Source organism: Nostoc sp. (assembly GCF_036919815.1).
GTDB lineage: Bacteria > Cyanobacteriota > Cyanobacteriia > Cyanobacteriales > Nostocaceae > Nostoc.
The window spans coordinates 1-165,992 of record NZ_JBALCE010000118.1; the positions used below are offsets into that span (position 1 = coordinate 1).

Consider the following 165,992-nt stretch of genomic DNA (forward strand, 5'->3'; position numbering starts at 1 on the left):
TACCAAAAACGATTTGCTTATCTGGAGAAGAGATGGCAAATTTGTGATCATTATCTGTATTATATCCATTAATTTCGTAATAGATAGAAGGGTTAACTTTGTCGTAGAAGCTGTATTGTAATCCAATAGGTGTTTGATTTATTAAGGATAAAGTTGGAAACAGGAGGGGATAGTTTGGATATTCAGTATCATCCTTTTCGGTGTAAAGATTAGAATCATTTTAACTGAACGTTTCAATCCCTAATAGGGATTTTGGTAAATTGCAATTTGATGGTCCAGGTATTCCAACTGCGTGGAGTGGGTTTCAATCCCTAATAGGGATTTTGGTAAATTGCAATCAATTACAAGCCCAGCAAGGGATGCAGGAGGTTCGTTTCAATCCCTAATAGGGATTTTGGTAAATTGCAATTACTGGCTAATGCTGGTAAGTCTATTTCATGCCATGTTTCAATCCCTAATAGGGATTTTGGTAAATTGCAATAATGGGGAATTTTACGCTCTACCATTAAATCTCGGTTTCAATCCCTAATAGGGATTTTGGTAAATTGCAATGCTACTCATACCACGTCACCTGCTCCAGAAATAAATCGTTTCAATCCCTAATAGGGATTTTGGTAAATTGCAATTAAAGTTGCTATATAGTCTATTGTAAAGCATATGTTTCAATCCCTAATAGGGATTTTGGTAAATTGCAATCTGCTGATGCAGATACTAAGCTTGCGCCCGATTTGTTTCAATCCCTAATAGGGATTTTGGTAAATTGCAATCTTTGCATTTAAGCACTATTTGCCGGGAGTCCCTCAAGTTTCAATCCCTAATAGGGATTTTGGTAAATTGCAATTAATAGCGCTCTAGATGCGAGCAAGCAAGCGCTGGTTTCAATCCCTAATAGGGATTTTGGTAAATTGCAATTTTAGCTTCGGCTTCGGCTCGTTTGAATCCCTCTGGTTTCAATCCCTAATAGGGATTTTGGTAAATTGCAATAAGTTTTTCAGCCAGTTCTCTTATTGCATCTGAAGGTTTCAATCCCTAATAGGGATTTTGGTAAATTGCAATCTAGAATAGGAGTTAGTAGAATCTCTCTAGATGATGTTTCAATCCCTAATAGGGATTTTGGTAAATTGCAATTGCAACGTTCCAAATCCACCCCCAGAAGATGGCGGGGTTTCAATCCCTAATAGGGATTTTGGTAAATTGCAATTCCTGCGGGTGATTTCGGAAGAAGAATATTTAGCATCGGTTTCAATCCCTAATAGGGATTTTGGTAAATTGCAATGCTTTATGTCCAAGTTTTCAAAAGGGGGGCGCGGTAGTTTCAATCCCTAATAGGGATTTTGGTAAATTGCAATTTTTTGAAAGCAGTGGCGGCACCGGCGCAATTTTGTTTCAATCCCTAATAGGGATTTTGGTAAATTGCAATGTGAATTTTCTCAGGGGGTCGATACATCCAAAAATCGTTTCAATCCCTAATAGGGATTTTGGTAAATTGCAATCCGGTTCTAATCCACAATTGTAAGCGCGTGATATGTTTCAATCCCTAATAGGGATTTTGGTAAATTGCAATAGCATTGCTCATGTGCGTCAGGGCCGATCGCCTAACGCGTGATATGTTTCAATCCCTAATAGGGATTTTGGTAAATTGCAATGGGCAGGATTGGTGGGAAGTGGTTTGTTTGCCGTTTCAATCCCTAATAGGGATTTTGGTAAATTGCAATTTCTTCAGGATTTTCTATTGGGTTATCTGCTGGCGTTTCAATCCCTAATAGGGATTTTGGTAAATTGCAATATGAGTTTTGCATTTCCTGTCTGAATTTTCCCAGTTATGTTTCAATCCCTAATAGGGATTTTGGTAAATTGCAATGAGTTCAGCTTTCGCTAATTGTGCTTCTTTATCTGTTTCAATCCCTAATAGGGATTTTGGTAAATTGCAATGGCTGGTGTCTGAAAGCCCTGTTGTATTTGGTTTTCAAGGTGCAGTTGCGCTAACGACTGAATGATAACACAAAGAATAGTCATAGTACAAGATGCAAATCGCTGAAACATAGTTCCCATAAGGTGCGCGGATGGTTTAAAAGTAAAATTGCCCTCAAAGTCTTATATAGATGGAGATGCAACCATTTTTTGCCCCTTCTCATTTTGTACACCTAGCCATCCGCGCATTTGGCAAGAAAATTAGTCTGATTGTAGAGAACTATCTCTATTAAAATAGGCGATCGCCTAATACTTGCACACCTTATACTAAATCAGGGAATACCTCTTGCACAGCAGGATGCACTAAGCGATGATCCTGCACATTCACACCCTTAGCTAATGCTGAGTTAACTTCCAGTGCCTTAATTCCCAAATTCGCCAACTGGACAACATAAGGTAATGTACTATTATTGAGTGCCTGAGTTGCTGTCCAAGGTACTGCTCCTGGCATATTGGGAACACCATAATGCACCACACCCTCTTCAACATATACCGGATTTGTGTGGGATGTAGGATGTAAGGTTTCTATGCAACCGCCTTGGTCAACAGCAACATCAACTATTACAGAACCAGGACGCATTTGTTTGACCAATTCGCGCGATACTAGTATTGGTGCCCTACGTCCCAGTACTAACACTGCACCAATGAGCAAATCCGCTTCAATGACTGCGGCTTCAATATGGGCAGAGTTGCTATAAAGCAATTCGACTCTAGAGCCAAAGAGGGTTTCTAAGTAAGATAAGCGCTCGACACTTACATCTAAAATCTGCACGATCGCACCCACGCCCACAGCAATTTTAGCTGCTTCTGTGCCAACAACGCCGCCACCTAAAATTACTACTTTTCCTGGTTTGACTCCAGGTACACCACCCAAAAGAACACCTCTACCACCTTGCTGACGTTCTAGGAATCTTGCCCCAAATTGTACTGCTAGCCGACCTGCAATCACACTCATCGGGGTGAGCAAGGGTAGTTTGTTAGCACCAAGTTGTTCTACGGTTTCGTAAGCGATCGCACAAGTGCCACAATCAATTAAATGCTCTGTCAATTTGCGATCGGCTGCTAAATGTAAATAAGTAAATAATATCTGCCCTTTCTGCAAAAATTTATACTCAGATGTCAGAGGCTCTTTGACTTTAACAACCAATTCCCGATTCCAAGCCGTTTCTGATGTGAGGACAATTTCGGCTCCAGCATTTCTGTAGTCGTCATCTGAGAATCCAGCACCATTACCTGCTTGCGTCTGGACAAAGATGCTATGACCATTTTCTCGCAGCACCCGCACACTAGAAGGACTTAACCCTACCCGAAACTCTTGATCCTTATTTTCCTTGGGAACGCCGATTTCCATATACCGCCTCTGATAATTTTTTTTGTTTAACTCTACTAGCCTGCCAAGCTCAAGCTTGCTACTTCCCTCTTGCTACTTCCGTATTAGAGATAGCTAATCTCTGTTCTAAGTTTCTTAATTTAATCTGAGTAGCCCCAAACTCTTACCCTTGACTATTGCCCCAGTATTTATACAATATATAAAGAATAGTAACAATTTATTAAAAGAGCGATTGTATAGCTTCCTACTAAGAAGCTTTTGCTGAATTTCTCAAGTCATCTTGGCATTCAAGCACTGCAATCAGCTCATAAGCTACCAAGTGTAGTTAAAGGTTAAAAAGAAAAGAACGAGTCAATTCCTTTAACCTTTACCGCTTATCTCGATTTTCCCAGGCTTCTGCCAGAAGTCTGATATCAATTCCCGTTTGCCAAAAAAAGGTTTCTTAAAAATGACACAAACACAACCAACGATTACACCTAAACTAGAAGAGCCTAAGTTTGGCTTTAACGAATATGCTGAACGCTTGAATGGTCGAGCCGCAATGATTGGGTTCGCTTTGACGGTGGTGATTGAATATGTCAGCAATCAAGGGGTGCTATCATGGCTAGGTCTGAAGTAGTGCCACCAACAAGCACAAGGTAGAAGTTGTAAGCTAGTAGTTAAAAGAGTTTCAACCAGCTGGAACAACCAGTTGGTTTTGACTTTAACAATTAATAGCGAAGTACTTACCCCTAGATACTTTAATTAGACTTATTTGTAAATTATTGCCCTAGAATGTAAGCAAGAGAGGAATCGAAATACCTATTAGTGATTGAAATATTATAGACTTGCAACTACTATATGCAAGGCGATTAAAGACTACATCTTCCTCCCCTACTAAAGAAAATCATAATTAGTGTCTGCCTTCGATAACAAAGGCAAATTATGGGTGAGGTATTCTTGATAAATATACCCGAAAGGTGAACTGGAACCAACCAAGCTGTGATGAATGCTCTATTACCTCGTTTTTTGAAGTCAACCTACCGAAAAGAGCCACTAATTACTGTATTGATAACAATGGGCGTTATGGATGCCCTGATTGGCGGATTCAATGATAGTTGGTCGTTGTTCGCTTTTGGTTTGGGAACGACAGGGATAGCGCTAGCCTTTAAGTTGTGGCGTTTCCAACAGCGTCGTCCTCTACCAGAGGAGCCTGTAGTGCAACATTATTTGCCCTCTCGTTCTTCTAGTCCGCCTTTACCAATGTTAAGTGTTTCTAAGAAAAAACCACGTCTTTAAAAAGCGCAGAGTTATTACTTAAGTAGAACAGCGTTAATAATTAAAGGTTTGTAGTAAGCGGCTCTAGCCCCACTTTGAGAGCTAAAGCCCTCTCTACGAGCCAAATTATTTTTTTAACATTATTTAACATACTTTTATTTATTCTTGCCTACTTACTTAAATAACTCTGCAAAATGGATTGTGATAACCGGATATATAAAAGTGAGGAAAAAGAGTGAGTAGTGAGGGAAGAGGTGGGGGTAATTTTCTGAGGCGGTATATTATCCTGGGATTTATCGCAGCTGTTGCCCTTCCAGTGACTAGCTGGGAAGGGTTTTACATTCATCAGGCTCATGCTGCCATTGAAATAACGCCAAACTCCCAAACTAGCAACAGCTTTGCTAATAATGCCCAACTACTTTACACACTCAAAGGACATAACGGAACCGTTAAATCCCTCGCTTTTAGTCCAGATAGCAAAATTCTTGTGAGTGGAGGTGCAGAAAACGAGGGTGTAATTCGCCTGTGGAATCCAGTAAACGGCAAAAATTTGGGGAATATTACCAAAGCACACAATGCAGCCGTAGAATCTTTATTAATTTCTCCAGATGGGCAAACCCTCGCTAGCTGTAGTGATGACAATACGATTAACCTCTGGAGCCTGAAAAATTTAAAATTTAGCCGCTCTTTTGTCGGACATACCAGTAATGTATTATCTTTAGCAGTATCTCCTGATAGTAAAATTCTCATCAGTGGAGGTTTGGATGGGATTCGTCTGTGGGATTTGCTACAGCAACGCCCACTTGGTACTCTAGTAAGTTTTGATAATTTGATTTATACCCTAGCGATTAGTCCTGATGGACAGACTTTGGCTAGTGGCGACAACAAGGGTGTAATCAAGCTGTGGAATTTGAGTACTGGTAAATTAATCAGTGAATTTGTAGCTCATTCTAATGCTGTTAGCGCTGTCATCTTTACACCAGATGGACAAACATTAGTTACTGCTAGCCGCGATCGCACCATAAAACTGTGGAATATTAATACTGGAGAATTAGTCCGCACGCTCATCGGACATAATAACTGGGTGAATGCGATCGCGATTAATCCCGATGGACAAACTCTTGCTAGTGCCGGTAGAGATGGGATTAAGTTGTGGAATTTAACTACAGGTGAGTTAATAAATACACTGAGTGGACATACAGACTGGGTAAGCGCGATCGCTTTTAGTCCAAATGGTAAAATTCTTGCCAGTGGTGGATTTGATCAAAAAATCAAGATTTGGGGGATTCCACTCAAACGTAAGTAATAGTGAATACCAGAACCCCGACTTCTTCAAGAAGTCGGGGTTCTAAATTGTCTTAGATTTTGACCGAAAAGGGGACTTCAGTTTTTGCCATATTTGCTAAAATTTGGTCTTGCCTTTTCAGAATTGTTATATTGACTGAAGCTCTACGCTTACCGGAAAACTTGCAGGACTTACGCAAAAAGGCAGTGAAAGCCTTGATTTACCGTAGGGGCAATTCATGTAGCTTTAGCTTCCCGCAGGGTATTGCCCCTACATTTCGTACCTGATGCGTAAGTCCTAACTTGTACAAAATCAACCAAAGCTCAGATACCCCAAATGTTGAATAATTGTGAATACTTGATGAAAATACAGCCGAGCTAATATCTTATCCAGCAAATTACTGTAACTATAAACATAGCTAATTTAAAATCATCTATGCAGTTACTTGCCCTCTAGAATCGGAACAATTTCTGAACTTGGACAATCTTAGAAATGGTCATCGTCAGTAAATGCACTCAGTTGATACTCCTCGCTCTAAAGAGACGTTCGCCTTAGCGTCTCGAAGAGAGGATTCTTGAATCAATGAGATCACTTAACTTGGAGTCCTTGCGTCATCCAAGCCAGAGGTGAGACTCTCCTCAAGCGTTACTTTGGGTATGCCCTACCCTAGTTGCATTGCTGAGGCAGTGCGTTGGGCGGCTATGCCGACTTCTACTCCTTCGGAGAACCCGCAGGGTAGCAACTGCCGTGGAAGTCCTGTTTAACTTGAAACGATTTGTTTCAAAATTCTGAGTCGTCCAGCTCCTATAAATCTTTTACCTACTGCTAGGAGGAAACTAGAACAATGCAGTAGAACCGCATAGATTTAATTGTCTTCGCGTTAGCGTCTCCCCTTGGGAGAAGGTTCAGTATTGCCTCTCGGCGACAAGGTGTAATAAGCGGGTTGATTACCTTATCCACTATAATTAGAATACCACACCTTGAGGTAGTTATCAATGTCTAAGCCTGAAGTATTTATCACCTTCCGCGTGACTCAACAGGAAAAAGATTTGCTGAAACTCTACTGCGAACAAGAGGCAAGGAACCAAACAGAAGTACTCAGAGAGTTGATCCGGTCTTTGAATCGGAGAATCAAAAAGCCGTCTGATCTATGATGGGGCTTTAAACCCATTTTTTCGGTAAAAATCACTATCTCGCCTGAAGCAAAGGTTTACAGCCCTTGAGCGCTATTTGCAAGCTATGACAACTTGTTACTTAAATAATGTTTAATTTTCCCGAACTGCTTTTGATCCCCATTTAGATAGAATGAATGACTAGGCAGAACCCTAAAACTCAAAACCGCTTTTGACTGCGACGCCCATGAATCAATTGAACAATGGTTTTACGCTATTTCTAAGTCTGCTAGTCGAGGCGATGCCTTTTTTGCTTCTTGGGGTTTTACTCTCCAGTTTGCTGCTGTTTTTTGTTGATGAGCGCAAATTAGTCGAAAAAATGCCCAAAAATCCGTTGCTGGGTGCTTTAGTTGGCAGCATGATCGGCTTTTTATTTCCGGTGTGTGAGTGCGGGAATGTACCGGTAGCGCGGCGGTTCCTGATTCAGGGAGTACCCACACCAGTCGCAATTGGTTTTTTGCTAGGAGCGCCAACAATTAACCCAGTTGTAATTTGGTCAACTTGGACAGCATTTCGAGATCAGCCAGAAATAGTGGTCTTACGAGTCGTATTTTCCCTAGCAATTGCCACAATTATCGGATATGTTTTCAGTTTTCAAAAGGACTTAAATCCGATAGTCCAACCTGCGATCGCTCGTTATATGAAGTTTAATCCACCTGCACAGCCTGAAAGCAAACGCCGTGGGAAACCTTACCAAGTCGAACAGGAAGCAATGGTACCGAATATCTTGCAATCTGGGACTTATATCTTAGGAGGAAAAGCAGGTATACCTCTGCGGATAGATGCTAATTTCATACCGCCTACCTCAAACTCTACTTCCAATAAACCGCTTGCAGATAAACTGCGCCTAGTTGTGGATAATAGCATCCAAGAATTCCGAGAGCTGGGCGGAATCATGGTTTTAGGAAGTGCGATCGCTGCTGCTATTCAAATCCTCGCTCCCCGTGAATTAATTCTCAGTTTGGGTGCTGGGCCGATTACCTCAATTGTGGTCATGCTGATATTAGCAGTAGTCGTGTCAATTTGTTCTACAGTTGATTCTTTCTTTGCCCTATCTTTTGCCTCAACCTTTAGCAGTGGTTCATTGTTAGCATTTCTAGTCTTTGGGCCAATGATTGACATCAAAGGTATTGGTTTGATGTTATCCATTTTTAAACCCAAAACTGTTTTTTACTTATTTGCTTTAGCAGCGCAATTAACATTTGTGTTCACCCTTTTTCTGAACTTGCACGTCCTTTAAAAAATTATTTGTCATTTGTCCTTTGTTAATGACCAATACTTCTCTACGAGAGGCTGCGCCAACGGCAACGCTCAGTACAAGTGACTAATGACCAATGAATAACAAAAATCCCAAATCTAAAATCCGAAATCTGTTACTCCCTTGGCTGGATGCTATAGCAATTACAGCTTGGGGCGTTTTGATGTTGAGATATTGGCTAACTAACAAGCTGAACCTGTTGATTCACCCAAATTACATTTGGTTTGTAGTCCTGACTGGTATCAGCTTGATCATTATTGGTTTCTTCAAGATGCAGGAACTTTGGCAAAGGCGTCGCCGTGATCTGATGTCAAACTCCCCGCATATTAGTTTATTTCCCCCTGGTTGGGGCAGTGCTTTGTTGTTGAGTACAGCGATTCTAGGTTTTATCATTACACCGCAAGTTTTTGCTAGTGACAAAGCACTCCAAAGGGGTGTGACGGCTGATTTATTGGGAAGCACACGCGTCAAACCCCAAGCTTTTCGGGCTACTGTTCGTCCAGAGGAGCGATCGCTTGTAGACTGGGTACGCACTGTCAATGTCTATCCTGAGCCAGATACATATACAGGTCAAAAAGTCAAGGTGCAGGGCTTTGTCATCCACCCGGCGGATCTAGGAAAAGAATATTTGTTTTTAGCACGATTTGTCTTAACTTGCTGTGCCGCAGATGCTTACCCTGTGGGCTTGCCCGTCAAACTACAAGATAATCAAGAGCGTTACTCTGCTGATAGTTGGCTGGAAGTCGAAGGACAAATGGTAACAGAAAATTTGGCAGGTAAACGCCAACTTACTATTGCCGCTACCTCTTTCAAAAAGATTCCTCAACCAGAGAATCCTTATAGTTATTAGTCATTTGCCCAATGCCCAATACTTCTCTACGAGAGGCTACGCCAACGACAACGCTCAGTACAAGTGCCCAATACTTCTCTACGAGAGGCTGCGCCAACGACAACGCTCAGTACAAGTGCCCAATGCTTAACGACAAATGATTAAATCTAAAGCATTTATCCAACCACTGGATCGGATAGCGATCGCACTAATGCTACTGTTGAGTGTGCTGATTGGGTTAATCTTATTGCAAGGTGATGTGGTAACTGCTCGTGTCCGGGAATTTACCTGGCAAAATCAACAAATTGGGGCAGAAGATAACTCCTTTACCCTCACCTTCAGTCGCCCAATGGAAATAAAAAGTGTAGAGGATAACTTAAAAATTGAGCCACCCCTAGCAGGTAAATTTAGTTGGGCAGGGCGGCGGATGGTTTATACACTGCTAACACCAGCACCCTATGGCACGAATTATAAAGTGCAGTTACAGGGAGCCAAAGATAAGTTTGCCCAGCAAGAAGGCAAAAATCGGCTGATACAGCCCTTTGTTGGTAGCTTCCGCACACGCGATCGCGTCATCCTTTACATCGGAACCAATCAAGAAGAACAGGGACGGTTAGTTCTTTACAACTTGACTCAAGAGCAAAAAAGGATACTTACCCCTAAAGACTTGATAGTAATTGACTTTGAGTCATTTCCAGATGGGGAGAAAATTTTATTTTCTGCTCGCGCCGCAAATAACCAAGACTTACTTTCAGCCCAACTCTACACAGTGACAACAGGCGTTTCTGGTAAATCTGGACAAGAAGCAGAAGCAGGAGGCAAAGTTGACCTGACTTTAGATAGTAAAGATTATCAAAACCTAAAATTTGACTTATCACCTGATGGGCAAACTATTGTCATCCAGAGGGGAAATAAAACTAATCCTGGCGACTTTGGATTATGGTTTATGCCAGCAACCAGTGACAGTTCAGGAAACAAAACCGCCCCGAAACGCCTAAAAAGCCAACCGGGGGGAGACTTTATGATTACGCCAGATAGTAAAGCCGTAGCAGTTGCCCAAGGACAGGGAGCAGCGATTTTACCACTGCAAGATGATGCCAGTAAACCCCTAGATTTTCTACCGCAGTTTGGTTTGGTACAGGCTTTCTCCAAAGATGGCTCTCAAGCAGCGATGGTAAAGTTTAATACAGATTACACGCGAGATTTATTTTTGGTGACAAACCAAGGTGTGCAGAAACAGCTATTAAAAACTACAGGCTCAATTCTCAGCTGCCAATTTGACATCGCCTCACCCACCCTCTACTGCTTGCTGACACAGCTAGTATCCAAGGAACAATACATAGAACAACCTTATGTGGTGGCAATTGATCTGAAAACCGGGCAACAGAAACCACTGCTAGTACTGCCTCCCGCTCAACGGAATGTGCAAATGACTTTATCTGCCGATGGTTTGGGCTTATTATTTGACCAAGTAGTACCGCAGACAAACCCGACAGCATCATTACCGGCAAACACTTTAAAAACTGATGATGGAGATGCGATCGCTACCAGTAGCCTATGGTTAATGCCTCTGTTACCCATCGCTGATGCTGCGACTGTTGAAATTAGACCAGAAAAACTCCCCTTAGCCGGATTTCATCCCCGGTGGCTACCTTGAAATAGAGGCAAGGGAGCAAGGGAGTTAACAATTCAAAATTCAAAATTCAAACATTTTAGACATTTCAGACGGGAATTTAACCCCGACTGAAAATGATGCTACATCTACATATAGATGTAGGGGTATTGAACCCTTGATTTTACGATAAAACAGAATGGTTAAGAATTTTTAGTAGGGGAATACTACTCCCTGATCTCCCTTATCTTGTGCGACGAGGATTTCGCAACTTTGGAAATAGCATCAAGCGCAAAATCGAGATCAGCCCGCGAAACATCTAAATGAGTGACTGCCCGAATAGAATGACCAACGGCTCCCATTTTCACACCATGCTGCTGTAACAGAGTCAGAAACATAGCGTTGTCGAGTCCTAGTCTTGAAACATCAAAGAAAACAATGTTTGTCTCAGGTTTTGGATCTCGAAGTGTAATTCCTTCGATTTCACTTAGCCGTTGAGCCAAATAAGTTGCGTTGTCGTGATCTTCTTGTAGACGTTCAACATGATGGTCAAGCGCATAGAGACAACCTGCTGCAACAATGCCAGCTTGACGCATTGCGCCACCAAAAATGTGTTTATATCGACGTGCTTCAGCGATGAACTCCCGTGTACCCGCAAGAACAGCACCGATTGGTGCGCCCAGTCCCTTAGTAAAGTCAATCCAGACGGAATCAACACAGCCAGCAAAATCCTTGGCTGTAGTTTGAGATGCAACAACTGCATTTAAAAGCCGTGCCCCGTCCATGTGGGTAGCTAAACCTTTTTGCTGGGAGAACTCGCAAACCTCACGTAGTTCATTGAGCCGCCAAACCGAACCCCCTCCAAAATTGTGGGTTTGCTCTACACACAATAAGCGGGGAATTGCAGAGTAAAGGTAAGGAGCAGTTGCGACTCTTTCAAGTGATTGAGCCAGAGCATTAACTGTAAAAATTCCTCGAGCGCTGGCAATCGGTTCCATCAGCACACCAGAAGTCATCGCTGCACCCCCCGATTCAGCTCGAATAATATGTGCCATTTGTTCTACTAGCACCACATCAGCAGGGCGAGTATGGGTCTTGATTGCCACAAAGTTGCAAATGGTTCCACAGGCAAAGAAAAGAGCGGCTTCTTTGCCTAGTAAATCTGCAACCCGTTCTAGCAATTGATTAACGGTCGGATCTTCTCCTTTTTGCTCATCTCCAACTTCAGCCGTGGCGATCGCTTGTCGCATGGCCAGTGTCGGCTTTGTTTCAGTATCGCTTGTTAGCAGAATCATCAGCATTCCTAGAGCAGGTATATATTGGTTTAATGCTCATTTAGTCAAGTTTGCTTCATCATAAAAGTTATTTTCCACTTATGTGAATGATAACCGCTATAGCGGTTATCAGTTGAGTAAGGTACAAGAACCCTACCCCCACCTCATCGCTTGCGGGGAGGGGGCTATGATGTACTTCATTTGATTAGGAAAAGCTATATCAATGAATACAAGATTGCCTTTACAATACTCGAATGAAAAGGCAAACCTGATCAGCGTGCTTATTTGGTTCTAATCGCATCCAGAACTTTGGCTGACTTTTCTCCAACAAAAGTATTATTCAGCATCGTATGAGAATCATCAGTTGGGCCTACATCAGAATCTGGATGATAGATAATAATTCTTAAGGAATCATCAATCGCACTGAAGCTATGTAACTTGTTTTCTGGAAGACAGAAGACCGTTCCCGGCTCCATTTTGAAGGTTCCTTCGTTCACCTGACAAGTTCCACTACCCGCAGCGACAAGCCCAATCCGCAATGAGGGATGGGTATGGGGGGTTTGCGATACACCTGGAGGAACGTAGAGGAAATTCAAGCAGGGTTCTCCACGTCTTAAAGGATTAATCAGAACTGTAGAAGAGCAACCATCAATATAATTCAATCGCCCTAATGGTTCAATAGGCCCCCCAATTGTGAAAAGTCCAGTGTAGTTGAGTCGTGTTGCGACTAACACTTGGGCTATACCATCTAAAGAAAAGTTCCCTGGAACTGCGGCAAAGCAGTTTTTTCGCAATAAGAACTCTCCGTTATTGCTGTTGAGGGTAACTTCGCCCTCTGACACAAATAGAAAGTGTGTGTCTTTTTCACTCTGATTAACTTTGATAGAATTGATAACCCAACAAGCATTCGATGGATGACCCGCCATCGTGTAGTCAAGTTTTGTCGCCTCTAGGAATCGCTGACAGTAAAACTTCTGGTAGTCTTCTATAGGAATGCTAAATAGTTCGGACTCAAGACAAATATTTTGGGCTTGTTTTTGTAATAGCGTTTCGGTTAAGTGTTGCATAATTTATATGTGTTATTTGTGCCTTTTTACGTAGTGGAAAACTCGGTTATTCCAATTATTATTTAATAGATAAATTAAAAATCATATCCGTTTAATTACTTAAATATTTGGTGTTTTTAGTTCATTAATGTACAATGTAACTTATAATACAAGTAGTAAAGTATACTTTAAACAATTTTCTTGTAGCCATTAAACAAGCTTGACATATTGAAGGTAAATGGTTAGGAAAAGCCTCTTGCTAAATAAGCTTGAAATTGCTTGCTAGGACTGTATTTACTCAGAAAAACCCCCTATGAAGTTGAGATTATTCTTTAAAAAATTTTTATTATATTACTTAAGTAAATTACTACCTCTTCAACAGAATTTTATGAGTATTTGTATTTAACTATTATAGGTTCCTGATATTTTAGTTCTAGCAGAAGCTCTTAGCTGTTTGCTGACATGAATTAGCGATCGCCCAAAATAACAGAATAATACTTGAGTACTTTACATATTGACCATCATGTAAATTATAAGCTTGTTAAGCTAAAAGTCTTACTCTGCCTTGTTCACAGGCTTTACCTCCCGTTAAACCAGGAGGCTCTAACTCCTACAAGAGATTACAAAGCTCTGCCTTTTAAGTAGAGGTAAGTTACAGTTGATTGTCTCTGCCAATACGTAAGTACTATAAAAATAGTATTGATATAGTAGATACTTGTACTGACATCTATTCTAAGTAATAAACAACTCAGCATAAAAACGTATTGAGGGATACATTTTTTATTTAGATATTAAGGGGGATGCGATTATAGACAATAATTTATGTGGTGAGGTAGTTTTTCCATGTAGAAAAACTTCATCAGCCAGTTTAGTTTGTAAGCATCGGTTTTCTCTTCTCTGCCGCCTATCCCCAAAAGCAGCTTAGAATTCCCCTTCCGTCTCTTCTTGACGGGTAAGAGCATCGTAGTGTTATAACGGCATCAGTCTAGATACAAAATGGGGAACACCAATTGATAATTAATTGCTGGTGCTTGGAGAGAGTTAAACTTAGCTTCTAGAGCAAACCCTGATTAGACACAGTTAATAAGCAATGCTAATGCCAGCACTGCTAAATATTTTTAAGCAGGTGGGTCAAGAGTGATGAATGAAGCTGACACCTCAAACAAGGGGGCTGTGATCGAATCCCTAAATTCTGCTAATTCGCCACAATCAGAGCAGGCGAGTTGTCCCTTTTACGCAGTTGTGCCTAATGACAATATGACAGTTAGAAAACTGCCACTCCTCATGCCAGCTGAAGATAGACAATTTTCACAAGATACCATCCAGCAGGACTGGGTTGCAGAGCCGGAAAGCGGCAAACAAGCACTTATTGACTCGGAATTTCAGAACCTGCTGGCATTGAATGAAGAATTGCGTGCGGCTAACAATAACTTGTATGGACAAGTCGAGCAGCTAAAAGATAACTTAGCTGAGTCTGAAAAGGTTTTGCAGTGGCAGAAAACGCGTTCGAGCGTTAGTGAGTCGATGCTCAACCAACATACTCAGGAACTGGCTGCGGCTCAAGAGCAGATAAAATCCCTATTTCAACAATTAGAAACTGCTGTACAAACTGTTCAACGCCAGGAACTTTTTATTAATAGTTATAAAGCACAGCTACAAATTAGCCAACAACGCCTCGCCCAGTTAGAGCGAGAATGTACGTTGCTACACACTAACAGCAACGAACAGTCTCAGCAGCTATTGCAATCAGAAAATGCTTGTCGGGAATTACGTACTAGACTGATGCGACAACAACGCCAGACGCTGCAATTTAAAGCAGCTTTGGAAAAATGTCTAGATCCACCTCGGACTACCTATGACTCCCTAGAGGATACTGCAAAACATCCCAAAGATATAACCAGTGGACAAGGAAGATTCTCTAAAAAAGCTCGGTCTTTGTTTCCTAACGCCCAGCCAATTCAACCTTGGTCAACAGAATCAGAATCGTTGACTGATGATTTAGATAATTCTTGGGGCGAACCATCAGTACCACTCCCATTTCAAAGAAATGAAGCCACTCCGACAGCATCATCTTCTTGGAACTGGTCAGTTAATAAAGACACGCTAACGCCAGTACAACCGGAACCCTCTGCAAAAATTGATGATTCCCCAAATACACCAGAAGCTGTTTCACCTTTGGGTTCATCAAATTTAGATCAGCAATTAGATAGTCTAATCCAAATGTTTTTCACCTCCCAGACTGCATCTGCATCACCACCGCCGGCTGCGAAAACGGATGTCGATAGTAATCCGCCTATCTGGGAGACTTTAGCAACAATCTTAGAAGACGATGAGGAGCTAGAAAATCCACAGGAGGAGCAATTGGAAGCAGAAATTAATCGCCTTGCAACTACCTCCACTTCTGGAACGATAGATTCTGGGCTTTCACCAGCCAATAATTTACCAGTTTCCTCTACTTCACCTCACACCGAGACGCCTGTTGAAGAAACTGAAGACTATTGGTCAGATTCACAATTGACGCAGTTGGAATTGTCGGCGACTGATTTTTCCCCAGAGTCATCAGGTGATAACACTGATGATGCCAATTCACCTTCACCAGTGGTTTATCCCCAGCGTCCACCCAAGGGGCGTAAGTCATTGGCATCTGTGGAACTGCCGAATTTTCGCCCCAAGAGTTAAGAGAGACGCGATTAATCGCGTCTGTACAGGAGTTTGGAGTCAAGTGTCAACTGATTAATACCCAATGCCTAATTCAAAATCCTTGCTTCTGACTTCGGAATTATGGCTTCTGGGTTGGTTTTTGCTACCTGAGCGCGCGATCGCGGTTTCCCTGTGGCGATCGCATAATTAATCGCTAACAACCACAGCCATAATCCCGGATTCCGGGGTTCCAGCCAAAAACCTACCCGATTTAAGAAGCGTCCAAACCAAGGACTCAGCAAAGCGCTAACCAGGGCATGACGACCGAAGTTGAAATAACTACCAAGCCATCTGAGTAAATCCCTTGGCCCAGCAAGTTGCCAAATCCATAAAAGCAAGGCGGGATTTTTGCTAGCTGCTTTCAGTGCTAGGCGGTTAAAGGTTAACCAATCACACCGATCTTTGATGAAGTTATCTGCCACTTCTACGGGTTCGTCTGCTAACAGCCCAAAAAAGGTGTTGAGCATCGAGTTAATTCGTTGGGGTGGTAAGAATTTCCCTGTGGGTACCATCATCCCTTTGGAAAATAGCCAAGTTACTGAAACGTTGCTTTGGTAGGCGCGAATTTGGTTCAAATGTCGGAAACTCAACAAATCATGTTTGAGAGCAGTATCCAACAGCATTGTCAAGCGCTCTAAGTTGCGAACTAAAGAACCAAAACCGGTGAAGACGAGGGGAGACTGGAGTGATGCAGCATCACCGATCGCAATCAATCGATCAAAGGCAACTGTGCGATCGCTACTTCCCACACTAAAATGCCCCGGTATATACCCAAATGTCGGCTTCTTCCACACCAATTTGTCCATATCGCATCGGCGATACTCTGGCAAAATCGTGAAAAAGTCCTCGTACATCTCTAGCAAGGAACCGGGATTTTCAGCATTAACTTCATGGTAATGAAATAAATAAATCGTCAGTTCATCATTTGCTCCCGGAAACAATTCCCAAATCAACTGCCTTCCCCGTGAAATATCCCCATGACTGTAAAGAACGTCTCCATATTGGGAATCCCATACCCCCGGCTCAAATCCGCTCTCAATTGCCGCTCCCACTGTCGGACATACACTATCAAAAGCCCGACCACCATTTAATTGCCAAGCGATGGGCGATGCAGTTCCCATTGCATCTATTAGTAGTCGTCCACTTACTTGCTTCTCGCTTTGACTGGGTAAGTGCTTGACTTTCAAAAGTACTTGTGATATATCAATATCTGCACGGATAAACTCTGTTTCATCCCAGATTTCACCGCCTGCCGCTTGCAGTTTTTGTCCACACATTTGGAGCCATTTTTCGGAATCTAAACCCAAATTTAGGACTGTGGGTGTGTGGAGGACGGGCGATCGCAGTTTGGCTGGATTATTAGCATCAAAAAACTTATTGAATCCGTCTTTGTATTCCCTGGCAATGATAGTTTCTAACTCAGTGGGGGTAACTAAACCCAGGTTAACCAAGCTTTGAATCTCATCGCGGGAAATATTCCATTCTCGGTTCATCCGCCCAAAGGGCATTCGTTCCACTAGCAGAACTTTATATCCGAGTTTTGCCATCAGTGCCGCATGAATCGCGCCTAGTGCGCCACCGATATAGATGATGTCGTACTGAGTATGGGGCATAGGGCATGGGGCATTGGTTGTTTCCCCCCTGCTCCCCTGCGAAAACAGAATTTGACGCGGCTGCTGCGGATTCCGTACCCCTTCGCGCCATCGTTGTTCCCACCAATAGGCACGCGTTAGGTCATATTCACCGTTGGGCATTTTCTGAAAATATTTGACGGTGAGGGGGTAAACAGAGCCTAGCGCTGCAAAAATCGATTGTTGGGATAAATCAATCGCTGGCGGTTCTGGGTAATCATGCGGAAAACGGCTTCTGATTTCTTTGGTCAGGCGTTGCAGAATTTGTCCCTCACTGGGAAAGGGTTGTTCTGCCCAACGAAACACTTTTAGATAGGTAGTTCGTTGCACCGACCAGACAAATACTGAAAGTTCCGCAGGCAAGTTTTCGGCAATAGTCCCAGTAGCAGTTGTAGTTGCAGTGGGTATTTTGAGGCGAAAGCCTTCGGAGGTAAGCACTTTTTCTCCATTTCCGGGTTCAAAATCTGTTTGTAACCAGCTACGCACAGTTGCTATATCCGAAGTTGGAACTTCTAAATAAAGGATTTCTCTCATCTTTTCCTGACATCTCCCATCAATCTACTCACTAAGACAGATTTTATGAAGGCACAAAGTAAGGTAAACTCCGCCCTATTAGTTTCGTAAAGATTCAGTGAAGAAATTTTAAGAGTTTGTGAAAGTTATTGTTCATTTTGTATTTCTGTAAACCTACGCCATGAATTATCCCATTCCAGAGAGTCCCCAGGAAATTGTTGCCCTGCGACAAAAGCCGATTGATGAAGAACTAGTTGCCAGTGCGATCGCTGGAGTTATTAAAATTGTCCGCGCTCAGGGTCAATCTTTGGAAGAATTAACCGCTCAGTTGCTAGCAGATGATCCACTGCTGGATCAGCAACAACGTCGCTGGTTGAGCCAATTAGTTGCCCAATCCTGGGAAAAGTTCTCCTAAAACCTTGTATAGGATGAAGTTATTGTCGCAGCATTAGATTTTGAGGTCTGCACCTAAATATTGGATTGGCGATGCCCTTCTCTACGAGAGGCTACGCCAACGGCAAGCTCAGGGTAAGACCTGCGGCGGGCTGCGCCTACGCATTTTAGGTATAAAATTAACAATAATTGTCAGTATGGGGTTGGCTATTGGGTTGCTATTTTTGCATTCACGGCATAAAAGCCACTAAATTAACCATATCAGTACTAGGCACTAGTCAGGAAAAAAGCAAAAGGTAAAAGTAATGACTTTTACCAATTTTGAAGATTTAACTAAAGAGCAACTACCAAGCAGGGCGAATGGAAGCCTAAGCTAAATCCCCGTCACAAAACGTAATTGCGTTAGCGTCACGCTTTCTCGTGTCCGCGAACGTGAGAAATCGAATGGCAACCCAATCTTCAGCCAACCGCGACTCAGGATACTGCCTGAGAGAAGCACGGCATGACCTCTCAAGTTATGGTCAACCAAAAAATTCACGGCCGAGATTCAAACTTGGCTTTTGCGGCTTGAAGTTTTGCTCGAACGGCTTCTTGACCAGGTTTTGGTGGTTGGGTTGCAAGTCGGGCAATGAGATCACGATTTTTTTCTTCGTAGTATTGCCGAAGCTTTTCAGCTTCCTTGAGAACCATTTGATACTCGGCTTCAACGGTGGCGCGATTTGCCTCAATGTAAGCTAAAGCAGCCATAATTTGTTCCTGTGTAAGTTCAAACAATCCCTGGATAAACTTAGGCGGATATTGAGACATCACATAGTCCATCACGTCATAGAGGGTGATGGGCGTACCTCCGATCGTTAATCCTCGCTCTGTACGGATGATGGTTGCTTGCCCATTGGATGCTGGAGTCATACCTTCAGCCTGCTGAAACTTGTCTCCATCGTACCTCATAGAAAAAAATCGCCATAATATCTATCTATATTTGGTTATTGTTACACAGAATTTTTCCGTATATTTAGGCTAAATAAAGCAAATATACGGGATTTTAAGGCGATCGCCTCCCATCTCAACGAAAAGCGTAAAATTCCATGACAGTACATAGTGATTTTTGTCAAGCAGAAGCTTTCAAAGCCGCTTCTGTTTGGGATTGCAACAACAAACCGTATTCCAAGCCCTCGACCACAGCTTGATAGGAAGCCACCAAAATATTGGTAGAAACTCCTACCGTCGTCCAGCGTTGACGACCATTACCTGATTCAACCAACACACGGGTTTTCGCCGCAGTACCCGTATGTCCGTTGAGAATCCGCACTTTGTAATCTGTCAAATCAAAGGTTGCTATTTGGGGATAAAAGTTCACCAAAGCCTTGCGTAAAGCTGCATCCAAAGCTGCCACGGGTCCGTTACCTTCCGCCGCCTCCAAAATATTTTTCCCCTCAACAGCAACTTTGACTGTAGCTAGGGCGTTGCTAATTTCTTTCCCCTCAATCAAGTCACAGTGGACTTGAAAACCTTTGACTTCAAAAAACTGCTGGCGATCTCCCAAAGCTTCGTGCATCAACAATACAAAACTTGCCTCTGCTGCTTCAAATTGAAATCCTTCACTCTCTAAATCTTTGAGGCGCTGGAGAATTTCCCTCGCTTCTGCCTTTTGTTGATCGAGTTCAATGCCAAAACTGCGGGCTTTGGCTAAAACATTGCTGAGTCCAGACTGTTCCGAAATCACGATGCGGCGAGAATTCCCGACTTGTTCCGGCTGAATGTGTTCGTAAGTTAGGGGATTACGTTCCACAGCTGATACATGAATACCGCCCTTGTGGGCAAAAGCCGAACGTCCCACAAAAGCGGCGTGTTCATCCGGCGCAAGATTGACTACCTCACTCACAAAACGACTAGCTTCTGTAAGTTGTGTGAGCTGGTCTTCTGTGATACAACTGTAACCCGCCTTCAGTTGTAAATTGGGAATTAACGAACAGAGGTTAGCATTTCCGCAACGTTCACCGTAACCGTTAATTGTCCCCTGTACCATTTTTGCCCCTGCCATCACGGCGGCTATTGCGTTAGCAACCGCCATTTCCGAATCGTTATGAGTATGAATTCCGATTTGGGGCATTGGGGATTGGGCATTGGGCATTGGCGATCGGGTAGATTCTTTGCCCATGCCCCATGCCCCATGCCCCATGCCCCATTCCCCAGTCACCCTTACCACATCTTGCACAATTTGGCTAATTTCGTGAGGTAAAGTCCCACCATTGGTATCACAGAGAACTAGCCATTCGGCACCAGATGCGATCGCCGCCTCTAATGTCTGTAAAGCATAATCTCGATTGTGCTTATAGCCATCAAACCAATGTTCGGCATCGTAGATAATCCGACGACCTTGAGAACGGAGATACTCAATTGTGTCGCAAATCATCGCCAAATTTTCTTCTAATGTCGTTTTGAGTCCGGTTGTAACGTGTAAATCCCAAGACTTGCCAAAAATCGTTACCCAGCGAGTTCCCGCAGCCAAAATATCCTGTAGCATCGGTTCAGTTGCGGCAGTGGTATTGGGGCGTCGAGTCGAACAGAAAGCCACAATTTCAGCTTGTTTGAGCGGATTTTCTTGGAGTTGCCAGAAAAATTGTACATCCTTGGGATTGGCACCAGGCCAACCGCCTTCAATGAAGGGAATTCCCAGTTGATCGAGTCTCCTGGCAATGCGTAACTTATCTTCTATAGATACTGATAGCCCCTCGCGCTGAGTGCCATCCCGTAGTGTAGTGTCATAGAGCCAAAGTTGAGATGAGGAATTTGTGGTCATAAAACTGGGACCGAATATACAACTTTCGAGGCAATGTGTCAATATACAATAAAATGCCAGTTTGGCAATTTAAAAATGCCTAAGATACTAGCTCAAGGTAAAACAATTGAGTGCGGACAGGGAAGCAATCTCGGAAAACTTTTGCTGCAAAATGGTATTCACCTCTACAATGACGGTGCTAAGGTAATAATCTTTCGCGGCATTGGCAGTTGCGCTACCTGTACGGTTAAGGTAGAGAAACTAGGACAGTAGATATTAAACACGGATGGCTAAACCGTGTCTGGGCGCGGAGGGTTCTGGAGCCGACTCCACCCGATGAAACGTCAAATAAAGGAAGGATGTCTAAGGATGTCAAGAGTTTATCTAGCAGGGCAAAGTATTAGCAGCGAATTGGCGTGATCGAGCACGGCGTTCGCTTCCTCCCCATTCTCCTACAATAGACCTACGTTTAGCCTGTCAAACTCCGGTTTTAGGCGATGTGGAAGTGACAAAGTTGGATGGATTTTGGGGATAAGGTTCTCGAATAGTGTGGACACCAAAAGGTTAAAAAGGAGTAAGACAAGATGGGTAGATGGACACCCTTAATTTTAATGGCTGGAGGTTTAGCCATTCTGCTTGGTACATTACTAGGCATCAACTTTCCAATGGGCGTACAAAGTGCTAACAATCCCGGTGACAAAAAATCAGAAGTACTGCCAGCTAATATCAATGTTAATAGCAGTGCTGGCAGCAAAAATGATGAAACTGCAACTGAAGGAAATGAAACAAGCCAAACAAACCAAACCAGACGCAGTATTGTAGCCCCAAGACTTGACAAGAAGAGTAGCGTTGCCCAGAATCCTACGGATGACTCAACATCACCTGCTGACAGTACAACAGACGGCAATACAGATACTTCAGGAACAAACACGCCATCCAATGATCCAAATCAAGGCAACGAACCAATTCGCGCCTTGTGGTAACGATCGCTCCGTCCTTAGTTACGAGTTATAAGTTATAAGTTATGAATTATGAGTTATTAGTTATGTACTAATAACTAATGACCAATGACTAATACTTCGGCTTCTCTACAAGACGCTAGGCGAACGCTCAGTACAAGTGACTAATGACTAACGAGACTGTAATTATTGGTGGCGGTGTTATTGGTTTAGCGATCGCCATTGAACTAAAACTGCGCGGGACAGACGTCACCGTGCTTTGTCGTCACTTCCAGGGTGCCGCTACCCACGCCGCCGCCGGGATGTTGGCACCAGATGCGGAAAAGATCCCGAATGGGGCAATGCGTTCATTGTGTTGGCGATCGCGGGCTTTATATCCCGACTGGACGCGCAAATTAGAAGACCTGACTGGCTTAAATACTGGCTACCGAGCTTGCGGTATCCTCGCACCCGTTTTTGAAGAAGCAACCGGAGCAGAGGAGCAAAGGAGCAGAGGGGAAAGTCTTTCCCCCTCATCTCCGGCTTACTGGTTCAATAAAGAGGCAATTCATCAAAATCAACCAGGATTGGGAGCAGAAGTAGTTGGTGGTTGGTGGTATCCTGAAGACGCACGAGTTGATAATAAGGCTCTAGCTCACGTATTGTGGGCGGCGGCTGAGTCTGTTGGTGTTGAACTCAAAGACGGCATTACAGTAGAAGCATTTTTACAGCAGCAAGGACAAGTGGTTGGCGTGCAAACCAATGCTGGAATAATTCGCGCCGCGCACTATGTTTTAGCTTCAGGTGCTTGGTCAAATGAATTATTGCCACTACCTGTGCTACCCAGAAAAGGACAAATGCTGAGTGTGCGGATACCGGAATTTGTGCCAGAATTGCCTTTAAAGCGGGTTTTATTCGGACAAGATATTTACATCGTACCAAGACGCGATCGCCTGATTATTGGGGCAACAAGCGAAGACGTTGGCTTCATCCCCGACAACACCCCAGAAGGTATTCAAACATTACTACAAGCTGCCATCCGCCTATATCCTCAATTAAAGCATTATCCCATCCAGGAATTTTGGTGGGGATTTCGCCCAGCCACTCCCGATGAATTACCCATCCTTGGCACTAGCCACTGTCAAAATTTAACCCTTGCTACTGGTCATTACCGCAACGGAATTCTACTTGCACCCGTAACAGCCACATTGATTGCCGATTTCATCTTAGAACAAAAGTCTGACCCCCTACTTGCTGATTTTCACTATTCGCGTTTCCAGTCCCAGCCATCTACCTCCACCGCAATGCTGACTCACTCTGCCAATTTCTCCAACGGGCATCAGCCTGCTATATCCCCACTGCCATTCGACTACGTTCACGGTAAGCCTACTCCCCACTCCCCACTGATTATCGCTGGCAAAACCTTCCAATCCCGCTTGATGACAGGAACCGGGAAGTATCGCAGCATTGAGGAAATGCAACAAAGTATTGCCGCCAGTGATTGCCAGATTGTCACCGTAGCAGTACGACGGGTACAAACCAAAGCTCCCGGACATGAAGGTTTAGCTGAAGCCTTGGATTGGACGAAAATTTGGATGTTACCCAATACCGCAGGTTGTCAAACTGCTGAAGAGGCAATTCGGGTGGCGCGTTTGGGGCGAGAAATGGCGAAATTGTTAGGGCAGGAAGATAATAATTTTGTCAAGTTAGAAGTCATACCTGACCTTAAGTATTTACTCCCAGACCCGATTGGGACGCTGCAAGCAGCAGAACAACTAGTTAAAGAGGGTTTTGCAGTGTTGCCCTATATCAACGCTGACCCCATGTTAGCCAAGCGCTTAGAAGATGTCGGTTGTGCGACAGTAATGCCTTTGGCATCGCCAATTGGATCAGGACAAGGGCTGAAAACAACTGCTAACATCCAAATTATTATCGAAAATGCAGGTGTGCCGGTGGTAGTAGATGCCGGTATTGGTTCACCCTCAGAAGCTGCCCAGGCAATGGAATTGGGAGCAGATGCCTTGTTAATTAATAGTGCGATCGCTCTTTCTCCAAACCCAGCAGCAATGGCTCGTGCCATGAATTTGGCAACAGTCGCCGGTCGTCTAGCATACCTTGCTGGCAGGATGCCCATCAAAGATTACGCCAGTCCTAGTTCTCCTCTGACTGGGACGATTACTAGTTAGGAAATGGGGCAATGCCCAATGCCCAATTCTCAATGCCCAATGCCCAATGCCCAATAATGTAAAGATTTGTCTAGCAGTTTCAGAGCGGATTTAGTACTTATGTAACATAAAATGAACGACAAAGATAAAGGAATTAATTCATGCCCTATACCAATGAAGAAGGCGGCCTTTTGAATAATTTTGCCCGGGAACCAAAGATTTATCAAGCAGAACCTCCCACGGAAGGGCAAAAACGAACTTATGTTTTTTTAGGAATCGCCGGTACAGCTTTGGTTGGGGGCTTGATTATAGTCGCCTTCTTTGTTTCTAAAATTAGTTGAGCATAAAATATCTTAATAAAATTTCATCTTTTATAGTTTAGTTTTTCAGGTTCCGATTTTAAGAGGGGCCTGCTTTTTTATTTTTTGCTAAAATTGAGTTAGCGATTAAAGTATAATTATATACTTTTTTATTTTTGACCTGAAGGCTCAATTTATCCTGAGCCGTATAATATCCACTTAAAAATCATTTTCATTATGAGTTTAACCCACTTGGATGCGCCCAGAAAGGTGATACATACTGTGTTTTGGCTCTTAAGCCACCATGAGCGTGAATGAGACTGCACACAACGATAATTTTACTTGGAATCGGCAAGTATACCACCGTCTAAAACTTGCCCTAAGTCTTGGCTTACGACGACAACTTTTTTTAGCGGTATGTGATGATTTACACTTAAGAAACCAAGTAGCGGCGCGTTTGCATTCTACATTGGCTTATCCTGTTGGACAAGTGCTATATCAGTCATCAAATTCCCAGGAAAATAGCACTCCAGCTTATCCGCGATTAGTGACGTTGCGTTTGCATTTAAACGATCCCAATCCCATCGTTCAGATAAATCAATGGTTGGCTAATTATCCACCGCCAATTGTTGGGGCATCAAAAGATACCCTAGGAAGACCTTTTCCCATCCCAGCATTTCAGATTGTCGGCGTTGAGCAGCTAACCAAGCAACCAGTTGCGACACAACGGCTATTTTTGCACTATCTCCGCTTAAGCGAACAATATTTCTCTCCACAAGAATCCAGCCGATTTTTAGAATCTAACTTGCTGTTGTGGATACCGCGTCCTTGGTTATCTGCTATCAAGCAATCAGCACCACAGTTTTGGCGTTGTCGGACTGGCGTATTTGTATTTGCTGGAGAACCCACACCAGCGACTCAGAATTCTGGCTATCGAGAACGTTTTTCACGTTCTGGAAGCTTGGATTTAGAGAATGTTGAGCAGTCGATTCTAGATGAATCAGTTAATCAAGCAGAACTCAGAACCGCAGCCAGCGAGTTAAATTTTCAGAATAATTCCGATTTTCCGGCAGAAACACAAGTACACAAAACCCAAGAAGCTTCGCCGTCAACAGGGGATTTATTGAAGACTGTACCACAACAGCAGGAATCTACTAATAGGTCTGGTAGTGGGAATAATAATCAATCGCTGGCTTCTTTATCTCATATTAGTAGCGAGTTAACGGAGCTAGTAATCGCAACAATTAACACAAATATTGCTCAAAATACTGAGAATTACTTACAATCGCAGCAGACTTTGCTGGAGATTGAAGAATTACATTCACAGCAAGTTCCAGGGGAGGTACTGGCAGAAGCTTATCATCGCTTGGGCAACTTATACCGCCTTCGCATTGAGCAAGGAGAGTCAACCCTAGAAAACCTGATGGTGGCAATTATTGCCTATCAGGAGGCAATTAGCTATGACGAAACCTCACCACAACTCCCAGATATCTTGAATGATTTGGGTACACTCTACTGGATGTTATACCGCACACCACCCAATTCTGAGGAGGGACTAACTTATATAGAGCAGGCAATAGAATTTTATCAGTTGGCGTTAAAGATGATTTCGCCTCAGACACATTCGGAAACTTACGCTCGTGTGCAAAATAATTTGGGGACGGCTTATGGTGATTTAGCTCGTTTTTCTCACCCATCTGAAAATTGGCAGCAAGCAATTTTAGCTTACAGTGAGGCACTTAGCTACCGTACAGCCGATATGGACTCATTAAAGTATGCGGCTTGCCAGAATAATTTGGGTACTGCTTACTGGCATCTAGGGCAATATAATCAACCGATTGTGCATTTCAAGAAAGCGATCGCAGCTTACAATGAAGCACTTGTACACTACAACCCCGAAGAGGAACCGCTCAAATATGGCATGATTCAAAATAACATTGGCACTGCCTATTGGAATCTGGCACAATACGAACAACCTGCTCAAAATCTCCAGCTAGCTATAGATGTCTACAGCGAAGCTCTTAAATATCGCACTCCAGCTAATGTTCCCAGTGCCTGCGCCGCTACACAAAATAATCTGGGTACTGCTTACTGGCATCTAGCAAACCTATCTCAGACAACTAAAGAGGCACGCGAAAAGTATCTGCAACTATGTATCAGCGCTTACGAAGAAGGTATAGCTTTGGCTCACTCACTTAGCGGGACTTCTTTAAGTTTTGATTTGTTTGCCTCTTATAATAACCTGGGACTGGCACATTATCAGCTAGTAATAGATAAGCCTTTTAATGGCGACAGAGCAACACGTTCTCAACACTTAGAAGTTGCATTAGATAACCATTTGCAAGCCTTAAAGGGATTAAGCAAACAACCAGAAGCTTATCAAACAACCTTCAATTATGTGGTTAAAACTATTCGGGCTTTTCATAATGAATTAGGGATACAAGGACAAAATCTGGCTTTATCTAAAGTCCCTAGTCAGTTGTTGCCAGAGATTTTGTCAAAGTTATAAAGCATAATTTAAAAATACTTGCTCTGTAACTTACAGGGAAAACTTCTCTATTCTTACCGCTTCTTGACAACTTGATATCAACTTGATAATTAATCCGGTAAGCAAGTAATGTAGTGATGTCTACGACGGGCTATGCCTACGCAAATAATGTTTTACAAATAAATATTTTAATCATTCATAAACTTAACTTAATAAATACAAATATTTCATTAAGATATTTTTATATATATAAATTTTTTATAAAAAGTACAATAATATATTGGTGTATTTTCCGTAAATTTACTAACGTAAACTGGATAAATAATTAAGAGAAGTCCCAGGATGAGAATTGAAACCTAAGTTATGAAACTAAGTTTGGTTTTTGCTACTGCTATATCTAGTTTTTTTGTGAGTGCGATCGCAGGATTTGGTTTCTCTGGTCAAGCATATGCTCTAACTTTTTCTGGTATCTCTAGTGCTACATGGGGAGAACCTACTCCAGGAAGTATAGATATCAATCCTATATATACAGGTGTCGGAAGCAACACATTTAATTGGGGTGATCCTAATGTGTGTCCACCCAGTCAAAATCCCCCTAGTGGTTGTACAATAACAGATTCAAATAAACTAACCTTTAATGGAAGTTCATTTTCAACTGATATCAACTCTGTATTCAAAATAGCTGATTTAACTTACTTTAATGGAACGGTATTTGAAGGTACAAACGTTGAATTTGTACCTTTAAATCTCAATATATCCTTCAGCCCTCCCAGTGGAATGAGCGAAGTTTTTGACTTCAAATTGCATCTAGTAAATACACGTAATGAAGCAACAGATGCTGAAAAGAGTACAGACTTTGTATTTATAGACACAAATTTGAGTAATCGCAGTTTCACCTTTGAAGGGAATAAATACACGCTGGAGCTAACTGGCTTCAATCCAGACGTTAGCCAGATAAGTATTAAGGCTCTTGAAGGAGCTACAACTACAACAGCTATTTATGCCAAAATCAAAGCCGTACCTGAACCTGCAACAGTCGCGGGTATATTCCTGGTAGGGATATACTTGATATCTCGGAAAAAATTCGGCCACGTTGATGAAACACAAAGACAGCGTTGATTGCTGCGATCGCATCAAAAATTTGTAGGACTAACCCTTTCAAGGTGACTCGTAAAATCTCTTGAAAATTAAAACCCGCGCTGGCGGGTTTCGTTTTTATGGTTGTGCGACTTCTAATCGTCAAGATATAATTCGAGTTTGGCTAGTTGCGTAGCCATAGCCCGTCTTAGACATCGCGATCGCTTAACCTAGACCGAGGTATCAAAAATTTAATATATGTACCTATAGCAAATTTTGTTAAATCTAGAAATTGAGGGCGACTTTTCTCGTCGATAACTGCAAGTGTGAGAGAACCAATCACCGTAATCAGCATTACAGTAGCTAACACTTCATCTCTAAAAAGAAATTTCTTGGATAACATTTACCGACTCCCAAATCATTTGAATCACTACATCCCTAGCTTTACAGGCGGGTGATTGTTGTAGGCTTAAATACAGGCTTGTGATATGAGTGACTTGTGTATGCGATGAGGATGAATTACGAGATTGGTAGTTAGAATCAGCAAAAGTGTAGTGGTTAGGTTATGTCCGGGCGATCGCTTTGCTGTTCTCCAGAAGGTATCCAAAAAGCAAAAAAAGCTTTGCTCGGCAGTTCCTTAACTCAAAAAGCATTAGCGGATGAGTTAGAAGTAACTCGCCAGCCGATCGGAAAATTCTTTACAGGTAAACCTGTTGACCGCAATCTCTTTGTCCAAATTTGCGACAGACTAAACCTAGAGTGGGAAGAAATAGTTGCTGAACCGGCTAGTGAAGCAGAGGTAAATCAAGACAACAGCATTGATATTGGTGCGATCGTGCAAGAGGTGCGCGAAAAGCTAAAACCTAGCATTCAAGAACTTTGCGGCACAATGCGGGTGCTAGATATGACTCAGCCCATTGAGTTGAATGACATTTACACCAGCGTCAATATATTAGAGAAAATCACTGGACAGCAACGGTTAGGAATTGATGAATTATTGCAAGAATGTACAAATGAGGATTTTGACCGCTTTACACTGACGAGGATCACTGCAAAACGAGTACCAGGACTGGAAGCGGTTGAGAAATATTCCAAGCTGATGATTTTGGGTAAACCAGGGGCAGGTAAAACCACATTTCTGAAGTATTTAGCGATTCAGTGTATTGGAGGTGAATTTCAGGCTGAACGTGTTCCGATTTTTGTCACCCTCAAAAATTTTGCGGAAGCTGCAAACAAACCTGGCTTATTGCAACACATCACTGAAGAAGCGATAAATCCTATCTCTTCTATCCGAGATGTACTAACCTATGGCAAGGTATTAGTTTTACTCGATGGGTTGGATGAAGTTAGAGAAGAGGATAGTAACCGTGTATTAAAAGAAATTCGTGAATTTTCCGATCGTTTCCCAAAAAATCAGTTTGTTATGACCTGCCGGATTGCAGCAAAGGAGTATACTTTTGAGAAGTTTACAGAGGTGGAAGTTGCTGATTTTAACGATGGCCAAATTTTCAACTTTACCAATAAGTGGTTTAAGGATAAAGCTGTAAAACCAGAGACTTTTATCAAATGTCTCAAAGAAAATAACCGCATCAAAGAACTTGCAACAAGTCCGCTGCTGCTGACGTTACTTTGTTTAGCATTTGAAGAGTCAGGAGATTTTCCTGCAAATCGTTCTGAGTTATATAAAGAAGGACTAGATGCGTTATTGAAAAAATGGGATGCCAAGCGGGGAATTCAACGCGATCAGATTTATAAAAAGCTATCAGTTCAACGCAAAGAAGATTTACTCAGCAAAATGGCGTTGACTACCTTTGAGGGAAGTGAATATTTCTTCAAGCAAAAAGTAGCAGAACAATACATTACAGAATACATCCGCAATTTACCCGATGCTAATACTGACGAAGAAGCATTGCAAGTTGACAGTGAGCAAGTTTTGCGTTCAATTGAACATCATCATGGACTAGTTGTAGCAAGGGCAAAAGGGATTTACTCATTTTCTCACCTCACATTTCATGAGTATTTTACAGCTAGAGAATTTGTGGTTGTCAGACAGTCATCAGAGGAAGCACTGCAAAATCTTGTTAGCCATATTACTGAGAAGCGCTGGCGGGAAGTCTTTTTGCTGGCGGTTGCGATGTCTCCAAGTTCAGATCGGTTATTGCTGTTGCTCAAAGACAAAATTGATTTTATAGTGGCTGACGATCAGAGGTTGCAGGAGTTTCTTCTGTGGGTAAGAAAAAAATCTCTTTCCGTTAAGTTTTCTTACAAACCAGCAGCAGTTAGGGGCTTTTACCTCTCCCTCTCCCTCAACCTCTCCCTCGATCTCTCCCTCGATCTCTCCCTCTCCCTCTCTCTCGACCTCTCCTTCTACCGATGCCTCTCCCTCAACCTCGACCTCGAGCTCTCCCGATCCCTCTCCCGATCCCTCTCCCGATCCCTCTCCCGATTCCTCGACCTCTCCCTCGAACTCTCCCGATCCCTCTTCCTCTCCCTCGACCCAGAACTCAAGAATTTGCTGCAAAAACTTCAAGAGCAACTACCAAGCAGACAAGACAGGCAAGAATCTCAGAAATGGTGGTTAGCTAATGGGAAGGCTTGGTGTGAAGAATTAAGACTAGTAATGATTAAACATCGCAATATTGGTCATGATTGGCAGTTCAGTAACGAGCAAAAGGAATTGCTTCAGCAATATTATGATGCCAATAAATTACTGGTAGATTGCCTAAATAGGGATTGTTATGTCAGCCTTGAAGTACGACAGCAAATAGAAGATACTTTACTATTACCGATCGCAGAGATTAAACAGCGTCAGCAGCAATCTTAAATACACATATAGCAGATAGTTGATCTTTCAGTCCCACAGGTAAATCATTCGTTAAGAAAGCGAAAATATTTCCCAAGTCCTAGCAAATAAATCTAGAATAGAAGCAAGAGTTTGCAGTCAGCCCATTCGCCTCTATTCAGTGGTGTAGATATGTGAACGTAAACAATGAAACAACTCTGGAAACTATTAGACTTATTTTGCGTCACGTCAGGATCTCACCCTCTATTTGCTGACGCACATTAGCAGAATACAAATTCTGAGGAGCGATATCTCCGATAGGCGTAGCTGCAACAAATACTCCACGTCCTATAAGCACTTTCATCTTCGGAATACGTCTATAGACAGGTTCAAAAACAATCAGAAACAAACTCAGTGAATCCCCGTCATTACATACATCACATACACAAAGGATAACCCTCTTATGAGTCGCCTACATCAATGGAAATTTGGAACTGCTGCACTTATGGCAATGACCGTTACTACAAGCGTCATTAGCCCCCTATTCAGCTTGACTCCTGCGAATGCTCAATATAGGATTGGGCAAGACAGAATTGGGCAATACGGAAACGTGACTATTCCTTCTGGGGTTGATTTTCCTGTCACCTACGAAAAAGAGACAATTACTATTGCTCCTGGGGAAACTAAATCTCTAACCTTGAGAATAGCCAATAACATTATGGACAGAAATAGAAATGTTTTAATTCCTGCTGGTACTAAAGTAATTGGACAGCTAGAATCTGTTGACTTAGATAATAGTTATTCAAGAGAGACAGATGATAACAAAGGAAAAGGCGTGCGGTTTGTAGCTCAAGAATTAGAATTTTCCAATGGTCAGCGTCAGTCAATTAATGCAACTTCTCGGACATACACCAGAACTGAAAGAGTTTCCCAAGGGCCTAGCACAGGTCAGGTTTTAACTGATGCAGCTATTGGTGGGGGTGCTGGTCTTTTAGGTTCATTAATTACTGGTAATCGCCGAATTGACGATTTAAAACCTGTTGTCGGTGCGGCTGCGGGTGCGGGTGCGAGTGTGCTGTTGCGGAAAAAACAAGCAAATGTCTTTGTCCTCAGACCTGCACAAGATTTGAAGCTGACACTGAATTCTAACTTGAATTTAGTACCACCATCCCGCTACTAGATTTTACTCCATTTAAGTTGTGACTTTAATCACCCATGATCGGCGATCGCACTTTAACTATAGTGTGCGATCGCCTTCATTTTTAACCCGAAAAAATTCTATTTTCCAGGAACTATTCTATCTCTGTATCGTCTGAATCGGTATCTATATTCATTGGAATATTTATTTAATTGCATTATGGGGAGCTAGGAAAGTCGGCTCTATTAGACATCTCCAAAAAAGAATGTAGAGACGTAGCACTGCTACGTCTCTACAAGGGTTCTGGGTAACGCATATTTAATTTCTGGAGATGTCTATTGTATTCTGTATCCAAAAGAATATTCAAAATTCCTGAATATTCTGATATTTTTATTGAAGAGTGCCGATAAAGGAGTATTTTATTGTGGTAATTCAAGGTTTCAGTTTAAGCGCATATCTGGCAATTCCCGTGGTGTTAAGTCTTTTGGCTGGGGCAGAAAGGATAAAAGTATCTTTAGTTAAAAACGTCCGTCAGGTATCCACTAACAAGGAAATGACCCTATCCAGCCGCGAGCTAATCAGCACTGCCGCGACTCCGAAAACATACTATATTAGTGGTACTGGAAACGACCAAAATAGTGGACTTTCTTCTTCAGCCGCCTTTAGGACAATTCAAAAGGCAGCAAATTTGACTAACCCTGGCGATACAGTATTGATTATGAACGGAGTATATACAAATTTACCCCAAGCTGGGAGTGCACTAAATATTAAACGTTCTGGAACTGCAAAAGCATGGATTACGTATAAAGCATATCCTGGGCATTTCCCAAAAATTCAGCACAATACATGGAACGGTATCGTGGTTTCAAGTGGAGCTTCATATATTGAGATAAATGGGCTGGAGGTCATTGGGAACAATGCTAATGTAACCCTTGATTATGCGATGAGTCAGAAGACTAACAAAACAAATCGGCTGACAAACGGAAACTGCATAAACATTGACGGACGAACCAATGGTCATGTTCATCACATCCGTATTCTGAACAACAAAGTGCATGACTGTGGAGGAGGAGGTATTGGATCAATGGAGGCTGATTATGTGACAATAGATAATAACGTCGTGTTCAATAATGCCTGGTACAGCATTTATGGTTGCAGTGGTATTGGAATGTTGAACAATTGGAATTCTGACAACAACCAGGGATATAAGATGTTTGTTACCAACAACAAGAGCTACAACAATCGGATGTACATCCCTTGGATTGCAGTCGGAAAGATCACAGACGGTAACGGCATTATTATCGATAGTACAAGCAATTTTAATAAGCCCCAATTGGGTGAATATAAAGGACGTACTTTAGTTAAAAATAATCTGACATTTAATAATGGTGGATCAGGGATTCATTCATTTTTTAGCGATCATGTTGATATTGTAAATAACACTGCTGTTTTAAATAATCAGAGTCCCGAAATTAAAGGTGGGCAAATATATGCTCATACATCATCTGATGTCAGAATTCTAAATAACATTCTTTATGCTTTTCCTGGCAAGGATATCAATATTAACAAAAAAAATAAAAATGTTATTTATGATTATAATATCTACATGAATAGTTCTAAGATAAGTGTTAAGGGTCCTCACGATATTGTTGCAGACTCAGAGTTTTTAAGTAAGCATCCCACTCTAAAAAAAATATCTGAGGATTGGAAATCGCGGCTAGAGAAACAAGATCCACCAACGCGGACTTATGTAGAGTCTAAGTCAGGAGGTTTTGTTTGTGGACCAGTGAGTTATCGTTTGCAAGAGAAACTCATCAAAGTAGGATGCTCGCTGCAATCTTTGGCTCAAGTTGCTTTTTCTGATGTTTCATCTAACTATTGGGCGGCACAATTTATTCAACAATTGTCACAGCAAGGTGTAATTGTTGGATTTCCTGATGGTAGCTTCCGCCCTGAAGAACCTGTGACACGCGCTCAATTTGCCGCTATGGTCAACAAAGCTTTCCCAAAAGCACAGCAACGGCAGGCAATCAATTTTACTGATGTGCCCAGCAAGTATTGGGCATCCAGTGCGATTGAGCAAGCTTATACCATTGGTTTCTTATCAGGTTATCCTAGAAATCGCTTTGAGCCTAACCAAGTTATTCCCCGCGAACAGGTTTTGGTTTCCCTCGCTAACGGTCTGAAATATACTCCTGGCGGGAATACCGAAAGCACTCTCCAATATTTCAACGATGCCTCTAACATCGCTAGCTATGCCCGTAGCCCGATCGCCGCAGCAACTCAGAAGCAAATTGTGGTCAACTATCCGAATGTGAAGTTGCTAAATCCAACCGCAACTGCTACACGGGCGCAGGTAGCAGCTTTTATCTACCAGGCGTTGGTTAGTTCTAATCAAGCCTCAGCAATTAACTCGCCCTATGTCGTGTCAAATGTCAGCAATTAACTGCCCTATGTCGCGGCTGTCTGCTCTACGCACAGGTCAGATTTTCACAACACTGAGTGCTGAGTCCTGTTAGCGGATAGCTATGGTTTAGCCCGTGCTGAGTTGAGTCAAGTAAAAAAAATACTCAGCACTTATGTACTTGGTACAAGCCCCGCCCCTTGTGGGCGGAATCTTCTTGACTCAAGAGGTAGGTTGATACCCCACAAGAAAGCGGGTGGTCTTTTAACTCAGCACTCTAAGCCGAGGAACTCAGCACTCTTCATTGATGCAGTTATTGGTGGGGTGCTGGTCTTTTAGGTTGACTAATATTGGCAACAACAGAGTTGACGATTTAAAAGCTGTTATCGGTGCGGGTACTTAATCATTCCCCATAGGCGATCGCCACTTTAACTATAGTGCGCGATCGCTTTCATTTTTAACCCTAAAAAATTCTATTTAATAGCAACTATTCTATCTCTGTATCCTCTGACTCAGTATCCATATTTATGAGAATACTTAAAAGGTAATAGGGTGATTAGACTACTTCTATTTCCTAAGTAGGGCGGCGTAAATAATTAAAGGTTTGTAGACAAGACTTTAGCCATCATTTTAGGGCTTCAGCCCTTACTACAAAATAATCTCAAGATTTGTTAGATTACTTAACCTAGTTTTATTTATTCTCGCCTACTTGTCTACTTCCTTTGATAGACATTTTGGGATTATGACTATATGCCTAAGGTAATGCTTTTTACAAAGACTAGAAAAAATTGGGAACCTCACACTTCAGTAAATGTCTAATTAGTTAACAGTAAAAATACTAATTGTAGTGGAGTAACAAATAATGTTTACTTTAAATCGTTGGCAATCTCGAACAGCTGCACTCATGGCTTTGAGCGTCACAGTCGGTACAGTAGCCCCTTTCATTACAGCTTCGCCATCTTTAGCTCAAACGACTTTTTCTGATGTTTCATCTAACTATTGGGCAGCACAATTTATTCAACAATTGTCACAGCGAGGTGTAATTGCCGGGTTTCCTGATGGTAGCTTCCGCCCTGAAGAACCGGTGACACGCGCTCAATTTGCCGCTATGGTCAACAAAGCTTTCCAAAAAGCACAGCAACGGCAGGCAATCAATTTTACTGATGTACCCAGCAACTATTGGGCATCCAGTGCCATTGAGCAAGCTTATACCATTGGTTTCTTATCAGGTTATCCTGGAAATCGCTTTGAGCCTAACCAAGCTATTCCCCGCGAGCAGGTTTTAGTTTCCCTCGCTAACGGTTTGGCATATACTCCTAGCGGTAATACCGAAAGTACTCTGCAATATTTCAACGATGCCTCTAATATCGCCAGCTATGCCCGTAGCCCGATCGCCGCAGCAACCCAAAAGCAAATTGTGGTCAACTATCCGAATGTGAAGTTCCTGAATCCAACCGCAACTGCTACACGCGCGCAGGTAGCAGCTTTTATCTATCAGGCGTTGGTTAGTTCTAACCAAGTTTCAGCAATTAACTCACCCTATGTCGTGGCGGCTGTCGGGTCTACTACCCCAACACCTGGATCAGTCACAATTCCCCAAGGGACTGCTATTGCAGTGAAGTATGACAAAGCAGAAAAAATTCTGGTTACAAAGGATGAAACAGCGCCTTTGACATTGACAGTATCCCAAAACGTAGTTACGCAACAAGGAACTATAGTGATTCCTGCTGGTAGTCAGGTTATTGGTCAACTCAAACCTGCGACAGGCGGTTCTCAATTCGTTGCCGAGAAACTAGTTTTGGCCAATGGTCAGGAGTATCAACTGAACGCTACTTCAGAAGTGATTACCAAAACTGAAACCGTCAAGAAGGGTATTAGTACTAGTGCAATTATCAAGGATACTGTATTGGGCGCAGGTGCAGCGACTGCGATATCTACTGTCACTGGCGATCGCGCCATTGCCACAGAAGAAATCTTGGGTGGCGCTGGTATTGGTGCGTTGGTTGGTCTGCTCTTAGGTAAGAATAGTGTTGACTTAATCGCCATTGACCCAAATACCGATTTACAAATGACAATCAATCAGAACTTGTTGGTTTCACTTAGATAGTTATTGGGCATTGGGCATTAGTATTTACAAATGACGAATGACTAATGACTAATGACTAATGACTAATTCTGAACTTCCGGCAACCAAATAATAAACGTAGTCCCCGGCGCATTGGGTGAAGTTAGCTGAGAGTTGATTGCAGGGCTGAAAACCTCGATTTCGCCCTGCATTTGCTCTATTAATTGTTTAGCGATCGCTAACCCCAAACCTGTACCAGGGATTTCTGTTTGCGCTTGTACACCCCGATAATGTCGTTCTCCAAGATGTTCGAAATCTTGGGGTGGAATCCCAGGCCCGTTGTCACTGATGACAATTCCCTGAAAATTAGCTTTTTCTTGCCCCGCCTGAATTAAAATTTTACCACCAGTGGGAGTGTATTTCAATGCATTATCGATGATGTTAGTTAAAACCTCTCGTAATGCTTTGACGTTGGCACGTACTAGGGGGGAATTCTGTTGAATTTCAGTTACTAGTTTTAGCTTTCGCTCTTGGGCGATCGCTTTGGCTGATATTAATAATGGTTCTAATATATTTGCTAGCGAGCAGTCAACTGCTTTATCTCCCGTTCCCGGCAATAATAACGGCGGTTTAGCGGATTTTTGGATAGTTGCTTCTACAAACACTTCATTTTCGCCCAGATGTAGTGGTGCTAAATCTGCCTCTGTCAAGTCGATTACTTGATCAAATTGTTGCAGCAGTTCTTGGAGGCGATCGCTTTCCCGCACAATACTATTTGCCACATTCCGGTTAGCGTCTGCTGGTTGCAGTCGTTTCAATAGCAGTTTGCCAAAAGTCCGCAATGCCGTTAATGGGTTACGAAACTGATGCAACAGGTTATCTAGCAAATCGCGCTGTTTTTCTTGGAGAATTTGTTGCTCACGCAATTGCTGCTCAAACCATGCTCGTCGCTGATCTAAAATACAAGCGATCGCTAATGTTTGGGCTATCCGTTGAATCTGACTTTCCTCCTGTTCATTCCATGCGCGATCTTCCCTACCTGTCACCAGTAACCCCATCATCACACCCTCATAGACCAGAGGTAAAACAATTTGATTACCACTAAATAAGTATTCCTCTTTTAGATGCGGCCCAGACGCATCTGGGATCTCCGACTCCCGTGACGAAGTTGGAGATTCTGACCCTGGTGTTAATAACCTTCTCTGAGGATGGGGTAATACAAACACATTTCCAACTTGAAGTTGCTTGTGTACCGTCGCTTCCGCAGTTTCCTCCCCCGGCGATAATAATGCTGTTTCCGGGTAAATCACCACTGGAATCAGTTTGGCCTCACCTGAAGGAGTCTCTACCAATTCTTGTGTTAGGTACACAATACTTAAAGTTGCTCCCAGCCCTTGGGTTAGCAGCGCTATTTGCTCTCGACACAGAGCAAGAAAATCGGAACTGGCAGACATTAACATTTTTTAGCTCTTGCTCAAGATTACAGATTTTGAGGCATGATTAAGAAAGGATACTTAGTTTTTACCTCACTCATTTAATAAAGCTTAACTAAAATCTTCTTCGTGATGGTTTCTACCAGGGGATTATATCCTTATGTGATTTTATTTTCTCTATCTTCAAAAATATTAATTTTCTTATATTAAAAGGTGAAAAACTATTGATATTTTGAACTAGAACCTATATAATGACGACAAATTTTGTAGCTATTACTACAATCTCTAGCTTGAAAGAGGAGGACAATATATTGGCAAGAAGACGCAAAAGGAAGAGTCGTCGTCGTCAGGAAGGACGGCGGATTCTGGAACATGTGCCTCAATATAGCATCGAAAGTGGCGAAGAAAAACCTGTGACAGCAGCGAGAAGATTCATTCAAGCTGAAGGTATCTTGCCACCTGCGTTGCTACTTGTAAAACGAAATGAACACACCACAGATCGTTATTTCTGGGCAGAAAAGGGACTGTTTGGTGCTCAATACGTAGAGGAAAACCATTTCTTGTTTCCTAGCTTGAGGGTGTTAGAACCTTCGCCAGGTCAAGAACCTGTTACTTTAGCTAGTCGATGAACCATAGATGGTCATCTTTGGCATTGAATGTGGCTTCTGACTATCATTAACTGGCAAAATTGCTAAGTTTATGCAAAATTTAATTTTTTTTTAGTTTCTAGCTGATTTGCCAGTCAAGCTAGTCCAGGTAGTTAGAAAGTAAACTTGTCTCAAACCACACTAGATAGCATGGGTTGATACTATTTTGATGATCCAAAAAGGAGTGAGTATAGAGCCAAGCGTGTTTAAAAGCGCTAGTGAAGTTGCGCTCTTATGCCGTGGATTGTTAAGCAAGCTCTGTCAACAAATTTAAGTTAATGAATTTAAATTTTTCCCCACAACTTATGTTGTGGGGAAAATTGACAAAGCAGCAGCCTTGATTTTCTCCTTCCTACTTTGCATTGCCTAAAGAGTAGGTCAGGTCAGAAGTCTGCATATCATAGTCAAGAGATGGTTACAAAAATCAACAATTATTCACCAGGCTTTAGCTGTAGAGTCCTCTGTAACTCACTGAGTTCATCTCGATGGGCAACTACAGTGATCTTACTTGAGGAGGTTTGTTCGCTCTGAGTTGTTTCTACTTTCAGCGACACCTTCTCAAGTCTTCCAGATTTTTGCCAATAAAATAGACCGCTTAAAGGCGACAGCAATACCATAGCCAGAACAAGGGTACTGAGGCTAGGAAAAAGCAGGGACACTATTAATGATAGACAAACAATACCAGTAGCTGCTAGTAGAGTTAGAAATATAGCTAAGAACCAGCTGGGGCGAACATTACCTTCAAAAGTCACCTGGTTTTGTTCTCGGTCTACCCCTGCCACTCGGTAAGACCGCGATCGAAAATACTCTTTTAATTGAGACATTAAAGCAGCTTCGTCTCGCTCAGATAGCAGTTGTGCTGTTTGTGTGCGGTCTTTAGTCGAGGCACGAATAAAGAAAAACAGCCCAACCGATAACAACAAGGTTAGCAGGAACGTAGATGGCAGAATAGCAGTATCCATAACTAATTGTTAGTGTTTGATTGGAGGAGACTTATTCATTATCAATTATTCGTTATACCAATTTGAACAATGATTGTGACAAATGCAGCGCCAGTGCGATGATTAGGGACTCTTCCACAATCCAAAATCTCAAATCTAAAATGGTAAGTAAGTTGGCGCGAAAAAACCCAAGTATGTTACGAAACGTAAATAGGCTTAAAGCCCTTACTAATGACCAATGACCAATGACAAATGACAGCCTTCACCAGTTAGCTTTAATTGTGCCGATCTACTTATTACTTTCTCCCATTAATGTAGTTTTGCCAAAGAAAAGCTAAATCCTGCGCTTGAACTTGCCATTCGGGAGAAACTTGGTACATTCGCCTGGGGCGTCCCCGTCCTTCGAGTTTCTTCCAATATCCACTGATTGCCCTTTCGTCTTCCAGAAATTTGATTGCACTATAAAGTACGGTATCCGAAAGCCTATAGGTGGGATATTCAGTTTCTAATTGCTCAATCAATTCGGTTCCGTAGGATTCATTTTGTAACAAAACAGACAGGATGTAACAAACTGCAACTTCCTGACAAAGGTAAGTTGGCGGAGGATTCTCAAAGAATTGATATATATCCTCAAGTTTCATGGTTAGTGAATGGCTAAAAAAATGCCTTAGGGTAAGCTATACAATCTTTGTAGTCAGTATACAGTGCTACTGCTAAGTCAGTAATATATATAAAGCTACTTAGACTAAATTTCCCAAGCGTAAACACCAAATAATTACCCACGCCTGTGAAGTTGTGGGACGAGTTTGCAAGTTGTAGGGGCACAAAATAGTGTACCTCTACTCAAGCTCGATAGGGTGTGGTGAGGAGCGAACAGACAGTGGCGAAGTCACTACCTTGGTGTTAAGTGATGTCGTTCTGGTTAGAACTGCTTAAGCAATAAAATGCCATCGAAGAAATTTTACAGGTAAAATCGAATTTTGTCTGTAAAACTTAATAAACACTTTGTTTTACAGTGATTTTCCGAATGCAGATTCTAAAAGTTTAAGCTAAGGGATATGTCTGGATTAAAGCTGCTACGCCTGTGGACACACCTAAGCAGTAATCATTTCTGATTTCCTCGACTTGAGAATCTCTTGTCCGATTTGGCAAGTGTGATAGTAAATTTATCAAAGAAGACCTGATTTTTCACGTTGTATGGAAAACCCACGAAAAACCTAACCCCCTTCCCGACGCGGGAAGGAAGGGGAAAATTCAAAGTTTCTCTTCTTCTAGGACAGGACTTACGCAAACAATAGCCGAAACCCTTATTTTGACGTAGGGGCAATTCATGAATTGCCCCTACAGCGTGTACTTCTGCGTAAGTCCTATAGGAGAAAGGTTTTCCAAATACCGTGAAAAGTCAGAAAGAAGACGCTGGGACTAGGGGAAACAACTCTCCGTGTCTCCGTGTCCTCGCGTCCCTTAATCAAGCGCCCAGCACATTGGTTCACAGTATGTCAAAAACTCCCGATGCCCCATCGTCTTCCTCAACTCTTAGGGCGATTGCCCAAACTTTTCGCCTTACAGGTTGGATTAGCTTCTGGATTCAGCTAGTACTAGGCGTTGTTTCTAGCATAATTGTGCTGCTGTTCGCCGTCTTTAATCAAAGAACTGGCAGTCCTAGTAATAATCCTGGGACTGGTTTTGGCGTATTTTTAGCAATTTGTGGACTGGTCATTTTGGGTGGGGGGATTTATTTAGCTTACCGTTACACTAGAATTGGCAAGCAACTGGAATCCTCGAATCCCAGCAACCGCCCTCGGAAAAGCGAGAGTGTGCAAGTATTACGCTTAGGGCTGTGGGTGAATTTAGGAGGAACGCTGGTGACTCTTTTGGGGGCGCAAGCGATCGTTGGGACACTGGTAGCAAGATCCATATCTCCCCAAGCTATAACTACCCAATTGTTTGACCCAACCCGGATTATTAGCGGTCTAGATATGCTTGTAGTACAGGCAAACACCAACACTGTTTCAGCCCACTTTGCCGGGCTTGTGGCGTCACTTTGGCTACTCAATCGCATTAACCGAGCTTAGTATAAGCGTAGAGTCGGGGAGAGTAAATAATTAAATTTATATTGCGTAAGGGACTGACAAATAAAAAAATACTCACAGGACTTATTGTGGGGTGGGCATCTTGTCCGCCCTAGAAAAAGGCGGGCAAGATGCCCACCCCACAAGTAGTAGTAATTTATTTGTTGGAAATCCCTAAGTAGTTTGATTTATTCTTGCCCACTTACTTACCAGTTCATGATTGGTTAAAACTGATTTTTGCAATAAACTTTGCTTTTCTGCTCATGCCAAGGCAAAATCAGTATATGCTGATGTGTTGGCAGGTAGATAATAGGCTAAAAACTGAGAAAAATCTGTGCTGGATATCAAGCAAATACGGGAAAATCCGCAATTAGTTCAAGAACGATTGAATAGTCGTAGTGGTAAATACGACATTGAACCGATATTACAGTTAGATCGGCAACAACGGGAACTTGAGGGGAGGCGTAGTCAACTCCAAGCTCGTAGCAACGAAATTGGTAAAATTGTCGGGCAAAAGATTAAATCTGGGATAAATCCTCAAGACTCGGAAATTCAAGCTTTGCGGGATGAAGGTAATTCTGTCAAAGCAACGTTGAGCCAATTGGAACCGCAGGAAAAAGACCTCAAAGTTGAAATTGCCCAACTTGTGTTGGCACTTCCCAACTTACCAAGCGACTCTACACCCCTTGGAAAGAATGAGGAAGATAATGTGGAAGTGCGGCGTTGGGGTGATGAGTACATTCCCCAAAATCAGAATATTCTCCCTCACTGGGAAATTGGCGAAAAGTTAGGTATTTTGAATGTTGAGCGAGCTGTAAAAGTTGCCCAAAGTCGCTTTGTGACATTGATAGGCGCTGGCGCGGCTTTGGAAAGGGCATTAATTCAATTTATGCTGACTCTCCATACTCAAGCTGGGTATGTGGAAGTTAGTCCGCCTCTGTTAGTTAATACCGAGTCTTTGACGGCGACCGGTCAGTTACCCAAGTTTGCTGAAGAAAGCTTTAAATGCGCTGATGATGACTTGTGGCTGATTCCTACGGCGGAAGTTCCAGTTACAAATCTCTACCGGGGTGAAATTCTCGCTGCTGAAGATTTGCCTATCTACCACTGTGCTTTTACTCCCTGTTTTCGCCGCGAAGCTGGGAGTTATGGGCGCGATATGCGGGGATTAATTCGCCTGCATCAGTTCAACAAGGTGGAAATGGTGAAGTTTGTCGAACCCAGTACGTCTTTTGATGAACTGGAAAAATTGGTGGGGAATGCAGAAGCAATTTTACAGGCGTTGCAGTTGCCTTACCGAGTCGTAAATTTAAGTAGTGGAGATTTGGGATTTGCCTCTACCAAAACTTATGATTTAGAGGTTTGGTTGCCCTCTTCTGGCAAATACCGCGAAATTTCTAGCTGTTCTAATACTATAGATTTCCAGGCGCGACGCGCTGATATTCGCTTCAAAGAGGCGGGGAAGAAAGGTACCCAGTTTGTACATACTCTGAATGGTTCGGGTTTGGCGGTGGGACGGACGATGGCAGCAATTTTGGAGAATTATCAACAACCTGATGGGACGGTGAGGATACCAGAAGCGCTGCAACCTTACTTGGGGCGTGAAGTTTTGTAATTTGTCATTTGTCACAATTTATGTCCCTGGCTTACCTCACCCTCAATCCCTCTCCTTATAAAGGAGAGGGAAGCTAGAGACAGGATGAAGTTTTGCATTTTATTTAATCCACGTTCGTTAATATTCTGACCTCTCTCCTAAAAGGAGAGAAAGAAGAGAGGCTTTGAATTTTCACCTTTTCCCTATAGTGAACGGGGCTGGGGAGTTAGGTTTGAGTAAAAGTTGCACATGGCGTTCTTTTACCAATGCCCAATGCCCAATGCCCAATGCCCAATTAGAATGGAGATAACTATAGCTTAATATTCTCACTAATTTACTCTATGTCAGTTTTAGCAGCGATCGCAGTCTTGGCTGTTTTGATTTTGGTACACGAGTTGGGACATTTTGTTGCAGCCCGTTCTCAAGGCATTCTCGTTAACCGTTTTTCTTTGGGTTTTGGCCCAGTTCTTTTTAAGTACCAAGGTTCACAAACCGAATATGCTGTCCGCGCTTTTCCCCTGGGCGGCTTCGTGGGCTTTCCCGATGATGACCCCGATAGCGATATTCCACCCAATGACCCAAATCTGCTGCGTAACCGTCCAATTTTAGACCGGGCGATCGTCATCAGTGCCGGAGTGATCGCAAATTTAATATTTGCCTATTTGGTGCTGGCTCTGCAATTGGGTATTGTCGGCATTCCCAAAGAATTAAACTATCAAGCTGGTGTCGCCGTACAGCCTGTTAATCAAGAATCTGTTGCCTATCAAGCAGGAATTCGGGAAGGAGATATTATTCTGGCTGTGAACGGTCAGGAACTTCCGGCTTCTGATAAGTCAACTCCTTTGCTGACAAAAGAGATTCAAACTCATCCCAATCAGCAAATCGAACTGAAAATTCAGCGTGAAAACCAACAAAAAACCCTGAAATTAACACCAAAACTGGGAGCCGATGGCAAAGGTGTAGTTGGTGTGGCACTCAGTCCAAATGCTACAGCAGTTTATCGCCGTCCTAATAGTCCTTTTGAAATTTTCGGCATTGCTGCTAATAGGTTTCAACAATTATTTGTTGGGACACTCGCTGGTTTTGGGCAGTTGATTACTAACTTTCAACAAACTGTTGGACAAGTTTCTGGGCCAGTTAATATTGTCAAAATCGGGGCAAAATTAGCTGCTGATAATATCGTAAACCTGTTGTCTTTTGCCGCAATTATCAGCATTAACTTGGCTATTATCAACATTTTGCCTTTACCAGCTTTGGATGGCGGACAACTCGCTTTTCTGCTGATTGAAGGTTTGCGCGGTAAGCCTGTGCCTGCCCGGATTCAAGAAGGTGTAATGCAAACCGGTTTGGTGTTACTCTTAGGGTTAGGAATTTTTCTGATAGTCAAAGAAACCACCCAATTAACTAGCCAATTGGAATGGGTGCAAAGATTGTTTCAGTGAAAATAGGGAGTGGGAGAGACGCGATTAATCGCGTCTGTACTAAGGAATGGGGAGTCGGGAAAAGAAACTTTCAGCTTTAAGTCAGCGATCGCTAGAAATTTTAGCTCGTCTGAAGCGTCTTTATCCAGATGCTACTTGCTCTTTGAATTACTCAACACCAGTACAATTGTTGGTGGCAACTATTCTCTCGGCTCAGTGTACTGATGAGCGGGTGAATAAGGTGACACCAGCTTTATTTGGTAGATTCCCTGATGCTGCTAGTTTAGCGATCGCTGACTTGGTAGAATTAGAAAACTTGGTGCGTTCAACTGGCTTTTATCGCAATAAAGCTAAGAACATTCAAGCCGCCTGTCGGATGATTGTCACTGAGTTTAACTCTGTTGTCCCCAATGAAATGGAACAGTTGTTAAAACTTCCAGGTGTGGCGCGGAAAACAGCAAATGTAGTCCTGGCTCATGCTTATGGCATTCATGTGGGAGTGACGGTAGATACTCACGTCAAGCGCCTGTGCCAACGTTTGGGTTTAACTGAAGCAAAAGACCCCGTTCGGATTGAGCAAGATTTAATGGGTTTATTGCCGCAGCCTGATTGGGAAAATTGGTCAATTCGACTGATTTATCACGGTCGTGCTATTTGTAAAGCCCGCTCTCCGGTGTGTATCGCTTGTGAGCTTGCCGATTTATGTCCGGCGGCGAATCAGCCAATGGTTGTAGGGTAAGCGACACGAGTAACCCTAGAATTGATGGGGAGGCTGTAGAATAGAGAATGCTGTCTTTAAATAAGTTAAAAAATATATGGCCAAAAAGGGCTTGATTGAGCGCGAGAAAAAGCGCACTAGGTTGATAGAAAAGTATGCTGACAAGCGGGAAGCTCTCTTAGAAGAGTTCAGAAGTGCAGCATCTCCTCTGGATAAGCTGGAAATCCACCGGAAGATTCAACAGTTACCCCGGAATAGTGCGCCCACCCGCCACCGCAACCGTTGCTGGTTGACTGGTCGTTCTAGAGGTGTTTACCGCGATTTTGGACTGTCTCGGAACGTGCTGCGAGAATGGGCGCATGAAGGTCTTTTGCCTGGAGTTGTTAAGTCTAGTTGGTAAAAAGTTAGGAGTTAGGAGTTAGGAGTTGAGACAAACCTAACTCATAACTCTTATTGACCACAACACTTATCAATTCCCAGGCTTTCTAAGAGTAGATCGCTGACGGCGTTGGCGATCGCAAACTCTCCATAGAAACTATTGGAAAAATCATACGACTGCATCTCTGTGACAATCGCAATTACCAGACAACCAAGGTCGTTTTCTCCTTCCATCCGTTGACGCACAAAAATCTGTGCGGCTCGTTGGGCAATATTTTGGTTGACTGCTTCGGGGATAAATTCGGTATCTAGCCAATGTTGTAAACGTTCTCGTAACCATTCACCTTCGAGTTGCGGATTTTCAGGCGGTGGTAGGGTAATGGGTGGAATTGGTTGAGTCATTTTTTTTTTAACGCAGAGGGACGCGAAGGGAAACGCAGAGGAACGCAGAGAATGATTGATAGCATCAAATTGCGTTTCTAAGAGTGTTTTTTTTATATTTATTTATGCAATATGATATCGACGCTATTGTTGATGGCTATGCACAAGGCTATTTTCTCATGGCTGATGAGCGCGATCGCCTGAGTTGGTACGGAAGTCGCGATCGGACTTTCATTCCTTTGGATGAGCGATTTCATTACCCCAAGTCTTTGCAGCGTGTTATCAATCAAGAACGGTTTACTGTGGAAATTAATCGGGACTTCCAAGCTGTGGTAGCTGGGTGTGCTGACAGAGAAACAACTTGGATTTCACCGGAATTGCAAAAGATTTACTGGCTACTTTACCAGAATGGTTATGCTTATAGTTTTGAAACTTGGCAGGGTGACGAATTAGCTGGGGGAATTTTAGGGATTGTCATTGGTGGCGCTTTCATTGGCGAGTCGATGTTTTACCGGATTCCTGAAGGCTCGAAGGTAGCGATGGTAAAGTTGGTGGAAAGATTACGCCAGAGAAAATTTGTGTTTTTCGATGCCCAAATGATGAATCCACATTTGGAGAGGTTTGGCGCTTATCGGGTTGAGGATGAAGAATATCAAATGCTACTTAAGCAAGCGTTGCAATGTCGCTGTAACTTAGTATAAAAACTTACCCATTTCTCAACATATCTTTTCTTTAGTGCGCTATGACAAAATCAATCCTTCAAGTGTGCTGGCAAAGCCTATGTATCGGTTTTTCTCTAAGCTACCGTAGTATCGGCAGCCCAATACTTCAGTGCGATCGCTAATATTGTAAGTTTGGTTGATGCTAGGAAACCCAACATTTTCTTCCACTCACAATCTTAACCACTTCCGCCATTCCAGGTAATAGGGTGGTCAATGTTCATTCTTTAGCTATAATTTGGTTCGATAGCACAACCACTTATGGGAAAATCACATCACACCAAAATATAGGCACTGTGATTTTTGGTTCACATAAAACGTGATTAATCTAGATACTAATACCGCTATTGCATTCATTGCCGAGGGTTCTCACGTTCGCCATGAACTACAAGCGTTTGTCAACAAGCAACAAATGGTAATAGCACAAACTGCATTTAATGAATTCGTCAATATTGTGCAGTACTCAGCAGGTAGCTCAGAACAGATAAGAGCAAATCGCTTTTTGCAAAGAGTTACGGTTGTTCCAGACAATCCTTCAGCAGCAGCCGAAAATTTAAGACCGACTCGGAGCCTGGATGCTAACGATATAATTATTCTAGGAACAGGCGACCAAATGGGTATTGTAACCATGACAGCAGATGCAAAAGCTATTCGCGCCGCCAGTGCCCAAGGAGTTGATTTTAATGTCTATCTTCATCTCCCCTTTTCATTAACAGGTAGCTGAATTATGCAGAAGACAATCCCAAGCCATTTAGCAAGCACTTATGAGTTGATCCAGTGTGCTTTTCCCCAAGGTATTGATGATCAGAGATATTTACCTTTGCTATCAATACTCTACACAAATATGTCTGATCGCAGTTTAGCTCAAGTGGTTGCTGAGTATACGGGAAAAGATTACCACGTTGTCTTAAATGACGTTTACCGAGTTGGGTCAATGACGACTTTTTCATCTGAGGTCATTGATTCCGTCAAGCAAAAGCTGATAAGTTGCAACTATGAAAACTGGTTAGCAGATGAGTAATGAAGCGATCGCTCCATTTTCTTGATGCTCACAATGTGGAGAAGCATCACATTAATTTGTCAGAAGTGATGTAAGGAACGCCTACTTTACATATACTGGGTTAAACACTATCTCCGAGTGAAATCGTATGTCAGACTTACTTGGAAGAATTACAGTTAATCCCAAACAGTGTGGTGATCGTCCCTGTATCCGGGGCATGAGAATTCGGGTATCAGATGTACTCGACTTGTTTGCGGCAGGACTGAGTGCCGAACAAATCCTAGAAGAAATGCCCGATCTGGAAGCGGATGATCTTAACGCAGCACTTATGTACGCTTCACGTAAGCTCAATCATCCCGTTTTGGTTGCATGACGATTTGGGTAGATGCATATCTGTCACCCGCAATTGCAACTTGGATCACCATTACATTCGGCATAACCGCATTAGCTTTGCGTGATGTTGGACTCAGAGATGCCGAAGATCCTGAGATTTTCGAGGCAGCGAGGGCTAGAGGAGTCATCTTCATCACCAAAGATAGTGACTTTGCTGACATTAGTTGATCGTCTTGGAACACCGCCACAAGTTATCTGGTTGACGTGTGGTAATACGTCAAATGCAAGATTGAAAGAGATTCTGAATTCAACGTTGCCAGAAGCATTAGAGCTTTTACGATCTGGTGAAGCTTTAGTCGAAATCACAGGAAATTAACAGTGCAGGCTAACAAAAGCGATCGCACTCTCAAATCCCTTACACTCTTTCTTCAGTAACTAATGTCAGACTAACCCATTCGCCTTTGTCGTTATAGCTGCGAATCATCCTCTGGCGTAGGTTTGGCTGGATTAACCAACCTGCTTCCAAAAATAATGGTTGACGTAATTGCACCTTTAGAGGAGAAGTTGCAGAAGCGCCATCAGGTAACAATAATACTTGTACTTGCTTTTGGGGATTTTGGTCAAAGAGAACGATGGAACCTTTGATGGTAGCAGTTGAGGTAATTGTGCGATCGCCAAAAGAGGTAGTTTGAATTAATCGCCCAGTATCATCAAGTTGTATTTTCAAAGTTGTAGAGTAAATATCAGGCGAACGCAAATCTCGATATATTGTCACTGCTTGTCCAAGCCATTCTCCCAACAAGTCATTTATCTGCAAAGTTGGACGTTCTGCTGGTGGGGTTCCAGCTAAATGTTCTCGAATTAAGATGAGTTCCTTTAGCTGACCGGTCTTATCAAAGAGTTGCACCAGACGCAAGCGGCAATTTTCATGAACCAAAGCGAGTTCTCCACCGAATTCCGAAAATGGCCCTAGCTGAATTAAACCTTCAGAAAACGAACCATTTTCAAAAAACAGCAGACCCCCTCCCACAGAACTAAATTCTCTGATCACATCTTGTCCCGAACGGCTCAGAGTTAAGCGCACTGTCTGGTTATTGTTCAAACCTTCTAGGGAAAGACAGCTAGGAGTATCGTTGAGAAGTGTACCTTGGGGAGAAAAATTGGTGAATGAACCTTCCCATACACCGAGATTTTGCAAAAAACATTCCCATTGCGATTTCATCGGGTTTTGTCCTTTGTCATTTGTCATTTTACTAACTCTATCAAGTTGATAAGCTGTTTCACATTTAACTTGCTCCCATTAGGGCGGTTTTCGGTTGAGTGAAATACAATAACCCCTCCCCGCTCTTCGAGAGGGGGCTATGATGTACCTCATCTGATTAATAAACGCTATAGGAATGAATAAAAATTGCAGTCTCATCCAGACTCACCCTAACAAGGCTATGGCTAGTTAAAGGACGAAGGACAAAGGACTAATGACTAACCTTTAGCAAAACGTCGAACAGCAAATAAGCTTCCCATTAATCCTACCGTGGCACCGAAACTTAAGAGAATCAGAGGCAATAATAAAATTTCTGTTGGAGTAAGTTGCACTCTGTTAGTGATGACTTGGATAAACTCAGGTTGATTGACTAGCAACTTACCGAGAAACTGTTGAATCACAGAAATGAAACTCCAAGCGATCGCACCACCAACTAAGCCAACGCTAATTCCTTGTAAAATAAATGGGAGGTAAATCCAAGCAGAAGTTGCTCCCACTAGTTGCATAATTTCAATTTCCTGGCGTCGTGCCATCACAATCAGCCGAATTGTGGTGTTAGTCACTGCGATCGCACTTAAAGTCAGAATAATCGTAATTATTAAAGTAATCCAGTTCAGACCTTGATGCAACTGGGCAATACGTTTGACTGCTTCATCGACATACTGCACCGTCTCAACTCCTGGTAACTTAGCTAACTGCGTTGCTAAATTTGGCACAACTTGAGAATTACGTGCTTTCACTTTCATCTCATCAACCAGAGGATTCTCACCTAACTCCTGGGTAGCACTTTCAATATCAGAAATTCTCATTTCCTTAACTAACTTAGTCCAAGCTTCCTCTTTGGTAATAGTTTCTATCGCCGCCACATCTGGCATTTTTGCGATCAGTGGCTGAATACTTTCGATCTGCGTATCCGGTTGGAGATAAACTGATACTTCTAGCTGACTACCAAACTGATAGAGGAGTTTTTCGACTTGCCAAGAGGTTTGCAGACTCAAGCCGAATAAAAACAGTAACACTGTCACAGTACTTACAGCTGCCCAATTCATCCAACCTCCCCGCAATAAACCGAGGAAAGTTTCTTTGAGCAGGTAGTCCAGTTTCGTGAGAGATTTAAACACACATCACCCCAGTCAAGAATTTATAATTTATAATTCATAACTCATAACTCAGCACTTAATTACAACTGACTAGTGACGAGCTTGATAGAATTAAAGTAGTAGGAATTTTCACCATCTAGCCATCGAGACTCATGCCCTCTGAAATTGCTGTAGAGAAAAAAAAGTTAAAAAATCCACCTTTGGAGCTTCATTATTTAGGCGATCGCGTGCTGCGTCAACCTGCAAAGCGGATTTCTAAAGTAGATGACGAACTCCGCCAAATGGTGCGCGAAATGCTGCAAACTATGTACAGCAAAGATGGCATTGGTTTGGCTGCACCCCAAGTAGGAATTCACAAACAACTAATTGTCATCGACTTGGAACCAGAGAACGCAGCTAATCCGCCCTTGGTGTTGATTAACCCCATCATTAAACAAGTCAGCCGCGACATCTCTGTTGCCGAAGAAGGGTGTTTGAGTATTCCCAATGTATTCCTAGACGTGAAGCGCCCCGAAGTCGTGGAAATTGCCTATAAAGACGAGTACGGTCGTCCCCGGACATTAAAGGCTAATGACCTTTTAGGACGCTGCATTCAGCACGAGATGGATCACCTCAACGGTGTAGTATTTGTAGACCGTGTAGAAAACTCCTTGACTTTAGTTCAGGAACTATCTAAGAATGGCTTCTCGTATCAAGCGGTGAAACCAATAGCATAGGGGGGTAGTAGTGTATTTAACTCCAAAAAGTGGTTTATTTCTGGGTGGTTGTTGTGTAAGTGCGATCGCAGCTGTCGGTTCGATTTTTGAACTCAGTTACGGACAACCAGATTTTGGCGTCCCAGCCACGGCGATTATCTTAGCATTAAGCATTCCACTCACCGGATTATTTTTCTTTGCCGCAGTGAAGGACGCAAGGGCTAACATGAAATAAGCATCAGGTACATAAAAAAGGTAAAGGGATGAAAGAAACGCAAAGTTTATCCTTTTACCTTTTATTTTTGCTCTGCATCTTGGACTGCACCTTAAGCTTTTAGCATCACTAACTGCGCTGTGGTTAACGCTGTTAAGGGCTATTTCATTCTCATCTAGCCCGCCTCAGAATGAATTCTGAGTCTAATAGCACTCATTCTTCTCAAGACGACTCAGAAAAGCTTATAGCCCTCATCTAAGTTGAGAAGTTGAGAAGCATAGTTTTTGCCCTCACCCTAAATCCCTCTCCCATATCTGGGAGAGGGACTTTGAAATTCTCGCTCCCCTTCTCCCAAATCTGGGAGAAGGGCTTGGGGGATGAGGGCAAATCCTTTTCATCACCGAAGAACTACAGTTTTCAAGATAGACACGGTTTAGTCCGTTTTAACGGACTTTAGTTATTAGCCCGGAACTTTAGTTCTGGGCGGTTTATATCTAGAATGAAATAGCCCTGCGCTTTCACCAATCTGCAACTTCATTCGTCAGGGCTGAATATTAAGCGATCGCTTCTAAAATAGAAGAATGCTGTCAACTCCTACTCAACTACTGCGACTATCTCAAGGACAACTTAACTTATTAGAAGTTTGTCCGCGTAAATTTCAACATACCTACCTCGAACAACTGAATTCGCCCTCAAATCCAGAACAAGAAGAACGGCAAACTTTGGGTAGTCGCTTTCACTTGCTAATGCAGCAGCAAGAAATGGGTTTGCCTATTGATAGTTTCCTGCAAGCAGATGCTAAACTGCAAAGCTGGATGCTAGGTTTTGCTGATGCAGCCCCAGAAATTTTAACGGCTGCATCTGATAATCAAACTTTCCGCGAAAGTGAACACTACCGAACTCTGCAAGTTCAGGACTATTTGCTGACGGTTGTCTATGATTTATTGATTGCAGATAACCAACAAGCGCAAATTCTCGACTGGAAAACTTATCCTAAACCACCCAATCAACGCAAGTTAGAATCCAACTGGCAAACACGGCTTTATCTCTATGTATTGGCAGAAACTAGCGACTATTTACCAGAAAATATTTCCATGACTTACTGGTTTGTCCAATCTGAGGGCAAACCCCAAAATATTAAATTTAATTACAATACTGCTCAACACAGACAAACAGCAAAGAAACTTAATCAACTGTTAAACCAGTTAACTAATTTGCTGGAAAATTATCAAAATAACCAGCAGTTTCCGCAAGTGGTGGAGGGTAGCAAAACCTGTGATTATTGTCAGTTTGCCAAACGATGCGATCGCTACGGTGGTAAACTACGCACACAAGCTACTGAAGAAGCAGTGAAAGACTCATTGCCAAATTTTGACAGCATTCAAGAAGTCTCACTCAACCCTATACATTAGAGGATGTTTGTAAAGTGCAATAGGGGTATAAATAAATTACAACTTTTAAATCTATGTCAAGTTATGTCAAACTTTGACGAAAATGAAACAATTTATGTACGCGAATTAGGAATTGATGACATTGCTCCCATTTATCACTTGGGAGAAGGGTTATTTACCAGTGATTTATATCCTTATTTATACCGCACTTGGGACGAATGGGAGGTGATTGGACTTTACAACACCGATCCTGAATATTGCCTCGTCGCCGAAACAGAGGGAGAATTAGCGGGATTCATTTTGGGAACGATCATCACCAAAGCATCCTGGACTTATGGATACATTTTATGGTTGGGAGTTAGTCCGAGGTTCCAGCGTCGAGGAGTTGCAGATAAGTTGGTTGATAAAGTTGTCGCCCGGATGATTGAAGATGGGGCGCGGTTCATGTTGGTAGACACTGATCCCACCAATACTTCAGCATTAAAGTTTTTTAGCCGCAAAGGTTTTGGTAATATCCGCCAGCATATTTTATTGTCGATGAATTTAAGCAAGCATGAGTATTATGGCAGATTAATTGATTACGAACATCAAAAAGCTGAAAGAGCAGGTTAAAAGCGATGTTTACGACGGGCTACGCCTACACGTCCAGCAATTCGCACGCGTAAACCCGATAGCGCTGCTAATGAAGTAGTTCTCAATCCTCTAGTGAATGAATCTCAAAGGACCGATGATCAATCTCCAATCTAACTTAACTTTATATGCCAGAACAACAGCGGTGGACTATAGCAGTAACCGAACAACCCCCGCAGTGGTTCATTCAAGCGGTGAAACAGCATACACCCGCATCAAGTGGAATATATGCGGCGCAATTGTTGTGGCAACGGGGAATTAAAGAACACCAACAATTAACAGCTTTTATCAACTATAAAGCTTATCAACCAGCAAGTCCCTTTGAGTTTGGGCAAGAAATGCATTTAGCGATCGCCCGGTTGCAACAAGCATATAACGCCAAACAAAAAATTGCCATCTGGGGAGACTTTGATGCTGATGGAATCACCGCCACATCTGTACTTTGGGATGGATTAGGGCAATTTTTCAAACAAAATACTCAGTTAATTTACTACATTCCCAATCGCCTGAAAGAATCCCACGGACTTAATAATCAAGGGATTGATAACTTAGCAAAACAAGGTTGTAAATTAATTGTTACTTGCGATACAGGTAGTACAAATATAGAGGAAATTATCTATGCTAAACAACTAGGCATAGATGTAATAGTTACAGACCATCACACCTTACCCACCGAACGCCCACCCGTCGCAGCGATTATTAATCCCCGCTATTTACCAAGGGAACATCAGCTGTTTCATCTTTCTGGGGTGGCGGTAGCTTATAAGTTGGTGGAAGCACTATATCAAACTCTGCCTAATGTGGCAAAACATCCATTAGAAGATTTATTAGATTTAGTCGCAGTAGGATTAATTGCCGACTTGGTGCAGTTAAGTGGAGATTGTCGCTATTTGGCGCAGTTGGGAATTCAACGACTGCAAGCAGATTTTCAACAGCCAGCAGCAGCGCGTCGGCGTCCGGGGGTAGGGCGATTATTAGAATTGTGTCAGAAAAATGGCGATCGCCCCACAGATATTTCCTTTGGTTTGGGGCCAAGAATTAACGCTGTCAGCCGCATCCAAGGTGATGCTAGTTTTTGCGTTGAATTATTGACTAGTCGGGATGCCAAACGTTGTAACGAACTAGCCGAAGTTACAGAACTCGCAAACACCCGCCGCAAATCTTTGCAAAAAGATGTGCAAGCGCAAGTAGCACAAAAACTTACTCAATTAGACTTATCAACCACTAGCGTTATAGTCCTAGAAGATGCCCAATGGCCTGCGGGTGTATTGGGCTTAGTCGCTGGACAGATAGCACAAGAAACAGGTCGCCCGACTATTTTGTTGAGTACAGAAGGAGCAGAGGAAGCAGGGGGAGCAGGGGAAGAAATTACTCCTTTATCTCTTAACTCACTCAGCACTCAGCACGGGCTAAACCATAGCTATCCCCTAACAGCACTCCCATTAGCCCGTGGTTCCGCCCGTTCGGTGAATTCCGTCGATTTATACCAGCTGGTGAAAGACCAAGCACATTTGTTACATCGCTTTGGGGGACATCCCTTTGCAGCAGGTTTGAGTTTGTTAGTGGAGAACATTCCTTTATTTACAGCTGCGATTAATCAACAGTTGCGACAATCTTTAGGTAGTACAACCCTAACGCCAACTGTGCAAGCAGACTTGACGCTAACAGTAGCAGACTTGGGGAAAGAGTTATTTTTGGAACTGAAACTGTTAGAACCTTGTGGAATGGGGAACCCTGTTCCGAAATTGCTAATTCAAAACTGCTGGTTTGAAAATTGTTGGCATCGTAATCAGCAGGATTGGCAAGGGAAAAAGGTACAGTATATTAAAACCGAGTTTGACATTCGGGATGATTCCAGCAGAAGTGTTTTTCCTGGTATATGGTGGGGACACTATAAAGATGAATTGCCCATAGGAAGGTGTGATTGCATAGTCGAACTAGACTACAACACCTTCAAAAAACGTTATGAAATCAGATTAATTGCGGTGCGTCCCAGTGTTAATTCAGCACTCACTACTCGGAATGGGCTAAACCCTAGCTATCCGCTAACACCACTCATCTTAGACTTACGAAATCAGGAACACTCAGGACTCAGGACTCAGGACTCAGCACTGATTATCGAAGATTGTCCCACGAATTGGGATGATTTACGCGCGTGGTTGCGGCGATGTCTAATGATCAGCCAATCTGGATCTGGGCTTGACAATCAGCAACAATTTGCGATCGCCTGGTCTAAACCCAACTACCAACCACCCAATCAAATTTGGCTGACTTTTGTCGGAATTGCCAAATATCTCAGTCGCACAAATCAACTAGTTACCCGCGTTCAACTTTTAGAGAAAATCGGCATCAGCGACCAAACCTTACTTGTCGGAATCAAAGCTTTAAAATATTTAGGGTTCACAGTCAAAGGAGAAGACGATTATTTGCAAATCACCTGGCATCCAAGCGATAGTGCAGAAAAGTTTGCCCAGGAAGCAGTTGCAGGATTTTTAGCTGCTGTGCGAGAAGAACAATTTCAGCGACAGTATTTTGCTCAAGTGCCTTTATCTACTATTGTGGCGATCGCTATGACTCTTTAGACTTATCCGAAAATGGTAAATGTATATGGTAAAAGGATTTCAGCGATTATAAGGGAATGTGCGATGCCTGCGGCGGGCTGCGCCTACGCTAACTAGGATTAAAGTGAGAGCGATCGCATTCAATAAATTATGTAGCGATCGCGCCACAGTAAGCCAAGTGATGACCCATAACTGTTACCCTAAGTTAGTGAAATCCCACAGACTAAGGGTGTTGGCTTGTACCCCAACTAGTGTTGCTAAGAGTTCACCATCCTGTTTACTGATTAGAGTATTGCTGGTATCAGTGCCAATACCTTGGTTGATGATGAGTTGTTCAAAGGTCAGACCATTCATTAACCCCAGATAATCGCTACCAACTGTAAAGTTGAAAATGGTGTCACTTCCAGACTCGCTCGCCAGCACAAACATATCACGACCGCTACCGCCGTACAATGTATCTTCACCCGTTCCACCATTCAGGATATTGTCACCGCCACCTGTAAGATAGTCGTTGCCACCCCTGTCGTAGATCGGCTCCTCACCGTTATTACCAAAGAGATAATTATCTCCGTTCTGCTGCGGGATATCAGCGTAGAGCCGGTCGTTGCCAGCACCACCCTCTAGTGAGTTGTTACCAGCACCGCCGTAGAGTTGATCGTCACCGTCATTACCAAAGAGATAATCATCTCCTTCCTCCCCTTGCAGAATGTCGGCATCGTATCCACCTTGAAGATTATCATTGCCACTGCCTCCAGCAAGAGTGTCGTTGCCTCCTTGACCAGAGAGTTGGTCGTCACCGTCGCCGCCTATGAGTTGGTCATCGCCCAATCCACCCTCTAGGTAGTCATTATCAGCGCTACCATCAAGAATGTCGTTGCCGTCGCCGCCGTAGAGTTGGTCGTTGCCGAATCCAGCTATGAGTTGGTCATTGCCTAACCCAGCTTCTAGGTAGTCATCGCCACTGCCTGCATCAAGAATGTCGTTACCTTCCTGACCAGAGAGTAGATCATTGCCATCGCCGCCGATGAGTTGGTCATCACCGACTCCACCATATAAGTTGTCATTATCAGCACCGCCATTGAGGGTGTCGCTACCGTCCTGACCGTAGAGGAAATCATTACCGCTACCGCCGATCATCTGGTCATTGCCGTTTCCACCTTCAAGGTAATCATTACCAACACTGCCATTAAGGGTGTCATCACCGTCTCGACCATATAGTTGGTCATTGCCGTCGCCACCATCTAATTGATCGGCACCAGAGCCACCATCTAAGTAGTCATTGCCAGTCTGTCCTAGCAGCTTATCAGCATCATTGCCCCCATACAGGAAGTCGTCGCCGATGCCGCCATCGAGGTAGTCACGCCCTTGCTGCCCGAAGAGTTGGTCATCACCTGTACCACCCTCAAGGCGGTCATCGTCATTGCCGCCATCAAGATAATCCTGACCTGCTTGACCATAAAGCCGATCGCTACCATCTCGACCATAGAGATAGTCATCGTCTGAGCCACCATCTAGGAAGTCAGCGCCAGCGCCACCATCTAGGATATCGTAGCCTTGCTGACCGTAGAGGCGATCGTTACCTTCGTTGCCGTTGAGTTGGTCATTGTCTAACCCGCCGTCAAGGTAGTCATCGCCAATATTACCGTTAAGTAAGTCGTCACCAGCTTGACCGTAAAGGCGATCGCTGCCTTCGTTGCCATTGAGTATGTCATCGCCCGATCCACCATCGAGGTAGTCATCACCAGCTTGCCCTAATAGGGTATCTATACCAGTACCTCCGTAGAGAGCGTCATTTCCCGCTCCACCATCGAGGTAGTCATTATCAGCTTGACCGTAAACTTGATCGTTACCGTCGTCGCCATAAAGTAGGTCATTATTATCACCTCCATCTATGAGGTCATTGCCTAACCCACCATGTAAGGTGTCTTCACCGACTTGACCGTAGAGGCGATCGTTACCGTCGTCACCATTGAGTTGGTCATTACCGTCACCCCCATCCAGCAGGTCATTACCCAACCCGCCATTTAGGGTATCTTTATCGGCCTGACCATAAAGTTGATCGTCCCCGTCTCCTGCATTGAGGTAGTCCTCGCCTATGCCACCATCAAGGAGGTCATCGCCTGTGCCACCTTGGAGATAGTCATTGCCTTCCTGACCATAAAGTTGGTCGTTGCCATCGCTGCCATAAAGTTGGTCATCGCCTGTGCCGCCTTCGAGATAGTCATTGCCAGTATTACCATTTAAGGTGTCTCTGCCGTCTTGACCGTAGAGTTTATCGTTGCCGTCTCCTCCATTCAGGTTGTCATTGCCAGCTTCACCTTTGAGGAGGTCTTCATCAGCTCGACCATATAGGTTGTCGTTACCGTCTCCACCGTAAAGGCGATCGCTTCCTGTGCCACCATCGAGCCAATCGTCGCCTGCTTCACCGTAGATTAGGTCATTGCCACCCAACCCACTGAGGGTATTGTTTCCAGCGTCGCCGATGAGTAAATCCTCAAATTCTGAACCTTCGAGGTTTTCAATGGCTTGGAGGCGATCGCCTATGGCATCTCCAGCCCAGCCAGTACCCGTTGTGAGACTGACAGATACTGCGATCGCTGAGGTGAAATAGGAAGCTGTGTCATTGCCTTCTCCACCATTGAGGCGATCGGCATCTGTACCCCCAACCAGGAAATCGTCACCATTCTCGCCAGAGAGAGTGTCTTTACCACCTTCGCCAAAAATGATGTCGTTACCATCTTTGGCGTTAACAACATCATCGCCATCTCCAGCCTGAATGATATTGGCTTTGGCATCGCCGATGATTTCATCATTGAAGGCAGAGCCGATCACATTTTCAACATTAAAGATTTGGTCAGTGCCGCCAAAGCCGTCTTTAGCGTAGTTTTGCTCTAAGTTAACTATGACTGAACTAGGATCACGGCGATAACTAACGGTATCAATGCGATCGCCTCCGTCAAGGGAATCATTGCCAGCATTGCCAACTAACAGGTCATTCCCGACTAAGCCTGAGATGCGGTTATTTAGGCTGTTGCCAATTAGAACATCATCAAATCCAGAACCGATGATATTTTCTAGATTTCGTAGGGTATCTATAGTTCCAAACCCATCTTTAGCTGTGCCTGCTGCGATCGTAAAGTTTGGTTCTGTGTCGGTAGGTATGAGGCTGGTTGTAACTATGGTTGTGTGGAAAGTTCCGCCGGGATTTAGGTAGTTCAGTGCTTCATCAATATTTACAACTACACCACTGGGGGAGTTGTCGTAGCTGACGGTATCGATTTCAGTATCACCGTCAATTAGATCATTGCCTGCTTCACCCAGTAGTAGGTCATTGCCAGCATCCCCAGACAGCTTATCATTGTCAGCACCGCCGTATAGAGTGTCAGCATCAGCCCCACCGTATAGACTATCAGCCTCAGCCCCGCCCGCTAGCTCGTCATTGCCAGCATTACCTTTGAGGAGGTCATAGCCGTCTTCACCGAAGAGGTTATCATTCCCCGCACCGCCATAAAGATGGTCATTGTCTATACCTCCGTAGAGGCGATCATTGTCAGCACCACCTGTTAGTTCGTCATCGCCAGCATCGCCATAGAGGAAGTCATTCCCGCTTTCACCATAGAGGCTATCATTGCCTAGACCGCCATTAAGAGTGTCATTATCTATACCTCCATAGAGGCGATCGCTGTCATCACCACCCGCTAGCTCATCATCGCCAGCATCGCCTTTGAGCAGGTCATTCCCGTCTTCACTAAAGAGTTTGTCATTCCCTGTGCCGCCTTCGAGAGTGTCAGTACCTGCACCACCGTAGAGAACGTCATTACCGCCTTCACCGTAGAGAAAATCTCTACCTCCTTTTCCAGCAACATAATCGTTTCCAGCCCCTGCCCGAATCTCATCGCCTGCGTCAGTACCTTCTAACACATCTGCGCCTATGCCGGTTTGAAGCGAAATGCTGCCGTCAGGTCGGTAAGTAATGCCGCTACTTGGTCTAGCAGGAAATGGAGGCTGTTTACCCATTAATTTATCAATATTGGGAACAGCTAGTGGAGGAACGTTTGCAAGGTTTGGAATTTGTCCTCCATCTAAGAAAAGTCCGCCACCTTTAACTAAATCATTTAAAGCACCTTTAACTACACCTGGACCATCTTTAATTACGCCTTTAACATCTTTAGCTAGGTCTTGAGCTGTCTTGATAACATGTCCTGTTCCTTTATCTATTAGATCACCTGCTTTATTAAAAGCTTTTCCTGTTGCATCAGTAACTGATTTCAGTTCTCCAGTTGCCTTATTCCAGGTTTTAGAAATTGAGGTTCCTATAACCTTTTGAACAACTTCATTACCAGTCCAACTCGTAATGATTCCTCCAGCTTCTTTAGCAATGGTGTTTCCTAGTTTTGTTACTTTCTGAGAAGAATCTTTGTAAATTCTATCTAAACCATTCCAGACTTTTTCTATTGTTTTTACACCATTTCCTGCAAATTCAGTAAGTTTTTTCCCTTGTTTGATTAGTTTTCTACCTCCTTCTTCAAATTCTTCAGCGCCGGTTTCACCTATTTTCCATATCTTCTCAGCAACTTTTTTGCCATTTTTGATTTCTGATTCAATCAAATCTCCAGCCGCATTAGCTGTTTTTCTGATCCCGTCACCAGCTGCATTTACTGCACCTACTACTAGCTCTGTAGGCTTATCTACCAATACATCTTTTACAAACCTTGCGACCGCTTTTCCGCCTTTTAAATCCTTGATTTGCTCGACATAGCCAAGAACCTTATTAACTTTGTCCTGTATTGCTACTGGAGGAAATCCTTCTAGTCCAAATTCTACCTTTGGAGATGAAACACCAGCAATAGAAGAACCCAAAATAACAATGTCAGCGCCAAGCCCTATATTAAGAGTTGGTTCTGGCTTTTTAAAAATATTACTGAATCCTAATTTTTCAATCTCACTCAATCGCACAATACCAGGAGATTTTGGCGATGGATCGTTGATAGTAAATCCAAGTGTTAGTCCAGTTTCTAAAGTTGTACGCAAGTTGGCAACGTTAGGAATACCAGCAAATGCACCAACTCCAACTGCTCCTTTCATTGATTGCTGCAACTTCAGTCAATTGATTGTTTGCCATCTTTGCTTTTATTCCTAATTATCTTATCTGGATGAGTTTTACATTTAAAGTGTGTCTACAAGAAAGGACTAATAATATATCGCCTGCTGCTTCCTCGTAACATTTCTCCAAGCTATACAACCACGATCGCACCCCTCCCAAACCCCAATAACTTAAGTGCGATCGCATCCCAATTCCCAACCATTAGCCAGAGAAAAACCAGCAAACGAATCAGCATCGTCGCTCACAACTGCTATGGCTCAACTAGATGAAAAATTTATCGCACTCAACACCTTCTGGTGTTTGGGTAAACACTTTACCTATATTTAATCATTGGGCAGATTCCTGTCCTCAAACTGAATAATATAAATACTCTACAGCCTTGTATAAAGTTTGACGGTCGGAAAAGGTCGGGAAAAAGTCGGGTCTTTATGATAGATTCACGTAAACTTTATAGAAAAAATGAAGCTTATGGTGCGAATATCGTAGTTAACTTGTTTTTTCTACGTGTAAAAATAAATGACGGTTGAAGAAGCGATCGCACTAGTGGAGCAATTATTAGAACAGGGACGCTTAACAAGAGCGCAAGAGATTGTCTTCCGTCAATCTTGGGCAGGACAGACATACTTGGATATGGCTGTAGACTCCGATTACGATCCCGGTCACATCAAAGACGTTGGCTCCCAACTATGGCGATCGCTCTCTAAAGCATTAGATGAAAAAGTTACCAAGTATAATCTGCACGGAGTACTGAAGCGAACCGCACAGCAGCAAAATGGCACAAACGCCTCCGCAATTTTCCATACGGACTGGGGAGAGGCAATCGACGTTTCCTACTTCTACGGACGCAACATTGATTTAGAAATCTTGAACCAATGGATTATGCGCGATGCCTGCGGCGGGCGAAGCCATCGCTGTCGTCTAATAACCTTACTGGGTATGGGTGGTATGGGTAAAACCGCACTCTCAGTAAAATTAGCAGAACAGTTGCAAACAAAATTTCAGTACGTGATCTGGCGATCGCTGCGGCACGCCCCTTTTTTCAAAGACAAGCTGACCGACTGCATCAAAGTCCTTTCTCGTCAACAAGTTCTCACATTATCAACTGACCCTCACGAGCAAATCACCTGTTTAATCGAGTACCTCCGTAAATCTCGGTGTTTGGTGATTCTGGATAATTTCGACACGCTATTGCAGCAAGGCAAGCGCACAGGCTGTTACCGCCAGGGCTACGAATCCTATGGTGAACTGTTGTGGCGATTGGGAGAAACTGGGCATCAAAGCTGTATCCTGCTCACCAGCCGGGAAAAACCTGCCGAAATCGCTGCCTTGGAAGGTGATGGTTTGCCAGTTCGTACCCTTACTCTATCAGGATTAGAAGTCACAGCAGGACAAACAATTCTGGTACTCAAAGGGCTATCAGGTAATGAGGAAGAAACCCGCCAACTGGTTGAGTGTTACCGTGGTAATCCCCTAGCGTTGAAAATTGCCGCAACCTCAATTCGGGATTTGTATCAGGGGAAGATTGCCCGTTTCATTGCTGAAGGTACAACGGTTTTCAATGGCATTGGAAACCTCTTGGAGCAACAATTTCAACGACTTTCCACCTCGGAGCAGCAAGTAATGTATTGGCTGGCGATTAAGCAAGAAACAGTTTCTCCAGCAGAATTACAAACATATCTCGCACCCGCACTGCCTAAACCTAAATTAATCGAGGTGCTAGAGTCTTTATGCTGTCGCAGCTTGATTGAAAGCAACAGTGCGGGATTCACTCAGCAACGCGTGGTGATGGAATATGTGACAGACTGTTTAATTGAGCAAATCTGCCAGGAAATCGTGACGGAATCGCCGCGATAGCCCCTGACCCACGCTTTGATACAAGCCCAGGCAAAAGACTCTCGCAAATGTTAAGAAAGATCCGGGTAATGGATAGCCGCAGGCGGGGAGGGGTTCCAGGTCTTATGCTTAATTGCCCGGACATGATATAATTCCTAACTCCTAAAAAAATCCCACCCAGGCAAAAGCTTGGATGGGTAATATGAGGTGGGACAAAACAATCTTCCCAAAAGATGTAAGGGAATTATTTGCTCTCTGTAAAGTCAGCGTCAATCACATCATCGGCGCTACCAGAGCTAGATGTAGAACCACCATCTTGAGGTTCAGTATCAGGTGCAGCACCACCACCGGCTTGTTGATAGATGTTGCTACCGACAGCGAATAGCGCTTGTTGCAATTCTGGGGTCAGCTTCTTGATTTGCTCATCGTCTTCTTTAGCAACTGCTTCCCGCACTTCCTTCACCAAACCTTCGACTTTGGTCTTGTCAGCAGCCGGAACTTTATCGCCCAATTCTTGTAGCTGCTTCTCAGCTTGGTATGCCAAAGAGTCGGCTTGGTTCTTGCGTTCAATCTTCTCACGCCGTTCTTTGTCAGATGAAGCGTTCTGTTCAGCTTCTCTTACCATCCGGTCAACGTCATTTTTATCCAGGGTGGAAGCACCGGTTATGCTGATAGACTGTTCTTTAGCAGTACCTTTATCCTTAGCGGTGACATTAAGGATACCATTGGCATCAATGTCGAACACCACTTCAATTTGAGGAACGCCGCGTGGTGCAGCAGGAATACCATCGAGACGGAAGGTTCCCAAACTCTTGTTATCGTTAGAGAATTCGCGTTCACCTTGGAGGACGTGAATTTCTACGTTGGTTTGACCATCCACAGCAGTGGAGAAAACTTCTGATTTTTTGGTGGGAATTGTCGTGTTGCGGGGGATAATTTTGGTCATCACGCCGCCCAATGTTTCTACACCCAAAGATAGCGGTGTCACGTCTAACAGCAAGATGCCAGTTACATCACCAGCCAATACCCCAGCTTGAATCGCTGCACCAACTGCTACGACTTCATCGGGGTTAACACTTTGGTTGGGGTCTTTACCCAATACCTGCTTCACAATCTGTTGGACTGCGGGAATACGGGTAGAACCACCAACTAACACCACTTCATCAATATCGCCTTTGTTTAACTTAGCATCCCGAAGGGCGTTTTCCACAGGAACACGACAACGGTCGATTAAGTCAGAGCAAAGTTCTTCAAACTGGGCGCGAGTCAGGGTTGTATCCAGGTGCTTGGGGCCATCCTGGGTAGCAGTGATAAATGGCAGGTTAATTTCTGCTTGAGTGACGCTAGAAAGCTCAATTTTGGCTTTTTCTGCGGCTTCAGTCAGACGTTGTAAGGCTTGTTTGTCTTTCCGCAGGTCAATACCTTCGGCTTTCTTGAACTTCTCAGCTAAGAAGTCAACTATTTTTTTATCGAAGTCGTCACCGCCGAGGTGGGTATCACCAGATGTGGCTAGTACTTCAAAAACTCCATCTCCTACTTCCAGTACGGATACGTCGAAGGTACCACCACCCAAGTCAAACACAAGAATGGTTTCGTTACTCTTCTTGTCAAACCCATAAGCCAGAGAAGCAGCAGTCGGCTCGTTGATAATCCGTAGAACTTCAATCCCGGCAATTTTACCAGCGTCTTTTGTCGCTTGCCGTTGGGAGTCGTTGAAATATGCCGGAACGGTGATTACAGCTTGGGTTACGGTTTCGCCCAAGTATTTGCTGGCATCTTCAACTAGTTTGCGAAGAACTTTTGCAGAAATTTCTTCAGGAGCAAATGCTTTACCAGCGATTGGGCAATCTAGTTTGACATTGCCGTTATTGCTGAGGACTTTGTAAGAAACTTCCGTAGCTTCATTACTCACTTCGTCGTAGCGGCGTCCGATGAAGCGTTTGACTGAGTAAAACGTATTTTCTGTGTTCATCACCGCTTGGCGTTTGGCGATTTGACCAACCAAGTTATCGCCATTTTTGGCAAATGCGACTACTGAGGGCGTTGTCCGAAAACCTTCAGCATTAGCAATTACTGTGGGTTTACCACCTTCCATCACTGCCACGCAGGAGTTCGTTGTTCCTAAGTCAATTCCAACTACTTTTGCCATTTTAGGTGCTGGCTCCGTATAACTACAAATGAATGAATGAATGAGAATATAAAGGACTAAATTTTGAACCAACAGGCTCAATAAATCAGCCAGTTCAGCATGAATACCTTTGGTTTGGCTTTCCTGGGGTTAAAACTCCAGATTATGCTGATATATATACTGAAGCTTAGTGCTAGCCAGTCCATGAAGGGTGGTTTCCCGAACCTTGCTTGGGACGGTTAAACTAACTAAATTGTGTTTTTAGTTGGTTCATGAATTAATTTGCCTTCACTCTGTCTAATGTATAAGAATTAATACTTTCAGCAATTAGGGTGAACCGTAACGTCAGAGTGGTGTTTGCCGTCTTTAGAGGCAACAAACTACAAAAGCACTGAGAATGCAACTGTTCTTTTCTCAACTTCTGCCAACAAGTCACTTGTGAGCGCTGCTGTCGGGGAATCTGGCGCAAGTTCAATAATTATTCCGATTGCAGATGAAGCAATCGGTGAATTTTAGGGAAGACTGAGCTTACGGCCTGATCTTCCCTATTTTCCTGTGCTAATTATGAGTGAGCAACCGAGTTCAATGCCTCCTCTGCCCCGAAGTCTCACCTCACAGGAAACCTGGGGGTTTGGATTTAGCGGTTTGCTTTTATGGTTAGGGACGGCTCCTGCTATGCATGCCGCACTAGGCCCGCAGGCGCTCTATGTGTGGTTGCCTGCAACCATCATAGGCATACTGCTCAACCTGCAAGTTAAGCGGTTAGGGACATATTTCCCAGAGGTCGCTGGAGACACCCCAAACTATATGACCCGCTTGCTCGTTGCCTTTGTGGGAGTGGTGATCGCCTGTTGGACTAGTCTGCCTCAAATTGCCGCCATTACTGAAGTCCGAGAACAGGTCGAACGCACACTGCTGGATTTGCAACAAGCCCAAACGCAACTCGTGCAGGCATAAAAAATGTCAGCATTGGGTAATTTAGTTGCTGGGGTTGCTCACGAGATGAATAATCCTTTGGGCTTTATTTATGCTACTCTCCAACAAGCTAAACCCACCATTGCTGATATTATTGAACACCTGAAACTCTATCAAGAAAGTTTAATCAAACCGGGTGATGACATCAAAGACCACGCTGAAGAAATTGACTTGGATTATAGCTTAGAAGACTTGCCCAAAATGATTGATGGAATGGTGATGGCCTGCGATCGCCTGAAAAATGTCAGCACCAGTCTCCGCACTTTCTCCCGTGAAGATAAAGATTATAAAGTGCCTTTTAATATCCACGAAGGCATTGATAGCACAATTTTAATTCTCAAACATCGCTTGAAAGCAAACGAAGAACGTCCTGCTATTGAAGTCGTCATCGAGTCCGCTAACTTACCGAAAGTTGAGTGTTTCCCTGGACAATTAAATCAGGTATTTATGAACATTATAGCCAATGCTATTGATGCTTTAGATGATTCTAATAATGGACGCAGTTTTAATGAAATTAAGGTAAATCCTGGCAAAATTATAGTTAAAACATCAGCAGAAGATAACTATGTCAAAATATCAATTGCTGATAACGGTAAGGGAATGAGTGAAGAAATTAGACAAAAAATATTTGACCATTTATTTACTACAAAAGAAGTCGGTAAAGGTACGGGTTTAGGACTGGCGTAGACGCAAAGCGGCTTGTCGTCAGACATCGCTCAGTCTATTGTAGTATAAAAACATCATGGTTCACTGGTTGTAAATTCTACTCTAGGTAAGGGAACTGAATTTGTCATTACCTTGCCAATTCTGACTCAGACTCAAAATTAATTTGTTCAAACTGTGATTTCAGTATACGAAATTTTTCGCCTTGGTTTTCGGCGTAATTTTGATTATACAAGCACAGACCAGACAATACAAAAACTTTTTAGGACTGGTGAACTTTGAGCAGATTTGATAAGGTTTATGGCTATCTAGTTAGTCTCTGTAGCTTACAGGCTGACAATTGGGAATTTTAGGATTAGGGCAAACTCCCTAAAACTAAATCAGCACAGTAGCCAGCACTTGAGGGTTCGAGCAAGGAATTAATATTAGTCAAAAATTAATTTCGGGTATTCTAGGAATGGTTACTCTGGCAGTAACTATTGGTGCGATTAGTGCTTATCAGCAATTGAAGATGGCTAAGTATCTTGCTCAACAAGAGGCTGAAGAAGTTGCTGGACTAGTGGGATATTTCGTAAGTCATGAGCTTCAATACCACCAAACGCGATCGCGAGATGAGATACTAGCCGATTTGCAAAATCATGTTCAAGCACTACACAAGCAACGTCAGCGTGATCTGGAGATTGTAGACCGCAATAAAATCATTCTCGCAGATGTACTTACTGAAGACATCGGTACCCGATTAGATCACGATCGCAATAATGAAGTTGGTAAAACTATTCACGATGGTATACCAAGGACATATATTGAGACTAGTCCTGAATACCCAGAGGGAATTCAATTGATTGCTGTTGCTTTTAAGACTAGCAAGGGTGAAACAATTGGTGCAGTAATTTTGGAATATACACCGCTTTATAAAGCAGCGCTAGCAACAGCCCATAAAAATATTGTTGTCACGTCGGTTATTAGTTTAGGATGTGGCATATTTGCATTAGCAGCAGGTTATCTGCTCTCCAGAAGCATCTCAAAACCGATTAAACAACTCCAGCAAGCTGTGGTAAATCTGGCTGAAGGTAAGCTGGATACCAGAGTTAGTATTCGCTCCCAGGATGAGATTGGCGAGTTAGCTACCTCGTTCAACAAAATGGCGGACGATCTGCAATATTCTAGAGATGAGTTGGTCAATGCCAACGAACAATTACGAGACGAGATTGTTGAGCGTCAGCAGGCAGAAGCAGAACTTCAGCAAGTTCTGAAAGACCTGCAAAAAACCCAAACCCAATTAATTCAATCGGAAAAAATGTCGAGTTTGGGTCAACTAGTGGCGGGAGTTGCCCATGAAATCAACAATCCGGTTAATTTCATCTACGGCAACCTCCACTACACTGATGATTATACTCAACAACTACTGCTGTTAATTAAGCTTTATGAAAAGTATTATCCCTACCCAGAGCCAGAAATCGAAAATGCTAAAAAAGAAGCGGATATTGAGTATATAATAGAAGATTTGCCTAAGATATTGTCCTCAATGAAGATGGGGGCTAAACGTATCCGTGAAATTGTTCTCAGTCTACGAATCTTCTCTCGTTTAGATGAAGCTGAGTTCAAAACGGCTGATATACATGAAGGAATCGACAGCAGCCTGTTAATTTTGCAATATCGGCTTAAGGCACAAAATAATCGCCCTGAAATTAAAGTGGTCAAAGAGTATGGTGAAATGCCTAAAATTCACTGTTTTGCAGGGCAACTGAATCAGGTATTTATGAACCTGTTGGCAAATGCAATCGATGCTTTAGAAGAGGGTTTCCAAAAAGAACTTTGTCCAAATCCTTTGATTCGCATTTCTTCTGAACAGGTAAATGAAAATGCCGTGATTCGGATTGCTGATAATGGAGCAGGAATTCCAGAAGAAATCCAATCGCGTCTTTTCGACCCTTTTTTCACTACGAAACCAGTTGGTAAGGGGACTGGTATGGGATTATCGATCAGCTACCAGATAATTACTGAAAAGCATGGCGGATCTTTGCAATGCATTTCATCACTGGGACAGGGTGCAGAGTTTGTAATTACAATCCCGATAGGAACAATGAAATCGCCACAATTATCAATCAGCGATCGCAATACCTAGCGGTAAAAGTCAGCACGAATGTTTTTCAAGCGATAACTGCGTAGGCGTAGCCCGTACTTCTCTACGAGACGCTGCGCGAACGGCAAGCTCAGTAACCATCGTAGACATCGCACTTAGAGGGGAAATTGCACCCCAATTGTTCGGTTCTACCACTGTCATCAGTACACAAATAGATATAACCTCTTAGGTAGTAGTGAAATGTCTACCCTAGACGCTGTTAGTCGCTCTTGAATTAAGGGGTGAAAACTTGTGTACAAATGGATATTGCCAAGCCTGAGCGAAATCTTGGCTGAAAATCAATCAAGTGTGACTGAATGTTCACCTGCTAAAGCAGAGCAGCAGTGGCGTGTCAGTCTCGCAGCGACAGAACATTTGCTATTAAATACTTTAGCAGATTCTTCAACAGACACAACCCAAGGATTAGTTTTAGCTGCACCAGCACCCTTATTTAGTCAGCCAAAACTGACTCAAAGCTTACAAACAGTAACTTTTACGGCAAAACCATTTAATCCCTTGGCGCTGATGCCATTTCAGATGCCAGATCAGATGCCTGCGGTGGTAACAGAGCCAGTTCTAGTGAACGCAGTCGAAGTAAGTCGAAGTGCGGGTTACGCCAACGCCTCTGTAAATGAAGAAATCGTTCCCCATGAATCGCTACTTTCCTTACTACCTGCCGATCCGTTGGGTGCAGAGCAGTTTTGCTTAGTTTTTACAGATAAATTTAGATTAGTAATGGTTTTAGCAACACATAAGAACGGTAAAAAAACCTTTTCATTTTCTTTTGAGCCAGAGGTAGTACAGCAGGCTTGGCGATCGCTAGGAACAAGGGTAATGCTCGCTAATCCAGAATTTTTTGCCCGCCTGGATGCATTAGTAGAACAGTATTCCCCGGTAGCACCAGATTACCGGATCATGATTGAGTTTAGCCAGTTGTTGCTTCAGGAATTAACCGAACCAGAAGGGACTGGGGACAAGGGGGACAAGGAAAATAACCCATGCCCAATGCCCAATGCTCAATCCTCAAATCCTGATGTAGAATTGCTCCAAGCCTTCGCTCACGAAGTCCGCACACCTTTAACAACTATTCGCACCATGACTCGTCTGCTGTTGAAGCGGCGAGACTTAGATGCTGGGGTGATCAATCGCTTAAAAATTATCGATCATGAGTGTACCGAGCAAATTGACCGCATGGAGTTGCTGTTTAAGGCAGCAGAACTGGAAACTACTGCTTCCACAAAATCTTCAAAAACTCAACTCACACCGATGTCTTTAGATCAAGTGTTGCAGCAGAGTATTCCCCGGTGGGAACAAGCAGCGCATCGGCGGAACTTAACTTTAAATGTTGTTTTACCCCAACAACTACCAACGGTGGTGAGTAATCCTACCATGCTGGATCAGGTACTCACTGGTTTGATAGAAAATTTCACTCGCAGCTTACCCCCTGGTAGCCATATTCAAGTACAAGTTATCCCGGCTGGAGATCAACTGAAGTTACAATTATCGCCCCAATTCGGGTGCAAAGATTCAAGTAAAGCCGCCACACCTACAAGGCCACCAATTCGTAAAGCCCTGGGTCAACTGCTGATGTTCCAACCAGAAACGGGTACGATTAGTTTGAATATCGCCGCAACCAAGCATTTGTTTCAGGCGATCGGTGGTAAATTGATTGTGCGCCAGCGTCCACATTATGGGGAAGTTTTGACGATTTTCCTGCCTTTAGAAGTTAGCAAGTAGAAGCCGAGAGTTAGGAGTTAAAAATTCATAATTCATAATTCATAATTCATTTTGTGTAGCGATGCCTACGGCTGGCTACGCCTACGCCTTTGGACTATCCCCAACAATTGCCAGTTGCACTGTAAATGTGGAACCTTCAGATAATTTACTTTTTACAGAAATAGATCCGCCAGAGCGCAACAGCAATTGCTGTACAATTGTTAACCCCAACCCAGCACCACCATAATCTTCAGTTGCGGCTGTACGCACACGATAAAACCGCTCAAAGATTTTGGGAATTTCGTTTTCGGCAATACCGATACCTGTGTCGCGGAATTCTAATTGGACATAATCGCCTTGAATCCGGGCACGCACCCATACTTGACCACCATTAGGGGTAAACTTAATGCTGTTATGCAGCATTTTGATCACAATTTGCCTCAGACCACCGCTCACGCACCAAACAGATGGGATTTCAAGCGGTACAGTGTAGGCTAAGATAATCCCTTTTTCTTGGGCTACAGTTTGATACGTACTGACTACTCCAGGCACAATATCTGAGAGACGCACTGACTCCAAAGTAGTTATCTCCAAATTCCGTTCTAGCTGCACCAGTTCCAACAAACCAGTAATCAAGGAATTTTGTTGATCGCACTGGGTATTTAACATCTGTAAATAACGTTGTCGCTGGGGGGGTTTAAGATTAGGGGAATTCAATATCGAAAGTGCTGTCTTCATGTGCGTCAGAGGTGTACGCAATTCCTGACATACATTTTTTAGGTATTCATCTTTGAGTTGCTCTTTGTTGTGCAGTTCTTGCTTTTTCTGCTGCAACCTGGTGGTGCTTAGTGTGATGATTTGACGATTAATTTCATCTTGTCGCAGGAGTTGTTTTGCCAACAGTTGATTCATCAGTGCAGCTTGGGGCACAGTTGGACAAATAAAACTAGCAAGTAAAATCGGCGATGATTCTGGCGCAATCCCTTTTCGGATACCATCTAATACTTGCTGAATTATTCTCCCCTCAACAGTAGTTATAATCAGCAACGGCTGGTTTTTGTTTTTATTAGTATTTACCTTCACAGATGTCTGATTTTGGCGTTTTTTAAGTGGTCGATGAGCCAAAATTAAACTGCAAAACTGGGGCGATAACACCATCAAAAAGTTTTCCCGTCGCATTTGGCTATCTGGTGGGAGGTGAACAGAGACATGATGAGAAGATGAGGGGGATGAGGAGGTATTTACTCTTCCCTCTCCCTCATCTCCCCCTTTTGGGCTCTCCTCAATCTGGAAAGTGTAAATGAGACTTGACGCACCTACTGAGGATTTATAACGCGCTAATTCTGATTGCCAAATTTTATCTGGTGGTAGCTTCACCCATAAAGTTGCTGCAATTTGCTGCTCAATTAGTAAGTCAATTTGCGCTCTCACCAGTGATAGTAGAGTAGCAGGACTGAGGGACAATGGTTTAGGAGGCACTTGCACTCCCATAACCAGTTGATAAACAGACAGTTCCTTAGCCAGAGATACATTCATGAGTCAAGCACAACAAGGATGAAGCAAGAAATAATTCTGTTTTCGATTCTCACCTTTATGTGTGCATTTTTTACAAATCCCCACGGAAAGAAACATGAACTATGAATTATGGGCGATTTTAATTTTGTGAAATACACATTTTAGGGTAGCACATCTGCGCTACCCTTAGAGTTAGGCTTGTGTATTCACTCTTTGGTGTAAAGCGTCGCGTGCGTGTTCTCGGTCGTCAAAATGTATTTTTTCAGTACCAAGAATTTGATAGTCTTCGTGACCTTTACCAGCAAGTAAGACTCCATCACCGGGTTGTGCTTGTAAAATAGCGGTACGAATTGCGATCGCGCGATCGCAAATTACAGTTGGCTGCACTGTGTCAGCAATTCCCGCTAAAATATCTTGCAAAATCCTTTCAGGGTCTTCAGTGCGGGGATTATCCGATGTCACCACCGCTATATCAGCTAATTCAGCAACAATTTTACCCATTTTTGGGCGCTTAGTGCGATCGCGATCGCCTCCACAACCAAACACACAAATTACCTTCCCCGGTATAAACGGACGTGCAGCTTTCAGCAAATTTTCTAAACTATCGGGTGTGTGGGCATAATCCACAATCACGCTAATATCTTGGTCAGGACTAATCTCTACCCGTTCCATCCGTCCGGGAACTCCAGGAAACTCCGGTATCACGGATGCGACTAACTGTAAATCTAGCCCTAAATGTAAAACTGCTCCTACGGCTGCGAGAAGATTTTCTAAATTATATTGTCCGACTAGAGGCGATCGAAAAGCCACGTCACTATGAGGTGTATGTAATGTCCCACTGACACCATTCGGCTGGTAATTTAAATCACTCATCCATAAATCAGCGCTGTTGTCATTGACACTGTAACTCCAAACCCGTTCGGAATCTAACGAGGTGATTAACCGCTTTCCATAGGAATCATCAGCATTAATTATTGCCCGTCCCTTGAGATAATCAGGGCTAAATAACAACGCTTTCGCAGTAAAGTAATCTTCCATATCGCGGTGATAGTCGAGATGGTCTTGGGTAAGATTACTGAACACCGCCACCTCAAATTGACAACCCAACACTCTACCTTGAGCCAAAGCGTGAGAACTTACTTCCATCACTCCAAACTCACTACCAGCATTTACAGCCTCAGCTAGCTGCTGTTGCAGTTCCACCGCAAAGGGCGTAGTGTGGGTAGCAGTTTGCTCAAAACCTGGCCAACGAGTGTAGAGAGTTCCCATCAAAGCTGTAGCTAGATTAGCTTTGATGAGCAGAAATTCAATTAGATGAGTAGTTGTAGTTTTGCCATTTGTACCAGTCACACCTACCAGCTTGAGTTTTCGTCCCGGATAACCGTAAAAAGCACTGGCTATCTGGGCACAAGCTTGAGTTATGTTACTGGCACTGATCACCACAGCCTGATTTGTGGGAGGATTTTTCTGTGCAGCTTCAGGAGAAACGATCGCAGCTACAGCCCCCGATGCGATCGCACTTTGCCAAAATTCCCCACCATCAACCCGCGTTCCGGGCATCCCAATAAACAAATCTCCCACAATACAAGCATGGGAATTCGTCTTTAAACCCCTAACTTCCACATCCTCAAAAATTGGATGGTTAGGCAATTGCTCAACACTATCTACCGCCGTTAGTAATTCCCGCAATTTCATCTTGTGAACCTCGTCACCTTCTTAATCTTGCGCTTATTCTGCATTATTTTTTTCTAATTAGCTAAATACTTACGCAACATTTGCTCCAACTGCTGCACACTAGCACGAGGAGAAGGACGCGGCAATAATTTCTCACTCCCTTCCTCTGTGTCCTCTGCGCCTCTGCGGTTCGATAAATAAATTACCGGCACCTCATACTCATACGCAGCAAACCAATCTTCACGAGTCGTAATATCCCTAATTTCCAACTCGAAACTAAGATTTTGGATTTGTTCTAGCTTTTCTTGCAAGCCTTCACATAAATGACAGCCTGGTTTACTGTATAAAATTAATTGCATTTGTTAATTAATTACCATGAACACTATTTTACATATCACTAAAAGCGAACAATGGGAACAAGCAAAAATCCTCGGAACTTATCCTTAAATATAATTACCGTTGCGAGAGGGTGATTGCGCTCTTTCTGCTCAAGCTTGTGCAATTACGGTATGGTTATCAAAATCGAATCCTTACGATTGGCGCTCAAGTAGCATAGCTGTCACCAGGGCAAATCGATTATTTATTTAGGTAGGAAATTTAGCGTGCAAAAATCTCCAGATGAAATCAGGTCTAACTTAGTAAGGTTAATTCAAGATTCTCAAGATACTTATCCAAATTTGGCATTAAGGCTAAGGGAAATGAGTAGATGGATTGCTGATAAAAAATCTGGACAACTGGTATCTAAAAAACACGTAATGCTTCTTTTGGAAGAGTTTATAAAAGATGCAACATTTTGGTTAGAACTACAATTAATACCTAAAGAGGACAAGGTGGCTGAACTGTCCTCACTGACACCAATAGAGATGTATTGGTACGAATATTTATTCCCCCTTTGGATTGATGAGAGAGATCCAAAAAAAGAAACCTGGAAAAAAGAATTAATGGCTGGTAAATTCCAAGGAAACGATACTTTTTTAGTTGATAAGATATGCCAAGTAATAGTATTTCTTGGAGGTGATACATTTCATTCTTATATTGCGGATCTATCAATGGCAACAGATTTATTCGCTTCTGGACTAAACAATTTACCTCTTTCTGTTCAAATAACTACTATTCAAGGTACACTTTCTCAACCAAAGCAGCAAAAATGGTTAGATACTTTACAATATTGGGGAATTGATCGGGGTTTGTTTGTAAGTTACAACCCAACAGTCCATGAAATTGAGTCAAGAATTGGACAAGAAGCATTCCACTGTAGTGACGAAATCCCGAAAAACTGTTATTCTAAAATTGATATAGACAGATAAGCAGTTAAAGCCATGATGTCCTATCAAGTTGAAATTCCCAAAGAACAGAAAGTTACTAGAGCAAGAGTTGCTCTAGAGAGCGCCAGAGAGTTAAGACGCTCTAAAAGGCTTATGGGAGTTGATGCCATATACCAATTTGTTAAGGACGTTGATGGAGAGTGGCTAGAAAATTGGACGGATATATCGGATGCTGAGATAAAGGCAGAAAGGGTCAAAATAAGTTCTGTCAAAATAGAACTCCTTGTTTTTGAGTTTATGCTGTATGTCGCAATGTTATACACTTTTTGTGTTTTGGTGCTAAACCAAATGGATTCGGTAAATTTTGCAAAAGCAAAGAACAGGGACTCAATTACATCGCTATGTTAGTCCAACAGACAATTTTTAAATCAAATAAATAATAAGAGACAAAAAGCTTTAAGGTATCTTAAAGCTTTTTGTTTTATACAGGTTTTTCTGAAATATTTAAGCTAAAAGGTGGAAGAAAATACAACAACATCTAGGTTCAGTAATTCAAGGACAGTTACTTTTACTATGAGTGAGTTATACCATTTCTTTGTGAGGCTGCGCCAAACCCTTTTAACTTCTTTCTTTACTTTGTGTTCTTCTCTACGAGACGCTACGCGAATGCGTCCTTCTCCCAAGGGGAGACGCTAACGCGAATGCGGTTCGTTTTTCTTTCTTGTACTTAAATATGGTTTAGCGCATCTTCATACAGAATTGGTATTACGGTTGCCATACAATAACTTCAGATAATATCCCTAAAGTTACTGATGACTAAGGGCTAACGCCTAAGAGATGATGAATTTCTTTGGTGTGATTATGAAAAGCTTGTTATTAGGTTTAGTTCTGGCGATGTCTGCGGCGTTACCTGCTGCGGCTGAAAATTGGGTTCATGTTGATGAGTCATCAGCAACTACTCTTTATGTTGATGGTGACTCCATTACACCGATTAATGGCGGTTACACCTACAGAGAAATGGTAGTTAGTAAGGAAGATAATAAGGTTTTAGTTGCTCAAAGTCAAATGCTTTGTAGAGAAAGGCAGATTAGACCAGTTGCTTATAATTTGTATAACAGAAATGGAAAGTTAATCAAATCTCGTGAAACTCTAAATGTACCATTTGAAAGCATAATGCTCGAAACAGTAAAGGCTACTTTATGGGAAAAGCTTTGTAATTAGAAAGAGGATAGCCATAAATATCACCTAAATAACAGTTCGGTTCCCTACCTCCAGGGGTACTATAAGATGAACGATCTCCGCATATACTATGATCTTCAGCAATATCATAAGGACATTCGCAACGATTAGAATACTCTCTTCCTCGTATAGCATTGTAAGGACTGTAATTTATTGGTACTTTAGTTTTGCCACAACTTCTTAATAAATTTTGACCAAACAACATAACAATAAAAACTAATACTGAAATTTTCCAATCAATGCCATCATTTTTCATAGCATTTAGGTGATTTAGTTATTGGTTACAAAGCATATCTCAAACCATATAATTCATACTTTTTACTGGTTTTTTAAATAGCAATAATTAAAAATTATACTATCAGTCACCTGCTTGTTCAAGTGCATCAGAGAATATACTGAATGCAGAGGGGACGGAGGAGGAGAGATGAGAACAGAAGAGTTTGATGTGGGTGAGTATGTTGATCAAATGGCGTTGTTGTTGGATTTGGAGTTAAGAGATGAGTATCGTGATGGTGTGGTGGCAAATTTTGAGAGAATTAGAGCGATCGCTAATCTTGTAAATTCTTTCCCGCTATCAGAGGATATTGAAGTTGCACCAGTTTTTGAACCATGAATGATGCTGTATCAATAGCTGCGGCTGTACGCGAAGGCAAAGTTAGCGCGGTGGAAGTTACTCAAGCCGCGATCGCCCGAATCGCCGCGCAAGATAATCAACTCAACTGTTTTACGGCTGTGACTGCTGAGACTGCTTTAATAGATGCAGCCCGCATTGACTCAGAAATTGCCCAAGGTAATCATCCGGGAAAGCTTGCGGGTGTGCCTTTTGCGGTGAAAAATCTCTTCGATATCGCTGGTTTAACGACTCTGGCGGGGTCGAAAATCAATGCAGAAAACCCACCAGCTAGCCAAGATGCAACAGCAGTAGCGAAGCTGAAACAAGCGGGTGCTGTGCTGGTTGGCGCTTTGAATATGGATGAGTACGCCTATGGGTTTGTGACGGAAAACTCCCATTACGGTGCTACTCACAACCCCCATGATTTACAGCGAGTTGCTGGTGGTTCATCTGGTGGTTCGGCGGCGGCTGTTGCTGCTGGGTTAGTACCCCTGACGCTTGGTTCAGATACTAATGGTTCAATTCGCGTTCCGGCGGCGTTGTGTGGCGTTTTTGGTTTCAAACCAACTTATGGAAGGTTATCTCGTGCTGGGGTAGCTTTATTTTCTAGCAGTTTTGACCACATTGGATCTTTTGCGCGTTCGGTGCAGGATATCGCCACGGTGTTTGATGTGCTTCAAGGAGAAGACGATCGCGATCCAATTTGTACAAAGCGTCCGCCTGAATTGGTTTTACCACAACTTCAGCAAGATATTTCTGATATCAGAATTGCGATCGCTGGTGATTACTTCACCAAAGGCGCAGAACTGGAAGCTTTAGCAGCACTGCAAAAAGTTGCTGATGCTTTGAATGTCACTGAATACGTAACCATACCAGAAGCACACCGCGCCCGTGCAGCAGCCTTTGTGATTACAGCTAGCGAGGGCGCAAATCTGCATTTGGAAAAATTGCGTAGATGTCCCCAAGATTTTGATTCAGCGACACGCGATCGCTTTTTAGCTGGGGCGTTAATTCCAAGTAGCTGGTATCTCCAAGCCCAACGCTTTAGAAAATGGTACCGCGATCGCATTCGGGAAATCTTTCAAAATGTGGATATAATTCTTGCCCCAACAACACCAATTTCTGCACCGCTAATTGGTCAACAAACGATGATTTTGGATGGCGAAGAAATTCTTGTCCGTCCTCATTTAGGGCTATTTACTCAACCATTATCTTTTATTGGTTTACCCGTTTTATCAGTACCAATTCAGCGCCCAAATGCCTTACCTTTAGGTGTGCAATTGATCGCAGCACCATATAATGAAGCGTTAATTTTACGGGTTGCGGCTGCGTTAGAGGCAAAAGGTATAGTTTCAGCACCAGTGATTTTCAACGCTATCAACTAAAACTAATCGTTTGAAAATCCCTATTTTACTTGAGAGCGATCGCACGAACATATTTTAGCAGTCCACTTCCCTCAACTTTTTAGAAGTAAACTTGAAGTTGTGGTTCATACAACTTAACCTGTGGTTACAAACGCTCATGTTGTTATAAGTAAACTTGAAGTTGTGGTTCATACAACTTAAGCTGTGGTTACAAACGCTCATGTTGTTATAAGTAAACTTGAAGCTGTGGTTCATACAACTTAACCTGTGCTTATGGATGCTTCAAATGTGGTTACAAACTCTGATGATATATAAGTAAACTTGAAGCTGTGGTTATGAATACTCAAGCATCTATAGAGAATCAGGATCTACGCCGAGCGATCGCAACCTCTCTGCTAATAATCGGGCGCGTTGTTGGGCAAGTTTCACCTGTTCTTCTGGTGTTAAAAGCCTTTCCCCTTGCTGGTTATACCAATATAACCACTCGCGCGGAATACCTAAATAAGTTCCCCGTTCTATACCAATTCCTAAACCAATCTCTGGTAGCCAAACGGGATTTTCATCTTGTAATTGATAGAGATTATTAACCAATTTGTAAACTTCTAATCTGGCTTTGCGGCGACGAGTCGGGTTGTAAACTACATAATATAAAATCCCTAACTTTGCATACTCTTGCTTCTTAGTCGAGTATTCACCGCGATATTTTCTAGATACCACTTCCAGCGCTAATATTGGGACTCTCCTCTCTTCCCAAAGCACATAACTGGGGCGGAGGTTTTCATCATAAAATCGCTCAACGCCCAGACTCAAAAACCCATCTGGTACTATCGGTGGTAAATCTGGGTGATAATAAATACCCATATCAACGCCAAAAAACCAATCCATCCGTTCTGCCCAAGCCATAGCCAATATAGCTTTGAGTAAACCGGGAATCAAATCTTGTAATTCATTATCCACAGGAGTATCGTCAGAGTCTGGCAGCTCCTCAGAAGAGGGCAAGCAAGCTAATGGATCGTACTCTAACATGATGGATTTACCGATTCTCTGAATAATTCGATCATAATGCGATGTCCAACTTTTTCTGACTTCTCCACTTTTAGACTACCGTGTACACCAAGGCCAAAGAAACCTCATCCTGGTTCTGCTACGCAAAACCTGTCTCTCTCCTTGGTAAGGAGAGGGATATTCGTTAGGACAGCGTGAGGTTTTTGTTTTGGGTAATTTTCAGTGCTTATTAAGACTCAATATTGAGATTCTATCCAAGGGTGAGAGACATTATACATCATAAATTTTTGTTGCAAATAGTACGGTCGATCGCTAGCGTAAAGTGGACAATTTGACAATCTTTAATACTCAAACTACTTGGCGTATAGTCATAATCTGTCCGCACGCAACAAGAACGCAAGACACCTAATATATGGTTCGAGAGCTAGAAAGAAAACGTCAGAGTGCAAAGTTTCCCGAAACTGCACCGGCTGCTAATCCCGTATTTTTTAGAACCTATAGCCGCCGGACAAAGGCGGGACTAAGGGAAACATGGGATGAGGTGTGCGATCGCACTCTACTCGGCTTAATCAAGCTGGGAAAGCTAACTCCAGAAGAAACTGACATACTCGATCAGATGCAGCGCAACTTGAAAGCTATGCCCAGTGGACGCTGGCTATGGGTTGGTGGTACAGACTGGATCACCAAGCCAAAGAACTTTTCCGGGGCTTATAATTGCACCTCTACCAATCTCGAAGACTGGAGTGCCTTCGGATTAATGATGGATTTGGCAATGATGGGCTGTGGCACTGGAGCCGTCCTAGAACCACAATTTATTAACAAGTTACCCCCCATCCGTAATCACCTGAATGTCAGTGTACAAGGTGAAATTGGCAGCACTGCTCAACAAAATCGGCGTGAATATACTGAAACTCATATAGAAGGCAACAGCGTCACTATTCACGTTGGAGATAGCCGTGAAGGTTGGGTTGAATCATATCAAACCCTGTTGGAACTCTCCACTAATGAACAATTTTCCGCAGAAGTTGAAGTATTAGTCGATATCAGTGATGTCCGCAAAGCCGGAGAAACTCTTAACGGCTTTGGAGGAGTTGCTAATCCTGTAAAATTGCCTGGACTTTATCAGCGTTGTGCATCTATTCTGAATAAAGCTGTAGGACGGCAATTAAATTCAATTGAATGCTGTTTGTTAATTGATCAAGCGGCTGTCACAATTGTTGCTGGTAATATTCGCCGCTGTTTACCTGAAGATGCTTTAGTTCATACTTTTAAAGGTCTTATTCCCATTTGCGATGTCCAAGTGGGTGACTTAGTACAAACTCCTTTAGGATTTCGGCGAGTTGTTGATAAATTTGACCAAGGATTTCAGGATGTCTATGAAATTGAAACTAATGCGACTTACCCTAGAGCAACTTTAAACCACAGACAAGCAGTTCTTGCAAATGCTCAGGGGGAAATTACCTGGAAGTCCATTGCAAGTCTAGTTGAGGGCGATCGCCTACTGCACAACACACAAGTTCTACCTGGTACAGTTACCCATCTACCTGCTGATTTTACTGAATCTCGACCCTCAAACAGTCGTACAGCTAAGTCGTTTGTAATTCCCGAATTGACAGCTGAGGTTGCTTGGCTAATTGGGTTAACCCACGGTGACGGCTATATTGCTCTCGGTCGCAATAAGTATGATAAGCCTTATGGCCGGGTTGAATGGGCAATGAACAGTTTAGATAGGGAACTCACAGCTAGAGTTAAAGCCAAAATAGATGCTACTTTAGCTTTATTTGGATTGACTGCTACTCATGGCATCATCAAGGGCGAAAACACTGCCAAATCAATCTGCTCATCTGTTCGACTAGCTGAGTACTTCTATCGCTATATCAAGCAGCCTAATATTTCCCTAGCAATTCCTAGTTTTATTTTGCAGGGTTCAGTAGATATCAGGGCGGCTTATCTAGCTGGATTAATGGATAGTGATGGTGCTGTGAATAACCGACCTCCTCACTTAGTTACCTCAGTCTATCGGTCATTTATTAGACAAGTTAGTGCAGTTTTATCCAGTTTGGGTATTGCTGGCAGAATTAGCATTACCCATCCACAACAGCAAAGATGGCAAGTTAAGTACAGCATCACAATACCAGCCCTCAAAGAGCGTTACAACGCACTTATTGCACCACACTCAGTTAAAGGGTGTGTGAAAAAAGGACTTAAAATGTATGGTTTCACCGTCCCTGGTGCAATCATGCGGGAAGCTTACACCTATAGCGAAATGCGAGATATGGGATTCCAAGGTTCTCGCACTGTTGATGCCAATTATGAACGCTATATCGTTGAAGCTGATATCTCGCTAGATATTCCAGTCAGTGTTAAAGGACTGGGGAGTTATGATCATGTCCACACCTACGATATTGAAGTCGAAGAAGCTCATTGTTTCTATTGTGATGGCTATCTGACACATAATAGTGCTGGCATGAGGCAAGGTTCTAGCGAAGATAGTTTGTTCGCCGATGCCAAAGATAACTTATGGCAGCAAGATGAAAATGGCAACTGGCGAATTGATCCAGAGCGCGATGCACTTAGGATGGCAAATCATACCAGAGTTTTTCACCGCAAGCCAACATTAGAAGAATGCATTGGTGCTGTCCGCAAACAATATTATAGTGGCGAGGGAGCGATTCAATGGGCTGGTGAAGCTGTAGCGCGATCGAACATTGATTTGCTACCAACACAAGCTTTGAAAGTTAATTTTTTGCAGGCTTATGAACAAGGAACAGCAAAACAGTGGTTACAGGAACGCTATCCAAATATTGCTGCTAATGAGCTAGAACATCGTTTGGCTCGCTACGCTTTAAATCCGTGTGGTAAGTGATTTTGCCTCACGTTAAAAACCTCGCAAAAACGGGGAAGGCTGAGATGCTAATCCCGTGGTAATCAAAGGAACTAAAAAGCCTTTGACACCGTACAGCGTAGAGAGTGAAACTAGATTACATCCAAAATTGTTGTCTAGAATATAATCTCTCCAAGAGTGCGGGGGCGGATGTGAAAAAACTTTTATTATCTGAAGTCACATCTGCAAAAGGTACGCGGAGCTACTGCAAATAATTAAGCAGTAGAACTAGGGGATAAAAAGCCTCTAGGGTAACAAATCTGGAAATCATCGGCAGTAATTTTCACTGCAATTTGTCAGAGGTTCACCTGAATCAAATCGACCCACATAACTACAAAGAACAGGAGGAAGCTTTCACTGCTGGGGCGCTATCTGTAGCAGCACTTTTAAATCACAAATTCCTGGAACCACGTTATCAATATAGCCGTGAATTAGACCCGATTGTGGGAGTTTCTTTTACAGGTTTATTTGATTTCTTTGTTCATGCTTTTGGTGTTGATTGGCTGCGCTGGTGGGAAGCGGGAAGACCTGCAACTCCACAAGGATTAGCTTTCAAGCGTGAGGAAGAAAAATATCTAAGTTCCTGGAAAGATATTGTACATCGGGTGGTTTGGGATTACTGCGATCGCCACAATCTCAAACGTCCAAATCGCTGTACCACAGTTCAACCCAGTGGCACCAAGGCTTTATTAACTAATGCTAGTTCAGGATGGCATCCCCCGAAAGCCCAAAGATTTATTCGCCGCATTACCTTCGGCAAAAATGACCCAGTAGCCTTAGCTTGTATTGACTATGGTTACAACGTCATTCCCTCTCAATCTGACAAAGATGAACAGGGTAATTTGCTCAACGATCCCTTTGATTCACGGGTGAATGAGTGGTTAGTAGAAATCCCTGTTTCTGTATCTTGGGCTGATTTATCAGGATGTGATGAAATCGATGTTTCTAAGTTTTCAGTTTTAGCCCAATTTGATTTTGTCCTCCAGGTTCAACGTTGGTATGTGACTCACAACACATCAGCTACTTTGGAACTTCGCTCTGATGAAATCGAACCTTTGGCAGAGCGTATCTACGAAACTATCCAGAATGATCAAGGATATATTTCAGCCGCTCTTTTAGCCCGTTTTGATGACTTGCAATCATTCCCCCGTTTACCATTTGAACCAATAGATAAATCAACCTACGATCGCTTGACTCAAGAAGTGAAAGCACGACGCAAAACAGATGATTTCTGTGCAGTCTTAAGCCGCTATGATTCCGGCGAAATGTCAGAGCCTGGCCCTAGTGGTTGTGACTCTGATAAGTGTATGTTTCCCGATCAGCAACCAAGCTCATAAGCTGAAATGACTATCAACTTCGGATAGTCACTATTAAAAAGCAGTGGTTTGATATTACATTTAACCACTGCTTTTTATAAAATAGGACTTACGCAAAATATCTCTCAAACTCTGATTTATCTGTGTCGCGCCAGTTGCTATAACGGGGGGAACCCCCGCAACGCACTGGCTTCTCTGCGTCTCTGGGGTAGCCTGCGGCAAGCCGAAGCGTCTACGTTATTCCGTAGACTTGTGCGTAAGTCCTATAAAAATCGAAACCTCACCCTGGTTCTGCTACGCAAAACCTCTCCCTCTCCTTACTAAGGAGAGGGATGTCCCTTAGAACAGGGTGAGGTTTTCTGAGGATTTCGGGTCAAGACAATTTCTTTACACTATGATCTGATCTTTGCCAAAAAGAGTCCGCCAATGAAAGCTTACGAAATTCAAAGCAACGCCGGGATTGATGCTTTGGCATTAGTCGATCGCCCCGAACCAAAACCAACTGCGGGACAAGTTCTGATTCAAGTCAAAGCAACATCCCTAAATTACCGTGATCTACTTGTTGCCCAAGGAGCTTACGGTGCAGGACAGAAATATCCCTTAATTCCCCTGTCTGACGGTGCGGGAGAAGTCGTGGCGGTGGGGGAAGGTGTAACACGGGTAAAAATAGGCGATCGCGTGGCTGCTACTTTCTTCCCAGACTGGATTTATGGCTCTTTAACCAAAGAAAAAATGAAATCCGATCTCGGAGGCGGTATCGATGGAATGCTGGCTGAGTACGTCGTATTACACCAAGATGCTTTAGTGATATTACCTGACTATCTATCATACATTGAAGGTGCAACTTTACCCTGTGCAGCAGTTACAGCTTGGCATGCACTAGTGACAAAAGGCAATATTCGCGCAGGTGATAGTATTTTATTACTCGGTACTGGGGGAGTTTCAATTTTTACCCTCCAGTTTGCCAAGATACATGGTGCTAAAGTGATTATTACTTCCAGCAGTGATCAGAAATTGGCACAAGCGAAACAGCTTGGTGGTGACGAGACAATCAATTACAAAACAACACCAGATTGGGAAAAGCAAGTTTATCAATTAACCAATCGCACAGGTGTAGATCATGTAATTGAGGTAGGCGGTGCAGGAACTTTGCCAAAATCACTACAAGCAGTCCGCATTGGAGGACGTATTAGTTTGATTGGCCTATTGTCAGGCAGAGGAAATGAGATTGACCCCATGCCAATACTTTTTAAGAGTTTAATAGTTCAGGGAATTTATGTTGGCAGTCGGGAAATGTTTGAGGCGATGAATCAGGCGATGCAACAGCATCAAATAAAACCGATTATTGATCGAGTTTTCCCCTTCACTGAAGCGCGGGAAGCTTATCATTACCTCAAAAGTGCGGCTCACTTCGGGAAAGTAGTTATTAATCTAATTCGTAATTCGTAATGATGCTCGTTCCTGCTAACTGTTGAGCGATCGCAACCGTTTCTTCTACCTAAGTTGGATCGAACGCCCTTTTTCCAAACCGTGGCACGTAGCGATCGCGCCAGTGGATTTGGTACAAATCAATATAATCTAGTATACCAAAAAGTCTTAAGATTATTCGAGAATTAAGTTTTAATAAATGTTAATATTGAGTATGCAGATTTGATTCCTTTTAAGTTTCTATGTGTGGAACCGCACAGACGCGAAAAAGTGTCTTCATTTAAGCTTTTTTAGATTTTCCCCGTCTTCCTTTAGAGAATACACCTTTTGCCATTCGGATTAGATCCTTAAATCCTTTCCTCGTGCCCTGAGTTTGCTTTTCTAAAGTCACCTACCTTAAAGAGAGTGACTTCTAATGTCATTAGATAAAAACTTGTTTCAGCAACCATCAAATAAGCTGCTCGCGGCTTTACCAGTCAAGGATTATGAGCGTCTTGTTCCGCATCTAAAGCTAGTTACGCTCTCAGTTCAGCAAATCCTTTACGAAGCAGCCGAACCGATCACACAGGTCTATTTTCCTGATAAGTCAATGGTTTCTATAGTCACCACAATGGAAGATGGCTCAACGGCAGAAGTTGGGATAGTAAGCAATGAAGGCATGGTGGGTATCCCGGTAATTTTAGGAGACAAGACCACAACCACAACAGCGTTTGTGCAGATTTCGGGCGCTGGAATGCAGATAGATGCAGATATAATTCAAGCCGAGTTCAATCGGGGCGGAGCTATTCAAACGCTGCTGCTGTGCTACGTACAAGCTGTATACACTGAACTGGCGCAAGGAGTTGCCTGCAACCGTCTTCATACATTAGAGGAACGGCTGGCTCGTTGGCTTCTCACAGTTTCTGACCGTTTAGAATCAGAGGATTTTCCACTCACGCAAGAATTTATCGCCCAGATGCTGGGTGTACGGCGCTCCGGTGTGACAGTAGCGGCTAGCACCCTGAGCCGAGCCGGAATGATCAGCTACAAACGTGGTCATATTAGCATCTTGAACCGAGAGGATTTGGAAGCAACTTCCTGCGAGTGTTATCGAGTTATACAAAACGAATTAGCTCGGTTACTGGGGAATCAGCCAAGGCGCGATCGCAGATGAATTATTTTAATATTTTATGTCCGAAACCGGACAGACGCTTGCTAGTTCGTTCCTATAATATTTGGTAAAGTAGGCATCAAATCCCATTTACAAATACGTGGCTTTTGATGTAATTGCTACTCCAAGTGTTTCAGCTAGATGGGGTGAGAATAATGTTAAATCAGTCGATATCTTTTAAAGGTCTGCGATTGCTCGTTGTGGATGACGACCCTGATACGAGAACATTACTTACCTTCCTGTTTGAATTAGACGGAGCAGAGATTCTCACAGCTGCTTCAGCAGGTGAGGCTCTAGAAATAATGTCATTTTTTAAACCAGATGTCCTAATTAGTGACATTCATTTACCAGATGAAGACGGCTACTCACTGCTATTGAAGGCCAGAAATTTGGAAGCAAAGCGAGGGAGAAAGATTCCAGCTATTGCTCTGACGGCATCTGCTTTCGACGAAGACCGTAAACGTGCATCATTAGCAGGTTATGATATATACCAATCCAAGCCGATAGACTTAGACGAGTTAGCTTCTGTGGTTGCTACTTTAGCTGGAGTCGAACAATACGTTTGACATATTTAGATGTAATAAGGTAGAAGGCAGTAAGCAAGAAAGCTTTAACTAAATTTTATTTATTTTCTCAGGAATCTTTTTAAGACCTACGCATTGACAGAAAATACTAAATGTGAGACCAGAAAACCGGATCTGTCGTAGGGGTTAAGCAATGCGCTTTACCCCTACAGCGCTGATCTATTTACCATCAAAGTAAGGGATTTCCAAGAAATAAATTATCCAGTCTTGTGGAGTGGGCAGCGTTCGACTGACTTGTACTGACTTGTACTGACTTGTGCCGAGCGAAGTCGTACTCCTGGCGGAGGACAAGCTACGCGGAGCGTCTCGTAGAGAGGTAGCGACGTCGTTGGCGCAGCCTCTCGTAGAGAAGTAGCGCTCACGCCGTACCCCTCCAGGGAAGCAAGCTACGCGTAGCGTCCCGCAGGGAAGTCTTGCCCGCCTTTGGATACGCTACCAGTAAAAATTTGTAAAAAAGTAGTGATATAAAATATACTAAGAATAAATACAGAGAATTACTTGGTTATTCTCTGCGAAGACTCATTTTTTTATATAAAGGAGGGCATTATGGAATATCTTGCTTATTCCCACATGTTTATTGCTCAAGAAGAGGCATCTGGAAATGCCAAATCTAATCCCCCTAAATCTCAATGGAATTGGAAAAAACTTTTTAAATCTTCCGAGATAATTATTGCTCAAGAAGAGGTATCTGGAAGCAGCAAATCTAAATTCAATTGGAAAAAACTACTTAAATCTTCAGCTTGGTTAGCTTTAGCTGGCGTTGGTGTATTAGTTGTTGCTGTCACCCAAATTCAAATGAGTTCGGCTGCATATGTAAAAACTAACGGCAGTTGTTTACGTATCCGTACAGGCCCAAGCGCCAACTACTCATCTGTGGACTGTGTACCAAATGGCGCAACACTTCCAGCGATTGAAAGGTATGAAAACGGTTTTGCAAGGCTTTCTACGGGAAGATACATTTTTGCCCGATGGATTGGTGATAAACCTAACAATCCTTCTGTGACTAGACCGGGTGGTGTTGGCGGTTCGGTGATTCTTACTCCTGGTTCTAAAGGCCTGCTTGTCAGAGACGTTCAAACAGCTTTAGGTAATCTCACAGTTGATGGAATTTACGGTCAAGAAACTGTTAGCCGAGTCCGAAGCTTTCAGGCAAGTAAAGGTCTACTTGTAGATGGTGTCGTAGGCCCCGAAACTCGATCAGCTTTGGGTATTTAGCCAGAAGCCATCCTTTGAAAATCTCCTTTTCAAGTTCTACCTTTTTTATTCTGGGATAAAGATATACATAGGTAGGGGCGTACATCTGTCATGGGTGTCAACTTCAGCTGTTTTCAGGTAAATAGACCGCAGCTGAGACGGGGAGTAGGGAGTGGGGAGTAGTGTGGTTTAAATAAATGAAAACAGATGTAAGCTCAAACACTCAATTTACCGTAGTTTTAGCTCCCCCAACCCCCGCAAATTGGGGGCAAAAGATTCTAGTTTCCCCTTTTTTAAGGGGAGTTAGGGGGGATCGAAAATCTAGACAGTATATCTTTGTTTAATCTAAGTTTCTAAGTAGATCTTTCTGATGAAAGACCCAAGTAATTTTGTACAATCTGCAAAATGCGCTCTGCTGCATGACCATCCCCAAAGGGATTAATTGCATTTGCCATTGCTTGATAAGCATCTGGATCACTGAGTAACTCCGCAGCTGCTGCAAAAATGTTCTGACTCGTAGTGCCTACAAGTTTAGCTGTACCGGCTGCAATCGCCTCTGGTCTTTCGGTGGTGTCTCTCAAAACCAACACTGGTTTTCCCAAACTGGGGGCTTCTTCCTGCAAGCCACCAGAGTCAGTCAGCAAAAGATGCGATCGCCCAATTGCTCCCACCAACTCACCATAATCTAGAGGTTCTGTCAAGAAAATTCGAGGATGATTCCCTAAAAGTTCCTGCAACGGAACTCGCACTGTTGGATTGCGATGCAATGGTAAAAGCATTGCTGTATCAGGAAACTTGTCTAAAATTTGTAAAAAGCCCTGAGCGATCGCATGTAGAGGTTCTCCCCAATTCTCCCGCCGATGAACTGTTGCCAACAAAACACGATATGATTCCCAGTCTAAGCCTGGTACATTGCAAACTGCTTGGGTTGCAGCTACATTCAACAGCGCATCAATTACCGTGTTACCCGTCATGTGAATTTCACCCAAAACACCAGAACGCTGCAAGTTTTCCACAGCCCAAGGAGTCGGCGCAAAGTGCAACTGAGTAATTTGAGAAATCAACCGCCGATTAGCTTCTTCTGGGTAAGGATTGAATATATCATCAGTTCTTAACCCTGCTTCTACATGACCGACAGGGATTTTTTGATAAAAAGCTGCCAAAGCTGCGGCAAAAGCCGTGGTAGTATCTCCCTGCACCACCACTAAATCTGGCTTTTTCTCCTGGAATAACGCTTCTAAGCCTTGTAAACTACGGCAGGTAATATCATTTAGAGATTGCCGAGCCTGCATAATTTCCAAGTTATAATCTGCCTTGATGTTGAACAGTTGCATAACTTGCTCAACCATCTCCCGATGCTGTCCAGTTAGAATTACTTGCAACTCAAAACCGGAATACTTCTGGAAAACCTGAATTACTGGAGCTAGTTTAATCGCTTCTGGACGAGTACCCAAGATAATGCAAACGCATTTTTGATTAGTCATTTATCATTAGTCATCTGTCATTTGCCAATGGTTATAGTCAATGGTTTATGGTCAATAGTCAATAGTTGGCGGTCAATCATCACACAAATCATAAATATAAATGGATAAATGGCACAAAATATCAAAAAAACCCAGCTTAACCGGGCAAATGCATTGTTTCTCGAATTCAACTGTAATGACCATATCTTGATCTGACAAGTTCAAATCACAAAGAGCATGAAAAAACCCGGCTTAACCGGGCAGACGCACTGTTTTTTGAATTCACCTGTAATGACTACTTAATCTCACAAGTTAAAGGGCAAGCAGCATAAACAGTAGTCTGCATTTGGTCTCCTTCTCCATGCAGCCAGCTTAACCATTTGATTTGATTAGGATGAACTCCTTTAAGAGTTAGGACACCCGCAGCCAATACAACTGCGATGACATTAAACATGATTAAAGCACCTGCTACAAGTAAAACAGCACTAACAGGCATCACAGATTGCAAGACAATCGACAACAGACATCCCACCGTAGCCATCAAAACAACTAATGGAAAACCGACAACCAACAAGCACACTCCCAATGTAAAAGTCCATATCAAAAAGCTTTTAATCACCAACAAGGAGTAGGTCTTTCCTAGATTAGAGCTTTGAGCAGAAACCATGACTTTTCCTCCCAAAAATATAGAGCAAATTTTAACTTCAGCCATATCTCGCATTTGGCGAGTTAACTGATTTTCTTTCTCAGTGAAATTCAGTATATAAAAACTAATCGGGAAAATGAGCATTTATTTACTAAACTTTACAGTTAATTTTTTATAATTATGATTCTAAAGTCAAGTCCATGTTTATTAAAAAAACTTATTTTATGCATCCCTCTTCAGGTATAGAACCTAAAAGGTATGAGCTTTTAACCTTGATCCCCAGGATATTGCTCTGATTGAACTTAACATTTCTTATAAAAACTAGTAGTTGTTCTCATAATTGATCGATGGGCTGAATAAATGATCTGCTAGTGTTTGTGCTGTTAATTGCTGGCAATTCGTGTCCATATCTGGGATAAATTTCTCATCTAAATCCTGAGAATATTCATGTTTAAGCAGAAGTATTATAATTTACTAAAAATCTATGTATATTTACTGCTGCGTTTTAAGTCCCTATGTGTGTTAAACCAGGATGGATAGCTTAAATAATTTCTCTCAATTTTCTGAGTAGTAGAATTTTAGTAAAAAAAAGATACAACCTAAGGTGGATAAAATGGATTGACCGTGGTTCACGAGTTTCAATCGCCTCCGATCCCGCCGGGGCTTGCACGCAAGCATCCGGCAAAAGTCATCGAAGCAAGTGAGTTGACTTCTCGCTAATTCAACTTTTTAACTGCCAAATATTAAGATATATGACAGAATCACAGTCTCCGTTAAATTCTAACTCTCCTGCCGGACGTAACCTGCCACCAATGCCGCCACCGCCACCCTCTAGCACGCAACGGCAGATGACACAAACAATGGATATGTCAATGGATAGGAGCGCCACCGCACCTGTTGTAGGTCATCGTCCGGTTAGTCCACCGCCAATACCTACTTCAGTTCGCCCTCAAAACAGCATTCCACAACTGACTTTAGCCCAGTTAATCAGGCTAGCTTACGATCAAGGATATTCTGACTTGCATCTGGGTGTAGGTGAAGTACCCCGCTTCCGCAGCCGAGGAGAAATTCAATCAACGGATTATCCAGAAACAGATAAAGAAACTTTCATGAATTGGTTGCGGGAGGTGATGACTGAGGGAGAAATTCAGCGCTTTGAAGAAACCTTAGAATTTGACGGAGCAACTCAGTATGACTTTGCTCGCGTGCGGATTAATGTTTTTGGCTCCCTCAAAGGGCCTGCAATGGTGTTGCGGTTGATTCCACTGAAAATCTTAACTATGGAACAGTTGAATTTACCCCCAATTTTTCGGGATATTTGTCATTACCACAAAGGTTTAATTTTGGTGACTGGTCCGACTGGTTCTGGTAAGTCCACCACAATGGCAGCGATGGTTGACTACATCAATAAGGAAATGGCCAAGCATATCATCACCATTGAAGACCCGATAGAATTTGTCCATCAAAGCCGCAAGTCTTTAATTAAACAACGGGAAGTGGGAATGCATACCCGGAAATTTGACAACGCTTTGAAAGCAGCTTTGCGGGAAGACCCAGATTTGATTCTGGTGGGGGAAATGCGGGATAAGGAAACAGTTAACACCGCCTTAAAAGCCGCTCAGACTGGTCACTTAGTTATGGGAACCCTGCACACCAATAGCGCTGTTAAAACCATTGAGCGGATTCTCAATCTCTTCTCTGGTGACGAACAGGATGCAATGCGGGTGGCAATTTCTGAGTCTTTAGTGGCAGTAATTGCTCAAGGTTTGTGTCGCACAACTGACGGTAAGCGGGCTGCTTTCCATGATGTGCTGATTAATACTGAGGCTATTAAAGAATGGATCAAAGACGGTAAGTATGATGAAATTGGCGAGTTGATGAAACAAGCTGGCTTTGACGGCATGATTACGATGAATCAGTCGTTGCTCAATCTCTATCAAGCTGGTCGCATTACTGAAGAAACTGCTTTAGAAATGTCACCAACTCCTAACGAAATGGCGCAGTTCCTCCGAGGTCGAGTTTAAGATTTGGGGCTGGGGAGTCGGGAGAGACGCGATTAATCGTGTCTGTACTAGGGAGTGGGGGTATGAGGAGAATATACCAATGCCCAATGCCCAATGCCCAATGCCCAATGCCCAATGCCCAATGCCCAATGCCCAATTAATGCAGCTCGCTGGTTCCAAGCTTGGCGCTTTCGCCAAGGAATAACCAATGCCCAATGCCCAATCCTAAATATCTTTGTGTTCCTGGTTGAGGTTATAGCTAAGGTAAAAGGTAAAAGAGAGAATTTTTTACTTTTAGCTTCCTAGCCTCTGTGAATAACTTGACGACAAACAAACTATCTACACCCCAGTTGTTTAAAGGCATTGCGCTATTTACACCTGGAGGAGATTTAATTTATTGCATCGACCCTAGCAAGCAAGGTCGATGGCACTTGCATTTGTGTTCGGCTTTGCAAGAAATCCTAGATTTGCCAGAGCCGCCGCACTTTTTAGTGCCTTGTTATACTGCGACTATTGACCACTGGTTAGATCCGCGCACTCAACAAGTGCGAACTTTTGCTGAAGCTTATCCGGCTGTCATTAGACATCAAGCTTTGCTTAATGCCATTTTTGGCACAGGGGAGTTAGTATGGCAAGCAGCTCCCTGGCAGGAGGGGTTGTGCGATCGCATGGTATTAACTACTTATCGTTCCTCATTCCCGCAGCTTTGGGAAGATCACGATTTAATTGTCCGTCTAGACCTTTCTGAACCTGTGCCAAAATACCACCAACCAGTTATAGTCCAAAAAAAGGAAGTGATCACACAAGGCTATGTTCTCCGCTTGTTTGTTGCCGGACATAGCAGTACTACTGAACGCATTCTCCAAAATTTACACGAATTATTAGAGCGATCGCTCGGACATCCTTATACTTTGAAGGTGATTGATGTTTTAACTCATCCAGAACAAGCAGAACTCAATCAGGTTTCGGCAACTCCTACCCTTGTCAAAGTTTGGCCTCACCCAATTCGGCGAATCGTTGGAGAGTTGGATCATGTAGAGAAGATTTTACAGATGTTAGCCGCTAAGGAAAATTTTAAGTAATCAGACTAGTTTTTTTGCCAAGTGCGCGAATGCGTAGGTGTTGGGGAAGGGTAACTACAAAAATGGCTAGATTGCACTATATGCAAGGAGTTGAGGGTTGTAGCATCTTTAAAGTATCCGCGCACCTTATCTAGACTGACTTTCAGCTATTTACATCTTGCACAATTGCCACTCTTGATGTTATGATTTTTGCATTCGCGCTATTGAACCTTGAAAACCAAATAACACACCGCTTTCAGATGCCTGCGATCGCAATCAACTAAAATCCCTATTAGGGATTGAAACATCAAGATTACCTTTAGAGTTAGTATCAAAAAATGATCGCAATCAACTAAAATCCCTATTAGGGATTGAAACTTAATATAACCATCTGCCGGAAAAGACTTAAGCTCACATCGCAATCAACTAAAATCCCTATTAGGGATTGAAACTAAAAAGAATGCGGGAACTAATTATTCCAGTGATAATCGCAATCAACTAAAATCCCTATTAGGGATTGAAACTAAGAACTACCAAAGACAAGCCAAAAAGGTTGCAATCGCAATCAACTAAAATCCCTATTAGGGATTGAAACTAGCTAGAACATGGCTAGCTAAATCAATACTTGAATCGCAATCAACTAAAATCCCTATTAGGGATTGAAACTATCCACCAGAAAATCCATCCTGACACGGCACCAAATCGCAATCAACTAAAATCCCTATTAGGGATTGAAACGGGGAAGTCAAAGAACAGATGCAATTGTTGATGAGAATTTGCAATTACAGCAGTTTTCATGTATTTGAACCACATGTATCGTAGGAGCACAGCATTGCTGTGCCCCTACCGCGTGGTCTATTTAGCTCAAAATAGCTGTAACTAAAATGTTGTCATAGTGAGCGAAGCGATCGCGGAGTGTCTCGTAGAGAAGCAATCCCAAAACCCTAGCGATCGCTTCACTTGATTCTGTTCCGTTCGCAATGACATATCACAAGTAATTTAGCGGACATTAGACAAAGGAAAAGAAAATGGATGTAGAGACGTAGCAGTGCTACGTCTCTACAAGGGTTCTGGATAACGCATATTTAATTTCTGGAGATGTCTATTATATAATTGTGGACTTTATGGCGATTTCGTTAAACTATAAAAACTGTCAGAACGTATCTTACTGCCATTTCGCCAAACTTCCACTTTTTCAGGGCTAACTAAATAATAAAAACTCCCATTATCTGCTCGATATCTGCCTTTACCAATATTCAAAGCTGCTATCTTTATAGGCTTGCTTGAGTCTCGCTTTAACTGCCCAATATAAAATAACTGACCATTTTCTTCACAGACTTTTACACGAATACTTGCAGTCTGACCCTCAATGATCGTAACTCCATTGCATTTAGGATCAGTGCTAACAGGTGCAAAATCTATTGAAATTGGCTGTGAAGGTGAAACTTGCTTTGCTACTGGGGGTGGCGAGACTGGGCGATTCGGGTTATTCACTTGCTGAACTCTAGAACCAGAACCAACACTTGCAGTTAAGGATGTCAACAGATGAAGGGGGTCAACTGCTATTAGACCATTTGGATGAACTTCAAAATGCAGATGAGGTGCTGTACTATTGCCTGTAGATCCCATCTCGGCAATAATTTGACCTTGAATGACCTGTTGACCCTTGCTCACCAACAAACGGCGATTGTGACCATAAACAGTAACGCTGCCGTCAAGATGTTTAATAGTTATGGCATTACCTAATCCCCAATCATCCCAACTTGCTTTTACAACTATACCGGATGCAGCAGCAACAATAGGAGTTCCAGATGCCCCGGCAATATCAATTCCTTCATGTTTATATTTGTGGAAGCCTTGAGAAATAAACCCTTGTGTCGGCCAGATTAAGTTAGAAGCAGGGATAGGAGTTTGCCCAATTGGGGAATCACTTGCTAACTGTGTTAGAGCGGATGTAGTTGTACTTAATACGCCAATTAAGGATATTAACCCAATTAGTCCATAAGTACGGTATTGAGAAACGGTAACTTTTTTCATAAGTTGTAAGCCGATTAAAACAATAATTCAGATGGTTTCTGATTATTTGTTGTTTCAAACTTACTCGGTATATATCAGGAAATTAAATTAAAAAGTATGTAATCGGACACGATATAATATCTGCCCCGTATGCCAGCCACCGACGCATCGAACGGCGGCATACGTTTATTATAATTTTTACCTTCTGGCTCAGACTTGAGTGTAATTACTGATTAATTTTGCTAAATCTGGCACTGCTTCTTCTACGTGTTTTTTGGCGGAACCGCGAAGTTTTTCATAGGTTCCGCGCACGATTTGGCGTTTTGCTTTCTTGACTCTGGCATCGGTGACACCGAGTAGCGCGTCTGCTGTATAAGAGCGATTTGTACTCAGGTGTTCAATTGGATTGCCTTTCTCTACGCCTTCATTCCAGACGGGATCAAGTGCGGTGAAGCACTGCGGCAGGATCTGCTCAACGACGTAGGAGATATACCCTGGCTTAACCCCCTTTAGGGCGGCGAAGGCAGTTTTCAAAGCGAGTCCGCTCATACCTGACTTGGATGCAAGCTGTCCTTCTATCATTTTGCAACAGTCATCTATGACCATCGCCTTTTTGGTCGGGTTCAAAAGTCCGTCGCTAAGTCCCATTTCACTTTTCCTTATCTAAGTACTTAATTTATATTCGACTATTTTTATTAGCAACCAGGAAATTACAGAAAAGTACTACTAGATTAAACTTGTTACCGTTTAGATCCCGGCTTCTTGAAGAAGTCGGGGTTCTGTCTTACCACGCAATTTGCCTTTTCTCTTGCACAACTCGCTGATAAACTTCCTCTGTTTGCTTGGCTAATTTCGGCCAGCTAAAGCGCCGCTCTAAATCCTCATAAGCATTATCCACCAGCCATTGCCGATAACCTGGATTTTTGAATACTTCCAAAATTCCCCAAGCTAAAGAATCGGGATTGTTCACCCAAGTAACTATGCCTGTTTTGGTATGTTGAACCACTTCTGGGAAACCACCAGTATCAGAAACTACTACAGGAACACGAGAAGCAAAGCTTTCTAAAGCCACAATCCCAAAGGGTTCGTACAAACTCGGAAAAACGGCACAGTCAGCGACAGTTTGGAATTTATCTAAGTATTCATCGGAGAGAAAACCTGTAAAATAGCAATGATGCCAAATTCCTAAATCCCAAGCTTGGCGCTTCAGATGGTCAGTATTACCACCACCAACGATCACAATTTTAACATTACCTCCCATTTGAGAAAGGATCTTCGGTGCGGCATGAAGTAATATAGATACACCTTTTTCATAGGTCATGCGACCGAGGTAATAAACGATTTTCTCATCGTCTGTGGCAAATTGGCGGCGAAAATCCAGAGCATGAAAATCTACGTGATGCTGTTTCTTTTCGGCTCGAATACCGTTATAAATGACATCAATTTTGTCCCAAGGACTGTGTAGCGCTCGTTCTACTTCTTGGCGCATATAGTCGCTACAAACAATAATCCGCCAAGCGTTGTAAGCCAGCAAGGTTTCTTTGCCATTAATATAGCCTTGGATGCTTGTATTAATACCGTTATAGCGTCCGTATTCTGTAGCGTGAATTGTGGCAATTAGTGGTATTTTAAAATTATGCTTGAGTGCGATCGCGGCATCTCCGACTAACCAATCATGAGCATGAATTAAATCAAAGGCACCTTCCTCCAAGATCAATTTACCACCGTGTTCTCCCATACTCAGGTTGAGATTGACTACCCAGTGGAAAAAGTCGTTACTATGGCCGACTGGCACCCGATGCACCTTTACTCCTTCAACTACTTCATACATCGACGCCTGACCAAACTCTGCCGTAATCAGGTGGACTTCATGCCCTAGCTTTACCAGTTCCGGGTACAACTCCGCTACATGCCGTGCAATTCCCCCAACAATCCTTGGCGGAAACTCCCAACTCAGTACCAGTATCTTCATCTACTACACTCCCCGACACGTTACAAATATTTAATAAACTACATTCATCTAAAAATATAATGATGCTGAATGCAGTGAGTATGTTTACTAAAATTTTAAATTTTTTAACAGTGATCAAGTATCAGTGTAAATACTTCATTATACTACTTTCCAAACAATCTGTTAATGGCTTGCTTACCGAAAAATTGGGTTTAAAGCCCCGTCGTTCTACGACGGCTTTTAATTCATTAGTGTACTAAGATGCTGCTATACTAATTGTAGTGGAAAGGTAATCAACCACTTAAAAAACCTAGCCGTCGAAAGACAAAGCACTGAACCTTGATAATTGAATCTATGCGGTTCTACTGCATTATTCTAGTTTCCTCCTAGCAGTAGGTAAAAGGTTTATAGGGGCTAGACGAATCAGCATTTTGAAACAATTTGTTTCAAAAGAAACAGGACTTGCACTAATGCAAATAGGGTAGGGCATACCCGAATTAACGCTTAGGGAGAATCCCACCTCTGGTTTAGACGACGCAAGGAATCACTGGTTTTGTGGTTTCGTTGAACTAAGAATCCCCGTCGATTTATCGCGGGGAGTGTCAATCTGCTTTCATCTTTAACCAGCCAAATATCTGTTCTACTGTCAACTCTAAATCAACACCATCTAAAACAGTCAAGCTATCTTCTCGATGACAAAATTCTGGTTGTTGATGTGGTTTAAATACGAGAACTGAGCGGTCATCAGGATCAATCAACCATCCCAACTGACAACCATATTTTAGGCAGTGTAAAATATTGCTTGTAATTCGATTGGAACTCTGACCGGGAGAAAGAATTTCAATTGTCCAGTTCGGAGCAATTAGCACATCATCTACAGGTTCTCCGTTATTGTCAAACTCAATTTGTTGCCAACGAATAACCGCCACATCTGGAACAATTGACCGACCACCAAAAGTACAACGCAACTCTGGAAAAGCATAAGCGATTTGCCTTTTCTCTGTGACTTCATTAATCCCATTAATTAACTTAGCCTGAAGTCGGGAGTGGCGGGTTTTCGGCATTGGTTTCTGGATAATCTCACCATCAATATAAATACTTGCAGGCTTTGTTTCTGGTAACTTGAGAAACTCCTCTAAGGTTAGGGATACAGATTTTGCTACATTCATGACTTCTGCCACTACGAAAGTCCTACATCCAGTTTATCAACGTTTGCCACTGGCTGGATACAACAAGGCGATCGCCTATATAGGAATCCGATTTATTAAGCCTTGCTCACCCACTCCAACGAGGGTTTGCGCTGCGACTTTACACAATCTTGTAAATAAAGGTTGATCAGGCTCTGATAGGAAATGCCAGTTTCTTCAGCAAGAACTTTGAAGTAATCCACGACATCCTCCTCAAGTCGAATCGTCACTTGCTTTTTAAGCTTCTTAATGTACGGATTCTTGACAGATTGAGAAAAATCATACTCTTCTTTCATGAGAAAAAACTCTGATATTGTTGACGCTCTCGCTTAGTAGCTTTACGAGCCGAGATGATGCGGATAACCTCATCACTTTCCTGATACAGATGACACACCAGCAACAAGCCTAGTCACTCATTCCCAAGATTATGTAACGATCCTCTTCTAAAGAATGCTCAGGATCATAGAGTAAGCGGGCATTCTCGTCATAGAAGACGGTTTCTGCTTCATTGAACGATACACCGTGCTTTTGCTCATTAGACTTAGCTTTTCGCTCATCCCACTCAAATCTCAACTGGCTTATACTTACAGTGTAATTACAATGTATATCATAAGCCAGTTGAGTGAACTAAAAAATGGAAATTTTCCAATGCTCACTCAAAGCTCAACTTTGTCGCGGACAATACAGCAATTTTGTCTGTGATTTGATCAGTGTTCTATTGGAAGAATTCCCAAACCTGAAGCCTAACGCTCCCAATTCATTAGGGAAAACTCGCGCGATCGCTAATGTTGAACAAGCTGATATCAAACTATGTCTGGCAAAAAAATAGTAGCTTCGGTTGAGTAATAACGAAACCCAACCTACACCTGATAAAGTCGCATTTAATAAGCAAAATGGCTTAGGACTGACTCAAAATGCCCTTTGACTGACTCATTTCGGTGTTTTCCGCAAGCAAAATGGCTTATGACTGACTCAAAATGCCTTATGACTAACTCGAAATGGCTTATGACTGACTCAAAATGCCTTATGACTAACTCGAAATGCCTTATGACTTAGTGCGATCGCACCCGGCTATGAGAATCTTCGTAAATTCAGTTAATCAAGCAACTTCCAACTCAGGTGCGTAGGCGCAGCCCGCACTTCTCTACGAGACGCTGCGCGAACGACAAAGCTACCTCGGCTGCGCTCGGCACAAGTCAGTGACCATCGTAGACATCGCCAAAAGCAAGCTTTTGGTAAAGAATTGTAATCTAAAATCCCAAATCTAAAACCCAAAATTCGTATGAGTCCCTGACTACGGTAGTCTAGATCAGAGTGAATTTATCGCCTCGTTTAGATATATTGTTTTATGACTACAGTAGTTTCTAGTCCCCCACGCACTATTCGGATTGGTTCACGCAAAAGCCAACTTGCTCTGGTTCAGACCTACTGGGTACAAGAGCAACTCCAAAAAAGCTTTCCTGATATCACTTTTGAAGTCCACACCATGTCTACCCAAGGCGATAAAATCTTGGATGTAGCATTAGCTAAGATTGGCGATAAAGGACTTTTTACTAAAGAACTTGAAGTCGGAATGCTCAATCAGGAGATTGACTTTGCGGTTCATTCTCTCAAGGATCTGCCGACTCACTTACCAGAAGGGTTAACACTGGCAGCAATTACTGAACGAGAAAACCCAGCAGATGCATTAGTAGTTCATGAAAAGCACAAAGATAAACAAATCGATACTTTACCCGCAGGCGCGGTAATCGGTACATCTTCGCTGCGGCGGTTAGCACAGTTACGCCACCACTTCCCCCACTTTGCATTTAAGGATGTCCGGGGAAACTTGATTACACGGTTGGCCAAACTGGATGCAGGCGAATACGACGCTTTGATTTTGGCAGCAGCAGGGTTAGAGAGATTGGGAATGAGCGATCGCATTCATCAAGTTATACCCAAAGAAATCTCCCTCCACGCCGTTGGACAAGGAGCTTTAGGGATAGAATGCCGTTCTGATGATAGTGAATTGCGATCTCTACTCAAAGCGATCGAACATCCCCAAACACGCGATCGCTGTCTCGCCGAACGATCTTTTCTACGCTCTCTAGAGGGCGGATGTCAAGTACCTATTGGTGTAAATACAGAAATATCTGGTGAGAATTTGACCTTAACAGGGATAGTCGCCAGTGTAGATGGTCAAAAGCTGGTACAAGATACCGTCACAGGGAAAGCCAACAACGCCGAAGCGCTAGGCATAGAACTAGCAGAATTGTTGCGGCAACAGGGAGCGCAAGAAATCTTATCAGAAATTTTTGCAGTGATTCAGCGCGGTTCCTAAGCAATTAGCAATTAGGTAAGCCGATGTGATTAGATAAGAATTGATCGCCGTTGCACAAAAAACGTGCCAGACGCGATAAATCGCGTTGGTCGGGATCAGAGAGTTAATTTGACAATATAGACTCAGGGAAGCAAAAATTACCATGCGGATTCTATTTGTTGCAGCAGAGGCAGCACCCATTGCGAAAGTAGGAGGAATGGGTGATGTTGTCGGGGCATTGCCCAAATTCCTGAGAGAAATGGGGCATGATGTGCGGATATTCTTGCCTTACTATGGCTTCCTCCCAGACAAAATGGAAATTCCTAAAGAACCCATCTGGCGGGGATCTGCCATGTTCCAGGAATTTGCTGTTTATGAAAGCGTTCTGCCTGGTACTGATGTTCCGTTGTACTTATTTGGACATCCCTCCTTTTTACCCCGCCACATTTATTCTGGAGATGGTGAAGACTGGCGGTTCACCTTGTTTGCTAATGGTGCAGCCGAATTTGCCTGGAATTATTGGAAACCGGAAATTATCCACTGTCACGATTGGCATACCGGGATGATTCCCGTGTGGATGCACCAAGATCCTGATATCAGCACAGTCTTTACCATTCATAATCTGGCTTATCAAGGGCCGTGGCGTTGGTATTTAGAGAAAATTACTTGGTGTCCCTGGTATATGCAAGGACACAATGTCATGGCGGCGGCGGTACAATTTGCCGATAAGGTAAATACAGTTTCGCCCACCTATGCCGAGCAAATCAAGACACCAACCTATGGTGAAACATTAGAAGGTTTGCTGTCTTTTATTAGCGGTAAATTATCTGGGATTATCAATGGTATTGATACTGAAGTTTATAATCCCGAAAATGACAAATACATTGTTCAAACTTTCACTGCTGATACTTTAGAGAAACGCAAAGCCAACAAAATTGCTTTGCAAGAAGAACTAGGATTAGAAGTCAACTCCAAAGCCTTTTTAATTGGGATTGTCACCCGATTAGTGGAACAAAAAGGCATTGATTTAATATTACAAATCCTCGATCGCTTCCTATCTTATACAGATGCACAGTTTGTCTTGTTAGGAACAGGCGATCGCTACTATGAAACTCAGATGTGGCAATTAGCATCCCGCTTTCCTGGACGCATGGCAACTTACTTACTGTATAACGATGCCCTGTCTCGCCGGATCTACGCTGGTACTGATGCCTTCTTAATGCCTAGTCGTTTTGAACCTTGCGGCATTAGCCAAATGATGGCTTTGCGCTACGGTTCTGTACCCATTGTCCGCCGCACAGGTGGATTAGTTGACACCGTAACCCATCATGACCCTGAAAATGCCGCAGGCACCGGTTATTGCTTTGACCGTTATGAAGCGCTAGACCTTTTCACCTGTATGATCCGCGCTTGGGAAGGCTTCCGTTTCAAACCGCAATGGCAAGAACTACAAAAACGCGGCATGAGTCAAGATTTTAGTTGGTATCAATCTGCCAAACAATACGTGAAGTTGTATAGGTCAGTTTACGGTTTGCCAGAAGAAGAAGAGGAAACACCACAACCAGAGTTAGTGTTAAACGAAGCAGTCACTAGTAGCAAGTCCTGAACCGCCTAAATAACTACATTTTTGTGACTCATGAGAGCATTGACAATTCAGATCATGTGGAACGAGCCACCGAAAGACCTAACCCCCTAGCCCCCTTCCCGTGTCGGGAAGGGGGAAAATTCAAAGTCTCTGACACCACATGCTTTAAGTCGGCAAAGCCGCCCAACGCAGTGGCTCCTCCTTGTAGGAGAGAGATTTAGAGAGAGGTTTTCCAGATACCGTGAAAAGTCAGATTTAAATTCAGGACTTACGCAAACAATAGTTGAAACCCTGATTTTTATGTAGGGGTAATACCCTGCGGTCAGCTAAAGCTACATGAATTGCCCCTACTTTGGAGCTTTTTTGCGTAAGTCCTGATTGCTTAAAATCAATGGCGGAGCCATTAGGAAGGCATTCCCAGGTGGAACCTGGGAACGAGTACAAGTTTTAAACTCTTAACTCCTGTAGAGACGCGATTAATCGCGTCTCTACTCCTAACTTTTATTTCCCAAAGCCTTTACCGCGACTGGTTGAAGGTAGACTAATACAGTTTTCGAGTTGAGCAATTAAAGCCTGACGATCCAAATTTTGACCAATTAGCACTAGTTGGTTTTTCAATTGACCTTGCCATTCATCATCATCCAAGGTAAAGCGTTTACCGCAAAGGTGGAAAATATGACGCTTCGGACTTTCATCAAACCACATAATCCCCTTCGCCCGGAAGATATTTGTGGGTAGCTGATTATCTAAGAAATACTGAAATTTCTTAATAGAAAAAGGCTTGTCACTTTGGAAAGATATGGAAGTGAAACCATCATTTTCTAAATGATCAGAATGATGGTCATGATGGTGATCATGATCGTGATGGTCATGACCGCATGTTGAGTGATCATGGTCATCATGATCGTGATGGTCGTGGTCATCTACCACTGTGTCAAAATATTTATCAGACTCAAACAGACCAACACTCAGAATTAAAGGAAGTGGCACTTGCGATCGCGTAGTGCGGATAATTCTTGCTCCTTCCTTAACTTCGTTAATTTTTCTTTCTAACTCCTTCAAAGTGGCTTCATCAACCAAATCAGTCTTATTCAGTAAAATTACATCACCATAAGCAATCTGGCTGTATGCTGCCTCCGAGTTAAATAAATCTAGGCTGTAATTCGCCGCGTCTACCACAGTAATAATCGAATCCAGACGAGTTAAATCCCGCAATTCTGTACCCAGAAATGTTAAAGCTACTGGGAGCGGATCTGCCAATCCAGTTGTTTCCACTACTAGATAATCTAGATTTTCTTGGCGTTCTAAAACCTTGTAAACTGCATCTACTAAATCACTATTAATAGTGCAGCAGATACAACCATTATTTAGCTCCACCATGTTCTCACCAGTGGAAACAATTAGCTCGTTGTCGATGCCAATTTCGCCAAATTCATTCACGAGAACGGCAGTTTTCAAACCCTGTTGGTTGTTGAGGATATGATTAAGTAAAGTCGTCTTGCCACTACCGAGAAAACCTGTAATAATCGTTACTGGCATTCCTTGTTTGGGCGTATCCATTGCTTGAGATTGGGGTGTAACTGCTGATTGCATAGCGCTGTTAGTCAAATAGTCAAAAAATAGTAATGTAGCGCAGATAGTCCAGAAAACACTAGCATAGGGATGCTGGACTGTCATCCCAGCTGCTTTACTTTATTATTACCTATCTCCTTATTTCAGCATTACTCTGTTATGACCTTAACCCTTTACAATACCCTCACCCGTCGTCAAGAACCGTTTGAAACAGTCGAAACAGGCAAGGTTAAGATGTATTACTGCGGCGTGACGGTATATGATTACTGCCATTTGGGTCATGCTAGAGCTTGCATCGTTTGGGACGTAGTGCGCCGATACCTCCAGTTTATCGGTTATGAAGTCCGATATATCCAAAATTTTACTGATATTGATGACAAGATTCTGAATCGAGCCTGTGTTGAACATTCATCAATGGAGGCTGTAGCCGATCGCTTTATCAAAGCATATTTTGAGGATATGGCGCGGCTGGGGATCAAAGAAGCCGATGAGTATCCCCGCGCTACCCACACGATGAATGGCATTCAACGGTTAATTCACGAATTGGAAAATAAGGGTTTTGCCTACCCTGCTGACGGCGATGTGTATTATGCAGTACGACAGTTTCCTGAGTATGGCAAGCTTTCGGGACGCAAGCTAGAAGATATGCAAGCCGGGAAAAGCGATGTCTACGACGGGCGTAGCTGCGACGTCAACGTCGAAGATCCAGAGTACCAGAAAAAGAAAGATCCCTCTGATTTTGCTTTGTGGAAGGCAGCAAAACCGGGAGAACCTGCTTGGGAATCACCTTGGGGCGCAGGTCGTCCGGGGTGGCATATAGAATGCTCGGCAATGGTGCGCGATCGCTTGGGTGATACCATAGATATTCATGCTGGCGGTGCTGACTTAATTTTTCCCCACCATGAAAACGAAATTGCCCAATCTGAGGCTGTTACCGGAAAACCCTTAGCGCGTTACTGGTTACATAACGGCATGGTGAAGGTAGATGGTGAAAAAATGTCCAAATCTTTGGGCAATTTTACCACTATTAGAGACTTACTGGATCGAGGAGTTGACTCGATGGCGGTGCGGTTGTTCGTGCTAACCGCTCAATATGGCACACCTATAGATTTTACCGATGAAGCGATCGCCGCAGCAACCAACGGTTGGCACACAATTAAAGAAGGGTTACTCTTCGGCTACCAATACGGGAAAAAACTAGGCTGGGAAGTGGGAGCTGGCTCACTACTCCCTGAAACTGTTGAACGTTTCCAAGAAACTGTGAATAACGACTTTAATTTTCCTGGTGGGTTAACAGTGCTGTTTGAATTAGCCAAAGAACTGCGCCGTCAGGGAAATATTCTTGTGCATGAAGGGAAAACCGAAACTTCCCCTGAGGAGTTACAGCGTCAATGGCAAACTCTTGTTACATTAGCTGAAGTCTTAGGTTTAGAAGCCGAGATAGAAACACAACCTGAACCGAGTAGTGGTTTAAGCGATGCGGAAATTGAGGCGCGAATTCAGCAAAGGAAAGAAGCACGGATTGCGAAAAATTTTGCTGAAAGCGATCGCATTCGTGACGAACTCCAAGCAGAAGGTATTACGCTAATTGATAGCCGTGATGGCACACGCTGGCATCGGAATTAGAGGGGAGTGGGGAGTAGGGAAAGATGAGGGAGCAGGGGGAAAATTCCTCTCCTCTGTACCCTTTCCAATGCCCAATGCCCAATGCCCAATGCCCAATGCCCAATGCCCAATGCCCAATGCCCAATGCCCAATTCCCAATTCCTTAAATTATGTGGTCTGAACTTAAAAAAGCGATCGCTAGTTTCGATATTCCTGCTGATTGGATTGGTATTAGAGCCGTAAAGGAAACTTCTACTACCCGTTTAGTCCGTGACGCCTTACCCCAACTAAATGGCAAATCTTTCACTGTCGGAGCAATGCTGGAAGTTTTGGTAAATGGCTGTCTAGGTTATGCAGCAACTAACTCTTTGGAACTGTCTTCCCTACAAGCTGCTGCTCAAACAGCATATAAACAGGCGCTAGCAGCCAGTGAATGGTGGATACATCCCTTCGGTGAAAGTGAGCGCCCTAAAGTCGTTGGTGAATATAAATCTCCATTTCTTCAGCCATTGGATGCTCTGAGTCCGGGAGAAATCAATGATTTACTGGTTCGTATTTGCCAAACGTTGAAAGTTGACGACAAGATTGTGCAAACCATAGCTAGTGCTAGCACAACCGAAAGAGAATCTTGGTTTGTCAGCAGCAACGGCTCAGAAGTCTATCAAAAAATACTATCGATAGGCACTAATTATGGAGCCACTGCCCAAGATGGGGTGATTGTACAGCAGCGTAGCAACAACGGTTCGCAAGCAAACTGTTACCAAGGCGGACTAGAGCTTTTAAAACAAGAAGACTTATGGCATCGGGTGCGGCAAATTGGCGAACAAGCAATAGAACTCTTGACAGCAGAAGAATGCCCAACCACCCGCACCAACTTAGTGTTAGCCCCAGACCAAATGATGCTGCAAATCCATGAAAGTGTCGGGCATCCCTTAGAAATTGACCGAATTTTGGGAGATGAGCGTAACTATGCTGGGGGCAGCTTTGTTAATAAAAGTGATTTTGGCAACCTAGTATATGGTTCGCCACTGATGAACATTACTTTTGATCCTACCGTGCCTGGGGAATATGCCAGCTATGGTTTTGATGATACGGGGGCTGTAGCAACGCGGGAGTATTTGGTTAAAGAAGGTGTACTTCAACGGGGTTTGGGGAGCCTGGAGAGTCAAGCCAGAGCAGGTGTACCAGGAGTTGCCTGTGCCCGTGCTTCCTCATGGAATCGACCAGCGATCGATCGCATGGCAAACTTGAATTTAGAGCCTCTCAACGCCACCTTTGAAGACATTATTGGCGGGATAGAACACGGCGTTTATATGGAATCTAACCGATCTTGGTCAATTGACGATCGCCGCTACAAATTTCAATTTGGTTGTGAGTACGCCAAATTAATTGAAAACGGCAAATTCACCAAAACCCTCCGTAATCCTAACTATCGCGCCACAACACCAGAGTTTTGGCACAGCTTAACCCAAGTAGGGAATGTTGACAACTGGGAAATGTATGGTACTCCTTATTGTGGTAAAGGAGAACCAAATCAGGCCATTTGGGTAGGACACGGTTCACCAGTTTGTGTATTTGCTAATGTCGAAGTTTTTGGTGGAGGAACTTGAAAAAGTGCAAATTCAGGAATTATCTGCGCTAGAAATCAGCTTTAATCGACTGATTGAAACTCTACTTATCAAAAAAGTAGAAAATGAACAATTCACTGTAAGACTAAGCAGTGAAAGAAGTCAATTTACTCGTTTCAATCATGCAAAAGTACGACAAACTGGTTGTGTTGCTGATGGTTGGATCGAACTAACTTTGATGGCAGATCAACGTAGCAGTATTCGGCAGTTTCCCTTTACTGGAAATTGGGAGATAGATTGGCAGTTAGCATATACTGCTTTACAAGAACTACGTGAGGAACTTCTTGTATTACCTATCGATCCATATCTAGTTTTGCCATCAGGAAATAATACCAGTCGAAAACTACATTCTGGGAATTTATTGACGGCGGAAGCAGTAGTACCCAATGTGCTAGAACTAGTTACTGAATTGGATTTTACTGGGATATACGCTGGAGGTCTTATAATTAAAGCTTATGGTGATTCCAACGGGCAGAAACACTGGTTTGCTACTAATTCTTTTACCTTAGATTATTCTCTATTTACCACCGATGGACAAGCAGTTAAGGGCACATTTGCAGGGAGTAATTGGGATAAATCTGCATATATAGCCAAAATTAGCGAAGCCAAAAAGCAACTAGAACTACTTTCTCGCCCAGCTAAAGAATTGCCACGAGGACAGTACAAAACTTATTTTGCACCTGCTGCTGTTGCAGATTTATTAATGATGCTATCTTGGGGTTCTGTGAGCGAAGCTGATATTCAGCAAGGGAATAGTTCTTTAGCTGCTCTATGGCGTCAAGAAAAACAACTTTCGACTGCATTTAGTTTGAAAGAAAACTTTCAACGGGGATTAGTACCGCGATTTAATGAATTGGGAGAAATAGCAGCATTGGAGTTACCAATAATAGAAAAAGGAGATTTGGTAAATACTCTGGTGAATTCTCGGACTGCGAAGGAATATGAAAAAATTTCTAATGGTGCTAATGCTTCAGAGACTTTACGAGCGCCCGAAGTAAGTACAGGAAATTTACTATTTGAGCAGATTCTTCCGAGTTTAGATACAGGATTATATGTATCAAATTTGCATTACTTGAATTGGAGCGATCGCCAAACTGGTAGAATCACAGGCATGACCCGTTATGCTTGTTTTTGGGTAGAAAATGGAGAAATTATTGCCCCCATTGAAAACTTACGTTTTGATGAAAGTCTCTATCGCTTCTGGGGAGAAAACTTAGTAGATTTAACCACTTTTCAAGAATTCATTCCCGAAGTCGGAACATACGAAAGTCGCCAACTTGGAGGTAGTTTAGTTCCTGGTATGCTAGTGGAAGATTTTACATATACTTTGTAGTCGTCTTGTGTAAAAACACAGTATTCTTGGTAGAGACGCAAAATTTCACGTCTCTACACCAAATTTTAAAATCATCTATTTCTGTAAACTGCATTAATTACAATATCTTTGATGCTCAGGTAAAGAATTAATAGTAATAATAAAAATTGCTCAAATTGAAGAATTGGATCTAATCGCCAGCCTTGGAAAGTTAAAATAAACCCGCACAATAACATTATAATTGGCGTAAATATCGCTTGGATCATATAAAGTGCTAAAGCCCAACTCGTAAGTCTTGCTCCACGTTTGACTAGCCAAAATACCATAAAAATCAAGTAAACCACTCCTAAAAGCAAATAAATAATTCCCAGTATACTAGCTGAATTTGGTATACTAGATGAATTTCCTCCAAAGTTAACTTGAGCTAAAGTAAGCATTTTTGAAAAATCCTGTTTAATTACAAGCAAAAATTTTAAATCTATTACCAGATAGGTTCCAAAAAATCTTACTTAATCAAAATTGTTGGGTTAAGCAATAGCGAAACCCAACTTAGAATTTTTCCCCATCTCTCCTTAGAACCTCTATTTTTTCTTGCTAGGAGGTGAATTGCGCTGAGTGAGGTTATCAATTTGCAATTGTTGCCGTCCGTTGGTGATAATTCGCAACATATCTTTGAGATCCTGCTCGATATTTCCCAAAACGCCATCAGCATATACATCAGCACCATCTTCAATTTCTTGAGCATGAGCGATCGCAGTTTGTCGCATCTGGTCTAACTCTTGCTGACAAGCATACCGCTTGCGGTCAATCTCAGTGAGGGTTTCTTGCATTATGGCCTCACACTCTTGTTGCACTTGTCGCCGCAATTGTTCAGCTTCTTGTTGTGCCTGTTGAATAATATCGCTTTCAGCTAAAATTTGCGCTCTTTTTGCTTGCGCGACCTCAACAACCTGCTGTCCATACTCTTCCGCTTCCAGCAGAATTTCATCCTTTTGTTCCAGAATCACTGCTGCTTCTTGAAAAAGTGATGGTAAAGCCAGCCGGATGTAATCAAGCTTATCCAGCAACTTTTCTTCATCTATGAGTGTGCGTCCCGTCAGCGGAATCCTGAGACTAGAGAGAACCATTTCTTCTAGGCCGTTGAGTTCCTGCTGAATATCTATGCTTCCCTCTCCACCGAGATACTCTTTAGGGGGGGGATTGCTTCCGTTGAGATTGGGTTCAACATTGGAGAGTTGTGATTGTAGCATTGGTATATATCCAGGGCAATGTGTGGGGGAACGAGATGATCGATAGAGCCACCAAACCTTGCAATCTCTTTTACCACACTACTACTTAAAAAACTATACTCATTTGAGGTTGCGAGAAAAACTGTTTCTATTTCGGTAGAAAGAGTTTTATTAGTGTGAGCCATTTGCAGTTCCACTTCAAAATCTGACACAGCTCGTAAACCCCGCAGCAAAACTTGTGCTTGTCGCATTTGGGCATAGTTGACGGTAAGACCATCAAAGCTGTCTACTTCTACATTCGGTAGATGTTGTGTAGAATGACGGATCTGATCTAAGCGTTGCTGCACACTAAAAAGTGGCATTTTGTTAGGGTTCCGCAGTACAGCGACAATCACCCGCTCAAACAGGCGACTACCGCGCCCGATGAGGTCGAGGTGTCCCAAGGTGATGGGGTCGAAGCTACCAGGATAAATAGCAATCACAATTTTAAATATATCAAAGTTGTTTAGGTGATTATATCGAAACCGTTTTGTGTAACTTACTCAAATCTACCATCTTGCGTTCTCGGTAAGGATGCTTTCTTCAATTGTTTTAGTGGTACAAGTTATGCTCAACTAGGCGTTAGGAATTAGACTCCTAAATATGGCTACTGGATTTTTACCGACATCTTCACAATTCCATTGTGCTAGATTCAAGCGTAACTCCCCAGTATTCGAGACCCAAGAAACTCCGTACTTAGCAAAGTGCGCGAGTAGTTAACGAACTTTTCTAGGTAATTTTTCATGGCACTGGATTTTTCCACCTTGCCCTTGGCATTTCAATTTACTTCTCCAGGACCCATTCTGGTGAAAATAGGGTTTATAACTATCCGTTGGTATGGCTTATTGATTGCCACAGCAGTCTTAATTGGCGTCATGCTTTCCCAGGAATTGGCAAAGCGCCGTAATGTTAATCCGGAGTTGCTAGGCGATTTATTCTTTTGGTTGTTGATTGGGGCAATTCCTGGCGCACGGCTATATTACGTTTTTTTTGAGTGGTCAAAATATGCCCCAACTCCAGAAAAAATCTTCGCTATCTGGGAAGGAGGTATTGCCATTCACGGAGCAATTCTTGGTGGCGTTTTGGCTGCGTTAATTTTTGCTAAAATCAAGCAGGTTTCTTTCTGGCAACTGGCAGATTTAGTAGCGCCTTCGCTGATTTTAGGGCAGGCGATCGGACGTTGGGGCAATTTCTTCAACTCCGAAGCTTTTGGCGCTCCTAGTGATTTACCTTGGAAGCTGTATATTCCACCAGACCATCGTCCTTTAGAATATGCTAGTTTCGATTACTTTCATCCCACCTTCCTCTACGAATCTCTGTGGGATTTAATGGTGTTTACGCTATTAATAACGTTGTTTTTCCGGTCTTTATCCGGTAAGCCACGCCTGAAGGTAGGCACGCTGTTTCTAGTTTACTGGCCAGCCTACAGCTTAGGACGCTTGTGGATTGAAGGCTTTCGCACTGATAGCTTGATGCTAGGGCCATTACGGATGGCACAAGTAGTCAGTAGTCTAGGAATTTTATTGGGATTAGTTGGATTAGCTTGGCTTTACTTACTCAAACGCCCTTTACCCGATGTAGTTCCTACTCCTAAGGGAAATGGGGAGATGAGGGGATGAGGGGAGTAGGGAGTGGGGGGACAAGGGGGACAAGGAGAATAAATAACCAATGCCTTATGCCCAATCACTAAAAAATAAAAAATGCCCCAGAGTATTCTCTAGGGCTTAACCAGGGTGCATCTACCATTACTCTCTACTAAGGAAAGAGGGTGAATCCGGAAAGATACTGAGAAAATGCCAAAAAAATTTTTGGGGGAATTGCCGTGTGTTCTTTTAAAGGTGAATATACAGAAAACCTGAAGGATAAAAAAACACTATATGCTGTAGAACCATCTGTGTATATTGTGGGAGCCGGCCCTGGAGATCCTGATTTGTTAACGGTGAAGGCGCAGAAACTACTGGCTGTTGCTGATGTGATTTTATTTGCTGATTCTTTAGTACCCGAACAGATTTTAGAACTTTGCCGAAAAGATGCGGAGATAATTAGAACTGCGAATCAGACTTTAGAAGAGATTTTGCCGATGATGATCGATAGGGTGCGATCGCAGCATAAATCTGTAGTCCGTCTCCATTCTGGCGATCCTAGTCTCTACAGCGCCATCCACGAGCAAATGCACCTCCTAAGAGAGGCAAATATCCCTTTTGAAGTTATACCTGGGATCAGCGCCTTTCAAGCGGCGGCTGCCAAACTCAAAATAGAACTAACTGTCCCCGGTTTAGTCCAAACTATCATTTTGACCCGCATCAGTGGACGTACAGAAGTCCCCGCCAATGAGGAATTAGCAAGTCTCGCAGCGCATCAGGCTAGCCTCTGCCTATATCTCAGTGCGCGTCACGTCGAAAATGCCCAAGCTAAACTACTCGAACATTACCCACTCGAAACCCCGATTGCAATTTGCTTTCGCATCGGCTGGCCTGATGAAAAAATTAAAGTTGTTCCTCTGAATGAAATGGCGGAATGTACTCATAAAGAAAAACTAATTCGCACTACACTTTATATAATCAGTCCGGCACTCTCGACAGCAACAGGGCGATCGCGTTTATATCATCCCGAACATAGTCATCTATTTCGCTCATCTCATCATTAAATGTTGGGGCATTGGGCAATGAGGCAGATGAGCGGAGTTCCGAGAGAGATGAATCAGTAGACCTCTTGCAAAAGTCCCTAACACCTGACCTCCAACCCCTCCCCTTGCTAAGGCTACGGTATACACCACAAGTCGAATTACCCCCCTTAATCCCCCCTTGGAAAGGGGGGAAATGAGATTTCTAGTTCCCTCCCCAATCCATCGGGGAGGGTTAGGGTGGGGTAAAACCTTAGTTAGTTTAGTTAGTTAGCTAATTCAAGCTTGTGTGTACACCTTAGCCTTAAGGGGAGGGGAGATAAAGCCTAGCTTTGGCGGGGTAGGGTTCTTATTTTTGATTTATGCAAGAGGTCTAGTCTCTAATTCTCCTTATCCCCTACTCCCCATCTGCCTAATCTTTGTACCCTGTACCTCTTCGTTTCGATAAAATTAACAGTGTAAATAAAGTCCAAAATTCTAATTTCGATGCTATGCCATTAATTAAAGTGCAAACTTCCGTATCTGCTCCTCAAAAGACCGAAGTTGAATCAATGCTTTTAAACCTATCAGCGAAGTTAGCGAAACATTTGGGAAAACCAGAATCATATATTATGACTGCTTTTGAAGCAGGAATTCCCATGACCTTTGCAGCGAATACAGACCCAGTTTGCTACATTGAAATTAAGAGTGTTGGCACGATGAAGCCAGACCAAACCGCAGCGATGAGTCAGGACTTTTGCCAGGAGATTAACGAAACTCTAGGCGTGCCTCAAAATCGCATTTACATAGAATTTGCAGACGCCAAGGGTGCAATGTGGGGCTGGAACGGCAAAACCTTTGGTTAATTACCCATCTTCTTTGGTCAAGACTAAGTTAATCTGGCAGGTGTAGGATAGAGATCATACATCAACTCTTGATTTTTTATGTCTGCTACGCCTCTTGTATCTCAAGTTGAGTTACACAACCCAGAAAAATTAGAATTAATTCCACCTCTACTAGGTGCGACTGTTACCGAGTTGACTACTTGGGTACAGCAGCAGAGACAACCTGCTTACAGAGGAAAGCAACTGCATGAATGGATCTATGACAAGGGGGTGCGATCGCTATCTGATATTTCTGTCTTCCCTAAGCATTGGCGTGCAGAACTAGCAGAAATTCCGATTGGGCGCTCAATTTTACATTACCGCTCTGTGGCACCCGATAGCACAGTAAAATATCTTTTACGATTAACAGACGGACAAATTATTGAAACTGTTGGTATCCCAACCTTCGCGGAAAGGGGAGAAGGCCCCAAATCGCGTTTGACGGTTTGCGTCTCGACTCAGGTGGGTTGCCCAATGGCGTGTGATTTCTGCGCTACTGGTAAAGGAGGCTACAAACGCAACCTAGCACGGCATGAAATTGTCGATCAGGTGTTGACTGTACAAGAAGATTTTCAGCAACGGGTTAGCAATGTCGTGTTTATGGGACTGGGTGAACCGTTGTTGAATACTGAGAATGTCCTAGCAGCCGTGAAATGCCTGAATCAAGATGTCGGTATTGGGCAGCGATCGCTTACAGTTTCTACAGTTGGGATTCGCGATCGCATCCGTGAATTCGCGCAAAACCATTTGCAAATCACTCTGGCTGTGAGTCTCCACGCCCCCAACCAAGCACTGCGAGAAAAACTCATCCCCAGCGCCCGCGCCTATCCTCTAGAAGATTTACTGGCTGAATGTCGAGAATATGTGGAAATCACTGGCCGCCGCCTTACTTTTGAATATGTTCTCCTCGCTGGTGTTAACGATTTACCAGAACATGCATTAGAACTTTCAAAATGCCTACGAGGATTCCAAAGTCATGTAAATTTGATTCCCTATAATCCCATTCAAGAGGTAGACTATAAACGCCCTAACCGCGATCGCATTCAAGCATTTGTCAACGTCCTCAAGCAGCAAAATACTGCTGTTAGTGTTCGTTATTCCCGTGGTTTAGAAGCCGATGCTGCTTGCGGACAACTAAGAGCAAGTAAGAATTAAACCTGCTCTACTTAGTAAAATGAATTACTTTTATCTCACAGATACTTAGCAATACTGCTCGGTTCAGAAATTTAAGGGTTCGCTGATGTAGTGAACTGAAACAGGATATTAATAGAGGGATAGCTATGCCAACTTCTTCATATTCAGTTCTCAAACCTTACATTGCTGCTGATTTGAAAGTGGATTTAGATCAAGAAGATATCCTAAATTTTCCTATTTCTACTTCCAGTCCAGCCATCAAAGCAAATAGTTATTACTTTGGGCATCCAGAATGGGCAAAAAACTATTTTGAAAACTGTCATCGTGATCAAATGTTCAAGTCCTGCTGGGAAGCGGCTACGGGCAGTTGGGATCATAAAATTGTTGTAGACATTGGTTGTGGCCCGGGCAACTTGTATGCAACCCTTGGCGGAAAACCACAATTGTTAATTGGTGTAGATATTAGCTATGGGGCTTTGTCTATGGCTCAACGTCTTGGCTATATACCAGTGAAGGCAGATGCCCACCAACTTCCTTTCATTTCTAATTTTGCTGATATGGTAGTACTTAATGCTACACTCCATCACTGTGACTACATGGATGTCGTGTTGGAGGAAGCAGCGCGTTTAGTGCGTCCAGGCGGCATCCTAATCACAGATCACGACCCTCAGTTGACTGCTTGGAACTTCCAAGGATTAGGTTTGTGGTTATGGAACTTTCGCTTATGGCTATATCGGCTAATCAAACGAGGAGGTCATACTTCAGCAGCAGAGCAAACTTGGGGATTAGCAACTGAGGTTCATCACCGACCTGGGGATGGAGTAACGCCAGACCTCTACTACAAAATTCTGGAGCCACTTGGCTTTAATGTCAAGGTTTATCCCCACAACCATACCTGTGGTGCAGAAGTATTGCAAGGTAATTACGGTGAATCTGACAAGAAGTATCGCTTCGCTCAATCCTGCTCTGGTATCAATCCTAATTCACCAGAAGCGGCCTTATCGCTTATGTGTATTGCCACACGCCAATGATCTAAATAATTGTATGTTGAATCGCTCATTACTGCTTAAATTATGGTTATTAGTGATTGTGCTTGCAAAAGCTTTGCCGATCAATTCTCCTGCTTATGCAGAAATAATTCAGACGAATCCTCGGCAACCTGAGTCTTTAGAAGAAAGAATGAGACAACAACAAGAGCAGCAAAATCAGCAAACACAAGAACAATTTCAGGAAACATGGCTTCGTTTACAGCTTCAGCAACCACAACTACAACAACAACAGCTACTACAACAGCAAGAATTTACACGACAACAGCAAGAACTGATACGCCAGCAACAACTGAGGCTACAACAGGAAGAAACGAGACTACAACAGCAACAATTTACACAACAGCAACAACTCAGACTACAACAGCAACAACTCAGACAAGATCAAGAACTTAGACAACAGCAACAATTTAGATTAGAAGAACAGAGGCGACAGCTACAATTCAGACAACAGAAGAACAACCTTTGAAGGGTTCCAAATTTCTGAGAAAAAACTTTATGATTAAAAATTGGAGAATCTTTTCTCTAATTTTTAATTTCTATTATCTAGCGGTGTGCGTAAATGCCAGGGGCATAAGCCTCAATGACTTTCCCAGTGCGAGTGCAACTAATCATCAAGTAGTCACAACTTGGGCATTGTGTGCGAGTTAATTGACTATCAAAAATATAATAACGCTCCGCATGACTACCACAATTTGGGCAGTAAATCTTTTGTACTGTCTGCATTTTAAAACTCCTGTTTGTAATTATTTTTTACTTAGTAAAGCTACAAGTTAAACCAGGAAAAATTCTGGTTCGACCCAACTTAACAAACTGCCGTAATATTTGGTTGATTATCTTAAACAAAATTTCAGATTGGAAAATTTTTCGATATCTCTATCTATTATTCTAGAATTAAGTGATTCTACCCTCCTACTTTAGATACAGAAATTATTTTTCAATTAGATGCTGCTTAGAGATTTACTGATCCCTATAATTAATCCCTTGAGAGAGCCTTATTTATAGTTATTTCAGACGACTATAAAAAAAGCCGTTCTTGTATTCAAAAATTAAAACCCGAAAATTACTGTATCTTTAGTAACAAAATTTTTATCTTAAGATTTAGTTAACAAAGTTTGGGGGGTTAATTCACATACATCTACAGGGAGGCAGCACGTTTTGATGCCTAATTAAAATTACTGTTACAAAACGTAATTGCAAATTCGTTTAATAGACTTCTTACATAAATCAAAAAAAGAACCCCACCCCGCCTTTGACTTACGTCAAATTCTCCCCGCAGGGGGGGAGGGGTGTTAGGAACTTTTGCAAGAGGTCTAATATTTGCTGGCAATATTGATAAATTTTAAAACCTCGTTTCTAGCCTCTGGCTGGAAATGCTCCTCATTGCGGCTCTGCCGCGAGTCAGGGAGGCGGAGCCTCAAAATAGGCATTCCCAGTCTCCGACTGGGAACGAGATGAAGAGTGCTGAGTAAAAAGTGCTGTTAGCGATAGCGGGGCGTTTAGCCCGTGCTGAGTAAAAAGACCACGCCACTTTCTTGTGGGGTATCAACCAACTCCATAAAAGAAAAGATTCCACGCCACAAGAGGTGGGGCAAAAACCCAAGTTCAAAAGTAGTGAGTACTTCTTAATTTACTCAGCACGGGCTAAACCATAGCTATCCGCTAACAGGACTCAGCACTCAGTACTGAGTCGGTAAATGTGGGTAACGACAAGTATTCAAGGTAAGAGTGGGAGTTGTCAGTTTAAGCAGGATGAAAATAATCGTAAATTTCTTGAGCCAAACGCGGCCCAATTCCTGCTACTTCAGCTAGTTGTGTGGGTGTTGCTTGCCGAATATAATCAACTGAGCGAAAATGCCCTAGTAGCTGCTTTTGTCGATGATGCCCTAAACCAGGAATTTCATCTAAACGCGATCGCTTCAATTTATCACTGCGCTGCTGACGATGGAAACTGACTGCAAACCGATGCGCTTCATCCCGCAGCCGCCGCAATAACTGTACTCCTGGTTGTTCTGCATCAGTTATCAAGGGTTGAGATTCTCCCGGTAAAAAAATCTCTTCTCGCTGCTTTGCTAAACTCACAACTCGCAAGTCTTCTAATAAATTCATCTCTTGCAAGATGGCGATAACTGATGATAATTGACCTTTACCACCATCAATCATGATTAAATCAGGCCAGTCGGGATTACCCAAACGTGCTAATTGCTGATCTTCGCCATACTTGCGAAACCGTCGCCCAATAACTTCAGCAAGACTGGCAAAATCATCTGAATGTCCTGCTGTCACTGTGGGATTTTTAATTTTGTAGTGACGATAATGCTGTTTGGCGGGTAATCCGTCGATAAACACAACTTGCGAAGCTACAGCATTTGATCCTTGAATATGGGAAATGTCATAACCTTCGATGCGGTGGGGTACATCTGGTAAATCGAGAATGGTGGCTAAATCTTGCATTGCTTGGTGATTGCGATCGCCAAATTTTTGCATTCTTTGCAATTCATACTGAGCATTTCGCTCTACCATCTCAATTAATTCTGCCTTAGTTTGCCGCAAAGGAGTTAAAATTGTAACTTTTTTACCTTTACGTTGAGTTAAGACATCCGCCAATATCTCACCATCTGGTAAATCATGCTGCACCAAAATTTCTATGGGTATTTCCACTGAGTCAGCAGTTTGATAATGTTCCTCTAAAACGCGTTGTAAAATAGCCCCCGGTTCCGCGTGAGCATCTGCCACAAACGCTAAACGTCCTACCAATTGGCCAGCGCGAATCTGGAATAGTTGAATGCAAGCGTGCTGTTCGTTGGCTGCCAGTGCGATGCCTGACGGCAAGGCTAACGCCACCGCATCCCGCGAAACTGTATCATCTGGTAAGGAAACTTTTTGGTCAGCTGTCAGCGACTTTAACCCAGAAATTTGATCACGAATTCGCGCTGCTAACTCAAAATTCAAGTCCTGAGCGGCTGCGTTCATCTGTTGGGTCAAAATATGCATCAGTTCCTGAGTTCGACCTTGGAAGACCATCGCCACCTTTTGCACAATTTTGCGATATTCTTCTGGTGAAGTCATCTGTTGACACACACCTGGACAACGCCCTAAATCATAATTTAAGCAAGGACGGTCTTTAAAAAGTGGTTGAGGTCGTTGTCGCTGTGGGAAGATGCGCTTGCAGATGCGGACAATTTCTCGTAATAAACCAGCATCAGTATAAGGCCCATAAAATTTATCCTTTTCCTTGCCAAATTGACGTTTACGGGTAATAAAAATTCGCGGATAATCTTCTGACCAAGTGATGCAGAGATAGGGATATTTTTTATCATCTTTGAGCAACACGTTAAAGTATGGCTGGTGCTGCTTGATCAGATTGGCTTCTAGCGCTAGCGCTTCGGCTTCAGTATCAGTGACGATGAATTCAATTTCTGTCACCAACTTGACCATCGTGGCGATGCGTTCACTCTTGTTGTAGCCATCCCGGAAATAGGAACGGACACGCGATCGCAACTTACGTGATTTACCTATATATATAATGCGATCGCTCTTGTCCCGCATGAAATAAACCCCCGGTTCGGGTGGAATTTCGGCTAGACGGTTTTCCAGTCGTTCTGGTTCTTTAACCAGTGGTAATATTTCAGTAGATATTGTCACAATCCAAATTAGGTAATCTTTCTCTATTTTAAGAAAAATTATTTTTTCGTGCCGATTTAACCGACTATTTGTCAAGTAAATATAAAGTTGAAAATATTCATCAAAAAAGGGAGCTGTTAGCTCCCTGATTTATTTGTAGTTTTGAACCCGCAATCTTAAATAGACGCTTTTTTAAATTTGCGTTGGCTAGCAAACACGCCAGCCACACCCAACAGACCAAGCATTACTGATGGTTCGGGGACTGCTGCGGGATCTACACCTTTGATAGGGACTTCATAATTACCACTATGGGATATGCCATCACTTTTTTCAACTAAACCAGACTGGGTAGCTTTAAAGCTATACAGGTAGTCAGTCTTGCCGTCATAAGTGTATTTGACTAGTTCACTTGCTTGTAATGGAGATGTAAATAGGTTAGACGGCAGTCCTATAAGGGGTGCCGCATTATAGTGACCGGCTAAACCAATACTGATTAAACCACTGGTGTCATCTTGATTGACATAGGAAATATTCGGGTCACTAAAGCGTTCAAATCCGCCACTTGTAAGAAACTTACTAAACAAAGTCTGTTGAGTATAGCCCAACCCAACGAGTAAATTACTAGTGATATTATTAGAACTTAAAACCTGGTTAAACCAGGTGTTAGCTAAGTTATTTAACCCATAAGTCGTAGTTGTTTTGCCGACTCCAAACCAGTCATCTGAAGTGAGGCTGCTTAGAGTCAGGGTTTTGCCACCGATTGTGCCTGTCAAAGCGGTGTTCTTGGTAAAATTAAAACCAGTTTGTTCACTACTAGCAGCTAGCTCCACATTTCCAGTAGGATTGGCGGCGTTTCCATCCAGGACTTTTTGTACATTTGCACTGGTATTTGCTACTAAAAAGGTATTTGTAGCATTGGAATCATAGACTAAATAATCACTGGCTGCTGTTCCACCAATAGTAGCGCCAGTGAGGGTTCCAGCCTGTGCTGGGACAGTTGCAAGAGCGTTCACACCAATAGCGATTGAGGCACCAATTACAAGTTTCTGAAAAGTCATTTTCATTTTTTCAAGTCTCTGTCAGTTTGGAAATTAAGTTTTAAACTACTGCCGTTTTTAGGCTTGGGCTGTCTTGACTACAGGCTTTTTGGCAATACGGCGGCTTTTAAGCGCGACCTGCATTATTAGCTGTCTTTGGTAGTTAAGCGTACAAACCCAGTTTAAGAAACGCGGAGACCTGATTGGGTAAAGTTACTGCTGAGTATCAATAAAAAGATGACGAAGATTCGATGTTTTATACGTTGAATTACATATTTTTTCAAATTTTTCTAGTTATAAAAATACATTCCCATATTTTAAGTTCAGTATAATACGGTGATTCGTAGGGGCGCACAGCTTTTATTGGTGTCAACTTAAACTGAAAGCCAGATACAATACTTAAAGAATTGTGTGAATGTTTTGCGACTCGAAATCGTATTGAAGTTAGTGTTCCGACCATGCACCGTGTGCTTCAGAAGTTGGATTTTACCACTAAAAAAAATACTGTATGCCAGTGAGCAACATAGTAAACGAATGAAGAGTGCTGAGTGTTGTCAATCAGATGCGTTTTGAATATAGTCCAATTTTAGAATTGTCATACTTCAAATGATCAGAGTTAATACTTACGTATTGAAAAATAAGTTTATATACAACAACGCTTCAGATGACTTTTAAATAAAACTGATAAGCTATGCACTACCCACTATTTAATAGTTAGATTCAGGTATTGACACAATGCTTTATCAATATCTTACTGAATTTTATATATTGTTTATTGTAAGCAACGTTACAGCGTTGGAATTTTCACGCATAAGCCAATAATGCTCCCTATTCAACTGATCTACACCAACGTGTCTAAGTTTCAGTTTAGTTTTTTAGTAGGCTCAATCTGCGCCCTTAGCGCTTGTATTAATCTACCAGCAGCAGCTTTACCAGGGCAAGACGCTCAGACAGTAATACTATGGTCACATGATCATCAGTTGATTGCTGGACTCATGCCTAGCATCAAATTACAAACGGCAGAACCCGATTTTCAGTCTACATCTAAGTGCCTTGGCAACGAGTTAAGTTTTTTCGTTTGGTCACCTAATGGCTTGGTGAGCCAAGAACTCGTCGATTATCGATCTAGTGATACGTCTTTCAATTTCGATCCGAAGAATTCAGCCGGAATTAATCTGATTCGACAAGTGTACGATTCTATGATCGCTTAAGATTTTGCTTCTTCCATCCTGATATATCAGAGAAACGATAATACTCTCAGACCCAGTTTTTACCGAGGCAAGCGTTACGGATATATCACGAAACACTTTCGTAATCTGCGTGAACACAGAACTCAGGATGTGTCACAGTTAACAGTAGTGCCTCTGGATCAACTAAAAAACGAAATTCAAATCGATAAAAAAACACCTAACTATTGATTCTAACTGAGCAGTACATTTGTGGTATACCCAACTGAAAAGCGCTGTAACTTGACACCAATGCACAACTGTGCGTCCCTACCGAGTGTTCTATCCATAGACTTTGCCACCAAAAATCCTTGGCGTTCAGCTGGAGAAGAAATTTAATCAAGGAACTGGGCCATTCTTTCCACGGCAGTTTCTAACAAAGGTGGCTCATGCACCAAGGCAAAACGGACATACCCCTCTCCAGATTTGCCAAAACCCGCACCTGGGGAAGCGGCTACACCAGTTTGTTTGACTAGCTGAATACAAAATTCTATGGAGTTTTGACTCCAAGCTGAGGGCAACTTTGCCCAGATGTACATTGTGGCTTGGGGAGTAGGAACGTTCCAGCCAATGCGGTGTAAAGCACTGATAAAAGCATCACGCCGCCCCTGGAAGGTAGCGACAGCAGATTTTACCCCAGATTGAGGGCCAGTCAGGGCAGCGATCGCACCATTCAAAATCCCCCGATATTGATTAAAATCAACTACGGCTTTGATCTGGCGTAAGGCGTTAATTAACTGGGCATTACCGATGGCGTAGCCAATGCGGAAGCCGCCCATATTGTAGGACTTGGAAAGGGTGAAAAATTCAATTGAGACGCTTTTCTCTGGATCAGCTTGCAGAATTGAAGGGACTAGGGATTTTGGATTGCCAGAATAATCTGCCCACTCTCCAGTTTCCCCGAATACCAAATCTACGTAGGGGAAATCGTGAACTAGGACGAGATTGTGTTGTTGACAGAAAGCGACAGCTTCTTGGAAGAATGATATTGGTGCGATCGCGGCTGTGGGATTATGAGGATAACTTAATACCATCATCCGCGACTGAGCCAAGACTGGGGCAGGAATATCAGCAAACACTGGTAAAAAAGCGTTTTCTGCCCGTAGTGGCATTGGGTAGATTTGACCACTGGCGAGGTAGACTCCCCCGGCGTGAGAGGGATAACCTGGATCGAGCAACAGGGCAAAATCTCCGGGATTGAGTATTGCTAAGGGTAAATGGGCGGTACCTTCTTGAGAACCAATCAGAGGTAGTACTTCAGTTTCGGGATCAACTTTGATGCCAAATTTTTGTTCATACCACTTGGCTGCGGCTTGGCGAAATCCTTGTGTGCCATTAAACAACAGATAACCGTGGGTAGTGCGATCGTGAAGTGAATGGGCGATCGCCTCAATGACATGTGCCTCGGCTGGTAAATCAGAAGACCCCAACGACAAATCAATTACCTCTCGTCCAGATGCCAAAGCGATTGCCTTGGCTCTGTCCATATCAGCAAATACATTAGATTGCAGGGGTTGTAAACGCTTTGCAAATTGCATATTAGTCATTTGTCCTTTGTCCCCGTCCCTTGCGCGTCTCTCTTTGCCTTTTGTCATTAGTCATTTGCTAATGACTAATGACTAATGACTAATTACTATTTAAGTGCGTATCTAGGAGAGCGAGTAATTTATCTTTGCCGATAACTCCCTCAGTGGATATCAAAACTTCCTGTCCTTGAAATAGTCTGAGGGCGGGTACACCTTCGACTTGGTACTGCTTAACAGTCAGGGGGTTGGGGTCAATTTCCATTTTCACGACTTTGAGGCGATCGCTATATTCGATGGCAGCTGAAGCGATCGCGGGCGACATCAATTGACAAGGCCCACACCAGTCAGCCCAAAAGTAAACTAATACAGGCTGCTCGGCTTTTAACACTTCGGTTTCAAACTCAGCATCAGTTATGGTGATTACAGCCTTACTCATTCCAGTCTCCATCAGGTGGCGATCAAACTTGGCACACACAATACTTTATCCCAAAGTCGTCAATAGTCCATAATCAATAATTCCTAGTTATTAGGACTGTTAACTATTGACTAATGACATAAAATCCCACAACCAACAGGCGTGGGACTGGCTCAAATAATTTTTCGGTCAATTTTACAATTGATCCAATTGCTTGCGTAAGGAATCCAACTCGGCATCAACTACCTCATTAGACTTAGGAGTAGGAGTAGTACTTTGTTGTTGCGGTGGCAGTTGGGGTTGATTTTGGGGAGTAGCGGGTGGTAACATTTGCGCTTTCAAAGCTGCCAATTCATCATCAACATCGCTACCACCTTCCAACTGGGCAAATTGGGTTTCTAAATCTGCACCTGCTAACTCTCCTAGCGCCTGGGCGCGGGATTCTTGGATTAAGACTTTTTCTTCCATCCGCTCGAAGGCAGACATTGCACTGCTGGTATTCATCCCACTTACCATGCCTTGGAGTTGCTCTTGGGCTTTGGCAGTGGTGATTCTGGCTCTGAGCATTTCTTTCTTGGTCTTAGCCTCAGAAATTTTGCTTTCCAGCTGCATTAAGTTGCGCTTCAGGGTTTCAACTTGAGTGCTTTGGGTATCTAAACTAGCTTTGAGGGCACCACTGGTATCCGTATAAGTCTTTTTGCGCTCTAAAGCTTGTCGTGCTAAATTTTCATCACCTTTTTGCAGCGCCAGTTGAGCATTGCGTTGCCACTTATTGATTTCATTTTCTGCATCTTTGTACTGTTTTTCACTGCGTTTTTGGGCGGCGATCGTCTGGGCTACTCCCTGACGCAGCTGTACCAAGTCTTCCTGCATTTCCAGGATGGCTTGTTCTAGCATTTTTTCCGGGTCTTCGGCTTTGTTAACCAGGTCGTTGAGGTTAGAACTAACTACTCGCTTAATGCGATCGAATAATCCCATAACTTTGTTTTTCCTTGTCTGGTTTACGCTTTTTGTTGGACAGTTAGCTTTTTTACTTTTTAATAGCTACCTATTTAAATGTAATCTTTCCGCTTTGAATCAGTACCTCCTAACAACTCTTAATTGTTAAGATATCTCCAAACTGCGGTAATTAGCCGAACTTCAAGAATCCTGAGTTTTGGGTTGCTGTTGGGGAGGCGGCGCTGGCTTCTGGTTCTCCTCAGTCAGGAGACTGTTGTGCTGTGTGTTTTCTGCCTGGTTTAAAACCTGCACCTTCATCGCTGCTAATTCCGCATCTACATCATTAGATTCCAAAGAAGTAAATTGTGTTTCCAAGTCGTTGCCACTGAGTTGAGCGATCGCTTCTGATTTAGCTTCTATCTGCAAAACTTTTTCTTCCATCCGCTCAAAAGCACTCAGACTGCTGGTAGCAGAAACTCCGCCGAGCATTTCTTGGAGGCGATAAGACGCTTCGGCAGAACGGGCGCGAGCAATATACATATCTTTTTTAGTTTTTGCCTCGCCAATTTTTAACTCTAGCGATCGCATATCCTTTTTTAGCCTACCTACTATCTCGTTTTGCTGCTCTATCTGGGAAAAGAGGGCTGTAGTGGTTTCTTTATAAGCTTGGCGCTTAGTCAAAGCTTCGCGTGCTAGAGGTTCGCTGCCTTGTTGCAGGGCTAATTGGGCGCGGCGATACCATTCTTCTGTTTGAGACTGAGCTGCCCCCGCCTGTCGTTCGGTGCGTTTTTGGGTAGCGATCGCTTGGGCGACACCCTGCCGCAACCGCACCAGATTTTCCTGCATTTCCAGGACAGTTTGCTCCAGAATCTTTTCTGGATCTTCTGCACCACCGATCAAACTATTGAGATTAGCGCGAATCACCCGCAGGATACGCTTGATAAATTCCATGTCCGCTCTCCATTCACGAAACTCAGTAATGAGTGCTGAGTGCTGAGTCCTGAGTGCTGAGTATAAGATTTTTTGTTGTCGGGTAGTTATGCAGTGGTGAATGCTCAGTTAGAGTCCTGAGTATAAGATTTTTTGTCGTCGGGTCGTAAACAAGCAAGATTTTGCCTCTATTACTTCAGCACTCTTCACTTTTCACTTATTGACTCAGCACTCAGCACTCAGCACTGTTATCTTATGGTATCGTAGATTTTTGCAACTCATGGCTGCTGAACCCGTGCGTTAATTCCCTTTCCCTGTAACAGTTGCATCTGTTGTTTTACTTGCGCTTTAGTTTTAAAAGCACCCAGATAAATCAATTCTTTGTTGGCTGATAAATAAGCATCAGGAACTACTCGCCGTGCTGAAGCTAAAGCCGCGCCATTATTATCTATCACTACATGATAAAACCCATCTGTTGCTGGTTTGATTTCTGCATTCAGCTTTGGCGAGGTTGTTGCCGTTGAAGTGGGAGGCAAATTCAGGGGAGGCAAAGGCTGTACCGTCGGTACTGGTGCTAAAGCGATCGGATTTGTCGGTTTTAGGGCTGTGTTGGGGCTAGGCAATGCCGCTTGAGGATTTGCGGGGTTTTGGGGAACGACTGGATTAGGCACTACTGCGAGGGTTGATTGGACTTTGGGTTGTAAGCCAACTACATCATTGGGATCTCTTACCTCAGGAAACTCTTGGGCAGCTAGATTAGGATACTTGGGTATAGAACTGCTTGGTGGCTGGATTTGAGGTTGGACATTACTCTCAACTTCCTGAGTATTTTCTGGTGCGGCAGACGAGTTACCGTTAAACAACTTGCCTAAATTCCATTGTGGCAAGCTTTTGGGATTGAACACTATATAACCCAAGGTAAGACTCGCCACCAATAGCAGCAACATCGAGCCGATACCCAAAGGTGATAGCAGACTATCGTTATAATTGCTTGGCTTCTTGGTTTCTGGTGGTTCTTCTTTCAGACTTCGCAACAGTGCCTCACTAGATTCTAAATAGTCATCTGGCTGCTTAGGAGTGTCATCTAGCTGCAAGAGATTTTCGCTTTTAGTATTTTTAACGACTGTTGGCACGATGCTGCTAGTAAGGTTGGACGGGGGTGGTGGTAGTTGAGTTTCTGTTTTAGCAGAATCTGAGTTAGAGGTGACATTGAGATTATTCAGTTCCTCAGTATTTGCCGTAGCTGGCGCTGGGTTGATCTCAGGATTCACAGCTACAGATGCAGGTGGCACGTCAATTTTTGCCGTAGCTGGCGCTGGGGTTGCCTGATGATTCACAGGTATACATGCAGGCGGCACGTTAGTTTTAATTTCCGTTACTGATGACTGAGTTGTGCCGGATGTTGTCGGAATGCCAGTCAACGGCTGGGTTTGACTGCTCATATAACTTGTAACACGGGGCTGGTTAGATGACACCAAACCAGTTCGCGTGCGTCGGTATCGAGTTAACTCTTGATCTAGCGGCACCTCTAAACTCGCTAGTGCTGCTGCTAGTGCTGGTTTCAACCCAGGTGTTTTAGAGGATTGAGTACCGGAATCGTTCAGGGGGTTTTGAGTCATTGCCTCTGTGCCTCAAACATAGACTGCTGGAATTAACTTTAGATATATTTGTGACAATAGTAACGGAAATTATAAAGACTGGGCATGAGGCAATTCAATTTTGGATTTTGGATTAAATTTCAATCTAAAATCTAAAATCTAAAATCTAAAATCTAAAATTCTTACTCCCCACTTTTAACGATGTCATTGAAATCAATTAATGATATTTTAGGCGTTCTAGAAAAGCAGGCTAAATGGCAAGAGCAACCATTTCAACTTCTGCTGAAGTTTTGGGCAGAAGTTGTTGGCCCAGTAGTTGCCGCACATACTCGACCATTGTCGATTCAGCGCGATGTTTTATGGGTAGCAACTTCTAGTGCTGCTTGGGCGCAAAACCTGACTTTTGGTCGCTCGTCTATGCTTTTAAAGTTGAATAAAAAGCTGTCAACACCTTTGGTTGATATTCGCTTCTCTACTGCTAGCTGGCAGAATCCATCTGTGGAGAGAAAACAGCAACAAACAGTTTCGCCCGATGAACATCCCAGTTACCTTGGTGATGAGATTAGCCGCCCTGATGTTACACCCACTAAGGATGTAAATGCTGCTTTTGGACATTGGACTAAGATCATGCGATCGCGATCGCATGGCTTACCCCTTTGTCCTCAGTGTCAATCTCCCACCCCGCCCGGCGAACTCCAACGCTGGGCAGTCTGTTCTGTCTGTGCTGCTAAACAGTTTTGAAGGAATCAGACATCAAACAACCGTTGCTTTGGGTGTCACCGTGATCATCACGGTAGTTGACCATTTGAATTAATCTTTCTTCTTTTGGCTGACTTCTCGCCGCCCATATTTCAGAACACTTGACATCCAAACTAACTCGTCCATGAAGCTTTCCATGCGACGAATGTAGGTTGGTTTGTCAATTAAATTGCCCGACTGATCAAATAGTTTCTGAACGTTGCTAAAGTTGAGGTCATAAAAAATAGTTATTAGCCCCAACTCCCGCATCACAGGTAAGAGGTTTTGGATTACCCTTGTGCCACCAAAGGGGCCTGCTGAAACGCCACATAGTCCAACGGCTTTATGAATGTATTCTTTGAGGCAGGTATCAAGGACGTGTTTGAGCAAACCCGGATAACCGTGATTATACTCTGGTGTAACGATAATTAATCCATCTGCTCGCTCAATAGTTGCAGAAAATTGAGGGTCTTTGAGTGATTCTCCTGCATCATCTGTAGCGATCGCAATATTTCTAATATCGATTAGTTCGGTTTCTAGGCGATCGTCTGCTGCAACCTGCTCCACAATAAATTTAGCAACGTATTCACTTTGGCGGCCTTGACGGGGAGTGCCAAGAATCACTGGAATAAATAAGGATGGATCTGACATAGTTTTTTTCTCGCTACTGCTCCTGATAATTCCAAAGTAGCCCACCATCCACAAAGAAAGTGCTACCTGTATGTAATGTAGTCACCATTAGAAGATGCCAGAAACGCCACTAAGGACGCAATATCTTGCGGTTGACCTAAAGACCAAGAGGAATATTTTGTCATAACGCACCTAGCTTTTCTGGATCATTCCACAGCTTGGTATTAATCGGAGTTTCTATCGCTATCGTTGCAATGTTATGATATCGCTTATTTCTACCTGTTAAATTGTTGTATAAGTTTACATTTAGTTAAGTAAAATTTCTTAATTTTGTTGTATGCAAATAACAGATGTCTCTATTGACATACTCCCCGCCCTACAAGGGCAGGGATTCTAAGCTCAAACAGCAATTGCAGTCTCGGACTGTCTAACATCACCTAACTTAATAGTCGATGCCCCGACTATTTGAATATTTTTGGCGGCGTTTTCATCACGTCCATTTACAGACTGACAACAGCAGCAGCGCCACTCTCTAACAGACAAATCAAGACTCTCTAAAAGGTGTCCACAACTAGAACAAGTCTTACTAGATGGATACCATCGATCTATGTATACCAATTGCTTATGTTTTTTCTTGGCAACCCATTGCAGGATTTGTAGAAACTCCCCAAAAGCTAAGTCTGATATTTTACGCCCCCAAAGGCGTTGCATCCCTCTAAGGTTTAAAGTCTCAAAACATAAAACATCGAACTTATCTGTTAGTTCGTGTGCTAGTTTCCAAAACCAATCACGACGAGAATTAGAAATATCCTCGTACTTTCGGACTAGATTTTTCCTTGCTTTTTCTCTGTTAGCTGACCCTTTCAACTTTTTGGAGTGATGGCGACTAGCTTTCTTAATCGCATTGAGAGACTGTTTTAAAAATTGCGGAGACTCAATTTTTGTATCATCAGAGCAAGTAAGAAATGTTTTTAGACCAAAATCAAAGCCAGCGATTTTACCTGTCTTAACTTTAAATTCTGGTTCAGCGCAATTATCAACAACCACAACCAAAAACAACTCACCTAATGGTGTGCGCTTAATGGTTAGTGTTTTGACTGTTCCCTCTATCTGTCTGGACTGACAAAACTGATATACCCGACTTCCGATTTTAATTCGATTACCACCTAGAAACTTATAACCAGCTTGTTTTAGGGTAAATGACTTGTATTTACGAACCTTCTTAAATCCTGGTGGACAACAGCCATTTTTATTGTGGCTAAAAAATAGTTGGTAGACTTTCTCAATGCGCTGACAGATATCTTGCACCGCTTGAGAACCTACTAATTGCCAAAAAGAATTACGTTTTCGCACCTTGGCGATATGAGACTGAAGTTTTGCACAGTTTAAGTGTTTACCCCACATCCGATAATATCTTTTGTGAAGAGCAATACAATGGTTGTAAATTACCCCAGCAGCATTGATTGAGCGTTTGAGGTATCTATTGGCCTTGTGTTGGTACAACTTAAACTTTAATGTCTTCATGCTAATATCGTATATCATTTAGATATATAATGCCATGAAGAAAAGTGTATTTTTTAGACTCACTGATGAGGAATTTCAAATTTTAGAAGATTACTGCGATTCATCCCAACGCTCTAAATCTGATGTGCTTAGAGAACTGATTAGAAATCTAGAGAAAAAGAAAAAGCCGATCGCGCGAACGACGGGGCTTTAAACCCATTAATTCCGGTAAAATATTTCTATGAAACTAGTGCAGCCTAGTCGCCGGGGGCTAAGGAAACAAAGCCTAGGTCAAAGTCGAAAACCCGCAAGGGCAAAACCAGAAAAACTAAATTGTGAAATTTAGAAGCCCCATGCCTTCTCCCTTCGCGTAGCGTCTCGTAGAGAAGGGGAGACGCAAGCGCGAACAGGCTGGGGAGATGTCACAACCCATGCAATAGGCATCCATGAGCAAAACCAGTGATGATAAAATATTGTTGCACAACCAAACTTGGCAGCGTGAGCGGCAAATTATAGCACGTTTGTCTTCTTTGAACTATCGAACTGGCGAATTAGGTAGCTATTTGTACAACATTGCCTGCGGAGTCAGCGAACTTATCGAAGTTGATTGGACAGTTGTTACCTTTTGCCAAGAGGGGTTTGAAACTGTTCTAGCGAGTAGTCTGGAAATGGGCGAGGGCAAACATGTTTATTCACTACATGGTTTATTAACTGGTACTGTTATCGAAATGGGTCACTCATTAGTAGTGGAAGATGCTCAAAAATACCCAGAATATGGACAGGCTCCAGAAGGTTATTGTGCATATTTGGGGATACCATTGCAAACTGCGGAAGGTCGAGTATTTGGTACTATTTGCTCTTTTCATCGACAAGCACGCGAGTTTTCTACTGATGAAATCCAAATTGTAGAATTATTTGCAGAACGGGCAGCTACAGCAATTGACCACTATCATCTTTACCAGCAACAGTGCCAATTTAATCAGATTTTGGAAGCTGAGGTTGAAAAACGTACCGCAGAATTACGAGCAGCTCAAGCCAAGCTTTTAGAACAGGAACGACTTGCAGCTATTGGTGAATTTGCTGCCATTATTGTGCATGAAATTCGTAATCCCTTGACTACAATGATTATGGGATTAAAGTATTTCCGAAAAACCATTCTGACTGAATCTGCTCAAGAGCGATTAGCATTGGCACTGAGCGAAGCTAGTCGTCTGGAACGTCTGTTGAGTGAAATTTTGCTCTACGCCAAGCCCCAAGTGTTGCAGCTTTATAAATTAGATGTGAATCAATTGATTGATGAGTTGCTGATATGCATTAGGGAAATGCCAGAAGCTCTGGAACGACAAATTGAATTTATTCCGGTGTTGCCTTCGGTAAAAATTTTGGGGGATAAGGACAAACTTAAACAAGTATTTATCAACATTGTCCGCAATGCTTGCGAGGCAGTTGCAGCAGGAGATATCGTTAAATGGAAAGTAGACTGTTCGCATATAAATCAAGTTTGCATTAATGTCCACAATGGCGGCGAGCCAATTTCATCAGAAGTTCTCGCCAAGCTTTCTCAGCCATTCTTCTCCACAAAACCTTGTGGCACTGGGCTAGGACTTGCTATTAGCAAACGCATTGTCAATGCTCATAATGGGGAACTGTTAATCTGTTCTGACCTCTTGACAGGAACTACCGTGAGTGTTCAATTACCTGTAGTTATTCAATCAAGTTTTGATTGATATCAATGCCAGATTTTGCCATAAATATAATCAATACGCTTGGGTTAAAAAAAATAGCTTTGTTGGGTTGAGCAATAGCTCAATCCAACAAATGGTTGATAATGTTGTGTTACCCTGCGGGAAGCAAGCTATGTTCCTCAAACACCACTTGATGACATTACGCCACATGGGAGGTTATACCATTTCAGACAAACCCTGATACATAAAGATTTATTGTAAGGGCACAGCAATGCTCATACGTGTCAACTTAAGGTAAAACCCTCTTTGTGACAACGTTTTGCCCTCACCCCCAACCCCTCTCCCACAATTGGGAGAGGGGAGCCGGAGGTTAATTTCCCCTTCTCCCAAAATTGGGAGAAGGGGTTAGGGTAGGTGTAAAATGGTTGTTAGATATAGCTTTCAACTTAAGTTGACACCAATGAGCTTTTTCTATGCCCCTACCAACGTATTTGTATCATTATTAAAGTAAAACGGTATTAGACTAAGGACTGACGTGAATTAATTACTTGTTTCACTATTTTAGGTTTCTCATACTTTAATCTTTATAAATAGTTGCGTTTTTAATATCACCAATTAATTCATCAATCCTTGATTTTGTTGTGTTCCAAGAACACATAAAACGTACTCCTCCCACACCAATAAATGTATAAAACTGCCAATTCTTTGCTTTTAAGGCGTGAATGACTTGTTGTGGTAGTTTCACAAATACGGCGTTGGCTTCTCTAGGAAACATTAAGTCAACACCTTCGATGTTTAATAGTTGATTTTCTAAGTATTCAGCACATTGATTGGCATGTCTGGCATTTTTTAGCCAAGCACCAGTTGACAATAAACCCAACCAGGGAGCAGAAATAAACCGCATTTTTGAGGCTAGCTGACCTGCTTGCTTGCATCGATAATCAAAATCCTCTGCTAGTTCTTTGTTGAAGAAAAGAATAGCTTCACCTAATGCCATTCCATTTTTTGTACCACAAAAGCACAATACGTCCACTCCAGTTTTCCAAGTAATTTCAGCAGGACTTTTATTCATCGCGGCAACTGCATTTGCAAAACGAGCGCCATCCATGTGAATCTTTAAGTTATACTTTTTCGCAACTTCTTTAATTTTCAGAAGTTCTTCAATAGAATATAAAGTTCCTAATTCCGTTGATTGTGTGACGCTAATAACTTTAGATTTGGGATAATGAATGTCAGTACGTTTAGTGACAATTGACTCTATCGCGTCTGATGTTAACTTGCCATTTTTACCTTGAGCAAGTAACAGTTTAGAACCATTAGATGCAAATTCCGGTGCGCCACATTCATCTGTCTCTATGTGAGATGTTTCATGACAAATGACGCTGTGATATGACTGACAAAGGGCAGCTAAAGATAAAGAATTTGCGGCTGTACCGTTAAAGGTAAAAAATACTTCACAATCAATTTCAAAGAGTTTCCGAAAATAATCTGTGGCTTTTTGAGTCCATTCATCATTTCCATAGGCTGGAACACTACCTTGATTTGCCCTAATCATATATTCCAGCGCTTCGGGACAAATACCAGAGGAATTATCACTTGCAAACTGCTCTGAGTTACTATTCATCATCTCTAGCTTGATTTCTCTCAGTAATTCTTACAATATTAGTGAATAATTTTGCCACTTGCCAACTCTGCTAATTACAAGAATTTTGGATAGTAAACTAAATGTTTCTATAGCTCTACTTAATCATTCGTGAACAACAATATTCCCGACTTATATTAAGTTCGGGAATCTCAACCTTTTGATTTTCACAAATCAAAAATATAATTGCTAGATATTAGATATCTCCAGAAATTAAATATGCGTTACCCAGAACCCTTGTAGAGACGTAGCAGTGCTACGTCTCTACTTTTTTGGAGATGTCTATTGTATCAACCTGTTAATTAGTTTTCATTGTCGTAGCTTTTCTCTGAGTAGTTATAGCATTGATTAGTATAAATATACTATTATATAACCTTGCTGATGTCCACAGAAAACTGGAGTCTTATTTTCCCGTTACTGAGACCTTAAATTACTACGGTGTCTTCGTCAGCTTTGGGTTGAGGGGATTTTGGGAGGTTAAATATCGCAAATAACTAAATATTATGCTAAAAAAATAAAGTTTGCTAATCATATACTTATAATGTACCAGACAATGCCCTACCAATACAATAATTATGACATCACTCTTGTAGGGGTATAAATTAGGGAACCCGCCCAAGGCACTGGCTCACCAATGACTAATGACTAATAACTAATGACTGAACCATTGATTGAATTGAAAGGTGTTTCTAAGTCTTTTGGTAGCCATAAAGTTCTAGATAATGTAGACTTGACCATTTACCGGGGAGAAGCACTGGGGATTATTGGCCCATCAGGGACTGGTAAATCAACAATTTTACGGGTAATGGCGGGGTTACTTAGTCCCGACGAAGGAGAAATTTATGTGCAAGGAGTGCGGCGAGACGGTTTGATTGAGGATGGTGTCCAGCAGGTTGGCATTGGCATGGTGTTTCAGCAGGCGGCGCTATTTGATTCGCTGACAGTGGAGGAGAATGTGGGATTTTTACTTTATCAAAATTCAAAGCTACCGCGATCGCGCATCCGAGATTTGGTAAAAGAAAAATTGCAGATGGTAGGTTTACCAGGAATAGGCGACCTCTACCCAGCCGAACTTTCGGGGGGAATGCGAAAACGGGTAAGTTTTGCCCGTGCGATTATGTCTAACCCCGATAGCCCCACTGAAGGCGCAGAAGTTCTACTATACGACGAACCGACAGCCGGACTTGATCCCATTGCCTCAACAGTAATCGAAGATTTAATCCGTTATTTGCAAAGTTCACATGGAACTTGTAGTACCTATGCCGTTGTTACCCACCAAGCCAGCACTGCCCGCCGTACAGCTGATAGACTTATATTTCTCTATGAAGGTAAAGTGCAGTGGCAGGGTACAGTTAGTGAAATACACAACACAGAAAATCCGTTGATCAGACAATTTATCAGTGGAAGTGTGGAAGGACCGATTCAAGTCGGGGGCTAGAAACTTAAAAGTGAAGAGTTAGAAGTGAGAAGTTAAGAATGAGGAGTGAGGAGTTAAATTCGACTCATAACTCATAACTCATAATTGGTTGTTGGTAGAGGCAAAAAAATGCGAGGTCTTATGACAAGCAGCTTCGCGTCTGGGCGAACATTTAGAGAAGGCTCTGTGGGGTTGTTACTCCTGCTAGGACTAGGGGTATTTGGATTACTCTTTCTCTGGTTAAATAGATTTACTGCTGCTGGGCGTTCATACAAAGCGATTGTAGAATTTGCTAACGCTGGCGGAATGCAAAAGGGAGCAGCAGTGCGCTATCGTGGCTTTAAGGTAGGAACTATTTCCCAGGTTCGACCAGGACCAAATGCTATTGATGTAGAGATTGAAATTGCCAAAACTGACCTAATTATCCCCCGGAATGTATTGGTGGAAGCTAATCAAAGCGGATTAATTAGCGAAAGTATTATCGACATCACACCAAAAGCAACTTTACCTGCTGGGGTTGTGCTTGCTAAACCCCTAGATAAAAATTGTAATTCCAGTCTCATAGTCTGTAATGGCTCTCGGTTAAAAGGTCAGGTTGGCATCAGTGTTGATGAACTAATTCGCAGTTCAACTGACCTAGCCACTGCATACAATGACCCAAAATTTTATAGAAATGTGAATGGGGTTCTGGAAGCAACTACAGTCGCAGCATCCAGTTTTACTGAGCTAAGTCACGATCTCCGAGGTTTGACCAAAAGCTTACGAGAACAACTAAATACCTTTTCAGCCACTGCTAATTCAGTGCAACGAGCGACAAACCAACTTAGTGCATCCTCGACTCAAACTATAGATAAATTCGGTGCAACTGCAACTCAAGCAAATCGTTTGCTGAACAACCTGGATAATCTGTTGACAACAAATCGTTCGGCGCTAGTTGGTGCTTTGAACAATATCACCGAAACTAGCAACCAACTGCGCGTTACAGTCAGTAGTTTATCACCATCTGTGAATCGATTGACTAAAGGACAATTACTCAACAATTTAGAAACTCTTTCAGCAAATGCGGCGCAAGCCTCAGCTAATTTACGCGATGCTTCTAAAACCTTAAATGATCCAAAGAATGTGGTGCTACTGCAACAAACTTTAGATTCAGCACGAGTAACGTTTGAAAATACCCAAAAAATTACATCTGATTTGGATGAGTTGACAGGTGATCCGACTTTCCGCAAAAATCTGCTGCAATTGGTGAATGGTCTAAGTCATTTAGTATCTTCTACCCAACAGATGCAGCAACAAGTACAAGTTGCTAGTACTCTAGATTCGGTAAAAGCTGCTGTGAGCAAACCAAATAATCTAATTCCTACCCCAGCACCAACCCCAGAGGCGATGTCTCATGACAAATCTTTACCGATCTATACAATTAATCCCTCACCTGCTAATTTTGAAACTGCCGATACCAATGTTCAACCAACCCCCAGTGAGTCTATCCCGAATTCATCCCAAGAAGACCTCTTGAAGCAGCTGCGGGAGTATGGTAAGCAACGAGAGCAACTGGAGACGGGGAAATAGGCAGTAGACAAAGGAAAATAAAAAGAATTGTTTTGACGTAGCACTGCTACGTCAAGACAAGGGTTCTGGGTAACGCATATTTAATTTCTGGAGATGTCTAATACAGCTTAACCCACCACAAGACCAGCAAGTATCAAGCGCCATACTTGGGCAAAGTCCGTGTCGATGTCTGGATGACTCCATTCGGATGCGTGGGCTGGATGGTGAAACCGAACGGTCGCTTGAAAGACTGCCTTCGCCGCTACCTGCGGATCTGTTACCCGAAACTCGTTACTGGAAATACCGCTCTCAACGATCGCAGCAATTTGTCTTACAAGTTCAGCAATGTGAGCTTGAACTACCCCTCGCGCCTCTTGAGCGATCGCACAATAGGTTGCAAACAACTCTGGATCATCCAGGACTTTTTGACGTTTGAGAGTGATCAGTTGCTCAAACCATCGATGCAAGCGTTCAACGGCGGAACCCTGCTCTTGGGCGATCGCCGCTAGGGGTGTGGAAACCCGATGCAGCCACCGTTCTGCTACGGCATCGCGCAGGGCAACCTTGCTGGGAAAATGCCGATAAATCGTGCCGTGGCTCACCTCTAAAAAGCGAGCCACATCCACGACGGTTGCCTTTGCCAGACCGTAACGACGCAAAACCTCTTCCGCCGCGTCCAGAATCCGCTCTGGTGTTAAAGCTGAATCATTCATGCTACGGGTATTTTACCTTTTTTCACTATCCAACATCGCCATTTGCTCTGGATGATAGCGATCGCCAGCCACGGCATTCAGTGGCACTGCTGCCTCAATCCGGGTGAGATCATCCTTGTTTAAGTGCAGATCCAGCGCACCCAGCGCTTCATTCAAGCGATCGCGCCGCCGCGCTCCAATCAACGGCACAATGTCGTTCCCCCGCGACAGCACCCAAGCAATTGCCACTTGAGCAACCGTTGCATTCCGTTCTTGGGCAATTAGGCGAAGGGCTTCGACCAACAACAAATTGCGATCCAGATTTTCTCCTGAGAAGCGGGGCAGATTTCCTCGAAAGTCTTGCGCTTGCTCAGAGCGTTCTTTCGACCAGTGACCGCTCAACAACCCCCGTGAAAGGACTCCATAAGCGGTGACAGCAATGCCCAATTCCCGCACAGTCGGCAGGATGTCATCTTCAATGCCACGACTCAGGAGCGAATATTCGATTTGAAGGCAGGTGATCGGATGAATCGCATGAGCACGTCGAATTGTATCTGCACCCACTTCAGATAAACCAATCTGGCGAACATATCCAGCTTTCACCATTTCGCTAATCGCCCCAACGGTGTCTTCAATGGAGACTGTCGGATCGAGCCGGGCTGGTTGGTAGAGGTCAATGTAATCGGTTCCCAGTCGTTTTAATGTATAGGCAAGTGAAGTCTTCACGGCTTCAGGACGACCATCGAAGCCAATAAAGTTGCCGTCAGGCGATCGCAACGCCCCGAATTTGACAGCAATGAAAACATCTTCCCGCCGCCGTCCTGCGAGGGCTTCGTGTAGCAGCAGTTCATTGTGCCCCATGCCGTAAAAGTCGCCTGTATCAAGTAAATTAATGCCTGCATCAAGCGCTGCATGAATCGTTGCAATACTTTCTTTGCGATCGGCTGGGCCATAAACATCAGACATGCCCATACAGCCAAGCCCAACTGCCGATATTGTTGAACCGTTTTTTCCCAGTTGACGCGATAACATAGCAACTTCTCCCCTGTGGTATAAAACTATGATAATCGAACAAATGACAAAAATCAATATTTGTCATTCAATACTGGCAACGCTGTTGGGAATCGCTTGTGTCTAGGGTGTTGACTTTGGGTGTTTTGAGGCAACTTCTAAAGAATGTTCGCTTGCTGCAATGTCTTGTCCTCGACACGCTGTTCGCGTTCAACAACCCCTTCGGAGAATGCATTACCATCAATAATCTTAACTAGATAACCCGGTAGCAAATCAGCCCATCACGCAACACCTTGAAAGGGCTAGTCCTATATTTAGAAGATGGTAATATGAACAATAATTTCTCTGATAGTACCAATATGAAACTCTTCAATATTTCCAAATTAAGTATGTCATTACTAAGCTTTGCATTGTTATGGTGGGTAGCTCCACAAGCTAATGCAGCTCTTCTAGTGGGTAGCAGAAATAACAACTCAGTTTTGCGATACGATGAAGAAACCGGCAAATTTATTGATACATTCATACCTTCGGGAAGTGGCGGATTAAACGTAACAGTGGGTTTTGCTGTTGGTTCAGATGATAATTATTATCTCAGCAATCTTGCGGGTAGTAGTATAGAACGGTACAAGGGAAAAAGTGGGGATTTCATTGATAGTTTTGTTCCTAAAGATAGTGGTGGATTAGAACTTCCTCAAGATTTGGCTTTTGGACCTGATGGCAACCTCTATGTTGCTGGGACAGCAAACCGTACCACTAATACCGTTCGGCGTTATGACGGCAAGACTGGAGCTTTTCTTGACACTTTCATCTCATCTGACAAAATAGATCCTGCTGCACCATTTAGTTTGATCTTTGGACCAGATAACAATATATATCTCAACAGTGCTATCACTGGCAGCATCAAGCGTTATGACAGTAAGACAGGAGCTTTCATTGATAAGTTTGCCCAAAGCAAACCAGGATCTGTACCAGGAAGCTTAACTTTTGGACCAGATGGCAATCTCTACGTTGCTGACTTTAAGACTAACGATATCGCACGCTATAACGGCAAGACAGGAGAATTTATTGATTTTTTTGTTACTAGTAATAGCGGTGGTCTTTCTGGACCTACAAAACAAACTTTTGGTCCTGATGGGAACCTGTATGTGAGTAGCATATTGACTAATAATGTCTTGCGCTATAACGGTAAAACAGGAGCATTTATCGATACATTCGTTCCCGCCGGTAGTGGGGGTTTGGGAAAACCAAGATTTTTGTATTTCACTAAAGATGCAATTGCAGTTCCCGAATCTAGAAGTGGGTTAGCTCTATTAGCATTTGTAGCTACCTTAAGTGTAGGTAAAGTAATCGGTCGTTTTCAAAAACGATATAATTGATAATTAGAATTGACTTTATGGTGAATTAGGAATTATCTTGACACTTGCGCTACAATATCCTCTATTGTTTTTGTGGAATATAGCAGTCCTAAATCATTTGTGAACTTTTTTTTGCTTCTTCTCTTGGGGCTTTTCTCTAACGAGAGGCTCCGCGTTGGCAGAGCCTCTCGTTAGAGAAGGCGGTTCGATAATTTTCATAACTCATTTAGGATTGCTATATACGTGAGGAGCAGTGCAGGTCAAACACAAATATGACAGAAGAATTCAATACACAGGGCGCAGAAAATCTAGTTGCGATGCCTTCGGCGGGCGCAGCCATCGCTAACCAATTCGCCCAATCGGGGAAGGTTATAGGCGTTAAAGCATTTGGAAGTGGTAATATCAATGACACATTCTTAGTAACTCTAGATTGCTTAGAAGAACAAAATTTTGTCCTGCAACGCATCAACACGCAGGTATTTCGTCAGCCACAACTGATTATGCAGAATATGCGTACCTTCACTGAGCATATTCATAAACGGTTACAGCATACACCCCTGAATCGTCGCTGGGAAGTACCACGCGTACTATTAACCAAGGATGCTCAAGACCACTGGAGGGATGCAGACGGCTCCTTTTGGCGGGCGATTAGCTTTATTGAAGGTTCCCAGTGTTTCGATACGATGCGCGATCGCACCCAGGCGAAAGAGATCGGTTATGCCTTGGGGATGTTCCACAATCTGATCAGCGATTTGCCACCAGAAAAACTCGCCGACACCCTTGAAGGATTCCATATTACACCGCTTTATCTCCAACATTACGAGGAAGTTTTGGCGAAAACTAGGGCGTGTCAATCTGCTGAAGTTAATTATTGTTTACAGTTTGTTAGCGATCGCCAAACCTTTGCACATATCCTCGAAAATGCCAAATCTGAAGGCAAGCTACCTCTGCGTCTAATGCACGGTGATCCAAAAATCAACAATGTCATGTTTGACACTGCTACCCAGCAAGCGGTCAGCGTCATCGACCTCGACACTGTTAAACCAGGTCTGGTACATTACGATATTGGTGATTGCCTGCGATCGGGTTGCAATCCGGCTGGAGAAGAAACCGAAAATTGGGAAAGTATTTATTTCGATACTGATTTGTGTCAGGGAATTCTAAAAGGTTATCTCTCTGTGGCAAAGGCGTTTCTTACCGAGAATGACTATGCATATATATACGATGCTATCCGTCTCATCAGCTTTGAATTAGGACTGAGATTTTTTGCTGATTATTTAGCAGAGAATGTCTACTTTAAAGTTAAGCACCCAGAACATAACTTGGCAAGAGCGATCGTCCAGTTTAAGCTTACTGAAAGTATTGAATCCCAAGAAACGCAGATTCGTAATATTATTAAAGATATGAAATGAACGACCAGACATTTTCCCTGCAACCTTTTCCTTCGACAAAATCCCTGCCTAATTTGAGAATTGCAGGTAATATTGCTCGAAATGGTAATAAAGTTGTCATTCGCTATATGCTTGAAGGCAACTTAAAAGAAATTGCGTTGGCATTCGCGCAGCGTCTCGTAGAGAAGCCTACCGGAGGTATCGCTTCACCATCAAACACACCATCACGTAAGCATGAATTGTGGAAAGACACTTGCTTTGAGTTCTTCATTGGGATCAAAGATTCTCTACGGTATTGGGAATTCAACCTCTCCCCCGCCGGACACTGGAATGTTTATCGCTTTGATGGGTATCGTGAAGGAATGCAAGAGGAAACAGCTTTTGAAAAGCTACCGTTTAATGTTCAGAATCAAGCCGAGGGTTTAGCGCTTGTGTTAGATGTCGATTTAGATAAAATCGTCTCGGCAGACCAAGCCATTGAAGTTGGCATTACTATAGTTATTAAAGATAGAGATGGTGAGGTGACTTACTGGGCATTAACTCATCGAGGCGCGGAGGCTGACTTTCATCTGCAAGATAGTTTTATTATTGAGTTGTGAGATAGATTTTTATATAGCTTGCGAAGTTGGGAATATTAGCTGTAGATACTTAATTTAGTAGCTATAGAATGTGAATATGAACGCAAATGAATATATCTTACACTTACCTCATATAAGTATAAAAAACAGAGCGTTACTTCCTGAGAATTCAGGAATATACTGTGTACTAGTGCATCGCGGCAGAAATAACTAACCAGTTGAAGCAGTATTGGGGTAGCCTAAAAACTTCCAAACAAATGGCTTTGCAAATGTCCGATTAAAGTAATCAATGAAACTCCAAATTTGACATTTAAGATCCAATGTTGAAGTAAAATTACCACGTCGAAGTAAACGACGTACCAGTATACTAAACCAACACTCAATTTGATTAAGCCCTTCGGGTTCGCCAGTTGCTTCTCCCAAGGGGAGACGCTGCGCGAACAAGTCGGGGAACCCGCCCAACGCAGTGGCTCACCATGAGCTATGTTTTGGAGTATAAACAAAGCGAATACTGTGGCTTATATCAGTCAAAAAAGCTGCACGAGACTCCATTGAATGTAAAATGCCAGATTTACCTTTAATGCCCAAATCGACATTTAAACCACAACTTGTTGCTACAAGTCGGACTAATGACTCAGACTTATGAGTATTGAGTTGGTCGGTGACAAAAATCCATCCATCAGATGGTTTGGTAGCTATAATTGAAGCGATATGGCAGTTAAAATCATTTTCATTGCGTGTTGGAGCAACAGTAGAATGATATATCCCTCCATTCGCTACATCCCATGATGCTCCTGAGAAAGTGTTCCATGTCGAATATATTCAAATTCTTGAAGTTCGATTTTACCCGGTTTCATTGTATCTGTTGGATATGCTCTTTCAAGAGCCTGAATACCTGTCATCTCATCAGTACTTATAATATTTATGTCCTGGCTATTTAATTCTTGTGCCTGTTGGTATAGCTGACAAATTTGATTAGACTCTTGTTTAAATGTTTCTGGGTTTTTCGGATTTGCGTTTAGCCAGTAACGATTTAGATGTGATTTTAACAAAGCGATCGCTAAAATGAGCAGGCTATTTAAGTTAACTTAATCAGCATAAAATTGACTGATAACTTTGGATTTTGGATTGTATATTCGATTCCAGTTTACAATACAAAATCAGTTGTTTAAGTAAGCTGGAGTCAATATTTATAGTTGGTAAAAGGCGGCAAAATCATCAAGGTCAGATGAGAGGTACAATTTATGGGGCGGTGGATTCGCAAAAAATCTTCAAACCCACTTTGATCAAATATAAAACGATAACAGTGGCGATCGCAGGATCGAGGGGTAAACCTGATAGAGTAGTCACAGAAACTATTAACCCTGTGAGTAAAGGGGCGCTGGCTGGTTTTTTGGTATATTCTTGGAATTGGGCGCGGAAGCCATCATCACCGCAGAGTTATTCTCGCAGAATCTTCAGCGTAGATTCCCAGAGAGATTTATTGCCATAGACTTCTATACCCGTTTTCTCTTGCCACAGTTCATCAAAACTGGTGTCAAGTCTGCCATTATATTTTTCTAGGGTAGCGAATGCTGCTTGTGCTGGGGTGTAGTCTTTGAGAATTTGCTGAATTTCTTGGATTTCGGCAGAGGTTAACTGGGTAGTCATGTTTTTATAGGTTATGTTTTTCTTTAAACCTTCCTACCCACTTGATTGACAATATTACTCAAGGTTGCGCCATGTTCAAAGGAGATAAAGAATATCAGAGAGTGTCCCTGAGTATCATCTAGCCATCGAGCAAAACCTCCAGCTAACTCAGTTTTACCCACACCTCACATACCTTGTAACAACACAATATTATTTTGGCTAAATGCCCGTTATAAAAGTAAAATATCGTAATCTCTCCCTGTAAAACCGTAGCGTCCCTCCTGGGGAAAACTCACTAAATTACTAACAGTTTATTCAAGGTAACTTTCAATATCATCAACTGTATTTGCGGGTGTAAACGGTGTATAGTTTTCTTGTTGATATAGCACTGGCACTAGCCAATCTTGTAGCGGTTTTTCTCCTTTGGGACTGGGACGCTGTGGCTGATTTAAAACTTCCTTTCGCCCTGCACTTACTGCCGTTGAGAGACTTTTACCTGCTGCTAATTCCCTGTACAATCGCCCCATGAAATGTTTAGCAGCTTGGGCATATACACTATAAGCCATTGCTACCACACCCTTAGCCCCCAAGGACACTAAGCGCGTCGCCACTGAAGAAAACTTTTCTTCTCCCTCCTGAGTAGATTTGCAAGCATTCAAAGCTTGTCCCCGTTGCCAATAAAGTTGAATTTAATTTCCCTCATGAGTAATCTGCAAGCTATTTTTAGCCATATTTGCTGCCCTTGTAAATAATTAATTTTATGCGATGGGATTCCGATTTGATTTCTGAAAAACTGGAACAGTCTAAGCCTTGCGTGACAAAGGTTAGAGCTTCAGTATACCTGGTAAAATTCAAGCCAGATTTCTATAAGGAGTGTAATTTAGTATCACTCCCCCAATGGGGGATTTTTTAGGGCAGTGAGCGAAGACTACGACTATGACCACGCCCAACTACAATGCCCTGCGATCGCTTGCAGCTTAATTTTACAGGTATCTAGAATCAGGGCGATCGCAATTCTCAAACGAAAGATGCGATCGCTAGCTGTTGCCGAAAAGTGAGAGAGCGATGTCTACGACGGGCTATTCGGCATCGCACTTTGTTTGAGAATTGTGAATGTTGGGTTTGCTTACGTCAACCCAACCTATGGCCAGAGGCGATCGCTCCGAGAATGATCATCATAGGTGTATACTGCGATTGCAGCTGGGATGCCCCCATAAAGCGCTGCAACAAGAAATCTATCTCCCCTGAGTAGTGCTTCATTATCCCACATTAGAGTGAAAGTAATTTCAACACCTTGATCTGCATTCTGACCATTAAAAGTTAATTGACCTGTATATCCAGAAGTGCAGCCTCCTTTATGAATGCTGAAAGTAGTTCCTTTCCAAATCCAAGTGCCGGTTAAAACAATTCGCAATTCGCAATTCGCAATTACGTTTTGTAACGGGGATTTAACCCCGACACAATACGATTTTGGCTAGTTGTCGCATTCTGACATCAACAAGTGGGGTGTTTAAGTCTGTCAAATCTTCTTCAGATATCGAATCAATTAATGCTCTTAAAATTGAGCGTGAAACAGCATACAACGCACGACCATACTCATCTATTGGAGCAATATCCTTAAAATCGATTTTTGGATTCTTGAGAATCTTGGAGCTCCAGTTACTGTAATAACCCTTGATGGACGACTCTCTTTCAGAATATCCAGCAACTGGTTTGTCAGTAAAAAATGGTTGAGATAATTTACCGCAAACGTCATATCTATACCTTCCTGGGTGAGCTGCTTTTCAAAAAAAAGCGCTCCTGCCAGATTGGCCAGGACATGCAAGTTGTCATACTTCCGCTTGAACTCTTCACTGACTTTTCTGATTGATGATTGCAGTGAAAAGTCAGCTACCAAAAACTCAGCCCTGTCATTTCCTGTAGCTTCTGCAATGTCACTTAATGCAGCCTGACCGCTTTCAGTAGTTCTGCTTATTATTACTACTTTTGCGCCAATTCTGGCTAAACCCAATGCTGTAGCTTTCCCGACACCGGACGTCCCTCCTGTTATCAGGAACACCCTATTTTTTATATCCATAGTTCTATAGTTGTTACATTCATGTCCTCTACCTCCTAAAATTATTTTCCCGGCTTATTAGCGTAGATATCCCATTAAGAATGCCCACGCCAACATTGATGTCGATAAGAATACTTATTGCAATTGATTTAATTGAAAAATCATTGACCGATTTAGGCTTCGACTCTTAAATTTCCTCATTTCAGTTTTTGAAATAGCTCCCTCGTTCGAGGTCAGTGATGAGGTCGGGCTGCACGGGCCGCCATCCTAACTGTTGCTGAGTTTGCGTACTCGAGGTCGGATTGTCGATTGCTGCGAAGTGTGCAAACCAGCCAAAATGATTAGCTGCCTCCTCGGGTGATTTGGTGACCACTGGCACGTTTAGGCATCTTCCGATGACTTCAGCAATATCTCGCAACGCAACGCCCTCTTCAGCAACCCCATGAAACCTGGCCCCCGCAGCAGGAGCCTTCTCAAGTGCAAGCCTAAAAAGATGGGCCGCATCGAGTCGGTGCACCGCAGGCCAGCGATTGAGTCCGTCGCCTATATACGCCGAAACGCCTTTTTCACGTGCAATGCCGATCAGATGTGGAACGAAGCCGCCGCGATCGCCGTCACCGTGGACTGATGGTGAAAGACGTACCACTGACGCGCGCACGCCACGTGACGCTACCGAAACTGCTGCCTCTTCCGAAGCTACGCGGGGAATGGAACTGGAAGCGTGCACATCTTCTTCGGTAGCGAGGCGACCTGGCATAAGTAGCGCAGTCCCGGAGGTGACGATCAAAGGGCGGTCAGAGCCAGCAAGCGCGGCGCCGAGAGCCTCAATGGCGTGCCTATCTGTCTCGCAGTTAGCCTCGAATTTCGAGAAGTCATGGTTGAAAGCAGTATGAATCACGCCATCCGAGGCGGCGGCTCCACTCCGCAAGCTGTCTTGATCCTCGAGATCACCTGGATGCACCTGGGCGCCAGCGGCGATAAGAGATTTGGCGGCGGCATCTGAGCGAGCGAGGCCGAGCACCTGATGACCCGCAGTGATGAGTTCCTGAACGATGGCAGAGCCGATGAAGCCTGTAGCTCCGGTAACAAAGACACGCATATTTGAACTCCTTTGGTTTTATTCTGGATGGACATACTGCCTTATGGTTTCACCAACCAGAATGTCTTCTGAGATTCAATAATACGCCTCTTTTTTCATTGGGTAAATTCACAGAAGTCCAAATTTCTTGCCTAATAGTCCACGAGAAACTATAATGGCTCTACATGGGATAGCTCCATACTTTGGAGACTTTATGACGGACTTGCAATCAGACCTAGGAAAAATAATCCATCTCTTCTGCCGCGAGGATGGCTTACATGAATCGCCCCTTTCAGGCACTTATTGCAGAAAATTCTCTCAAACAGATCGTTACACGAAGCGACACTGGCATGCATGCTTTGCTATCGTCGCTCAGGGCTGCAAGGAAATTATCCTGGACCGCGAAGTCTATCGATGCGATGGAGGTCATTACACCGCCACTCCGGTTGATTTGCCCGTCACCAGTCGCATCTTTTCGGCGACGCCAGAAAAACCGTTTCTAGCCTTGCTAATAGATTTTGATCCGCTGACTTTGAGCGAAGTCGCGGCTCAGGTCGAAAAGGACTTTCCGAAGGAGATTGAGAATCCTCTGCGTGCGGTATTCGTCGGAAAAGCCAGTGATAAAATGCTGGAAGCCGCGATTCGGCTGGGAAAACTTTTTCAAGTTCCCGAAGACGCGCCCGTGCTCGGGCCTTTGGTGGTCAAAGAAATACTTTATCATCTATTGAAAGGAGCAGATGGACCGGCGCTCTGGCAGTTTGTTCGCTCTGGAAGCAAAACGCACAAAATATCTCAGGCAATTTACCGCCTAAAATCCGAACTCACTGATGATGTTGATGTCGCAGCTTTGGCAAAGGCTGCGAAAATGAGCCGTTCTGCTTTTTTTAAGCACTTTAAAGAAGTGACATCAATGAGCCCAATTCAGTATCAGAAGCGTCTCCGTTTGCTACAGGCACGGCACCTGATGACCGATGAAGGTGAAACCGCCGAGAGTTCGGCCTTTAAGGTAGGGTACAATAGCGCATCACAATTCAGTCGAGAATATTCACGGATGTTCGGCAACTCTCCTTTGCGGGATGCAATTAAAATTAAAAAAACCGGTCATCCCATTCATCAAATTTAGGCGTTGCAACGCCCAATTGACTTTTTAAGTGGTTTTGGTAGAATATTGGTAATATTATCAATAGGTAGGTCTTATTGACAAAACTAGACCTATCTTTTTCTATCACAAAATGTTACCACCCCTACACACAAAGGTTTTGAGCCTGTTTCGTCGCCCCCTCAGCCTTAGGCTAATGATTTACGACATTTGGCATTCATGGACTTTTTACTGGAACATTTTGAAGAAGTTCCCGAACAACTTTGGCAATTGCTATGTCTGACTCATTCGCCTTGATCTCAATAATATTTCTATTCTACATATAGCAATCCGGTTTGATTACTGAAAGGTTTTTAAAACAAAAGCTTTGCCCTGCAAGGTTTTCAGACTCAGGTCAAAGGCAATTCTCCCCTCAAGCAAATTGGAGACTGCGAAACCGTTACCCTGCACGAGGGGCAAAAGTTCCGCGCCACTGCACCCGATGACAACTCATAGGGAGGGGATACCAATGACACCTAAAATTGAACTAAAAAAATGTCAGCAAACGTTGTTTCAGTTATTGATTAATTACTGAAATTATTTGATAAATTTAATTTTTCAATCTATTTATATGGCTAATTCGTGATGGGTAAGATTTACCCCAAAGAACTCTCATTAGTTAGTATGTTTTCTACGGCTTGTATTAGTCGCCTATCAAGCATCAAAGCCCAAATAAATTTCTAAAACTGTATGAAATACTACTTTATACCAATAAAATTGGTAAATGGTTCGTACTAAACAAATGCTCTGTTTATTTGAATTTGGGGCTTTTGAGCCAAAATAGCAGGTAAAAAGTAACCACCCGCAAAAATAATTTGCGCTTCGCAAGCAAATTTGCAATTGATGTGATAGTCTTTTTATATGGGGAATCAAGACAGCGAAAGCACAGTCATGTCGTCAAAGAGAAATGATATAAACTCAAAGACCACACTTTCGCCTTGGCAGATGTAAGTTAAATCCGCTACGGCTTTTTGAAACTAAGAGACAAAGCCAATGAAGCAGGATAGTGACCTCCGTAATAACTTGAAGTCGATTAGAACTCGCTTAGGCATGAGCCAACAAGATTTGGCTAACATCGCTAGTGTGACACGTCAGACCATTAGTGGTGTAGAGTCGGGACAATATGCTCCCTCAGTTGCCATAACACTTCGCTTGGCCAAAGCGCTTGGCTGTCAAGTTGAGGATCTATTCTGGTTAGAGCGGGATTTACCTGAAATTGAAGCCGTCCTTGCCAAACCTGTTTCTAACGGTCAGCAACTACGAGTTAGCATGGCTCGTGTGGGAGGACAATGGATAGCTTATCCCTTGATTGGTAAGGATGCTTTTCGCCAAGATATGATTCCGGCTGATGGTGAAAGTACTAGCCAAACAGGTACAAATAAAGTTCGAGTCCGTCTTTTAGACGATAATCTCGACACACTTCACAACACTGTTGTGATTGCTGGTTGTGCCCCTGTGATTTCACTATGGGCAAGAGCCACCGAACGCTGGCATCCCCAACTGCGAGTCCAATATAACTTCGCCAATAGCATGGCTGCATTGCACAGTCTATGCAGAGGTGAGGCGCACATCGCTGGGATGCATCTGTATGATCCTGAGACTGGTGAGTATAATACTCCCTTTGTTCGAGATGTTCTGGCTGGCAAGGAAGCAGTTCTGATTACCCTTGGTGTCTGGGAGGAGGGACTTTTGTTGAAGTCAGGGAACCCGATGGGAATTAGAACAGTTACCGACTTAGTTTCCCTTGGAGCGACTATTGTCAACCGCGAAATAGGTTCTGGTAGTCGGATGCTTTTGGAACAAACACTCCAAAAGGAGCAGATACCGTTCCATGCTGTTCAGGGCTTTGATAATATACTCAAAAATCACCAAGATGTTGCCCAAGCTATACTCGGAGGAGTTGTCGATGCTGGCGTGAGCACGGCATCTGTAGCTACCGCTTTTGGGCTGGGATTTATCCCTTTACATCAGTCACGATATGATTTGGTGATTCTCAAGGAATATCTCGAAGTTGCACCTGTACAGCAGTTGCTCAGTACTTTGGGACATCGGCTGGTTCACTCCCAATTTGAAATTCTTGGCGGTTACGATATCAGCAAAATTGGGGAAGTTGTAGCGACTGTTTAGAGTGGATTGCAATGGTTGGTTGTGTGGTTTAGGGAAAACTTGGCGTAAATTTAAATTGCTGCTGCAACCACTCTTGAGGTGTGAGCAACCTTCTTTCTAATTACAACAACTGATAATGCTGAATTCGTAATGACGCTCCTACGAACGCTCGTTCCGATGCTCTCTACGTTCGCGCAGCGTGTCGTTCGCGGTAGCGTTGCGTAGCAAAGACAGACGCTATTGCTAGCTTCCTTCTTTGCAGGAGTACGATTACTCGCTAACACTGCGCTATCGCTACCGCAACTCTTCTCTGCCAGAGGCTGCGCCAAGGAGACGCTACGCGTAGCTTGCTTCCCTGTAAGAGTACGCGAACGTAATTCGTAATTCGGATTTAATTTGGGTTTCCAGCTTGGAATCTGTAGGTTTCTTTTTTCCAATTGGTATTACTACCGCCAGAGAAATCATTTGAGTGAGCGGATGGTAATACTTGCAATATTCCTTGAGTGATGTTTTATCGCTCTAGCAATTAGTCAGAAAAAACAATGACTAATGTCCAACGAAAACTGACTAAAACTTGAATATGTTCTTTCTTCAGACTCTTTTTGCTGTAGAACGAGCACCTCCAACGACGTTCTACATCAGGTCACTGCTGTAACTTAACAGCACAATCGTCTCATGAACCGACAGACCCACCAAACAAACAATTACAGGATAAATCATCATGTCCGACGGCAAAATTAGACAAATTGCTTTCTACGGTAAAGGTGGTATTGGTAAATCAACTACCTCCCAAAATACCCTCGCCTCTATGGCGGAAAAGGGTCAACGCATCTTAATTGTGGGTTGTGACCCCAAAGCTGACTCTACCCGATTGATTCTGCACTGTAAAGCCCAAACCACCGTGTTGCACTTAGCTGCTGAACGGGGCGCTGTGGAAGATATCGAACTAGAAGAAGTGGTAATCACTGGCTTCCGGGATATCAGATGCGTAGAATCTGGTGGGCCAGAACCTGGTGTAGGTTGTGCCGGTCGTGGTATCATCACCGCCATCAACTTCCTCGAAGAAAACGGCGCATATCAAGACGTAGATTTCGTATCCTACGACGTATTGGGCGACGTTGTATGCGGTGGTTTCGCCATGCCAATTCGTGAAGGTAAAGCCCAAGAAATCTACATCGTTACCTCCGGTGAAATGATGGCGATGTTTGCAGCTAACAACATTGCTCGCGGTGTTCTCAAGTACGCTCACACTGGTGGCGTGCGCTTGGGCGGGCTGATTTGTAACAGCCGTCAAACTGACCGGGAAGACGAACTGATTAGCACCCTGGCAGCCAGATTGAATACCCACATGATTCACTTCGTCCCGCGTGACAATATCGTGCAACACGCCGAATTGCGCCGGATGACGGTGAACGAGTATGCGCCTGACAGCAACCAAGCTAATGAATACCGCACATTAGCGGACAAGATTATCGGCAATACAAATCTTACAGTTCCCACACCCATCGAGATGGACGAGCTAGAAGATTTGTTGATTGAATTCGGTATCCTTGAAAGTGAAGAAAATGCTGCAAAAATGATTAGCCAAGCAGACGCTGCTAAAAAGCAAGAAGACGCTCAAGGCGAAGCACTAGAAGCACTGAAAAAAGGAAATGTGGAAATAGTTTCCGGTAGCGAGAAGAAGTAAGGTTCTTATTCAGACTCAAGTGCTAAATAGAGAGTAAATATCAGGTGGGCTATTCTCGCCCACCCTCTCACCGAAACAGTGCTGAGTAACGAGTGCTGAGTAAAAAGTAAAATTAACTAGGCTTAGGCATCAAATCAGTTCCGAGTAGCGAATGCCTCAGACTAGAGTGGGAAGATTTATAAGTACTACTTCTTAACTCATTACTTCTTACTCAGGACTCAGCACTCATCATTCCTGAACAATCCTTGTAAATGGAGGTAATCGAATAGCTGATCTTAACTTCTGTGTGTTTGATATTCAATGTGCTAACACTAATCCGCGAAAGTGTACACGGCAACATTAATACTTTAATAGTCTAGTTCGTGTTTTTGTTTTCTCCTTCTCTAACCTAGTTGATGTTTATGTTTTAGGGGATGGGAAATTCTCTTTCTCATTCCCTTTTATTCCATGTTTTACATACACAGTTAAGAAATGAAAATCCGATAAAAGCCTTTGGGAATTCTGTTAACACCTAATAACTTCTACATATTGTCACCAAAAAAATGAATCCCACCCCAGGAAAAATTAACGATTCATTCAGTGAGTCAAATTCCGAAGATGCTCGTCAGCAGCAGATACAAAAGAAAAAAAAGTCCTCCACACAATTACCCCAACCTGGAACTACTCAAGGGAGTTGTGCTTTTGATAGTGCAATGATTACCCTAGTACCAATCACCGATGCTGCTCATGTAGTTCACGGGCCAAGCGGCTGTGCTGCCAGTATTTGGGGAAGTTACAGCAGTCTCTCCTCTGGTTCGATGCTCTACAAGATACGCTTTACCAGCGACATTGATGAGAACGATATCATCTTCGGTGGAGCCAAAAAGCTGTACAAAGGCATTTTAGAATTAGAAAGACGCTACAAACCTGCGGCGGTATTTGTTTACTCTACTTGCATCACCGCCCTGATTGGGGATGACATTGAGGGAGTTTGCAAAAATGCCACCGAGAAAACAGGAATACCCACTATCCCTGTACATTGCCCTGGATTCATTGGGAACCAAAATTTGGGCAACCGTGTCGCTGGTGAAGCAATGCTTTCACATGTTATTGGAACAGCTGAACCAGATACTACTACACCCTATGACATCAACCTAATTGGTGAATACAACATTGCAGGTGCAATATGGAATGTTCTACCGTTATTGGAGAAATTACGTATCAGAGTTTTGGCAAAAATTACAGGTGATGCTGTCTACAAAGAAGTTTGCTATGCCCATCGTGCCAAGCTTAACGTGATCCTCTCCTCTAAAGCACTAATCAATATGGCAAAAGGGATGGAAAAACAATATGGCATTCCTTATATTGAAGAGTCTATTTATGGTGTAGAGCAAATCAATCAGTTTTTAAGGAACATTGCCGCAAAGTTAGGTCATCCTGATTTGCAGGAATCGACAGAAAAACTAATTGCAGAAGAAACTGCTGCAATAGAAGAAAAACTCGCTCTTTATATCACCCGATTGCAAGGTAAGCGCGTTATCCTTTCTACTGGAAGTTTCAAGAGTTGGTTGATTATCTTTGCGGCTAAGAAATTGGGGATGGAAGTTATTGCTATTCTTACTAAGAATAATAGTGAGGAAGATAGAATTAGAGGCAAAAGTTTGTTGGGTCAAGATGGCATAATTCTAGAACAAAATAGTCCTGAAGAAATCCTACAGATAATTAACGAAAATCAAGCTGATATGTTAATTGCTGATAAACGCCATCAAGACACTTCTCTCACAGCTAAGATTCCATTCCTAGACATTAATCAAGAACGGAACCATCCCTATGCAGGCTATATGGGAATTTTAGAGGTAGCACGAGAACTGTATGCCGCTTTTTACAACCCTGTGTGGGAGCAATTATGCCAGCCAGCCCCGTGGGAAGGAGATGAGGGAGAAATTACTTCCTCATCTTCCTCATCCCCTTTACAGGAGGACATTTGATGGCGATTATTAGCGTTACGAGTACATCAGTTGCAGTTAATCCCCTGAAGCAAAGCCAAACTGTGGGTGCAGTTTTAGCCTTTTTGGGATTGAAGGGAATGATGCCTTTATTACACGGTTCTCAAGGTTGTACTGCTTTGACTAAGGCAGTATTAGTACAGCATTTCCGTCAGGCGATTCCCCTTTCCAGTACAGCGATGACTGAAGTTGCAACCATTTTGGGTGGTGAGGAAAGAGTTGAACAAGCAATCCTGACTTTGGTGCAGAAATCCAAACCAGAAATTATCGGTCTTTGTAGCACTGGACTGGTGGAAACCAGAGGGGATGACATGGGGCGCTTTGTTAAGGAGATTCGCCACCGTCACCCGGAACTAGATTATTTACCAATTGTGCTTGTCTCTACACCCGATTTCAAAGGTACATTACAGGATGGCTTTGCTGGTGCAGTTGAGAGTATAGTCAGGGAAATCCCCCAAAAAAGCTCTAATCAAAAGGCTTGTCCTACACAAATCACTATTTTGGCGAGTTCTGCCTTCACACCAGGGGATGTACAGGAAATCAAAGAGATTGTCACCTCTTTTGGACTCATACCTATTGTTGTACCTGATCTTTCTGGCTCACTAGATGGTCATATAGAAGATTCTTCTAGTGCCATTACAGCTAATGGCACAAATGCAGCACAGTTACGCTCAATTGGCAGTTCTGTATTCACTTTGGCACTAGGTGATAGTATGCGGGCTGGGGCGCAAATTTTGGATCAAAGATTCAATATACCCTATGAGGTATTTGGTGAACTGACGGGACTAGCAGCAGTAGATAAATTCCTGCAAGCTTTGGCGGATATCAGTGGTGTCAGCGTACCACAGAAATACCGCCGTCAACGCCGTCAGTTACAACATGTGATGTTGGAGAATCACTTTTACTTTGGTTGCAAGCGAGTTTCTTTGGCGCTAGAACCAGATTTACTTTGGTCAACAGTTTCTTTTCTGCGATCGCTAGGAGTTGAGATTCACTCAGCAGTGACAACGACACGCTTTCCTCTGCTAGAAAAACTTCCGATTAAGAGCGTTACTATCGGCGATTTGGAAGACTTTGAACAATTGGCGGTTGGGTCTGATTTACTAATTACCAACTCTCATGGAGTTGCGATCGCTCAACGCTTAAAAATTCCTCTCTATCGTCAAGGGATTCCCATTTTTGACCGCTTAGATCATGGTCAGTTTACCAAGGTTGGCTATCGAGGTACTATGCAACTTTTATTTGATATTGGCAACCTGTTTTTACAGGAAGAAACAAGGGTTAAGCATTAATACAGAGCCAATTCCAACTGTTATCACAATATTACCAATAATATTGGTAATATGTAGCACTAGATACAATCTTGCCGATCAAGTTCAGCTTTGATAATTAGTATCAAGCCGTATACGTCAATGAGTGAATATACCAACCAATGTCAGCAAGCTAGGCGCGAGCTTCTGCATTGACTCAATTAAATCTTCTACAGTTGATGAATCCAGCACAGCTAAAAAAAACAACTGCCAAAGCGAGTCGTGTTACAAGAAAACTTCGTCGCCGTTTTGACCTTACAGAATCTGTCATTACACCATCTTTGCTCACTTGGTTTGAGGTGATTGGCTACACAGTTTTATTAGAGCCAGATATTGCTTTGGGTAAGCATCAGATCGGGCGCAGTAGTTATAGAGAGGTGGTTTTGTATCAGCGCCTCCATGACGCTTTGCAGAAAATTAACCCAAAAAAACCGCATGAGGCGATCGCCGCAGCTATCCATCAGGTTACTTGCATTCCTAGTTCCGACTTGCTGGAAAATAACCTTCGCTTTCACAAATTATTGACCGATGGTGTGGAAGTTGAATACCTGTATAACGAAGAAAGAATTCATGACTTTGTGTCGCTCATTGATACATCTAATCTACTGAACAATGATTGGCTAGCTATTCATCCCTTGACTGTAGTTGAGGGGAGTTATGCTCACTGTCCTGATCTAGTTGTGTTTATCAACAGTTTACCTTTGGCAGTTATTGTCTTGATTCAGCCAAGTGATGAACAGGCGACTTTCAAAGAAGGTTATCAGCGAATTCAAACCTACATTGAACAAATACCAAAGCTATTTGACTACAATACATTCCTAGTTATTACTTATGGAAGTCGGGCACGAGTCGGTACATTAACCTCAGACTGGCAGGAGTTTTTACCCTGGCGCACCATTGATGGCGAGGACTTTCCTGCCAAGGGCACAACTGAACTAGAGGTGCTGATTCAAGGCATTTTTGACAAACGGCGTTTCCTAGAGCAAGTATTGCACTTGATAGTGTTTGAGGAGAACGGAACCAGCATTAGTAAAAAATTGCTTCGCCGACCTTTTTGTACTACACAGTACCCCAAAAAATCTTCGCGCCAACGCTGGTAAATACTGAGTTATCAGTATTTAGTAGAAAAGCTAACTTACAATTCAAAATTCCCAATTGCTACTTTCAGCATGAAAGTTATAATTATGAACACAAGTTGGTATGAACAAGAGCTAGTCAAAGAATTCAAAACGGTTATTGCTGATTCTTTCCCACAAGTCGAGGAATTGCTAAAACACTGTCATGTTAAACTTATCGAGTCTTATTGGGGAAGACCTCGTGTTCACTTTCTGCCATACTTCACAATTTATTGCCCTGACAATCTGATTGCTGCTGTCAAAGCCCAGATATCTATACTTAGAGAAGTAGCAGAATATGCAGGATTAGTTGAGGTTGTCTGCCTAAATGCTACACATCTGCTGCGAGATCCGATGTCGAAGGTAAAGCAGATATATCCGCATTTGTGGTTAGAACTGCAATGGCTTGCAACACAAAAACAAGAACATTTACTATGAAAACCCGACATTGGGTGCAACTACAAAAATGCTTGTTGCGCCATCTTTGAATAGATGGCGTGATTAAAACACGCAGAAGCATTGTATTTTTTTGACTAATAATTCCCAATCCCTAGTTATTTACTATGAATAAATCCCCCCTTCCCGCAGATGATTTGCCTCCAACTGGAGCACCTATACTTAACGAGTTATTCTACAGGCAACTAGAAGAAGCTACTTGCAGGCGATTTTATCAAGCCTGCGACCCAATTATGCGAGTTTTACTATCAAATTGTCACTGGTATTTCAAGATAAATACTAGTCCTCTGATGTTAGTCATTATCTGCTATGACATAGAAAGTTATCTGCATATCGTCGATGCTATTCCCCAGTTCATCAAAAAGTTGAAGCAGTTTTCCAACAAAGCCAAAATCCACTTTTTTACACCAAATGATCAAGGAGAACCTTGGGAAATGGAGATTGAAGAAACATCAGATGAGCAAGCCTAGTCAAGCAGGTGAATAGGCGAAAATTTGGTATCCCTCTAACTGCATGGCTATTAGCTGTTCTTCTAAGAGCGTCCTGATATTAAGAGCAGATAATCCTTTGGGTAAGCCGAAAGCAATATTTTGCGCCACACTCATGTGTGGGAAGAGGGCATAGTTCTGCACTAAGAAACCGATGCGGCGATCGCGGCTTGGCAGATTTATTCGTTGTTCTGAGTCAAACAGGACTCTGCCATTTAAGACTATACGCCCAATTGTGGGCGTTTCTATGTCGGCCGCAAAATCATGCTCTTACCTGCTCCAGAACCCCCCAACAATCCCAAGGGTTGCTCATTGGTGTTAAAGGACACTTTAAGATGAAAACTCGGCAGTCGTTTTTCAATATCCACAAATAGTCCTACTGCGGAGTCAGGTACAGACAATGAAAACGATTCTCTCCCGTGTCCCCCTTGTCCCCTCTTCTCTCTAACTTCCTGCCAGTAGCTGACTGCAATAATTCCAAATAGAGAAATTACCATAATGGCGATCGCCCAAAACCAAGCTTCGTCCATTGCTCCCGCTTCCACAGCAAAATATATTCCCATTGGAATCGTTTACGTTTGTCCTGGGATATTGCCCGCCAGCACCACTTTTAAATCAACTTCAATAGGGTTTTAATTACCAAAAAAGCTGGGAATCAGCAGAAATAACTACATTTTTAGGAAAAATTACCAACTAAATAGGTTAAGTTTGCTTAGATATATTTCCTATATCAAGAAATACTAAAAAATAGTGAAGTTTATACCTGTAGGCATAGAATTTAATGTAACTAGTTGTTATGATTAATGTGTTAAGAAAAACACAAGGAAAAATCGTAAAATGCAAGTTAGCGCTCGTAATGCTCTCAAAGGTACAGTTAAAAACGTCGTAGTAGGATCTGTAAATACAGAAGTGACATTGGAAATTGCACCTGGAGTAGAGGTAACTTCAATTATTACCAAGTCATCAGCAGAAAGTCTGAAGCTTACTGAAGGTAAACAAGTCTATGCCATAGTCAAATCATCAGATGTAATAATTGCCATAGACTAAAGTAATTGTTGGCATTTTCTTAAGGGAGGGGCAGTTTGATTGCCCCTTTTTAATGTTCGACTGCTAAATAAAAATGGTTCTACCACTTATCTTATGTTACGGCATTAAAATTAAGGTTTTATGGGGAAGCTTCAAAAGCTTAAAACCCAACCCATATAACGAATGCAGCCTATAATATCTTTTTATTTATTATTAAAGTCCATAAAGGGAGCGATAGAGCCAGTTTTTTACCATGATAACTGCTGTTTACCAGTGTTAGTATTTGGGATCTCTTGACCCAAAACTGGTACAGCGTAGACGGGCACCGACTTGTCGATAGACATAGCGAAACAAGAACTAGACAGCAAAAAACTGTGCCAAAAAAAGGTAAATTGTTTTTGTAAATACACTCCTCAAAGCCTCACACACAATTGAATTACGCAACCAATTGCAAACTGCTTAAACCACAAGTATTTCCGCTTTTCAAGCCTGCCATTCATTCATGACTCTAAATATTTGCTATGACTTCGCCAATATTGCTGATATTATAGCCAGCGAAAACCTCTAATTGCGTTCCCTCTTAGGGTTGCCGTAGGCATCGCACGCTTCCGATGTCCCAAGATATTGATAAACTCCTGTACTGGTGATTTTTCTAAATATTCTTTGAAAATCACTAAGTCGGATCGCGCACTATGAAGAGGAATAAATCCCCAGTTTCATGAGGTTGTATCTCTCCATTAAAAAAAGTCGCAGTAGACAAACTTAAACTGCCAGGGCAATAGCAAGGTTTTCTAGTATTTGCCGTTTTTGTTGTCAGACATATTGGTGCTTTGAAAATTTTGCTGATTTTTCGCAAGCATAGCTACATTTTGCAAAGATATTTAACATCCGGGAATGCTATCTAGCCTAGGCGCAGCTCACCGTAGGCATCGCCTTTTCTATCATCTGCTAACTTACTCAGTCGTCACCAAGAAATAACGCTCAAATCCGAATGGCACGCTTGGAACAACGCAAACCCTTAATAGTGCCTGGAATAAATACCAACATTACAGGTAATAAAATCAGAAAGTGTATAGACAACTACAATAATTGCTACCAACTAGGTGGTAAATTTTACGACTGATAAAGAGGTAAAAAGCGATGAACTTAACACCCAGTGAGTTAGAACGCTATCACCGCCAAATGATGCTTCCCAATTTTGGACAGGCAGCACAAAAACGTTTGAAGTCCGCAACAGTTTTGGTTACAGGTGTAGGGGGATTAGGTGGTACATCAGCGCTTTATTTGGCAGTAGCGGGTGTTGGACGGCTAATCCTAGTTCGGGGTGGTGACTTACGGCTAGATGATATGAATCGTCAGGTTCTAATGACAAATGATTGGGTAGGTAAGCCAAGAGTATTCAAAGCCAGAGAAACTCTGCAAGCTATTAATCCTGATATTCAGGTGGAAGCAGTTCATGATTACGTTACAAAGGAGAATGTAGACTCTTTAGTGCAATCTGCTGATATAGCTGTTGATTGCGCCCACAATTTCACAGAGCGGAACTTGCTCAATGAGGCTTGCGTGCGCTGGCAAAAACCAATGGTGGAAGCTGCAATGGACGGAATGGAAGCTTACCTGACGACGATTATTCCTGGTGTCACTCCTTGTCTATCATGCTTGTTCCCAGAAAAGCCAGATTGGAATCAGCGTGGCTTCTCGGTTATCGGTGCTGTTTCTGGTACACTAGCTTGTCTGACAGCATTAGAGGTAATAAAGTTGATTACTAAGTTTAGTCAACCCCTATTATCACAACTGCTGACAATCGACTTGATGCGAATGGAATTTGCCAAACGAAATTCTTATCATGATCCTTCATGTCTGGTGTGTGGTAGCAGCTCTTGCTCGGAAAATTCGCAAACAACATCTTTATAAACAATCGAATCTACTTGATGAGCCAAGTCTAAGAAAGTCGTTGGCTGAGGAAGAATACCAAATTGCTGTACAACTACGGTTGTTGACTGTCGAAAGATATCAGCGCCATTGAGATATACAGTACCAATATGGGCTTTGAGTAATCTTCAAAATGCGAATGTAGTATTTTTTGGGACGAGATATATTTGTCTTAATGGATAATTAAGAGGCTTAGGCGCTGAAAATTGCGGTGTCTGTTACTACTATAAATAAATTATAAGATGAGATTAAAAATGATTGTCGCTGCCAACAATCATTTTCCTATCGCTGCAATTTTGATTCCGTTTATCTAAGATTTTAAACTTGTATCTTTTGCTTTGGCTCTGCCAATTTTTTATTGAGTGCTAAACCCATAGCTGCAGCTAGTAATAGTCCGCAAACATAGTTGGGTTCGGGTACTGATTTGACGGGGCTAGTAAAGCCATACTTATGCAAAATTTGCTGTCCTTTCTCTGACAAAATATAATCTGCTAGTTTCTGTGCATTCGGATCAGCATTTTTGATAACTGTTAAACCAAATGGTGCTGCAACAGACAAATAATCTGGTAGCCCAACTACTTGCAGACTCGGATCAATTTTTTGCGATGCGATCGCGCCAGTATAGTAAGTTAAGAAAACATCTGCTTGCTGAGTGTTGTCTAGAAAATACACTAAGCTGTCCTGTCCTGATGGAACTATTGGGGAATTCGTTCCACCTGTTAATCGCAAGGCTTTACTATTGAGGGTATCAAAACTACCAGGGATTTTTGAATTAGCTTGAGTGAATATCTCTTGAGTGTAGTCTCCAAGAGGATCTGATATAGGTGTTGAAGTTCCCAACTTGATATCGGGATTTAGGAAGTAATCTAATACCTGATTTGGTGTAATTTGTGTCTGGGAATACTTTGAGGAAAACACCGCTACAATATGGTTTTGAGTAAATTCCACTGGCTGACTGCTCAACCCCTTAATGTAGAGTTTTTGGGGATTTCGAATATCTGCACTAGCAAAGACATCAGCAGTAGGCTGTCCAAGTTGGAGTTCTGTTTCTATTGCTTGCTCTCTAATCCCTGATGGCCCAAATACTGTATTCGTTCCTATTCCTGTTTCTTGGGTGAAGTCTTGGCTGACTTCCGTTAGTGCATTTCTTAAACTACCTGCTCCATATAACTTGAGATTAGCGGCAAAAGCTTGATTTGGTATCAGAACACTAAAGGCACAAGCTGCCAAAGAACCTGTCAAAAAAAATTTTTTCATCTGTTCGCTAAAATCTCCAAGTTTTTGGGTATTTTCCCCTCAAAGTTAAGATTACCAACTTAGTTGGAAAATTGTCAATTACTTTATATAGACAAATGTTAGTTTTGTGACTATACGGTTCGGTTAAGAAAATTATCAGTTGAGGCAAGCAGTTATTAAGCAGTTATTAAGCAGGGAGAGAAAGAATTATTGCTCAAAAACTCTTTTTCCTCCTCTGCCTCAACAGCTTATTCAAACCGTATTGGGCTTGGTTAATTATTGAAGATATGGTGGGCGTAAACAAGCTTTTCGCCAGTCATACTCAATAGGTTTACAAATGTCTCCAGAAGTTATTGCTGATAGTCTTGAGACTGACAACCTTAGCCTCTACATCAGAAATATTTTGGTTTCAAAGGAGAAGGAGGAGCAGATAATATGAGGATATTTGTCACATTACTAACGTAACGACCTCCAGCTTTGTCACCTGGAACTACTAAACGAGCAAATCCTTCATCTGTTAAAGGCACGACTTTACCATCACTACCTTTTTTTGCAAATGCAACTAGCACTGTTTTCCCTTCAAAATTAGGTTGAATTTCACCAATAGCTACGACTGCACCATAGCAATCTCTGGCGTCAACTAGAACATATTGCCTCAGAAAAGAGTTTTTACTATTCACTCCAGAATTCCCAGGTTTTAGACCACCTCCGGCTTTCGGATTATTAATTAATTCCCATAGGGGGACTCCATAGTATGTTTCGGTTCGTGGCCCTGAGCCGGTTTGAAAGCTCACAGTGATTTCAGTAACTAATGCTGGATTTTGTCTTTTTAAAGCATCTCGCAAATTTTTCAGGTTTTGCAAGTTATATGTGGTTGGATTATTGAGTTCTCCACCCAAGCGAAAACTTGGCGAAAAACCTCCAAGACACTTATTTTTATCCCAGACAGATGGAATTTTTTCTTCTTTTTCCGAGGGAAGACCACTTCTTGAGTCAGCTAAAGTAGGCTGCCATAAAACCAGTATCGATAGTATTAAAGACGCAATGGGTATCGTGCGGGTAAAACGCATAAAACATTTCTCCGTTTACTATTGAATATTGAAAAAATTAGATAGTTTTGCTCAAAGCTGTTTGCTCACCAAAAATTAGTATCATTATCGCCAAAACTGAGCAAGTTGACAATAAATTTTGTTAGATAAAAATCAAAACGGTTCTATCGTTAAACTTTCAACTCCTTACCAAACGATACAAAATAGCTAGTTTTCTTTTCTGTGTTATTAAAAACTAATGAATCCTTACGCCAAAGTTAGCCGCAAACCTCTTGTTAGATTTGCGTTTTTCCAAATGGATAAGTGTATCTGTGTAATCTAATGAAGATAATACCAACTTATTGAGTAAATTACCATATTATTTGGTAATTAAACGCTAATAAAATTAATTTTTATTTATTTTTAAAATAGTGAAGCTTAATATTGTATACAACCTTGCTGTCATTATTTGTTTTATAAATAGGTTACTATCAAGCTAATAAAGTGTTTATAAGTGAGATTTACCTGTAAATTAGAAAACTGTCCGATTTATGGAGAAGGGCTGTAGTTGTGCCGACACTATAGTTGGAGCAAAACTATCCAGCTACTAGACTCATAGTGTATGCAACCAATAGACTAGTGGAACGGTTCACAGGTGTAGTGAAGAGAGCGATATAACCGTCTATCGCTCTATTTCATCAACTACTTAAGAGCTTCGTAAAACGCCTACTCTACTTCCGTTCTAAGTCTTGCGTAAACACTATTCTTTATGGTTCATCTCCTGCGTTTTAACAACTGCAATCTTAAGTATTGAACGCACCCCAACTAAATCAGAGATTATAGTTGAGGATTCTTGCGCTTTGAAGTTTTAAGACTTCTCTGCGTTACCAGGGATACTGGCGTTCTCAGTGTGTCGTTAGAACTTTTGCCTACGTTCACCCTAGTAAAAAGTATTGTTGATATAATGACTTTTTACTATTTATAAATAATTATTGAAATTGGTCTATGTCTCCAGTTATAAAACTTTTACAGTACCGCAAAAACTAATTACTAAAATAATAACATGGAATCAGAAAATATTGTTGCTTCTCTTCTTAGGCTCCGCCAACGCGTTTTTATATCGGTTTCGCTAACCCCACCTAAAATGTAGATGTTTTTATAGTATTTTTAGGTGGGGACTGCGCGAAACATTTTTTGTTCAAACTAAATTAAAAATGCACTACTGTGCCATCGTCATTTTGACTGCAATATCGCACGGTTTACCAAAGTACGGTGAACTTGTCACTAAAATATCTACACCAGTGCTAGCATAATCCTTTATATTTTCAGAGGTAATACCACCAGCTGCTGCTAGTTTTAAGTTTGGATACTGCTGCTTCAACTTCAAAACTAGAGGCTCAAGGTCTGGGATCGGAATTTTATCAAACTGAATTAAATCTACACCTGCTTGAGCAGCGATCCAAGCATCTTTTGGTGTATCAACTTCAACGCAAATATGTTGTTCTGGAAACTGTCGTCGCAGTTCATTCATGCGTTCAATTAGCCCAACTATACCTCCCAGGAATATCAGGTGTTGGTTAAAGATCAGAACAGTTTCAGATAATCCTAAGCGATGAAAAAAAGCCCCGCCAGCTAGAACTGCTTTGATGGAAAGCGCTCTAGTACCTGGAAAACATTTACGAGTAGTTACAATAGAAACAGACTGATTTACTGTTTTAGCAGTATCTACTAATACTCTTGTACGCGAAGCAATGTTGGAGGCGTATTCCACCAAATTTAAAGCAACTCTCCAGCCACTGTGCAAAGCTTGAGCAGTGCCACTAGCTTGAAGAATTAATTGCTTCTCCTGGCATACTGTACCACTTTCGACTTGATAATGAACTTCGGCACCACAATATTTTAACACTCTGGCTGCTTCTTCAGTAGCGCAAATGGTCATCGGATGACGGGTAGAAAACTCGATTTCACCGGCTTGCTTGCCAATGCCAAGCCCGTAGGTTGTCAAATCTAGATAGGGAACATCTTCCTGAATTAACCTAGCGATCGCCTCATCTGAGAAGAAAACACTCATTATGGGTATTCAAGATTATTTTTGAGATAACTTTACAATTTTTACCAAAATAGTTGGACAAAAGTAGTATTCGCCTTTAATTTTTAACTTTTAATTCAAAAAAAGTCAAAAATCACACATTATCGAATGATGCCTTTAGAGAAAAACGATCGCCTAACACATAATAGATTTGTTCAAGGTGAAGCTATTTTAAAATCCCCAGGGGGATACCTACGGCAACCCCTCTGGTCTACACATCAATAAACTATGTTTGCGCTAGCGCACCGTAACAATACCCGATTTTCGCTTATACAGAAGTAAACCAACACTCACAACTGCTAATGTGCCAAGTATTGAATCTGATTCGGGAACTGCTACGATTTTACCCGAACCGCTAATTGTGTTGGTAAAAGCACCAAAATCATTCACTCGACGACCAGTAGTAACTAAAAAGTATTTCTGTCCTGTAACAAGTTCTCGGTCGAAAGTAACAGTACTACCATTCGTAGTAGTATTTGCTATAAGAACATTGGTTAATTGTTCGGTAGGATTAAAACTTTCCTGATATAAAGCTAAGAAAATATCCCATTTTCTATTTGCAGGTGGTGTAGGTTCAGAATCACCACTTATAGTATATAAACCGGATTGATCGATCGTAAAATCAAATACGCTGTAAGGTACGCTCATTCCCAAATTTCCATCTTTTTCACCACTGATAAGAGTGGGAGGATTACCTGGCGCTACACGCCGCCAAATCGGTTCGTTTGTTGTATCACCTTGATAATTAAAGACAGCAGCTTTCGAGGGTTGAGCAGTACAAACAGTAGCTAATGCTAACCCCAGAATAACCATTAATGGTTTTTGAAAAAACTTTGTTTCTAACATAAAACTGATGACTCCTCAAATACAAATGGCTTGGTGTAGTGGGAAAACTCTTTAGTAAGGTTTGGACTGCAACAATTAGAGAAGTTCAACTGTTGCAGAATCTGATGATTTTATTGCAATACTTGACGATATCTACGCAATTTCCATGCTGTGAGGCAAGATAAGCCAATTAACAACAAACCAGAGATTGATGGTTCTGGGACTTGAGTAATTACCAAGGAAAGATTATCTGCGTAAGCGTCGTTTACTCGTCCTCTGGCATAATTGGCGTTCAGCAGTAGATTAATTTGACGTGTACCCACAGGTACAGAGCCATCAGCTGACTGCAAAAATAAGCCTGTGGTGTTGTTTCTTTGCGCGGCAGTTGGCGAAGTAATACTTGCTATGCCTAGAGATTGGTTAGCTCGATCGAGGAAAGTAATGTTTAGTGATGCGCTATCTTCATCAGTGCTATATCCCCCCAACCAGCCGTTTAAGTTAAATGTACCTTCACCTGCATCAATAGTTGAGGCCAGATCAGATATATCGATTAATTGCGAAGCACTGCTCGAGGCTCGATCTGCACCACCAAAGAATAAATTTGCGCCGCGATTACTTGGCCCCGGAACATCAGTACCAGGAACAGTCACATTTACTACATTACCTAATGGGTTGGTAAAGCTAAAACCTGTTGCCCCGTACTTTAATACACTGAAACTACCTGTCGAAGTCCAGCCAGGGATAGTAGGTATATCAGTCCCAACAGCGTTACCAATTGGATCTCCTTGCCCAAGTTCTGCATCACCATTTACTATCAAATTAGTACCAAAGGTGGCAGCATAGATGGGGTTAGAAAGCAACAGACTAAATGTCACTCCTGCTATCAAAGTTGTACCAATCTTCGCCATTGCTTGAGAAAAGAAAGGAAAGATAATTACTTTATTCATAGTTTGTTTTCTCCTGAAATTTACTAACAGCTTGTTTCAAAATTAAGCAGATTCCTCAATGTTCTAACTGTGGCGTTCATAGCTAACTTGAATGTTTTGTAAAGGTAATATTGAGAACGAATACAGTCAGCGAAGTGGCAAGCAAATACTTTTTCATGATTTTTTAATCGCCCATGAGTAAAGAAAAAATTACTTTTTCTGGTCTTTATACAAGCTCTTTAGCATTAATACTGTGTGAGCTTTTGGTAATTAATGCTAAAACATTCATTTTTATGAGCGTTTAAACTTTATGAATTATTCATCAATATTTATTACGTATGTGTTAATACGCATTTATGTTTTCGATTAAAGCTATCATACCAACTTGGTTGGAAAAATTCAATTCAATTACGTAATTAAACGCTGACTTTATCAAAACTTTAAGTAAAAAGTTTTTTATCTTGATGAGATTACACACATGGCAAGACTTCACGAGTAACTACGACTGTGGTGCTTTTACGATGCCTACGGCGAGCGTAGCGTACCCCTTTAAGCAAGCTATGCAGAGCGTCTTGTTGGCGCAGCCTCTGTCTCCGACACGGTATTCGCATTCGTAGAGAAGCGATCACAATGTCTACGACGGGCTACGCCTAGGCAACATAGCTATTTGATCTCAAAATCCGAGCAACTTCTTGCATAGTGCGGGGATGTGTTTGTTTGCCTTGTGGCTTCTTTCACTATGAAAGAAAGCAAATGTGGAGGCATAACAGCTTATTAATCTTGTCCCTCGACAATTTCTTTTTGGATAAAACTAATTTGTGCAGCTAACTCTTGCCGAGTAGAAGCTTTGAATAGATATCGGAAAACAAACCAGATTAAGTAACCAATTCCAGTCAACTCAAAAACTAGATTTAACTGGGGAATGTCATTTATTACATCTAATACAGCTAGAATTATCTTAATTGCAACAGTCGCTGTAATAATTGTAGCGAAACAAATAATTGGCATCTGGTATTCAGTGGAAAAACTACCTAAATATTTAGGCAATTGCTCCAAAAACGCAGAGAATTTACCACCAATTTCCTGCCATTGAGGTAAGGGTTGATTATCAGGTAGTAGAAATGGCTGAGTTTCAATTTTTGAACTTTCAAATCCTGTGATAGGTTCGGTTGATCTAATATCAAAAGATTTGGATTGTTCTACTTCGCTCTCCCGAAATAATGGTTTATCAGCAGGTAGTAGAAATGGCTGAGTTTCGATTTTTGAACTTTCAAATCCTACTATAGGTTCGGTTGATGTAATATCAAAAGATTTCGATTGTTCTACTTCACTCTCCCCAATTTTACTATTTTCTTCAGTGATAACAGTTTTCATTTGCTCACCACGGATATCAGATTTAGCGAGTTTCATCAGAGGGGAATAGATGGCATTGTACATATCCCGCGCCATATTCACCGCACCTTCAAAA

The 165,992-nt window shown here is 42.6% G+C and carries 141 protein-coding genes, 7 pseudogenes and 2 CRISPR repeat arrays; of the genes and pseudogenes, 88 read left to right on the forward strand and 60 right to left on the reverse strand.

Translation table 11 applies throughout. The features are described from left to right. Positions 1 to 230 precede the first annotated feature (230 nt). A CRISPR array of direct repeats spans positions 231 to 1,932; the repeat unit is 37 nt; unit sequence GTTTCAATCCCTAATAGGGATTTTGGTAAATTGCAAT. A 301-nt stretch (positions 1,933 to 2,233) separates the two neighbouring features. Continuing rightward, complete coding sequence (gene ald, locus V7K15_RS26365; protein ID WP_334910371.1) at positions 2,234 to 3,322, reverse strand: alanine dehydrogenase; 1,089 nt, start codon at positions 3,320 to 3,322, stop codon at positions 2,234 to 2,236. 427 nt (positions 3,323 to 3,749) lie between these two features. Between ald and V7K15_RS26370 the strand changes: the two genes are divergently transcribed. From V7K15_RS26370 to V7K15_RS26400, 7 genes are all read left to right on the forward strand, one after another. Continuing rightward, positions 3,750 to 3,920 (forward strand): hypothetical protein, encoded by a 171-nt coding sequence (locus V7K15_RS26370; RefSeq protein ID WP_334910373.1) that lies wholly within the window; start codon positions 3,750 to 3,752, stop codon positions 3,918 to 3,920. A 365-nt stretch (positions 3,921 to 4,285) separates the two neighbouring features. Continuing rightward, positions 4,286 to 4,579 carry a hypothetical protein gene (locus V7K15_RS26375; RefSeq protein WP_334910375.1) on the forward strand — a complete coding sequence of 98 codons (294 nt, stop codon included), beginning with the start codon at positions 4,286 to 4,288 and terminating at the stop codon, positions 4,577 to 4,579. A gap of 214 nt (positions 4,580 to 4,793) precedes the next feature. Beyond that, entirely contained in the window at positions 4,794 to 5,864 is a 1,071-nt protein-coding gene (locus V7K15_RS26380) for a WD40 repeat domain-containing protein (RefSeq protein ID WP_334910377.1), read from the forward strand. A 974-nt stretch (positions 5,865 to 6,838) separates the two neighbouring features. Beyond that, positions 6,839 to 6,997 carry a CopG family transcriptional regulator gene (locus V7K15_RS26385; RefSeq protein ID WP_334910380.1) on the forward strand — a complete coding sequence of 53 codons (159 nt, stop codon included), beginning with the start codon at positions 6,839 to 6,841 and terminating at the stop codon, positions 6,995 to 6,997. A 205-nt stretch (positions 6,998 to 7,202) separates the two neighbouring features. Next, positions 7,203 to 8,255, forward strand: a complete 1,053-nt coding sequence (locus V7K15_RS26390) for a permease (RefSeq protein ID WP_334910382.1) — start codon at positions 7,203 to 7,205, stop codon at positions 8,253 to 8,255. A gap of 94 nt (positions 8,256 to 8,349) precedes the next feature. Then, on the forward strand, positions 8,350 to 9,123 hold the full coding sequence (locus V7K15_RS26395; protein WP_334910384.1) for a TIGR03943 family putative permease subunit: 774 nt from the start codon (positions 8,350 to 8,352) through the stop codon (positions 9,121 to 9,123). A gap of 136 nt (positions 9,124 to 9,259) precedes the next feature. Then, positions 9,260 to 10,759 carry an Ig-like domain-containing protein gene (locus tag V7K15_RS26400; protein ID WP_334910386.1) on the forward strand — a complete coding sequence of 500 codons (1,500 nt, stop codon included), beginning with the start codon at positions 9,260 to 9,262 and terminating at the stop codon, positions 10,757 to 10,759. A gap of 182 nt (positions 10,760 to 10,941) precedes the next feature. On the opposite strand, the gene V7K15_RS26405 is transcribed toward V7K15_RS26400, so the two are convergent. Both V7K15_RS26405 and V7K15_RS26410 read right to left on the reverse strand, forming a co-directional pair. Further along, a complete protein-coding gene (locus V7K15_RS26405; RefSeq protein ID WP_334910388.1) occupies positions 10,942 to 12,009 on the reverse strand; it encodes a threonine aldolase family protein in 1,068 nt (355 codons plus the stop codon). 260 nt (positions 12,010 to 12,269) lie between these two features. Continuing rightward, entirely contained in the window at positions 12,270 to 13,055 is a 786-nt protein-coding gene (locus tag V7K15_RS26410) for a cupin domain-containing protein (RefSeq protein ID WP_334910390.1), read from the reverse strand. A gap of 1,119 nt (positions 13,056 to 14,174) precedes the next feature. Here V7K15_RS26410 and V7K15_RS26415 point away from each other — a divergent pair. Then, positions 14,175 to 15,713 carry a hypothetical protein gene (locus tag V7K15_RS26415; RefSeq protein ID WP_334910392.1) on the forward strand — a complete coding sequence of 513 codons (1,539 nt, stop codon included), beginning with the start codon at positions 14,175 to 14,177 and terminating at the stop codon, positions 15,711 to 15,713. Between the two features lie 68 nt (positions 15,714 to 15,781). On the opposite strand, the gene V7K15_RS26420 is transcribed toward V7K15_RS26415, so the two are convergent. Next, positions 15,782 to 17,899 (reverse strand): NAD(P)/FAD-dependent oxidoreductase, encoded by a 2,118-nt coding sequence (locus tag V7K15_RS26420; protein ID WP_334910394.1) that lies wholly within the window; start codon positions 17,897 to 17,899, stop codon positions 15,782 to 15,784. Positions 17,900 to 18,059: 160 nt separating this feature from the next. Between V7K15_RS26420 and V7K15_RS26425 the strand changes: the two genes are divergently transcribed. Next, positions 18,060 to 18,293 carry a hypothetical protein gene (locus V7K15_RS26425; protein ID WP_334910396.1) on the forward strand — a complete coding sequence of 78 codons (234 nt, stop codon included), beginning with the start codon at positions 18,060 to 18,062 and terminating at the stop codon, positions 18,291 to 18,293. 40 nt (positions 18,294 to 18,333) lie between these two features. Continuing rightward, on the forward strand, positions 18,334 to 18,522 hold the full coding sequence (locus V7K15_RS26430) for a hypothetical protein (protein ID WP_334910398.1): 189 nt from the start codon (positions 18,334 to 18,336) through the stop codon (positions 18,520 to 18,522). 283 nt (positions 18,523 to 18,805) lie between these two features. Here V7K15_RS26430 and V7K15_RS26435 read toward each other — a convergent pair whose 3' ends face one another. Both V7K15_RS26435 and cimA read right to left on the reverse strand, forming a co-directional pair. Then, entirely contained in the window at positions 18,806 to 19,180 is a 375-nt protein-coding gene (locus V7K15_RS26435) for a DUF433 domain-containing protein (protein ID WP_334910636.1), read from the reverse strand. Positions 19,181 to 19,379: 199 nt separating this feature from the next. Continuing rightward, on the reverse strand, positions 19,380 to 21,071 hold the full coding sequence (gene cimA / locus V7K15_RS26440; protein WP_334910400.1) for a citramalate synthase: 1,692 nt from the start codon (positions 21,069 to 21,071) through the stop codon (positions 19,380 to 19,382). A 75-nt stretch (positions 21,072 to 21,146) separates the two neighbouring features. On the opposite strand from cimA, the pseudogene V7K15_RS26445 reads away from it, so the two are divergent. The 7 genes and pseudogenes from V7K15_RS26445 to V7K15_RS26475 form a co-directional block, all read left to right on the forward strand. Next, positions 21,147 to 21,310 (forward strand): annotated as a pseudogene (locus V7K15_RS26445) (2Fe-2S iron-sulfur cluster-binding protein); the annotation flags it as partial. 131 nt (positions 21,311 to 21,441) lie between these two features. Continuing rightward, positions 21,442 to 21,585: pseudogene (locus tag V7K15_RS26450) on the forward strand (2Fe-2S iron-sulfur cluster-binding protein); the annotation flags it as partial. 49 nt (positions 21,586 to 21,634) lie between these two features. Next, entirely contained in the window at positions 21,635 to 22,033 is a 399-nt protein-coding gene (locus V7K15_RS26455) for a hypothetical protein (protein ID WP_334910401.1), read from the forward strand. A 143-nt stretch (positions 22,034 to 22,176) separates the two neighbouring features. Then, positions 22,177 to 24,174 (forward strand): glycine oxidase ThiO, encoded by a 1,998-nt coding sequence (thiO, locus tag V7K15_RS26460; protein ID WP_334910402.1) that lies wholly within the window; start codon positions 22,177 to 22,179, stop codon positions 24,172 to 24,174. Between the two features lie 140 nt (positions 24,175 to 24,314). Then, positions 24,315 to 24,494 (forward strand): photosystem II assembly protein Psb34, encoded by a 180-nt coding sequence (psb34, locus tag V7K15_RS26465; RefSeq protein ID WP_334910404.1) that lies wholly within the window; start codon positions 24,315 to 24,317, stop codon positions 24,492 to 24,494. Between the two features lie 262 nt (positions 24,495 to 24,756). Beyond that, a complete protein-coding gene (locus V7K15_RS26470) occupies positions 24,757 to 26,961 on the forward strand; it encodes a tetratricopeptide repeat protein (protein ID WP_334910406.1) in 2,205 nt (734 codons plus the stop codon). A 342-nt stretch (positions 26,962 to 27,303) separates the two neighbouring features. Further along, on the forward strand, positions 27,304 to 28,059 hold the full coding sequence (locus V7K15_RS26475) for a choice-of-anchor K domain-containing protein (protein WP_334910408.1): 756 nt from the start codon (positions 27,304 to 27,306) through the stop codon (positions 28,057 to 28,059). 166 nt (positions 28,060 to 28,225) lie between these two features. Here V7K15_RS26475 and V7K15_RS26480 read toward each other — a convergent pair whose 3' ends face one another. After that, positions 28,226 to 28,420 (reverse strand): hypothetical protein, encoded by a 195-nt coding sequence (locus V7K15_RS26480; RefSeq protein WP_334910410.1) that lies wholly within the window; start codon positions 28,418 to 28,420, stop codon positions 28,226 to 28,228. 162 nt (positions 28,421 to 28,582) lie between these two features. Between V7K15_RS26480 and V7K15_RS26485 the strand changes: the two genes are divergently transcribed. The 4 genes and pseudogenes from V7K15_RS26485 to V7K15_RS26500 all read left to right on the forward strand — a co-directional run bounded on the left by V7K15_RS26485 (position 28,583) and on the right by V7K15_RS26500 (position 36,448). Continuing rightward, entirely contained in the window at positions 28,583 to 30,841 is a 2,259-nt protein-coding gene (locus V7K15_RS26485) for an NACHT domain-containing NTPase (RefSeq protein ID WP_334910412.1), read from the forward strand. Between the two features lie 421 nt (positions 30,842 to 31,262). After that, on the forward strand, positions 31,263 to 31,979 hold the full coding sequence (locus tag V7K15_RS26490) for a conjugal transfer protein TrbI (RefSeq protein WP_334910414.1): 717 nt from the start codon (positions 31,263 to 31,265) through the stop codon (positions 31,977 to 31,979). A gap of 1,744 nt (positions 31,980 to 33,723) precedes the next feature. Continuing rightward, a pseudogene (locus V7K15_RS26495) lies at positions 33,724 to 34,368 on the forward strand (S-layer homology domain-containing protein); the annotation flags it as partial. An 835-nt stretch (positions 34,369 to 35,203) separates the two neighbouring features. Next, complete coding sequence (locus V7K15_RS26500; RefSeq protein ID WP_334910416.1) at positions 35,204 to 36,448, forward strand: S-layer homology domain-containing protein; 1,245 nt, start codon at positions 35,204 to 35,206, stop codon at positions 36,446 to 36,448. A gap of 62 nt (positions 36,449 to 36,510) precedes the next feature. Here the strand turns inward: V7K15_RS26500 and V7K15_RS26505 are convergent, their stop codons facing one another. Then, positions 36,511 to 37,866: a GAF domain-containing sensor histidine kinase gene (locus tag V7K15_RS26505; protein WP_334910418.1), complete on the reverse strand. Its 1,356-nt coding sequence runs from the start codon at positions 37,864 to 37,866 to the stop codon at positions 36,511 to 36,513. A 284-nt stretch (positions 37,867 to 38,150) separates the two neighbouring features. Here V7K15_RS26505 and V7K15_RS26510 point away from each other — a divergent pair, with 284 nt between their 5' ends. Continuing rightward, a complete protein-coding gene (locus V7K15_RS26510) occupies positions 38,151 to 38,468 on the forward strand; it encodes a DUF3155 domain-containing protein (RefSeq protein ID WP_334910638.1) in 318 nt (105 codons plus the stop codon). A gap of 449 nt (positions 38,469 to 38,917) precedes the next feature. Here the strand turns inward: V7K15_RS26510 and V7K15_RS26515 are convergent, their stop codons facing one another. Both V7K15_RS26515 and V7K15_RS26520 read right to left on the reverse strand, forming a co-directional pair. After that, on the reverse strand, positions 38,918 to 39,448 hold the full coding sequence (locus tag V7K15_RS26515; RefSeq protein ID WP_334910420.1) for a cofactor assembly of complex C subunit B: 531 nt from the start codon (positions 39,446 to 39,448) through the stop codon (positions 38,918 to 38,920). Between the two features lie 275 nt (positions 39,449 to 39,723). After that, a complete protein-coding gene (locus tag V7K15_RS26520) occupies positions 39,724 to 40,068 on the reverse strand; it encodes a PadR family transcriptional regulator (RefSeq protein WP_292803157.1) in 345 nt (114 codons plus the stop codon). A gap of 855 nt (positions 40,069 to 40,923) precedes the next feature. Here V7K15_RS26520 and V7K15_RS26525 point away from each other — a divergent pair. The 5 genes from V7K15_RS26525 (at position 40,924) to rpsN (ending at position 45,632) form a co-directional block, all read left to right on the forward strand. Then, on the forward strand, positions 40,924 to 41,502 hold the full coding sequence (locus tag V7K15_RS26525) for a DUF3611 family protein (RefSeq protein WP_334910422.1): 579 nt from the start codon (positions 40,924 to 40,926) through the stop codon (positions 41,500 to 41,502). Positions 41,503 to 41,833: 331 nt separating this feature from the next. Then, complete coding sequence (gene serS / locus V7K15_RS26530; RefSeq protein ID WP_334910424.1) at positions 41,834 to 43,114, forward strand: serine--tRNA ligase; 1,281 nt, start codon at positions 41,834 to 41,836, stop codon at positions 43,112 to 43,114. A 320-nt stretch (positions 43,115 to 43,434) separates the two neighbouring features. Next, entirely contained in the window at positions 43,435 to 44,535 is a 1,101-nt protein-coding gene (gene rseP, locus V7K15_RS26535; protein WP_334910426.1) for an RIP metalloprotease RseP, read from the forward strand. A 46-nt stretch (positions 44,536 to 44,581) separates the two neighbouring features. Further along, positions 44,582 to 45,253: an endonuclease III gene (gene nth, locus V7K15_RS26540; protein ID WP_334910427.1), complete on the forward strand. Its 672-nt coding sequence runs from the start codon at positions 44,582 to 44,584 to the stop codon at positions 45,251 to 45,253. A gap of 76 nt (positions 45,254 to 45,329) precedes the next feature. Further along, a complete protein-coding gene (rpsN, locus tag V7K15_RS26545) occupies positions 45,330 to 45,632 on the forward strand; it encodes a 30S ribosomal protein S14 (RefSeq protein ID WP_292803176.1) in 303 nt (100 codons plus the stop codon). Between the two features lie 50 nt (positions 45,633 to 45,682). Here rpsN and V7K15_RS26550 read toward each other — a convergent pair whose 3' ends face one another. Further along, complete coding sequence (locus tag V7K15_RS26550) at positions 45,683 to 46,012, reverse strand: hypothetical protein (protein WP_292803178.1); 330 nt, start codon at positions 46,010 to 46,012, stop codon at positions 45,683 to 45,685. 104 nt (positions 46,013 to 46,116) lie between these two features. Here V7K15_RS26550 and aat point away from each other — a divergent pair, with 104 nt between their 5' ends. Next, complete coding sequence (gene aat / locus V7K15_RS26555) at positions 46,117 to 46,692, forward strand: leucyl/phenylalanyl-tRNA--protein transferase (RefSeq protein ID WP_334910429.1); 576 nt, start codon at positions 46,117 to 46,119, stop codon at positions 46,690 to 46,692. Positions 46,693 to 46,731: 39 nt separating this feature from the next. On the opposite strand, the gene V7K15_RS26560 is transcribed toward aat, so the two are convergent. Continuing rightward, positions 46,732 to 46,881, reverse strand: coding sequence for a hypothetical protein (locus V7K15_RS26560; protein WP_334910431.1), 150 nt, complete (start codon positions 46,879 to 46,881; stop codon positions 46,732 to 46,734). Between the two features lie 148 nt (positions 46,882 to 47,029). Here V7K15_RS26560 and V7K15_RS26565 point away from each other — a divergent pair, with 148 nt between their 5' ends. The 5 genes from V7K15_RS26565 (at position 47,030) to V7K15_RS26585 (ending at position 48,419) form a co-directional block, all read left to right on the forward strand. After that, a complete protein-coding gene (locus tag V7K15_RS26565; protein ID WP_334910433.1) occupies positions 47,030 to 47,434 on the forward strand; it encodes a DUF1308 domain-containing protein in 405 nt (134 codons plus the stop codon). Positions 47,435 to 47,437: 3 nt separating this feature from the next. Beyond that, entirely contained in the window at positions 47,438 to 47,731 is a 294-nt protein-coding gene (locus V7K15_RS26570; RefSeq protein ID WP_334910435.1) for a DUF3349 domain-containing protein, read from the forward strand. Positions 47,732 to 47,858: 127 nt separating this feature from the next. Beyond that, positions 47,859 to 48,083, forward strand: a complete 225-nt coding sequence (locus V7K15_RS26575) for a DUF433 domain-containing protein (protein ID WP_334910437.1) — start codon at positions 47,859 to 47,861, stop codon at positions 48,081 to 48,083. Next, on the forward strand, positions 48,080 to 48,271 hold the full coding sequence (locus V7K15_RS26580; RefSeq protein WP_334910439.1) for a DUF5615 family PIN-like protein: 192 nt from the start codon (positions 48,080 to 48,082) through the stop codon (positions 48,269 to 48,271). The genes V7K15_RS26575 and V7K15_RS26580 overlap by 4 nt, the downstream gene beginning before the upstream one ends. Beyond that, positions 48,183 to 48,419 carry a DUF5615 family PIN-like protein gene (locus V7K15_RS26585; protein ID WP_334910441.1) on the forward strand — a complete coding sequence of 79 codons (237 nt, stop codon included), beginning with the start codon at positions 48,183 to 48,185 and terminating at the stop codon, positions 48,417 to 48,419. The genes V7K15_RS26580 and V7K15_RS26585 overlap by 89 nt, the downstream gene beginning before the upstream one ends. Before the next feature lie 39 nt (positions 48,420 to 48,458). Here the strand turns inward: V7K15_RS26585 and V7K15_RS26590 are convergent, their stop codons facing one another. Beyond that, a complete protein-coding gene (locus tag V7K15_RS26590) occupies positions 48,459 to 49,265 on the reverse strand; it encodes a DUF3598 family protein (protein WP_334910640.1) in 807 nt (268 codons plus the stop codon). A 257-nt stretch (positions 49,266 to 49,522) separates the two neighbouring features. Next, positions 49,523 to 50,425: a cell division protein FtsX gene (locus V7K15_RS26595; protein ID WP_334910443.1), complete on the reverse strand. Its 903-nt coding sequence runs from the start codon at positions 50,423 to 50,425 to the stop codon at positions 49,523 to 49,525. Positions 50,426 to 50,556: 131 nt separating this feature from the next. Here V7K15_RS26595 and def point away from each other — a divergent pair, with 131 nt between their 5' ends. From def to V7K15_RS26620, 5 genes and pseudogenes are all read left to right on the forward strand, one after another. Further along, a complete protein-coding gene (gene def / locus V7K15_RS26600; RefSeq protein WP_334910445.1) occupies positions 50,557 to 51,120 on the forward strand; it encodes a peptide deformylase in 564 nt (187 codons plus the stop codon). Between the two features lie 10 nt (positions 51,121 to 51,130). After that, the gene (locus V7K15_RS26605; protein ID WP_334910447.1) at positions 51,131 to 51,334 is read left to right on the forward strand and encodes a hypothetical protein; all 204 of its coding nucleotides are present in this window, start codon (positions 51,131 to 51,133) and stop codon (positions 51,332 to 51,334) included. 560 nt (positions 51,335 to 51,894) lie between these two features. Continuing rightward, positions 51,895 to 52,725 carry a PD-(D/E)XK nuclease family protein gene (locus V7K15_RS26610; protein WP_334910449.1) on the forward strand — a complete coding sequence of 277 codons (831 nt, stop codon included), beginning with the start codon at positions 51,895 to 51,897 and terminating at the stop codon, positions 52,723 to 52,725. 63 nt (positions 52,726 to 52,788) lie between these two features. Next, positions 52,789 to 53,451: pseudogene (locus V7K15_RS26615) on the forward strand (GNAT family N-acetyltransferase). Between the two features lie 11 nt (positions 53,452 to 53,462). Beyond that, positions 53,463 to 55,916 carry a single-stranded-DNA-specific exonuclease RecJ gene (locus tag V7K15_RS26620; protein WP_334910451.1) on the forward strand — a complete coding sequence of 818 codons (2,454 nt, stop codon included), beginning with the start codon at positions 53,463 to 53,465 and terminating at the stop codon, positions 55,914 to 55,916. 174 nt (positions 55,917 to 56,090) lie between these two features. Here the strand turns inward: V7K15_RS26620 and V7K15_RS26625 are convergent, their stop codons facing one another. Further along, positions 56,091 to 60,980, reverse strand: coding sequence for a calcium-binding protein (locus V7K15_RS26625; RefSeq protein ID WP_334910453.1), 4,890 nt, complete (start codon positions 60,978 to 60,980; stop codon positions 56,091 to 56,093). A gap of 535 nt (positions 60,981 to 61,515) precedes the next feature. On the opposite strand from V7K15_RS26625, the gene V7K15_RS26630 reads away from it, so the two are divergent. After that, the gene (locus tag V7K15_RS26630) at positions 61,516 to 62,853 is read left to right on the forward strand and encodes an NB-ARC domain-containing protein (protein ID WP_334910455.1); all 1,338 of its coding nucleotides are present in this window, start codon (positions 61,516 to 61,518) and stop codon (positions 62,851 to 62,853) included. Between the two features lie 223 nt (positions 62,854 to 63,076). On the opposite strand, the gene dnaK is transcribed toward V7K15_RS26630, so the two are convergent. Further along, positions 63,077 to 64,981 carry a molecular chaperone DnaK gene (gene dnaK, locus V7K15_RS26635; protein WP_334910457.1) on the reverse strand — a complete coding sequence of 635 codons (1,905 nt, stop codon included), beginning with the start codon at positions 64,979 to 64,981 and terminating at the stop codon, positions 63,077 to 63,079. A gap of 873 nt (positions 64,982 to 65,854) precedes the next feature. Here dnaK and V7K15_RS26640 point away from each other — a divergent pair. From V7K15_RS26640 to V7K15_RS26650, 3 genes and pseudogenes are all read left to right on the forward strand, one after another. Beyond that, positions 65,855 to 66,763, forward strand: a pseudogene (locus V7K15_RS26640) (sensor histidine kinase); the annotation flags it as partial. A gap of 292 nt (positions 66,764 to 67,055) precedes the next feature. Beyond that, positions 67,056 to 68,723 (forward strand): sensor histidine kinase, encoded by a 1,668-nt coding sequence (locus V7K15_RS26645; protein ID WP_334910459.1) that lies wholly within the window; start codon positions 67,056 to 67,058, stop codon positions 68,721 to 68,723. A gap of 249 nt (positions 68,724 to 68,972) precedes the next feature. Beyond that, positions 68,973 to 70,457, forward strand: coding sequence for a sensor histidine kinase (locus V7K15_RS26650; protein ID WP_334910461.1), 1,485 nt, complete (start codon positions 68,973 to 68,975; stop codon positions 70,455 to 70,457). Between the two features lie 81 nt (positions 70,458 to 70,538). Here V7K15_RS26650 and V7K15_RS26655 read toward each other — a convergent pair whose 3' ends face one another. The 3 genes from V7K15_RS26655 to V7K15_RS26665 all read right to left on the reverse strand — a co-directional run bounded on the left by V7K15_RS26655 (position 70,539) and on the right by V7K15_RS26665 (position 73,984). Next, complete coding sequence (locus tag V7K15_RS26655) at positions 70,539 to 71,972, reverse strand: DICT sensory domain-containing protein (RefSeq protein ID WP_334910463.1); 1,434 nt, start codon at positions 71,970 to 71,972, stop codon at positions 70,539 to 70,541. A 171-nt stretch (positions 71,973 to 72,143) separates the two neighbouring features. After that, positions 72,144 to 73,646 (reverse strand): UDP-N-acetylmuramoyl-L-alanyl-D-glutamate--2,6-diaminopimelate ligase, encoded by a 1,503-nt coding sequence (locus tag V7K15_RS26660; protein WP_334910465.1) that lies wholly within the window; start codon positions 73,644 to 73,646, stop codon positions 72,144 to 72,146. 53 nt (positions 73,647 to 73,699) lie between these two features. After that, positions 73,700 to 73,984, reverse strand: coding sequence for a glutaredoxin family protein (locus V7K15_RS26665; protein ID WP_334910467.1), 285 nt, complete (start codon positions 73,982 to 73,984; stop codon positions 73,700 to 73,702). 243 nt (positions 73,985 to 74,227) lie between these two features. Here V7K15_RS26665 and V7K15_RS26670 point away from each other — a divergent pair, with 243 nt between their 5' ends. The 3 genes from V7K15_RS26670 (at position 74,228) to V7K15_RS26680 (ending at position 76,111) form a co-directional block, all read left to right on the forward strand. Beyond that, complete coding sequence (locus V7K15_RS26670; RefSeq protein WP_334910469.1) at positions 74,228 to 74,932, forward strand: hypothetical protein; 705 nt, start codon at positions 74,228 to 74,230, stop codon at positions 74,930 to 74,932. 12 nt (positions 74,933 to 74,944) lie between these two features. Further along, positions 74,945 to 75,298, forward strand: coding sequence for a hypothetical protein (locus tag V7K15_RS26675; protein ID WP_334910471.1), 354 nt, complete (start codon positions 74,945 to 74,947; stop codon positions 75,296 to 75,298). A 429-nt stretch (positions 75,299 to 75,727) separates the two neighbouring features. Continuing rightward, the gene (locus V7K15_RS26680; RefSeq protein WP_334910473.1) at positions 75,728 to 76,111 is read left to right on the forward strand and encodes a surface-adhesin E family protein; all 384 of its coding nucleotides are present in this window, start codon (positions 75,728 to 75,730) and stop codon (positions 76,109 to 76,111) included. On the opposite strand, the gene V7K15_RS26685 is transcribed toward V7K15_RS26680, so the two are convergent. Then, positions 76,083 to 76,385, reverse strand: a complete 303-nt coding sequence (locus tag V7K15_RS26685; protein ID WP_334910475.1) for a hypothetical protein — start codon at positions 76,383 to 76,385, stop codon at positions 76,083 to 76,085. The genes V7K15_RS26680 and V7K15_RS26685 overlap by 29 nt on opposite strands. 168 nt (positions 76,386 to 76,553) lie before the next feature. On the opposite strand from V7K15_RS26685, the gene V7K15_RS26690 reads away from it, so the two are divergent. Both V7K15_RS26690 and V7K15_RS26695 read left to right on the forward strand, forming a co-directional pair. Then, positions 76,554 to 76,742, forward strand: a complete 189-nt coding sequence (locus tag V7K15_RS26690; protein WP_334910477.1) for a DUF4089 domain-containing protein — start codon at positions 76,554 to 76,556, stop codon at positions 76,740 to 76,742. Then, entirely contained in the window at positions 76,739 to 78,127 is a 1,389-nt protein-coding gene (locus tag V7K15_RS26695) for an AtzE family amidohydrolase (RefSeq protein WP_334910479.1), read from the forward strand. Before V7K15_RS26690 ends, V7K15_RS26695 begins: the two co-directional genes overlap by 4 nt. Before the next feature lie 330 nt (positions 78,128 to 78,457). Here V7K15_RS26695 and V7K15_RS26700 read toward each other — a convergent pair whose 3' ends face one another. After that, complete coding sequence (locus V7K15_RS26700) at positions 78,458 to 79,132, reverse strand: Uma2 family endonuclease (RefSeq protein ID WP_334910481.1); 675 nt, start codon at positions 79,130 to 79,132, stop codon at positions 78,458 to 78,460. Between the two features lie 391 nt (positions 79,133 to 79,523). On the opposite strand from V7K15_RS26700, the gene V7K15_RS26705 reads away from it, so the two are divergent. The 6 genes and pseudogenes from V7K15_RS26705 (at position 79,524) to V7K15_RS26730 (ending at position 87,688) form a co-directional block, all read left to right on the forward strand. Continuing rightward, a complete protein-coding gene (locus tag V7K15_RS26705) occupies positions 79,524 to 81,977 on the forward strand; it encodes an LAGLIDADG family homing endonuclease (RefSeq protein WP_442949719.1) in 2,454 nt (817 codons plus the stop codon). A 281-nt stretch (positions 81,978 to 82,258) separates the two neighbouring features. Beyond that, a pseudogene (gene nrdJ, locus V7K15_RS26710) lies at positions 82,259 to 83,332 on the forward strand (ribonucleoside-triphosphate reductase, adenosylcobalamin-dependent); the annotation flags it as partial. Between the two features lie 405 nt (positions 83,333 to 83,737). After that, entirely contained in the window at positions 83,738 to 84,760 is a 1,023-nt protein-coding gene (locus tag V7K15_RS26715; RefSeq protein ID WP_334910484.1) for a zinc-dependent alcohol dehydrogenase family protein, read from the forward strand. Between the two features lie 394 nt (positions 84,761 to 85,154). Beyond that, positions 85,155 to 85,892, forward strand: a complete 738-nt coding sequence (locus V7K15_RS26720) for a Crp/Fnr family transcriptional regulator (RefSeq protein ID WP_334910485.1) — start codon at positions 85,155 to 85,157, stop codon at positions 85,890 to 85,892. A 152-nt stretch (positions 85,893 to 86,044) separates the two neighbouring features. Next, positions 86,045 to 86,455 (forward strand): response regulator, encoded by a 411-nt coding sequence (locus V7K15_RS26725; RefSeq protein WP_334910487.1) that lies wholly within the window; start codon positions 86,045 to 86,047, stop codon positions 86,453 to 86,455. A gap of 564 nt (positions 86,456 to 87,019) precedes the next feature. Then, a complete protein-coding gene (locus tag V7K15_RS26730) occupies positions 87,020 to 87,688 on the forward strand; it encodes a peptidoglycan-binding domain-containing protein (RefSeq protein ID WP_334910489.1) in 669 nt (222 codons plus the stop codon). Between the two features lie 332 nt (positions 87,689 to 88,020). On the opposite strand, the gene wecB is transcribed toward V7K15_RS26730, so the two are convergent. Both wecB and V7K15_RS26740 read right to left on the reverse strand, forming a co-directional pair. Continuing rightward, positions 88,021 to 89,151: a non-hydrolyzing UDP-N-acetylglucosamine 2-epimerase gene (gene wecB, locus V7K15_RS26735; RefSeq protein WP_334910491.1), complete on the reverse strand. Its 1,131-nt coding sequence runs from the start codon at positions 89,149 to 89,151 to the stop codon at positions 88,021 to 88,023. A 274-nt stretch (positions 89,152 to 89,425) separates the two neighbouring features. Beyond that, positions 89,426 to 89,797 carry a hypothetical protein gene (locus V7K15_RS26740; RefSeq protein ID WP_334910642.1) on the reverse strand — a complete coding sequence of 124 codons (372 nt, stop codon included), beginning with the start codon at positions 89,795 to 89,797 and terminating at the stop codon, positions 89,426 to 89,428. 731 nt (positions 89,798 to 90,528) lie between these two features. On the opposite strand from V7K15_RS26740, the gene V7K15_RS26745 reads away from it, so the two are divergent. The 3 genes from V7K15_RS26745 to V7K15_RS26755 all read left to right on the forward strand — a co-directional run bounded on the left by V7K15_RS26745 (position 90,529) and on the right by V7K15_RS26755 (position 92,861). Further along, entirely contained in the window at positions 90,529 to 91,800 is a 1,272-nt protein-coding gene (locus tag V7K15_RS26745; RefSeq protein WP_334910493.1) for a type IV pilus twitching motility protein PilT, read from the forward strand. A 93-nt stretch (positions 91,801 to 91,893) separates the two neighbouring features. Further along, positions 91,894 to 92,085 carry a hypothetical protein gene (locus V7K15_RS26750; RefSeq protein ID WP_334910495.1) on the forward strand — a complete coding sequence of 64 codons (192 nt, stop codon included), beginning with the start codon at positions 91,894 to 91,896 and terminating at the stop codon, positions 92,083 to 92,085. A gap of 5 nt (positions 92,086 to 92,090) precedes the next feature. After that, complete coding sequence (locus V7K15_RS26755; protein ID WP_334910497.1) at positions 92,091 to 92,861, forward strand: circadian clock KaiB family protein; 771 nt, start codon at positions 92,091 to 92,093, stop codon at positions 92,859 to 92,861. Positions 92,862 to 93,108: 247 nt separating this feature from the next. Then, positions 93,109 to 93,580: a CRISPR direct-repeat array (repeat unit 40 nt; unit sequence AATCGCAATCAACTAAAATCCCTATTAGGGATTGAAACTA). Positions 93,581 to 93,962: 382 nt separating this feature from the next. Here V7K15_RS26755 and V7K15_RS26760 read toward each other — a convergent pair. The 6 genes from V7K15_RS26760 to V7K15_RS26785 form a co-directional block, all read right to left on the reverse strand. Next, positions 93,963 to 94,877, reverse strand: a complete 915-nt coding sequence (locus V7K15_RS26760; protein WP_334910499.1) for a M23 family metallopeptidase — start codon at positions 94,875 to 94,877, stop codon at positions 93,963 to 93,965. Positions 94,878 to 95,066: 189 nt separating this feature from the next. Continuing rightward, positions 95,067 to 95,504, reverse strand: coding sequence for a DUF6918 family protein (locus V7K15_RS26765; RefSeq protein WP_334910501.1), 438 nt, complete (start codon positions 95,502 to 95,504; stop codon positions 95,067 to 95,069). Positions 95,505 to 95,640: 136 nt separating this feature from the next. Further along, positions 95,641 to 96,828 (reverse strand): glycosyltransferase family 4 protein, encoded by a 1,188-nt coding sequence (locus V7K15_RS26770; protein WP_334910503.1) that lies wholly within the window; start codon positions 96,826 to 96,828, stop codon positions 95,641 to 95,643. Between the two features lie 581 nt (positions 96,829 to 97,409). Further along, complete coding sequence (locus V7K15_RS26775; protein WP_334910505.1) at positions 97,410 to 97,976, reverse strand: Uma2 family endonuclease; 567 nt, start codon at positions 97,974 to 97,976, stop codon at positions 97,410 to 97,412. A gap of 95 nt (positions 97,977 to 98,071) precedes the next feature. Then, positions 98,072 to 98,290, reverse strand: a complete 219-nt coding sequence (locus V7K15_RS26780; RefSeq protein WP_334910507.1) for a CopG family antitoxin — start codon at positions 98,288 to 98,290, stop codon at positions 98,072 to 98,074. A gap of 109 nt (positions 98,291 to 98,399) precedes the next feature. Next, a complete protein-coding gene (locus tag V7K15_RS26785) occupies positions 98,400 to 98,567 on the reverse strand; it encodes a BrnT family toxin (RefSeq protein WP_334910509.1) in 168 nt (55 codons plus the stop codon). A gap of 61 nt (positions 98,568 to 98,628) precedes the next feature. Between V7K15_RS26785 and V7K15_RS26790 the strand changes: the two genes are divergently transcribed. The 3 genes from V7K15_RS26790 (at position 98,629) to glgA (ending at position 101,899) form a co-directional block, all read left to right on the forward strand. After that, positions 98,629 to 98,823 (forward strand): hypothetical protein, encoded by a 195-nt coding sequence (locus tag V7K15_RS26790; protein ID WP_334910511.1) that lies wholly within the window; start codon positions 98,629 to 98,631, stop codon positions 98,821 to 98,823. Positions 98,824 to 99,342: 519 nt separating this feature from the next. Further along, complete coding sequence (gene hemC, locus V7K15_RS26795; RefSeq protein WP_334910513.1) at positions 99,343 to 100,314, forward strand: hydroxymethylbilane synthase; 972 nt, start codon at positions 99,343 to 99,345, stop codon at positions 100,312 to 100,314. A 142-nt stretch (positions 100,315 to 100,456) separates the two neighbouring features. Then, positions 100,457 to 101,899, forward strand: coding sequence for a glycogen synthase GlgA (glgA, locus tag V7K15_RS26800; protein ID WP_334910515.1), 1,443 nt, complete (start codon positions 100,457 to 100,459; stop codon positions 101,897 to 101,899). A gap of 480 nt (positions 101,900 to 102,379) precedes the next feature. Here the strand turns inward: glgA and V7K15_RS26805 are convergent, their stop codons facing one another. After that, a complete protein-coding gene (locus V7K15_RS26805; protein ID WP_334910644.1) occupies positions 102,380 to 103,471 on the reverse strand; it encodes a CobW family GTP-binding protein in 1,092 nt (363 codons plus the stop codon). A gap of 138 nt (positions 103,472 to 103,609) precedes the next feature. On the opposite strand from V7K15_RS26805, the gene cysS reads away from it, so the two are divergent. Genes cysS through V7K15_RS26825 form a run of 4 tightly spaced genes read left to right on the forward strand, consistent with a single transcriptional unit; the run spans position 103,610 to position 108,016 of the window. Further along, positions 103,610 to 105,076, forward strand: a complete 1,467-nt coding sequence (gene cysS, locus V7K15_RS26810; protein ID WP_334910517.1) for a cysteine--tRNA ligase — start codon at positions 103,610 to 103,612, stop codon at positions 105,074 to 105,076. After that, a complete protein-coding gene (locus V7K15_RS26815) occupies positions 105,051 to 105,236 on the forward strand; it encodes a histidine kinase (protein ID WP_334910519.1) in 186 nt (61 codons plus the stop codon). The genes cysS and V7K15_RS26815 overlap by 26 nt, the downstream gene beginning before the upstream one ends. Beyond that, positions 105,226 to 106,665 (forward strand): TldD/PmbA family protein, encoded by a 1,440-nt coding sequence (locus V7K15_RS26820; RefSeq protein ID WP_334910521.1) that lies wholly within the window; start codon positions 105,226 to 105,228, stop codon positions 106,663 to 106,665. The genes V7K15_RS26815 and V7K15_RS26820 overlap by 11 nt, the downstream gene beginning before the upstream one ends. 4 nt (positions 106,666 to 106,669) lie before the next feature. After that, positions 106,670 to 108,016 carry a TldD/PmbA family protein gene (locus V7K15_RS26825; protein WP_334910646.1) on the forward strand — a complete coding sequence of 449 codons (1,347 nt, stop codon included), beginning with the start codon at positions 106,670 to 106,672 and terminating at the stop codon, positions 108,014 to 108,016. 71 nt (positions 108,017 to 108,087) lie between these two features. Here the strand turns inward: V7K15_RS26825 and V7K15_RS26830 are convergent, their stop codons facing one another. The 3 genes from V7K15_RS26830 to coaD all read right to left on the reverse strand — a co-directional run bounded on the left by V7K15_RS26830 (position 108,088) and on the right by coaD (position 109,706). After that, positions 108,088 to 108,432, reverse strand: coding sequence for a Ycf66 family protein (locus tag V7K15_RS26830; RefSeq protein WP_334910523.1), 345 nt, complete (start codon positions 108,430 to 108,432; stop codon positions 108,088 to 108,090). 144 nt (positions 108,433 to 108,576) lie between these two features. Then, positions 108,577 to 109,245 (reverse strand): DivIVA domain-containing protein, encoded by a 669-nt coding sequence (locus V7K15_RS26835; RefSeq protein ID WP_334910525.1) that lies wholly within the window; start codon positions 109,243 to 109,245, stop codon positions 108,577 to 108,579. Further along, positions 109,155 to 109,706 carry a pantetheine-phosphate adenylyltransferase gene (gene coaD / locus V7K15_RS26840; RefSeq protein ID WP_334910527.1) on the reverse strand — a complete coding sequence of 184 codons (552 nt, stop codon included), beginning with the start codon at positions 109,704 to 109,706 and terminating at the stop codon, positions 109,155 to 109,157. The genes V7K15_RS26835 and coaD overlap by 91 nt, the downstream gene beginning before the upstream one ends. 300 nt (positions 109,707 to 110,006) lie before the next feature. Between coaD and lgt the strand changes: the two genes are divergently transcribed. The 6 genes from lgt to V7K15_RS26870 all read left to right on the forward strand — a co-directional run bounded on the left by lgt (position 110,007) and on the right by V7K15_RS26870 (position 115,398). Continuing rightward, complete coding sequence (gene lgt, locus V7K15_RS26845) at positions 110,007 to 110,882, forward strand: prolipoprotein diacylglyceryl transferase (RefSeq protein ID WP_334910529.1); 876 nt, start codon at positions 110,007 to 110,009, stop codon at positions 110,880 to 110,882. Between the two features lie 203 nt (positions 110,883 to 111,085). Beyond that, positions 111,086 to 111,910: a precorrin-4 C(11)-methyltransferase gene (gene cobM, locus V7K15_RS26850; RefSeq protein ID WP_334910531.1), complete on the forward strand. Its 825-nt coding sequence runs from the start codon at positions 111,086 to 111,088 to the stop codon at positions 111,908 to 111,910. 467 nt (positions 111,911 to 112,377) lie between these two features. Continuing rightward, the gene (locus tag V7K15_RS26855) at positions 112,378 to 112,731 is read left to right on the forward strand and encodes a phenylpyruvate tautomerase MIF-related protein (protein ID WP_334910533.1); all 354 of its coding nucleotides are present in this window, start codon (positions 112,378 to 112,380) and stop codon (positions 112,729 to 112,731) included. 78 nt (positions 112,732 to 112,809) lie between these two features. Beyond that, a complete protein-coding gene (rlmN, locus tag V7K15_RS26860; protein WP_334910535.1) occupies positions 112,810 to 113,904 on the forward strand; it encodes a 23S rRNA (adenine(2503)-C(2))-methyltransferase RlmN in 1,095 nt (364 codons plus the stop codon). A 125-nt stretch (positions 113,905 to 114,029) separates the two neighbouring features. After that, entirely contained in the window at positions 114,030 to 114,914 is an 885-nt protein-coding gene (locus V7K15_RS26865; protein WP_334910537.1) for a class I SAM-dependent methyltransferase, read from the forward strand. A 13-nt stretch (positions 114,915 to 114,927) separates the two neighbouring features. After that, on the forward strand, positions 114,928 to 115,398 hold the full coding sequence (locus V7K15_RS26870; RefSeq protein WP_334910539.1) for a hypothetical protein: 471 nt from the start codon (positions 114,928 to 114,930) through the stop codon (positions 115,396 to 115,398). Between the two features lie 77 nt (positions 115,399 to 115,475). On the opposite strand, the gene V7K15_RS26875 is transcribed toward V7K15_RS26870, so the two are convergent. The 3 genes from V7K15_RS26875 to V7K15_RS26885 form a co-directional block, all read right to left on the reverse strand. Then, entirely contained in the window at positions 115,476 to 115,655 is a 180-nt protein-coding gene (locus V7K15_RS26875; RefSeq protein WP_334691117.1) for a replication restart DNA helicase PriA, read from the reverse strand. Between the two features lie 1,017 nt (positions 115,656 to 116,672). Then, positions 116,673 to 118,574, reverse strand: a complete 1,902-nt coding sequence (uvrC, locus tag V7K15_RS26880) for an excinuclease ABC subunit UvrC (RefSeq protein WP_334910541.1) — start codon at positions 118,572 to 118,574, stop codon at positions 116,673 to 116,675. Between the two features lie 155 nt (positions 118,575 to 118,729). Next, positions 118,730 to 119,611 carry an NF038130 family PEP-CTERM protein gene (locus V7K15_RS26885; RefSeq protein ID WP_334910543.1) on the reverse strand — a complete coding sequence of 294 codons (882 nt, stop codon included), beginning with the start codon at positions 119,609 to 119,611 and terminating at the stop codon, positions 118,730 to 118,732. An 800-nt stretch (positions 119,612 to 120,411) separates the two neighbouring features. Here V7K15_RS26885 and V7K15_RS26890 point away from each other — a divergent pair. Continuing rightward, entirely contained in the window at positions 120,412 to 120,801 is a 390-nt protein-coding gene (locus V7K15_RS26890; protein WP_334910545.1) for a hypothetical protein, read from the forward strand. A gap of 350 nt (positions 120,802 to 121,151) precedes the next feature. Here the strand turns inward: V7K15_RS26890 and V7K15_RS26895 are convergent, their stop codons facing one another. The 5 genes from V7K15_RS26895 to V7K15_RS26915 form a co-directional block, all read right to left on the reverse strand. Then, positions 121,152 to 122,363: an LL-diaminopimelate aminotransferase gene (locus tag V7K15_RS26895; RefSeq protein WP_334910547.1), complete on the reverse strand. Its 1,212-nt coding sequence runs from the start codon at positions 122,361 to 122,363 to the stop codon at positions 121,152 to 121,154. 79 nt (positions 122,364 to 122,442) lie between these two features. Further along, positions 122,443 to 122,778 (reverse strand): thioredoxin family protein, encoded by a 336-nt coding sequence (locus V7K15_RS26900; protein ID WP_334910549.1) that lies wholly within the window; start codon positions 122,776 to 122,778, stop codon positions 122,443 to 122,445. Positions 122,779 to 122,952: 174 nt separating this feature from the next. Then, positions 122,953 to 123,735, reverse strand: a complete 783-nt coding sequence (locus tag V7K15_RS26905; protein WP_334910551.1) for a PspA/IM30 family protein — start codon at positions 123,733 to 123,735, stop codon at positions 122,953 to 122,955. Between the two features lie 162 nt (positions 123,736 to 123,897). Next, positions 123,898 to 124,647, reverse strand: coding sequence for a PspA/IM30 family protein (locus tag V7K15_RS26910; protein ID WP_334910553.1), 750 nt, complete (start codon positions 124,645 to 124,647; stop codon positions 123,898 to 123,900). A gap of 257 nt (positions 124,648 to 124,904) precedes the next feature. Further along, entirely contained in the window at positions 124,905 to 126,245 is a 1,341-nt protein-coding gene (locus V7K15_RS26915) for a hypothetical protein (RefSeq protein ID WP_334910555.1), read from the reverse strand. 180 nt (positions 126,246 to 126,425) lie between these two features. On the opposite strand from V7K15_RS26915, the gene V7K15_RS26920 reads away from it, so the two are divergent. After that, positions 126,426 to 126,965 carry a DUF721 domain-containing protein gene (locus V7K15_RS26920; RefSeq protein WP_334910556.1) on the forward strand — a complete coding sequence of 180 codons (540 nt, stop codon included), beginning with the start codon at positions 126,426 to 126,428 and terminating at the stop codon, positions 126,963 to 126,965. Positions 126,966 to 127,034: 69 nt separating this feature from the next. On the opposite strand, the gene V7K15_RS26925 is transcribed toward V7K15_RS26920, so the two are convergent. Both V7K15_RS26925 and V7K15_RS26930 read right to left on the reverse strand, forming a co-directional pair. Next, a complete protein-coding gene (locus V7K15_RS26925) occupies positions 127,035 to 127,613 on the reverse strand; it encodes an NADPH-dependent FMN reductase (protein ID WP_334910557.1) in 579 nt (192 codons plus the stop codon). A 378-nt stretch (positions 127,614 to 127,991) separates the two neighbouring features. After that, positions 127,992 to 129,116, reverse strand: coding sequence for an RNA-guided endonuclease InsQ/TnpB family protein (locus V7K15_RS26930; RefSeq protein ID WP_334910558.1), 1,125 nt, complete (start codon positions 129,114 to 129,116; stop codon positions 127,992 to 127,994). A 425-nt stretch (positions 129,117 to 129,541) separates the two neighbouring features. Here V7K15_RS26930 and V7K15_RS26935 point away from each other — a divergent pair, with 425 nt between their 5' ends. Then, a complete protein-coding gene (locus V7K15_RS26935) occupies positions 129,542 to 130,822 on the forward strand; it encodes an ATP-binding protein (protein ID WP_334910559.1) in 1,281 nt (426 codons plus the stop codon). 535 nt (positions 130,823 to 131,357) lie between these two features. Here V7K15_RS26935 and V7K15_RS26940 read toward each other — a convergent pair. Next, positions 131,358 to 132,404, reverse strand: a complete 1,047-nt coding sequence (locus tag V7K15_RS26940) for a threonine aldolase family protein (protein WP_334910648.1) — start codon at positions 132,402 to 132,404, stop codon at positions 131,358 to 131,360. Positions 132,405 to 133,077: 673 nt separating this feature from the next. On the opposite strand from V7K15_RS26940, the gene V7K15_RS26945 reads away from it, so the two are divergent. Then, positions 133,078 to 133,860, forward strand: a complete 783-nt coding sequence (locus V7K15_RS26945; RefSeq protein ID WP_334910560.1) for an ABC transporter ATP-binding protein — start codon at positions 133,078 to 133,080, stop codon at positions 133,858 to 133,860. A gap of 108 nt (positions 133,861 to 133,968) precedes the next feature. Then, complete coding sequence (locus V7K15_RS26950; RefSeq protein WP_334910561.1) at positions 133,969 to 135,408, forward strand: MlaD family protein; 1,440 nt, start codon at positions 133,969 to 133,971, stop codon at positions 135,406 to 135,408. Positions 135,409 to 135,515: 107 nt separating this feature from the next. Here V7K15_RS26950 and V7K15_RS26955 read toward each other — a convergent pair whose 3' ends face one another. Beyond that, on the reverse strand, positions 135,516 to 136,100 hold the full coding sequence (locus V7K15_RS26955; protein ID WP_334910562.1) for a TetR family transcriptional regulator: 585 nt from the start codon (positions 136,098 to 136,100) through the stop codon (positions 135,516 to 135,518). A gap of 12 nt (positions 136,101 to 136,112) precedes the next feature. Continuing rightward, positions 136,113 to 137,111 (reverse strand): aldo/keto reductase, encoded by a 999-nt coding sequence (locus V7K15_RS26960; RefSeq protein WP_334910564.1) that lies wholly within the window; start codon positions 137,109 to 137,111, stop codon positions 136,113 to 136,115. 308 nt (positions 137,112 to 137,419) lie between these two features. Here V7K15_RS26960 and V7K15_RS26965 point away from each other — a divergent pair, with 308 nt between their 5' ends. From V7K15_RS26965 to V7K15_RS26975, 3 genes are all read left to right on the forward strand, one after another. Continuing rightward, entirely contained in the window at positions 137,420 to 138,466 is a 1,047-nt protein-coding gene (locus V7K15_RS26965) for a Vgb family protein (RefSeq protein ID WP_334910566.1), read from the forward strand. 251 nt (positions 138,467 to 138,717) lie between these two features. Then, the gene (locus V7K15_RS26970) at positions 138,718 to 139,857 is read left to right on the forward strand and encodes a phosphotransferase enzyme family protein (protein ID WP_334910568.1); all 1,140 of its coding nucleotides are present in this window, start codon (positions 138,718 to 138,720) and stop codon (positions 139,855 to 139,857) included. Then, on the forward strand, positions 139,854 to 140,435 hold the full coding sequence (locus tag V7K15_RS26975; protein ID WP_334910571.1) for a DOMON-like domain-containing protein: 582 nt from the start codon (positions 139,854 to 139,856) through the stop codon (positions 140,433 to 140,435). The genes V7K15_RS26970 and V7K15_RS26975 overlap by 4 nt, the downstream gene beginning before the upstream one ends. Before the next feature lie 450 nt (positions 140,436 to 140,885). On the opposite strand, the gene V7K15_RS26980 is transcribed toward V7K15_RS26975, so the two are convergent. The 4 genes from V7K15_RS26980 to V7K15_RS26995 all read right to left on the reverse strand — a co-directional run bounded on the left by V7K15_RS26980 (position 140,886) and on the right by V7K15_RS26995 (position 142,702). Then, a complete protein-coding gene (locus V7K15_RS26980; RefSeq protein WP_334910650.1) occupies positions 140,886 to 141,236 on the reverse strand; it encodes a transposase in 351 nt (116 codons plus the stop codon). Then, positions 141,191 to 141,466, reverse strand: a complete 276-nt coding sequence (locus V7K15_RS26985; RefSeq protein WP_334910573.1) for a hypothetical protein — start codon at positions 141,464 to 141,466, stop codon at positions 141,191 to 141,193. Before V7K15_RS26985 ends, V7K15_RS26980 begins: the two co-directional genes overlap by 46 nt. Before the next feature lie 388 nt (positions 141,467 to 141,854). Next, positions 141,855 to 142,064 carry a hypothetical protein gene (locus V7K15_RS26990; protein WP_334910575.1) on the reverse strand — a complete coding sequence of 70 codons (210 nt, stop codon included), beginning with the start codon at positions 142,062 to 142,064 and terminating at the stop codon, positions 141,855 to 141,857. A 290-nt stretch (positions 142,065 to 142,354) separates the two neighbouring features. Then, a complete protein-coding gene (locus V7K15_RS26995) occupies positions 142,355 to 142,702 on the reverse strand; it encodes a CHAT domain-containing protein (RefSeq protein ID WP_334910577.1) in 348 nt (115 codons plus the stop codon). 258 nt (positions 142,703 to 142,960) lie between these two features. On the opposite strand from V7K15_RS26995, the gene V7K15_RS27000 reads away from it, so the two are divergent. Then, entirely contained in the window at positions 142,961 to 143,101 is a 141-nt protein-coding gene (locus tag V7K15_RS27000) for a hypothetical protein (protein WP_334910596.1), read from the forward strand. An 83-nt stretch (positions 143,102 to 143,184) separates the two neighbouring features. Here V7K15_RS27000 and V7K15_RS27005 read toward each other — a convergent pair whose 3' ends face one another. The 3 genes from V7K15_RS27005 to V7K15_RS27015 form a co-directional block, all read right to left on the reverse strand. Continuing rightward, the gene (locus tag V7K15_RS27005; RefSeq protein WP_334910598.1) at positions 143,185 to 143,457 is read right to left on the reverse strand and encodes a hypothetical protein; all 273 of its coding nucleotides are present in this window, start codon (positions 143,455 to 143,457) and stop codon (positions 143,185 to 143,187) included. Between the two features lie 186 nt (positions 143,458 to 143,643). Continuing rightward, positions 143,644 to 144,120, reverse strand: coding sequence for an SDR family NAD(P)-dependent oxidoreductase (locus V7K15_RS27010; RefSeq protein WP_334910600.1), 477 nt, complete (start codon positions 144,118 to 144,120; stop codon positions 143,644 to 143,646). Positions 144,121 to 144,301: 181 nt separating this feature from the next. Next, positions 144,302 to 145,198: an SDR family oxidoreductase gene (locus V7K15_RS27015; RefSeq protein WP_334910602.1), complete on the reverse strand. Its 897-nt coding sequence runs from the start codon at positions 145,196 to 145,198 to the stop codon at positions 144,302 to 144,304. Between the two features lie 193 nt (positions 145,199 to 145,391). On the opposite strand from V7K15_RS27015, the gene V7K15_RS27020 reads away from it, so the two are divergent. The 8 genes from V7K15_RS27020 (at position 145,392) to V7K15_RS27055 (ending at position 155,444) form a co-directional block, all read left to right on the forward strand. Then, a complete protein-coding gene (locus V7K15_RS27020) occupies positions 145,392 to 146,300 on the forward strand; it encodes an AraC family transcriptional regulator (RefSeq protein ID WP_334910604.1) in 909 nt (302 codons plus the stop codon). Positions 146,301 to 147,308: 1,008 nt separating this feature from the next. Continuing rightward, complete coding sequence (locus V7K15_RS27025; protein ID WP_334910606.1) at positions 147,309 to 148,442, forward strand: substrate-binding domain-containing protein; 1,134 nt, start codon at positions 147,309 to 147,311, stop codon at positions 148,440 to 148,442. A gap of 700 nt (positions 148,443 to 149,142) precedes the next feature. Then, a complete protein-coding gene (nifH, locus tag V7K15_RS27030; RefSeq protein ID WP_334910608.1) occupies positions 149,143 to 150,108 on the forward strand; it encodes a nitrogenase iron protein in 966 nt (321 codons plus the stop codon). Between the two features lie 542 nt (positions 150,109 to 150,650). Continuing rightward, on the forward strand, positions 150,651 to 152,075 hold the full coding sequence (nifE, locus tag V7K15_RS27035) for a nitrogenase iron-molybdenum cofactor biosynthesis protein NifE (protein WP_334910610.1): 1,425 nt from the start codon (positions 150,651 to 150,653) through the stop codon (positions 152,073 to 152,075). Next, entirely contained in the window at positions 152,075 to 153,385 is a 1,311-nt protein-coding gene (gene nifN, locus V7K15_RS27040; RefSeq protein WP_334910612.1) for a nitrogenase iron-molybdenum cofactor biosynthesis protein NifN, read from the forward strand. Before nifE ends, nifN begins: the two co-directional genes overlap by 1 nt. A gap of 170 nt (positions 153,386 to 153,555) precedes the next feature. Next, entirely contained in the window at positions 153,556 to 154,503 is a 948-nt protein-coding gene (locus tag V7K15_RS27045; protein WP_334910614.1) for a type I restriction endonuclease, read from the forward strand. Positions 154,504 to 154,587: 84 nt separating this feature from the next. Further along, positions 154,588 to 154,956: a hypothetical protein gene (locus tag V7K15_RS27050; RefSeq protein WP_334910616.1), complete on the forward strand. Its 369-nt coding sequence runs from the start codon at positions 154,588 to 154,590 to the stop codon at positions 154,954 to 154,956. A gap of 125 nt (positions 154,957 to 155,081) precedes the next feature. Continuing rightward, positions 155,082 to 155,444: a hypothetical protein gene (locus V7K15_RS27055; protein ID WP_334910618.1), complete on the forward strand. Its 363-nt coding sequence runs from the start codon at positions 155,082 to 155,084 to the stop codon at positions 155,442 to 155,444. 30 nt (positions 155,445 to 155,474) lie between these two features. On the opposite strand, the pseudogene V7K15_RS27060 reads toward V7K15_RS27055, so the two are convergent. Further along, positions 155,475 to 156,067 (reverse strand): annotated as a pseudogene (locus V7K15_RS27060) (ATP-binding cassette domain-containing protein); the annotation flags it as partial. Positions 156,068 to 156,299: 232 nt separating this feature from the next. Between V7K15_RS27060 and V7K15_RS27065 the strand changes: the two are divergent. Both V7K15_RS27065 and V7K15_RS27070 read left to right on the forward strand, forming a co-directional pair. Continuing rightward, positions 156,300 to 156,509 (forward strand): TOBE domain-containing protein, encoded by a 210-nt coding sequence (locus tag V7K15_RS27065; RefSeq protein WP_334910620.1) that lies wholly within the window; start codon positions 156,300 to 156,302, stop codon positions 156,507 to 156,509. A 1,119-nt stretch (positions 156,510 to 157,628) separates the two neighbouring features. Then, positions 157,629 to 158,402 (forward strand): HesA/MoeB/ThiF family protein, encoded by a 774-nt coding sequence (locus V7K15_RS27070; protein ID WP_334910622.1) that lies wholly within the window; start codon positions 157,629 to 157,631, stop codon positions 158,400 to 158,402. A 336-nt stretch (positions 158,403 to 158,738) separates the two neighbouring features. Here V7K15_RS27070 and V7K15_RS27075 read toward each other — a convergent pair whose 3' ends face one another. From V7K15_RS27075 to V7K15_RS27100, 6 genes are all read right to left on the reverse strand, one after another. Continuing rightward, positions 158,739 to 159,677 (reverse strand): extracellular solute-binding protein, encoded by a 939-nt coding sequence (locus V7K15_RS27075; RefSeq protein ID WP_334910624.1) that lies wholly within the window; start codon positions 159,675 to 159,677, stop codon positions 158,739 to 158,741. Between the two features lie 371 nt (positions 159,678 to 160,048). Then, the gene (locus V7K15_RS27080; protein ID WP_334910626.1) at positions 160,049 to 160,726 is read right to left on the reverse strand and encodes a hypothetical protein; all 678 of its coding nucleotides are present in this window, start codon (positions 160,724 to 160,726) and stop codon (positions 160,049 to 160,051) included. A gap of 1,177 nt (positions 160,727 to 161,903) precedes the next feature. Beyond that, complete coding sequence (gene modD, locus V7K15_RS27085) at positions 161,904 to 162,755, reverse strand: ModD protein (RefSeq protein WP_334910628.1); 852 nt, start codon at positions 162,753 to 162,755, stop codon at positions 161,904 to 161,906. Positions 162,756 to 163,010: 255 nt separating this feature from the next. Continuing rightward, positions 163,011 to 163,619, reverse strand: a complete 609-nt coding sequence (locus V7K15_RS27090; protein ID WP_334910630.1) for a PEP-CTERM sorting domain-containing protein — start codon at positions 163,617 to 163,619, stop codon at positions 163,011 to 163,013. A 110-nt stretch (positions 163,620 to 163,729) separates the two neighbouring features. After that, complete coding sequence (locus tag V7K15_RS27095) at positions 163,730 to 164,545, reverse strand: PEP-CTERM sorting domain-containing protein (protein ID WP_334910632.1); 816 nt, start codon at positions 164,543 to 164,545, stop codon at positions 163,730 to 163,732. 753 nt (positions 164,546 to 165,298) lie between these two features. Continuing rightward, on the reverse strand, positions 165,299 to 165,992 hold a 694-nt coding region (locus V7K15_RS27100), incomplete at its 5' end, for a CAAD domain-containing protein (protein ID WP_334910634.1).

Coding starts and splice junctions, on each gene's coding strand:
- V7K15_RS26425 (WP_334910396.1), top strand. CDS start 18,060: ATGAATTATCCCATTCCAGAGAGTCCCCAGGAAATTGTTGCCCTGCGA.
- V7K15_RS26625 (WP_334910453.1), bottom strand. CDS start 60,980: ATGAAAGGAGCAGTTGGAGTTGGTGCATTTGCTGGTATTCCTAACGTT.
- V7K15_RS26870 (WP_334910539.1), top strand. CDS start 114,928: ATGTTGAATCGCTCATTACTGCTTAAATTATGGTTATTAGTGATTGTG.
- modD (WP_334910628.1), bottom strand. CDS start 162,755: ATGAGTGTTTTCTTCTCAGATGAGGCGATCGCTAGGTTAATTCAGGAA.
- V7K15_RS27075 (WP_334910624.1), bottom strand. CDS start 159,677: ATGAAAAAATTTTTTTTGACAGGTTCTTTGGCAGCTTGTGCCTTTAGT.
- V7K15_RS26410 (WP_334910390.1), bottom strand. CDS start 13,055: ATGCAACACTTAACCGAAACGCTATTACAAAAACAAGCCCAAAATATT.
- V7K15_RS27055 (WP_334910618.1), top strand. CDS start 155,082: ATGAATAAATCCCCCCTTCCCGCAGATGATTTGCCTCCAACTGGAGCA.
- V7K15_RS26775 (WP_334910505.1), bottom strand. CDS start 97,976: ATGAATGTAGCAAAATCTGTATCCCTAACCTTAGAGGAGTTTCTCAAG.
- V7K15_RS26835 (WP_334910525.1), bottom strand. CDS start 109,245: ATGCTACAATCACAACTCTCCAATGTTGAACCCAATCTCAACGGAAGC.
- V7K15_RS26480 (WP_334910410.1), bottom strand. CDS start 28,420: ATGTTATCCAAGAAATTTCTTTTTAGAGATGAAGTGTTAGCTACTGTA.
- ald (WP_334910371.1), bottom strand. CDS start 3,322: ATGGAAATCGGCGTTCCCAAGGAAAATAAGGATCAAGAGTTTCGGGTA.
- V7K15_RS26435 (WP_334910636.1), bottom strand. CDS start 19,180: ATGACTCCAGCATCCAATGGGCAAGCAACCATCATCCGTACAGAGCGA.
- V7K15_RS26875 (WP_334691117.1), bottom strand. CDS start 115,655: ATGCAGACAGTACAAAAGATTTACTGCCCAAATTGTGGTAGTCATGCG.
- V7K15_RS26900 (WP_334910549.1), bottom strand. CDS start 122,778: ATGAGTAAGGCTGTAATCACCATAACTGATGCTGAGTTTGAAACCGAA.
- V7K15_RS26915 (WP_334910555.1), bottom strand. CDS start 126,245: ATGACTCAAAACCCCCTGAACGATTCCGGTACTCAATCCTCTAAAACA.
- V7K15_RS26665 (WP_334910467.1), bottom strand. CDS start 73,984: ATGCAATTAATTTTATACAGTAAACCAGGCTGTCATTTATGTGAAGGC.
- V7K15_RS26725 (WP_334910487.1), top strand. CDS start 86,045: ATGTTAAATCAGTCGATATCTTTTAAAGGTCTGCGATTGCTCGTTGTG.
- nifE (WP_334910610.1), top strand. CDS start 150,651: ATGAATCCCACCCCAGGAAAAATTAACGATTCATTCAGTGAGTCAAAT.
- cimA (WP_334910400.1), bottom strand. CDS start 21,071: ATGACCACAAATTCCTCATCTCAACTTTGGCTCTATGACACTACACTA.
- V7K15_RS26965 (WP_334910566.1), top strand. CDS start 137,420: ATGAACAATAATTTCTCTGATAGTACCAATATGAAACTCTTCAATATT.
- V7K15_RS26780 (WP_334910507.1), bottom strand. CDS start 98,290: ATGAAAGAAGAGTATGATTTTTCTCAATCTGTCAAGAATCCGTACATT.
- V7K15_RS26645 (WP_334910459.1), top strand. CDS start 67,056: ATGGTTACTCTGGCAGTAACTATTGGTGCGATTAGTGCTTATCAGCAA.
- V7K15_RS26920 (WP_334910556.1), top strand. CDS start 126,426: ATGTCATTGAAATCAATTAATGATATTTTAGGCGTTCTAGAAAAGCAG.
- glgA (WP_334910515.1), top strand. CDS start 100,457: ATGCGGATTCTATTTGTTGCAGCAGAGGCAGCACCCATTGCGAAAGTA.
- V7K15_RS26525 (WP_334910422.1), top strand. CDS start 40,924: ATGTCAAAAACTCCCGATGCCCCATCGTCTTCCTCAACTCTTAGGGCG.
- V7K15_RS26700 (WP_334910481.1), bottom strand. CDS start 79,132: ATGTTAGAGTACGATCCATTAGCTTGCTTGCCCTCTTCTGAGGAGCTG.
- V7K15_RS26770 (WP_334910503.1), bottom strand. CDS start 96,828: ATGAAGATACTGGTACTGAGTTGGGAGTTTCCGCCAAGGATTGTTGGG.
- V7K15_RS26680 (WP_334910473.1), top strand. CDS start 75,728: ATGATGAATTTCTTTGGTGTGATTATGAAAAGCTTGTTATTAGGTTTA.
- V7K15_RS27015 (WP_334910602.1), bottom strand. CDS start 145,198: ATGCGTGTCTTTGTTACCGGAGCTACAGGCTTCATCGGCTCTGCCATC.
- wecB (WP_334910491.1), bottom strand. CDS start 89,151: ATGACTAATCAAAAATGCGTTTGCATTATCTTGGGTACTCGTCCAGAA.
- rlmN (WP_334910535.1), top strand. CDS start 112,810: ATGTCTGCTACGCCTCTTGTATCTCAAGTTGAGTTACACAACCCAGAA.
- cysS (WP_334910517.1), top strand. CDS start 103,610: ATGACCTTAACCCTTTACAATACCCTCACCCGTCGTCAAGAACCGTTT.
- V7K15_RS26760 (WP_334910499.1), bottom strand. CDS start 94,877: ATGAAAAAAGTTACCGTTTCTCAATACCGTACTTATGGACTAATTGGG.
- V7K15_RS26375 (WP_334910375.1), top strand. CDS start 4,286: ATGAATGCTCTATTACCTCGTTTTTTGAAGTCAACCTACCGAAAAGAG.
- V7K15_RS27080 (WP_334910626.1), bottom strand. CDS start 160,726: ATGCGTTTTACCCGCACGATACCCATTGCGTCTTTAATACTATCGATA.
- V7K15_RS26390 (WP_334910382.1), top strand. CDS start 7,203: ATGAATCAATTGAACAATGGTTTTACGCTATTTCTAAGTCTGCTAGTC.
- V7K15_RS27025 (WP_334910606.1), top strand. CDS start 147,309: ATGAAGCAGGATAGTGACCTCCGTAATAACTTGAAGTCGATTAGAACT.
- V7K15_RS26790 (WP_334910511.1), top strand. CDS start 98,629: ATGGAAATTTTCCAATGCTCACTCAAAGCTCAACTTTGTCGCGGACAA.
- V7K15_RS26695 (WP_334910479.1), top strand. CDS start 76,739: ATGAATGATGCTGTATCAATAGCTGCGGCTGTACGCGAAGGCAAAGTT.
- lgt (WP_334910529.1), top strand. CDS start 110,007: ATGGCACTGGATTTTTCCACCTTGCCCTTGGCATTTCAATTTACTTCT.
- V7K15_RS26575 (WP_334910437.1), top strand. CDS start 47,859: ATGTCAGACTTACTTGGAAGAATTACAGTTAATCCCAAACAGTGTGGT.
- V7K15_RS26720 (WP_334910485.1), top strand. CDS start 85,155: ATGTCATTAGATAAAAACTTGTTTCAGCAACCATCAAATAAGCTGCTC.
- thiO (WP_334910402.1), top strand. CDS start 22,177: ATGACTAACGAGACTGTAATTATTGGTGGCGGTGTTATTGGTTTAGCG.
- nifH (WP_334910608.1), top strand. CDS start 149,143: ATGTCCGACGGCAAAATTAGACAAATTGCTTTCTACGGTAAAGGTGGT.
- V7K15_RS27020 (WP_334910604.1), top strand. CDS start 145,392: ATGACGGACTTGCAATCAGACCTAGGAAAAATAATCCATCTCTTCTGC.
- V7K15_RS26420 (WP_334910394.1), bottom strand. CDS start 17,899: ATGAGAGAAATCCTTTATTTAGAAGTTCCAACTTCGGATATAGCAACT.
- V7K15_RS26805 (WP_334910644.1), bottom strand. CDS start 103,471: ATGCAATCAGCAGTTACACCCCAATCTCAAGCAATGGATACGCCCAAA.
- V7K15_RS26550 (WP_292803178.1), bottom strand. CDS start 46,012: ATGACTCAACCAATTCCACCCATTACCCTACCACCGCCTGAAAATCCG.
- V7K15_RS26500 (WP_334910416.1), top strand. CDS start 35,204: ATGTTTACTTTAAATCGTTGGCAATCTCGAACAGCTGCACTCATGGCT.
- V7K15_RS26895 (WP_334910547.1), bottom strand. CDS start 122,363: ATGACTAATATGCAATTTGCAAAGCGTTTACAACCCCTGCAATCTAAT.
- V7K15_RS27070 (WP_334910622.1), top strand. CDS start 157,629: ATGAACTTAACACCCAGTGAGTTAGAACGCTATCACCGCCAAATGATG.
- V7K15_RS26395 (WP_334910384.1), top strand. CDS start 8,350: ATGAATAACAAAAATCCCAAATCTAAAATCCGAAATCTGTTACTCCCT.
- rpsN (WP_292803176.1), top strand. CDS start 45,330: ATGGCCAAAAAGGGCTTGATTGAGCGCGAGAAAAAGCGCACTAGGTTG.
- V7K15_RS27095 (WP_334910632.1), bottom strand. CDS start 164,545: ATGAATAAAGTAATTATCTTTCCTTTCTTTTCTCAAGCAATGGCGAAG.
- V7K15_RS26955 (WP_334910562.1), bottom strand. CDS start 136,100: ATGAATGATTCAGCTTTAACACCAGAGCGGATTCTGGACGCGGCGGAA.
- V7K15_RS26505 (WP_334910418.1), bottom strand. CDS start 37,866: ATGTTAATGTCTGCCAGTTCCGATTTTCTTGCTCTGTGTCGAGAGCAA.
- V7K15_RS26970 (WP_334910568.1), top strand. CDS start 138,718: ATGACAGAAGAATTCAATACACAGGGCGCAGAAAATCTAGTTGCGATG.
- V7K15_RS26690 (WP_334910477.1), top strand. CDS start 76,554: ATGAGAACAGAAGAGTTTGATGTGGGTGAGTATGTTGATCAAATGGCG.
- V7K15_RS26385 (WP_334910380.1), top strand. CDS start 6,839: ATGTCTAAGCCTGAAGTATTTATCACCTTCCGCGTGACTCAACAGGAA.
- V7K15_RS26515 (WP_334910420.1), bottom strand. CDS start 39,448: ATGGATACTGCTATTCTGCCATCTACGTTCCTGCTAACCTTGTTGTTA.
- psb34 (WP_334910404.1), top strand. CDS start 24,315: ATGCCCTATACCAATGAAGAAGGCGGCCTTTTGAATAATTTTGCCCGG.
- V7K15_RS26675 (WP_334910471.1), top strand. CDS start 74,945: ATGATGTCCTATCAAGTTGAAATTCCCAAAGAACAGAAAGTTACTAGA.
- V7K15_RS26685 (WP_334910475.1), bottom strand. CDS start 76,385: ATGAAAAATGATGGCATTGATTGGAAAATTTCAGTATTAGTTTTTATT.
- V7K15_RS26930 (WP_334910558.1), bottom strand. CDS start 129,116: ATGAAGACATTAAAGTTTAAGTTGTACCAACACAAGGCCAATAGATAC.
- V7K15_RS26490 (WP_334910414.1), top strand. CDS start 31,263: ATGAGTCGCCTACATCAATGGAAATTTGGAACTGCTGCACTTATGGCA.
- V7K15_RS26370 (WP_334910373.1), top strand. CDS start 3,750: ATGACACAAACACAACCAACGATTACACCTAAACTAGAAGAGCCTAAG.
- V7K15_RS26945 (WP_334910560.1), top strand. CDS start 133,078: ATGACTGAACCATTGATTGAATTGAAAGGTGTTTCTAAGTCTTTTGGT.
- V7K15_RS26455 (WP_334910401.1), top strand. CDS start 21,635: ATGGGTAGATGGACACCCTTAATTTTAATGGCTGGAGGTTTAGCCATT.
- V7K15_RS26570 (WP_334910435.1), top strand. CDS start 47,438: ATGCAGAAGACAATCCCAAGCCATTTAGCAAGCACTTATGAGTTGATC.
- V7K15_RS26830 (WP_334910523.1), bottom strand. CDS start 108,432: ATGCTTACTTTAGCTCAAGTTAACTTTGGAGGAAATTCATCTAGTATA.
- V7K15_RS26590 (WP_334910640.1), bottom strand. CDS start 49,265: ATGAAATCGCAATGGGAATGTTTTTTGCAAAATCTCGGTGTATGGGAA.
- nth (WP_334910427.1), top strand. CDS start 44,582: ATGGGGAGTCGGGAAAAGAAACTTTCAGCTTTAAGTCAGCGATCGCTA.
- V7K15_RS26855 (WP_334910533.1), top strand. CDS start 112,378: ATGCCATTAATTAAAGTGCAAACTTCCGTATCTGCTCCTCAAAAGACC.
- aat (WP_334910429.1), top strand. CDS start 46,117: ATGCAATATGATATCGACGCTATTGTTGATGGCTATGCACAAGGCTAT.
- V7K15_RS26485 (WP_334910412.1), top strand. CDS start 28,583: ATGTCCGGGCGATCGCTTTGCTGTTCTCCAGAAGGTATCCAAAAAGCA.
- V7K15_RS26655 (WP_334910463.1), bottom strand. CDS start 71,972: ATGAATGTATCTCTGGCTAAGGAACTGTCTGTTTATCAACTGGTTATG.
- V7K15_RS26715 (WP_334910484.1), top strand. CDS start 83,738: ATGAAAGCTTACGAAATTCAAAGCAACGCCGGGATTGATGCTTTGGCA.
- V7K15_RS26940 (WP_334910648.1), bottom strand. CDS start 132,404: ATGAATAGTAACTCAGAGCAGTTTGCAAGTGATAATTCCTCTGGTATT.
- V7K15_RS27010 (WP_334910600.1), bottom strand. CDS start 144,120: ATGGATATAAAAAATAGGGTGTTCCTGATAACAGGAGGGACGTCCGGT.
- V7K15_RS26990 (WP_334910575.1), bottom strand. CDS start 142,064: ATGACTACCCAGTTAACCTCTGCCGAAATCCAAGAAATTCAGCAAATT.
- V7K15_RS26585 (WP_334910441.1), top strand. CDS start 48,183: ATGCCGAAGATCCTGAGATTTTCGAGGCAGCGAGGGCTAGAGGAGTCA.
- V7K15_RS27090 (WP_334910630.1), bottom strand. CDS start 163,619: ATGTTAGAAACAAAGTTTTTTCAAAAACCATTAATGGTTATTCTGGGG.
- V7K15_RS26865 (WP_334910537.1), top strand. CDS start 114,030: ATGCCAACTTCTTCATATTCAGTTCTCAAACCTTACATTGCTGCTGAT.
- hemC (WP_334910513.1), top strand. CDS start 99,343: ATGACTACAGTAGTTTCTAGTCCCCCACGCACTATTCGGATTGGTTCA.
- V7K15_RS26905 (WP_334910551.1), bottom strand. CDS start 123,735: ATGGGATTATTCGATCGCATTAAGCGAGTAGTTAGTTCTAACCTCAAC.
- V7K15_RS26415 (WP_334910392.1), top strand. CDS start 14,175: ATGAATGAAGCTGACACCTCAAACAAGGGGGCTGTGATCGAATCCCTA.
- V7K15_RS26765 (WP_334910501.1), bottom strand. CDS start 95,504: ATGGGACTTAGCGACGGACTTTTGAACCCGACCAAAAAGGCGATGGTC.
- def (WP_334910445.1), top strand. CDS start 50,557: ATGCCCTCTGAAATTGCTGTAGAGAAAAAAAAGTTAAAAAATCCACCT.
- V7K15_RS26475 (WP_334910408.1), top strand. CDS start 27,304: ATGAAACTAAGTTTGGTTTTTGCTACTGCTATATCTAGTTTTTTTGTG.
- V7K15_RS26740 (WP_334910642.1), bottom strand. CDS start 89,797: ATGGTTTCTGCTCAAAGCTCTAATCTAGGAAAGACCTACTCCTTGTTG.
- V7K15_RS26520 (WP_292803157.1), bottom strand. CDS start 40,068: ATGAAACTTGAGGATATATATCAATTCTTTGAGAATCCTCCGCCAACT.
- V7K15_RS26400 (WP_334910386.1), top strand. CDS start 9,260: ATGATTAAATCTAAAGCATTTATCCAACCACTGGATCGGATAGCGATC.
- V7K15_RS26730 (WP_334910489.1), top strand. CDS start 87,020: ATGGAATATCTTGCTTATTCCCACATGTTTATTGCTCAAGAAGAGGCA.
- V7K15_RS26750 (WP_334910495.1), top strand. CDS start 91,894: ATGCCCAATGCCCAATGCCCAATGCCCAATGCCCAATGCCCAATTAAT.
- V7K15_RS26405 (WP_334910388.1), bottom strand. CDS start 12,009: ATGATTCTGCTAACAAGCGATACTGAAACAAAGCCGACACTGGCCATG.
- V7K15_RS26910 (WP_334910553.1), bottom strand. CDS start 124,647: ATGGAATTTATCAAGCGTATCCTGCGGGTGATTCGCGCTAATCTCAAT.
- V7K15_RS26960 (WP_334910564.1), bottom strand. CDS start 137,111: ATGTTATCGCGTCAACTGGGAAAAAACGGTTCAACAATATCGGCAGTT.
- V7K15_RS26705 (WP_442949719.1), top strand. CDS start 79,524: ATGGTTCGAGAGCTAGAAAGAAAACGTCAGAGTGCAAAGTTTCCCGAA.
- V7K15_RS26885 (WP_334910543.1), bottom strand. CDS start 119,611: ATGACTTTTCAGAAACTTGTAATTGGTGCCTCAATCGCTATTGGTGTG.
- V7K15_RS26975 (WP_334910571.1), top strand. CDS start 139,854: ATGAACGACCAGACATTTTCCCTGCAACCTTTTCCTTCGACAAAATCC.
- V7K15_RS26890 (WP_334910545.1), top strand. CDS start 120,412: ATGCTCCCTATTCAACTGATCTACACCAACGTGTCTAAGTTTCAGTTT.
- V7K15_RS26815 (WP_334910519.1), top strand. CDS start 105,051: ATGGCACACGCTGGCATCGGAATTAGAGGGGAGTGGGGAGTAGGGAAA.
- V7K15_RS26620 (WP_334910451.1), top strand. CDS start 53,463: ATGCCAGAACAACAGCGGTGGACTATAGCAGTAACCGAACAACCCCCG.
- V7K15_RS26470 (WP_334910406.1), top strand. CDS start 24,757: ATGAGCGTGAATGAGACTGCACACAACGATAATTTTACTTGGAATCGG.
- dnaK (WP_334910457.1), bottom strand. CDS start 64,981: ATGGCAAAAGTAGTTGGAATTGACTTAGGAACAACGAACTCCTGCGTG.
- V7K15_RS26935 (WP_334910559.1), top strand. CDS start 129,542: ATGAGCAAAACCAGTGATGATAAAATATTGTTGCACAACCAAACTTGG.
- V7K15_RS26745 (WP_334910493.1), top strand. CDS start 90,529: ATGACAGAATCACAGTCTCCGTTAAATTCTAACTCTCCTGCCGGACGT.
- V7K15_RS26610 (WP_334910449.1), top strand. CDS start 51,895: ATGCTGTCAACTCCTACTCAACTACTGCGACTATCTCAAGGACAACTT.
- V7K15_RS27065 (WP_334910620.1), top strand. CDS start 156,300: ATGCAAGTTAGCGCTCGTAATGCTCTCAAAGGTACAGTTAAAAACGTC.
- V7K15_RS26925 (WP_334910557.1), bottom strand. CDS start 127,613: ATGTCAGATCCATCCTTATTTATTCCAGTGATTCTTGGCACTCCCCGT.
- V7K15_RS26660 (WP_334910465.1), bottom strand. CDS start 73,646: ATGAAATTGCGGGAATTACTAACGGCGGTAGATAGTGTTGAGCAATTG.
- nifN (WP_334910612.1), top strand. CDS start 152,075: ATGGCGATTATTAGCGTTACGAGTACATCAGTTGCAGTTAATCCCCTG.
- V7K15_RS27050 (WP_334910616.1), top strand. CDS start 154,588: ATGAACACAAGTTGGTATGAACAAGAGCTAGTCAAAGAATTCAAAACG.
- V7K15_RS26630 (WP_334910455.1), top strand. CDS start 61,516: ATGACGGTTGAAGAAGCGATCGCACTAGTGGAGCAATTATTAGAACAG.
- V7K15_RS26950 (WP_334910561.1), top strand. CDS start 133,969: ATGCGAGGTCTTATGACAAGCAGCTTCGCGTCTGGGCGAACATTTAGA.
- V7K15_RS26820 (WP_334910521.1), top strand. CDS start 105,226: ATGTGGTCTGAACTTAAAAAAGCGATCGCTAGTTTCGATATTCCTGCT.
- rseP (WP_334910426.1), top strand. CDS start 43,435: ATGTCAGTTTTAGCAGCGATCGCAGTCTTGGCTGTTTTGATTTTGGTA.
- V7K15_RS26580 (WP_334910439.1), top strand. CDS start 48,080: ATGACGATTTGGGTAGATGCATATCTGTCACCCGCAATTGCAACTTGG.